At 48.1% G+C, this 230686-nt stretch carries 178 protein-coding genes, 1 tRNA gene and 1 riboswitch (1 of these 180 cut by a window edge); of the genes, 35 read left to right on the forward strand and 144 right to left on the reverse strand.

What is annotated here, in order from left to right; translation table 11 throughout:
• Positions 1–460: 460 nt before the first annotated feature.
• From AC3Y23_RS16005 to AC3Y23_RS16060, 12 genes are all read right to left on the reverse strand, one after another.
• A complete protein-coding gene (locus tag AC3Y23_RS16005) occupies positions 461–1342 on the reverse strand; it encodes a carbohydrate ABC transporter permease (RefSeq protein WP_379200632.1) in 882 nt (293 codons plus the stop codon).
• A 10-nt stretch (positions 1343–1352) separates the two neighbouring features.
• Positions 1353–2309, reverse strand: coding sequence for an ABC transporter permease (locus AC3Y23_RS16010; protein ID WP_379200634.1), 957 nt, complete (start codon positions 2307–2309; stop codon positions 1353–1355).
• 137 nt (positions 2310–2446) lie between these two features.
• Positions 2447–4081, reverse strand: coding sequence for a type 2 periplasmic-binding domain-containing protein (locus AC3Y23_RS16015; protein ID WP_379200636.1), 1635 nt, complete (start codon positions 4079–4081; stop codon positions 2447–2449).
• Positions 4082–4587: 506 nt separating this feature from the next.
• Positions 4588–5304, reverse strand: coding sequence for a DsbA family protein (locus AC3Y23_RS16020; protein ID WP_379200638.1), 717 nt, complete (start codon positions 5302–5304; stop codon positions 4588–4590).
• 623 nt (positions 5305–5927) lie between these two features.
• Positions 5928–8057: an alpha-galactosidase gene (locus tag AC3Y23_RS16025; RefSeq protein ID WP_379200640.1), complete on the reverse strand. Its 2130-nt coding sequence runs from the start codon at positions 8055–8057 to the stop codon at positions 5928–5930.
• A gap of 12 nt (positions 8058–8069) precedes the next feature.
• Positions 8070–8888, reverse strand: a complete 819-nt coding sequence (locus AC3Y23_RS16030; protein ID WP_379200642.1) for a carbohydrate ABC transporter permease — start codon at positions 8886–8888, stop codon at positions 8070–8072.
• The gene (locus tag AC3Y23_RS16035) at positions 8888–9766 is read right to left on the reverse strand and encodes a carbohydrate ABC transporter permease (protein ID WP_379200645.1); all 879 of its coding nucleotides are present in this window, start codon (positions 9764–9766) and stop codon (positions 8888–8890) included. Before AC3Y23_RS16035 ends, AC3Y23_RS16030 begins: the two co-directional genes overlap by 1 nt.
• 84 nt (positions 9767–9850) lie before the next feature.
• On the reverse strand, positions 9851–11173 hold the full coding sequence (locus AC3Y23_RS16040; protein WP_379200647.1) for an ABC transporter substrate-binding protein: 1323 nt from the start codon (positions 11171–11173) through the stop codon (positions 9851–9853).
• 127 nt (positions 11174–11300) lie between these two features.
• Positions 11301–12890, reverse strand: coding sequence for a response regulator transcription factor (locus AC3Y23_RS16045; RefSeq protein WP_379200649.1), 1590 nt, complete (start codon positions 12888–12890; stop codon positions 11301–11303).
• Positions 12883–14673, reverse strand: coding sequence for a sensor histidine kinase (locus tag AC3Y23_RS16050; protein WP_379200651.1), 1791 nt, complete (start codon positions 14671–14673; stop codon positions 12883–12885). Before AC3Y23_RS16050 ends, AC3Y23_RS16045 begins: the two co-directional genes overlap by 8 nt.
• Positions 14674–15875: 1202 nt before the next feature.
• Positions 15876–16814: an aldose epimerase family protein gene (locus tag AC3Y23_RS16055; RefSeq protein ID WP_379200653.1), complete on the reverse strand. Its 939-nt coding sequence runs from the start codon at positions 16812–16814 to the stop codon at positions 15876–15878.
• A 137-nt stretch (positions 16815–16951) separates the two neighbouring features.
• Entirely contained in the window at positions 16952–20281 is a 3330-nt protein-coding gene (locus AC3Y23_RS16060) for a DUF5107 domain-containing protein (RefSeq protein WP_379200655.1), read from the reverse strand.
• Positions 20282–20442: 161 nt separating this feature from the next.
• On the opposite strand from AC3Y23_RS16060, the gene AC3Y23_RS16065 reads away from it, so the two are divergent.
• Both AC3Y23_RS16065 and AC3Y23_RS16070 read left to right on the forward strand, forming a co-directional pair.
• On the forward strand, positions 20443–21336 hold the full coding sequence (locus AC3Y23_RS16065) for an AraC family transcriptional regulator (protein WP_379200657.1): 894 nt from the start codon (positions 20443–20445) through the stop codon (positions 21334–21336).
• 97 nt (positions 21337–21433) lie between these two features.
• Complete coding sequence (locus AC3Y23_RS16070; protein WP_379200659.1) at positions 21434–21625, forward strand: P-loop NTPase family protein; 192 nt, start codon at positions 21434–21436, stop codon at positions 21623–21625.
• Positions 21626–21733: 108 nt separating this feature from the next.
• Here AC3Y23_RS16070 and AC3Y23_RS16075 read toward each other — a convergent pair whose 3' ends face one another.
• The 3 genes from AC3Y23_RS16075 to AC3Y23_RS16085 form a co-directional block, all read right to left on the reverse strand.
• The gene (locus AC3Y23_RS16075) at positions 21734–23347 is read right to left on the reverse strand and encodes an extracellular solute-binding protein (RefSeq protein ID WP_379201218.1); all 1614 of its coding nucleotides are present in this window, start codon (positions 23345–23347) and stop codon (positions 21734–21736) included.
• Positions 23348–23486: 139 nt separating this feature from the next.
• On the reverse strand, positions 23487–24377 hold the full coding sequence (locus AC3Y23_RS16080) for a carbohydrate ABC transporter permease (protein WP_379200661.1): 891 nt from the start codon (positions 24375–24377) through the stop codon (positions 23487–23489).
• A gap of 25 nt (positions 24378–24402) precedes the next feature.
• The gene (locus AC3Y23_RS16085; RefSeq protein ID WP_379200663.1) at positions 24403–25359 is read right to left on the reverse strand and encodes an ABC transporter permease; all 957 of its coding nucleotides are present in this window, start codon (positions 25357–25359) and stop codon (positions 24403–24405) included.
• Between the two features lie 226 nt (positions 25360–25585).
• Between AC3Y23_RS16085 and AC3Y23_RS16090 the strand changes: the two genes are divergently transcribed.
• Entirely contained in the window at positions 25586–27349 is a 1764-nt protein-coding gene (locus AC3Y23_RS16090) for a cache domain-containing sensor histidine kinase (RefSeq protein ID WP_379200665.1), read from the forward strand.
• A gap of 845 nt (positions 27350–28194) precedes the next feature.
• Here AC3Y23_RS16090 and AC3Y23_RS16095 read toward each other — a convergent pair.
• The 4 genes from AC3Y23_RS16095 to AC3Y23_RS16110 form a co-directional block, all read right to left on the reverse strand.
• Entirely contained in the window at positions 28195–33072 is a 4878-nt protein-coding gene (locus AC3Y23_RS16095) for an S-layer homology domain-containing protein (protein ID WP_379200667.1), read from the reverse strand.
• Positions 33073–33623: 551 nt separating this feature from the next.
• Complete coding sequence (locus AC3Y23_RS16100; protein WP_379200669.1) at positions 33624–35162, reverse strand: response regulator; 1539 nt, start codon at positions 35160–35162, stop codon at positions 33624–33626.
• A 273-nt stretch (positions 35163–35435) separates the two neighbouring features.
• Entirely contained in the window at positions 35436–37760 is a 2325-nt protein-coding gene (locus AC3Y23_RS16105; RefSeq protein ID WP_379200671.1) for a glycoside hydrolase family 95 protein, read from the reverse strand.
• Positions 37761–37775: 15 nt separating this feature from the next.
• Positions 37776–39983, reverse strand: coding sequence for a beta-galactosidase trimerization domain-containing protein (locus AC3Y23_RS16110; protein ID WP_379200673.1), 2208 nt, complete (start codon positions 39981–39983; stop codon positions 37776–37778).
• A 329-nt stretch (positions 39984–40312) separates the two neighbouring features.
• Here AC3Y23_RS16110 and AC3Y23_RS16115 point away from each other — a divergent pair, with 329 nt between their 5' ends.
• Positions 40313–41182 carry a helix-turn-helix domain-containing protein gene (locus tag AC3Y23_RS16115; protein ID WP_379200675.1) on the forward strand — a complete coding sequence of 290 codons (870 nt, stop codon included), beginning with the start codon at positions 40313–40315 and terminating at the stop codon, positions 41180–41182.
• A gap of 164 nt (positions 41183–41346) precedes the next feature.
• Here the strand turns inward: AC3Y23_RS16115 and AC3Y23_RS16120 are convergent, their stop codons facing one another.
• A complete protein-coding gene (locus tag AC3Y23_RS16120; protein ID WP_379200677.1) occupies positions 41347–43407 on the reverse strand; it encodes an alpha-galactosidase in 2061 nt (686 codons plus the stop codon).
• Between the two features lie 269 nt (positions 43408–43676).
• On the opposite strand from AC3Y23_RS16120, the gene AC3Y23_RS16125 reads away from it, so the two are divergent.
• On the forward strand, positions 43677–44069 hold the full coding sequence (locus tag AC3Y23_RS16125) for a hypothetical protein (RefSeq protein ID WP_379200679.1): 393 nt from the start codon (positions 43677–43679) through the stop codon (positions 44067–44069).
• Between the two features lie 11 nt (positions 44070–44080).
• Here the strand turns inward: AC3Y23_RS16125 and AC3Y23_RS16130 are convergent, their stop codons facing one another.
• The 19 genes from AC3Y23_RS16130 to AC3Y23_RS16220 all read right to left on the reverse strand — a co-directional run bounded on the left by AC3Y23_RS16130 (position 44081) and on the right by AC3Y23_RS16220 (position 76290).
• Positions 44081–44881: a phosphotransferase gene (locus AC3Y23_RS16130; protein ID WP_379200681.1), complete on the reverse strand. Its 801-nt coding sequence runs from the start codon at positions 44879–44881 to the stop codon at positions 44081–44083.
• Positions 44882–45097: 216 nt separating this feature from the next.
• Entirely contained in the window at positions 45098–47476 is a 2379-nt protein-coding gene (locus AC3Y23_RS16135; protein ID WP_379200683.1) for a glycoside hydrolase family 95 protein, read from the reverse strand.
• A gap of 48 nt (positions 47477–47524) precedes the next feature.
• Positions 47525–49183, reverse strand: a complete 1659-nt coding sequence (locus AC3Y23_RS16140) for a right-handed parallel beta-helix repeat-containing protein (RefSeq protein ID WP_379200686.1) — start codon at positions 49181–49183, stop codon at positions 47525–47527.
• A gap of 117 nt (positions 49184–49300) precedes the next feature.
• Positions 49301–50434 carry an SGNH/GDSL hydrolase family protein gene (locus AC3Y23_RS16145; protein WP_379200688.1) on the reverse strand — a complete coding sequence of 378 codons (1134 nt, stop codon included), beginning with the start codon at positions 50432–50434 and terminating at the stop codon, positions 49301–49303.
• A gap of 93 nt (positions 50435–50527) precedes the next feature.
• Positions 50528–52144 (reverse strand): extracellular solute-binding protein, encoded by a 1617-nt coding sequence (locus AC3Y23_RS16150; protein WP_379201221.1) that lies wholly within the window; start codon positions 52142–52144, stop codon positions 50528–50530.
• Positions 52145–52281: 137 nt separating this feature from the next.
• Positions 52282–53184 carry a carbohydrate ABC transporter permease gene (locus AC3Y23_RS16155; RefSeq protein ID WP_379200690.1) on the reverse strand — a complete coding sequence of 301 codons (903 nt, stop codon included), beginning with the start codon at positions 53182–53184 and terminating at the stop codon, positions 52282–52284.
• Positions 53185–53199: 15 nt separating this feature from the next.
• Positions 53200–54081 carry an ABC transporter permease gene (locus AC3Y23_RS16160; RefSeq protein ID WP_379201223.1) on the reverse strand — a complete coding sequence of 294 codons (882 nt, stop codon included), beginning with the start codon at positions 54079–54081 and terminating at the stop codon, positions 53200–53202.
• 326 nt (positions 54082–54407) lie between these two features.
• Positions 54408–56699 carry a helix-turn-helix domain-containing protein gene (locus AC3Y23_RS16165; protein ID WP_379200692.1) on the reverse strand — a complete coding sequence of 764 codons (2292 nt, stop codon included), beginning with the start codon at positions 56697–56699 and terminating at the stop codon, positions 54408–54410.
• A 192-nt stretch (positions 56700–56891) separates the two neighbouring features.
• Entirely contained in the window at positions 56892–57746 is an 855-nt protein-coding gene (locus AC3Y23_RS16170) for an NAD-dependent epimerase/dehydratase family protein (protein WP_379200695.1), read from the reverse strand.
• Between the two features lie 83 nt (positions 57747–57829).
• Positions 57830–61786, reverse strand: coding sequence for a X2-like carbohydrate binding domain-containing protein (locus AC3Y23_RS16175; RefSeq protein ID WP_379200697.1), 3957 nt, complete (start codon positions 61784–61786; stop codon positions 57830–57832).
• 434 nt (positions 61787–62220) lie between these two features.
• Complete coding sequence (locus tag AC3Y23_RS16180; RefSeq protein WP_379200699.1) at positions 62221–63849, reverse strand: glycoside hydrolase family 5 protein; 1629 nt, start codon at positions 63847–63849, stop codon at positions 62221–62223.
• 45 nt (positions 63850–63894) lie between these two features.
• A complete protein-coding gene (locus AC3Y23_RS16185; protein WP_379200701.1) occupies positions 63895–65334 on the reverse strand; it encodes a glycoside hydrolase family 30 protein in 1440 nt (479 codons plus the stop codon).
• A gap of 21 nt (positions 65335–65355) precedes the next feature.
• The gene (locus tag AC3Y23_RS16190; protein ID WP_379200704.1) at positions 65356–68091 is read right to left on the reverse strand and encodes a carbohydrate-binding protein; all 2736 of its coding nucleotides are present in this window, start codon (positions 68089–68091) and stop codon (positions 65356–65358) included.
• Positions 68092–68291: 200 nt separating this feature from the next.
• Positions 68292–69809: a response regulator gene (locus tag AC3Y23_RS16195; RefSeq protein WP_379200706.1), complete on the reverse strand. Its 1518-nt coding sequence runs from the start codon at positions 69807–69809 to the stop codon at positions 68292–68294.
• Positions 69802–71688: a sensor histidine kinase gene (locus AC3Y23_RS16200; RefSeq protein ID WP_379200708.1), complete on the reverse strand. Its 1887-nt coding sequence runs from the start codon at positions 71686–71688 to the stop codon at positions 69802–69804. Before AC3Y23_RS16200 ends, AC3Y23_RS16195 begins: the two co-directional genes overlap by 8 nt.
• A 97-nt stretch (positions 71689–71785) precedes the next feature.
• Complete coding sequence (locus AC3Y23_RS16205; protein WP_379200710.1) at positions 71786–73465, reverse strand: type 2 periplasmic-binding domain-containing protein; 1680 nt, start codon at positions 73463–73465, stop codon at positions 71786–71788.
• A gap of 92 nt (positions 73466–73557) precedes the next feature.
• Positions 73558–74445 (reverse strand): carbohydrate ABC transporter permease, encoded by an 888-nt coding sequence (locus AC3Y23_RS16210; protein WP_379200712.1) that lies wholly within the window; start codon positions 74443–74445, stop codon positions 73558–73560.
• 27 nt (positions 74446–74472) lie between these two features.
• Entirely contained in the window at positions 74473–75417 is a 945-nt protein-coding gene (locus AC3Y23_RS16215) for an ABC transporter permease (RefSeq protein ID WP_379201225.1), read from the reverse strand.
• 270 nt (positions 75418–75687) lie between these two features.
• Positions 75688–76290 carry a TetR/AcrR family transcriptional regulator gene (locus AC3Y23_RS16220; RefSeq protein WP_379200714.1) on the reverse strand — a complete coding sequence of 201 codons (603 nt, stop codon included), beginning with the start codon at positions 76288–76290 and terminating at the stop codon, positions 75688–75690.
• Positions 76291–76365: 75 nt separating this feature from the next.
• Here AC3Y23_RS16220 and AC3Y23_RS16225 point away from each other — a divergent pair, with 75 nt between their 5' ends.
• Entirely contained in the window at positions 76366–77256 is an 891-nt protein-coding gene (locus AC3Y23_RS16225) for an ABC transporter ATP-binding protein (RefSeq protein WP_379200716.1), read from the forward strand.
• Positions 77253–78065 (forward strand): DUF2705 family protein, encoded by an 813-nt coding sequence (locus AC3Y23_RS16230; RefSeq protein ID WP_379200718.1) that lies wholly within the window; start codon positions 77253–77255, stop codon positions 78063–78065. The genes AC3Y23_RS16225 and AC3Y23_RS16230 overlap by 4 nt, the downstream gene beginning before the upstream one ends.
• A gap of 134 nt (positions 78066–78199) precedes the next feature.
• On the opposite strand, the gene AC3Y23_RS16235 is transcribed toward AC3Y23_RS16230, so the two are convergent.
• Genes AC3Y23_RS16235 through AC3Y23_RS16245 form a run of 3 tightly spaced genes read right to left on the reverse strand, consistent with a single transcriptional unit; the run spans position 78200 to position 79943 of the window.
• Positions 78200–78634, reverse strand: coding sequence for a GNAT family N-acetyltransferase (locus AC3Y23_RS16235; RefSeq protein ID WP_379200720.1), 435 nt, complete (start codon positions 78632–78634; stop codon positions 78200–78202).
• A gap of 26 nt (positions 78635–78660) precedes the next feature.
• A complete protein-coding gene (locus AC3Y23_RS16240) occupies positions 78661–79008 on the reverse strand; it encodes a nuclear transport factor 2 family protein (protein WP_379201227.1) in 348 nt (115 codons plus the stop codon).
• The gene (locus AC3Y23_RS16245) at positions 79002–79943 is read right to left on the reverse strand and encodes an alpha/beta fold hydrolase (RefSeq protein ID WP_379200722.1); all 942 of its coding nucleotides are present in this window, start codon (positions 79941–79943) and stop codon (positions 79002–79004) included. Before AC3Y23_RS16245 ends, AC3Y23_RS16240 begins: the two co-directional genes overlap by 7 nt.
• 315 nt (positions 79944–80258) lie before the next feature.
• On the opposite strand from AC3Y23_RS16245, the gene AC3Y23_RS16250 reads away from it, so the two are divergent.
• Together AC3Y23_RS16250 and AC3Y23_RS16255 are read left to right on the forward strand one after the other, a co-directional pair.
• Entirely contained in the window at positions 80259–80612 is a 354-nt protein-coding gene (locus tag AC3Y23_RS16250) for a PadR family transcriptional regulator (RefSeq protein WP_379200724.1), read from the forward strand.
• Positions 80599–81621 carry an HAAS signaling domain-containing protein gene (locus AC3Y23_RS16255; protein ID WP_379200726.1) on the forward strand — a complete coding sequence of 341 codons (1023 nt, stop codon included), beginning with the start codon at positions 80599–80601 and terminating at the stop codon, positions 81619–81621. Before AC3Y23_RS16250 ends, AC3Y23_RS16255 begins: the two co-directional genes overlap by 14 nt.
• 120 nt (positions 81622–81741) lie before the next feature.
• On the opposite strand, the gene fucU is transcribed toward AC3Y23_RS16255, so the two are convergent.
• The 4 genes from fucU to AC3Y23_RS16275 all read right to left on the reverse strand — a co-directional run bounded on the left by fucU (position 81742) and on the right by AC3Y23_RS16275 (position 86167).
• The gene (gene fucU / locus AC3Y23_RS16260) at positions 81742–82170 is read right to left on the reverse strand and encodes an L-fucose mutarotase (protein ID WP_379200729.1); all 429 of its coding nucleotides are present in this window, start codon (positions 82168–82170) and stop codon (positions 81742–81744) included.
• An 18-nt stretch (positions 82171–82188) separates the two neighbouring features.
• Complete coding sequence (locus AC3Y23_RS16265; RefSeq protein WP_379200731.1) at positions 82189–82839, reverse strand: class II aldolase/adducin family protein; 651 nt, start codon at positions 82837–82839, stop codon at positions 82189–82191.
• An 85-nt stretch (positions 82840–82924) separates the two neighbouring features.
• Positions 82925–84373, reverse strand: coding sequence for a rhamnulokinase (locus AC3Y23_RS16270; protein ID WP_379200733.1), 1449 nt, complete (start codon positions 84371–84373; stop codon positions 82925–82927).
• Positions 84374–84400: 27 nt separating this feature from the next.
• Positions 84401–86167: an L-fucose isomerase gene (locus AC3Y23_RS16275; RefSeq protein WP_379200735.1), complete on the reverse strand. Its 1767-nt coding sequence runs from the start codon at positions 86165–86167 to the stop codon at positions 84401–84403.
• Between the two features lie 255 nt (positions 86168–86422).
• Here AC3Y23_RS16275 and AC3Y23_RS16280 point away from each other — a divergent pair, with 255 nt between their 5' ends.
• Positions 86423–87205 carry a DeoR/GlpR family DNA-binding transcription regulator gene (locus AC3Y23_RS16280; protein ID WP_379201229.1) on the forward strand — a complete coding sequence of 261 codons (783 nt, stop codon included), beginning with the start codon at positions 86423–86425 and terminating at the stop codon, positions 87203–87205.
• A 201-nt stretch (positions 87206–87406) separates the two neighbouring features.
• Here AC3Y23_RS16280 and AC3Y23_RS16285 read toward each other — a convergent pair whose 3' ends face one another.
• The gene (locus tag AC3Y23_RS16285) at positions 87407–88804 is read right to left on the reverse strand and encodes a helix-turn-helix domain-containing protein (RefSeq protein ID WP_379200737.1); all 1398 of its coding nucleotides are present in this window, start codon (positions 88802–88804) and stop codon (positions 87407–87409) included.
• Positions 88805–88951: 147 nt separating this feature from the next.
• Positions 88952–91627, reverse strand: a complete 2676-nt coding sequence (locus AC3Y23_RS16290) for a YhgE/Pip family protein (RefSeq protein WP_379200740.1) — start codon at positions 91625–91627, stop codon at positions 88952–88954.
• A 218-nt stretch (positions 91628–91845) separates the two neighbouring features.
• On the opposite strand from AC3Y23_RS16290, the gene AC3Y23_RS16295 reads away from it, so the two are divergent.
• Positions 91846–92376 (forward strand): hypothetical protein, encoded by a 531-nt coding sequence (locus AC3Y23_RS16295; protein ID WP_379200742.1) that lies wholly within the window; start codon positions 91846–91848, stop codon positions 92374–92376.
• A gap of 246 nt (positions 92377–92622) precedes the next feature.
• Positions 92623–92781, forward strand: coding sequence for an asparagine synthase (locus tag AC3Y23_RS16300; protein ID WP_379200744.1), 159 nt, complete (start codon positions 92623–92625; stop codon positions 92779–92781).
• 985 nt (positions 92782–93766) lie between these two features.
• On the opposite strand, the gene AC3Y23_RS16305 is transcribed toward AC3Y23_RS16300, so the two are convergent.
• From AC3Y23_RS16305 to AC3Y23_RS16380, 16 genes are all read right to left on the reverse strand, one after another.
• The gene (locus AC3Y23_RS16305; protein ID WP_379201231.1) at positions 93767–94537 is read right to left on the reverse strand and encodes a class I SAM-dependent DNA methyltransferase; all 771 of its coding nucleotides are present in this window, start codon (positions 94535–94537) and stop codon (positions 93767–93769) included.
• A gap of 29 nt (positions 94538–94566) precedes the next feature.
• Positions 94567–95514: a CvfB family protein gene (locus AC3Y23_RS16310; protein ID WP_379200746.1), complete on the reverse strand. Its 948-nt coding sequence runs from the start codon at positions 95512–95514 to the stop codon at positions 94567–94569.
• Positions 95511–95858: a ribosome silencing factor gene (gene rsfS, locus AC3Y23_RS16315; RefSeq protein WP_379200748.1), complete on the reverse strand. Its 348-nt coding sequence runs from the start codon at positions 95856–95858 to the stop codon at positions 95511–95513. The genes AC3Y23_RS16310 and rsfS overlap by 4 nt, the downstream gene beginning before the upstream one ends.
• Complete coding sequence (gene yqeK / locus AC3Y23_RS16320) at positions 95855–96433, reverse strand: bis(5'-nucleosyl)-tetraphosphatase (symmetrical) YqeK (RefSeq protein ID WP_379200750.1); 579 nt, start codon at positions 96431–96433, stop codon at positions 95855–95857. The genes rsfS and yqeK overlap by 4 nt, the downstream gene beginning before the upstream one ends.
• Positions 96417–97007, reverse strand: a complete 591-nt coding sequence (locus AC3Y23_RS16325; RefSeq protein WP_379200752.1) for a nicotinate-nucleotide adenylyltransferase — start codon at positions 97005–97007, stop codon at positions 96417–96419. The genes yqeK and AC3Y23_RS16325 overlap by 17 nt, the downstream gene beginning before the upstream one ends.
• Positions 97008–97058: 51 nt before the next feature.
• On the reverse strand, positions 97059–97352 hold the full coding sequence (yhbY, locus tag AC3Y23_RS16330) for a ribosome assembly RNA-binding protein YhbY (RefSeq protein ID WP_379200754.1): 294 nt from the start codon (positions 97350–97352) through the stop codon (positions 97059–97061).
• Between the two features lie 57 nt (positions 97353–97409).
• Positions 97410–98279 carry a shikimate dehydrogenase gene (gene aroE, locus AC3Y23_RS16335; protein ID WP_379200757.1) on the reverse strand — a complete coding sequence of 290 codons (870 nt, stop codon included), beginning with the start codon at positions 98277–98279 and terminating at the stop codon, positions 97410–97412.
• A gap of 19 nt (positions 98280–98298) precedes the next feature.
• A complete protein-coding gene (gene yqeH / locus AC3Y23_RS16340; RefSeq protein WP_379200759.1) occupies positions 98299–99426 on the reverse strand; it encodes a ribosome biogenesis GTPase YqeH in 1128 nt (375 codons plus the stop codon).
• Complete coding sequence (locus AC3Y23_RS16345) at positions 99423–99950, reverse strand: YqeG family HAD IIIA-type phosphatase (RefSeq protein WP_379201233.1); 528 nt, start codon at positions 99948–99950, stop codon at positions 99423–99425. Before AC3Y23_RS16345 ends, yqeH begins: the two co-directional genes overlap by 4 nt.
• A gap of 91 nt (positions 99951–100041) precedes the next feature.
• Positions 100042–102276 (reverse strand): DUF4129 domain-containing transglutaminase family protein, encoded by a 2235-nt coding sequence (locus AC3Y23_RS16350; RefSeq protein ID WP_379200761.1) that lies wholly within the window; start codon positions 102274–102276, stop codon positions 100042–100044.
• Between the two features lies 1 nt (position 102277).
• A complete protein-coding gene (locus AC3Y23_RS16355; protein WP_379200763.1) occupies positions 102278–103522 on the reverse strand; it encodes a DUF58 domain-containing protein in 1245 nt (414 codons plus the stop codon).
• A gap of 1 nt (position 103523) precedes the next feature.
• Positions 103524–104480 carry an AAA family ATPase gene (locus tag AC3Y23_RS16360; protein WP_379200765.1) on the reverse strand — a complete coding sequence of 319 codons (957 nt, stop codon included), beginning with the start codon at positions 104478–104480 and terminating at the stop codon, positions 103524–103526.
• 202 nt (positions 104481–104682) lie between these two features.
• Positions 104683–105033, reverse strand: a complete 351-nt coding sequence (spoVAE, locus tag AC3Y23_RS16365; protein ID WP_379200767.1) for a stage V sporulation protein AE — start codon at positions 105031–105033, stop codon at positions 104683–104685.
• Complete coding sequence (spoVAD, locus tag AC3Y23_RS16370) at positions 105030–106064, reverse strand: stage V sporulation protein AD (RefSeq protein WP_379200769.1); 1035 nt, start codon at positions 106062–106064, stop codon at positions 105030–105032. The genes spoVAE and spoVAD overlap by 4 nt, the downstream gene beginning before the upstream one ends.
• 2 nt (positions 106065–106066) lie before the next feature.
• Positions 106067–106531: a stage V sporulation protein AC gene (spoVAC, locus tag AC3Y23_RS16375; RefSeq protein ID WP_379201235.1), complete on the reverse strand. Its 465-nt coding sequence runs from the start codon at positions 106529–106531 to the stop codon at positions 106067–106069.
• Between the two features lie 169 nt (positions 106532–106700).
• Positions 106701–106865, reverse strand: coding sequence for a hypothetical protein (locus AC3Y23_RS16380; protein ID WP_379200771.1), 165 nt, complete (start codon positions 106863–106865; stop codon positions 106701–106703).
• 154 nt (positions 106866–107019) lie between these two features.
• Between AC3Y23_RS16380 and AC3Y23_RS16385 the strand changes: the two genes are divergently transcribed.
• A complete protein-coding gene (locus AC3Y23_RS16385) occupies positions 107020–108093 on the forward strand; it encodes a M42 family metallopeptidase (protein WP_379200773.1) in 1074 nt (357 codons plus the stop codon).
• A 98-nt stretch (positions 108094–108191) separates the two neighbouring features.
• Here the strand turns inward: AC3Y23_RS16385 and AC3Y23_RS16390 are convergent, their stop codons facing one another.
• The 7 genes from AC3Y23_RS16390 to AC3Y23_RS16420 form a co-directional block, all read right to left on the reverse strand.
• Positions 108192–109343: a mannitol-1-phosphate 5-dehydrogenase gene (locus AC3Y23_RS16390; protein ID WP_379200775.1), complete on the reverse strand. Its 1152-nt coding sequence runs from the start codon at positions 109341–109343 to the stop codon at positions 108192–108194.
• Positions 109343–109777, reverse strand: coding sequence for a PTS mannitol transporter subunit IIA (locus AC3Y23_RS16395; RefSeq protein WP_066373444.1), 435 nt, complete (start codon positions 109775–109777; stop codon positions 109343–109345). The genes AC3Y23_RS16390 and AC3Y23_RS16395 overlap by 1 nt, the downstream gene beginning before the upstream one ends.
• Before the next feature lie 16 nt (positions 109778–109793).
• On the reverse strand, positions 109794–111860 hold the full coding sequence (locus AC3Y23_RS16400) for a BglG family transcription antiterminator (protein WP_379200778.1): 2067 nt from the start codon (positions 111858–111860) through the stop codon (positions 109794–109796).
• Between the two features lie 108 nt (positions 111861–111968).
• Positions 111969–113429, reverse strand: coding sequence for a PTS mannitol transporter subunit IIBC (locus AC3Y23_RS16405; RefSeq protein ID WP_379200780.1), 1461 nt, complete (start codon positions 113427–113429; stop codon positions 111969–111971).
• Positions 113430–113881: 452 nt separating this feature from the next.
• Positions 113882–114784, reverse strand: a complete 903-nt coding sequence (locus tag AC3Y23_RS16410; RefSeq protein WP_379200782.1) for an aldo/keto reductase — start codon at positions 114782–114784, stop codon at positions 113882–113884.
• A gap of 109 nt (positions 114785–114893) precedes the next feature.
• Entirely contained in the window at positions 114894–115208 is a 315-nt protein-coding gene (locus AC3Y23_RS16415) for a DMT family transporter (protein ID WP_379200784.1), read from the reverse strand.
• Positions 115209–115553: a DMT family transporter gene (locus tag AC3Y23_RS16420; protein WP_379200786.1), complete on the reverse strand. Its 345-nt coding sequence runs from the start codon at positions 115551–115553 to the stop codon at positions 115209–115211.
• An 85-nt stretch (positions 115554–115638) separates the two neighbouring features.
• A riboswitch (guanidine-I (ykkC/yxkD leader) is annotated at positions 115639–115746 on the reverse strand.
• Between the two features lie 142 nt (positions 115747–115888).
• On the opposite strand from AC3Y23_RS16420, the gene AC3Y23_RS16425 reads away from it, so the two are divergent.
• Positions 115889–116164, forward strand: coding sequence for a hypothetical protein (locus AC3Y23_RS16425; RefSeq protein WP_379200788.1), 276 nt, complete (start codon positions 115889–115891; stop codon positions 116162–116164).
• A gap of 167 nt (positions 116165–116331) precedes the next feature.
• Here AC3Y23_RS16425 and AC3Y23_RS16430 read toward each other — a convergent pair whose 3' ends face one another.
• The 13 genes from AC3Y23_RS16430 to AC3Y23_RS16490 form a co-directional block, all read right to left on the reverse strand.
• The gene (locus tag AC3Y23_RS16430; protein WP_379200790.1) at positions 116332–116682 is read right to left on the reverse strand and encodes a hypothetical protein; all 351 of its coding nucleotides are present in this window, start codon (positions 116680–116682) and stop codon (positions 116332–116334) included.
• Between the two features lie 132 nt (positions 116683–116814).
• On the reverse strand, positions 116815–117342 hold the full coding sequence (locus AC3Y23_RS16435) for a GNAT family N-acetyltransferase (protein ID WP_379201237.1): 528 nt from the start codon (positions 117340–117342) through the stop codon (positions 116815–116817).
• A gap of 31 nt (positions 117343–117373) precedes the next feature.
• Entirely contained in the window at positions 117374–117997 is a 624-nt protein-coding gene (locus AC3Y23_RS16440; RefSeq protein WP_379200792.1) for a GNAT family N-acetyltransferase, read from the reverse strand.
• 155 nt (positions 117998–118152) lie between these two features.
• Positions 118153–119925 carry an ABC transporter ATP-binding protein gene (locus tag AC3Y23_RS16445; protein WP_379200795.1) on the reverse strand — a complete coding sequence of 591 codons (1773 nt, stop codon included), beginning with the start codon at positions 119923–119925 and terminating at the stop codon, positions 118153–118155.
• A complete protein-coding gene (locus AC3Y23_RS16450; protein ID WP_379200797.1) occupies positions 119922–121691 on the reverse strand; it encodes an ABC transporter ATP-binding protein in 1770 nt (589 codons plus the stop codon). Before AC3Y23_RS16450 ends, AC3Y23_RS16445 begins: the two co-directional genes overlap by 4 nt.
• Positions 121681–122139 carry a hypothetical protein gene (locus AC3Y23_RS16455; protein ID WP_379200799.1) on the reverse strand — a complete coding sequence of 153 codons (459 nt, stop codon included), beginning with the start codon at positions 122137–122139 and terminating at the stop codon, positions 121681–121683. Before AC3Y23_RS16455 ends, AC3Y23_RS16450 begins: the two co-directional genes overlap by 11 nt.
• A gap of 238 nt (positions 122140–122377) precedes the next feature.
• Positions 122378–123397 carry an ABC transporter ATP-binding protein gene (locus AC3Y23_RS16460; RefSeq protein ID WP_379200801.1) on the reverse strand — a complete coding sequence of 340 codons (1020 nt, stop codon included), beginning with the start codon at positions 123395–123397 and terminating at the stop codon, positions 122378–122380.
• Positions 123300–124415, reverse strand: a complete 1116-nt coding sequence (locus AC3Y23_RS16465) for an ABC transporter ATP-binding protein (RefSeq protein ID WP_379200803.1) — start codon at positions 124413–124415, stop codon at positions 123300–123302. The genes AC3Y23_RS16460 and AC3Y23_RS16465 overlap by 98 nt, the downstream gene beginning before the upstream one ends.
• 4 nt (positions 124416–124419) lie before the next feature.
• Positions 124420–125238: an ABC transporter permease gene (locus AC3Y23_RS16470; protein ID WP_379200805.1), complete on the reverse strand. Its 819-nt coding sequence runs from the start codon at positions 125236–125238 to the stop codon at positions 124420–124422.
• A 13-nt stretch (positions 125239–125251) separates the two neighbouring features.
• Positions 125252–126193 (reverse strand): ABC transporter permease, encoded by a 942-nt coding sequence (locus tag AC3Y23_RS16475; RefSeq protein WP_379200807.1) that lies wholly within the window; start codon positions 126191–126193, stop codon positions 125252–125254.
• A 20-nt stretch (positions 126194–126213) separates the two neighbouring features.
• Positions 126214–127848 (reverse strand): ABC transporter substrate-binding protein, encoded by a 1635-nt coding sequence (locus AC3Y23_RS16480; protein ID WP_379200809.1) that lies wholly within the window; start codon positions 127846–127848, stop codon positions 126214–126216.
• A 63-nt stretch (positions 127849–127911) separates the two neighbouring features.
• Positions 127912–128628, reverse strand: coding sequence for an HAD family hydrolase (locus AC3Y23_RS16485; RefSeq protein WP_379200811.1), 717 nt, complete (start codon positions 128626–128628; stop codon positions 127912–127914).
• Between the two features lie 21 nt (positions 128629–128649).
• Positions 128650–130377: a CocE/NonD family hydrolase gene (locus AC3Y23_RS16490; RefSeq protein WP_379200813.1), complete on the reverse strand. Its 1728-nt coding sequence runs from the start codon at positions 130375–130377 to the stop codon at positions 128650–128652.
• Positions 130378–130688: 311 nt separating this feature from the next.
• Between AC3Y23_RS16490 and AC3Y23_RS16495 the strand changes: the two genes are divergently transcribed.
• Complete coding sequence (locus AC3Y23_RS16495; RefSeq protein WP_379200815.1) at positions 130689–132035, forward strand: LLM class flavin-dependent oxidoreductase; 1347 nt, start codon at positions 130689–130691, stop codon at positions 132033–132035.
• 117 nt (positions 132036–132152) lie between these two features.
• On the opposite strand, the gene AC3Y23_RS16500 is transcribed toward AC3Y23_RS16495, so the two are convergent.
• From AC3Y23_RS16500 to AC3Y23_RS16520, 5 genes are all read right to left on the reverse strand, one after another.
• The gene (locus AC3Y23_RS16500) at positions 132153–132614 is read right to left on the reverse strand and encodes a hypothetical protein (protein WP_379200817.1); all 462 of its coding nucleotides are present in this window, start codon (positions 132612–132614) and stop codon (positions 132153–132155) included.
• Positions 132615–132859: 245 nt separating this feature from the next.
• Positions 132860–134206: an O-acetylhomoserine aminocarboxypropyltransferase/cysteine synthase family protein gene (locus AC3Y23_RS16505; protein WP_379201239.1), complete on the reverse strand. Its 1347-nt coding sequence runs from the start codon at positions 134204–134206 to the stop codon at positions 132860–132862.
• 190 nt (positions 134207–134396) lie between these two features.
• Positions 134397–135437 carry an NADH:flavin oxidoreductase gene (locus AC3Y23_RS16510; RefSeq protein ID WP_379200819.1) on the reverse strand — a complete coding sequence of 347 codons (1041 nt, stop codon included), beginning with the start codon at positions 135435–135437 and terminating at the stop codon, positions 134397–134399.
• A 209-nt stretch (positions 135438–135646) separates the two neighbouring features.
• Positions 135647–136222 (reverse strand): TetR/AcrR family transcriptional regulator, encoded by a 576-nt coding sequence (locus AC3Y23_RS16515; RefSeq protein WP_379200821.1) that lies wholly within the window; start codon positions 136220–136222, stop codon positions 135647–135649.
• Between the two features lie 180 nt (positions 136223–136402).
• On the reverse strand, positions 136403–136909 hold the full coding sequence (locus AC3Y23_RS16520) for a hypothetical protein (protein WP_379200823.1): 507 nt from the start codon (positions 136907–136909) through the stop codon (positions 136403–136405).
• Positions 136910–137293: 384 nt separating this feature from the next.
• Between AC3Y23_RS16520 and AC3Y23_RS16525 the strand changes: the two genes are divergently transcribed.
• The 3 genes from AC3Y23_RS16525 (at position 137294) to AC3Y23_RS16535 (ending at position 142154) form a co-directional block, all read left to right on the forward strand.
• Positions 137294–139225, forward strand: coding sequence for an ATP-dependent DNA helicase (locus tag AC3Y23_RS16525; protein WP_379200825.1), 1932 nt, complete (start codon positions 137294–137296; stop codon positions 139223–139225).
• Positions 139226–139614: 389 nt separating this feature from the next.
• Entirely contained in the window at positions 139615–140550 is a 936-nt protein-coding gene (locus tag AC3Y23_RS16530) for an ABC transporter ATP-binding protein (RefSeq protein WP_379200827.1), read from the forward strand.
• Positions 140547–142154, forward strand: coding sequence for a hypothetical protein (locus AC3Y23_RS16535; protein ID WP_379200829.1), 1608 nt, complete (start codon positions 140547–140549; stop codon positions 142152–142154). Before AC3Y23_RS16530 ends, AC3Y23_RS16535 begins: the two co-directional genes overlap by 4 nt.
• A gap of 347 nt (positions 142155–142501) precedes the next feature.
• Here AC3Y23_RS16535 and sigK read toward each other — a convergent pair whose 3' ends face one another.
• The 12 genes from sigK to AC3Y23_RS16595 all read right to left on the reverse strand — a co-directional run bounded on the left by sigK (position 142502) and on the right by AC3Y23_RS16595 (position 164868).
• A complete protein-coding gene (gene sigK / locus AC3Y23_RS16540; RefSeq protein ID WP_066373374.1) occupies positions 142502–143203 on the reverse strand; it encodes an RNA polymerase sporulation sigma factor SigK in 702 nt (233 codons plus the stop codon).
• A 123-nt stretch (positions 143204–143326) separates the two neighbouring features.
• Entirely contained in the window at positions 143327–145288 is a 1962-nt protein-coding gene (locus AC3Y23_RS16545; protein ID WP_379200832.1) for a stalk domain-containing protein, read from the reverse strand.
• Between the two features lie 402 nt (positions 145289–145690).
• Positions 145691–154006, reverse strand: a complete 8316-nt coding sequence (locus AC3Y23_RS16550) for an NHL domain-containing protein (protein ID WP_483874850.1) — start codon at positions 154004–154006, stop codon at positions 145691–145693.
• A 231-nt stretch (positions 154007–154237) separates the two neighbouring features.
• Positions 154238–154942: a response regulator transcription factor gene (locus AC3Y23_RS16555; protein WP_379200835.1), complete on the reverse strand. Its 705-nt coding sequence runs from the start codon at positions 154940–154942 to the stop codon at positions 154238–154240.
• 7 nt (positions 154943–154949) lie between these two features.
• Entirely contained in the window at positions 154950–157061 is a 2112-nt protein-coding gene (locus AC3Y23_RS16560) for a sensor histidine kinase (protein ID WP_379200837.1), read from the reverse strand.
• A gap of 768 nt (positions 157062–157829) precedes the next feature.
• Positions 157830–159575, reverse strand: coding sequence for an MFS transporter (locus AC3Y23_RS16565; RefSeq protein WP_379200839.1), 1746 nt, complete (start codon positions 159573–159575; stop codon positions 157830–157832).
• Between the two features lie 16 nt (positions 159576–159591).
• Positions 159592–160104, reverse strand: coding sequence for a PadR family transcriptional regulator (locus tag AC3Y23_RS16570; RefSeq protein ID WP_379200841.1), 513 nt, complete (start codon positions 160102–160104; stop codon positions 159592–159594).
• 355 nt (positions 160105–160459) lie between these two features.
• Positions 160460–161230 carry a glycoside hydrolase family 16 protein gene (locus AC3Y23_RS16575; protein ID WP_379200843.1) on the reverse strand — a complete coding sequence of 257 codons (771 nt, stop codon included), beginning with the start codon at positions 161228–161230 and terminating at the stop codon, positions 160460–160462.
• A gap of 11 nt (positions 161231–161241) precedes the next feature.
• On the reverse strand, positions 161242–162318 hold the full coding sequence (gene rfbG, locus AC3Y23_RS16580) for a CDP-glucose 4,6-dehydratase (RefSeq protein WP_379200845.1): 1077 nt from the start codon (positions 162316–162318) through the stop codon (positions 161242–161244).
• Positions 162296–163087, reverse strand: a complete 792-nt coding sequence (locus AC3Y23_RS16585; protein ID WP_379200847.1) for a sugar phosphate nucleotidyltransferase — start codon at positions 163085–163087, stop codon at positions 162296–162298. Before AC3Y23_RS16585 ends, rfbG begins: the two co-directional genes overlap by 23 nt.
• Positions 163088–163100: 13 nt before the next feature.
• A complete protein-coding gene (locus tag AC3Y23_RS16590) occupies positions 163101–164087 on the reverse strand; it encodes a glycosyltransferase (RefSeq protein WP_379200849.1) in 987 nt (328 codons plus the stop codon).
• Positions 164088–164286: 199 nt separating this feature from the next.
• Positions 164287–164868 (reverse strand): TetR/AcrR family transcriptional regulator, encoded by a 582-nt coding sequence (locus AC3Y23_RS16595; RefSeq protein WP_379200851.1) that lies wholly within the window; start codon positions 164866–164868, stop codon positions 164287–164289.
• 520 nt (positions 164869–165388) lie between these two features.
• On the opposite strand from AC3Y23_RS16595, the gene AC3Y23_RS16600 reads away from it, so the two are divergent.
• From AC3Y23_RS16600 to AC3Y23_RS16610, 3 genes are all read left to right on the forward strand, one after another.
• Positions 165389–166588, forward strand: a complete 1200-nt coding sequence (locus AC3Y23_RS16600) for an MFS transporter (RefSeq protein WP_379201243.1) — start codon at positions 165389–165391, stop codon at positions 166586–166588.
• Positions 166589–167603: 1015 nt separating this feature from the next.
• On the forward strand, positions 167604–167822 hold the full coding sequence (locus AC3Y23_RS16605; RefSeq protein WP_379200854.1) for a PspC domain-containing protein: 219 nt from the start codon (positions 167604–167606) through the stop codon (positions 167820–167822).
• A 54-nt stretch (positions 167823–167876) separates the two neighbouring features.
• Positions 167877–168572: a PspA/IM30 family protein gene (locus AC3Y23_RS16610; RefSeq protein ID WP_379200856.1), complete on the forward strand. Its 696-nt coding sequence runs from the start codon at positions 167877–167879 to the stop codon at positions 168570–168572.
• A gap of 208 nt (positions 168573–168780) precedes the next feature.
• On the opposite strand, the gene AC3Y23_RS16615 is transcribed toward AC3Y23_RS16610, so the two are convergent.
• The 13 genes from AC3Y23_RS16615 to AC3Y23_RS16675 form a co-directional block, all read right to left on the reverse strand.
• Positions 168781–169476: a DNA alkylation repair protein gene (locus AC3Y23_RS16615; RefSeq protein ID WP_379200858.1), complete on the reverse strand. Its 696-nt coding sequence runs from the start codon at positions 169474–169476 to the stop codon at positions 168781–168783.
• 80 nt (positions 169477–169556) lie between these two features.
• Complete coding sequence (locus AC3Y23_RS16620) at positions 169557–170174, reverse strand: DNA-3-methyladenine glycosylase family protein (protein ID WP_379201245.1); 618 nt, start codon at positions 170172–170174, stop codon at positions 169557–169559.
• A gap of 736 nt (positions 170175–170910) precedes the next feature.
• A complete protein-coding gene (locus tag AC3Y23_RS16625; RefSeq protein ID WP_379200860.1) occupies positions 170911–172248 on the reverse strand; it encodes an LLM class flavin-dependent oxidoreductase in 1338 nt (445 codons plus the stop codon).
• Between the two features lie 42 nt (positions 172249–172290).
• Positions 172291–172773, reverse strand: a complete 483-nt coding sequence (locus tag AC3Y23_RS16630) for a DinB family protein (protein ID WP_379200862.1) — start codon at positions 172771–172773, stop codon at positions 172291–172293.
• On the reverse strand, positions 172773–173945 hold the full coding sequence (solA, locus tag AC3Y23_RS16635) for an N-methyl-L-tryptophan oxidase (RefSeq protein ID WP_379200865.1): 1173 nt from the start codon (positions 173943–173945) through the stop codon (positions 172773–172775). Before solA ends, AC3Y23_RS16630 begins: the two co-directional genes overlap by 1 nt.
• A gap of 2 nt (positions 173946–173947) precedes the next feature.
• Positions 173948–175123 carry an amidohydrolase gene (locus AC3Y23_RS16640; RefSeq protein ID WP_379200867.1) on the reverse strand — a complete coding sequence of 392 codons (1176 nt, stop codon included), beginning with the start codon at positions 175121–175123 and terminating at the stop codon, positions 173948–173950.
• A gap of 51 nt (positions 175124–175174) precedes the next feature.
• Entirely contained in the window at positions 175175–176191 is a 1017-nt protein-coding gene (locus AC3Y23_RS16645; RefSeq protein ID WP_379200869.1) for an LLM class flavin-dependent oxidoreductase, read from the reverse strand.
• 12 nt (positions 176192–176203) lie between these two features.
• A complete protein-coding gene (locus AC3Y23_RS16650) occupies positions 176204–176956 on the reverse strand; it encodes an amino acid ABC transporter ATP-binding protein (protein WP_379200871.1) in 753 nt (250 codons plus the stop codon).
• Entirely contained in the window at positions 176953–177663 is a 711-nt protein-coding gene (locus tag AC3Y23_RS16655; RefSeq protein ID WP_379200873.1) for an amino acid ABC transporter permease, read from the reverse strand. Before AC3Y23_RS16655 ends, AC3Y23_RS16650 begins: the two co-directional genes overlap by 4 nt.
• Entirely contained in the window at positions 177660–178445 is a 786-nt protein-coding gene (locus tag AC3Y23_RS16660) for an amino acid ABC transporter permease (protein WP_379200875.1), read from the reverse strand. The genes AC3Y23_RS16655 and AC3Y23_RS16660 overlap by 4 nt, the downstream gene beginning before the upstream one ends.
• Positions 178446–178481: 36 nt before the next feature.
• The gene (locus AC3Y23_RS16665; protein ID WP_379200877.1) at positions 178482–179345 is read right to left on the reverse strand and encodes a transporter substrate-binding domain-containing protein; all 864 of its coding nucleotides are present in this window, start codon (positions 179343–179345) and stop codon (positions 178482–178484) included.
• Positions 179346–179362: 17 nt separating this feature from the next.
• The gene (locus AC3Y23_RS16670) at positions 179363–179869 is read right to left on the reverse strand and encodes a GNAT family N-acetyltransferase (protein WP_379200879.1); all 507 of its coding nucleotides are present in this window, start codon (positions 179867–179869) and stop codon (positions 179363–179365) included.
• Between the two features lie 115 nt (positions 179870–179984).
• The gene (locus AC3Y23_RS16675; protein ID WP_379200881.1) at positions 179985–180878 is read right to left on the reverse strand and encodes a LysR substrate-binding domain-containing protein; all 894 of its coding nucleotides are present in this window, start codon (positions 180876–180878) and stop codon (positions 179985–179987) included.
• Positions 180879–181143: 265 nt separating this feature from the next.
• Here AC3Y23_RS16675 and AC3Y23_RS16680 point away from each other — a divergent pair, with 265 nt between their 5' ends.
• Both AC3Y23_RS16680 and AC3Y23_RS16685 read left to right on the forward strand, forming a co-directional pair.
• On the forward strand, positions 181144–181689 hold the full coding sequence (locus tag AC3Y23_RS16680) for a GNAT family N-acetyltransferase (RefSeq protein ID WP_379200883.1): 546 nt from the start codon (positions 181144–181146) through the stop codon (positions 181687–181689).
• Positions 181690–182181: 492 nt separating this feature from the next.
• The gene (locus AC3Y23_RS16685; protein WP_379200885.1) at positions 182182–182835 is read left to right on the forward strand and encodes a 3'-5' exonuclease; all 654 of its coding nucleotides are present in this window, start codon (positions 182182–182184) and stop codon (positions 182833–182835) included.
• A gap of 71 nt (positions 182836–182906) precedes the next feature.
• On the opposite strand, the gene AC3Y23_RS16690 is transcribed toward AC3Y23_RS16685, so the two are convergent.
• The gene (locus AC3Y23_RS16690; RefSeq protein WP_379200887.1) at positions 182907–183863 is read right to left on the reverse strand and encodes a 3'-5' exoribonuclease YhaM family protein; all 957 of its coding nucleotides are present in this window, start codon (positions 183861–183863) and stop codon (positions 182907–182909) included.
• 252 nt (positions 183864–184115) lie between these two features.
• Entirely contained in the window at positions 184116–186470 is a 2355-nt protein-coding gene (locus AC3Y23_RS16695; protein ID WP_379200889.1) for an FMN-binding protein, read from the reverse strand.
• Positions 186471–186924: 454 nt separating this feature from the next.
• Between AC3Y23_RS16695 and hemH the strand changes: the two genes are divergently transcribed.
• Positions 186925–187974 carry a ferrochelatase gene (gene hemH, locus AC3Y23_RS16700; protein WP_379200891.1) on the forward strand — a complete coding sequence of 350 codons (1050 nt, stop codon included), beginning with the start codon at positions 186925–186927 and terminating at the stop codon, positions 187972–187974.
• Positions 187975–188030: 56 nt separating this feature from the next.
• On the opposite strand, the gene AC3Y23_RS16705 is transcribed toward hemH, so the two are convergent.
• From AC3Y23_RS16705 to AC3Y23_RS16715, 3 genes are all read right to left on the reverse strand, one after another.
• The gene (locus tag AC3Y23_RS16705) at positions 188031–188483 is read right to left on the reverse strand and encodes an IDEAL domain-containing protein (RefSeq protein ID WP_379200892.1); all 453 of its coding nucleotides are present in this window, start codon (positions 188481–188483) and stop codon (positions 188031–188033) included.
• A gap of 774 nt (positions 188484–189257) precedes the next feature.
• Complete coding sequence (locus AC3Y23_RS16710; protein WP_379200893.1) at positions 189258–191075, reverse strand: adenine deaminase; 1818 nt, start codon at positions 191073–191075, stop codon at positions 189258–189260.
• 272 nt (positions 191076–191347) lie between these two features.
• Positions 191348–191725 carry a PH domain-containing protein gene (locus tag AC3Y23_RS16715; RefSeq protein ID WP_379200895.1) on the reverse strand — a complete coding sequence of 126 codons (378 nt, stop codon included), beginning with the start codon at positions 191723–191725 and terminating at the stop codon, positions 191348–191350.
• A gap of 278 nt (positions 191726–192003) precedes the next feature.
• Between AC3Y23_RS16715 and AC3Y23_RS16720 the strand changes: the two genes are divergently transcribed.
• From AC3Y23_RS16720 to AC3Y23_RS16730, 3 genes are all read left to right on the forward strand, one after another.
• On the forward strand, positions 192004–192168 hold the full coding sequence (locus AC3Y23_RS16720; protein WP_379200897.1) for a hypothetical protein: 165 nt from the start codon (positions 192004–192006) through the stop codon (positions 192166–192168).
• Between the two features lie 94 nt (positions 192169–192262).
• Entirely contained in the window at positions 192263–194362 is a 2100-nt protein-coding gene (abc-f, locus tag AC3Y23_RS16725) for a ribosomal protection-like ABC-F family protein (RefSeq protein WP_379200899.1), read from the forward strand.
• A gap of 273 nt (positions 194363–194635) precedes the next feature.
• On the forward strand, positions 194636–195109 hold the full coding sequence (locus AC3Y23_RS16730; protein ID WP_379200901.1) for an ASCH domain-containing protein: 474 nt from the start codon (positions 194636–194638) through the stop codon (positions 195107–195109).
• 93 nt (positions 195110–195202) lie between these two features.
• Here the strand turns inward: AC3Y23_RS16730 and AC3Y23_RS16735 are convergent, their stop codons facing one another.
• The 3 genes from AC3Y23_RS16735 to AC3Y23_RS16745 form a co-directional block, all read right to left on the reverse strand.
• The gene (locus AC3Y23_RS16735) at positions 195203–195355 is read right to left on the reverse strand and encodes a hypothetical protein (RefSeq protein ID WP_175371189.1); all 153 of its coding nucleotides are present in this window, start codon (positions 195353–195355) and stop codon (positions 195203–195205) included.
• A gap of 206 nt (positions 195356–195561) precedes the next feature.
• Complete coding sequence (locus tag AC3Y23_RS16740; RefSeq protein WP_379200904.1) at positions 195562–196179, reverse strand: NUDIX hydrolase; 618 nt, start codon at positions 196177–196179, stop codon at positions 195562–195564.
• Between the two features lie 42 nt (positions 196180–196221).
• Entirely contained in the window at positions 196222–197175 is a 954-nt protein-coding gene (locus AC3Y23_RS16745) for a TRM11 family SAM-dependent methyltransferase (protein ID WP_379200906.1), read from the reverse strand.
• A gap of 347 nt (positions 197176–197522) precedes the next feature.
• On the opposite strand from AC3Y23_RS16745, the gene AC3Y23_RS16750 reads away from it, so the two are divergent.
• Entirely contained in the window at positions 197523–198878 is a 1356-nt protein-coding gene (locus AC3Y23_RS16750) for a dipeptidase (RefSeq protein ID WP_379200908.1), read from the forward strand.
• A 103-nt stretch (positions 198879–198981) separates the two neighbouring features.
• Here the strand turns inward: AC3Y23_RS16750 and AC3Y23_RS16755 are convergent, their stop codons facing one another.
• Positions 198982–199263, reverse strand: coding sequence for a hypothetical protein (locus AC3Y23_RS16755; RefSeq protein WP_379200910.1), 282 nt, complete (start codon positions 199261–199263; stop codon positions 198982–198984).
• Positions 199264–199451: 188 nt separating this feature from the next.
• Between AC3Y23_RS16755 and AC3Y23_RS16760 the strand changes: the two genes are divergently transcribed.
• Positions 199452–200129, forward strand: a complete 678-nt coding sequence (locus tag AC3Y23_RS16760; protein ID WP_379200912.1) for a DUF1796 family putative cysteine peptidase — start codon at positions 199452–199454, stop codon at positions 200127–200129.
• A 21-nt stretch (positions 200130–200150) separates the two neighbouring features.
• Here AC3Y23_RS16760 and AC3Y23_RS16765 read toward each other — a convergent pair whose 3' ends face one another.
• From AC3Y23_RS16765 to AC3Y23_RS16785, 5 genes are all read right to left on the reverse strand, one after another.
• On the reverse strand, positions 200151–201029 hold the full coding sequence (locus AC3Y23_RS16765; protein WP_379201247.1) for a cation diffusion facilitator family transporter: 879 nt from the start codon (positions 201027–201029) through the stop codon (positions 200151–200153).
• 628 nt (positions 201030–201657) lie between these two features.
• Complete coding sequence (locus AC3Y23_RS16770; RefSeq protein ID WP_379200914.1) at positions 201658–202488, reverse strand: DUF3800 domain-containing protein; 831 nt, start codon at positions 202486–202488, stop codon at positions 201658–201660.
• 253 nt (positions 202489–202741) lie between these two features.
• Positions 202742–202815, reverse strand: a tRNA-Gly gene (locus AC3Y23_RS16775).
• Positions 202816–202899: 84 nt separating this feature from the next.
• Positions 202900–205026, reverse strand: coding sequence for a putative bifunctional diguanylate cyclase/phosphodiesterase (locus AC3Y23_RS16780; RefSeq protein WP_379200916.1), 2127 nt, complete (start codon positions 205024–205026; stop codon positions 202900–202902).
• A 259-nt stretch (positions 205027–205285) separates the two neighbouring features.
• The gene (locus AC3Y23_RS16785) at positions 205286–206245 is read right to left on the reverse strand and encodes an aldolase catalytic domain-containing protein (RefSeq protein WP_379200918.1); all 960 of its coding nucleotides are present in this window, start codon (positions 206243–206245) and stop codon (positions 205286–205288) included.
• Positions 206246–206431: 186 nt separating this feature from the next.
• On the opposite strand from AC3Y23_RS16785, the gene AC3Y23_RS16790 reads away from it, so the two are divergent.
• From AC3Y23_RS16790 to AC3Y23_RS16805, 4 genes are all read left to right on the forward strand, one after another.
• Entirely contained in the window at positions 206432–206674 is a 243-nt protein-coding gene (locus AC3Y23_RS16790; protein WP_379200920.1) for a FeoA family protein, read from the forward strand.
• Positions 206671–208683: a ferrous iron transport protein B gene (feoB, locus tag AC3Y23_RS16795; protein ID WP_379200922.1), complete on the forward strand. Its 2013-nt coding sequence runs from the start codon at positions 206671–206673 to the stop codon at positions 208681–208683. The genes AC3Y23_RS16790 and feoB overlap by 4 nt, the downstream gene beginning before the upstream one ends.
• A 59-nt stretch (positions 208684–208742) precedes the next feature.
• Positions 208743–208922: a FeoB-associated Cys-rich membrane protein gene (locus AC3Y23_RS16800; protein ID WP_379200924.1), complete on the forward strand. Its 180-nt coding sequence runs from the start codon at positions 208743–208745 to the stop codon at positions 208920–208922.
• A gap of 107 nt (positions 208923–209029) precedes the next feature.
• The gene (locus tag AC3Y23_RS16805; protein ID WP_379200926.1) at positions 209030–209167 is read left to right on the forward strand and encodes a hypothetical protein; all 138 of its coding nucleotides are present in this window, start codon (positions 209030–209032) and stop codon (positions 209165–209167) included.
• 91 nt (positions 209168–209258) lie between these two features.
• Here AC3Y23_RS16805 and AC3Y23_RS16810 read toward each other — a convergent pair whose 3' ends face one another.
• From AC3Y23_RS16810 to AC3Y23_RS16840, 7 genes are all read right to left on the reverse strand, one after another.
• A complete protein-coding gene (locus tag AC3Y23_RS16810) occupies positions 209259–209741 on the reverse strand; it encodes a hypothetical protein (protein WP_379200928.1) in 483 nt (160 codons plus the stop codon).
• Positions 209738–211258, reverse strand: coding sequence for a leucyl aminopeptidase (locus AC3Y23_RS16815; RefSeq protein ID WP_379200930.1), 1521 nt, complete (start codon positions 211256–211258; stop codon positions 209738–209740). Before AC3Y23_RS16815 ends, AC3Y23_RS16810 begins: the two co-directional genes overlap by 4 nt.
• A gap of 165 nt (positions 211259–211423) precedes the next feature.
• Positions 211424–212527 carry an ATP-binding protein gene (locus tag AC3Y23_RS16820; RefSeq protein ID WP_379200932.1) on the reverse strand — a complete coding sequence of 368 codons (1104 nt, stop codon included), beginning with the start codon at positions 212525–212527 and terminating at the stop codon, positions 211424–211426.
• 389 nt (positions 212528–212916) lie between these two features.
• Complete coding sequence (locus AC3Y23_RS16825; RefSeq protein ID WP_379200934.1) at positions 212917–213324, reverse strand: hypothetical protein; 408 nt, start codon at positions 213322–213324, stop codon at positions 212917–212919.
• Positions 213325–213559: 235 nt separating this feature from the next.
• Positions 213560–214099, reverse strand: a complete 540-nt coding sequence (locus AC3Y23_RS16830; protein ID WP_379200936.1) for a peroxiredoxin — start codon at positions 214097–214099, stop codon at positions 213560–213562.
• 262 nt (positions 214100–214361) lie between these two features.
• Positions 214362–215444, reverse strand: a complete 1083-nt coding sequence (gene leuB / locus AC3Y23_RS16835) for a 3-isopropylmalate dehydrogenase (RefSeq protein WP_379200938.1) — start codon at positions 215442–215444, stop codon at positions 214362–214364.
• A gap of 191 nt (positions 215445–215635) precedes the next feature.
• The gene (locus AC3Y23_RS16840) at positions 215636–215839 is read right to left on the reverse strand and encodes a hypothetical protein (protein ID WP_379200940.1); all 204 of its coding nucleotides are present in this window, start codon (positions 215837–215839) and stop codon (positions 215636–215638) included.
• A gap of 239 nt (positions 215840–216078) precedes the next feature.
• Here AC3Y23_RS16840 and AC3Y23_RS16845 point away from each other — a divergent pair, with 239 nt between their 5' ends.
• Positions 216079–217059 (forward strand): aldo/keto reductase, encoded by a 981-nt coding sequence (locus AC3Y23_RS16845; protein WP_379200942.1) that lies wholly within the window; start codon positions 216079–216081, stop codon positions 217057–217059.
• A gap of 131 nt (positions 217060–217190) precedes the next feature.
• Here the strand turns inward: AC3Y23_RS16845 and AC3Y23_RS16850 are convergent, their stop codons facing one another.
• The 4 genes from AC3Y23_RS16850 to AC3Y23_RS16865 are packed head-to-tail and all read right to left on the reverse strand — an operon-like array spanning position 217191 to position 219846.
• Positions 217191–218285, reverse strand: coding sequence for a LiaF transmembrane domain-containing protein (locus AC3Y23_RS16850; RefSeq protein WP_379200944.1), 1095 nt, complete (start codon positions 218283–218285; stop codon positions 217191–217193).
• 19 nt (positions 218286–218304) lie between these two features.
• Positions 218305–218802 carry a hypothetical protein gene (locus AC3Y23_RS16855; RefSeq protein ID WP_379200946.1) on the reverse strand — a complete coding sequence of 166 codons (498 nt, stop codon included), beginning with the start codon at positions 218800–218802 and terminating at the stop codon, positions 218305–218307.
• A 55-nt stretch (positions 218803–218857) separates the two neighbouring features.
• Entirely contained in the window at positions 218858–219307 is a 450-nt protein-coding gene (locus AC3Y23_RS16860; RefSeq protein ID WP_379200948.1) for an anti-sigma factor family protein, read from the reverse strand.
• Complete coding sequence (locus AC3Y23_RS16865; RefSeq protein WP_379201249.1) at positions 219304–219846, reverse strand: RNA polymerase sigma factor; 543 nt, start codon at positions 219844–219846, stop codon at positions 219304–219306. Before AC3Y23_RS16865 ends, AC3Y23_RS16860 begins: the two co-directional genes overlap by 4 nt.
• A gap of 396 nt (positions 219847–220242) precedes the next feature.
• Here AC3Y23_RS16865 and AC3Y23_RS16870 point away from each other — a divergent pair, with 396 nt between their 5' ends.
• A complete protein-coding gene (locus AC3Y23_RS16870) occupies positions 220243–221388 on the forward strand; it encodes a response regulator (RefSeq protein WP_379200950.1) in 1146 nt (381 codons plus the stop codon).
• A gap of 117 nt (positions 221389–221505) precedes the next feature.
• On the opposite strand, the gene AC3Y23_RS16875 is transcribed toward AC3Y23_RS16870, so the two are convergent.
• From AC3Y23_RS16875 to ilvB, 5 genes are all read right to left on the reverse strand, one after another.
• Positions 221506–225783: a collagen binding domain-containing protein gene (locus tag AC3Y23_RS16875; RefSeq protein WP_379200952.1), complete on the reverse strand. Its 4278-nt coding sequence runs from the start codon at positions 225781–225783 to the stop codon at positions 221506–221508.
• 339 nt (positions 225784–226122) lie between these two features.
• The gene (locus tag AC3Y23_RS16880) at positions 226123–227664 is read right to left on the reverse strand and encodes a 2-isopropylmalate synthase (RefSeq protein ID WP_379200955.1); all 1542 of its coding nucleotides are present in this window, start codon (positions 227662–227664) and stop codon (positions 226123–226125) included.
• Between the two features lie 110 nt (positions 227665–227774).
• Positions 227775–228767, reverse strand: coding sequence for a ketol-acid reductoisomerase (ilvC, locus tag AC3Y23_RS16885; RefSeq protein ID WP_379200957.1), 993 nt, complete (start codon positions 228765–228767; stop codon positions 227775–227777).
• A 200-nt stretch (positions 228768–228967) separates the two neighbouring features.
• Complete coding sequence (gene ilvN / locus AC3Y23_RS16890) at positions 228968–229447, reverse strand: acetolactate synthase small subunit (protein ID WP_175370017.1); 480 nt, start codon at positions 229445–229447, stop codon at positions 228968–228970.
• 5 nt (positions 229448–229452) lie between these two features.
• Positions 229453–230686, reverse strand: partial view of a biosynthetic-type acetolactate synthase large subunit gene (gene ilvB, locus AC3Y23_RS16895; protein ID WP_379200959.1) — the 3' portion only. It continues 509 nt past the right edge of the window; 1234 of the gene's 1743 nt are visible here — the last part of the coding sequence; the start codon falls outside the window, past its right edge; it ends in the stop codon at positions 229453–229455.

The raw sequence follows: 230686 nt of genomic DNA on the forward strand, positions 1-230686 counted from the left end.
TGCACGGTGCGCTAGGGTATCTCTCTCCCGCTCGCTTTGCACAGCAATTTACTAAAAAATCCGTTGCGTGACTGTCCACTTTCTTGACAGAGGTCCAAAAATGCACTTATTTTGCTCAAATCATCCATTTCAACACAATTAAGGTACAAAAATGCCTTTATTTACATCGGAGTAGCCTAGGAGCAGCTTGAGTAACTTGGGCACTGATCGTAGCTTCAGAGCAGCTTGAGTAACTTGGACGCTGATCAAGTAGCTTCAGAGCAACTTGAGTAACTCAGGCGAAGATCGAGTAGTTTAGGCGCTGATCAAGTAGCTTCGGAACACCTTGAGTAACTTGGGCGCTGTTCGAGTAGCTTCGGAGCTTCGAAGCTACTTCCCTACCTTCCTCTCCGCTCTTTCCTTACCTTGCCTACCCTTACTTGCCTATCCCACTTTACTATCGCCAACTCCCCGCCTCCGCTCACCCTTTCAACGAACCTACCATGACACCCTTGACGAAAAAGCGCTGCACGAACGGATATACACACAGAATCGGGATCGTAGCTACCATAATTGTCGCGTATTTGATCGTCTCACCGATCTGCTGACGATCTCCGGCGCTGGCTCCGGCGGACATGCTGTCTGTGGAGTTGGCGATCAGAATCTCGCGAAGTACCAGCTGCAGCGGATACAGCTCCCGGCTCTTGATAAATACAGAGGCATAGAACCAGCCATTCCATTTATCTACCGCATAATACAGAATCATCACAGCGATGACCGGCATGGAGAGAGGAATGATAATCCGGAACAGTATGGTGAAATGGTTCGCCCCGTCGATTTTCGCCGACTCCTCCAAACTGTCCGGAATGCCCATAAAGGCTGTACGCATAATGATCAAATTGAACGTGCTGATCGCAAAAGGAATGATGGTCGACCACAGCGAATCTAGCAGCCCCACCCCTTTGACGACAAGATACAATGGAATCAGTCCGCCATTAAAAAACATCGTAAAAATAATCAGCACCATGAAGGCATTATTCCACAGCACGTTTTTGCGGGAGAGCACATAGGCGCCCAACGCTGTCATCACGAGGTTAACGGCAAGGCCGGCTACCACGATGAACATCGTATTGCGGTACCCGGTCAGGATGCCGGAGTTGGCCAGCACGCTTTTATAAGCATCAAAATTAATACCGAGCGGCCGCCACAGAATACCCTTATGTACCATCAGCTGACCGGAGTCGCTAAAGGAAGCGAACAGCACATACAGCAACGGGTACAGTGTGACCACAACAAGAAATGTCAGAAACACATAGATGCCGGCATAAAAAATTTTATCGAAAACAGAGCTTTCTTCCTTCATGGGTTTCACCTCACCACAAGCTGTTTTTGTTCACTTTGCGACTTACATAATTCGCAGTAACCAGCAGCGCCAGATTGATTACTGAATTAAACAAACCTACGGCAGAGCTGTAGCTCCAGCCGAATTCAAGTAGACCCTTCCGGTAGACAAAGGATGATATAACATCGGCTGTCTCGTATGTGATCGGGTTGTAGAGCAGAATGATTTTTTCGAAGCCGACATTGAGCAGGTTCCCCATTCGCAGAATAAGCATGATAGAGATGGTAGGTAAAATCCCTGGCAATGTGATGTAAAACATCTGCTTCAGCCGGCTGGCACCGTCCATACGGGCCGCTTCGTATTGCTCCACATCGATGCTCATTAGCGCTGCAATATAAATAATCGACTCCCAGCCGATCCGCTGCCAGATCTCTGACAGGATATAGATGGGACGGAACAGCTCCGGCTTTTGCAGCATGGCCTGGCCGTCATAGCCAAAATAAGTGAACAAAGTGTTGATAATGCCATCTGCATTCGTGAAGTCGGTAATAATCCCGCAAATGACCACAAGTGAAATAAAATAAGGCATATAGGTAATCGTCTGCGCTACCCGCTTGAAGGATTTGCTGCGCACCTCGTTGATCAGAAGCGCCAGGATGATGGGTGCGGGAAACTCAAAGATCAGCGAATACAGGCTGATGACGATTGTATTTTTCAATATCCGCCAGAAATAATAGCTGTTGAAAAAATCTTGAAAATGCTTTAGTCCGACCCAGTCGCTGCCCAGAATCCCCTTCATAGGGGAATATTCCTTGAAGGCGATGAGCGCCCCGTACATCGGGGCATAGTGGAAGATCAGATAATAGGCGATCACAGGGATCATCATAAGATACAGATATTTGTTGAGTTTAAAATCCCGGGCAAAGCGGCTGGTGCCCTTCGCAGGCTGGATGGTTTTGCTGCCCGGTACGGTCTGTGTTTTTGCCATAGGGTTGTCTCACCTCAAATCCAAATTGAGAGAGAGGGCGGGTGCCCTCTTGCTCTCCTTGTCTCCTTGTCTTCCTGCCATCCCGTCTCCTTGCCTTCTCCGCTACTTCGTTACTCCTCTGGTCCTGTCTTCCTCCCTTAACGTGCTTTGTAACGATCCAGTGCGGCCTGCTGAATAGCAATAGCGCGGTCCAGATGCAGCGAATTCATTTTGTCCACATAGCTTTCGTACTTATCAATCGGCTCTTGACCCAAAATAATCTTCAGCGTCATCTCATCCACCAGCGTGTTGATATCATTCATAATCGTTGCGTATTCGGAGCTTTCCTCTGGTGTCGGTGTGATCGGTGGCAGGCTGTACTTGGCTGCATCTGTGTTCTTCCAAATGCCTACTGCATCACGCTGGGTCTGCAGGGCAAAAAATTGCTCAGCATACCGTTTGTCCTGAATGAATGGACCGTTATAGCTGCCGCGGGCATACATCGAAATGGCTTGTGCCGGAGCCAGCTTGTCAGGATTTTTCATCAGCAGGTCGGTATATTTCGGATAACCGTCTTCCATGTTATAGCTGACGCCTTCTGTCCCGAAGTTAAAGAACAGTCGGCCTTCCTCGCTATAGCCGTAATCCAGCATTTCTACAGCCAGGACAGGGTCCTTAGCAGAAGTCGAGATAGCGACCGTTCCTTCAGAAGCGTACGCTTGATGCTTTTGACCGAACTTCGGAGTTTCTCCCTTGTTCAAAACCGGGTATGGTGCAGCGACCAGCACGGCTTTCGGGTCATTGCCCTCCACGAGCGGCTGCCATTTGCCAATCCCTCCGCCTGCGTTACCTACAGATGCGCCGGTTGCGCCGGAGGCCATGTTGCCGTCCAATGCCTTGGAATCAGCGGTTGCTATATTCTTATCGATCAGGCCATCGGCATACCACTGACGGAACAGCTTCAGGTATTCTTTGAATCCGCTTTCAGAAGGACCAAACTTAATCTTGCCATCCTCCTGATAGAAGCCACGCGTCACGCCGAAGGCACCCAGAAAAGCACCGTTACCAGATTCATTGAAGAAACGCGGTTTGCTTACGACTGCAAAAGGAGCCTTGGCGCCTTTTTTCTCCTTGAACGCCGTTAGTGTCTTGGTCCAGTCGTCGATAGTTTCCGGTACCGGAAGACCTAGTTCATCCAGCCAGTCCTGACGGATAATGGGTCCCTGGAACACCCGCAGGAAATCGTCACCCCGCACAAACGGGAAGGCATAATAGCTACCGCTGTCGGTCTTCACCATTTTGTCCACATCAGGATTGTCCTGTAAGTATTTCTTCAGATTCGGGGCGTGCTTGTCAATAAGATCGTTCAGCTTCAGAATGTATCCATCATTAATCGCTTTCTCAGGCCCCCCTGGAAAGTCGCCCAAAAAGTTGTATTCAATCATATCCGGCAAATCACCGGAAGCCAGCATCACGTTCAGTGCTTCCTTCACCTGTCCGGTCGGCGGGGCGGTAAACTTAAGCGGTACTCCGGTTTGCTTTTGCCAATCTCTAAAAAAAGGAACATCTTCATGCGTCGCTGCAACCCCGATTAAGTTGCCGTTGATTTCTCCCCAATAGGTGAGCTTCTTGTCTGTCTTGATGGGATAGGTCACTGCTTTACTGCTTGTTTCCGTATCATTCGTTGACTCTGTGTTTTTGCTGTTCGTTGCCGTCTCTTCTTTGGAAGAACACGCGGCCAGCGACGTCCCCAGCATCATGAGAACCAGCACAGAAGATAACCATTTTTTCATTACATGACCTCCGCTACTTTAGGTTATGGTGGTGAGATGCATCTCTTCCACAGAATAATGAATATGGAGGGCTGGCGATATGGTCAAAAACTGAATTTGGATGGTGATTTTGAGCCAGGGGGATGGATGATTTGAGAAATAGAATGGGCAAAATCGGGGATGGCGTGGATTTTGATTAAAACAAAAACAGCGGCCGACCATTGAAGTGCAGAAACTATGGATCAAAGGGCTCTCTGTTTCTTCAGAATCCCTATAATCCCTTCGCTTTGCTGTTCGCAGGTCAACCGCTGAATTTAGGTGAGAGTAAAATTACACCATACGCTTATGAAGTCTAAATAACTGCGTTTTTGCACCTTAAATCGGCTGTACCTAAGGGCATGATTCAATTAAGAGCATTTTTGTACATTAATTCTTCTAAATCATACTCTGCAATTTGTTTTCCCCAAGATAAACCACAATAATGCCCTTATATCCTTAATTCCAACTTTGTGATGAATCTTATTCTTTTAACGTGCCCCGGCAAGCTCCGCTTCAATAGCCGCTGCCAGTTGCTCATAGGAAGCACCCTGCAACAGCTTGCCATTCACCATAAACTGTGGAGTTCCATTCACGCCGTAGTTCGCTCCTGTTTTGAAGTCTTCTTTTACCGGAAGCATATACGTATGATCATCCAGGTCCTTGGCAAACCGGTCATAATCGATACCGCTGATGTTCTCCTTAACGAAATCCTTCAAAAACTTGGGGGTTGCCCAAATCTGGGTCTCATCGCCCTGGTGGTCATAAAGCTTGCTCATGAACTCCCAAAATTTATCGTTGTTCTGGGCAGCAATGGCTTCCCCTGCACTGGCGGCCATAATGGAATCACGATCAATAAAAGCATAGTTTATGAAGAAAAACTCCACCTTGCCGGTCTCGATAAACTCTTGTTGAAAACGTTCAAAATACATCTGCTTCCACTTTTTACACGCCGGGCACTTAAAGTCCGCAAATTCAATGACTTTGACCTTGGCGTCCGGGCTGCCCAGATGGGGCTGCTTCTCATATTTCAGACCTTTTGCGTCATAATCCCCTTTGATTTCCGTGTAGTTAGGCAGCCCCTTCAGATCGGAGCTTGTGCCCGAGCCTTTCAGAAATATTAGCGCTCCGGCAAGAATAAGCACGCTAATTGCAATTACTGTAAAAACATAAGGAAATCCCGATTTTGTCTTTGCATTCTTGGCCATCTTTTATTCATTCCTTCACGGTTGATAGATTATCTACCCAAGCTGGCGTTATGTATTGGGATAACAGGCTGGGTTTAGTTCGTTACAATAGTTACGGATAGATTTGCGATTTGCGATACATAAGTACGATAGGATAAGCAGCAGTATGTTCTTTTCAAAAAAAATTGGTCTACCTCATGTCCACAGTTCGCTTTCCGGAATCAACTGCTGCGCTTTATGTAACAACTCTACCCCTCCCCTGCCGACTGAACAATTGCGCTTTGTATTGTTAGCGCTTTCTATGTTTCGATCTTACCGTGTTCCCTCCTTGGCCGAAAGGTACAATTGAGAAACCTAGGTACACTTCTCCTGCCCTTCAATTCACCCGACAATCGAACAGCTATTGGACCTCCCGCAATCTACAGAAATCCAGCATTCAGATGTAATCAGTTATCTCTCAGCCAGTGGATGGACTAGATCACAACTTGTAATATAGCAACTGTTAATCCGGTCAGGAAACCGACCACTATAACGCAAAGAAGCGTCCCCCGATCAAGAATCGGGAGACGCTTCTTTTTTCGAAACTGCTGACGGCAACGATTTTGCCAGCTGAGCTGTCCATGCTTTTACCAAATATCTATCCGTTACGACTGGCGCGTCAAGCGGAACAACTGACTGGCATAATCGCCTTGCAAGGTCAGCGGCAGTCCAAGGTTCATCAGGCTGGAGCCATGCCATGTCATACCGGCTTCGCCCTTCTCATCTTGTACGAGATATACGGCGTTCGGGTCAAGCCCTTGCAGGGGCAGTCTTTTCTCCGCGGAACCGAAATACTGGGCCTGCTGGAAGGCGAAGACCACGCTCTCCTGTCCGTCATGGCTGATGTACTGGCTGGCTGCAATATCGCCTTCACGGAATGAGGATAGCCGGTACAGACTTCCCTCTGTGATGATATGGCGAATGTCTTTATACAGCTGCACATACCGCCCGGCTTCTGAAATTTCCTCATCGGACCAGTTGCCGATATTAGCTCCGATGCCAAGGCCGCCCATCATAGCACTGTGGAAGCGGAACGAGAGCGGCAGATTTCTGCCGTTCATGCCATGCGGTGATTCGGTCACCCAGCACATCATGACGGATGGGCTATAGGCATAAGTGAAGCCCTCCTGGATGGTCAAGCGGTCGCGGGCATCTGTATTGTCGCTGATCCAGGCTTGGTCAGCGAAGCGCAGAATGCCATGGTCGATCCGTGCACCACCACCAGCGCAGGTCTCGAATTCCACCTGTGGGAAGCGGCGTCTCAGCTCAGCCCAAATCTCATACAGGTGATCCACATGCTTGATCCATACGGATTGGCCCTCATGCTCTTTCAGCGGCAGCACCCCTGGCTCTGTGATCGTGCGGTTCATATCCCATTTAATGAAGGAAATGTCGTAGCTGCTCAGCAGCTCGGTCATAAAATCAAGCACGAAAGCTTTAACCTCCGGCATGCCCAGATTCAATAGCAGCTGATTGCGGAGCAATGTCCCTTCACGGTTCGGGAACTGATAGACCCAATCCGGATGCTGTCGGTAAAGATCGCTGTCCGGGTTGACGGATTCCGGCTCTACCCATAGTCCGAAATCCATACCCAGCCCTTTCACTTCATCAATTAGGTCCTGTAGGCCAAGCGGGAACTTCTCCGGGTTCACAGTCCAATCTCCGAGACCTGCCCGGTCACTGTTCCGGCCACCGAACCAGCCGTCATCCACGACGAACAGCTCTGTGCCCATTCGGGCCGCCTGCCGGGCCAGTACCGTTTGGCCTTCGGCAGTTACAGCGAACTCCGTCGCTTCCCAAGAGTTGTAAAGCACCCTTCTGATCCGCGACCCAGGAAGAATGCATTCGCTTTGGTAGCGATGCAGATTACGGCTCATTTGTCCGAATCCGTTCGCAACGAACCCCCCTGTAAAGACCGGCGAGGTGTAGCTCTCTCCCGGCGCCAGTAGGAACGAGCTGTCAAAATCATTGATCCCGCCGACGATACGCAGTCGACCGAAGCTGGACTTCTCTGCGACAATCTTCCAGTTGCCGCTCCAACCCAAGGCGCCGAACCAGACCTTGCCTTGGGTCTCGTTCGCTTGGCCACCATCAATCGCGAACCACGGATTGGCATGCGGTCCAGTGAATCCTCTTCTGGATTCCAGTACCTTCTTGCCCTCGGTTAGCGGCTGGGAACGGAGCTGGTATTCTCCGGACCAGCGGCCTGTGACATGGGTCATCCGGTAAGCAGGCAATACTGGGATCGACCACGCCGCAGCCATGACCTGGTTAATACTTACAGGCAGATCTTCTTCATTCTTGACCTTCACAACTCTTTCGACCAGATCATGTTGAACAACTGCCTTATAGCAGACCTCCACCCGCAACGAATAATAGGCATCGGTCAGAATGATCACCAGTTCATTGTCGCTGACAATCTCATGCCCACTGTATTGCAGCTTCAGGTCACGGACACTATCGCCGAATTTCACTTTCAGGCAAGGCTCGGTATAGCTGGTGCCTCCCCAGCCACCGTACTCCTCCATTTCGCCGTTCAAATCGGCGTCGAAGGAGCTGTGGGTGCGCAGGGCAAGCAGGCCCACGCAGTCCCGGGCCTCTACTGGCTCGCCCCAGTACAGGTGCTGTACATTACCTTTTTCATTAATGCCCAAGATATAAGAGGATTGCTTCATCCGGATTTCAAAAATTCGTTCCTGTTCCAAATACTGAATCGCCAACGTAAAACACTCCATTCACTTATCAGGTTATCCTTTAACTGCACCCGCAGCGATCCCCTTAATGATAAATTTCTGCATCAGCAGGAAGAAGACGATGACCGGGATCATCCCCATAACGGCATAAGCGAACGCCAGGTTCAGATCACTGCTGTATTGACCGAAGAAGAAATACTGCTGTAGCGGAATGGTCCGATATTGATTATCCTGCAAATAAAGCAAAGGCAGCAGGAAATCATTCCAGATGTACAAAGCGTTCAACACAACTACCGTTGCCGTCACCGGCTTTAACAAGGGAAGGATCACCCGAAAGAAGATTCCCGGCGTAGAGCAGCCGTCAATGGTCGCCGCTTCTTCGATTTCCCGCGAGATTTGCTTGATAAAAGCTGTATAGAACAGCACACCCATCTGGATCCCAAAGCCACCGTAGATCAGGATAATACCCCAATGCGTATTGAGCATGTTCAAGGTTTTTCCAAGCTTATACAAGGGTAGCATCGTCACCTGAAACGGAATCATCATTCCCGAGAGAAACAGCAGAAATATGATGTTATAAAGAGGCTTATTCCTTCTTGCGATCGAATAACCAGCTAAGGCAGATACCAGCACAATCAGCACCACAGATAAGCCCGTGATGATAAGACTGTTGCTAATCGCCACCGGGAATTTCGAAGTTTGCCAAGCGTGTAGATAATTAGAAAAGTCAAGGCTGGACGGCAGAGCATAAAAAGAATCAAAGGTTTGCTTGGCCGTTTTGACCGACATCAATACCGCAATATATAAAGGAAACAAAAAAATCAACGCCAATACCAAAACTAGTACAAAGACCGCAATTCGCGTCTTTTTCATTACATCTCCACCTCCCGTCTGCGGGAAATGGACATTTGCACAACCGTAACGATCACCAAGATCAGGAAGAACATCATGGACAACGCCATCCCGTATCCGCCCTGGAAGGAAGAGAAGGACGTTCTGTAGATATATGTGGACACGACCTCAGTGGCGAAGCCGGGACCCCCGTTCGTAGTTACAAAGACCAGATCAAATACCTTCAGCGACCCGGTTAGCACCAGAAGCAAATTAATGGTAACTGAAGGAGCAAGCAAAGGGAAGGTGATATGACGGAAGGACTTCCACACCCCTGCACCGTCAATCTTGGCGCTTTCGCTGAGTTCCTGTGGGATGCCTTGCAGACCGGCAATATAGATGATCATCGGCGAGCCAATCCCCTGCCACAGCGCCACAAGAATCAACCCGAACAAGGCATAATCAGGATTGCCGAGTGGACTTGTGACATCCAGTCCGAAGTGGCTCAGCAGTTGGGGAATCCCCGTGCTGTAGTTATAGCTCCAGATAAACCCCGACAGAACGATCGAAATCACACTCGGCAGAAAAAAGATCGTCCGAAATACATTGCGCAGCGGCAGAAAAGCATCCAGCACCAGCGCAAGCAACAGAGAGAACACATTCACAAGCAGCGTCAGTATGAGCGCGTATTTGGCTGTATTGCCAAGGGCCGCCCAGAAGCCGGGGTCCTGATACGCTTTTACATAATTAGCCCAGCCGATAAAAGCGAACTTATTGGACACGCCATCCCAGTTCGTGAAGGAGTATCGCGCTCCCATAATCAGCGGAATGACAACCGCCATAATAAACAGACAAATGCCCGGCACAATAAAAAGAAGGTACCACATCTCTTTCCGAATGGCCCGCTGGAGATTCCCCATAAGTCTCATATCCTTTCTTCACGCAGGCGGAAAGCACAGCACATGTCTCTGTGCCTTCCCCCACGTTTCTTTGTCTACTGAGCGCTATTTATGGTTCTTGCTCAACCAGTCGTCCATATTGGAAATAATCTGATCCGGTGTGACTTTCTTAAAGAACAGATTTTGCAGATTCTGATCGAATGGAGCCCGCCAGTCAATCGTCGTCTTCGCCAAATAAAGCTGGGAATCATAGGTCTGACCATTATCGAAGTACGATTGCAAATCCTTGATGGCCGGGGCAATATCGGTAGAAGTTCCCTTAACATAGCTTAAGGATTTGATGTTCTCTACCCAGGCATCCCCGCCCTCTTTGCTGGACATGAATTCCAGGAATTTAAGCGCAGCTTCCTTGTGCTCGGTCTTGCTGCCGATAGCCAGTGACGCGTCTGCGTTAAAGTCCAACTTGTTCAGACTCTCATCGTTGCTGAAGGGATACGGGAAGTAGCCCAAGTCATTGTTGTACAGATCAGGATTCTTTTTCTCGATATCCGGGAGTGGCCAAGTGCCCATATACATCATACCGACATTTCCTTTGGCAAAAAGATCGACAGCGCCGTTATAATCCACACCAAGTTGATCCTTGTTACCGAGCTCAAACAGCTTCGCGGCATGCTCTATTGTTGTTTTTACCGCAGGATTGTCCGCGAACTTCGCCTGACCTTTCTCTATCTTCTCGAAGAAGTCTGGCTGACCTTCTACCAAGGCACTGTTGCTCGGCAGATCGCGGGTATTCCACATGGTCATCGTCCATCCGTCTTTCCAGCCGAGGGCGAACGGAGTTTTACCCTCTGCTTTGATCTTCTCAGCGGCTGCGATCAGAGCATCATAGGTTCTCGGAACCTCAAGGCCCAGATCCTTGAAGATTTTTTTGTTATAGAACACTGCAATCGGGTTCGCGTTCAGCGGCATCACGTAATTCTTGCCACCTGTCGCCTGGCCTTTGACTACGCTTTCATCAAAGTTGTTCAAAAAAGGCTGGCCCGTAAGATCTGTCAGATAACCGCCATCCGCAAAGAGCTGCGTATTGAAACCAGCATTTAGCGTAAAGACGTCAATGACGTCACCGCCTGCCAGCTTGGTTTTAAGCAGGGTATAGTAATCATCGTATTTGACTGGCTGTATTTCGACCTTGATATTAGGATTTTCGCTCTCGAACTGCTCTACAATCTTGGCAATTTGATCGGTAAAATCGCTCTTGAAGTGCATAAACTTAATTGTCACCGGTTGTTCAGACGACTTATTGCCCCCACTGCTAGGAGCGCCTTCGGCATTCCCGCCAGCAGACGGCGTGTTATTTCCTCCACCACAAGCGGATAGCAAGGTACTCAGCAGCATGACACCAAGACTGATGGACATCCATTTTTTCAACGTAATTCCCCCTTCATCTAGTTCAAGCGTTGGACGCTAGCTCTTTTATGTCCTGCTTTTATCCTACCTGCTTCCGGGAGCAATCGTAATAAAATAAATGGTGCAACGAATGTTCAATTTTTTGTAATCAGTTCTGCTGGAGATGGCTGTCCCGATATTCCGAGGGTGTCTGTCCTGTGCTTTTTTTGAACACTTGGCTAAAATAACGCTGATTCTCGTAACCCACTAGCTCAGAGATATCGCTGATCTTCCGGTCAGAAGCACGCAGCAGCTCACACGCCTTCTCCATCCGTCTACGGGTCAGATATTCGATAAAATTCTCCGCGGTCACCGTCTTGAACAGCTTGCTTAGATAGCTCGGGTCCATGTGAAACCTTGTTGCAACATCAATCAGACTAATATCTTCAAAGTAATGGGCATCCAAAAAATCCGCGATGCTCTGAATCATCTGGATCGATTCGGATTCGTTACGGTCCGTACTGTATTCCTCAATCGCCTCCAGCCAGCGTCCCAGCAGCAAGGTGACCTCTGTGCTATCCATAATACCTGTGATGTACTGGGGATCAAAAACCGTAGGACGAGCCGATGCCATTAACTTCAGCTCCGAGACCGCCACATCCATGATCCGCACCAGCTCCTGCTGAACCTCACTAACCGTGATAACTCCGTTTCCAGCCACCTTTGTCAAATAAATCTGCAGTAGCTCCCGGACCTCCTTCACATTACCAGAGGCCACCGCTTGCCGGAGAGCCTGCAAATCAAAGGAAGTTAGAAGACCGACGTTCTGGACCTCGGCGTGATCCTCTGCCAGGTACAGGCTGCACCCGGAATCATGCAACCGGGCTCCCCCGATGGCTTTATTCGCAGCACGGAACATATGCGGTAACTCCGCCAGCTCACTGAAAGACGGACTAAGTCCGGCACAAACCTCCAGCTTCAGCATCCGGTGAACAGCCCTGTGGAACTCCGATAACCAGGTAGGCCCCTGCGCCTCGTCCGATAGCGATTCCTTCAGTACTAGACAAATCCGCAATCGATCATCTGATTTGTAGACCAGTGCCAGTTCATCCTGGAGTAGCTCATGCAAAATGTTCTCAATGCTGAACATCAGCAGATCGGCATTGCCGTGAAATCGGGTACGGGCTGTCTCCTGAAACTGCCGGAACATCATCACTACCAGCCGGGAATGCTCCATCCCAAGAGGAATCTGCAATTCCTCCTGATGCTTAAGGATGTCTGATGGATTGGTGATCCTTTCTCCGGTGACATTTTGCAGAAAAGCGCTCCGCTTCAGCTTGAGCAAATCCACGGCTTCTTTTTTCTGCTGCTGAAGACTCCTGTATGTGCGGCTAAGTTCCGCCGCCTTGATCATCGCGCTGCGCAGATCGCCGAGAGACACCGGCTTGAGCAAATACTCACAGGCCTGATAACGAATAGCCGCCCGCAAGTACTCGAACTGGGAATACCCGCTGATCACAATCACCCGGATATCACTGTGATGCTCATGAAGATGCTCCAGAAATTGCAGTCCATCCATAACTGGCATGTTCATGTCGGTAACCACAATATGCGGCTTACTGACACCGATCAGCTTAAGTGCCTCTTCCCCATGTCTAGCTTCTGCGATGACCCGGGCATCCAGATTCAGTTCGCTGATCATCTTGCTGATCGCCCTGCGGCCCCATAGTTCATCGTCTACGACCATCACTTTATACATGCTTAGCCCCCGCTTTTCTATATGGAATCGTGATCTTCACCGTCGTTCCCTCACCTAGCCTGCTATCCACCGTAAGACCGTAAGGGGGGCCATAGAATATCCGAATCCGCTCATGGACATTCCTCAGTCCAATGGATACACCCGAGAACACTTCCGTAACAGGATTGGCAAGTGCAGCTTGCAGCTCAGCCAGCTTCTCTTCCGTCATACCCGTCCCGTTATCGCGGATGACAATCAGCACATCCTCCCCCTCCCGCACCGCAGTCACACTGATCAACAGTCGATGATGATCCTCTTGGCCCAAGGCATGCATGGTGGTATTCTCCATGATCGGCTGGAGCATAAAACGAATCATCGAGCAATCCATCAGTTCCGACTGCACCTCAAACTCCGTCTTTAGCGATTCCTCGAATCGCAGCTGCTGGATGTACAAATAGTTGTTCAGGTGTGCCAGTTCTTGACCCAATGTCGATTCCATATTGCCTTCATAGAAGCTGTAGCGGAACATATCCCCAAGGGCACGGCACATCTCATGAATCTCATAATCCCCGATCAGCACCGCTTTGCCACCGATCGTCTGCAATGTGTTATACAGAAAATGCGGATTAATCTGCATTTGCAGCGCCAGAAACTGGGCTTCCTTGTTCCGCAGCTGCATTTTATACTCCTTCTCGATCAGTTCCTGAATCTTCTCTGTCATGAAGTTAAAGTTCGCCATCAGCTCTGACAAATCATCATGCCAGCGATTGGGCTTCAGTGTGGTGTTGAATTTCCCTCTCCGGACGGCGCGCATCGCTTTGCCGAGATATTGAATCGGTCTCGTGATGAACTGCTGTGCCAGCAGAGAGAAACCTGCAATGACGAGCATGACCAGTACAAGTACAATGATAGTAATTCGCAGCGTGTTCCTACGGTTATCGGCCAGCTCTGTACTAGGATAAAGGATGCTCAGCCCGACGTTGGCATGATCCAGGTAGGAAGTGCTGGTCAGCAATTCACGGTTTTGCGAAAAATGCAGCTGGTGTGCATGGCTGTCGATCATCCGCTCCGGACGGATGTAGGGCTTGACCTCCCCGGCATAAGCATCACTGGTTCGGTAAAAGGTCTCTCCACGCTCATTCTGCAAAACGATCACATTCGGCGCGCGATTATACTTTTCCATTTTCTTATAGAAGTCTTTGCCCTTCACATAAAAGAGCAAGGAGCCGAACTTCTTCTTATAGAACGGATCGTATATGGTCATCGCATACACAAAAAGATCCTGCTCAATCACAGGATCCGTATAAGTGAACATCAGGGAGTGCTGAAAAGGCAGATCAGGAATCTCCCGATAATGGGGAACCTGATCGTTCAGGGCAATGACATTGTAGCTATCGGCTCTGGACCAGCTGTCCTGAACGGTGTTATCACTTCCAAGCACGGTAATCTTGATAATATCAGCATTATTGCTGACCACAAGTCGATAGTATCCCGCCAGCGACTCCCTGATGTCCATAATGTTAGCATCACTATAGTTCGTTCCATTCTCCATCAGGTCAATGACCCGCTTGAAGCCGTAAACCTGGAGTGCCGAGGTCGATAGATTACGAAAATACTGATCCAGATTATCCGACACATATTCAGCATTCTGGTCAGAGCTGCGAATCATCGCCTGCTCCAGCGAACTGGTGCTTGTCTGGTAGAACAGATAGGACAAAATCAGCAGGGGGACGAGGGAAATCACCATATTGCTCCATACGATTTTGGTCCGGATGCTCCGGTTCATAAACAGCCATCTGATCATCCCTGTGTTCCTCCTGCTGTATAAATTGAGCTTTTTCTTCTATTCTTTCCTATTATATAAGACGAACTTTAGATCGGAATATAAGATCCGAACTTCAGAGCTGAACGTAAGATCGGAACGTAGATCCGAACGTAAGATCGGAACGTCAGATCCGAACGTAAGGCGCGATCGTCACTACGGTAAATGTTTGGACTTTCGGCCGCTGTTGTCCCCAGATTTCTTCTTTATAAACCGCTTCTAGCGGTTGAAACCCAGTAAGTTTATGCTTACGGGTGCGAGCTTCTCCTATGGAAAGCTTCCAGGCATGCGCTCCCGATGCCAGCTTCTCCTAAGGAAAGCTTCCAGGCATGCGCTCCCATGCTAGCTTTTCCTATGGAAAGCTTTCAGGCATGCGCTTCCGCTCCTACAGTTCCAAACCTTCCCTTTCATTGCTTCTCGCTATATAGAACGCATTAAAAACAAACATTGCCGAGAAAAAAGAGAGCTTATTTAAAAAGGAGCAAAGTGTAATTAACGGCATTTTTGTACCTTAAATCCTCTACATCTAAGGGTTAATGGAGATTAAGTGCATTTTCGTACCTTAATTCTTCCAGAATACCCGTCCAGCGTGTTTTTTTCGGAAATTAAGGTGCAATAATGCACTTATTTACCTTATTCGTCCATATTAAAGAAAAATAAGGTACAAAAATGCTCTTAGTTGGGAAGTTGGCCCTCTCGTTCACTGTTAAGGCGACTGGTGAACGGGAATTTATCGCCTCTAGTGACAGCACTGGATTTGAACAGCCATGGATTATCGTCTTGCTGCTGACAGTCTATGTTCGGATGCTAGCTTTCCTACAGAAAGCTTTCAGGCGGACGCTTCCGATGCTAGCTTTTCTACAGAAAGCTTTTAGGCATACGCTTCCGATGCTAGCTTTTCTACAGAAAGCTTTTAGGCATACGCTTCCGATGCTAACTTTCCTATGGAAAGCTTTTAGGCATACGCTTCCGATGCTAACTTTCTTATGGAAAGCTTTTAGGCATACGCTTCCGATGCTAACTTTCCTATGGAAAGCTTTTAGGCATACGCTTCCGATGCTAACTTTCCATAGAAAAGCTTTAGGCGAACGTTTCCGCTCCTACAGTTCCAAACCTTCCCCTTCATTTCTTCTCGCTATTTGTTTTTTTCTTTTATTCTGTCCTATTATATTAAATTTCCCAGTTTAAACAAGGCTCACCTCAAGGTGCCAGCGGTACACTTCGCCGCCAGCAACAATGGCCACTTCGTTCCGCCGCACGGCCTCTCCGAGATGATCCATCCGTCCGGTGGCCGGTTCCAGCGCAAGCTGATAATTGCCACCAAATCCGCCGTAATTGGCCCATACGGCCAGGTAAGGAACCTGTTCAGCAGGGTAGCTGAACGTGATGGACTCTCCGGTCGCAGGATCGCTAACCGCTGCGAATCCTCTCTCTGCCTTGCCGGTGAAATAATATTTCTCGGCAAATCGTCCCCCATTAGGCTCCGTCACACTCAAATCGACGGTTCCGTCAGAGCTAGGGGCCAGAGGCCAAGGCTGTCTGTCCCCGAAGACGCCGAGCCTTTCCTCTGCCGAATAGGAAATCTCGATCTCATCGAGACCATTCGGCACATGCAGCTTCATGCCCGCATGTACCTCCAGCAGCGGATGGGCCGCCCAGAGGAAAGTGAACGGTGCAGCGGATGTGTTCGTGACGGCATAGTCTATCCGCAGTGTGCCATCCGCTGTGAAGGAATACGTCTTCTCCAGCAGGTATGGAAACTGTTCCCCTTTGACCTGACAGTGCAGGCCGGTTCCTGTGCCATGTGCTTCCCACGGAAGAGACCAGACCTCCCCATGATCCGGGATGGTCCTGCCTTGCCAAGGCTCCAGCGGATACTCACAGGGATCGATGCAGGGAAACATCTCATCCCAGCCGCTCTCATCCCCATTCGGGAAGGGGGAACCATATCCCTCATTCCCAAGTGCTTTTCCACTCCGCCATAGCCATTCCCGTCCGGTCCGGGTGTTCCGTAGCGACACCGCTTTGGCCCCCAGCCCCGGCACTATACAAACCGAGAGCAGTGCTGATTCGCCAATCCAGACGTCATGGCCTTCGATTTTGCTTTCCCGCCAATGTGTCATGCTGTCCCTCCCTCTAGACTACCAAGGGATGATCATCGCAGAAGGTCCTGTCAATGATCATCCCTTGGTATTTCTCTATTAGTCCTCTTCCAATATTCACCTGACAGTATTCTGTCAGTGTTCGTTATGTGCCACTATCACAGGTTAAGATGGATCAGAGCTCCCTGATGATTGACTTCTAGCGCCAGCACCTCTTGGAACCGGATCTTGGCTTCTTCTGTACGTCCCAAGCCTAGTAATCCGAGACCCAGCATGTAGCGGCAGTGAATTTCATTCCGTCTGTTCAGATCATCCTCGAAGACAAGGAAATCCGGGAGTGATACGGCAAAGTAGTCGAATTCCACTTCGTCGAACAGATGCTTTTCTGCGTAATCCACCAGCTTGTTGAAACGACGTTTGCTTTCCTTCTCCACCTGGAGCTTCTGCCAAGCCAGCCCTTGATAGAAAATCATATCTGGCGGCTGATCGTTGTAATACATCGCTCCGGCAGGCTCCTCAAGACCTTGTGAAGCGGCGCTCCAGTAGAATTCGGCCTGCTCTTTGTTATTCAGACCCTCGTACGCGTTACCCAGGTAGTACAGGATATTATTCTCCTGCGCTCCGTCCAGCTTGCCTTCCCCGAGGTTCTCAGGATAGACCCGTGCCTTAAGCAGTAAGGACGCCGCTTCTTCGAAGTTTCCTTCTTGCAATTTCTTCTTACCTAGCTCCACATGGCCGAACACATACTGTCCGGTCACCTTGCCTTCTCCGCCCTCCCAAGGGTGGAAATGGCGTGTTTCCAATGCCTGAATGGCCTCTTCGTGGCGCCCAAGAGCATTGAGCAAGGCTACGAATTCCACATACAGATCATCACGCTTGCTAACGAGGTCTGGATGAGCCTCTAGCTTGGCATAACGCCAATCAGCAGGGCGACCCAGCTTCTTGTAAAGCTGATCCAGCTCATAGAAGACGCGTGCATCAGCCGTGTTCAATTCAAAAGCACGTTCAAGCGACTGAAGGGCAGCCTGTGGATCATTGCATTTGTTGAAATAGGCCAGGGCTAGATTGCGGTGTACTGTTGGAAAATCGCCCTGAAGCGACGCAGCCGCCTCCCAGCGGGCGATGGCGTCCGCATGGCGCTTCTTGTCATATAACCAGTTGCCCAGATAGTAGTTCGCCATGCCATCGGCAGAGTCTGCTGCGATAGCGCTCTCCAGTACAGCCAGATCGAGCAGGCTGTTCGGGAAGCAGTAATCGGCAGGCGCCTGGCTGCCGGCCAGGCGATGTGCTGCCGCAAGCTCGGACGATCCAAGCTGTTCGTAGGCATAGGCCAGCGTGTAGTGCAGCATCGGATAAGCCGATGTGCTGGCATCCGGTGCGATCCGTGCCATAACCTGCACGGCCTCTTCATACAAGCCGGAGCCGATATAATCGGCAGCCAGCTGCAGCGTGTTGTGAACATCGCCGCGCATGAAGCGCTCCAGTTCAGCCAGCGCAGCTTCTGCCTGAGCGGCTTCGCCCAGCGCTAGCAGTGCCGCCCACCGTTCGTTGGCGGCTCCAAAGTCGGCGGGATCGAGCGTCAGCGTCTCTTCCGCAAAGGCCAGACCCTTCGCAGGCTTACCCAGCCTGCGTAGCAGCGCCGCCTTCAGATGGCGCGCCTTGTAGTTGCGGCTGTTGCGGATGAGCGAACGCTCCACCAGCTCCAGCGCTTCACCGTATTGCCCCTGGCCGCTAGCGATGCCAGCCAGCGAGAAATATCCGCTGTCCTGCCAAGCGGCGGACCATACAGCTTTGTAGAACGCAGCGAAGGCTTCCTCGCTCCGGTTCTGCAATTTCAAGGCCATCCCGAGCTGATAATAGGCTTCGCTATCATAAGGGTTCGGGTTGCGCCAAGTCAGTGCCTTCACTGCGGTACGGAAGTGTCCCTCTGCCTCGGTATAACGTCCGCGGCGCAGCAGCAGCGTGCCGTATGCCGTGTTGATTCGGATATCATCCGGGTCGCGCTTCAGCCCTTCGAGGTAGTACGACTCTGGCTCGAAAGTCGCGTGGCGATATTGCTCAAGGTGCAGGCCCGCCAGATACAGTTGTTCATTCGTCAGCAGCTCATGCGGCTTCGGCAATGGCTTAGCCGCATCCGGTACCTGCTCAATGGAAGGCTTCGCCGGACGGTAGGCAATTAGCAAGCTTCCTGAAGCATCTCGCACCGTAACCGTAAGATCATGCGGAAGGTCGCCGTCGTCCAGCGAGATCACCGACTTGTAGGTTGAGGTCGGGGAGAGTGTCACTACATCGGAGACATAGGTACGTTTCCGGCCCTTCAGCTCAATCACGGCACCCTCGAAGACCGAGGTAGCATAGGCAAGCACTGTTGCTGTGCGCTCTGCCTCATCCACCTCCAGATTGACAGCGGCTTCAATCGAAGCATTCTTGACCACGCCGATATCTTTATATGGCATAAAATACTGCTTAAAGGATTTCTCTTCATACGGCTGGAGCCATGTGAAGTCCGGCTGGTTGTCCGTGAACACGCCTGTCATCAATTCAATGTACGGGCCGTCTTCATCGGTCAGATTGCGGTCCCAGGCCTGGCCGAATTCGCCATTACCCCAAGTCCACTGCTTCTTACCCGGCGAGACGTGGTGGTTCGCCACATGCAATAGTCCAGCCTGCACTCCATGGTCGTAGCCGCCCACGAAGTTAAAGTCCGACTTGTAAGCCATATAAGAGGTCGGTACCGGGATATTCTTGTAGCGAGAAATATCGACACCTTCGGAATAGTCCTTCTTATAATAGGTGCCAGTCGCAATCGGGAAGCGCGACACATCGCGTTTGCCGTGGTCAAAAACTGCGGTCACGTCTGGCGGGAACACAGACTGTGTATGGTCATTGACGGCAACCGCCGGATTTGCCCACCACAGGAAGGTTTGTGGTTCCGGAGTCCGGTTGTACATCTGCGCTGTAATTTCTATATAAGCCTTGCCAGGATGCAAGGTAAAACCTGCAGTTACTTTCGTGCCGCTCATCCGGTCAATCTCGCTGACCCAAACTGTAGCGCTTCCATCTTCGCCCTGCTCCAGCCGGTATTCCACCGGACCAAAGGTGTTTGGACGGTGATGCTGCGGCCAGTTGAACTCAATACCACCGGAGATCCATGGCCCGGTCAGGCCGACCAGTGCAGGCTTGATAACCTGGTTATAATAGACAAAATCATAGTCATTGGTTTTGTCGATCGCCCGGTAGATCCGTCCGCCGATCTGCGGCATAATCTGGATCTGCACGAACTCATTTTCCAGAAAAACCATCTGGTAAGATTTCATGACCTTCTCATCGTAAATTTTATCAATGACAGGAAGCGGATATACGCGTCCGGAACTTCCTTGATAGACCCGCTTTTCCAGGAACATCGGATTCTTATCCGGCTGGCCGACTTCATAGGTAGGAATCTTGACACTTTTCTCCCAAATCTTCACTTCTTGAATTGTTGACACGGGTGTCCATCCTCTCTTGTAAGGGATTCGCTTGCTATCCTTATCTTACGAGTAAACAGGTGTAGACACCATTGACTATCTCATGTGTATGATGGACTATATGATGATTACGGTCGATTGATACATTTGACAAAGCAATTGCACACGAGCATAGTATATACATGAAAAATATACGAATTGAAGAAGGCTTCAATGCCCAGAAACTAATCGTCCTGCCGGATCATATTATTAAAGATTATGCTCAGCACCCTCTTATCCGTCCACTGCATCTAACCGATATCGGCTACTTTCCGCTGGCACAGCATCACTACCGGGAACGTCCGGAAGGCAGCGCCGCTTATATCATCATCTACTGTGTCAACGGCGAAGGCTGGTACCGAGTACAGGGTCAGAAGACACAGCTTCTGCAAAAGGGTTCTGCCGTCATCATCCCTGCGGGAATAGAGCATGAATATGCCTCTTCCACCGAGCATCCATGGAGCATTTACTGGTGGCACATGAAAGGAGAGAACGCCGCCGACTTCTTCTCCGGGAGTGACGGGGCATGTGAGCCGATTCCGATCCCGGTCGATAAATCGCTGAAGATCGTAGAGCTGTTCGATGAATGCTATGAGCTGCTGCAAAAAGGCTACACCCTGCACCATATCATCTATGTCTCACAGCTTGCCTGCCATCTGGCAGCTATCCTGAAGTTCTCGCAGCTTCAGCCGCTCTCCAGCCAGCAGCAACGCCACAAGCATGATATTGAGCGCTCCGTGAAGTTTATGACTGAGCATCTGGAGGAACATTTATCGCTCAAGGAGCTGGCAGCGGAAAGCAAGCTTTCCATTCCCCATTTCACACATATGTTCAAAAAAGCGACCGGGTATTCTCCCATCGATTATTATCTGCGTCTCAAGGTACAACTGGCCTGCCAACACCTCGACCTTACCGATCACAGTATTAAAGAGATCAGCCATCGGCTGGGCTTTCAGGACCCCTACTATTTTTCACGACTGTTCAAGAAGATTATGGGGCTATCTCCTTCCCAGTACCGCAGCACGCATAAAGGGTAAAGGGCTGTGCTTAACTGCACACTAGTATTGATCATCACATAGTATCAAGCCAGCCACAAACCTAACTATTATTCTAAGGACCAATGAAATGCATGTTATGTCTACTTCTTTCCCTAAGAGAAGACCAGATATGGGAGAAGGTTGCGAGGAGAGATTCTCCTTTGAGTTTGGAATTTTAATAAGACTTCAACAATTAGCCAAAGAAAAGACTGCTATCGTCTTGAAATCACCAAAAGTGATTAAACATTTTTTAGAAAATAACAGTTATCCGCAAAAAAATAACCCGTAAGCACGTCGCCTCAGGCAGAGGTTCGTCTTACGGGTTATCTATCAATTCAGGAACAGGCTCTCCTTCTCAAAGTAACTCAGCAAGAGACCTGGCCTTCATCTGGGCTAATTATTTTCCGCCCCACAGCTTCATACGTTCTTCATACTTCTGGTTGATAATTTCTTCTACCTTCTCATCGCCGGCCTTTTTCATATCGTCAAGCATCTTGTCGAATGTCGCATTGGCTTCAGCTTCAGTAGGAGCAATGATTACTCGGGTAGTACTTTGTTCCATAATATCTTTGACCTTCTGAGCTGTCAGTGCTTCAGGTGTACCGCCATCAGGAGTCAGGTTATCATATTCCGCTGTATCCCAAACGGAATCCCCAAGGTTCTTGATCGCCATTTCATCTACTTCATTGCGTTGGAATTTAACCGGCATATCGTAAGGCTGTCCGTTCGGATCCAGACCATTCTTGATGAACCACAGCCATTTGCGAACGCCGCTCTTCTTCACTGTATCATCCCAGTTGTCTTTGAAGCTTTGCAAGAATGCAGGGTCCGGTTGTCTCTTGCCATCAACCATAGTGTAATTGGTTCCTTCTTGACCCCACAGCAGCAAATGCTGACCTTCATCACTTGCCAGGAAGTTGAACAGTTTCATTGTTTCTTCTGGGTGTTTGTTATTCTTCGTGATGGCAATAGCATCCCATCCAAGCGAGCTTCTAGGTCCAAATGTCGTTTGGGCAGGGTCTGTACCAGGTGCGACAACCTTGTAAGGGAAGAGCTGGTTATCTACGCCGCCATCCTTCTTCAAAGCTGCATTACCATTACCTGGATCCCAGTAAGCGCCTGGTGAGGAGAATACTGCGCCAGTAGCAAGCTTTTGAACCCATGTTTGCGTTTTACTAATAGCAAATTCTTTCTCGATCAGACCTTCTCTATACAAACGGTTCACATAGAGCAGCATCTCACGATACTTCGGATCCTTCACATCATACTGCAATTTTCCGTTGTTATCGTAGTAGGTCTTCATGCCCCACATACCTTTGAACGTACCAAGATTGGCACCCATATTCTCACCGTTCATCGTCATAGGAACGGATTCTTTTCCATCGATAGTCTTGTGTTTCTCTTTAAAATTCTTCAAAAGCGCTTCCAAATCATCAGTTGTAAGTGGTGTAGAACCATCTGCCTTATCTGGAGCCAGTTCTGCAAGCAGATTTTTTCTCATCAACATACCGAAGACAGGATCACTATCCAGTCCATACCAGTTCGCCAAATAATAGTTTTGGCCGTCTTTATAGCGTGTTTTAGTCAACGTGTCGCCATACATTTCTTTCACGTCAGAACCATATTTTTCAATCAATTCATCAAGTGGTACGAATGCTCCGCTTGTAATGTACTTATCGAGTGAAGCGTCCCCACGGCTCATTACCACTACGTCCGGATAGTCACCGCTGGCAAGCATCAAGCTCAGCTTCTCTGTCGGGTTTCCCGTAGGCTGTTGTATGGAGAGCGAGATGCCAGTCTTTTTAGTGATTTCCTGGGCAACAGCATCTGTAAAGGGCTCTCCCTTTGTATTAGAATCAAACCAGGTTAGTGTGATCGGCTCTTGTTTTTTATTGTCTCCTGCCGTTTGGTTTGTATTGTCTTTACCGTCGTTAGAACCACATCCCGCCAATAAACCAGCAGCTAGTGCAGCCGTCATACCTACGCTCATCCATTTGTTTCTCTTTATCATTGACACCCTAATTCCTCCCATTGAATAAGTTACTTTACATGTCGTTCAAGCAACCAAGCAGGTCTGTCACCTCACCCCCCTTCAGGGTCGCCAACCGGAGAAGTTGTCTCCAGCTGGCGTTCGGTTTTATTTAACCATATTAACTTTTAACAGCACCCAAAGTCATGCCTTTAACAAAATACTTTTGCAGGAATGGATATACAAGCACGATAGGCAAAGTCGCAACCATAGTCGCTGCCATCCGGATCGTATCGCTTGAGACGGCATTCCGCTTGGCCGAGTTGGCTAGCATCTGCGTCTGTGACACCATACTTCCGGTCTGGAACTGACTCAATATTTTGACGAGTACGGCTTGCAAGGTTTTCAGATCTGAGCTATAGGTGAACGCATAGGAGTCAAACCAGGAATTCCAATGTGAAATTGCCTGGAACAATCCGACGGTTGCAAGTACAGGCGTTGTCAGCGGCAGAACAATCCGGAAGAAAATTGTCAAATCATTCGCTCCGTCTACCTTTGCCGACTCTTCAATCTCATAGGGCAACCCTTCCATAAAGGTCCGGACAATGATCATATAGAAGACGTTCATCAAGCTTGGGAGAATGAATACAGAGAACGTATCAATCATATTCAGCGCTTTCAGAACCATATAATAAGGAATCAGACCACCGGCAAAGTACATCGTAAAGACGAAGTAAAGGTTCCAGCCTTTGCGTCCTACCAAATTCCGGCGGCTTAGCGGATACGCTAGCATCGTAATGACGAGGACTGACAGCGGTGCACCGATCACGGTACGTTTTACCGTTACCCAAAGACCGTTCATGATCTCACTGTCTTTCAAAATCTGATTGTAGCTATCCAGCGTCCACGCTCTTGGCCACAGGTAGACGCCTCCTCTTACCGTATCTTCCGCACTATTTAATGAAAGAACGAGAATGTTCCAAAAAGGCAGGAATGTAACCAGCAATACAATTGTGAGAACGAAATACACGATGAATTTAAAAATATGGTCTCCGAATCTACTTGAAATCATCACAAGCGCTCCTCTCCTGTTTTATTTAGAACAACGCCTGGTCGTTCACTTTTCTGGAAATGTTATTCACAATCACTACAAGAATAAAGGCGACGACTGATTTAAACATCCCCACGGCAGCCCCGTAAGAGAACATGCTGTTCTGTAATCCGTATTTATAAGCATAAATATCGATAACTTCCGAATATTCAAGAACTGTATTATTTTGCAGCAGGTATTGCTGTTCGAAGCCCGCGTTCAGAATACCGCCGACTGCGAGTATTCCCAGAATTACGATGGTTGGGCGCAGGGCTGGCAGTGTAATATGCCACATTTGACGGAAGCGGCTGGCTCCATCCACTCTTGCTGCTTCGTAAAGCTCCGGGTTAATAGCCGAAATCGCTGCAAGGTACATAATCGCGCTGAAACCCATTTCTTTCCACATATTAGATAAGGCGATAATCCACCAGAACAAAGGTCCATTCTGTAGGAAGGCCACCGGTTCTTTGACCACTCCCAGCATAACCAGGAAGTTGTTAAGCATTCCGTCCGAAGCCAGCAGTGTAATTACAATGTTCGCTGCGATAACCCAGGAGATAAAATGCGGCAGATATGAAACCGTCTGTGTAAAGCGCTTGAAGAATCCTTGTTTGGCTTCATTCAGCATCAATGCTAGTATGATTGGAGCAGGAAATCCGAATAACAGCGTCAGCAAGCTTGTCGCAAGCGTATTACGCATTACCCGATAGAAATCTCCTGTACTAAAGAAATATTCAAACCACTTTAAGCCGACAAATTCGGCACCGAAGAATTGATGTAAAAACGATCCTCCACCTGGCTGATAATTCGTAAAGGCCATATACAATCCAAACATAGGACCGTAAGAAAACAGCAATGTCGCAATAAAGGCAGGGAACATAAGTACAAATAACCACTTTTGTTCTTTTAGTCTGTTCCACAGACTGTTGCCCCTGACTGTTTTGATAGCGCTTGCTTTATACATCAAACACCCTCCCTTTCTCTTTATACAGTATGCCTAGCCATCTCTTGGCTTAACTTCTCTCCTCCTTATCTTAAGGCCGCTACAGGTTCCTTTCTATACTTCAATCCTCCGAATGATAGCGCTTTTTAAAGATGTTTTGCAGCAAACTATTGTTGGATTCCGATATTCAGTCTGCTATGATAAACTTGGTAAACGCCAAATACTCCTAAGAGAAAGGGCTTCTTCGATGCGTAAGTTTTATAAAAAATACTTCTATATGCCTTTCCTGAATCTAAGCTTTCGTTCCAAGTTGTTCCTGGTGTTCGTTGTGGTCACCATTGTTCCAATGATGCTATTGGCCTATATCTCATTTGAGCTGACAAAGTCCAAACTCACGGATCAAATCTATATCAACATGATGAATTCAACCGCCCAGATCACCAAGAATCTGGAGAACAAGATGGATAGCTATGAACATATTTCAGCTTCTATATATTTGGATAATAGACTGGCTAACTATCTCACAAGCGAATATCAGGATGACCCTTCATACCTGGATGTCTACAAATACATTGCCAATCGAATTGACACGGTGATGGCTGCCTACCCTGATTTTGATAGCGTATTCATATATTCGGATAATCCGTCGCTGCCCAAAGACAATTACTATATCAAACCAGTTACACTGGAGGTTAAAAGGACAGAATTATTCAAGCAGCTGCAGCATACCTACGGGAACATTGTTCATTTGTCCTCGCCGCAAACCCAGAATAGTCCCGCCATGTTCACACTGGCCAGGCAGCTGAATAATAACCGCAACCAATATCCGTACGGCATTCTGGTCTTCAGTATTTCCGAATCGGTCATTTACTCCTTAATGGAGAAAGAGGCCGGCGGAGGCGGGAAAGACATTTTTATTATCAACAATGACGGTATTATCCTGTCTTCGGGCGATAAACAATTATTGAACACAAGTCTGCCTGAGTTACTGAACCATAAGTTTGATGAAATGTCATCAGGCAGATTCGATACTACGTACAACGGGGAAAAGGCTTTTGCCGTATACAATACGCTCAAAAACGGTTGGAAGACGGTGTCCATCTTCCCGTATGACAGCATCATCAAGGATGCCCGGTCACTGTCACAAATCATTATCAAAATCTCTCTAGCCTTTATTGGTGTGGCTCTTTTGCTTATTTTTATCACTGCTTCGCTGTTCAGCAAACGTATCCGTACGTTAATACGCATGATCCGGCGCATTGAGCGGGGCGATTTCAATACGGCCAAGGAAGAGCATCTCGGCAATGATGAGATTGGTCAGCTGCATTTTGCCTTCCGACAAATGACGAACCGCCTGAAAAGCCTCATTACCGAGGTGTATCAGAAAGAGCTGTTGGGCAAGGAAGCGGAGCTGGATCTGCTGCAAGCCCAGATTAATCCTCATTTCCTGTACAATACCCTGGGCTCCATCTCTTCCCTAGCTATCAAGCATCAAGACCAACGGATTCAGGATATGGTCCTGAATTTGGCCAAGTTCTACCGTATCTCTCTTAATAAAGGGAAAAGCATCCTAACGATTAATGAGGAAATTAGGCTGACGCAAAGCTACAACGCCATTCAGTTGATTCGCTTCAAAGGCCAGCTGAATATTACCTACACGATCGATGAAGCCATCCTGCCTTACTCTACTGTGAAGCTGACTTTGCAGCCTTTCATAGAAAATGCGGTCATTCATGCCGTATGGAATCAGGAGAGCCCGCTGAATATTCACATCAAAGGGATCATCGAAGACAACGATATTGTCCTGTCAGTTATCGATGACGGCATGGGCATGAGGCCGGAGAAGCTGCAAACACTGCTGGAGGACAAGCCCGGTCGGGGCTACGGCATTTCGAACGTGGATCGAAGAATCAAACTGAAATTCGGTGAGCGTTACGGTGTTAAAGTGTATAGCCGACTGGGCATAGGGACCACAGTCCAGATCACCCTGCCGCAAAAGGTGATGTTGTAGGGGAGGCGCTGAGTGCTGGTTGCTTTGCGTAGTTGCTTCGAGTGTTGTTCAGAGTGTTGCTTTGAGTAGCTGCTTCGAGTAGTTGCTTTGAGTAGCTGCTTTGAGTAGGATGTACTCAGTCGCTTAGGTGGGCGCTCCACGAACGGACCGTTGTTCCAATCGCTGTTGTGCCCATATTTTTTCTGTTCTCTTTAGCGGTGAAATCTGGACACAAAAGCGAACGCTGCACTTTTTCTGCGAGTAGTTCCTTCCTCTTCGCAGCTTGTGCAGAAAAGTCACTTCAATATTGAATCCACACCAAAATCCGTTGCTACCCCGTCGAGTAACGGACTTCAGTGACTTTATTGTCAATATGCTCGATTGCTAGGATGCTAACGGACTCCAGTGACCTTATTGTCCATATGCTGGGTTGCTAGGCTAACGGACTCCAGTGACCTTATTGTTCATATGCTGGGTTGCTAAGGATGCTAACGGACTCAGATGACCTTATAGGCTGGCTGTCTGATCAAAATGCGAGGTTTTGGAGTAAATAGCGGCACTGGAGTCCGTTACATGTCCAAAACCCAGTTATATCGCAAATAGCGGCTGTACAGTCCGTTACACCCCTTGCGTAAGTTGGCCCTTGATGTGCGATTGACCCGAAACAAAAAGCAGCAGGTCTCCAAACGGAGACTTGCTGCTTTTTCACATCTTAGTATTGGATTACGATCTTCATTGAAGAATAAACTACTCTGTGACGAATTTCAGGATTTCAGGCTTTCAAATCTTCAAGTCTTCAGCCCCCACCCCTTCATCCTTCCAGTCCTTTACCCCATAATTCTTTACCCCACAGTCCTTTTCATTTCTTACTTCGCAATCAAGTTATAGATAACATGAGCCGCTTCCGCGCGGGATGCTATTCCTTTAGGTGCGAATTTTTCTGGGCTTTGGCCTTTAATCAGCCCAAGACTGGCGGCTTCATTCACAGAAGCCGTTGCCCAGGAGGAAACCAGGTCCAAATCTGTGAACGCTGCATCAGAAGCAACAGGTGCTTTGCCATGCTTCAGTTCATATGCCTTCATGGTCATCACCGTGATTTCTTCACGGGTGATCACTGCACTTGGCTCAAATTTATCTGCACTTCTTCCACTTACGATGCCAGCCTTGTACGCGATGGAGATCGGCTCCGCATACCAGGCGGTCGGTGCAACGTCAGCAAAGCTTGCTTCGCCCGTTTCATTCAGTCCCAGGGTATGAACCAGCATGGATGTGAACTCGGCACGCGTAACCGCACGTCCCGGTTCAAACTTGTCACCGCTAGTGCCTTGAACAAGCAGCTTAGCTGCTAGCTCCTTGATGACAGAGCTTGCCCAATGACTGGCTGGAACATCGGTGAAGGTCCGGTTCAGCTCCAGAACAGCATATTTGCTGAAATGGCTAATCTTGGCCGTCAGTACACCATCAGCGTAATCAGCTTGGATATACTCAAGCTTGCCATTATCAGCAATATAATAGATGCCTCCACGCGAAGCGTTAAACCCGTCGGCTGCAGTTAGACTCAGCGTAATCGGTTGATCAAACGTAGAGAGTGTTTGTGTTGTGCCTGTTTTTGAAGTAATCGACAGACTAAATTCATAAATATCACCCTTGAGTGCTACATCACCATGAATAGTTCCCGCAGCAGCGGCAACCACCTCATTGGCTTTACTGCCAAGCGGCACCATCTTCAGGGAGATCGTGCTGTCTGCCCGCTGCTCAGCAGGCAGCTTGTTCTGCAGCTCGTGGATCAAATCTGCAGGCACTTGGAGCGAGAGCTTGCCGGATTTTACTTCCAGCGTGTGATTGCCGAGTTGAAGAATCGCCGCAGGGGACAGCTGTATTTCCTGTGTATCTCCCTTGATGTCCACAACTGCTTTATTACCTGTACTGTCTACTTTCAGCATATCTGCTGTGATGCTAAGCGGTTTAGCGACATTGGTTGTATCTACAATAACACCTGGGACGCTGCTGCTGGTATTGCCATTATTTCCGCTATTACTGTTGTTTCCGTTGTTACTGTTATTGCCATTGTTGCCGTTATCCCCGGGATTGGCAGGCACATCGGGATTTCCCGGGTTCTCTGGGTTTCCTGGATTGCCCGGATTTTCCGTGGTGGCAGCTTTGACTGTAATCTCAGCCGTTGCCTTAAAGCCACCATCAACCGTCTTCACAGTAATCGTCGCCTTGCCAGCTGCTACAGCGGTTACCTTACCATTCTCTACACTAGCTACTGTGGCATCGCTTGAAGTCCAGGTTACCGATTTGTTGGTCGCCACTTCCGGGTTCACTGTTGCAACCAGCTTGCCGGCGTCGCCAACGGTCAGTGTAAGCTCCGTTTTATCCAGAGTAACGCCTGTTACCGGCTTCGGACTTGCTGTCAATTTAACCAGTTTCGATTCTGCTTTTTCCAAAGTCAATGCCAAGGAACCAGTTACGGACGAAGTCTCTCCCGTCCACAAGTCTTGCATCGTATAGGATTCCGAAGCATCCAATCCAGCACGGGCAAAATCAACGGTTTTGTTGGCCGAAGCATTAGCACTATAGTTGAATACCGCCAGGTAATAATCGTTGCCATCCTTCAGTACAAATGTATCTGCAGCATTAGCGTTCGTATTACCTTCCAATGGTTTGAAGGCTTTTCCTTTCAAGGCCACTTCAAGTACGTCTGTGTTGTTGTAAAGGGCAGTCATGTATTCCTGCGCTTTAGGATTGTTCACATCATCACTATCCAGCATCACCGTTCCGGCGATGACGCCAGAGTTCACGCGGCTGCGGGCTTCGGTCAAGCTGGAAGCACGGCTGAGTGCCAAATGATCCGGGTCTGTGTACGGATAGATCGTTCCATTTTGCCAGAAACCGTAGGTCAATGAATTCAACATGTATTCGGTCTCATTAATGCTACCGTAGGTGTCACAGGAAATCCGTCTGCTGTGCGCATATTGGCTCGGGAAGATCGGAGCGATAGATTCGCTGATGAACATGGACCCATCCAGACGGTCTTCGACATAAGCCATTCCTTGATTATAAGCCTGAATCCCTGTTGTCACGTTCGGGTCATAGTGTTGACCTTCCAGCGAGCCATGCGTCAGGAAATCCAATTTGATAAAAGTGAAGCCAAGATCCTTGAATTTATCCAGGAAATAATTCATGCGCAGTTTGGTACCTGGATGTGTCACATCGAGGGCATAAGCCCCGTCCAGAGTCGGCAGTGGGTTACCCTCAGCATCCCTGAGGACGATGTCGCCATACGTATACTGACCATTGGTCCCATCTACCGTCTGACTCATATTGTCGCCCCAGTATACAAACGGCCCCCAATAAATACCTGCATGCTGCCCATTGCCTTTAATGACAGAGACAACGTTTTCAAGCTGCTGATCACTCAGATTATCCCAATAGGAGTCCATATTGATGAATACATTACCGTTATTGTTGAAGTCCTTCAGGTTCTCTTTGAAATAGTTGGAGACATCCACTACGTCCTGGTACGAAAGAGTGTGCTCATAAGCTCCCCAACTGTTCCAGCCCACTGGTACACCTTGCGGCAATTCCGGATTCAGCTCCAGCGGAGGCGTGATGATTGCGTTGGCTTTCCCGTATTCTTCAAGCCCAGTGCGGTAATCGCTGAATCCACCTACCATAACCAGCGGTGAGGATAGCTCCATGCCTGTCAGGCTGCCGTGTGGTTGGGTGTCGCGGGTAACATCACTTGCTGCACCCCCATAGACTGCCAACTCGTTGAGTCGGTTGGAAGAGCCTTTCCAGTCAATGCCTGTCTTCCAGGTGTCATGCGTCACGGAACCGATGATAAGCCCGTTACGTGTCGAATTGTTAAAAATAGCTGTCATCTCATAGCTAGTATCTGCCCGATTCATCGTTTGAGATTTGTAACGAATCCAGGCATCGTTGTCAAAAGGCACGGTCAGCACACGGTTATCCGTGCTGGCGCCAATGTCTACACCACCTGTACGTTTTACTGTAATCGGTGACATATAATTGCTCTTCATCGCCGTATCACTGGCTGCATCCAGACGGGTCAAGAAATATGTTCTGTCTTCATAGAATTTGTAAACTTGTTTCAGTGTTGGCTTACCGGCAGAGGTATGAACGAATGTTAGCTCGACCCCTTTGCCGAAGCCGTCCTGAATCTCCACCGGTGCTCCGGCGCTTGCATGATTCTCATAGCTTTTAGTCTCTACAAGATCACCACCGAGCTTAATACTGCTGTAGATCCCTGTCAGTTTCTGTCCATCAGCCCAGTTGTAACCGGCATATCCGGTCTTGGTATTATAGGACACTTGATAATGTCCGTTCGATACCAGCAGGCCGTAAGTATAATCGGTAACCGTGATTGCCCCGTAGCTATGCGTATCGCCCGGTGTTCCCAGGTCACCCACTTCTTCACCCGGATTCCCTGGCTCTGAGCCCATCGCTGGTTCTACGATAATGCGATCCAGATCCGGTGCGTACCAGTTGCCGTCCGAGAAAGTGATCGTATTCTCACCCTCATTTAGCGGGAGTGTAATATCATAGGTGCCAACCGTTTCCCAGTCTGCCGTCTTCGGCAGCTCGTAGTATTGCTCCGCGCCCCCATTGGCGCTGACATAGAAGCTGCGTGGGTCACCAGAAATGTAGGCTACAGTGATTTTGTAATCACCGGTCATAGGAGCCATAATCTTTTTGAAGATCAGAGAGCTGCCACCATTCAGGTAACCTACCTTTTTGCCGCCAGAAGCATTGAGGCTGTCGACGACGCGGGCTTCGCCGGTCAATTCATTGACAGATGATTCTGCTTCATAGCTGATCGTATAAGGAATCACTTCGATCTTATCCATATCCGGAGAATACCAGTCATGGTCTGAGAAAGTGATCGTATTGGTACCCGCATGCAGGATCACTTCTACATCATAAGTGCCTAGCGTGTTCCAACTTGCCGTCTTAGGCAGATCAACCAGCTCATCCGGTCCATTATTCACCTGCATATACACAGGGCGTTGGTCGCCGGAAATATATGAAATGCGGATCAAGTAAGTTCCTTCTGCCGGTGCATTAACATTTGTGAATGTCAAAGAACTATTCTTGTATAGACCCGTTACTTTTTTACCACTAGAGCTGACACTGCTGTCTTCCACCTTGGCATTGCCTGTAATAATGTTCTCAGGCGCCTCTGCCTCAATGACTACACCGCGTAGATTCTTCTTCCAGTCGACTTCATGACCTTCTCCTGGATTGCTATTGTCGAGTCCACGAATTACGATTTTGTCGATGTCTGGAGAATACCAGTTGTTATCATCGATCAAGATTGTATTGACTCCCGCGTTCAAAGGAAGTGTCACATCGTAGGTACCCACTGTCTCCCAGTTCTGTGTCTTGGGCGGTTCTTCGAACTGCTTGTCGCCGCCATTCGCGCTGATATTGAATGGACGCGAATCGCCAGAAATATAGTGCACAGTAATTTTATAATTTCCGGTCTCGCTCACTACTACATTATTGAACTGCAAGGAACTGCCTTGATAGATACCCCCGACCTTCTTGCCGCCGGAAGCTGAAGTAAGATTCGAAATAGAAGCGTTACCGGTCAGTGTATTTCCTTCTGCCTCAGCCTCATAGGTGTTTGTATCATCGGCATATACCGTCCTGGCGAACTGGCCGCTACCAGTAATCACCAGGCAGATCATGATGAGGAACAAAAATCCTTTTTTCATTACCTGCCCAAGCATAACATCCCTCCGTTTGGTGTTGTATAGTTAGTGCTTTCTCGTTGCCAATTCTTCTGTTGCTCACTTTAATACTCGGGCCATGTTGCTCAAATCAAGTGATTCAAAGGAATCCAAGCGCCGGAAAATGCCGTTAACTCAAAAATGATATCGCTTCCACAACTAGACGTAGCAGCCCCCTGACTGATTGCTTACCAACGGACATCTGTCCAGCTGGTCACAGGGAGATAGATCATCTGCTGTATCATTGTGCAGCTACACGCATTTCTGTAATCGCTTTCGCAAAAAGCTATCGAATGCTTCTTCTCCTTTCTGTCTTTGTCTGCCACCCCTGTAAGCGCTGTCGAATTATAATAACTGAAAGATTCCCTTTGATTGGCCTTGATGGTTTCAGCCCGTCTCTTGCACTTAATTTTGAATACATGCCTAATTGTAAAAAGCGGGCAGAGAATTATCTATATCGTAATCTTACTATTCATAGAGGAAAGCGTCTTTCATTCACCATTCTCTAGGGGACAGGCACTTCCGTACTGGCATAATCAAATATTTTTCCTGTATTCGTTCGGTGTAACTCCCTGGTTCTTCAGGAATAGAGAAATAAAATAGGATGTACTTTCATAACCTACTCTCTGGGCGATATCCTGAATTTTGAGTGAGCCGTCTGCCAGCAATTCTTTGGCCTTATCTAGCCGAATTCGGGTCAAATAATCGTGAATCGTCATACCGGTCTTATCTTTAAAAATGGAGCGCAAATAGTTCGGCGACAAATAAACCTGATCAGACAGGCTATTGATGGTAAGCGGCTGATCATAATTCTGATCAATCATGGTCCGGACCTTGTGGATCAACTTTGCATTTTTGTCCATAAAGCGCTCGCCTAATAAGCTCACAGCATTCTCGGCAGTCCCCAGAATCAGATCCTCAATCTCATTCAGAGTCAGCGCATTATAGATGGAATGGTATAATTCTGCCCGCTTGAAGCCCTCGGGAACAGGTTCATGCAGCTGCTCCAGCAGCTCATCCAAGAGATCAATGGACCAATCGCAGATAATTTTTTTCTTGATTCGTAGCGTAGCCATTCCTTCGATATGCCGGTGCAGATTCTGTGCAGCCTGCTCGAATTCCAGCCGATTTATGGCATCAAACCACTCTTTTCTGGCAAAAGGCGGTACATGTTCGGTGTAGAACTGGTTACTAACGGCATTGGCATGAATAATCGTACCCGTACCTTCATAGAATCGCTCATTTAAAACAACACGCATCCCCTCATAGAGATGATAGACTCCAATTAATTCGGCATCCTGGCCGCCGACAGCAGCTGTCACCGTGAACTCCAGCGTACCTCGAATGGCTTCGCCCAAGTCCTCCCATGCATAATGACCCGGTTGCTCGGACGCTTCCATATACACGCCTATCTCCCCTTCCTTGTAGGGAACAAAGACAACCTCCAGATTCTTCGCCTTAAAAAAGTGATCCAGAAAAGACACCAGTCGACCCATGCAGTCTTCTAGACTCTGCTGCCCCTCAGCCTCTTTGGGGTCGATACTAAACAACGCCAGCGCATAGCGATTACTCTCCGGCAGGCGGGTTAGTTTGCTAAAGCTGGATGCCAATTCGGCGGTGCGTTCGGCGTTTTTTTCATAGGAAAGCTCCTTGAAAATATTAGATTTGGCGGCCTCCATAGAGCGCTTCCTCATCCGGGCTTCCTCGCAGCGCTGCTTCACTTTTTCGATAACGCTTACAATCTCATTTAAATCAAGCGGTTTCAATAAATATCCGACAGCACCTACGTTAAGGGCCGATTTTACATAATGAAATTCATCATGCCCAGTCAGGAACATCACCTGCATTCCGTCATAGCACTCATGTATATTTCTAGCCAGATCAATTCCGTTCATAATTGGCATTTGAACATCCGTAAGCACAATATCCGGCTGTGTGGCCTCGATTTTCTCCAGAGCCTCTCGGCCATTGTTTGCTGTTCCGACGACGTAAATACCCATTTCTTCCCAGCGAATATAATCCCTCATCATCTCGAGTCCAAGTTCTTCATCATCCACGAGAAAAATACTGTACATTGAAGTCCCCTCCTCCTTGTTGTCTGCTCTGTCTCTATTATATTCTTTTCCTCCACACCAACCATGGTACAAATAAAAGAAAGTTATTTTCAAGCATAAATTGTTAAATTGGAGTGTTTCACCGTACATTTCACACATAAAAAAATAGTGGTGCAGGAAGTTAAATCCTACGCCACCATCTATATTTTGTCTACTAATATTCGGATTTTTTATTAAAATTCCAGATTATCATCGTAATGAAATGTCGTCAGACCCTCAAATCTGGATGCAGTCCTACAACACTTCCAACTGGGTATTAAACCTATAGCTTCTGCCGATCTCTGCATTAAAAGTCGTTCTTTGATCGCTCCAGCGTACCGTCACCATTCCTGGCGAGAAAGTATGAACCACGGCTTCCGTCAGCCGACCGTTCTCCCAGATGATGTCGACCTCAGCATTGCCTTTGGCCCGCAGCCCGCTTACTTCCCCTGTACTCCATGCTTCTGGCAACGCCGGGAGCAGATGAATCTCATTCGCATGGCTTTGCAGCAGCATTTCCGCAATGACAGCCGTACCGCCGAAGTTTCCGTCGATCACAAAGATGTTACTCTCCGCTCCGGCAATGCCAGATTTGGAGTAAGTGAACAGGTTATCGAAGCATAAACCGCCGATCAAATGGGAGATATGCTTGTAGGCTTTCTCCCCGTCATGCAATCTGGCAAAGCCTAGGCCGAACAAGGCCGCTGTGAATTCCACATCCTCCAGTTCATCCTGAACCATCCGGTTCTCCAGCGTCACTCTTACTGCCGCACTGAGCTCTGGTGTCCGGTCTGGTGTGATTTGACTTGCAGGATACATTGCGAATAGATGAGACAGGTGCCGGTGTTCTGGCTGTGCCTCCTCATAGTCCTCCAGCCACTCCTGCAGCTGACCCTTCTTACCGATCTGCAGCGGCGGTAATATGGCGATAGCTTCCTCCAGTTCCCGTTGCAGTTCTACGTCCCGATCCAATAGTGTTGCCGACTTCAGGCAGAATTCGAAAAGCTCGCGTACCAGAATCTGATCCATGGTCGAACCCATGGATAACTGCTGTGCACCCTCACTAGTATCACCGGGGTAGAAAGAATTCTCCGGCGAGTTAGAGGGGCCAGTCACCAGCCAGCCATACTTAGGATGCACAATCATGTAGTCCAGGTAGAAAGCAGCTGCCTCTTTGAGTACCGGATAAGCCTGAGACTCAAGGAAGTCCCGATCCTGGCTGAATTCATAATGCTCTATTAGATGTGTCGCGAGCCATAGTCCGCCAGTGACATTGAGTCCCCATGAGGTCTCCCAGCCCGGAAGCGTGAAGCCCCAGACATTAGAGAATACGTGGGCGACCCAGCCTTCACTACCGTATAAATTACGAGCAGTTGATCTCCCCGCCTGAGCCAGATCTTCAACATAACGCATCAGTGGAAGATGGCTGTCCCCCAGATTGGTCACCTCTGTCGGATAGTAATTCATCTGGGTGTTAACATCCATATGATAATCACAGCTCCAGCCCATCCGGCAGGCTTCGCCATCATTCCAGATGCCCTGAAGATGCAGCGGCAGCGGTGAATCTCCCCGTGAACCAGCAATTGTTAGGTAACGTCCATATTGCAGGAATAAGGCAAACAGTTGCGGATCTTCTTGCCCGCCCTGGGCCAGTAATTGAATACGCTGATCGGTTGGGAGACTAGCCTTGTCAGAGACACCAAGCTTGATATTCACCTTGCCATACTGCTGACTGTAATCGGCGATATGATCCTCTCTGAGCCGGGCATAGCCTTTGTTCACGGCCTGCTTTAAGATCTCCGCACTTTCCGTTTTCCAGTCCTCGCCGGTCCGGCGATAATCCGTGCTGACGGCAAAGTAGATCTGGGCCTCATCCGCCCCGGTCACCGTCAATTGGCCGTCCCGGCTCTGAATCGTACCGCCGGTGATGATCACCTTGACACAACCCTGAGCCCAGACGCCACATGCACCATTGCTGTGTACTTTTTCTGTAGCCTGCCCTTTGAATTCCAGCGTGGTGTCGTCCGAAGCTACGGTTATGAACGACTCTGTCCCTCCCTCCAAATGGAGCGTGAAGGAGACCGCGCCTGGGGCGTCACTCCAAATTCGTGAGGCCACGAGATCATCGGCATGGGTAGCAAAAACCTCCCGATGCAGCGTGGTTCCATTGACCTTGGCCACCGCTCCGGCCACCGCGCTACTCAAATCCAGTTCGCGCTGGAAGAGTCCAGCTTCACCAGATTGTGACTCCTGGTCGGTAAATTTAATAACAACCTCACATAAACCGAGGTTTGTACCGAAATTCCGCTTTTTCGGCTGCAAGTGCTGTTTGGCTAGAGAATCGCCAACTGCATAATCGCCGGCGAAGAAATGCTGACGCATCTCTTCCAGTGCAGTTTTCCCCTCACCAGGAAGAAGCTCTGGATCGCTCTGACCAGACCAGTAGGTGACTTCGCTCATACTCCACACCTCGCGGTGCGAAGCGGCCATGACAACGGCCCCTGTTCTTCCGTTCCCAAGTGGCAGACCTTGAGACCAACCCGCTGCAGGGGTCAGATACCATAGTTTAAAATCGCTCATATCCTTATCTCCTGTCTATAATATGATCTGTACAATCGCGTGTAGCTCCAGCACCGGCAACTCAATGATCGCTCGGCTTCCATCCCATTTCCATGCCAACTCCGTGTTCTCCGGCTGTAGCAGAACCCTGGTTGGCTTCGTAGGCACTGCTACCTGAAAGGAAATACCCTGAACCGGCACTATCTCTTCATTATGAATCACATAACCTGGGCGCTTCTGCGCGAAATAATTCAGGAAATGCACCAAGAGCTCCTCACCGGAATCCGTACGGCGAGCATTTAAGACCATCTCGACATGAAGCGGCTTTTGCACCTGGATCATTCGAGTCGCTTTAGGGTAAATATCTTCTATACAAACATCCAGCCATTCCCTGATCAGACGATGTCCTTCAAGGTAATACAACGCGAACAGATCACCGTTCAAGTACATAACACTGCCTTGTCCATAGCTGTGCAGCGTCACCGCTGGAGCTGCCACTTGGTTCCCGGCAGGGGCAGCACCCACTGTCGTATAATGCCGCCAATCCTCACGCCGTTTACGGCTATCAGCCCAGACTTCCTCCACTGGCTCCAGCAGCTCTGCTAACGTTTCTGCTCCCTCAAGCTCAGCTTGGAGCGCGGTGCCCCAGGCTTGCAACCGGATCTGGCCGAACGCCAGCTTGCCCGCAAGTTCATCCCCGGCCTGCCAGTAATGCAGCGGGGCGGGAAGCTCCGCACTACGCTTCAGACCCAACAGTCCAGCGAAAAGATCGCCCTGGCGTCTGCGCCCCTGCTCATCCCACAGGCCTGATCTGCCTGTGACAATCAGTCTGCCGCCATTCTCTACATAGGTCTCCAGAGCGGTAATTGTAGCCTCCTCCATGAGACATTGATCCGGCACTATAACCAGTGCCTGACGGTCAAGCTGTTCCCTTAATGTCGCTTCGTCATAGATGAGATGCTGAATACCCATCTCAACCAGAAACTGCGATGCGCCGTCCACACGGTCCATTCGCGATTTGGGCAGCGCACCCCAGTACTTGTCGCGTCCCCATTCCGCTCCAGCCACCGGCCCCAGCAGCTGGGATGGCAGGCTGGCCAGCACTGCCACTTCCGGCACGATATGGGTGCCTGTGGCGTAGGGCTCCCGTTCCTGCATAAATTCATGAACGGCCCCCAGCTCCCGGTACACCGCAGGCTCCAGCCGCCCGTCCGGATAAGGCTGATCCGCGAAGAAACCTCTCGCCCCCACGGCCAGAATCGTAGCCATCTCCAGCTTCCAGTCAGTGGTTGGACGTATTTGCCACTCGCCCCAGCCGTGAAACCGCTCATTCATATAGTCAAAGGTCAGCCCCGTGGTGGCCTGATAACGTCCTTCCTTACTGAAAATCATCTCATGATTAGCTCCGAAATGGACCGGATCACAGGATAACCAGTCTAGTCCTAGCTCCTTCGGGGTCAGCCAGCGTACAAACTTGCCGCCCTCCATCAGCGGGAGGCCATAGAAATATTTGCCGAGGTTATTCTCCGCCACCAATGTCTCCGGTGAAACCTCCTTCACAGCGGCGACGAGCTTGCGTACATAATGAAAGATCTGCCCCCGCCGCCATAGGCGCCATTGCAGCCATTCAGGACTATTCAATTCTTCACCGGGTTCAGGCATTGACCCCTGTGGCAGCTCTCTGCCCGTATCTTCAAGGAACAATTTACGGCAGCTCTCACAGTAGCAAGGATATTCCACGGTCCAACTGCCGCCGTCGATCCAGACAGCATCCGGCTCATGACGAGCTACGGCTTCTTTCAGGAGCGGAAGATAATACTCGTCCAGAAAGCCGGAAGAGATACAGGCCTGCGAGGCTTCATGCTGCAGCCAAGCCCCCCTCGTCAAAGTGCCATCCTCAAGCACACGCAGCCATTCAGGATGATCCTTTTGCAAATGTACACTTGTGAACGCATTCAAATATAAAATCGGGCGGATGCCAGCATCTTTAAGCGCGCGTGACATCAGACCCGTATAATCGTTCCGCAGTCCGGGATGCGTAGGAGCGATATCCGAAGGGTAAAAGGTATGTCCATAATGGTCATAGGCGAAAAATTCAACCGCCTGAATTCCAGCTTCCTTAAACATTGCCGCCTGCCGCCGCGCCTCTTCTTCTGTAAACCCGCCAGCTACAGCTTTCATCCATTCCGGCTGATGATAGTCCAGATGCAGCTTGCGGAAGGTAGTATTTATCCAATTACTCATTGTTTTCACCTCTGTACTATTGATTGTACTTTGCGTCTAATGTTGTTAATTACTCCGCTATGCATAAATAAAATTTAGGGACATCTACATCGAAATCATATCTCCCAGCTTCAAATCCCTGTTCTTTATCAAGCTCCTTTATTGACTTACATACAGTTATTTCCCACTTTAGTTCCTATCAATAGAAGCTTACGGATTCATTGCATTCATAGTATCATCGGGGCACTCCTCTGTCTTTGCCCGCGGGTTCATTCATTTGACGATTTGTACGGTCACTTGTATGATGCAATAGAGATCAGGTCAATGAGACCAGAAAGTGAAGGCACAGCATGAATAAACTGTCCGCAATCACGCCCTATGTTGGTGAGAGTATGACTTATCAGTATGACGGCAGCAGTAATGAAAATTTACGCGTCTGCAATTCCTATGCGTTTCATCTCTTTATTGATGGCCCCGGCGAGATGGAAATTGACGGAAGACATTATCCTATTGAGCGAGGCACACTGATTTTCCTGCGTCCGGGCCAGCCCCACGCCTTTCATATCTCGCCTGCTCATCCGCTCTCGTCCTACAATTTCTATTTCGATTTATGGGACAATCGCTCCCCGGTGTCCGTTAATCATTCATTTATCTATGCACCAGAACCCCTCAGCTTTGAAAAGAAAGCGCTCGAAGCACCCTGTTCCGAGCTGGATCAACTGCCCTGCGTGTTTTCGCTGGCTGCTCATCCTATGCTCTATGACAGTCTAGTGATGATTGCCAAGGCGCACAACGATGCACAATTTTACCGATTCGAAGCTGTGAACAGCTATATGTATGCCTGGATCTTGAGCTGGTACAATGCGCTGCATCTGCATCAGCCAAGCGATTATCGTATTGTCCGCCTGCTGGAATACCTGAATGCCCATCCCGAGCGCGGTGAATCCATTGAGGACTGGGCCAGGATGTGCGGATTGAAGCGAACCTATTTCCATGAACTATTTCAGCGCGAGACCGGGGTAACGCCGCGTACTTATCATCACAACCTGGTTATGCGGCGCGCAGCAGGCCTTCTGTTGGAAAGTGAACTAAGCGTGACCGCAATCGCCGAGAAGCTGGGCTATCCTTCCATCCATCCCTTCTCAAGGCACTTCAGTGCTAGTTACGGTGTGAATCCGACGCAGTATCGCCTGAATCCACGAAGCCGGATTCGAATGTAGATCATAGGGCAGTCAACAAACAAAACGCGCTATCCGCAAGAAACGGAAGCGCGTTTTGTTTGTTTTTTTATATAACCGCTAAGGAGTTCTGTATGTCTTGGTAAATCATTATCATCGTGCTATCCTGGCACATGTTTTCTTTGCCAGCAAGATGTGATTGTTTATCAATCTGCCTTTACCGTCAATTTGAATATTTTGGATTCGGCTGGCTCCAGATTCAGCGTCAGAACACCCGCTACTTCTCCTTGTGAACCTTCCCACAGATCTTGAAGGCTATAACGCGCCGTGGCATCTAGTCCAGCACGTTCCAGGGAGATGGATTTATGCGCAGCTTGTGCAGCATCGAAGTTGAAGACCGCCAGATAGAAAGCATTCTCTTCTGTAGCTTCTAGCACAAACAAGTCGGAAGCCTGCTTGCCAAGGTCTCCTTCCACAGGACGGAAAGTCTGGCCCAAGCGAGCTACATGCATGATCTCCTTATTGCCCAGCCATTCTTTTGCCCGTGCAGCAGCCTCTTCCTTGCGGAAGTCATCCCCCATCAATAGCACTGTACCAGCGATGACCGATGCGGTCAGGCGGCTTCGGCCTTCATGCCACCCAGTAGCCTCCTGGTTAAAGCTCTTGTATAGCACGGAATGGTCCGGATCATTGTAACGGTACAATGTATTGCTCATCCACCAGCCGTGTGTCAGCGAGTTCAACAGATACTCGGTATCTTGCAATGTCCCGAAGACGTCGCAGGATACGCGGCGGCTGTGTGCAAAAGCATAAGGGAACAGCGGAGCGATGGACAGATTAATGAAGAACGGCCGGCCAATGACTTCCGGTGAGAGCTTGTTCTGCAAGTAAGTCATACCGTAATGGTAAGCCGCGATTCCGGTTGTGATCTCCGGATTGTGATGCTGTCCTTCCAGCGCGCCATGTACCAGGAAATCCAACTTAATGTATTCGAACCCTTCTGAGATGAATTTGTTCGTGAACCAATCGATTCTCTGCAGGTTGCCGGGGTGTGTAGGGTCAATAGCCAGTCCGCCGTCAACATCCGGCAAAATCTCACCCTCACTGTCTCGCAGCAGAATATCTCCATAAGTGTATTTGCCGTCTGTCCCTTCAACAAGCTGTCCGAATTGCGCCGGACTTCCCCAGAAGGCAAATGGTGTCCAGTACGTTCCCGCTCTATGACCGTTCTGACGTACACGTTCTAGCGCATCCTTCATTTCTTCCGGGGTAAAGTTATCCCAGAAAGCATCGAAGTTGATGTACACGGTGTCCTCGCTTTGGAAGCCGAGCGGCTGCACTTCATTTTTCAAAAAATCACTGGTCGATGTGTACAAGTCATAATTCAACTCCGTCATCGCCGCCGACCAGCTATTCCAGCCTACAGGAACGCCACCCTCCCATGGAAGCTGGGCTTCAATCCAGGTGTTGGCCCGGCCATAGGCTTCGAGTCCTTCCCGGTAATCTTCGTAGAAGCCGATAAATACGAGCGGGGATTCCACTCTCTTGCCCTTCACATAACCGTGCGCTTGGCTATCGCGGGTCAGCTCACTAGTAGCACCGCCGTAAAGATCAAGCTCCTCGATCCCGCCGACCTTTTCACTTTTAATACGAATACCCGTTTTCCACACTTTGTGACTGATGGAACCCATAATAATTCCCCGGCGGCTGTCTGCCGCGAACAAAGCCGTTGCCTCATAGCTCTCGATATCCAGCGGCGGTTTTACAACTGTATAACGAACCCATTTGTCATTGTCGAACGGTACACGCAAGATACTGAGTTCCTCTGGCTGTCCTGTTGCTCCGCCTACAATCACTTCTCTGGTCTGCACAACGGCGAGACGGTTGGTCTTCAGCTCTTCATCACTTACAATTGCGCTTTGTACAAGGACAAAAGATGAAGATTCATAAATATAGAAATGCTGCTCCAACTGCGGCAGCAACGATGTTTCGTGCAAGATCACCAGATGGATGCCTTTCCCGAAGCCTTCACGAACAACCTCTTCCTGTGACTTCAGTTGGTGGCTCTCATAGTGTTCTGTACCGTATTCCCGGCCCTGCCAGCGGAATGCGCTACGGATTCCCTTCACATGTGAGGTGTTGCTCTCGATGCTAGCTCCACCTTTTACGAGATCAATCTCCAGGCTTACATGACCGTTCGTCACCCGGATCAGAGCTTCGTCCTGTTGTTCTACTTGCACTTGTACAGATGTATCGCTAGTTAGCATAAGATGCCTCCTTAATGTTTCATGCTGGTCCTTGAGTAGAATAAGCACTGCCCTTACCCAAGTCTGCCCTCATTATAAAGAGAGAATAAAGCGTTTACCATGCAACGATCTTCCGATCCATATCGCGATTTAACACTGTTCGAATCTGGTGTCCTGTCGTACGAAGTAGCCAAGTATCTGCGTTCAAGAATTTGCAACTTTTTCGCATCACCCCCGTCTGTATTCACAAAAGAGTAAAAAAATTCTAAATCCTTAAAGGTGGAAGTGTTATGAAAATTAAACTGGTGCTGTTATCAATCTTTTTATTAATTCTACTTACGGGATGTACTCATAATTCAGCCAAACAATCTAACGTTACCAATTCAAAAGATACCCATACAGAATCTTCCGAAAGTTGGCCGTTTGACAAGCTAATTAGGTTTAATAAACATGTTTATATGGGGTCTGATGATAAGATAGCTATAACTGAGGTTCAAGAACTGCTCGGGGTGATCGAAAACTCTTCTGACGATGAAACAATTGCAAGTAAAGAGAATTTTTCAAATTATTATCCCGTTGGAACAAAGCTATATACAATACAAGGCTCTTCTTCTCAAGAGGCCATTGCAATTGAAATAGATAAAGATACTTATGTTTTAGCAAAAATAAATAAAGATCATTGAGATTTCGGCCTCTATATCCAATCTTCGAAATGATCTGTTACAAAAATAATCTCACTCTCATAGTGCGCCAAGTGACCCTCATCAACCATTTTTTGAAAAGCAGGATTTCCGGCGGCGGCACCATTTCGTAGCGTATCACACAATACGACCAAACGCCTAACAATCCACTGTTGCAGATTATTAGGGACATTCATTCCATAAGATTCAAAAAATAAATGAATTCGCCGACGACGCTCTGCGGCATGTAATTCATATTGGTACCCTACTGTCCTTCCAGAAGAATGGTCAGGGGCGAAACTCGCAAGCGGAACCGATGTGTAAAGGGAGTACGCAATGTCCCACATACGCGGACCTGGGCCTGCCATGTCAAAATCAATCAGTGCCACAGGAATCTCCTTTTGAAAGACAACATTGTACAACGCCGCGTCATTATGACAGATCACTTCATGGTCAGCATCGTCGGCATAACTAAGCTGCCATCTGTTCTCCGTATTGGGACTGAATAATTTAGTCGCATCATGGAAACGACGCATAAGGCGTGCCAAGCCCACAAGTGTTTCGTCCGACCACATGTACGGTTCAAGTTGTGGATAATTGTCCCCTGGAACTTCTCCAGGAATAAATGTCAATACTTCACGACCAGAGTCATCGATTCCGAGAAATCTTGGTGCTCCCTCATAGCCTTGTTTCTCCAGATGTTGGAGAAGTTCATGAACATTCGGACTCCAATCACCTATAGGGCGGCGAACAGTATTCGCCATACGGACGATGTGATTTACGTTACCACCCTGCAACACTTCTTCCTGAGTCACTAGGTTTCATTCCTCTCTTTTCAGCGCATTATCTATTACAGATTTTTGACTGTTCGTTATGGAAACTACTCCCCTAATAATAACAAAATGTACAAAATCATCGTTTATAGAAAACAATTAAAACCAAACTATCCGCAGAATATGTAAAAAACAGCAGCAGGAATCCGTCTTTCCGGTTCCTGCCGCTGTCTCGTTTCCTTGCTGATAAGTCTAATGCTATCCGACTAGGGTCAGCTTGTATGTCTTTCCTGCTTCGGTAGCGAAGCTAAGAGTTCCCGCTGTGGAATGCTCGACTTTAACTGTGTTATCGCCTTCGGTGACTACCAGCGAAGCCGCGCTGCGAATCACACAATCCGTGCCCAATTGGGAGACGATCGTAGCTTCCGTCAGTTGTCCGTTATCCCAGTGGATATCCACTTCAAAGCCGCCACGTGCACGCAGGCCTTCCACGCTACCCTGCTGCCATTCGTCCGGCAACGCTGGAAGCAGCTCCAGGTATGGACGATGCGATTGCAGCAGCATCTCGGCAATTCCGGCAGATGCCGCGAAGTTGCCGTCAATCTGGAACGGCGGATGTGCGCCAAGCAGGTTGGCGTATACACCACCGTGGTTGTACTGCTCCGATTCTCCGTCCTTCACCAGGCGCAGCATGTTGGAGAGCAGGCGCAAGGAACGGTTGCCGTCCCCGAATCGGCCCCATAAGGCGACTCTCCAGCCGAGGCTCCAGCCTGTGCTCTCATCGCCGCGCCGCTCCAGTGAGGTCTTCGCAGCAGTGAAGAGCTCCGGTGTCTCCTCTTCCGATAACTGACGTCCCGGATACACCCCGACCAGATGCGAAGTATGCCGGTGGTATGTATCTTCATCCTCGAAGTCCTTCGACCATTCCTGCAATTGACCGTACTTGCCAACCTGGAGTGGCTGCAGACGCTCGCGGGCAGTTTCCAGTTCTTCTCTGAAGGCTTGATCCGTGCCTAGCTGCGTTGAAGCTTCGATGCAGTTGGTGAACAGTTCCCAGATCAGCGAGATGTCCATTGTGGAACCAGGGCTGACTGCGGCTACGCCTTCCGCTGTCCGGAATTTGTGTTCCGGGGAAGTCGAGGGCGAAGTCACCAGATGTCCGCTGCCATCCTCAATGAGCCAATCCAGCGCGAAGAGGGCTGCTTCCTTCAGCACGGGATAGGCGGTGCTACGCAGGTACTCTTCATCTCCACCAAAAGCATAATGCTCCCACAAATGCTGTGTCAGCCAGATACCGCCCATTGGCCAGTAAGCCCAGCTTGGATCGCCGTCGCCATAGTCACCAACAGGAGCGGTTTGTGCCCACAAATCAGCATTGTGATGCGCAGTCCAGCCCCGCGTTCCGTAATTGACCCGGGCCGTCTCGGCGCCGTTCTTGGCCAAATTCCCGATCATCTCCAGCAGCGGCTCATGACATTCTGCAAGGTTGCAGATTTCAGCCGGCCAGTAGTTCATTTCCGTGTTGATATTCAGTGTGTAGTTGCTGCTCCATGGCGGACGGGTGAATGCATTCCAAATGCCCTGGAGATTCGCGGCTTGCGTGCCAGGACGAGAGCTGGCAATCAGCAAATAACGTCCATAGTGAAAGAGCAATTCCACAAGACCCGGATCTTGGGCTGCATAAGTTGTAATCCGCTGTTCGGTAGACATATCCTCCGCAGCAAGCGATTTGCCAAGTGACAGCTTCACCCGGTCGAACAGGGAGCGATAATCTGCAACATGTGCTTCACGCAGGCTCGGGTATGGTTTGTCTACCGCACCCGCAAGATGGGATGCAGCAATAGCAGAAGCATCCTTCCCTTCTTGGCCCGGAATCTTGTCATATCCATTAAAGCCTGTAGCCGCACTGAAATAGAACGTAGCCGCTGTCGCATCCAGCACATGAACGCCGCTGCCATCAACGGTTACCTTACCATCCTCAGCCTTCACAGTTAGTTGGCCCTCAAAGGCCATCCCCTTGCTATGGCCAGGTTCACCGTATCGGATAGGATTGTCACTTCCAAAATAGCTAGGGTCCACATGCTCTGGTGCTATTCCTGACAATACGAAGCTGTCGCCCTGTGCATGAAGGCTATGCCGCAGCGGACTATCCAGGGTCGCGTGTACATTCAGCGTACCAGGTGCGCTAGTGGTCAGTCGCAGTACAAGAACCTGATCTGGATGTGAAGCGAACATTTCACGGGTATAAGTGACATTGCCGATCTTGTATTCCACTCGATGGATTGCATTCTCTACATCCAGCGTCCGCTTATAGGAATGAGAGATACTGCCGTGTTCAAATCGGAGCAGCAGATCACCAAAAGGCAGATAGGATTGGGTATATGGCCCCAGCATATTGCGGGTCTCCGTGTCAGCCTCTTCATAGCGGCCTTCTTCTATCAGCTTCCGTACCTTAGGCAAAGCTTCCTTGGCGCCTGGATTATTTCCATCCTTCGGATATCCCGACCATAGCGTATCCTCGTTCAGACTGATTTTCTCTTGCTCCACACCACCGAAAATCATACCACCCAGACGTCCGTTACCAATCGGCAGTCCTTCGGTCCACACATTTGCTGGCTTGTCATATTGAAGTTTCATGTGCTCTCTCCTCCACTATCAATCATTAACAGTATGTTCGATCAGATCTTATTCAGCTGTGAGTGTATTATCCGCAATATCCACTCCGCTGCAGGCGGTTAAGACAATCGCCTCATCAAGGCTGGGTAGACTGTTCCCGCTATCGGTCACGATTTCATTGGATTGGAAAATCAGACCGGATGTGCTCTTGGCGCTTAAGGCCAGCGTGTTCTTCAACTCGAATCGATTCCCCGTTATAATAATCCCCTGGTGAACAGGAGCGTTCTCATCAACGTCTACGTTCTCTGGCGAAATGAAGATCACTGGATGCTCGCCGCTGCCGCACTCCACAAAACGATTGCCGGTGATGGTTACATCCTCCACCTTTCCGGACTCATACCAGGACTCGGCATCCACCGCGATTAGAACCGCGTTCATATGCATGCGCTCAAACGTATTGTTCGCGATCACCGCTTTGCGGCGGCTCGTCACGAGTATGCCCCGGGTTGGAACACGGGCAAAGTGATTATTGACAACCTCAACCTCTGCGGTCCAGGTTACATTCTCGATAACATCGTGACTGCCAATACCTTCCGGAGCCGGGTCGGCCAGGGTTAGCAGAAGCTCGCGCGGATTGAGAGACTCCACTGCAACCACTTTGCCCTTCGCATAGGTGGTCAACGAGCCGGAACGGACAAATTCAATCTCATCATCAGGATGAAAGGCCAGAAATCCGTAGGTCTGGTGATGCATGAACCGGACCTTGACTACATTCGCCGCCGGCTGCTCTACAATTCGCAGATAAGTGCCGTGAACATTAACGGGATCATCATGAGAACCGGCAAAATAACCGTCCGCCACGGTGACTTTGCCCCGACAGCTCGACATATGGATGAAATCTGCGAAACCAGTGACGGTCCGTCTCGTTTCCGGTCGCGGTGATAAGTCCATCCGGCGGAACGTGAGATTTTCGCTGAACTGGCCTACAATCCCAAGTCCATGCAGAAAATGCAATCCAACATCTGTGAAAGAGACATTGGAGCTTCCCGTAATGAAGACCCCGACCTGATCGCGAATACCGTCACGGTTCTGCAGGACATGTCCTAGAACAACCTCTGGCTGAAAATCAAAGTGCAGGCGCAGTTTCATTGGCTCCAGTTCTTCGACAGACGTTGCTTGTTCCAGCCAGTTATCCATCCGCCAAGTTGTATTACGAACCGGATCATAGGTCTGCATCGGACCTTCCGTGAAGCTCCAGCCCTCACCGATCCAGACCAGCCGTCCATCCCTGATCTCATAGCGAGAATCGTGATGAACCTCCGTATCGAAGTAATCAGGGCCACTGCTGACAATAGTCATCTCCGTTACGGTAGGCCGATAATAATCGGTATGCAGGTTACGAATCTCCACATCTGAGCAGCCGTCCAGCAAGATCATGGTCTGTTTGCCATGGAAAATAAACAGAGCACCGTTGCCCTCCAATGTGAAATTATGCAGACCTTTCAGCAGAATGCCAATGGTCTTCGTCACATCCGGGTTTTCAGTCTCACTCGTCGTATTGGAGATATAATAGGGCGCCCTAATAGCTTCATCTACGTAAAAATGATAGCTTCCTTTGGCGCAGTCCAGCACAACAGGTCCAGAAATCTCGGCTGCTGCCTGGAGCGCACGGGTCATGGCCCCTTGGGTGTCCAGTTCTGTATCCGGCTGTGCCCCGTAATCCGTCAAACGGATAATCGTTGGGGTTGCAATAAAGTCTTGTTCTGCAGAATGAATGAGTCTTCCCGCCTCTCTATTCTTGTAACCGCTTAATAAGAGGCAGTATAATACCTCTTCCCTAGATAATCAATTACTTAATATCTTCATAATGCGCAAACTAGTGCCCTTACTGGCTTCATCCTTCGTTCCAGTGATCCGAACCGTGACCTGCATTTCCTTCCGCTGCTCCTGAAGAGGGAACGTTGCCAGGATCGGCCTGTGCGCCAGCGGACACCACTCATCGAACAGATTTACAGATGTAAAAGAGCTGCCGTTTACCGAATACTCAAATATCCCGCTATCCGGTCCATACAGTAGCAACAGACCTGCGCTTTGGCCGGTGACGGTGAAGGTGTACGCCGCTTCCAGACTATCCGTATATAAATGCTCCGTTCCGAAACGCCAGTTCATCAGCGGATCTTCCGGCGACAGCTCGCGGAGTTCGAATCCGTCCGTGTGAGCACCGGCACGAAAATCGAGCAGGTTGCCGTATTCGTAATTCTTTTCTTCCAGAGGAGAGATCGCTCTTACATCCTCAAGCTTCAATTCGGTGCCGTCAGGAGCAAGAGCGATATCTAAATATTCGCGCAAAAAGCCCGCATAAAGGGCATGGCCATCGTCATTGGGATGGTACCCATCCGGGGCCAAGTCTGTCCATTCCATGCGACCCGCCTGTGTCTCTTCATAGACTCTGGCGGCAAAGTTGACAGACGGAAGATGATAATGTGCTGCCACTTCTTCATGGACAGCAATGTTAAACGGATGACTGCCCGACAGATTCTTCTCCGCTGCCGTATACAGGAAACAGATATCGGTATTCGGCGACAGCCGCCCACATTGGCGAACAATACCTTCCATACCTCTGATCGATTCTTCCCGGTCACTGCCATCATTGACGCTAAACTCAACAAACAATAGATCAATTCTTCCGTGCCGTAGCACGTGCTCCTGCAACCGGTGCGCCCCCAGTGTGGAAGTCGTGCCGCCCACTCCAGCATTGATGAAGTGGAACTCCTGATCGGCAAAACGTTCCTGCAAATACTTCCCGGTCAACGCTCTCCAGCTAGTGGCATCCGCATCCGAAGCGCCAGCTCCTTCTGTAATGGAACCGCCCAGAAAGGCAATAGTCACTGGTGCTTTTTTCGCAAGACTAGCACTTGTACCCGGTAGTCCTCTGCGTGAAACTACAAATGAATGATTGCAATGTTTCTCGTCTGTCATGACTCATCCTCCAGCAATAATATCTGTCTCTGAAAATAAAGAAATCAGGTGCTGGGTCTATCGTACAGCACCTGATTCTGATTTTAATAGTTATTATTTAGAACTATCGTAAGCCTTTTGTAAAATTTCGAGGTAACGGTCAAGCTTCAGGTTCTGAAGGCCTTTTACATAAGCATCCCAGTCCTTGTTCAGATCCTTGTTACCAGTGATGAATTGCAATTGGTTTTGCTCGATGTAGTTCTTCAAGTTGGTCTGTAGCATACTGGCTTCATCAATCTCATTTGGATCAATCCAGATGGACCAGATTGGGAACAATTCTTTAGGCTCATGACCCTGGTATAGCAGAGTCGCATCATACAGTCTGCGTTCATAGCTGCTTGAATCGTAGATGTCAGTACCTTGAACGTAGGTATCACGGTATTCTTTTGGCTCATAGAAGTGACCCATGCCGCTCCAGCCCGCATTGGAAGGTGCAGCACCTTCAACCGGTGGAATGGTTTTGACCATTGGTTTAACATCTTTACCCAGCGCTACATCGCCTTCTTCCGGATCTGTCCAGCCAGTCCCCTTCATACCTGCTGCAGCGTTCGTTTGACCTTCAGGTGTAAACATGTAATCCACCATTTTGATCAGAGCAATTTGTGCTTCTTTGCTTGCTTTGTTAGTGATCACGAATTTCGCACCTGGAGCTACACCGCCACCATCATGCGTAGCATAGGAAACCCCTTGAGGTCCGGTAATCGGCGGCAGTGGATTATAATGTGCCGAACGAGTATTGCCCGGATCGATGTTCACGAAGATCGCTGGGTGCATGCCCGCACCAGCACCCAAAATTTCTGCGTCAGCATTTTCACCAATCTTCTTAAAGGCCTCAGCGTTTTGTGTAAATGCGCCCGGATCAATCAGACCTTCATCAAACAGAGATTTGATGTAAGTCAATCCTTCTTTCCACTCTGGTGTGATTGCAGAGGATTGAACTTTTCCATCTACCATTTGCAGGTAGTTACGATCATCATCATAGACAAAGGCATTCATCAAGTAAGGAACAACCCGTACACCAAACTCCTCAATGGAACCACTCAGTGGCACTTCATCCGCTTTACCATTGCCATTTGGATCTTGTGTTTTAAAGGCTTTCAGAACATTCTTGAACTCTTCTGTAGTTTTTGGCATTTCCAAGTTAAGCTTTTTCAACCACTCGGTATTCAACCACATTTTGTTCGGGTAGGAACAGTGGAAACATTCTGTGTAGGCTACAAGTCCGTAGATATTGCCATCAGGCGCTGTATTAAACGTTTTCAAAGCAGGATTCTGCTCCATGGCAGCTTTAATGTTAGGTGCATATTCATTAATCAGATCGTTCAGCGGAATGAGTACGCCTTGCTTACCATATTTCAGCAGATCGGCTTGCGAGAACTGGTCAATATAGTGGGTAAGCAGGTAAGCATCAGGATAGTCACCGCTGGCCAGCGAGATCTGGCGTTTTTCCTGGGCACCGTCCGAAGGGTTAATCTGCCATTTAAATTTGAAGTTGAACTTGTCTTCCACAAATTTCGAGAATTTGTTGGTCGGTAGGTCGATTCCAGACTCCTGAACAGAGAACACACTGATTTCAACCGGTTTGCCAGACGAGTTGCTAGATGGTGAGTTGCTGGATGCGTTATCTGTATTTTTACTAGCACATCCACTAATTACAACCGTAAACGCCATTACTAGAGTTAGTAAAGTTATCAAGCTTTTCTTCTTCAAATCCCATCACTCCCTTTTGTAGTTTAGCAGTTGATACGAAGATCCCTTGAATGTAAAACTGCGGGCATCCCTCCTCTCCATGTAATAAAACCTTAGGATCAGCCCTTAACAGAACCAACCAGCATTCCCTGTACAAAATAACGTTGTACAAACGGATAGATAACCAGTACAGGCAAGGTGGCGACCACAATCAATGAATATTTCAGTAGCTCAGACAGCTGCTGTTTCTCCACCATTTTCCCTACGTCCATGGCCCCGCCGGCGCTGTTATTCTGAATAATGATGCTTCGCAGGACTAGCTGCAGCGGGAACAGGTCTGCTGATTTCAGATAAATCAACGCATCGAAATACGCATTCCACTGGCCCACTGCATACATGAGAACCAGTACAGCGAGAATCGGCTTCGACAACGGGAGTACAACGCTCCAGATGAATCGCATATCACTGCAGCCGTCGATCTCACTAGCTTCCATAAGCTCCTCAGGAATGGAGGATTGAAAGAACGAGCGAGCAATAATGACCTGCCATACCCAAATGGCATTGGGAATCAGCAGCGCCCAGCGTGTGTCAATTAGATGCATCTCCCTTACCACCAAGTAGGTCGGAATCAGACCGCCGCTGAAAATCATGGTGAAGGTGATGAACATCATCAGCGTGTTGCGCCCGAAAAAGCCTTTGCGGGACAGTGGGTAAGCAATCATAACCGTCAAAGTCACACTGATCAACGTTCCCGCCGCGGTGTAGAAAATGGAGTTGCCATAACCGGTGATAATTTCAGGTGTTTTGAATAATACTTCGAAACCTTTGAAGGATATATCTACAGGCCAGAGCCAAACACGGCCGGAAGTAACGGCTGCCGGACTGCTGATCGAACTGCTGACTATAAAGATCAACGGATAAAGTACAGCGATAACCACGAGGCCGAGCACAAGATAGATCGTGAATAGAAATGCTCTGTCTCCTGCGGATTCTTTAATCTTTTTCTGAACTGTTGCTGCCATAGGTGGGCTCCTTTCCTACCAGATGCTGTTCTTGGTAATTCTTTTCGCCAAACCGTTCACTGTAAACAAGAGGACCAGGTTGATGATCGAGTTAAACAGACCAACGGCAGTAGCGAAGCTGTAGTTGGCATTCAACAAACCAACCCGATAGACATAGGTTGCAATGATCTCAGAATTGGCCAAGTTGAGTGGATTCTGCAGCAGGTAGACTTTTTCGAAGCCGATCGCCATTACATTCCCTACATTCAGAATCAGGATGATGACGATGGTTGGTATAATCCCTGGCAAATCGACGTGACGAATTTTTTGAAAACGTGAAGCACCGTCAACTTTCGCCGCTTCATACAGTGTAGGGTCTATCCCCGCAAGCGCTGCCAAATATACGACCGCGCTGTAACCTGCTGTCTGCCAAATATCAGACCAGACATAGATCGAACGGAACATCCCGGGTTCACCCAAGAAGTTAACAGAATCCAGTCCGAAGAAGTTAAGGGCAACGTTGACAAAGCCGAGCCGTGGTGCCAGGAATAGCATAACGATCGACACCATGACAACCGTTGAGATGAAATAAGGTGCAAACGACACTAGCTGAACGAATTTTTTGAACTTGCCTCCACGTATCTCATTAATCATGAGGGCAAGAATAATCGGGATCGGGAATCCCGCCAGCAACTGATAACCACTAAGCATAATAGTATTCTTCAGCAGGATCCAAAACTGTGGATTCTCAAAGAATAGCCGAAAATTTTTAAGTCCAACCCAAGGACTTCCCCATATTCCCTTGATAACGTTGTAGTCCTTAAAGGCAAGAACAGCGTTAACCATCGGGTAATACTTGAAGATGAGGAAAAACAGCAAGGGCGGAATGACCAGCAGATGCAACTGCCAGTGCTTCATAATACTCTTGCGGGCATTGTACCAAAAGCCCGGTCCCTTGCTCTGCGGCAATGACTTACGGTTTAAAGCGATTTGTTTCTCCAGAACAATTCCCCCTATCCAACAGCCTCTGTTTTGTATTTTGTGAGCGCTTTCTACGACTGATCATAGTGGATTTTACTGTCCCCTGAATAGGTACAATTGGGCGTTTCAGCGTACAGTTAACCCGTTTTCGGGGGCACAAAATAGCACAGGAACGGCCATTTTTCCGGTACCCTGCCTGAAGTGGGAGAAAAAAGGCTGCACTGTCCGGAACCGGACAACGCAGCCTTAGATCTTGAAGATATTCATTCATCAGCACACTGTCTGTATGCGCTTGGTGATATGCCAATCAACCGCTTGAAAGCTCGTCTGAAGGAATGTGAGCTATTATATCCAACCCGTGTGGCGATCTCGTCAACGGTATATCCACTCTCTTTTAGCAAAATTACAGCCTGATCCATTCTGACTTTAACAAGGTGGTCGGAGAAATTAACACCTGTGACCTCTTTGAACAATTGGGAGATATATTTTTCCGGTCTCTCCACTTGCTCAGCAACCCGGTACAAGGTCAGCTCCGAATCAGAGTACATCTCTGCCGTATACTCCTTGATCTGCTTAATGATCTGGATATGTGTATCTTTCTTCTTGTTGGCAATAAGCCCGCAGAGCTCTTCCATAATTTCGTTGAATTCAGACTGGATGGTCTCGAGCGGCTCCGAAGACCCGATATCAATGACCCGCCGTTTGACATTCTCGATGGAAGTGTATTCTGTAAAAGCTTTTTGATCCAGCAGTTTAAGGAAGGTGCCCTTCATTTCCCCAACGAGTTGGTGCTTCATTTCGATGGACAGCTCCCGCTGCTCCATATTCTGTACGATAATAGCATGGACGATCCGCTTGGCTTCCTCAAGCTCTCCGGCCCGGATCGTGCTGATCAGCCGCTGCTCCGAATCCAGCGGATAATAATAAGTCGTGTTCTCCGTCTGGGCCTCATTGTACCACATAATTCCTTTTTTATTCATGTAGACAGCGTATTCCAAGGCCTGATTGGCCTGATCAAACGACAGGCTGACCTCGGTCACCGACGTGAACAGTTCGCCGAAGCCCGCCTGGATCGTAATGCGGTATTCATTAAACACATACTGCGCCAGATTCTTCATGGTATGGGTGATGTCAGCAGTCTCATTCTCTTCACCCAATTCTTCATCCATAGAAAAGAACAGGGTGACGACTTTATCGGAGCCCATATTCGTCATCAGAACATCCACGCCAAGCTCAGACAAGCCCTGCTTCACGAGCAGACGAGAAGCACTCAGCTCATTCAGAATCTCCACACTATCCATACCAGCATATCCGTTAATCTGGATAATTCCGGCATACCCCTTGCCTTGTTGCAGGTTAATATCCGCCTGCTGGGCAGCGGAAAGAATCTCATCCCGTGATTTAAATTCGCCGGCAATCAATCGCTTCAGGAATGCATCCCTGACCAGCGGAAGCTGGCGGTTCAGCTCTGACTCCAGATACTTGTTCTGGGTAATCATATCGGCGATATTTCCGCTCAAAAAGTCAAATTCATTCTTCGGACCTGCTTCGTCCTTCCCGAACTGCTCCTTCATAACACTGAGCAGACGGTTAATCGGTGCGCTAGTGCGATAAGCTAGCACCAGGCCGACAATCAGGCCGATCAGCAGCGTGCCTCCCGTAATCAGCCACGTCATTTCCTTGATTTTGTTGGCATTCTCCATCAGAACCTGCCGGGGAATGCCTGCCCTGTATACCCAGCCATTCTTATCTGAGCGGGTCGTGATCACCAAGTCATCACCATAGAACTGGCTGACTTCGTTCTTGTCAAACGACGGATCAGAGACCATTGTAACCATTTCCGGTTTACTGCTCCCCTGCAGGACAATGGTCTGCCCTTTAGCATCGCTGATATGAACCCAGCCTCCATAACGCTCAGTCAGACCGGAGAGCAGACTGGAAATGACTTTCTCGTCAATGACTACAACCGCAACGGCCGGTGAAGCTTCATTGAAACTATCCAGAGGCAGTGACTGCATGTACGTGATCACTGAAGTTTGCATCTTTCTGCTGACAAAAGAACTGAGTGGCTTGATTTCGCTCCGATGCGTTTTCTCCAGCACTTCCTTTGTCCATTCTTCCAGCGACAAATCGTTGTAATGGAAATTTTCATAATAATGGTCAGGTCTGTAAGAAGAACCCGGAGTCAAAATCAGCTTGTAATTGGCCAGGTAAATAAAATAATCCTGCAGAAAATCATTGGTCTGCCCAAAGGTCAGGACATTCCGCATCGCTCTCCATATGCCATAGACATTCGTCTCATTATCCCGCTCGTTCATCAGAACATTCAATTCCTGATTTATCGCAAGCTGTCTGGTAAAGCCCTCGACTTCCGCCATCCGGCGCTCCAATATCTCTTGGCTCTTCTGAAGCTGGGTTACGCTGTTCTCAATAGAGATCGAGCGTGTCACCGAAATCGATGTTAGATAAGACATGTAGCCGCCAATGCTGGGTATAATCAAAATAACCACATAGGAGATTAGAAATTTGCGGAAGACACTGGAATATTTAAGCATGATGGACTCCTCTCCTAAATGTGGCATTGATAGCGCTGTCATGTTTATAGATTAAAACATTTTTCAGTATAGTCAAGTGTTCAACCTCTTTTCGGCACGCTATATACACTCGGAAATGTATAAAAAGCAGCGATATCCCGTTGCTATCACTGCTTTTTATCGGCAATCCCGAGCTCTGCTTTTTTCGTCGCTTCAATTCTCCTGATTACCGTCTTTCTCGCATCGTGTTGACCTAACAGGCACAAATCCAAATTCTTCTTTGAACCGATCCATAGCATATAATTGCTTATAATTATGACCCGGGAAATGATAATAATCCAAATTATAGGAATTACCTAAAATATTACTTAACACCTCCGCCACAGGGGGATTGCTGGTCGCATCCGGCCCCACCAGATTCAAAGTCCTCACTCCTGGCCTAGGTGGGGCATGCAGTGCCGCAGTGATTCCTTCGACCACATCATCAGCATAAACATGGGCCATTGTGATGAACGGAAGTGATGGCCGGGAGCCCGCTTCCAGCGTAGGCGGAGTCCAGTCTTCCGCAGCTACGGCACCGAGACGCAAATTGATAAAGTCAGCATCGGTATGGACACGGTGAAAATAGCGGGTCAGTTCCTCTACCAGAGCCTTGCTAAGTCCGTAGGCATCGGTGGCCAGACATGGGTGTTCATCAGGAATAGGCAACTCCAATGGGACAAATTCTTCATCCAACCCTCCTGCCACGGCAATGGAACTAGCAGTAATAAACTTCCGGCAGCCGCGATCCAGTAGATACCGGAAGAGTCTCCTTGTGCCCAATACATTTACAGCAAGCCCTTCCTCTTCGCTACAGCCTCCGGTCACGGCGGCAAGATGAATAACGGCTTCAATGTCATAAGCATCAAGCCCCTTCAGGTCCTCCATAACGTCAAAAGAACCCTGTACATAAGCCGCAGCTCCCTCCGGAGCTTTCCGTGACAGACAAATAACACAATGCTTGTCCGCCAGGTGCTTGACCAAGGCTCTACCGATGAATCCACTGGCACCGGTAATCAAAATATTCATCTGACTTCCCCTTTCGTTAACATCCCTATTCATTCAGAAAAAAGGGGCCGAAGGGCCCCCCGTTGTTCTAGTCCTTCTTGTAATTATTTCACGAACTGTTCTCCGCTTGTTGTTCCGGGCTTGGAAACATGATCTCGAGATGCTTCTTCAATGTCATCAAATGCCCAGTGGGAAGATGGAACATCACTCCACTGTGGTTGTAACACTCCCTTGAGCGGGCCTCTGCCCAGCACTCTATTGATGGCAACAACTGCTTCCGCACGTGTCAGAATTATCGCAGGACGGAAAGTTCCATCAGCATAACCATTCAAGATGCCCGCACCCTGAGCTTTCAAGATGTCTGCTTGTGCCCAGTGGCCTGCAACATCAGAGAAACCATGCCCCGCAGGTGCAGCGGTCTCGTCAAGAGCAGCTACCAGAACTGCCAGCTCTGCCCGGGTCAAGAATTGGTTCGGCTTGAATGTACCGTCTTGGTAGCCATTCATCAGCCCCATCTTGGCAACCTTGGTTATAGCTTCTGCAGCCCAATAGTCGGACTTGATATCACTGAATACGACATTTGATCCAGTGGCTTCTTTCTGAGCAATACCTGCAAGAATAGTTGCCATTTCAGCACGGGTGATCTTGTTATCCGGCTTGAACAAGCCGCCTGGATAACCTTTGATGTACGCTGTGTGTTGAATGACTTGAGAATCATCATCCCCTGTACTCGGTGCCGGAGTGGTAGTAGGAGCAAGGGTTGCTGTTGGAGCTGGAGTAGCTGTAGGCTGAACTACAGAGCTAGAATAATCACTTGGATTCGATGGTCCTGTTGGATTAGTTGGTCCAGCAGATTCTGTTGGCACTGGCGTTTCGGTCGGCGCTGGTGATTCAGTTGGCTTCACCGGTCCACCTTGATCTGCAGTAACGACCGTGAATTTCAACTGGTCTGTGAGCATGAGCTCACCGGATTTCTTTACGGCTTTGAGCGTGTGTACCCCGCTGGACAATCCCGAGATGCTATAGATCTCTTGTTGAATCTGACGGCTCGGACTGTAAGCATTTACGGTCTGTACCAGCTGTCCGTCTACATATATATCTACTTCGCCTTGCTCTGGTCCAGTAGGTGTGATCATGCTGATTCCAGTACCTTTGAAAGTATATTCAAAGGAATCACCATCAACCGCTGTGTAATGCACATCATTGAGATAATCGCCGCCGAAGGCAAAGCTGAGGTTCAGCGTACCCACCGGCTGCGCAGCCAGATAAGATTTGTTCAGGGTAACACGGTTCCCGTCAAGCGTATAATCGGTCCCCGGAATTAGATTATATGCTCCATTGGTAATCCCGATGAAGCTCTCTGCCTGTTGCAGCAGCGTCACATTAAGATCCGCCTGAGCAGAAGCTGACTTATCGAAGCTCGCTTGTACCGGATTAATCATATTCGGAATTTCAACCTTCAGCATGTCTAGCAGCATGAATTGGCCTGATTTCTTCACAGCTTTGAGTGTGTGCATTCCATCCGGTAGATCGGAGACACTGTACAAGACCTGTTGAGCCAACCGTCCATTACGATGGGCACTAACGGTTTGTTGGAATTGACCATCCAGATAGATATCCATATCTCCCTGTGACTGATCTACCTCTGTGACCAGTTGAATTCCCGTTCCTCTGAAGGTGTATTCGAAAGAATCGCCGTTAGTCTCCGTGTACTGCACGTCATCCTTATAGTCGCCCATCCCTCTTCCGGTACTGCGCGACCAGGAACCGTTGTACTTAATACCAGGATCATCGTTATTAATGAACGCATAACGAATGCCCGTAGAATCACTGATTCGGATGGTCAGTGTCTGGTGATCACCCGAGCTAAAAATTACGTTCAAGCTCGTAGTGCCAACAGGCTGTAGTGCGAGATACTCCTTTTTAATAGTAAGCTTATCATTGGCTACCGTATAATCGTCCGTACTAAGTGGTACGTCGTTATTCTCAACGCCAACTAGTGTATTGCCGTTCAGAGACAATGAAACAGTAATATCTTTCTGTTGTTCCACAGCCTTGTCAAAGCCAGCCGACACAGGATTAATTGTGCTATTCTGTCCGCCTGCTGGTGTTTCTGTTGTCACTCTGAGAGCATCAAGCAGCATGTACTGGCCCGAACCCTTAACCACTTTGAGCGTATGTGGACCGTTAGCCAGACCCGAAGCACTGTACACAGCCTGCTGTACTTCTCTCGGTCCGCTCGTATAAGCGCTTACAGTTTGCGGTGTTCCATTATCGAGGGTAACAATCATGTCGCCCTGTTCTCTATCCTTCTCCGTCAGCACATCGATGCCTGTGCCTATGAAGGTGTACTCAAAAGAATCACCATTAGTCTCGGTGTAATGCACATCGCTATTGTAATCACCGAAAGCTCTTCCGGTGCTCGATTTCCACGAGCCGTTGTATTTAATATTGCTATCATCATCATTAATGTAGACTACATTCGTAACGGTTGCATTGTTCGCCAAAGCTGAATTTACAGCATTATCAGCTACAGCGTCCAGATTATCAGCTTGTGGAGCTAGCGCTGAATTTGCACCAGTAGTATCTTTGATCGCTATGCTGATGTCCTGTGCTCCGTTCAACTGCTCCTTGCCGCCATTGCGTTTCCAGTCTCCGCTATAACGCATGCCTGTATCATCGTCATTGACGGCAGATGTGCCGCTCAGCGCAGTCACTTTGAGCATCCGTGAAGCATGAGGTTCAAGTACACCGCCGCTGAATTCTTTGTCAAAATTACCTAGCTCGGAATGGCTCCACAGGTCACGTACCGAAGCTGGACCTTCAAGTCCGAGATCACTCCATTTGACCTTAACCTCCGCACTGCGGTTGCCCAGATTGAACAAAGCTACACTGTAAGTGCCATCTCCGTTATTGGCATACCAAACTTGCTGCTGCTTATCCATCGATACCGGATGACCGGGACGTCCAGCCTGATTGACCGCAATCACTTCGTCATTGGTCAGCAGCTCCAATCCATAATCGTCCAGTCTTGTCAGGTCATTGCCTGTGTAGAGCTGGGCAGAAGAGATCGACCAGAACGTCATGGCTGTCTTTCGCTCATCTCTGGTCAGACCATCCATGGAGCCATTTCCGATATTCAGGGAATCAAAATCATTCCAGCCCCCTGGTCCTGCCTCCCTCCACCAAACAGCCGCAAGAGGGAACAAACGGGAAATATTCGGCCATTCCGTTAATCCTTTACTGCTGTCGTAGGATTCAATATCCCAGTCAATCCGCCAGCCGTTGGCGTACTTTTTCCAAAAATCCGCATAATTATGGTCCAGTGCCCATGAAAGCTCGAACCAGATATTGTTTCTCGCGAGTGCCTTGGACCAAGCCTCTACATCGCCGCGTGCATCACGGCTCAGGTTGTTGATCCCCGAACCAGGGGTCACACTGTCAAATTTGACAAAGTTAATCCCCCATTCGCCAAGGAGATCCGCGATGGAATCAATGTACTTTTGGGCGCATGGGTTACTGAAATCAATTTTATACATATAGGAATCCCAATAGTCCATTTTCGTAAGCGGCTGTGCTGCTATATCCCGCATACGACATTGTCCGTTAGTCCCATAAATTTCATAGTTTGCGTTATAGCCAGTTATCGACATTCCTGGAATCAGATAAATCCCGATCTTCTGTCCATTATTATGAACATAGTCGATGACCTCCTGAAATCCGTTCGGATACAGGGCCTCATTCGGAATGGGCCGGCCATATTGATCCTCGCCGCCGTTCCATCCTGCATCAATATTAATATATTCATAGCCATGGGCTTGCAGCTTCTCACGCATGGCATCCGATTGCTTCTTGACGCCCTCTGCCGATGTCCAATCGCCTGCCCCATCATACACCTGCATGCTGTAACTGCTCCAGCCCATGTACGGCTTCTGGGCCATACTTGGATCTGCCGCATGCGCCACATTGCTTTTCGTCCCTGCAAAACCCAACTGTGCTACTGCAATAATGAATACCAGCAAACTCATACCCAACCTTTTTCCGATTACTTTCAAAATCATTCCTACCCCCTCTGAATGTTGGTTAAAATCATTTTGATAGCGCTTTCTTACGGAAAGATCATAGTAGAAGATGGATTCCCAGGATAGGTACATTTCGGTATTTTGCGTACAATTAACCCTTATAAAGGGGACAAAACAGCATAGAACGAACATTTTTCCATTTATAATGAAGAAAAGCAATAAAAACAACAAAACGCCGCCCTCAATAGAACGACGCTCACTTTAGTCCTCTCACCAAATACTGACGGTTCGTTTGTTCCCTCAACCCGATTTCAATCTAGTGCATTATTAGAGATGATGCCCATGCTGAGCGAACCCAAATAACCAGTCCCCGGTAGATTTCCGGAGACTGGCTGCTTAAACTTGTAAGCTTCTTCGATCTCTGCCTCACAAACTGGCGACAACCCCGCAAGCACTGTAAACTAGTTTTAGCGTCACGCTAAACGTTCGAGTTCTATGGACAGCAGTTCTATAGTACCTTGCTGAAGAGCTACTTTTATTACCGATTCCTGAGCACTCTTAAACGGACCTACACGGACATGAGTTTTCTCATCGTTACTCTGCAATTTGACTACCTGAATTTCCTTATCATCTTGCTCCACTGTTAACTGAGCATCTTCTGTGCATTTCAACTCCAACTGCACATAACCATCGTCATTAATTTCGCTGAAAGTGTAGCAGGCAAACTCCTGCTCCCGTAGTTCAAGCCCCAACAAGTCCCAGCCACTGTCAAAACCAAAACGCTTCTTCTCCAGCTTATCGGATAACGAGATCAGCTTCATCCCTGTCGTAGACCGATAGCGGTAAATGTTCCCTTCCTCACGTAGGCCACTGAAGCTTTGACCTTTACCAGGCAGTTCATCGAAATCTGTCGCCCGCACACGGCAGCCCGGACGTCGGAATGCCGAATCCGTTACCAATGGATTTGCCAGGCAATTCTCTAGCTTCATATTCTCAAGGAAAGCATCCAGCGACCTCTGTACATCCTTTTCCTCCGGACGAGGGCCACCTTCAGAATACGCGAGAAATTCTTTCCAGCCCTCAGGTTGAGCGATAGAGAAAGGCGAATTGGTACACTCCATTTTTTTCCACGGCCACAGATTGTAACCGATTCCCACAGAAACCGCTAAAGGATACATAGCTGCGAACCATTCCGGATAATTCTCTCCCGTCTCACCGAGCCACAAAGGCTGATTCAGACGCTTGGAGGTATCCAGAAACTCCTGAAAGGCTTCGATTCCTGGCATACAGGCATAACGATGGAAATGAATGACCATGTTGTCATCGTAACGTTTGTAGAATACGGAAACATCTGAAGCCCAATGATGCCCCTCAATAGATAACATATGCACTGGATCAATGGCGCGAATCTCGCGGATAGCCTCATCATAGAAATCTGCCAGCTTTTGCAGAAGATAATACTGGTGATAACCCTCATTCAGTCCGGGACGAAGCGGCTCATTCAGCAGGTCATAACCGCCTACAATCCAGCGGTCCTTATAACGACGGGCTAATTCCTTCCACAGTTCGATACCCTTATTCCAGCTTTCAGGATCGGTGAAAAGCCGCGGGAACTCATCCACCGAATCGTCGATATTGGCACCTGTCTGTCCACCAGGAGCACCATGTAGATCTAAAAAGGCATACAGCTTAAACTCCTCGCACCAATCCAGACATCGGTCCAGCAAAGCGAAGCCATCTTCGTTCCAGATCGTTCCCGCTTCATCCTCCATCAGCACCCGCCAGCTAAACGGAATCCTTACGGAGTTATAACCCAGTTCAGCCATCATGCGAATATCCTCACGGGTAACATAGTTTTCACGAAAACGGGTCCAGAAGCTCTCAGAATACTGACTACCTGTTAGTTCGCGGATAACCTGTTCCATTCTTCGCGGTCGGTCGAATCTTTCCGAACGTGACAACCACATATACCCTTCGGGCAGTAACCAGTTCCCCAGTCCCCAACCGGTTAGTATAATTTTTTCCCCGTCTCCATTAACAACATCTGTTCCCTGCGCTCGCAGGAATCCTTTGACTAAACTGCGATCTGTATGTTCAAACATATGAGTCTTATCTCCTTCTCAGCTGCCTAAATTTCTATGCGGTAATTAACTCCATTTAAAGGTTACTGCAGAGTTGGCATTTAAAGTGTACGTAATTTTTTGTCCATTCCAGACAATTTTAAAGGTGTTACTTGATGTACCGTAGTTATATACAACGATCGCTTTGCTACCATCACTATTTTTGAAGGCCACCTGATCAAGCGTACCCGTTCCGTACGTAGTTGAGGCAATGCGATAAGCACCGGGAGCTACAAATTTACTAAAATGACCAATGGCATAATATTGATCATTATAAGTGACATTATCCCTCACATCAGATCGAACTGTAATCGTTCCCCAATTTATGCTGTTGGATAAGAGCGACGGGCCATTATTCTGGTCTAGTGCCAGATTCCATAGAATATAGGATTTCGCCCAGTTTCTTGGCACTGCAATCATCTCACGCATCATTCCGTTGAAGCTAGGATTCCAGGAGCCATAGCCGCCCTCTGTGAACCAGATATCCTTATTAGGGAATTGATTATGCAGAATCGTCATAGCTGACGGATCGCCACCGTAGTGATGAAATGCTGTTCCAGCCACATATGAATTTACGGCAGGATCGGCTAAGGCTTGTTGAGGGAACGAAATATTATCCCAGTTAAAATCGTAAGCCATGATCTTCGTATTTAATCCTGCGTTTCTAATAGCCGGGCCCAGATTGTTTTTGATAAAGTTATTATGATCCGAAACAGACATATACGTGGTCGGGTATTCTGCATTTTGCAGACCAGGTTCATTAACAGGACTTATTGCATAAATCGGTATACCCTGATTGTTGTAGGCCTGAATGAATTTCACAAGATAGTTAGCGTAAGCCCCATAGTACTGAGGGTCTAAGTATCCAGTATTCATTGGATTGCTGACATTAGGAAACTGCCCTTTTTTCATCCAACCTGGTGGACTCCAGGCTGCTGCCATGACTTTAATCTGGGGATTAACTGTTCTCGCTTGCTTCACCATGGGAACAATATAAGGCAAATCTCTGGCAATCGAGAAATTGTTCATGTTGGTATCCCCGGGTGTCTCATTGTAGCTGTAGATTTCCCAGTTGAAGTCAGAGGAACCAATACTCTGCCGAAGTAAGCTAAGTCCAATCCCGGAAGTACCGAACAGCTTTTCCATAACTTCTGTCCGTTTGGCTGTTGTCAATTGGTGCTGTAGCAGCCAGGCAGAAGCATCCGTCAACGATGCGCCAAAACCATCCATTTGTTGATAGGCTATATTCTCATCAACTACGATAGCCAGCCCCGCAGCCCCATCGTCTGCTGTAAACGAAGTGCCCGGTCTTTGGACCAGCTTAGCACCTGCGCTGGAGTCGGTTAACCATACCTCGGATGTAGGAGCGGCACTGGCAGGTTTCGGAGGAGGCGTTACCACAAGCAAGGAAGCTACCAGGCAAATGGATAACATTTTTAATGGAGCAGCCTTCATATTCAGTTTCATACACATTTCCCCTCCTAATATTTAGTTTTCTTTCATTGAAATGCTCACATTATCTACTGTAATTTCGTGGGATGCATTCAATTTCGTACCCACATGACCCATTAAAAAATTCAACTGCGCAGCAGCGTCCGTAGTATTCAGCATTTTAAATTCAATGGTATGTTCGGTTGTTGCTGGCGTAAGCTCAATGTTTCTTTTCCCACTATAGTCCTGGCTTCCATCTGAATTATTCGCTCCTTCCACAGCTACCTGAATCGTCCGAGCAGCCGAAGATTTGGCTTGGAATTTCACGACGTATGTCTTGCCTTGGACTAATTGCAGCTTACCTTGCTTCATTTGAATCTCCCAGCCGTCGGTTCCACCCCAATCACCTTCATTCACTACCTTGATCTTCATTTCATCGGCAACCACATCAAACTTAGCCTCACCTTTTGCACCGTCTGTGTTCCCCTTACTTTGCCAAAGCGTCCAATCGGTAGCGTCCTTCGTAAACTCACCATTTCTTATCTGATTGCCTGTGATTGGAACAGTCTTTAAATCCTCTGGATCTTGTAGTAGACCTCCAACGCTGTCTGTTTCATGAACCAGTTGAATGGACTTAAGGTTAAACGACGAACCATTCATATATAGACGAAGAGTTTGCTTACCTTTCTCAAGCACGACAGGTTCACTAACGATATTGCCCCAGACTTGCCAGCCCCCCGAGTTCTTCACAGCAGTTTGGGCTACAGTCTTGCTGTTGATTTGGGCATCAATTGTTCCTTTTCCTCCATTAGTAGCGATACGATATACAAATTTGTAGCTACCAGATTCGGATATCTCAACCGGGTAATCCATCCAATCCCCTTTATCAATATATCCTACATTTAATCCACCTTCTGAACTGTTCTCTGTCTGTCCATCATTAGTATCCATATAATCAGCTGCTTCGAACTTGCCAGGAAGTAGCTTGGATTGTACAAATTCATATCGAGGTGAGACCAATGGGGAGATCCTAACCGTTCCTTTTTTTCCGTCCTCATTCTTATCTGTAACGAAAACGGCTGCCTTCAATACTGTATCCGTTTGTTTCAATGTAAGCGGCGAATGATACGCCGGGGAAGTAGCGGATGGATTCTTACCGTCCAACGTATATCGAATGATGCCTCCTTTGACCTTTGTCGATATGGCTACCTGTACCTCATCTACATATTTCCCGCTTCCCAAAGAGACTACTGGTGAAGTTATGGTATCTTTCAGAGCTCCCTTCGCCCAAGGAGTCCATTTATATGTGGCAACTGTTTTACTAGGCAAAGTGGTATTAAATTCAGCACCGTTCCAGGTAACCCGCAGGTCTTTGGATGTTGCCGAAGTATTAGTAGCTACCATGACGATACTGCCATCAGGATTCTTGAAAGCAACGTTTGAAATGGCCGGGGAGATGGAATCGGAAGTCATTCCGGCTTTTAATTGATCAAAAGCAGCATCAAAATGGTTACTCTCAATCCGCACAGCGCCTTCCTGAATGAACTTTGAGAATTGGGCAAGCATATAAGCTTCAAAATTTAACGTTACGCGATCTTTCTTCTCTGCATCAAGCGTTAATAAAGTGCGACCAGCTGCCGTGCTGGAGACATTTGGTTGTCCATTATTATCAAGCATGGTGACCCAGGCAACATAAGTCCGCGAATAATTTCGGAAATATTGTATAATCCTATCGACACCTTTTGTTCCCCAAACGGATCTCTCCGTCAAATAAATGGGTTTGTCAGGATATGCATGATGAGCTTCGCTCATACCGGTTAATTCACCATAATAGTCATGGAATGAAGTTCCGTCTGCTGCGGCATAAGCTTCCGGATCATCATAAATCGCCTTATTTTTCTCCCAGTCAAAAATATTGAATTCATTCACCCACACCTGGGTATTGAGAATACTTCCATTTTTCTTATTTTGAAATTCTTTTTTCATAAGTTTGACTAACTCCGTCTGCTGAGCGACGGTCATTTGAGTCATTGGATAATCAACCTGGATATTAGGTTCGTTAATAAGACTCATCGCATAAATAGGAATACCATGCTCGGCATAGGATTCGATAGCCTTGCGGTAATAAAGAGCTAATGCTGGCAAATATTCATCCTTCATCTTCCCTGTTTTATCTACTCCGCCCTCGATCTTTCCCGATTCCTTCATCCAGCCTGGAGGACTCCACGCAGAGGCTATGATTTTCGCATTCGGATTATATTTAAGAGCCTCTTTAATCACCGGAATAATATGATAATCAATATCCTTCTGGATGGAGAAATATTTCATCTCCGCATCACTTCCACCTGGAGGATGATCATTATAGCTATACCACTCACGACTGGTAAAATCCGAGGTTCCAAATGTTATCCTAATGACGTTCCACCCAAGCCCTGTTTTAGGGTCCATTAAGAATTTCAGAACCTTTTCACGCTTTTCATCTGACAACTTCATTAAATTATAGATTGTAGATTCTTCCAGCGAGGAGCCTACCCCAAGATAGGGTTGAAAGGTTTGGCGATCATCCACGCTTAGCGTTCTTACATTACGCTCAGAGATTCCCTCCGTAAATTGGCCATTCTGCTGTGGTGTAAGATGATTGCTTCCGTCTTCTGAGGAATACCATACAGATACTTTTCCCGCGTTTCGGGAATCTTGTGGAGCTGACTGGCCGAATGCTGTCTGAACATTAATGGTTTGCGGCCCAATAAGGAGCAGAAGAGCACTTAATACATAGCAAAATAATTTCTTCAATACTTCCCCTCCTCATATAATAGTTTGTATGCGTTTGCAATCATTTGAATTGATAATACCTACTGATTACTTTCGCCTTGCTTTTATTATAAGAAAATCCATTTTAATAACCTATCCGTTCAATTTCAGGTAGGGTATTGTTTTTTTGGGTATACAAAAAGAGCACGCACACCCGTATGCGTACTCTTCCTACTTATACATTAGTTTTTCTCTAAAACGACGGGTTGCTGGTTCTGATTCCGATACTCCAGCGCGGTTATTCCCTCTGATTCTTTAAAAATCCGGATGAAATGTTTCACATTATCGAAGCCTACCTGCTTACTTATTTCGTATACTTTTAGATCAGAATCTGAAAGGAGCTCCTTTGCCTTCTCCAGCCTGAAATTTCTTAAATATGAAGAAAAACTTGTTCCCGTATATTCTTTAAATGCGTGACTGAAGTAAGTATAGTTGAGTGACAATTGATTTGAGACCACAGCCATGTTCAAGTCTTCGGCAAAATGCTTATGCACGTAATTAACGGCTTTTTGCATACTCTTGTTTTCTTGACTGCTTTGCTCTCTGGCCACTTTCATAAAGACATCTAAACGCTCTAACAGTTCTTCAACCTTATTATAATAGTCTTCAAAGCGCTGAAAATTCCCAATGTGACCCACCTGGCTATATAGCCGCAAAATATGAATTGATTCTTGACCATAATACCGGTAAACCTTATCAAAAATTTCTTCATTCATGATTACACTGATACACTCCAAATATCCAATCTCACAGTGGCTAATCACATGGCTGTTGAAGATCTGTTGAAAGAGCTGCTTAACCTCTGGCAGACGGTCTGTACCAAGCAGATTGGAGATTCGGCGGATCGTCTCTAGAGGTATCTCGCAATTTAAATTCCGCTTTATAATATGGTCATAGAATAGAACTTCCGTGTTATTGATAACCAGGAAATATTTCATCGTCTGTTTGGCTTCACTATACGCTTTGCGCAATTGCTGAATCCCTTCTGTACTAGAACTGAGAGCAATTCGGCATTCCCGCTCACCTAATTTCTTCAGCTCTTCTGCTAGTTGAAGAAATTCATCCTTATTTTGAGTTACAACTATTATATTGCCTTCGTTGTCTTTGCTAAAAATAATATTCTGCACTTCAGACAGCAGGCCAGATATGAGATCATTCTGCTTTATACATATAATCCCCAATATGTATTGCTCCTCTAGCCAACCGTATCCTGCATTTAGCAAATTGGTGGATGTTTCACTAGAATCGTTGCTGTTAGAATTGAGAATAGTGGCGATCCAATCCGAAGGAGAAGATCTGGTTAACAATTCATTATGCAATTTTCGATCCAGTATCTCAATCCTGATGTTCTCCAAAAATGAATATAATTCTTCGCGTACGACGGGTTTGAGCAAATAGTCCCTAACCTGATATCGTATCGCTTTTTGTGCATATTGAAAATCATCGTATCCACTAAGTAATAAAACCTCTGGTTTATATGGGAACTTCTGAATATGGGATAATAGTGTGATTCCATCCATTACAGGCATTCGGATGTCCGTAATAATGACGTCTGCAGGATCCTGTTCTAGCTGCTCCAAGGCATCACTTCCGTCCTCTGCGAATCGAAAAGAATAAACCTCAGGAAACTTCCTTTCGATCATGGACTGTAGTCCCATTCGAATATTATACTCATCGTCAACAATCATTAATTTAATCATCAATGTCCTTCCTCCCTTCAAATTTAAGAAGGGGCATACTCATTACAACACGAGTATAACTACCCACCATACTCTCTATGCGTATACCATAGTTAAGTCCATAGCTCATAATCAGGCGTTGATCCACATTGCGAAGACCGATGCCGCTGCCCCCTCCGTTTTGAACCTTTCCCCGTAATTCCTGATAGTCTCTTTCCTCCATGCGCAACAAGTTGGATAGAATACGGATCTTCTCTTCGGGAATGCCGCAACCATTATCCATAATCTCAATGAGACAATTATTCTTCTCAGCCATAGCTGTAATAGAAATGATAAACTTACCGGATTTTGAGTTCATCTGCTTCATCCCATGTTTAATTGCATTTTCCACAATGGGCTGCAAAGACATCTTTAGTGATTCCTGATTTAATAACGCAGGATCTACCACTACACCCAGTTCAATTTTACCATTGTAACGGATATTCATGATGTCAATATAATGATGAACATGATTCAACTCTTCTTTTAGCTTTACATGCTCTCGTGTCCACTGCAGTGTATAACGCATCATCCCTCCAAGCGAGGTAAGTGTGTCCGAAATAACATATTGGCCTTCCATCTCCGCAAGCATCTTCAGATTCTCCAAAGTGTTATACAGAAAATGCGAATCAATTTGGTTCTTGAGCGCTTTCAGCTCTGCTTCTTTACCTGCCGCTTGCCTATTTGCCTGCTCCTCAATGAGTTCATTAATTTTACTAAGCAGTTTCCGATAATGATGTCCGAGCTCTCCGATCTCATCCGTTCCCGTTATCGGAAGATCCACATTAAAGTTGCCGCCTCTCACTTTTTTCATTGAATCTTTCAAGACTCTAAGACGTTTAAGAATCATCGACTGCATGAAATAAGATAATAAACTTAAGAACGCCATCAAAAAGATAATGATGATAATTAATTTGTTTCGTCTTTCTTTGATATCAGCCATCGTATCTGCCAGACTCACAATATTGACAAGATGGACATCAATAGATTGGATATAGCTCTGAATGGCCAAATAAGGTTGTCCAGCTGTATAAAATTTAACCACTTCGTTGCTTGGCTCATTGCTCAGTATAACGCTTTCAATATATTGCTCGGCGGAGACATTATTGAACATGACCGAAGAATCCAAACTAAATACTTTATGATCCCGAGTAACAATAACCAATTGAGAAGATGGATCTTGAACTTTACTAAAGGTTTTCAGAAAAAAATTCTGCATGCTCATACTTATTTCCAATATGCCGTTATGCGTAGTATCATCAAGAAATTTAAACTCCTTGAGTAGCGATGCGTCGAACCTTACGGGTTCTGAAGGTGCATCGACCAATACGCCTTCCTGCTCGCCCATTACCCAATAACTACTGCCTTCTTGCTCCAGTACGTCCTTATACCAATATTTATTTTGAATGCGGAACTCCTGAAGAAGTACTGGCCAAAACTCCTGCACATTGGGGTTACTTGTGAATAATCTGACTTTGGATACTCTAGGATTGTTAAAAAGATAATATTGAAACTCCCTTATTAATTTCGTTTTGATTTCGAGCAAGGCTTCTGTGTTAAAGTCTTTCTGGGATTGCAGAAAATCGTTCATTTCCCGATTGGAAAGTGCAAGTTGAGCTGTCCACTCCATAAGTTCAATATTGTTTTCTATATTTGTTTTCTCAATATCGAGAATCGTTTCATTATTTCTGATCAGTTCATCCATAGATTTAGAATTTTCATGAGAAAAGCTGTAAGACGAGAAAATAAGCACCGGAATAAAAATCAAAATCATAAACGAAAGGATCAACTTCGCTTGAAGCGAAAGGTTGCGTATATATTTTTGGATATACACTAGCATTTTTATATTTTTAATCTTCAAATATCCACCACATTCTACATAATGATAGAAGCAAGCCCGGTTATATTCATTCAAAATTACAGAGTGAATATCCGAGCTTGCTTATTAATGAATACTACTATTGTTCAAAAGAACTCAACTTTTTCATATTAGACTCATACGCATTTTGACGGTATGCATCGATAGCTTCTTGCTCGCCGCGGTTCTTCAAGTAGTCGTTGAACACTTTATCGAATTCTGCATCTGAGCTCGACATTAACATTTTAGGAAGCGCCTTGCCCCATAAACGAGCGTTCTTACTATTGGCAATACCTTCCTTGCTGGTTGCATCCGGATCAAGATTATCATATTGGGCCATGCTGATAGCTTTACCTTTGGTCCAATCCGCCATTTGACTGTTAGGTAGCGCTCCCGGTGGGTTCCACGCCAAGTTCATATTGGTATCCATAAGCATCCAATATCTGAAAGAAGCACCGTACTTTTGGTCGAAAGCCGTACGATCCGTATTCAAGAGATTTAGCACGTCAGGCAAGAATTGATCTTTACCATCAATAGTATCATAAGTTACACCTTTTTCACCTAGGAACAAGTCTTTATTTCCTTCTTCACTAAGCAGATAACTCATAAAGGCAATCGCGCGTTTTTTATCTTTGACGTTTTTGGAAATCAAGGTCACAGTCCATCCAGAGATTCCCGGACCAGAAAGTGTAGGCGCATCTTTAGCACTGTTGGCTGGTCCATCTACAGCAATATAAACGGAATTAGGATCTTTTTGATACAAAGTTGTATTAATCGGTTCAAAGTCTGTGCGTTGATACAACATCGCAAAGTAACGTCCTTGAGCAATTTTTTCTTCCATTTGTGCCCGTTTGTCAATAAAGACATCCTTCGCTAGCAGTCCGTCCTGATTGGCTTGACGGAACACTTTCAGCCAATTCAGATATTCAGCATCTTGGCGTCTGTCGTATAATTTGCCGTCTTTCTCTTGAGGAATCGCCAAGAAATTCTGCAGATAGCCTTCAAGCGAGTAGTTTCCTGTTTCTGTGAATTCATGAAGTCCAAGCGGAATCAACGGCTGGCCGCTCACTTCCGGATATTTTTCTTTGGCTAGCTTAAGCGCATTCAAGAAACCCTCTGGAGTACTCATATCCGGCTTACCCAGCGCTTCATACATATCTTTACGCACTACGAATGTTTGATTGGAGGTAAACTGCTCTCCATATTTTTTATAATCCGCAGGAGAGGAAGACGCATTGGGATATCCATACACATTTCCATTAGGTTGTGTGTACCAGCCAAGTTTGGCCGGGTCAGCTACCTTTAAGAAGTACGGGTCGTATTGCTCTGCCAATTCGTTGAGCGGCAGGACCAGATCACCTTTAATCATCTTTTTAATGGCTTCTTCATACCAGCCCAGAGTAATGAAATCAGGCATGGAGCCGGAAGCCATCATCGTATTAAGCTTTTCATTTTCATTCCCGGCAGGAACAATAAAATTCACATCAACACCGGTTTTTTTGGTGATATAATCTGTAACCACGTTATCTCCCCACTTGACATCAGCCCAACTGAAATTGAGATACCAGTCGAACGTAATCGGTGAAGTATCCTGCTTCCAGGTTGGTTCATCACTTGAAGGAGCTGCGGCTTCCTCTGTGGTTGTATTCGTTGACGGTTTGTTGTTAGTCTTCTCGGCAGAACCATTGGCATTGTTATTTCCGCCAGAACACGCAGTAACCGAAAAAGCCATGATAAGTGCTAGTAGACCTGCAGTAGTCTTTCGTAAAGAATTTCCCATTGCTCTTCCCCTTTTCTAATTTAGATATAAACTTCATTTATCATCAATCCAACGCTTAAGGGTGGATGGATAATTGTGATCAGCTTGCTAGTTCATCCTTTAATGGAACCGATCATAAATCCTTTAACAAAATATTTCTGCAAGAAAGGATATACTACTACAATTGGTGCAGTTGTCACAATCATGGTAGCGAGTTTCAGTGACTGAGAAGTTATATTCTTGGCTACACCGGTAGGCATTGCCGAGATCATCTGATTGGAACTGGACTGGGCAACCACCCGATATAAGAAGGTTTGAATAGGCTGCAAATTGGTATTATTGATATAGATCATTCCTGTAAAGTAATCATTCCATTGATAGACACCATGAAAGAGAGCTATGGTTGCTACTACTGGCATAGATACAGGTATGATAACCCTCAGGAATATTTTGAAGTCATTTGCACCATCAATTTTGGCCGCCTCTTCCAATCCTGCTGGTATTTCACGGAAGAAGCTCATAAAGATGATGAGATCGAAAAAGCTAAAAGCTGCTGGAATAATATAAACCAAGAAATTATCAAGTAGATGAAGATTACGGATTAAAAGATAAGTTGGAATTAATCCTCCGCCAAAAAACATCGTAATTGTCCCGATAATCATATATAATTTACGCCCATATAATTCTTCGCGACTAAACGCATACGCTACCATAGAAGTAAACAGGACGTGAACCAGAACACCCAAGACAGTTTTTGCAACAGTAATTCCCATAGCTGTCATGATACCCTTACTATCAAATACAGCCTTAAAACTTTCTAAGCTGAACTGCCGAGGCCACCAATAGATCCCTCCCCGCATTGCATCGTTAGCATCATTGAAGGCATTTACGACAACATACCAAATGGGGTAAAGGGTGATGAAGCAGATGGCAAGCATCAAAATGCCATTCATAATCTCGAAAGCGAATTCGCCTTTCGTCTGCCTCTTCATTGAAATCATGTGCATTCCTCTTTTCATGTCAAGATACTAGAATAGTGAAGTATTATTAAGCTTTTTGGTTACAGAGTTAGCTCCGACTAAAAGCATAAGAGCAATAACGTTTTTCAGTAGACCAACGGCTGTTGAATACGAGTAACGTCCTTCATTCAATCCCGTTTGATAGACGTAGATATCGACAACATTACTTGCGCTTGCATTAAGCTGATTGCGGAGTACCAGAATTTGATCGAAATTTGAGTTCAATACACCACCAACAGCTAGAATAAATAGGATGGAAATAGTACCCATGATAGACGGAAGCGTAATATTAAGGATTTTTTGAAATCTCCCTGCACCATCTATCGTTGCAGCTTCGTACATTTCAGGGGAAACACCACTAATAGCTGCAAGATAGATAATCGCCGACCATCCGAGTTCTTTCCAAATGTCAGATGCAATGATTATTGTCCAAAAGTATTTAGCTTCCGCCAGATAACTTATCGGGGCATCAATAACATTCATAGCCATTAATATTTTGTTAATCACACCTACATCAGACAGCCAAGTTGCCAAAATCCCACCTAGAACAACCCAACTCAGAAAGTGTGGAAGATAAGTAATAGTCTGAACTGATTTTTTAAAGAAAACAGACCGAACTTCATTTAGTAACAGAGCGAATATGATCGGTAAGGGAAAACCAACAATCAGTTTAATTAAACTGATACCAAGCGTGTTGCGAATGACCTCGACTAGTGCATCATCCTGCAAAAATTCTTTGAAATGCTCCAAACCAACCCATGGAGCTTCTGCAATTGTAGAAATGATGTCATAATCCTTAAACGCGACAATAATTCCATACATAGGTATATAATTGAATACGATCATCCACGCTATACCAAGCAAAGCCATAATTTGAAGGTATCGCTGCCTATAAATTTTTCTGAATATCGCTTTCCATCCTTCCCTTCTCGCATTAGGTGAGCTTGATTCCATAGTAATTTGTGTACTGGCTTTCATATCACTTATGCACCTCCAAAAAAAACCTCTTTACGTGATTAATTGTAAACGGTTCATATTTTTGAAACTAGGCATCTCATTCAAGGTAGAGTTACTAATTTTCAGGTGGGTCATTTCGTACAGAAATAATGGGTATACCAAAAAGCCGCCCAATCCTTCAGAAAGAAGGTTCAGGCGACTCGCTTAAATACAGAGAGCTTAAGGCAACCGTGTTTCCCTACAGTTATAGTGCTGAAGTCAATGCTCCTACTCTTCTGCTTCCCTTCCGAAAATACCATAGAAAAACAGATGGAGCGTCTCTTCCATAAAGGTATCCAGGCTCTCCTCCACCTTAGCTTGCTCCAAGAGCTCCTCCATACTTTTCATATACATCTGCATATACATTAGTACGGCGTTGGCCGACACTTTAGAGGAAATCTCCCCGCGTGCTTGTCCCTCTTCTACCATCCTTAACATAAGCGGAAGCGTTCGTTCGGCATATTGTACCTGCAAGTACTGAAACATTTCCGGATCATCAATCATCAATGTCTGCACCAGACTTGGACGCAGTATGGTATAGGTTCCTTTCTTCATCCCAAGGATATACTGAACGATCTCCTTCATAGAAGGCTCTTGATGAATAAAAGCTTCGAATTCACGCGTAGATTGCTCCACTAGGTGCTTGAGAGTTTCCCTCAGCAGCTCTTCCTTGCTGCCAAAATGCTTATATAGCGTCACTTGTGAGACGTTCGCAGCCTTGGCAATATCGGCAATCCGCATCCGCTTCGGCTCCGAGGTCTTTAGCATCTCAAGCGTTGCGTTTGTAATTTTCTCCTTAATCAGCGCAGATCTTTTCTCAAAACCGTTCATACGTATATAATATATGAAATATATTCCCAATAATAGTTCATTATTTGCATTCTACAGGACAGTGGAGGTGTCGCCATGCTGACTGTGCAAGGCTTAACAAAGCGTTTTGCCAATGGCAAGGGAATTACAGATGTATCTTTCTCCGTTAGGAAAGGAGAGGTCTTCGGGTTTCTCGGGCCGAATGGCGCAGGGAAATCCACAACCATCCGGCATATTATGGGTTTCATGAAGCCTGATCGGGGGATTGCAACAGTAGCCGGTCTGGATGTCTGGAAGGCGCAAGGAAGTGTTCAGAAGCATATCGGCTATCTGCCGGGAGAGATTGCTTTTATAGACGGGATGACAGGCAAGGGCTTTCTTGATTTTATGGCGAAAATGCAGGGCTTGAAGGACTTCACGAAGCGCTCCGCCCTGATCGAACGTCTGCAATTTGATGCAGGGACACCCATCCGCAAAATGTCCAAAGGGATGAAACAAAAGGTCGGTATCGTCGCCGCGTTCATGCACAGTCCGGAAGTTATGATTTTGGATGAACCAACCTCGGGCCTCGACCCGCTGATGCAGAAGGTATTTATAGAACTCGTATTAGAGGAAAAGGCCGCCGGAACCACCTTCCTGATGTCTTCGCACAGCTTTCAGGAGATTGAGCGCACCTGTGACCGGGCTGCCATCATCAAGGATGGCCGGATTATCACTGTCAAGAATATTCACGAGCTGCAATCCATGCAGCGGAAGCTGTTTGATGTAGTGTTTGAACACAGCGACGAGGCAGACAGGTTCTGTTCCGAAGGAAGTCTGCACGTGGAGTCCCGTGACGGGAGCCGGGTAAGAGTGGCGGTACAAGGGAATTATGATCAGTTCATCCGGGAAACGGCGAAATACAGTATTCGCAGCTTAGATGTATTCACCCAGAACCTAGAGGATATTTTTATGAATTATTATGAACGGGAGGGGCAAGCGCGATGAACCTTCCACTCTATAAAGAAATGATAAAGGTCAACCTGAAGGGAATTTTGAATTATGCCTTCGGGTCTGCTTTTTACATTCTGCTGATTATCTGGCTCTATCCGGCCTTAGCGAACAATATGAAAGCCATAAATGATCTAGTGAGTGCTATGCCAGAGAGCGTAGGCAACGCCTTCGGACTAAACAGCGGCTTCTCCAGCGCCGAAGCCTTCATCTCTGGCGAGTATTATGGCCTTATTCTTGTCCTGCTGCTATCCATTCTCTGTGTGCAAATGTCCACTGGGCTCATGGCCAGACTCGTGGACCGCGGTTCCATGGCCTACCTATTGTCCACACCGACGACCCGAAGCAAGGTGGCGCTAACACAGGCGCTTGTCCTGATTACGGCCCTGCTGGTTATCGTGGCCGCAACAACTGGCGCCGGATTCCTTGGGGTGTTCTGGTTCCTTGGGAACGGCTACGACTTTAACGCCGGGCGCTTCCTTGATCTCAACACCGTTGCCTTCCTGCTTTTCTTTGCCATCGGCGGGATCTCTTTTCTTATCTCCAGCGTGTCGAACGACGAGAAGAAAGCGCTCGGTATTTCAGGGGGAATCACCTTCGGCTTCTTCACCCTGGATCTGCTAGGTAAAATCAGCGACCAGCTGAGCTGGGTGAAGTATTTGACCTTGTTCACACTCTATCGCCCTGGCGAGATTGTGAAGGACGGTACACAGGTCGGCCTGGTCTCGGCCGTCCTGCTACTGGTGGGCCTGGCCGCCTTCAGCCTCGGCATCGCCTTGTTCCGCCGGCGCGATTTGCCACTCTAGGGCGATCATTGTGCCTGATGGACGCCCTAACGGAACCCGCGGTGGAACCCTGCAAAGTGTCCGTAGATAGACAGCAAGCCTCAGTGGTCATAACAACCGCTGAGGCTTTTTATCTGAGAAGCATACCATCTCCATCAGTCTGTGGTAAGCTCCTTAATGTAATAATAATGCTGACTGCCCAGCGGTGCATCCTCAATAACGGCCATTAGCCTATAACCATACTTGGGATAGAAATCCGGAGCCTGAAAGCTGAACGTGTTGAGCTTGATGAACGTGCAGTCCTTCTCCTTGGCGATATCCTCAATTCGGTTCAGCAGCTGTTTACCGTAGCCCTGCCCTCGCATCGATTCTTCAACCCATAATATTTCTACCTCGATCCAATTCCAGCAGAGTACTGCCAGCATCCCGCCGACCACCGTACCGTGCGCATCCTTGACGCTTAGATTAATTTCTTCATAACGGGAACTTAACGCTTCCGGAACGTTCTTCGCATTAAATTCAATCAACTTTCGCCTGATGTATTCCGATTCTTCCTGACTTCCATAAGTAATTTCATAATTAGGTGTCATATTAGATCTCCTTGTGAACTTTTAATTTATTTAAGGACAGGGGTACCTTGATGGAAGAACATCTGCCATCTGCCCTCTCTGAATTTCCAGATAGAACTGCGTAAGGAATACTGCTGTCTATGCTCATTAAATATCCTGTACGTTGTTAATGTCGTATTCTCGGATAATGAATGAATTTCAAAATCGCTCAAAGTCATATTTACTACACCAATCCCATTCTCGTTGAGCCCTTCTTGCCTGTACCACACGTTGCCCGAACTGCCAAATTCAATAAAATCATCCGCGAGCAATGCTGAGAGTTCTTCTACCGATGTACGAACCGCTGGTTGCAGCAGTCTTTCTTCCAGTTCAAGTAGATGCGCTTTTACTATAATAGACTTCGTATAGCGTCAATAACGACATCCGGTCGGTAAATCTGAATGGAGTGCCAGCTATCCCTTACAACAATATGTTGGGTGCGGGATGTAAGCTCGGCCAGCTGAAGCTGCCCCCTGTGCCACTCTTTATCCTGCTGCCCTGCACTCAGCACAACAATCGGCAAATCTACTCGTAGCGGCTCAGCTGTAGCCAATTGCAAGGCACTTTCGTGTGCATCCAACAGCTCAGCATAGATCGCCTTGTATGCGCTGTTTCTGTATCCGGCAGCCTTGACCTGCTCCAGCATAGGAGGTGGCAAGCGACGCGAGCCGATATGACGGCCAGCCAATCTGGGTATCGCAGTCGGAGACAGCAGATAGCCTAGTCTCAACTGATTCAGGCTATCCCTGTTGCGTTGTCCTGTCTCCAACATATCAGTTGCAAGATATCGGCCCTCATGGACGGCGTCCACGAGAATCAAGCTCTTCACTTCATCCGGATACTCTGCAGCGAACAGCCTCATCACCATCCCGCCGAAGGAATGCCCTACCAGTACATACGGAGGCTGCAGCTCCAAGGCAGCTAACAGGCTGCGGAGATCGTCAACATACTGCTGGCAGGTGGCAGGCTTGTCAGAGCCTTCGCTCCAGCCTAGTCCGGCACGATCATAGGTAACAACCGTAGCGTCACGTGACAGCTCCGGCTGCACTAACGACCAATCCAGCAGATTTCCGCCCATTCCGGCCTCCATGACAATGGTCGTTTTTCCGTTTCCCGTAACATGGGCATGAAGTTCACGGGAACCGATGCTGATGTGCTGTCCGGCAGGCTTGTATCGGTAGCGGTCATACTGCGTCCACAACGCCTGAGTACATGTCAGCGGAAAAAGAGCAGTAGCAATCGTATAGCGGAGATAGTTTTCTAGCTTGGGGATTGTAGACAATCCTCTCACCTCTTCCGGGTTCTTGTTATACGGTCAGTATAAAGAATCCGTCTCGGAGAAAAAGAGAAACTTTTCGTCAAGGATTGCCTATTTTGCATTGGAACAGAACAAAACACCCGGTACAACCGGAGACCTTTCCCAGAAAGATGTCAACATTCTTGTACTAGGGGTAGCACTTGTTTTCCAGTGTAACCCATCTTTAGCTTGCTATAAATGGAAAAAATGATTTTCATTCAAAGTTTTTTATTTTATAAATCATGATATTGTTCATATTGTAATAGTGTGCGTCACACAGTATAATGCAATCAGGAGTTGATGCACATCATGGATATCCAGGAAACAGTAAGCGGACTGGTGCAAGAACTGCGGCGCGGAACGATTATCATCGGTGTGCTCAGCCAGTTAACCCAGCCCCAGTATGGCTATTCCCTAGTTACTGTACTGAAAGAAAAGGGTGTAACTGTCGATCCGAACACCCTCTACCCGCTCTTACGCAGACTGGAGAAGCAAGGATTGCTGGAAAGCGCTTGGGATACCAATGAGACCCGCCCCCGCAAATACTATTCCCTAAGTCCAGCCGGGCAAGAGGTCTACATCAGGCTATGTGAAGAATGGCGAAGCATGAGAGACAGTATGGACACTTTGATTGATGGAGGGAACAACCGTGGAACTGATTAAACGCTACATTCATGCGGTAGTACGAAGGCTGCCCGAGTCGCAGCGAACTGACATCGAGAAAGAGCTTGAAGGTTTGATAGAAGATATGCTGGAAGAACGCTCTTCTCCCGGCAGTCATACCAAGGAAGAAGTCGAAGCCGTGCTGCTTGAGCTTGGAGATCCCGAGGCATTAGCAGATAAATACCGGGGAACCGGGCGGTATTTGATCGGTCCGGAGCTTTTTTCCACCTATCTGACCGTGCTTCGGGTCGTATTCTCCGCAGTAGCCATTGCCATGGCCGTCGGCTTTGCCGTGGACAGCCTGTCCGATGCATCCCATATGTCGCAGCATTTAAGAGACTATTTTAACGATATTCTGCTGGCTTTCTTTCAGGCCTTTGCCTGGGTTACCGTTATTTTTGCTTTGGTCGAATATAAAGGAATTCACAAGGATCAGCTCAAGCGTCGTTCCGACCATTCCTGGACTCCCTCGCAGCTACCGCAGCTTCCTTCCCGGGAGCTAACGATCAAACGGTCCGACCCAATCTTCAATATCATCTTTACTGCAATCTTTGCATTCTTGTTCCTCTTCAATCTCCAACTATTCGGGATCTGGTTCCTTCAGGATAACGGTTCACATCTCATCGTGCCCCTGTTTAATGTAGAGGTATTTCGCAGCTTCCTGCCGTGGATCTGGATTGCTTTTGCCACGAACGTTCTGAGAGAAACTTTGAAAATAATTACCGGACGCTGGACTCCTTCTCTTATCATCCTCAGCACGCTAGTCAGTGCATTCGAGTTCATTGTAGCTCTGTTCATCCTCTCCAGCCATAACATCTGGAACCCGCAATTCTTGACACAAATCAATCAGTCCGGCTTTATTTCGGAGGGTAGCGATGCTCTTCAAGTCATTACCACCATCTGGGAACAAGGCACACAGAATCTAGTTTATATCATAGGACTAATCTTTGTGATTCAACTCATTACGATGGCAATCAAGTTCAAGAAGACCAGAAGCGCAGGAATATAAAATAGAGCCGCTTGGTCTACAAAAAAGAAACCGTACCTATGACAGGTGAGCTGCAGCTACATGCGCCAGCTTCTCCTGCAAGGAACGGTTTCTTCTGTATGTTATACTAACTTCCTTAGCTTAGGAGCGGACAACCCCTTTTTTCAAAATCACATTGCCATACAGCGCTTCTTCACCAGTGACTACAACGGCGTAGCTCTGCTTCGAGCGGCTGTAGAAGTCGAATCGTTCCTCATGACCAATCACGGCTTCTGCATCATGCTTCGCCAAGATCTCCTTATACGTCTCCCAGATTACCGGAACGGTAGGATCACCCGGTACCACAGACATGAATGCAGCCTGATGCTCAGCATAGTGGTCTAGCGGGAACAATTCTAGAATCGCATCCAGCAGTTCTGGAATGCCGATCCCGTCGTACCGGATAACCCGGGAGTGATGTGAATGCCCCGGAAAGTTGGCATCCGCCAGCACAATTTCATCGCCATGGCCCATTTCCATCAGTACGCGAACCAGTTCGGGCGACAGCAGCTTGGGAATCTTCTTCAACATAGGAATTCAACCTCCAAATTACATGCCGTAGAAAGACCGCAATGCGATCAATTCGTCAATCCGGTGCTGCGGCAATTCCCGCTCCCCATCGATCATACGGGTCAGGAAGGTCAGCTTAGCGGTGAACTCCAAGCGCTCCATGTTCATGTACGCGCTCATAACATCCTTGCCCCAGGTCAGCGCGCCGTGGCTTTCCAGCAACACTGCCGTTTTCTTGCCCAGGAAAGGCTCCAGGGAGTCTGGAATTTCATTGGTAGAAGGCGTACCGTACTTTGCCAGCGGAATGTCACCCATCGCAATAACGGATTCCGGCATCAGCATCTTATCCAGTGCTTCTCCCTTGATGGCAAAAGCAGTGGAATATGGTGGGTGAGCATGCACGACTCCGTTCATCTCCGGCAGCTCATTGTAAATCTTCAGGTGCATCTTTACTTCCGTAGAAGGACGGTAGCCTTCGGCTGCCTCCAGAATCTCGCCCTGCAGATTCACTTTGACCAGCATGTGAGGCTCCAGATAGCCTTTGCTGACGCCGGTTGGAGAAGCCAGTACTTCGGTGGCCGACAGGCGTGCCGAGATATTGCCGTCATTAGCCGCTACAAAATCCTTGTTGAAAAGGTTCTTCCCAATCTCACAAATCTGGCGACGCAACTGCTGTTCATGATTCTCCATACGATAATCTCTCCTCTTATCCATGTGTTGTATATGTTCAAAAAATCAACATTAGTGCTGGATCCTAAAACATCGGTCGACGCTATCACCGCGCAGGATTCTTACTATTACTTGGCTGATAGGTTATCAGTGTGCTGGAGTGCGCGATAAGCTCGCTTACCGCAGATAGTTCCACCACACCTAGTGCCAACAGCTGAGTTACCATATTCCCGATCGCACTGGCTTCTACCGGCCCTGCAATGACTTCCCGGCCGGTTCGGTCAGCCGTGAGCTGACAGAGAAGCCGATTTTGAATTCCCCCGCCAACCATATGAATAACACGTACGGGCCGGCCTGTGATTTCCTCAAGGTCATCTATCGCACAACTGTAAGTATGAGCAAGACTCTCCACAATGACGCGAGCCGTCTCCCCAGGAGTATGCGGCTCCTGTTGCTGTGTTCTCCGACAGTATTCAACGATTCGCTGCGGCATATCGCCTGGGGTGGAGAACAATGGATCGTCAGGATCGATAATCGCGACGGCCGGGCCAGCCTCTGCAGCTAGCTCCGCCAGCTCGGCATGACCGATACGCTGACCCGATGCGGCCCAGTGACGCTGAGACTCCTGCAGAATCCACAATCCGGTGATGTTTTTCAGCACCCGGTTCGTACCACCATAGCAGCCCTCATTTGTGAAGCCGTACGCATAGCTCTGGTCAGTAATTACCGGACCCTCGCTCTCTCTGCCCACCAAGGACCAGGTACCACAGCTGATGAACGCTGCCCCATCCTTATCAGCATAAGGAATAGAAGCTACAGCCGAGGCCGTATCATGAGAAGCGCCTGCTATCACCTTCATAGCGCCCAATCCCAGTTCCTCCTGAATAGCGGGTGTCACCTCACCCAGCACCGTTCCAGCCTCGGCGACAAGTTCAGGAATCAGCGAGATCGGCAGGTCCAGAGTCTTAAAGACCTCATGTGAAGGTTCACCGGTTACTGCATCTGCCAACCCGCTAGTACTCCAGATACACTTTTCCGCAGCCGCTACACCGGAGAACAGATAGTGAAACAAATCGGGCGTCAGCAGCATTGTTCTAGCCGATTCCGCTAGAGATGGATTGTCCTGCAAATCTGCATAAAGTTGATAGACAGTATTGATCAGCGCAGGCTGATTGCCGGTCAAAGCGAACTGTTCCCGGGGCGGAAGACGCTCTTCCAGACCGGAGCGGTGCGGAACCGTCCGCTGATCCCGGTAATGATGTGGCGCATACAGAAGCTGCCCCCGGTGATCGATAAATCCGTAATCCACACCCCACGTGTCTACGCTTAGCGACAGCAGTTTGCCATATACCCGCGCAGCTTCACGCACGCCCTGCTTAATCTCGTGGAATAGTCTCAGCACATCCCAGTGTAGATGGCCCTGTACCTGTACCGGTGTATTGTCAAAACGGTGAATCTCCTCGATCTGAATCGTGGAACCGTCATAACTACCCAGCATGACCCGGCCGGAACTGGCGCCAAGATCCACTGCTAGCAGTCTCTGAATCTCGCTCATCTTCCTACCACCTGCTTATTCCGAAGTTTAATAGAGCGGGCCAAAGTTCTGGCAGGCTCTGTAGTCTGCACTTTCCAGATCCTCTGTGCCGAAGAGCGACCAGACACGCGGTCTGAAGATATGTTCTTCAGCCACATTGTGCATGCTTACCGGAATACGCAGCATGGATGCCAGTGTCAGCAAATCTGCACCGATATGGCCGTAGCTGATGGCCCCGTGGTTCGCGCCCCAGTTGTTCATCACATCGTATACCGTTTTGAATGAACCCTCGCCAGTCAGCTTTGGTGCAAACCAAGTAGTCGGCCAAGTCGGATCGGTCCGCTGATCCAGCGTATGATGCACATCCTCTGGCAGATCTACCGTGTAGCCTTCGACAAGCTGGAGAACCGGCCCAAGACCCTTCACCAGATTCAGACGCGCCATCGTTACCGGCATGCCGCCTTTGGTCAGGTAGTCGGTAGAGAAGCCGCCCCCGCGGAAATACTCCTGCGACGCCGGACGGAATTCCGTCTTCTCGACACAGATCTTCGCTTCCTCGTCTGTAATCTCCCAGAATGGCTTAATCGCCGGCTGACCATCAATGGTCTGTTCACCCGTTCCATCCAGCGCCGCCGAACCGGAGTTAATCAGGTGCAATAGACCGCCTGCTGCCTCACCTGCAAGCTTATGGCCGGTCACACGTTCCACCGCCGCTGGGCTCCAGTATGTACGGACATCAGCGAAGATTTGCGCTGTATTCGTCAGCAAGTAGTTGAACAGCATCGTTACACCATTAAGGCTGTCATTCTCTGTAGCCAACATATAAGGTGCGCGTCTGCCGTTCCAGTCAAAGGACGAGCTCAGAATCGTCTCCATGAAGTCCCCGTTCGGGAAGTGGTCTGTCCATTGGCGCTGCCCCTGGAATCCAGCCACAATCGCGTTGTGACCATTCGCTTCTTCCGCGAAACCAAGTGCCTCAAGCTCCGAATTGCCGACCATGAGGTCACGGGCAATCAGCGTCATTTTTACAACAGTCTCCCATTGCTTATCCTTCTCTTCACGGCTGATCTGCAGATGCGCCGGGTTGTTATCTGCACCTTCGGCACAATTCTCCTTCACCCAAGCCAATGCGCGCTCGTATTCCTTCGGATCATAAATGCCCTCTTCTATGCGGCGTACAAATTCAGACATATCTATATATTCATTACGCATGCCAAGGTAGTCCTGGAAGAACTGCTCGTTCACGATCGAGCCAGCAATCCCCATGGAGACAGAACCCATCGAGAGATAGGACTGGCCTTTCATAATCGCTACCGCCAGTGCCGATCTGGCGAACTGGAGCAGCTTGGCCTGCACATCATCCGGGATGATTTCGCTGCCGGAGTCCTGCACATCCTCTCCATAGATACCGAAGGCCGGGATGCCCTTCTGGGCATAAGCGGACAATACAGCCGCAAGGTACACCGCACCTGGACGCTCGGTTCCATTGAAGCCCCACACCGCATGCGGAATCGTTGCATCCATGTCCATCGTTTCCGTACCATAACACCAGCAAGGCGTCACAGTGATCGACACCCCTACATTTGCTACAGCAAATTTATCGCGGGCATTCGCCGCTTCTTTAACCCCACCGATTGTAGTATCAGCAATAACGCACTCTACGGGCGAGCCGTCGGGATATTTTAAGTTCTGTTGTAAAAACTCAGCCACCCGCTCCGCCATTCCCATGGTCTGTACTTCCAGCGATTCACGTACCCCGCGTCTTCTGCCATCAATGGTCGGACGAATCCCAATCTTCGGATATTTAGCTGCCACTGTACTTCCTCCTCAGCATCACATTATGTTTGGTTAAATAATCGAATTTATATCATTGCAACTTCAGCCAACAATCATTTCTTCTTCATCATAAAAGGTGTAAACGCTTAAGTCAACATAAAAACCACAGTTAACCGAAACATTAATGTGGTATTATGTGATATTATATATATCGAATGTGGTTTTTCATTTCATTACAATTCTTTTGCATTTATAATCCTTGTAGTAAACTAGGAGATAGAGATATTGAAAAAGGTGAGTGAACGGATGAAAGCATTTGAACGGCGGGACCTGATTATTAAAGAGCTGTACCGGAACAGAAAAGTCCATGTTGCGGACCTGGCACAGAAGTTTCAGGTGTCTGAGGAAACGATACGACGCGATTTGGACAAGTTAGACCGGGACGGTCTGGCCAAGAAAAACTATGGCGGCGCAATCCTGAACGCCCATACCAATGAAGACCCCTCCTATGCCAACCGGCATCAGGTCAACATTGAAGCCAAGCGGCTAATCGCAGACAACGTGCTGGATCTCATCAACGATGGCGACAGCGTGATGACGGATACCAGTTCGACGGCCTTTGAGGCGTTGCGCCGGATCATCGAAGTGAAGAGCAATTTGACGATTATCACCAACTCGCTGGTAGTGTTGTCCGAATTTCAGCATTCCGGGCAGAAGCTGATCTCCACAGGCGGTACACTGGGGCCGGAGACCAGTTCCTTTGTCGGCCCGAATGCTTCGCATACCATCCAGAAATACAATGTGGATGTGGTCGTTTTCAGCTGCAAGGCGTTGTCCATGACAGGCGGAGTCAGTGATTCCAATGAAGCGGAAAGCGAGCTGAAGGTGCTTATGCAGCAGCAAGCCAATAAGGTGGTCCTCCTCGTAGACCATACCAAATTTGACCGGATTGCGTTCATCAAGCTGCTGAATTTTGATAAAATCGATTATATTGTTACCGACCAGAAACCGTCCGAAGAATGGATCGAGTTCTTGAACAGTCATCAAGTGTCGCTGATTTATTCGAACGAAGAGTAGCCTGACTATGAGGCTGAGCCAATAAAAAAAGAATCTCTACGTTAAGCAGAGATTCTTTCTTTACTTTATAAGTATACTAATGCTCTTCTATGCCTAAGTATAATTTCTTAGCTACCAGTTCCATGAATCAGAATTTTGATAGATGGTTGGCTAGAATTAACATCTGCAGCATAGGCAGGAACCGCAACGGTCAGAGCCACGCTAAAAACAACCAGCAACATACTCATTTTTCTTTTCATTAAGTCTTTGCACCTCACTTATTAATTTTTTGTACTTCTCTTGATTTTCTCTTGTTGTTAGATGTCGGATTTCTTCAAATAATCCAACACATTGAATCACACAGCTGTCATTATTTATCTTAACAGAAAGTTCCAAACTTTTTAATATATAATAGACACTTTTTTTATATCTATTGGTTCGTAAATAGTAGGTCGCCAGTTCACATAAAAGATTAGTATATTTATCTGACATGACTTGCATACTAAGTTTCCCCAATTTGCTACGGTGTTCTTTATACATTAAGTGAGATTGGAACTGTGTGATAACCTCATCTGCATTGAACCCGATACGGTTCGCTGCTTGCATAATTTTGATAAAAGCTGGCAGAACTTCATTTTCCCTAGTTTTTATATACGCCACGTATTCTGAAAGGATTTCAACTTCCCCATTCATCAGACGGTGTAGATATGTATTGGCTACAGCCCATTCCTTGAACTGTTCCATAATCCACTTGGCTTCTTCACTATCTTCGCGTATCCAGCTAGAATCAGAATACAGTGCTGCATACCGCATGGCCTGCTCATAGTCACCATTCTCATGGCTGACCGCTGCTCTTAATAAATAGGAGTACAAGATATAAAAGCACAGCGGTTTTTCAGGTTTCTTGTGCTCAGTGCGGCTGATATTTTTATCATATTTGTTCTCATATTGAATGAATGCCTTTTCTCCCATTCGCTTAGCCAGAGAATCTACATTGCTCCAGCGGTGCAGTGAGGTGTAGATATTCGCCAAATCCCGCAGCGCATCCAGTTGATCGCTCTCATCCAACCGCTCGACAAAATACTCAAAATATACCGCAGCCCGCAGATTAGCATCCTGGTCATATCCTAGCGATATCTTGAACAGCCGGTACTGACATAATGCTAGCCGTTCGGAATGCTGATACTTCTCACTTTCGGCCACGCTTTCGTACAAAATTGCAGCAGCTTCATATTTGTCATCATTAAAAAAGTCTTCAGCCGTTTCAAATAATACCTGGGCATACATCAAATTATCCATCAGATTAGCGACTATCTTCCGGATACACTCCAGTCTGTTCAAGTCAGCACAACGATGAAGAAAGGGGCCTAATCGCCGCCAGTTAGGAGTAGAATGTACGAAGCATTCATCCACATATAAATCGTACAAGGCGCCTGCGCCAAGTCCCATCCCCGAGGTGATGCGCTCAAGCTGCTGCATGGCAATCGGACGGTTACCGCTGACAAGTCTGCTGAGCGTGCCGGAATGAATCCCGGATATTTTGGAGAATTGGCTCACCGTAAGATCGTTGTCTCTCAGATACTTGTCCAACTCCGCCCGGATTGTGGTCTCTGGATTCAAACAAACACCACCTCCAAACCCATATATTAGAATTAAAGATCATTTATACCTATATATTAGATGTAAATATTACACAGGTCAATAAAATGGTTGAGTTTTCAAAGATATCTTTAAGATGTTGAAAATTTTTTTCTTTTTTCTATATTCTTAGGAAATCAACTTTGATTTCTCCGCCTGTTCTGCGGCCTTGTGAATGAACCGCTCTAACGGCTTTTTAAGTGTCAGGGCCAGCACAAGAGCGATCAGGCCGAAGCCAACCAGATACAGAGCATCACGAATAGCCACCTCTGGCAGTATGCCGCCAACCGCTTCCCGCAGTAAGCTAATCGCATAGGTGAATGGCATGAACGGATTCAGCGCCTGAAAAAAAGGACCGGTGGTGCTGATCGGAAAAGTCCCTCCGGAGCTGGAAAACTGCAGCACCATGAACACAATAGCAATCCCCTTGCCGATATTGCCAAACACGGAGACAAAGGTGAAGACAATCGTCACGAATACGATACTGATCAGCATCGCGAACAGGATGAACCACCACTTGTCGGCGACGTAACAATGCAAGATAAAAATATTACCGAGTGCGGCCACCAGCGCCTGTAAAATACCTACAGTGAGAAAAGTAAGCAGCCGTCCGAAGTAGAGCTGATACGACTTATAAACTATGCCCTCCGTCTCCACAGATGTGCGCAGCAGCGAAATCAACAGCGTTCCGCCCACCCATATGGACAATACTACGTAAAAAGGGGTCATGGCCGATCCATAGTTCGGAATTGGATACAGCTTATTCTCCTTAAGGATTACAGGATTGGCCAAAAAATCACTTTTGGACTTGATATCGCCCCCAAGTAGATCCGCAATCTGCTCCAGATTCACATCTTGCTTGATCTGGCGAATCGTCGCCGCCGCTTTGCGGATGGCGGTCTCCAGTAGCGGCAGATCGTCCCGCACCAGCTCCGCTGCGCGTTCCACCCCCTTGTCCGCCTTCGGCAGCCCGGTGCGGATCAGGTCCGCTGCCTTGCGGACCTTCTGCTCCACCGCTGGCAGATCGTGGCGGGCAAAATCCGCCGCTTCATGGATTCGCTGCCCAGCGGCGGGAAGCCCCTGCTGAATCCGCGGCAGGACGTCGCGGACAAAAGCGCTGAAGCGCTGCATCTTATCCGCAATCCCGGCGGCCGACGTATGGACGGCCGCCCTGATGGCGGGCAGATCCTTCTGCAGCGCCGCCAAGCCCTCCTGCCCGTACTGTATGGCCGCCGCTGCATCCTGCAGGATGGCGGCCAGTGCGGGCAGGCGACCCGGCACCTCCCGGAGCCGGGTCGCCGCGTCCTGTGCAGCCGCAGTCAGCGGCTGCAGTGCGCTCTGAATGCCTGGCAGCGTGTGCGTCTCGAAGCGGGAGATCAGCCGGCCAAGCGCCGTTGATCCCTGTCCCGTTCCGGTGCTGAGCTGCTGCACCCTACCAGCATCCGGCTCGCTACCGGCTTCCAGTGCTGAGGCGAGACTGCCGGCCAGGGCAGACTGCGCAGCGAACTGGTCTCGGACCCCTTCCAGGGCCTGGACATCGGCCGCAAGCGCATTTCCAGACGACAGTTCATCCAGTGAATTCAATAGCGAGATCGTGCGGTCCAGTACATTTTTCCCAGCCGCAAGCCGGGCCAGATTACTATTAAGCGCGCTCAGCGCAGCCGCTGTCTCCAGCGTACCGGCCTTCAAGCCCTCTGCGAGCTGAGCGACAGCATCCTCCGTCTGGTCCAGCAAGTACAGATTCTGCTTGATCACAGGGGGAATTGCCGCAAGGGCGGCGTTGTTCTTCTCGATAAACTGTTGCAGTTGCTGACCAAAGGCACTTCCGGCAGCGGCAATCTTGTCAGCCTGTGGCAGCGCCTTCATCGCTGCATCCACGATTTTCCTCCCATTTTCCAGATCCACGCTCGCCTTGTTAAGCACCCCGGCCACGTCATCAAAATGCTCATCCAGTCCGCTGACAAGCTTCGCTGCCCGCTCCAATTCCGGTAACTTGGACTCCAGCTCCGTCAAATGCCCAGCCGCTTCACTAATCTGCGGCCAATGGGCATCGACCGTTTCTAGCGCCGTTCCAGCTCTCTCGACCTCTGGCAGCTTCTGCTCCAGCGTCGCCAGCCGCTCTGCTGACTGGTGAATTTGCGGCCACTCCTGATGAATTTTCAGCACCGTTCTCCCGGCGGCTTCAATCTGCGGCAGGTTATCCTCCAGCAGGAACAATCCCTTCTCCACTCTGCGGATCACGGGCAGCTCAGACTGAAACTGGCGGTCGATCCTGCCGAGGGCCGTCAGCACCGTTTCACTGAGGGTAGCGGTAAAATGCTCGCTAATCTGGGCCGTGATGGATGACGCACCCTTAGCCGTAATTTTGGGAGCGATCGCATTAATCTTCTCATTCACGGTGTATTCGATTTCCGGCTTGTTTAGCCGGCCTTCCAGAATCCCGGCCATCTTGCTGGAAAAGTCCTTGGGAATAACGACACTGGCATAGTAATCTCCTCGCTGTACCCCATGCCTAGCCTGCTCTGCATCCATAAAGGTCCAGCCCAGACTCGTATTATGATGCAGACTTTCCAGAACCTCCTCGCCGATGTTGAAGCTCTTGTTATCCACGGAAGCCCCCTCATCCTGGCTAGCTACTGCTATCTTAATCCCTGAGGTATTGCTGTAAGGGTCCCACACAGCCGCTACATTCACCCAATCATAGATGGAAGGCAGCACAACAAGCGCAGCAATCAGCAGAACTGCCGTCGGTACCTTGAAGACGTTGCGCCAATCGTTACGGTAGATAGTGATAATTCCAGCCATTTTCCGGTCACTCCCAGCCTCAAGTTTGGATATTCTAATATGCCCGGAGCAGCCTTCGTTTACTATGAATGGGGACTATTCACTTTTTTTGCAGTAGCCCAAAAATATTTGCAACCTTTCCACCATTTCATCGTTATTAGTAGTACAATACTCGTTTGATTAACAGCCCAAGGGGTAATTAATCTTACACTGTGTATCAAGCCAAGGGGGAGATTTCATTGTTCAAGAAAAAGTCAGCTTATGTCCTGCCCGTTGTCATCCTATTATTCCTGTCCCTCATTACATCGGCAAGTACAGTCGGAACCTCGGCCAGCGCGGAAGGCCGCGGTGACACCGTTCAGCATACAACCGTGTATATTCATTCTCTTCATTCAAACAAAGGTGTATTATCGGCAATCACTGATGAGATTGAATGGTATCAAGGTGCCGAAGCTGATAAAATTTTCGCCCAAAGAGAGCCGGAAGCCGCAGCAGAGCTCGGCGGAACGCCTGACGGATATTATATCGTGAACGACAGTCCTACACTCACCACCTACCGGATAGCGCCTGACGCAACCGTGACCATGCAGATTTATGACCGTACCGGCAAGCTGGAGGATATTGATATTCACTGGAACGAGAAGATCAGCCTAGAGGAATTCACGCAACAATTTGCCAAGAATCACAATCTGGATCTGAGCCAGTTCCCTTATCACCTCACGATCAAAGATGGCGTAATCACTTCCATCGTTCAGCAATACATTCCTTAAGTTTTAAAAATTCAAATAGGCTACGCCCGCTTGGAAGATTTATCCCCTTCAAGTAGGCATAGCCTTTTTTGTTCTCTTCTGTCTCTTTTCAGCCCGTTCTCAGCCCGTTCTCTCTCTTCTTCCTCCTTCTTTGGCCCTTCTCTGCCTTGTCTTCTCCATTCATCCCCAGTCAGGACCCTGTATAATTGGCGCTCCCTCTACCCACACTAATTCTGTCTTTCAAACCACCGAGAAGGAGTGTTTCATATGCGTGAAGGTCTGATTCCCACCGTTCTTGGAACCGTAGTTACTGCTTCTAGTGCTGCTTTTCTAGGCAGCAAGTATAAGATGGCTGCAACCGGCGTGCTTGGGTTTGGTCTGGCGCATATTGTGCTCGGCGCCATCGATCTGTTTGAACACCGGTAATTGGTTGAAGGATACCGGACCGCTCGTGTCTAAAAGCACGGTGGTCCGGTTTTTTTGCGCCGAGGGGTTTATGAGGCTTGTGGGGCTTGTGGGCTTGTGGGCTTGTGGGCTTGTGGGCTTGTGGGCTTGTGGGCTTGTGGGCTTGTGGGCTTGTGGGCTTGTGGGGCTGGTGGCTTCTGTGGTTTTTACAGTAACTCTGGTCTCTCTGATATCCCCGGTATCTTTGGTTTCTTTGATTTCTTTGGATTTATGGGGTTTATAGGTTATTATGTATTTTATGGGAATTTATACTGTAACCAGGCGAACCGGGGAGGTAACTTCTAGAAACAGATTGAACTGGAAGGATAACCTCTGGCCAATACTTAAAATAACGACATTTTTGTACCTTATATCCATCATTTTAGAGAAAAAAGGAAATTAAGAGCATTTTTGTACCTTATTTCTCCACTTTATCCTTAAAATACGTTCCATCGAAAGAATTAACATACAAAAATGTCCTTAATCTTCTTCCCGCCTTCTTTCCGGCCAAATTAAGGTACAAAAATGCACTTATTTCAGCATTAGCGAGGCAGGAGAGAAGTAAGACGGGGGGAGTCGCGGAGAGCAATATGGGGGCAGCGCGGAAAACAACGCGGTTGAACAGAGAACCTCTTCCGTGACTCAAGGAGGGGCCATGAAAGGGGCCACAAACGGATTCGGTCAAAAAGAAAAGGCAGCCGCCTGCGAAAATCACATAGACTGCTGCCATCCCTGAGGCTCATTGTTGAGATTAGGGGTGGTGCCCTGTCGCTCGAACAGAGCGAAGGGCCGGAGGAATTCTGGAGAAACGATAGTGTTCGCCTTTAAAGTCCGATTTCACCCTATAATCTCTTATTACAATCAGAAATCGGACTTTAACAGCGATCGTAAGAAACCTCCGGCCCGCAGCGCCCCAGTTCAGCGAACTCCCCGCCCCTAGACTAAATCAGTGAGCCATCCAACCCATTCATTTTACACAAATATAAAATAACCGCTGGGCATCATCATCCGCCTCAACCCATTCAAAATCAGCGAACGTCTCCACGCTGGAGAAACCTGCCTTGCGCAGCTCCGCCTTTAACCATTCCGGTTCGTAAGCACGCTGGATGTGAGTCTCCTCAAATCGGTGGTACAAACCATTACCTCTTTCTTCACGGGCAAAAATGGAGAGGTGATGCTCAATCTCGCGTCTTGGTACATCCAGCTCACAAGTCCAGATATAGGATACTGATTCCTCATCCAGAATAAAAGGCTGTTCTTCCTCATAGCGGATCAGCGTATTCGGGTGATGGACGTCGAACAGGAACGTTCCTCCCGGCTTTAATCCAGCATAGGTACGAGCGAAGACGGCGCGGATATCTTCCTCTTCCACGACATAGTTCAAACAATCGCAGAATGAAATTACAGAATCCACCGGCTCAGGCAGTTCCCAGGCCTTCATATTCTGATTGACCCAACGAACACTTCCCTCTCTAAGAAAACGCCGGCCCTGTGGATGATCTTCCATCTTGCGCTGAGCAACGGCTAGCATGTCCTCCGAGAGATCAATGCCCGTCATCCGGTAGCCGGCTCCTGCCAGCGGAATCGTGATTGCTCCCGTTCCGCAGCCCAGCTCCGCTACCGTCAGCGGCTTGCCGTATTTACTCCAGGCTGTCTCGACAAATGTAATCCAGTCTGGATAAGGCATGTCCGCCATCAGCTCGTCGTATACATAAGCAAATTTCCCGTAGGCAGGCACTGCGTTCACCGCACTTTCTATAATCAAGCTTATTGTCCGGCTTGTCCGGATTCGCCCTCACGGGCACCGTTTCCTTCTGCCGAAGCATCCTCCTGCGAACTCGTTAGGTGGGTCCAGTTCTCCTTCTGGGTGACTAGACCCTCCTTCATGAGCTTACCAAGCGCCCGCTTGAAGGCCGATTTACTGATCCCGAAGCGCTGCTTGATAATGTCTGGAGGCGTTGCATCGGAGTATGGCATCGCACCGTTAGGACGCGATTGGAGGAATTCCAACAGCGTCGTGGAATCCACATCACGACCGACTTCCTTGCGCTGACTCATTGACAGATTGACCCGGCCATCCTCGCGGATATGCGAGATCCGTGCCCCGATTTGTTCACCCAGGCGAAGCAGGCGACTACGTTCGGAGGAATGAACCATACCGATGATACCAAAGCCCAGTACACCGGCATCCACAAGGACGAATGTCCCCATTTGCAGCGGCTTGTAAACTCTGGCGGAAACAGTCTGGCCCTTCCATGACTCAGGCGCTGGTACTGCGAGCGGAGCTAGCTCCTGCTCCCCAGCCAGCTTCGCTCGTAGACGACCCTGTTTATCATGTTCCATAAGAACAAACACCTTATCGCCAATCTGTGGCTTAAGCTCGTTCAGATCAGGCAACTCGCGGATTGGGAGCAGCAGTTGACGGCCAAGTCCCATTTCCAGAAAACAGCCCAGTCGTGGATGGATGTCCGCTACTTCCAGCAGCGCCATTTCGCCAAGTTGCAGATAAGGCTTATTCAAGGTAGCGGCAAGGCGGTCTTCGGTGTCAAAGAAAATGAACACTTCCAGCTTGTCGCCTGCTTTAGGCTTGCTTCTATTAGCCAGCTCCGTATAGTGAAGCATGACTTCTTCGTCGCCGTTAGTCAAAAAATAACCGTACGGAGAGACTTCACGCGCTACCGTTAAGGTAACTGTAGTTCCAGCAATCAGATTCATACGTTCTCCACAACCTTGGCATCGGACCACAGACGCTCAATATTGTAGTATTCGCGCTCATCGCGGTGGAAGATATGGACAACTACATCCCCAATGTCCATCAGCACCCAACGTGCAGAATCCATTCCTTCGATGCCGCGGATAACACCGCCTGCTTCATGCACAGCTTTACGAACCTCGGTAGCAATGGCTTGCACCTGGATATCGGAATTACCGTGACAGATGACAAAGTAATCGCTGATCGGTGAAATATTGCGCAGATCCAGCGCAACGACATTCATAGCTTTTTTATCTTCAGCAGCTTTAAGCGCCAGCTGCAATAGCTTGCTAGGTGTTGGACTCATTCTTTTTCCTCCAATATTCTGACTAAATCATTTCGGGCCAGTACGGTCAGCGGGAACACAATTCGGCGTTTCTCGAGCAGCAGGCTGATGGTAGAATCAAAACCGGCGACTAGTCCGTCTTCAAGACTGGCTTTCGCCTGCTTGCGAATGTGATTGACACCTGGAAAGTCGCGTCCTGGCTCAATGTAATCGGCGAGACAAACCACCTTTTCTAGTATCCCCATGCCCTCACGGCCTGAGGTATGATACTTTATGGCATCCAGTATCTCGGAATCGGTAATGCCATAGTCATGTTCTGCGACAAAAGCTCCTACCTCTGCATGCCAAAGCTGCTTGTCATGTGCCAGCAGTTCTTTGGACAAACCGTTCTGCTCAATAATATCCCGCATACGTTCCACAGGCCAATACTTAGCTACATCATGCAGAATGGCTGCAGTTTCCGCGCGAACAGGGTCAGCTCCGTAGGTCTCCGCCAGCTTGACGGAGGACTCCATGACGCCCAGCGTATGCTTCCATCGCTTGTCGGGCATCTGCGCAGAGACCGCCTCAATTAGCGCCTCACGACTGTATGCCATATAGTCCACCCCTTTGCACATATTCATAAACACCATCTGGTACCATATAACGGATCGACCTGCCTTCAGCCGCCCGCTGCCGCAGCATTGTCGATGATATATCCACCTGCAGCATATCCGCGAGTGTAACCCGGCCGGCAATATGATCAGGCAGCGCCTTCAGATCCAGCGTCGTCCCAGGTCTACCCACACCAATAAAGGTCAGACGCTGCACCAATTCATCGATAGACTGCCACTTTGGCAGGTACTCCACCATGTCGGCACCAATAATAAAGTAAAACTCCGACTGCGGATGCTTGCTCTGCAGCTCCCTAATCGTATCAATGGTGTAGGAAACACCGCCTCGCAGGACTTCGAGATCCAGCGCGCGGAAGGAGGGATGATCCTTCACCGCCTCCTGTACCATGGCCAGTCTGTCTTCACCGGATGCCCCTGCTTTATGCTTATGCGGGGGAATATGTGAGGGCATGAACCAGACCTCATCGAGACGATAGGTATCCCTTGCCGATTCAGCCGCCAACATATGACCGATATGGGGAGGATCGAAGGTGCCTCCCATAATGCCAATCTTCAAGAGGCTCGCCTCCCCGTTTCCTATTCGTTTCACGCCTATATTCTTGCTTTATTAGCGCGGCAGCTCAATCGTCTTGTTGTCACGGGATTCCTTGTACAGAACGATAGTCTTTCCAATAACCTGTACAAGCTCTGAACCTGATTGCTCGGCCAATGCTGCACCAATTTCCTTCGGATCTTCAATATTGTTATTCAGCACACTGACCTTCATCAGTTCCCGCTTCTCGATAGCTTCATCGATATGACGGATCAGATGATCGTTCACTCCGCCTTTGCCGACTTGAAATACAGGATCAAGATGATGCGCCAGCGAGCGCAGATAGCGTTTTTGTTTTCCAGTTAACATAAATGAACAAAACTCCTTAATTAACATATTATTACCCTAAACCAGTAAATACATTGCTTATGCTCTGCCGCCGAGGCTTTCCTCAATGATTTGACGCATAATATCCACAGGAGCAGCCTGTCCTGTCCAGTACTCAAGAGCATATGCACCTTGATAGACGAACATTCCCAGACCTCCGTGAATGATACAGCCTCTTTCCAGGCTCTCCGTAAGAAGCCGCGTGTGCAGCGGGTTATAGATCAAGTCGCTGACCACTATTCCCGGGGGCAGCAATGCCGGATTGACCGGCAGTCCGTCGATATGTGGATACATCCCGACAGAGGTGGTGTTGATCAACACATCGATATCCTTCAGATGTTCCGTCATTTCATCCAGGGAGATTCCGGCCAAACTTCCCGATTGTCTCCATTCTGCCGCCAACTCCTGGGCCTTGTCCGCTGTACGGTTGGCAATGATGATGGAAGCAGGTGACTCCTGTAGCAGGGCAGCCACAATCCCTCTAGCCGCTCCACCAGCACCAATCACCATGATCCGGGTACCGGACAGATCAGGAATTGCTTCCGCCTTCAAGGAACGCACATACCCGATGCCGTCTGTATTATAGCCTGTGAGTACACCATCATCATTGACAATGGTATTGACAGCGCCGATGGCAAGCGCACTTTCATCCAGCCGGTCCAAGTATTCCATAACTGCCACCTTGTGCGGAATCGTGATATTGACCCCACGAAACCCCAGTGTCCGAATAGCATGCACGGCCTCGCCGAGATTCTCAGGCTTCACATGCAGGGGCACGTAAGCCCCAGAAATGCCCATAGCGTTCAAGGCGGCACTGTGCATCAGCGGAGATTTGGAGTGTCCAATCGGATCTCCCATCACACCCAGCAGGATATCCCCGTTCTTGTACTTTGCGGTAGCAGATCCCATACCGACCGTCCCCCTCTTTCTAAATCAGCGAAGGGCGAGTAAGTACCTTCACGCCACGCGGAACGTGAACGGCCACAACCGCACCTTCCGTCCCATTGATTTTAATCCAGCCCAAACCGGAAATATATAGATCGCTAAGGCTATTCCGGCCAATACGGAATTCGTGGCGCTGCCACTGCGGCAGATCGTCCATAATATCCGCTGCTGGCGGAGACAGCATAACGCCGCGGTGATTCGCGTATAGCTCGTCTGCACGCTCAAGCTTTGTACGGTGAATTTTCAGTGTGCCGCTGATGAAGCAGGTAAACGACTGACGTTCCCCTTGCACAAAGTCAAAGCGTCCCAGGCCACCAAAGAAGAGACTCTGCCCTGCATTCAACTGATATACGGCCGGCTTCAGCGGATTCACAGGCATAACCGCATCCAGATCACGGCGGTTCACTAGTTCACTATAACGCCAAGGGTAGACAATCCCTGGAGTATCAATAATATAATGACCGTCGTCCAGCGGAATCTTCACAGTATCCAAGGTTGTACCCGGATAACGGGAGGTCGTCAATTCCTGATCCAGATCGCTATAGTCTGAGATCAGACGGTTAATCAGCGTGGATTTACCCACATTGGTTGCGCCTACGACATAGACATCACGTTGACCGCGCAGTTCAGAGACTGATTCCAACAGTCGGTCAAAGCCTTGGTTACGCTTGGCACTGCAGAGTACAATCTCCGCCGTACGCAATCCATGCTCTTTGCAACGCTGCTGTACCCAGTTGCGAACCTTGTTCCAGTTCGTAACCTTAGGCAACAAATCGCTTTTGTTCACTGCCAGAATGACAGGGTTGTTGCCGACAAAGCGCTGCAGACCCGAAATCAAACTGCCTTCAAAGTCGAACAAGTCGACGATATGAATGACAAGGGCATTCTTCTCGCCTACTCCGCTCAGCAGACGCAAAAACTCATCCTGATCTACCGAAACGGATGAAGCTTCATTATAGTTCTTGATCCGGAAACAACGCTGACAGATCACGGGCTCCCGATTAAAAGCCGACTCAGGAATAAAGCCTGGAAGCTCTCTGTCCTCGGTCTGAAGCTTGATGCCGCAGCCACTGCATTTAACAGGGTGCTGTATTTCACTGTGTTGATTCATTGGGGTTTTTCCTCCTCGTGCCACAATCCTTTTTTGCGGAGCCTGCTTTGGGCGATCCGCTCTACCCGACGGTTGATCCTTGTGCCGAACCCCTCATCCTTAATGGAAATAGGTAGCACAAGCACCGTATACAGACCAAGCCGGTTGCCTCCATATACATCGGTCAGCATCTGATCCCCCACCACAATCGTTTGTTTAGGTGACAGATCCATCATCTGCATGGCCTTATAAAAGGGAGCATTGATTGGCTTGCGGGCTTGATGTACAAATTCAATATTGAGCGGTGTGGCAAAACGCGAGACCCGATCCATATTATTATTGGATACAATAATCAGCTTGAAACCTAGCTCCTTCACCTTCTGGAACCATACCAGCAGTTCAGTAGTCGCTAACGGCGCCTTCGCGCCGACCAGCGTATTATCCAGATCCGTAATGATGCCCCGGTAGCCCTGCTGATACAGCTCTTCCAGAGCGATATCGAACACCGTATTTACCCGGAGCTTCGGGACCAACTTTTCAAACAATACGTTCACCTCGATTTCATACAAAAAACTATATCATACTCTATGGTCTTCGCAAACAAAGCCAAGGCAGAATTTCTTCTGCCCCGGGGCTTCATCTGCCGGCTTTCATGCTTTTCCGCAGCCGCAAAGCTTCAGTATACACTGTGCGCCAGTCTTTGTCTTCTATAACATCCGGACTGTATTTCGCCTGTTCAAACATGCTGAGCAGAACCGCTAAATTTTCAGCTGCTGACGGCCGTTCCTTGCTCCAGCGAGCCACCGATTCACGCAGCGTTTCATGGGTTTCCTTCCTCATTCCTCTGCGCCGCATATATTTGACCCACCGCCCGGTCTCAATCAAGACTTTCTGATCCGGGGTCAATGGACCGCCGCCTTTCAGGCGCTGCAGCAGAAAACGAAGCTTGAGACGGTGATTCCAGAGCTGGAATCCAGCCCACATCACTAGTACCGCCGCAGCTGCGACCACTGCCCAGGTTCCTATGCGGAATCCTTTTTGATCTGCCGCTGCAGCTTTGGCTGCCTTCTCTTGTTCTTCCTGGTCCTGCTGATCATTTAGAGGATCACGGTCTGGGGTCTCATTCTGTACCAATAATGGAACATTGAAGCCTGGTGTTGCCTCGACAGGAACCCAGCCATAATCCCCAAAATACACCTCGGCCCAGGAATGAGCGTCCGCATCTGTAATCGTATAATTGTTATTGAATGCTCCACCCGGTCGCATCCCCAGATTATCCGGCAGCTCAGGTTGCTCTCCCGGCGCATAACCCTTCACCCAGCGAGCAGGGATATTCAGGGAACGAGCCATCGTGACAAATGCGGTAGAGTAGTAATCGCAGTACCCTTCCTTGATCTCAAACAGAAAGCTATCCACAAAATCAGAACTCTTGGCATGCGAAAGATCTGGCTGATTGGTGTATGGAAAGTTCAGCTGTAAATATTGTTGCAATAGCGCCGTTTTTTCATACGGGGTGCTGGCATCGGCCGTAATCTCCCGAGCCAGCTCCTTGACGCGATCCGGGAAAGACGCCGGCAACTTCAGCAGCGCCGGGTCGATTTCCTTCCCGCCGTACAATTGATCAAAGCTCTTCTTGCTGAGTTCCTGAACAGGAACGACCGGGATCGCCGAAGTCAGTTCATAGGTCTGAGGGTAGGGCCGTTTCTTTCCATCCGCGTCCCACAGCATCTCACTGTCCCGATTCCGCCAGAACAGGCCATCGCTCTGTGCTTCTTCGTTAACAGAATCGACGGTTGCAATGGAATAGCCCCCGAAGATTACTGGATACTCATAGCTGTTCAGCATTTTTACCGTTTGCTTTAACTCGCGGGTCTTTCCTTTCGTTGGAACAGCATTCAGGGTTGCACCGATCTCTGTAGCTTGAAGCGGACCTCTTGTCTGCCTGTCGTCATCGGTCCAGCCTTTCCCCGAATATACAATTCGGGTCTCTCCACGCATGTACGTGCGCAGATCGGATATTACGCTCATTACGGGCGCATAATCAAAATTGAATCCACCGCCCAACTTGCTATCATCCAAGCTGTACCCGGACGAGGTCTTGTTAGCGAAATTCTTCCCAGCGCTCGTCTCTGTTGAGCTTGAGAAGCCGCCACCGACACCCGCTCCATCGCCATTCCATTCTTTCCAAGCCGTATAGGGGTCAGTCAATGTAGGTCGAACCTCTGGCATATTAATGCCTGTAAGAATAACCAATGAAAAAATAATGGCGATATTCACAACTGCTTTCAAGGGATAATCCAGCAAATAAGACCAGCCATGCGGATAGCGTACCTGAAAGCTGCGCAGATGCTGGCTGACCAGCCAACCCATCCCTGCGAACACTGTCCACGCAACCTCCTGCCACAACACGGATGATGTGAAGGAATCCAAGGCACCGAAGGCAGCAATGTTCATCCCAATAAACATCAGAATGCGCGCCTTCGTATTGACCCACCATGAGGCCAGCAACAACAACGCCCACGCCCCAAGAACGAAGCCCAGATACGGTGCAGACCGACTCGCGATATCTGTCAGCCATTCTCCTTTTGTCTGATAAATGATCTCCGTATCATAAATTCCAAAATGCAGCAGCGTTCTGTACAAGAGATACAGCACTGTACAGGCTTCGATCAACAGGCGATAAGGTCGCTGAATGGGCAATAATATTTCTATAATTGCTACAGCAACAAGAACGATCAGCACGGAGGCTGTCGTCTCTTGCAGCCAGATCGGATTAGAATAAGAAAGCCATTGCAGGGCAATGATGATCACCCATAATAGGCTGAACGCATAATGCCAAGATGATTTCAGCAGATTAAGCCAGCTTTTCATATCAGGACTCCCCTCCCAATACAGCAGGAAGTTCATGCAGCGAAGCGATGCTGTAGCCTGTAACCCCGCGTGCCTTCAGAATCTCCAGCCAGCTCCCGCTGCGATTCATCCCTGCAGGGTTCTGCACATGAAGATGGGAAGGGGTCATGCCACGGCTTTCCGCCCAGCGCAAAGTCTCCAGCACAGTGTGTCCACTCTTCGGGCTGACCAGTACGAAATAAGCCCCCTTGGGGAACATTCGATGTGCCTTCTCCAGCCGGGCCACAATTGAACCCTGACCCTCGGCGTTGATATCTATCAGGTAATGCACCATCTTCTGTCTCTCTGCCCCGCTCTCAGCGGGTGAGAAGACCTTGGTGGTCTTATCCAGACAGCATAAGCCGATGCCAATTCGCTCACGGATCCCAAAGCCAAGCAGTGAAGCCGTTATCGAGATCGCCAGTTCCAACTGTGCAGCCGTATCATATGCTCCTGAACCGCTGTCCAAGACGATCATGGTCTTAGGAATCGATTCGTGTTCGAATTCCTTGGACTTCCAAGCTCCGGTCTTGGCAGTAGCATTCCAGTGAATACGAGTCAGTCGATCGCCGTACACATAATCGCGAACACCGTTGATTTGCGTAGTCTCGCGTCTGGACTGAGCCAGGGAGACCTGCGGACCAGCCAGCCTTGATTTGCGCTCATACAGTTGCCAGCGCGGAATGAATATCGCCCGCGGGAGAACACGGAACTGACCTCCGGTCGTAAAGGAGCCTTTGTGCTCCACGAGTCCGAAGATATCCTCGCTTAAGACATCTGTCTCCCCGAAGGTATAGCTGCCGCGTTCCATTGGAGGTGTCTGAAAACGTAGCTCTCCTTCACCCCTGAGATTCGTAATCAGGCTATCTTCGAATACCCAGCTCTCGCCGTTATGTCGCTTCATAACTTCACGAACAATAACATAGGGCAGCGGGAGAAACCCGGGGATCGTTACGTTAAGCCGTACTCGCAGATGTCCGCCTGCAGACAGCAGATCGGGCTTCTCCTGCTCTGAATGGAAGCTGCGGGAGCCGGTAGCTCGGCGAACACCGCCGAGCCCTCCGATAATTAAGTAGAGAATGAGAACAGAAACCATGATAAACAGCATAATTGATGTTTTTCCACCCTGAAACAGTACGTACAGCAGTGTGATGCCCCAAATTGCGAGGATGCCGGCAAGCTTCGCCGGCTGGATGACAGCGGCCGCCGCAGACAAATAACGTCTCATGTTATTGCCTCATCGTGACAGGCACATGGATATTTTGCAGGAGCTTCTGTAGCAGGGAATCAACACCAATATTATCCAGACGGGATTCCGGACGCAGCAGAATCCGGTGTGACAATGCATAAGGGGTCAGAATCTTAACATCATCAGGCAGCACATAATCACGCCCTTGCAGGAAGGCAAAGGCTTTGCAAGCCATCATGAAGGATAGAGAGGCACGCGGGCTTGCACCCAATAACACCAGTGGATGCTCACGAGTCATCCGTACCACATCCAGCAAATAGTTCAGCACAGGCTCGCTGATGTAGACGTCACGGATCTCTTCTTGAATGGCAGCAATCTGCTCCATGCTGGTGACCGGCGTAAGCTTGTCTACCGGCTGTCCATCCTGATGGGTAAGCAGCAGCGTTTTCTCTGTCTCCGCATCGGGATAACCCAGGCTGATTCGCAACATGAACCGGTCCAGCTGGGCTTCCGGCAATGTATACGTCCCCTCAAAATCAATGGGGTTCTGAGTCGCACAAAGCATAAACGGATGTGGAAGCGTATACGTCTCACCGTCTACGGTGACATTGCGTTCTTCCATCACTTCAAGAAGTGCGGATTGTGTCTTGGTCGTGGCGCGGTTAATTTCATCTGCGAGCAATATGTTCGTCATGACCGGTCCCGGGCGGAAGTGGAACATTTCGTCCTTCGGGTGATAGACGGACACACCGGTAATATCACTCGGCAGAATGTCAGGATTGCACTGGATGCGGCGATATTCACCGGACATGGATCTGGACAGTGCACGAATCAGTTGAGTCTTACCCGTACCCGGCACATCCTCAATAAGGACGTGGCCGCCGGCGAGCATTGCCGTCAGCAGGAGCTGTATTTCGAATGATTTTCCAAGGATGCAGGATTCAAGGTTGTGGCGTACAGTGTTCATGGTATGCATAGATTCTTGACGTACGGGCATGAATGGTAAACCTCCTATGTCAGAATGAAGCAGTATTAATGTTATTTTACATGATTAGGGGGCCCAAAGTACATTATGGAAGCAATCGAATTACAGATGATGTTGTTTCTATATATGTAAAAAGTCACTTTCCAAGACCCTTTTTCCTGCGCACAAAAAAACAAGCCGGGAATGTCATCCCAGCCTGCTTGTTAAGTACCCCTTATCCTCTCGGTCTGACCAGAAGTGCAGCCAGAAACGAGAACACAATGGCCGATGAAACACCGGCACTTGTAATATCGAAAATCCCGGTTACTACGCCGATCCATCCATCCCGCTGCAGTTCAGTCAGCGCCCCGTGCACCAAGGAATTACCAAAGCTTGTTATAGGTACAGATGCGCCTGCACCCGCGAATTTAACGAGCGGATCATATAAACCGAAGGCATCGGCAATTGCGCCCGCTACGACGAGTGTACTCATGGTATGCGCAGGCGTCAGCTTCAGCACGTCGAACATTAGTTGGCCAATTACACAGATTGCTCCGCCGACCAGAAAGGCCCACAAATAAATCATGCTCCTTCACCTCCACTCTCCAGGGAAACTGCATGAGCAACACATGGTATGCTCTCACCCTGTTGATAGGATATAGGGGACAGTAATGCGCCTGTAGCGACTACTAATACCCTTTTCAGCTCACCTTTTCTCAGACGCTTCAAAATATGGCCATAAGTCACCACTGCGGAGCAGCCACAGCCGCTTCCTCCTGCAATGACGTACTTCTGCTTCTCCAGATCATAAATGAGCAGACCGCAATCATCGAACCGGGTCTGTTCCATCGGTATCCCTTCCTTAGCCAGCAATGTCTTGGCGATCGGCAGGCCTACGGAGGCCAAATCTCCGGTTACAATAAGATCATAATGTCCAGGGGAGAGAGTGGTGTCACGGAAATGAGCCGTAATGGTGTCTGCTGCAGCCGGCGCCATAGCATTCCCCATATTAAAGGGGTCGGTAACTCCTAAATCCATTACTCGTCCAATTGTGGCATGCGTTACTACCGGCCCTTTGTTAGAACCATCATTACGGCCGACGACAGCACAACCTGAGCCTGTGACAGTATACTGCGCGGTAGGCGGCTTCTGCGACCCGTACTCCGTTGGAAAGCGAAACTGCTTCTCCACCGTGCAGTTGTGACTGGCGGTTCCGGCCAGCGCAAGCTTGGCCCCGCCTGTATCCACAATCATGGACGCAAGGGCCAAACTCTCCATAGACGTAGAACAAGCACCGAATACCCCAAGGTAGGGGACTCCAAGCTTACGGGCTGCAAAAGAGCTGCTGATAATCTGATTCATCAGGTCGCCCCCAACAAAGAAATCCAGATCCTCCTGCTTCACACCAGCATTAATCAGTGCCAACTGAGAGGCTTTCTCGAACAGCGCCCGTTCTGCCTTCTCCCAAGTCTTCTCCTCCATCTTCAGCGAGTCATAAATGAAGTCAAAATCCGCGGCCAGCGGCCCCTCTCCTTCCTCTGGACCGACAACAGAGGAAGCACCCAAAATAACAGGTCTTGAAGTGAACTCCCAGGTCTGGCTGCCAAGCTGTTTCATATTTAATGTGCACCTCCCCAGCCCATCAAGGCGTAGATTACACCAATGATGAATGCTGCAACGGTTCCGAATACAATAACAGAACCCGCCAGCTTAAACATATTGCCACCCACACCAAGCACAAGCCCTTCAGCCCGATGCTCCAGCGCTGCGGAACACATGCTGTTGGCAAAGCCCGTAACCGGCACCGCTGTGCCAGCTCCAGCCCATTGCGCCAGCTTGTCATAGACACCAAAGCAGGTCAGGATGACGGAGATGAGAATCAGTGTGGCTACCGTAGGACTTGCCGCTACCTTGGAGCTCATTCCGAAGATCGCCATATAGGCTTCCTGGATACCTTGTCCGATCAGACAAATTAAACCGCCAGCTAGAAAGGCGCGAATACAGTTTTTCCCGACAGGACGGGCAGGGACATAAGGCTTGGACAATTTCTCATAAGACTCCGGGGTCAAGGAATCGAGCTTCAGCTTAACCCCTGATCGCTTTGTTTTAACCGGCAATGAGCATACCTCCTATCGTTTAGCGAAGAGGAGCCTGCAGCAGTCGGTTCCTGCTAGTACAGGCTCCAGAACTGTCTTCGCTTAGAAGTTTTTCCTTATTGTTCGCTATCCGGTCCCTCCTTATGTCCTCCTGTGCTCAGGTAAAATAAAGCAGGATTACAATAAGCAGCAAAAACAATATCAAGATGAATACCGCTTCATTCGGCGGACCATAGCGAGGACTATATCTGCGCCGGACACCATATCCATAGACAGCCCGGGTCTGCAGCTTTCCCTGGGGCTTGCTTCCGACAACCCTCATCGTTATCAATCGCTTCCTTTCTTTCAGCCCCTGCCATCAGGGCTACTTCTGCATAGTATTCGTGGAGACGACGCCCTGTGTCGTTTTATCCGCGAGACGTGGACAAGTCGTTCCAAAATGTTCATACTATACGTTAGTAAAGGAGCGATTGCATATGAATCAAGAAACACTCGATTTGTTCAAAACACTTACCGAATTCCCTTCAGCCCCGGGCTTCGAGCGTGAGCTACGCGCCTATGTCAAAGAGGCTATGTCCCCTTATACCGACGAATTCGTCCAGGACCGCCTCGGCAGCCTGTTCGGTGTGCTACGCGGTGAAGAGAATGGTCCTAAGATCATGGTCGCGGGACATTTCGACGAAGTCGGCTTTATGGTTACTGGCATCACTGACAACGGAATGATCAAGTTCCAGCCACTAGGCGGATGGCTCTCCTCTGCTGTCTCTTCCCAAAGGCTGCACATCATTACACCGAATGGTCCGCTGACAGGGGTAGTAGGAAGCACTCCGATCCACCTGCTGAGCAATGAGGAGCGCACCAAGACAAGCGATATCGGCAAAATGTACATCGACATCGGTGCAGACAGCCGTGAGGAAGCTCAAAGCTTCGGCGTAAAGCCAGGTCAACAGATCGTGCCGATCTGTCCGTTCACTCCACTGGCCAATCCTAAGAAGATCCTTGCTAAAGCCTGGGATAACCGCTACGGTGTCGGACTGGCTCTGGAGCTTGTCAAAGAGCTATCCGGTAAAAAGCTACCGAACACCGTATACGCCGGAGCCACCGTGCAGGAAGAAGTTGGCCTGCGGGGCGCCCGGACAGCTGCCAACCTGCTCAATCCGGATATTTTCTTCGGCCTGGACGCTAGCGCAGCTGCCGACATGACTGGTGATCGTCAGGCCTTTGGCCAACTTGGACAGGGAGCGCTTCTGCGCATCTACGACCCAACCATGATTACCCACCGCGGTCTGATCGAGTATGTACAGGATACTGCCGATACTCACCGTATCAAATATCAGTATTTTGTCTCCCAAGGCGGAACGGATGCAGGACAGGTGCATGTCAGCGGTATCGGCATTCCTTCTGCGGTAATCGGGATCTGCTCCCGCTATATCCACACGGCTTCCTCTGTCATCCACAGCGATGATTACGCAGCCGCCAAGGAACTGCTGATCAAGCTGGTGGAAGGGCTTGACCGGACCACCCTGCAGACGATCCTGGAGAATAGCTGATCAGGACAAGCATATTTAAATAAAACAAAGACGGCCGGGAGATGATCCCAGCCGTCTTTGTTTTATGCTTTATTTCAATGCTATAGCAAAGGTCAGTTCTAATTAGCCTTTAACTTGTCATACTCCGCCAAGACAGACTGATGCACCTTGTGATCAGCAGCAAGACCGGTATATTTAGCTACCGTTTCCGATAGTCCGATGTCTGCAAGGGAAGTCTGAAGCTCAACTGCTTCCGGATCATCCTTAACATCAAACAGCAGCGCTGCTGCCATCGAACGTGTCAGTGCTGTGAAGCCCAATCCTGCAGCATATGCCTGACTGACCGGAGAAACGAGGCGATCGTTCGGAGACAGCTTGCGGATCGGAGAACGTCCGACACGAGAAACTTCATCTGTCAGCGCCGGATTACGGAAACGCTCCAGAATTTTATCAATATACTTGCCGTGCTCCGCCTTATCAAACCCATGCTTGTTCACCAAAACTGCACCGGTCTCTTCCAGCACTTCCCGCACACGTGCAGTCAACTCATCATCAGCCATCGCCTGCTGAATTGTCTCATAGCCCTTCAAGTAGCCCAAGTAAGCCGCAGAACAGTGACCAGTGTTCACTGTGAACAGTTTACGTTCGATGTATGGCTCCAGGTTATCTACATAGTGGACCCCGTTTACAGGTGTGTAGCCCGGAATCATCTGCGAAGCATCCACTACCCATTCATAGAATGGCTCGACAACCACCTTCAGGATATCCTCATGCTGCTGCAGCGGGACAATCCGGTCCACAGCGGCATTCGGAAATGCAACTGAAGCATCCGCTTTGCGTCTGGTCTCTTCGTCCAGCTTAGCATATACCAGCTCCTTGAGCTGTGCACTGCCGCCGATGGCATTCTCGCAGGCAATGACATGCAGTGGGGCCGGGGAACCGGCAAGCCGGCGGGTAATCCCTTCCGCAACGGCACCTGCAATATGTTTCAGAATGGATACACCTACAGCGGTAGTCACCAGATCAGCATCGGCAATAGCTGCCGCTACTTCATCCCCGTGTGTGACACTGCTGAGTGCAGTAACATTACGAACAATAACTGTCTCCTGACCTTCGCTGGCCAAAGTAACAGGATATTCACCACGCTGCTGAAGCTGCGAGACGAATGCCTCATTCACATCGACGAAAGTAACCTCATACCCGGCCTGGGACAGCAGAAGGCCAATAAACCCTCTGCCGATATTGCCTGCGCCAAAGTGTACGGCCTTCATTACTCCAAGCCTCCTTCGAAGATGGCAAGAACATCGGCCGGTGTCGCTGCACTCATGACACGCTCGATGGCATCATCTTCGCTGAAGATCATCGCTACATTGGTCAAGATCTCCATATGTCCGTCACCAGCTGCGGCAATACCAATCACGACAAAAGCAGGTTCATCGCCGCCAAAGTCCACCCCATCCGGGAAGCGCAGAATCGACAGTCCAGTGGATTTGATAAATGGTCTGCCTTCCTTCGTACCGTGCGGAATAGCCAAGCCTTCGCCCATGTAAGTGGAAACTACCTCTTCGCGGTCCAGCATTTTCGGAATATATTCTTCGGTTACATGACCTGCGTCTACCAATAACTGCCCGGCCATTCGAATGGCTTCATATTTATCCTTGGCAGTTGCGTTCATCATTACTTTATTCTCAGACAGTATACTCATATGGTTTCTCTCACTTTCAAAGTTTATTTTCGAAAAAACGTAAAAGTTCGGACGACAGATACCGCCGGATTTCCGACTCCGCCCTTTCCTCCAGCAGCTTCACCAGCTCTGAATTGAGCAGCATAGCGCTGATCTCGCTCAGGACCTCCAGACTTTCCTTGGACAGCTTGCGCGGGGCAAGCATGAGCAGGATGACCCTGACTTCCGTCTCACCATCCAGCTTGACCGGCTGTTCCAACCGGTATAGGGTCAGGGAAGACTTATGAATATGGCTACTACGGGTATGGAATAGTGCCAGCCGAGTATCTGGAATCACCTGACTGGCCATTCGTTCCCGCTCCAAAAGCCGGTCCAGCACCAGCCCTGTGTCGCCGATCACACCAAAGTCCGCAATCATGTCGAGCATGACGGCCAAGGTAGCCGGCAGATTCATCCCGCTATTGTCTAGCGAATAGAGACGGAAGCGTTCAATCAGACTGATCATCTCTTCCAAGATGACGCTATAACTCTTCATTCGGTCGTAAGCAGCTTCTTCCCGAACTACAGTCCCTGATTCACCTGCAGGAGTTTCTTCACGTTCTTTCGGTACAGTATTTTGTATATAGCTCATCAGCTTTTCTATTTCTTCCCCTGTCAGCAGGGGGCTGATCTTAATATATCGATCACCCGGCAAGGGTAAATCGATGGTCGAGATAATAAGGTCATAATCCTCTTCCGGCAGTCGAGCTGCCTCATACCAGGAGACATTGCCCATAACCTCAATTTGCGGCAGCTCCTTATTAAGCCTGGTGGCCAGCAGCCGTGAAGAGCTCAGTCCGCTGGCACAGACCAGAATGGCCCGCACACTGCGCCTGAGCTGATTCAGTCTTTCCATAGATGCGCCAAAATGCATCACCAGAAAGCCAATCTCCTCATCAGGAATGACGAGATCCAGGTTCAGATCTTCCACCGAATCCCGGACGGTCTGGAACAAATACTCAAAATCCTTACGGATCGGACCCAGAAGGGGATTACGGATACGGGTTCCTTCACGAATCCGCTTCAGCGCGGGATTGATATGCTCGATCACGCCCTCCCGAAGCGAACGGTCGCGCAGGAATGGAACCCCAGTCCGCCTCGCGATGCTATCCGTGAGTCTGTAGACAATCTCCACTAGCTCGATGTCCCCGTACGCAAAGCCGGTGGAAGAGAACGACTCCTGCACCCGATCGAACAGTCCCGCGATGTAGAGAATTTCTGTTCGCGGAAATGTCAGACCCAGGATATGATTCAGTTGATGAACGAATTGCTCCGAAGCAGCAATATTCCGATGGTCTGACATCCGCGGGTACCCCACATCTTCCGTGAGATCGATTTCCCTGCCAATGCATATCCGTCTTACGGTTACTGACAGCCCCAGCAGCAGCTCCATATAGACGATTTCGGGCAGCTCCGCGGTCCATTTCCATTCCATATCCCAGAGCGTATTCTCTACATCCATCAGTTTGTTCTTGCCCACACTAGACAGCAGCATAGTGAACACCGGATTACCTTGTGCAGGCATCAAATGGCCAACCAGGTCCGACTGGTCCAGATGCTCAGCAGCCAGACGGCCAATAGCCCGGCGTTTATCCACTTCGGTGCCGGTAATTTCCACGCCATATCCGCGCCTTCGGACGAGCTTCAGACCAAATTTGCGCACCCACGGCTCGAGTTCATCCAGATCATAGCTGATAGTCGCTACGGTCACTTTCAGCGAATGAGCCAGTGCAAAGAGCTTTACCGGCTCTTCCGCTTCCAGCAGGGAGCATAGCTCATAGATCTTGCGATCCTCCCCGGAATATTCCGCCGGCTTCTCTTCCCGCAAGTATATCCGTAATTCCTCAAGGCCATCTTCCGGACCACTGAGCTGAATTCCCTTCCCGGATTTCCTACTCAAGTCCAGACCAAAATCCTTCAGGATGCCCTCAATATCCTCCATTTCCCGGTGAACGGTGCGGACACTGACTCCAGTGTCCGCAGCGATCTCGGCAGCGGTGATCTCTTCGTTCACCCCAAGGAGAAGTCCTATCATTTGTCGCTGTCTGGCGGTCATTTTCCTCATTCCCGGAACCCTCGCCTACATGGAGACAAACGCTGGCATAAATGCCGCCAGCGTCTCCCTTATTTAATCCTAAACTACTCTTGATTGATTATCCTACACATTTATCACTTATTTCAAACGCTCGACAAGCTCATCGTACTTCGGACTCTTCAGGAAGTTGTCGATAGAGATGTGCTCCGCCTTTGGATTGCTGGCAATCGCGCGGTCAGTCAGCGTTTTTTGGGTGACAACAATATCGGCATCCGCTGGAATTTCACTGACTGCGGAGTTCACAACTGTAATGTTAACCCCTGCGGCCTGCAATTTCTTTCTCAGCACGGAGGCCCCCATCGCACTGGAACCCATACCTGCATCACAAGCGAAGACAATCTTATTCACATCTTCTTTGCGGCGAACGTTTCCTGTGCTCGCTGCACTTGCGTTTGCACTAGCTTGTGGAGCTGCTGCTACTGGAGCTGCGGTGTTTCCGGCAGCTTTCATGTCTTGCATTTTGGCTGTTGCTTCTTCAATATCATTCTCTTCGTTATTCTTCTTGCTTGTCTTGAGAAGAACAGAAGCGATAAGGAAGGATACAACAGTTGCTACAATGACTCCGGCGAACATCGGCAGGTAACCACCTTTAGGCGTCATGGCGATGTAAGAAATGATACTGCCTGGAGAAGTTGCACCTGTCAGACCTGCACCAAGCATCTGGAAGGTGAACGTACCGGACACACCACCACCGATAACCGCCAGGATCAGGCGCGGATTCATCAGAATGTACGGGAAGTAAATCTCATGAATACCACCCAGGAAGTGAATGATAACTGCACCTGGTGCGGAAGCCTTAGCGGAACCGCGTCCAACCAGCCAGTAGGCCAGCAAAACACCGAGACCCGGACCTGGGTTGGATTCCAGCATGTACAGAATGGATTTTCCCAGTCTCAAGGATTCTTCAGCAGCAATTGGTGTAAGAATACCATGGTTGATCGCGTTGTTCAGGAACAAAATTTTTGCTGGCTCGATAATAATGTTAACGAGTGGCAGCAGGTGATGGTTCACCAAGAATTCTACACCTGAGGACAATGCGTTCGTCAAAGCTTGAATCAGCGGCCCGATCCCCTTGAAGGACACGATAGCCAGAATACCTCCGATAATACCAATCGAGAAGTTGTTGACCAGCATCTCAAAGCCTGCTCTGATCTTACCTTCCACAGCCTTGTCGAACTGCTTCAGTATCCAGCCTGACAAAGGTCCAACAATCATTGCTCCAAGGAACATTGGGATTGATGCACCCACGATGACACCCATAGTAACAATTGCCCCGATTACGCCACCGCGCTTGCCGTGAATCATCGTTCCGCCCGTGTAACCAATTAACAGCGGCAGTAGATAAGTAATCATTGGGCCAACCAGGGTTGCCAGCTTCTCATTCGGCCACCAGCCAGTTGGAATGAATAAAGCCGTAATCAAGCCCCAAGCGATAAATGCCCCGATATTCGGCATAACCATACCGCTAAGGGTACGGCCAAATTGTTGGACTTTCACCCGTGCACCACCGGATGAAGATTGTTTTGTTTCCGTGGCCATTGCAATAAGCCCCCTTAAAATTTATTCAAGCGGGACATCTTTACGTCTTCGGTGTAAAGGAAATCCCCTATGACCACATCGTAAATCAAAGCGCTTTCTTTGTCACCAAATTGAAAACACGGTTTCGTCATGAACGTTGTTGACAACATTTAAGAATTCCTGCCAATTGGAATCAAACGCCCGAAAAGCCGCAGAACGGCGCGGAAAAATCGCCTTTCAGCCTTCCAGATATTCACGACTTTCGACTTATCTCTCTGCTATTGACAGCACAAGATTAACGTTAATTTCTCCAAGTAATGGTGAAATCATACACCTCAATAATAGAATACCGACCTGAAGCATAGCTTACATAAATCAAAACCGGCCTGCAATTTCTGCTGCCCTGTATAGGCGGCAAATGCAGGCCGGTTACAAATACAAACCAAGCGTATATTCTTTTTTCCCATTGATTATCAAACCATATCCAACGGTACTTTCCAGGAAGGTTGCGGAAACGCATAATCCAGCTTTAACAATTCGTCATTATTGAGCTTAATCTTTGCAGCTGCTGCATTCTCCAGTACATGTTTTCGGGAGGACGCCTTAGGGATGGCCATGACCAGATCCTCACGAATTGTCCAAGCCAGCAGTACTTGTAGAGGTGTCACCTGATGATGATCTGCAATCTCACGGACAACCTCATTCTCCACCAGCCCCTTGCGGAGAGCCCCCGCCTGCGCAAGGGGCGAATAGGCCATGAGCGGAATCTTGTGTCCGTTCATCCAGGGCAGAAGCTCATTCTCGATGCCCCGCGAACCGAGATGATATAGCACCTGATTTACCATACAATGGCTTCCCTTCGCAATGCGCTGAAGTTCCTGCATCTCCTCAATATCCAGGTTGGATACGCCCCATCTGGCAATCTTGCCGGCGGCCACCAATGCCTCCATGCCCTCCACTGTCTCCTCCAGCGGGATTTCGCCACGCCAGTGCAGTAAGTAAAGGTCGAGGTGATCCGTGTTCAGTCGTTTCAGGCTTTCTTCGCAGCTCCGGGCCAGCCGCTCCTTACCGGCATTATGCGGATATACCTTCGAGACAAGAAAGACTTTATCTCGTATACCTTTAATCGCCTCGCTGATCATCTCCTCCGATCTGCCGTCACCATACATCTCGGCTGTGTCGATGAGATCCAGGCCAAGTTCTATGCCGAGCCTCAACGTGGCAATCTCTTCTTCTCTTGCGGAAGATGTGTCGCCCATATTCCAGGTTCCTTGGCCGATTCTGGGCACTGAAGCACCATCCGGAAGCTGAATGCGACTCTTCCGATTGGCCTGTCTGATGTCTTCCAATTCTTCTTCACTGACCTGCCAGTTCATGTTTGAAGTCCCCTTAATGAATGAGTTGTATACTTACTTACTATACTTACCCCCTTGAAACGATCGAAACCTGGAGGACGTGTCTAAATATATAATATTTATGAGAACACTAAGCTATCGCCTTTAGCCCAACCGCCGCACCGAGAATCATCACGATAAAAACAATCCGCCTCCAGTTTCTCGGCTCACCGTAGAGCAGCATGCCTAGAATGGCCCCGCCAGAGGCACCAATTCCTGTCCAAACTGCATAGGCTGTCCCCATCGGGAGGCTCTCCATTGCCAGCGCCAGAAAGAGAAAACTCCCACCAAAACCAAGCAGCAGCAGACACAGGGCCTGCCAGTTGCGGTCCTTGTTCAATTTGTTAATCATCGTTACGCCGAACATTTCTAACAGTCCGGCTACCACGAGAAATAACCATGCCACTTAAGCCACCTCCTTGCTAGGTTCTTCCTTGGTAACGAGCTTCAGGCCCACGACACCAGCCAGCAGAATCAGTACCAGTACCAATTTCAACAGCTTGAACGGTTCCCCGAACCAGATCATTTCCGCCATAATTGTACCCGCTGTACCAAGGCCAACGAATACAGCGTAGACCGTACCTACAGGTAGCTTTTGACTGGCCGAAATCATGCCGTAGAAGCTGATAACAATCGCAATGATCGTGACAAGCCACTCCCATGGAGCGGAGGCATGCTTCAGGCCGATGACCCAGATCACCTCAAAGCAGGCCGCGACCACAACCTTGGCCCAATCCAGATTATTCTTCACCTGTCTCTCCCCCTTATTAGTCCTTAACTTTCTCACTGCAGCACAATAAAAGAAGCCCGGGAGGCGCTCGTCATGAATAGACGATTCCTCCCGGGCTTTTATCCCTCCGTGTGAACACGAATCTCACGATCCGTGCGTTTTCCCTCGGACCAGACCAGCTTAGACAAGCTGCGGAACCCTAGAAAACCAAACATTGATTAAGTTACATTACATGTTAGCAAATTGGAGACTGGAACGCAAGCCCTCCCTTTCTGTACATTTCGGCTCTCACGCTTCGGGGAATGTGGTACAATTCTGAAGAAGGCCTTAAAGTCCTTTTTAAAAGGAGCGATGGAATGGGCGTTGGAATTTTAGCGATTGGTGTGCTGGTGCTTATCATTATGCAAACCATTTTACGAGATAACGGCAAAAAAAACAGCGGAAAATCAGCAAAATACAGCAATGATGACTCCGCAGGCTTCATAGCGACCTCCGGGCCAGATTTGTTTCAGAACTATACACACCCGCATGAGGAGGATAGTCCTAATCCTGATGGACCCTCCAATCCGAGCGGACATAACCTGAATGCTGGGTGCAGCCATAGCTGCGTCAATTCCAGTGGAGGGCAATGATTCAGTCAGTGGCTGTGGTAGGAGCGATTCAGGTAGCGATATTTCACATGTTCGAACATAACCTGCTCGCTATTTGAAATGTTTTAGAAAAAACAGCCCTGCGAGCTTCTGAACGGAATCAGAGAACGCAGGGCTGTTTCTCTATGACTATCAAACTCAGCAACCATTTAGCATTTCACCTCGGAAGATACCAATCGATGCGCATCCACCAATTCTCCGTTCGCATTCTTGCCCCATACCGAGATTTCAGTCTGACGTGCAACATCATCACCGACGGTGAACAGAAACTCATAACCATCCAAATTAGCATAGTTATTGTGAGTGATGACCTCATTAGGACCTACTGAAAAATCCTCAAGTACATATAAAGTTCTCGTACCATTCAGATAATACCCTTCTAGTAACACTGTGGAAGTGTTCACCGGATCGTTGTTCACAATCTTAATCGTTACCGTTTGCGTCGGTCTCTCCCCATTAACAGGAGCATTCACAATCGGACCAGTAGTTAGAATCCCCATCTTGTCTGTTCCTCCTCTCCTACACCTCAAAAGTTCTCCCTATCAATGTCAGGAAGAATTTTGATATAGTGTATGCAAGATTCGGAAGCTCGGTTTGGATGCATCGACCTTTATTGTTCTACAGCGCAGGTCTCATCGGTACTCAATCAGCCAACAATCCTGATACTCTCCTTCGTGCAGTTCATTTTTCGGTAAAAGCTTTACTTTTCTAAACCCGCATTTTTCATAACACCGGATAGCCCTGACGTTTCTTGTCTGTGGGTCCATAACCACCGCATCTGCTCGGCGATCTCCGGTCAGAAATTTAACCATAGACGTAATGAGCAATGTCCCGATACCTTTATTCCAATAATCGACTTCGCCTATGAATTGATCCATTCCATAGATTTTCTCATCCTCATAGCCATATTCCCTCTTGGTTTCGTCATCTAGCGGATAGAATTGAATGTATCCTATCTCTTTAGCATCATACTCGATAATACATCTAACCTCATCGTCTTCTTGAGCGTAAAATACCGCATTCACCTTGTCCAGATCATGAGGGTCGTCCCTTCCTGCATAAAATTCCAGCACTGTGGGATCCGACAGCCATTTCACTAACAAGACATTATCCCTTGGCTCTAGTGCACGCACCGCTAAGCTACCATTTTGAACTATCATATGATCACTCCGTTCTATATTAGCCATGACCTCAGTGAACTTTTATTATATAGCTCCAGTTGCCAACTTCCAGACCGTATCTGCTAATCACAGATTCACCGAACTCCGAAAACCCGCGTTTAGTATAAAATATTCGATTGCTATCGGTGTTGGTAATCAAGGTTAAGTCGCCCCCGCCGTTTTTCGCGATGTAGGGGAGGATACAGTCCTCTATCATTTTGCTACCCAAATGCTGGCTTTGATAATGTGGCGCTACCGCAAAGGACTCCAAGTACCAATAGGGTTCTTTTAAATCCACAAATGCATGCTTGGCCTCATCCATCACTTCCATGAGATTTCGAATCCGCGAGACCCCCGCACTCCACAATAACTTGAGACCTCCGGCAAGCACAAAGTCCCAAAATCCAATATCAGGCTTATCACGATGCTTCAGTAAAGCTGCAGCTACGATTTGCTCTCCATCAACTGCTACCAGACAGCAATGCTGGCGATAATACGCCTTTGTATTTACGAGATGCATCTGATAAAAGAAATCCTCGTTACTCTTGTTACTGCTTACCATTACGCTGAAGAGTGGATATCCTTTAAAAGCTTCATCAAATAGCACCGCTATTTGTGTTAATTCATGTTCTTCAGCTAATCTGTAATGCACCATCGTAATGCCTCCAATTCGTGCCGCTGTATATTGAAGCTCCTATCGACTACTGAACATGTGTATACTATAATTTCCGATAATCACAATTTCAATCAGCAATCCCATTTCATCATAATGGGTAGACGTTCGTCCGAACAAAGAGGGTTACCCGGAGCTTACCCCGCCTCGCTCTCCCGCCGGTTATGAGTAAACAAACTTCGATATGTCTCGCTTCGAGCCCACAGTTCTTCATGGCTGCCCTCGTCCAGCAGCATCCCGTCATCCAAAAGCACGATTCGTTCCGCTTGCTTAACCGATGAGAAACGGTGAGCCACAATAACAACGGTCCGTTCGCCAGCCAATTGATCCAGAGTTCGGTTGATCCCATTTTCCGATTCCTGATCGAGCTGTGAAGTGGCTTCATCCAGGACAACGATCCTGGCTTGCGATAACATCATCCGGGCCAAGGCGAGCCGCTGCTTCTGTCCTCCCGAGAGCTGAACACCACGCTCACCGATCATCGTCTCATACTGCTGTGGCAGCTTAAGGATAAATTCGTCCATCTGCGCTGCCGCACAGGCTTCGGTAACTTCAAGGTCGGTAGCCGAGGGCCTGGCCAGACGTACATTTTCCAGCACTGACATGTTGAAAATATTAGAATCCTGCATCACAACGCCGATCTCCCGGTGCAGCTCAAGATGCCGAATGGTTGAAATATCGCGTTCCTCTAGAACGATGCGCCCTGAATCAGGTTGATACATCCCTAGCAGCAGCTTCATCAGCGTGCTTTTACCTGAGCCGCTTCGACCGACAATAGCTACCTTCGTCCCTGCTTCAATACGGAAAGTAATGCCTTGCAGCGCCGATTTTGCAGCATTCCCATATCGAAAGCTCACATTTTCAAAGGAAATCGATCCCGCTCCTGGCAGAAGAAATGGTTTCATATTCAGTTGCGAACTCTTCTTCTCTGACTTAGCTTCCTCCAGCGTATCCTTCACCTTTTGGAGAGAGGGGATATCGTCCATGAGCTTCATATCTAGATCCATAATTTTGGCAAGCTGTGTGAAGCACTGTTCGTAATACTTCATGAACACCAGGAGACTGCCTATCGTCATATCCCCATGAATGATCAGCAGACCACCCACAAAGTACAGGTTCATGCGTGTAATAAAGAAATCCTTAAGGGCTTGAAATGAGCGATTGCCGTACCAATACATATGACGTTTGAAAAATAACCCGCTGAGCTCATGCCAATACTCGGTGAAGGCTAGCGAGCTCCTTTTCTCCATCCCATTTACCTTAACTTCTTTCCAGGCGCGAATCGAATGCTGCAGCCATCCCTCGTATCGTCCAAACGTCTCCCTGTAGTTCTCTGCGGCTTCCTTCGCTCCTTTTCCCAGCCACTTAGTCATCCAGAAGGATAGTGGCACCATCAGCAAGCCAAACAATGTCAGCTTCCAACTAAACCATGCCATCAGTAATGCGCTGGACACCAGAAAAGCAACGCTATAACCATAATCAAGCAGATGGGATTTAAACAGGCGATCTACAGCTTCAACGTCTTGGTCGATTCTATTCTTCAGGTCACCTGAATTCTGTTGTTCATAGTTCTCGAACGGCATATGTATAAACCGAGCCCACACTTTCCTGCGGACTGCGAAGGTCAATCGATTGGAAAGTTTATTCTGTGCCACCAGTTGTCCACCCGTCACTGCGCTCTCTATGACATACAGGAGGATATATCCTATGCCAATGTACCAAAGCAACCCAAGCTCACGGCCGATCATTACCCGGTCCACTAAAAGCTTGAATAGCAGTGGAGAGGCTAGCCCCAGCAGGAGTAGCATCGCATTCGCTCCAATCAATCCGCCGAACAATAACCGATGCTGTCTCCACTCCGGCTTGAACGATCGGAACCATTGCATACGTATCGTTAGCGACTGCTTCATCTACCTATGACCTCCCCGTATTCTGTATACTGTTCTGCAAAAAGCTTACGGTAGGCACTGCTCCTCTGAAGTAGCTCCTCATGATGTCCATAAGCAACGATTCGTCCCTCATCCAGCACAGCCACCTGATCAGCTTCCCTAATCGTCGAAAGGCGGTGAGCGATGATGATGATCGTCGTCTGACGACCCAGCTTGCGCCAGCTATCTCTGACCACCTGCTCCGTTTCCCCATCCAATGCGGATGTTGCTTCGTCAAAGATGACCATTCTCGGCTGCTTCATAAATGTTCGCGCAAGGGCTATCCGTTGCTTTTGACCTCCCGACATGGATATGCCCTCGGTCCCTCCTACCTTTGTGTCCAGTCCATGCGGCAGTTTGAGAATATAGTCATGGATCGCAGCTTGCTCACAGGCATGCCATAACATCTGATCACTTTGTTGTGCATTGCCCCACAGCAAATTGTCGCGAATCGTGCCTTCGAACAGATATGGCTCCTGTAGCGCCACCACAATTGAACGGCGGATCGAAGCCAACCGGCAATGCTGAATCGGCATCCCGTCAATCCGAATCTCTCCTTCCTCCGGATCGTACAGACGAAGAAGCAGCGAGATCAGCGTGCTTTTGCCGCTTCCGCTTTTTCCTACAATCGCTACCGTTTGCCCGCCTGGAATGCTTAGGCTTAAATCGCGAAGGACTGGCGTCTCTTTCCGATAACCAAACGAAACCTTCGAGAATTCTACATTGCCTTTTGTGATCAACAGATCAGGGGAATTCAGCGAGCGATCCTCTTCTTGCTCAAGCAGAAGGCCCCTCACGCGTTCAAGGGCTACTTTATTTTGCTGCAGTCTCGCGCCAGCTCCTGACATATTCTTCAGTAGGCCACTCGCTCTGGCAAAGTATTCAATCATCGCCACGAACCCGCCTACCGTCAGCTGACCATTCACAATGAGGATACTTGCAGTTATGTACAGAATCAGGTCGGATACGAGCGCAACCAAGCTAACTGCACGTTCGGAGAAGAACCCGATGCTGCTAGTTTGATTCTTAAGCCGCATATAATCGGCAAGTTGATGGACAAATTGGCGGGTAGTATAACGGTCAGCACCCATCAAGCGAATATCACGTAATCCGCCAAGCATCTCTACACACCAGCTCATCAGCTTCCCATATTGTTTGCGCTGCCGCTCCATTCGTGACTTCGTGGCCCGGTTAAATGCAAGTGTAGTAAAGGTAACCACAGGAATGACAACCACCATAAGCAGTCCTAGATACACGTTCGCGTATAAGACAAACGCTACAGCTGTTAGCAGTCTAAGGGCGTTCGCCGATAAATAAAAAATGTTCCAATGAATAAACTCCATGACCTCTTCTGTATCCCGGTTAAGGATCGTCATCAGGTCCCCTGTACGACTATTATGAAAAAAGGTGGACTTCAGGGTGAGCAGCTTATCATACAGCTTTTTACGGATATCAAATGTGAAGCGTGTGACCAGATAGGTCCACACACTGTTAAGTACCAGGTGAAGCCCTTGCTCACAGATATAGATCAAACCATAGCCTGCTACAATAAATAAGAAGAAGGACATGTTCCGATGATAGAAAACCTCATCAACCAACAGACCAAATATGTAAGGATAAACCATGCCAACAACGGATGTGACGAGCACACATAGAAACAGATTGATTAATGGCAGTCGATACCTGCGGATAATGGGCCATAACATGCGGAGCTGTGACCACACCGATTGCTGAGTGTTATTCCCCATGACTATCCCCTTTCTGGAAAAGCCGCTGCATAACCGTCTGTTTGCCGACTGGAATCTCCACGACATATGGCTTCTGCTTCCCTGATCCTTCCGCGCTGGCCCGATCCCACACTGCAGGTTCTACCTGAATGACCACAATCGTCCCCCGGTCCTCCTCATGGATACTGTTCACCTTGGCGGGATAACGATTCCCGCTTTCTTCGGTGTACCACACGACTTCATCGTTACTCTGCAGTTCAGGGGTTCCGGTGCCTAACAAGACACTCAAATGGATAACCTCTGAGTTACTGTCCGCATCAATCGTCCCCAGCGCCGAGCTGTACTGGCGAACCTCAATCCCCGTCATCAGCGCATACATGCCTCCCACCAGCAAGGCAATAATCACCAGCGCTGCTATTGGCGTCTGTATAAATGTGAAGCGATACCATTTCCAAAGCCGATCCCCCATGTGATGCACCCCGCTATTTCTTGTAATCCCCAATAAATATAGCAGTTTTTTCTAGGTTATGACAATAGATGAGAGACTTAGACGTCTCAACTTCAACTAATCGGGGTAACCCGCGTTTCTTCATGACAATAAAAAACGGGGATAGGCACCCTATCGATACATGTGCCAATCACCCGTTAAGAGCTCGCCTAAAGATATACATACCATTTTGAAAAATCCCTCTGTGCTCTTCGCGATTTTATAGGGAGGCGGTTCTGACTTCTCTAATCTTGTTCACGCTATAACTCTCCTCTGTCCACAAATGACAACTGACCGCATGCCCTTCCCTCACGTCCGCAAGGGTGGGCGCTTCCGAGAAGCATCTGTCGTGGGCGTGCATACAGCGCGTGCGGAACGCACAGCCCGATGGAATCGCAGAAGGGTCTGGCAGATCGCCCTCAAGTACGATTCGTTCCCGCTTCTGTGCCGTACGCTCTGCCGGAATGGAGGAGACCAGTGCCTGCGTATAAGGATGCAGAGGATGAGCGTACACCTCCTCCATATCACCAATCTCGACGATTTTGCCCAGATACATGACAGCCACTCTGTCACTCATATAATGGACGACATTCAGATCATGCGAGATGAATAGATACGTTAGCGATAGCTCCTGCTGAAGGTCTTTTAGCAAATTGAGCACTTGGGCTTGGACAGAGACATCCAGCGCAGACACCGGTTCGTCGAGCACGAGAAACTCCGGGTTGAGCATAAGTGCTCGCGCAATGCCGATCCGCTGGCGCTGCCCACCACTTAATTCATGGGCATACCGGCTCCGATACGACTCGTCCAGACCGATACTCTCCAGCATGTCATTGACCTTGCTCCACCGGGCCGCAGCCTTGCCCAAGCGGTTCAACTTCAGCGGCTCCTCCAGCAGCCGTCCAATCTTGAAGCGTGGATTCAGGGAGGTGAACGGGTCCTGGAAGACGTACTGAATCCGGCGCCGCAGCTCCTGCTGCTTCCGACCTTTTGAACCAGATATCTCCTCCCCATTGTAGAAAAGACCACCACCGCTTGGCTCAAGCAGCCTGGCCGTTATCTGGCCTAATGTCGACTTGCCGCAGCCACTCTCGCCGACCAATCCCAGCGTCTCTCCCTTCCGTATCGAAACAGAGACACCGTCAACGGCTCGTAGCACCTGTCTCTTCTGCGGCCACACTCGTTTCGTATAATACTTCTCCAGTTCCCTCAGCTCGATCAGCGGTATTTCGGTTGTCACCCTTTTTCACCCCCTCTTCCGCTACCAGAAAGCAGCTGGATGTATGCCCGAATCCAACCGGCGACAGCTTAGGTTGCTCTGTTCGGCAACGTTCCATGGCATATTGGCAGCGGGGAGCGAAAGTACAGCCAACCGACCGCTCATGTAGACCCGGAACGACACCCGGGATCGAGTGTAGCCTGTGACCTTTATGGGATGGCGACGGAATAGAGTTCAGCAGCCCAATCGTATACGGATGACGAGGCCGGTCAAAAATATCTCCCACCGTCCCTTCCTCCACGATCCGTCCCGCGTACATCACTGCAATCCGGTCACACATCTCCGCGATAAGACCAAGATCATGTGAGATCAGTACAATCGAAGTTCCGTCCTGATCGCGGATCTGCCGCATGACCTCCAGAATTTGCGCCTGGATGGTCACGTCCAGCGCCGTGGTCGGTTCATCTGCGATCAACAGCCCGGGATTGCAAGCGATAGCAATGGCGATCATCACCCGTTGCCGCATGCCGCCAGAGAGCTGATGCGGATATTCCTTCAGCAGCTTTTCTGGACGCGCCAGACCAACCTTACGGAATAGCTCAATAGCCTGTGCCGCAGCCTCCTGACGGGAATAGCCCAGGTGGAGACGCAGTCCTTCCGTCACCTGATAGCCTATCGTCAAGCTGTTATTCAGGGAACTCATCGGGTCCTGAAAAACCATGGCTACTTCCCGGCCGCGGATATTCCGCAGCTCCTTCTGCTTCAGAAGATGTAAAGGTTGCGCCGTACCCTCCCGCTCCCCGTACCAGATTTCCCCGCTGCTGATTTCCATCGCCTTGGGCAGCAGTCCGAGCATTGAAAGTGACAACACGCTTTTGCCACAGCCCGATTCGCCGACAATCCCCAGTGTCTCTCCCCGAGATACCGACAGCGAGATTCCGTCCACTACAGTCAGCCGTTCCCGCCGCCGTCCTTTCAGTTCTATTCGTAGATTGCGGATGTCCAGTATCTTCTGACGTTCCGTTTCCCTCTCAGCCACTTAGTCATCCCCCTCTGTTCACGTTGTCGCGCAAATCGCGGATACCATCCCCGAGCAGGTTGAAGCCAAGCACCGATAATGTGATCAACAGCCCCGGCGCCAGCGCATACCAAGGTGCCTTGTTCAAATATCCTTGCGCTTCGTTCAGCATCCTGCCCCAGCTGGGATCAGGTGGCTGAACGCCAAGTCCCAGATAGCTGAGCGCCGCTTCTACCAAAATCGCCGTCGAGAAGCTAAGTGCCGCCGTTGTTATAATAGAAGAAATAATATTGGGTAGGATCTGAATAAAAATGACGTTGAAATGTCCTGCGCCAATTCCTCTTGCCGCTCGCACATAGTCCGCTTCCCGGTGCTGCAGTACGCCGCTGCGAATCACCCGTGCGAAGGATGGGACGGATAACACACCTATAGCGATAATAGTCTGGAACAGATTTGGCTTGAAGATAGACACTAGCAACAGCGCCAGCAGAATGCCGGGAAAGGCCAGCAATGCATCCGTAGCCCGCATCATCAACTCATCGACCCAGCCTCCCACATACCCGGCTAAGGTACCCACAATGAAACCACAAGTAAGGCCAATCGCTACGGATATAGAGCCGACCAGAAAGGCTGTCTGTGCCCCGACCATAATGCGGCTAAGCACATCTCGCCCGAAGTTATCCGTTCCCAGCCAATGCGCTGAGCCCGGTGCCTGCAAGCGTTCGGTTATACTCATGACATTCTCCCCATAAGGGGTGTAGAAGAGGCTGATTATCATAATGACAAGCAGCAGCCCTACGAACAGACTACCGAGCACCAGACTGAAGCTTTTATTTATCCTCATCCTTAAGAGCCCTCTACTTTAGACGAATTTTCGGGTCCAACCAGCGGTAAGACAGATCGACAATAAAATTAATGATAATGACAGTGACAGCGATTAGCAGCACCAGCCCCTGCACCAGCGGATAATCACGGTTGCCGATGGCGGTAATCAGCAGACTGCCGAAGCCTGGCAGTGTGAAGACCTGTTCAATGACAAGACTACCGGCCAGCAGTTCGCCAAAATTAATCCCGACAATAGTTATGACCGGCAATAGCGCATTTTTGAGCACATGTATATATTGAATCGACCGTTCAGACAGCCCTTTGCTTCTGGCAGTACGCACATAATCCAGATTCAGCTGTTCCAGCATCGTGGTGCGCAAATACCGGACAATCACTGCGATCTGCGGAATCGCTAGCGCAACAGCGGGCAATACAATCGACTTTAATGCCAGAAGTGGACTCTCTGACCACGGTACATAGCTACTGACCGAGAACCACCTCAGCGTCAGCCCGAACACAAGAATCAGGATGATGCCCATCCAGAAGGAGGGAATGGCTAATCCGAACTGTGTGCCGATCGAGATGAGAGCATCCCATTTCTTGCCGTGCGATTTGGCGGCCAGAATACCAAGCGGCACCGCTGTAAACACGGAAATCACTAGCGCAAGCAGCGCCAGTGATAACGTGACAGGAACACGGCTGATGATCAGCTTCAACACCGGCTCCGAGAAACGCAGTGATTCGCCGAAATCCAGCAGAGCCGCGTTACCAAGCCAATCACCGAATTGGACCAGAAGGGGACGGTCGGTGCCGAGCTTCGCTTCAAGCAGAGCAATCTGCTCATTCGACGCCTCCGTTCCCAGAATGGCCAACGCCGGATTACCAGGGATGATGCGAAAGGCAGTGAACGTCAATACTACGACGAACAATACCGTCAAAAAGAGCGTGACTAACCGGCGTGCGTAATAGTTCATGCCTTGAATCCTCCCGCAGGTTACTCCGTAAAGTGCACGGTCGACAGATCCTGTACATAGATCGGATACTGCTTGTATCCGGTCAGCTTTTTGCTGATAGCTACGTTCAGGTTAGGGTCCATAATATACACAGCTGCAGCATCGTCAGCCAGAATGGTCTGGGCTTTTTTATACAACTCCACCCGCTTGGCATCGTCCACTTCCTTAACGGCAGCTTTCAGCGTCTCATCAAACTCCGGATTTTTATAGTTGAAAAAGTTGTTCGGCGAATCTGACAGATACTTGTTCAAAATAGAGTACGGGTCGAGCTTGCCATCCAGCCCGATAATCGTCAGATCGTAATCACGACCTTTATAAATCCGTTCCAGCCAGACTGCCCATTCCACAGGCTCGATCTTGACTTTAATGCCAATTTGCGCAAGCTGCTGAGCGAAGACCTGTGCCGTATCGACATGGAATTGGTAGTTGGACGGCACCGACAAGGTAGTTTCAAAACCATTCGGATAACCGGCCTCGGCGAGCAAACTCTTGGCTTTCTCAATATCCGTGGCGTATTTATCCTCCAGACCTTCCTGATAGTACTTGGCAAGTACAGGGCTTAGATTGGAACCTAGCTTGGTTCCCTTGCCCAGTGCAACCCCGGCAATAATCTCATCTTTGTTAACCGCATAGTTGATCGCCTGACGCACCTTGACATCATTGAACGGTTTTCTGGCAATGTTGAAGGTCACGAGCTGCACCAGATTTTGCGGGGCACTGACGGCGTTGAACTTATCAGCCACTTCCTCAAGCCGTTCTGTCCCGATCCGTGGATAAATATCCGCCTCTCCTGACTTCAAAGCCAGTAGCGCAGCTTCACTGTCCGTAATAATCCGGAATTCCACCTGATCCAGCGAAGGGATATCCTTCACGTAATAATCGGAATTCTTCTCAACAACAAGACGCTGTCCGGGCAGATACTCCTTGAACTTGAACGGGCCTGTGCCGATAGGCGTTTTGTTACTGTCCTCATAACCTTCCGGAATAATCGCTCCGCTCGCCGCGGTCAAGGAGGTCAGGAACGAGGAATTATTCTCCTTCAGCTTGAAAACAACCGTTGAAGCGTCTGGCGCCTCAATCGAGGCTACACTTTCATAAGCTGTGGACAGTGGCTTGCCTGTGGCGGTACCCGCCAGGCGGTCATAAGAATACTTCACATCTGCAGAGGTCACGGTTTTGCCGTTATGGAACTTTACACCGCTGCGGATTTTGAAGGTATAGGTCAAGCCGTCCGGGGATACCTCATAGGATTCAGCAACTGCCGGATACAGCTCGCCTTTATCATTCGGTTTCAGAAGACCTTCAAACACGTTGAACAGCACTTCGGCCGTTCCAGCCGCTACCGCCAGATGAGGGTCCAAATAATCCAGATCCTGCGGGATAATGACGACGACCTTGCCTCCGCTTTTCGGTTCAGCACTCGGTGCTTCTGTACTTTCAGGAGCTTGCGTTGCTTCTGTACTACTGGTGGGCTGTGACTTTGACTGTGACTGTGAAGCGTTCGTTTTCGCTGTATCTTTGCCGCAGGCAGATAACACCAGCACCATGAGTACAGCCGTAATCAACGAGAGGACATATAAGGATTTCTTTGTGTTCGTTAGCTTTTTGTTCGTCATCTTCTTTCCCACCTTTATCTTAGTAATGTGCAATCGTTAATGCCTCGCGATAATGTACACTTACTAGCCCCTTGATATTTTCTTCGGTGATGCGCCCAGCAGCTGCGGAAGTTCCTTAATGGATGAAAGAGTCGGCACTTGCCCAATCTCCTCAATCCCAAGCTTGCCAAACCGGTTGATGAGACAGCTCTCCATCCCCACGCGCTGACTGCCAATGACATCGTCATAATAGTTGTCACCCACATACAGACTCTGCCCGGCACTCACTCCCGCCAACTTCAGCGCCTTCCGAAAAATGACCTCATCCGGCTTCACCGCGCCCACCTCTGAGGAAATGACAATCTGATCAAAGAAGGGCAGCAGCCCGTTCTCCTCCAGCACCGATCTCGCCGTAAGATCCCAGTTACTGATCAGACCAATCCCGTAAGAACGCTCTTTAAGGGCACCCAGCACTTCCAGTGTCTCAGGGAACGCCCGCCAGCCGCTCTGCTGCTGGGCCTCAATTTCCCGCAGCCGTCTGCATTGGCGGACCAGATCGAAATGTACGTTCAGAGAGTAATTCAATATACCGATGTACCACGGATAGAACGTATCCGTATCCTTGCCTAGCGCCCCTTTATATTGACGCATGAACAGTTTGTCGGTCTGATGATAGGCTTTTTCAATGGCCTGCAGAGACCTCTCTATGCCTTGTTCGAGCAGAAATTCACGGTACGCCGCCTCCCTTTCCAAATAAACCAGCGTGTATCCAAGATCAAACCAGATATAAGCTACTGTCATCCCCTGCACCTCTTTTGTTTTTCATTCCTCGATGATCGGCAGCTCAAGCCTCGATGGATAATTGTTATCGTGAAAAAGACTCTGCGTCGCTGTAACGAAATCCCTCTCCGTCACCTCTCCGGGATTCAGCAACCGGTTCGGATTCCGGTCAAAGGTGGGGAACAATGAACTTGTCACATCCAGCCTGATCGCATGCCCTGGTAAAAATTCTATCGCCGTTGGCCCAAGCGAGAGATGGAGCTCCATCACCTCACCCGGAATAATCGGCTCGCGCCGCTCCAGTCCGTTCCGGTAACTGACCCGTAAAATGCCTTCTGCAACATTGAACGCCCGACCATCCGGATGGACATCGACCAGCTTAGCAACAAAATCTGTATCCTCGGCACTCGAAGAAACGAAGAGGACAGCGACAACCTCTCCAATGACGGTCAATCCCTTGGTCAGCGGCTCCGAGGTATAGACGAGCACATCGTTCCTCAGTTCCACAGGGATTTGATTCTTCGGCCCCATCGGCGTTAAATCTGGTACAGCGCCCGACCTCCCCCCAAGCGCAGGCACCGGAATGGAAGGATGATAGACATAGACATCCGGATATTCATCCGTTGGATGCAGCGTATCTAGTCGCCCATCTCCATTGATGGAGTTGGCTTTACGCGTGCTATGTAAGTAGTAATCCGTAATTCGTGTCCCAGGCAACGGCCACTCTTCCGCCTGCCGCCAGCTATTGCTTCCCATCAGGAAGAACTGGATGGGGATGTTCGCTGTTTCACGACCCTGCGGCACCTTACCCTTCAGCCATCTGTCGAACCACTGCAGTTGCAACTCATCGATCCGGTTAACCGCTTCCGGCCCAAAATCCATTTCGCCTACATATCTGGACCATGGCATATGGAACCATGGCTCGATGTATAGCTGCTGGTTCTCTCTGGCGGTCTCAGTGGCCCCATGCTGGCGGACACCGTTGTAGTTCTCAATCGTTCCGTCAATGAACAGGTCATACCAGCCGCCGATATGCAGAGCAGGCACCTCAATCTTCTGATACTGCTCCTTTAGTGACGAGGGAAGCCAGTATTCCTCTCTTTCTGGATGCTCCAACCATTCTTTATAAAAGGGAACTAGCTCCTCAAGCGGCTCCGGCAGCTCCTTTAGCGGGAGCTTGCCATATAACGAATGGATTCCCGCATACAGCCCAGGGATGTCCGCCGCCCAATCACTCCGCCCCCGGTGCAGCGCTGTGTCCTGGGCCACGAATAGCACCCAGGATAACAGACTCGCGAGTGCAAAAGCGCCATTGCGATACGTCTTTCCCTGATAGGCGTCTGAACCGATCATTCCCGGAGCAATGCATATCAGCGCTGGTGGCCGTGCTAATGCCGCTTGCCATTGCACTGCCCCGCAGTAGGAGAACCCGTACATGCCAACCTTGGGTAGGGCGCCAGGAAGCGCCGATACCCATTGAACCGTGTCGTATCCATCCTCCTCCTCATAGCTATTAGGATGAAACTCACCCTCTGAAGCCCACCGCCCTCTGACATCCTGTACCACGACAATATATCCCTGCCGCGCATACCAGGACGGATGGGCATAGTTCATACTCTGGGCATCTTCCTTGTTATATGCCGTTCTGAGCAATAGCACCGGATAAAGACCTTCGGATTCAGGGCGGTATACATCCGCATACAAGAGGGTTCCATCTCTCATCGGTACTGGCACATTTCGTTCTACGACTGCCGCGCCTATCCTTGCCACTTCCCCACCTCATCTCATAAAAAAAGATGCAGCTCTAAATAGTTGATTTAGAAGCGGCATCTCCAGTTGACTGGTCGCGCATTTATTTCCGAGTAATTCAATCGGTTATATTGAGGTCATAGTATCGCAAATTTTAACAATCGTCAACAACCTATTTTTTTGCTAATAATTTGAAAATTTAATATTGACAAACCTAGTTCATCTATTTAAAATCTTTTGCATAAATACCCATTAATCAAACCTACATACTTATTGATTATATGAGTTTCGACCAGTCAACTGGAGACCCTCATTTAGGAGGAATGCCCCAAATGACACGCAAAAGAGAAATTAAATTATCCGCTTATCTCGTCGGAACAGGTATGCATGCTTCATCGTGGAGACTAGAGTCAGCACATCCTGGAGCCAGCATAGATATTGATTATTACCGTGAGCTTGTCCGAACCGCTGAACGCGGAAAGTTCGATGTGGCTTTTCTCGCAGACAGCCTCGCGATTAATGAACAATCCCACCCCAATATCCTCAACCGCTTCGAGCCTATTACGCTAATCGCCGCACTGGCAGGCTCCTCTTCCAAGATCGGTTTGGTAGCCACCGCTTCAACCTCTTACATTGAACCCTTCAATTTGGCTCGTCTATTCCTGTCCGTGGATCAGATCAGTAAAGGAAGAGCAGGCTGGAATATCGTCACCACCCGGGACTTGTCCGGGAACACAGCCCGGAACTTCGGAGCAGAGTCCCACTTCGAGATCAATCATCGCTACAAAAGAGCCGAGGAATTCGTAGATGTCGTGCGCGGCCTGTGGGATTCCTGGGAGGATGATGCTTTTCTGTATGACAAAGAGTCCGGACAGTTCTTCGATCCAGATAAGCTGCACCGGCTCCATCATAAAGAGGAGTTTTTTGCTGTGGAAGGGCCACTTAATATTGCCCGTTCCCCGCAAGGTCATCCCGTGCTGGTTCAAGCAGGGAATTCGGAGGCCGGGCGGAGGTTCTCGGCACGAGTCGGAGAAGTGGTTTTCGCCATAAAATATAATTTTGAGGATGCCAAAGCCTATTATCAGGAGTTTAAGCAAGAAGTGGCCTCATATGGCCGGAACCCGGACGACGTCTTTATTCTGCAAGGAATATCTCCAGTCATTGCCCCCACGGAGGAAGAAGCCTATGCCAAGTTAAAACGCTTGGAAGATTTGCTACCGGATAGCGATATTCTCGACTTCCTGGCCGATTATTTTAAAGAGCTTGATTTCAGTGGATTTACGACACAAACCACCGCCGCTCAGGCAGGACTGGTTCACTTGGAAGCCCGGAATCCTGACTATGCCAAACATCAGCCTGTCATTGCCCGGGAGAACCCTACACTCAGGGAAGTTTATTCTCTCATTATCGGATCCTTCAGCCAGGATCATCTGGTAGGTACACCGGAGAAGATTGCGGATACTCTGGAAAAATGGTTTTTGGAAGGCGCAGCCGATGGTTTTATGCTAATGGCCCCCTCTTTGCCAGACGGACTTGAAGAATTCGTGGATCAGGTCGTGCCGCTTCTGCAGCAACGTGGGTTGTTTCGCACCGAATACGAGGGCAGTACATTAAGAGAACATCTCGGGCTGGAAGTCCCGTCGAATCGTTATGCAGCTAAGGAGTCCGCTTCGTTGTAGTGGGTTACCTAGGAATAAAATCGCCAGCACTCAAAAAAAATTAAAGCAGCGACTCTCTAAAACACTGGAGAATAGCTGCTTTTTGTATGCATAAGTTTTAAGTGCAAGAGCTTGATATCACTTTTTAAATAAATCGCGGATAACCTCTAGATCAAAGTCGTTCGTTATTTTGTAGGATTGGATTTTATTTTTAGGAATCTTTGCATTATATTCATAAGTTTCTAAATAATTTTGATCATAGAGTGTGATTCCAAACTTCAAATTCTCACTCTTTGTCTCGATGGTTATCCAATATGAATCATTATATTTAATGTTAGATAGCCTCGACTTACGTAAGTTTATCTGAGCGAGTGTGCCTAGTATTTTATCGATCTCGCCCGGATCTGTAATGGTTACTTCGTTTTCATCTACAGCAGCTCCTGATTTATCAATTTTAATGGAGCTTACTTCTGCTACATCCAATTGGTCCAATACAGCTTTTTTAAAAGTCGTGTTACTCGGAGACATATAGAAGATGCCTAAACCAACGATGATTAGCATCACTATTCCGAATAAAATGTATTTATTACGCTTGTTCATAAGAACGTCTCCTTTTAATCAGAGGATTCCTAATTCATGAGTGTCGACGACTGCTCATACTACCTGAATTATAGCAAAATAAGGAATATTCTCAACCTCTGTAAGCACCGCCATTGCTGGTTTTAGGTAACATTAAGCAGGCATGTAAACTGGCTTATATGTTCACAAAACAATAAAACGGCCTTGTCGCAAGTAAATGCGAAACAGGGCCGTTTTGTGTATTAATCCATTCTGGCTAAACGTTGCTAACCTGTTATTTGCTCCGCCTCTGGAGCTGCTGTCTCCTCAGTTGCATCCGCCACAGCTAGTTGTGCCTTCCGAATCGCTTGTTCTAAATCCTCCTTCAGATCCTCGGGATCTTCAATGCCGATCGACAACCGAATCAGGTCGGGAGTTATTCCTCCGGCGAGCTGCTGCTCCGGTGAGAGCTGGGCATGTGTCGTACTGGCCGGATGGATCACCAGCGATTTGGCGTCCGCCACATTGGCCAGATGCGAGAACAACTCTAGATTATTGATGAAGACATTCGCGGCCTCATAGCCTCCTTTTAAACCAAACGTAAAGATCGACCCTGGCCCCTTCGGAAAATACCGCTCAGCCAACGAGTAATATGGACTGCTAGGCAAGCCCGGATAATTGACCCAGGCCACATCCGGGTGGTTTTCCAAATACTCAACGACAACTCGCGTGTTCGCAAGATGCTTTTCCAGCCGCAGAGACAAGGTCTCCAATCCTTGCAGCAGTAAAAAAGAATTAAACGGACTGATCGCCGCCCCCATGTCTCGTAAAAACTGCACCCTGACTTTGGTGATATACGCTAGTTCTCCGAACTTCTCGACATAACGAAGATTATTGTAGCTGCGGTCTGGCTCCGTAAAACCCGGAAATCTGCCACTGGTCCAATCAAAGGTGCCGCCATCCACAATCAAACCGCCGATGGAGGTGCCATGCCCGCCAATATATTTGGTCGCAGAATGCACCACAATATCCGCACCGTGCTCAAACGGACGTACAAGATAAGGGCTACCGAACGTATTATCCACGATCAATGGGAGATGATGTTCATGAGCAATATCAGCTATGGCTTGGATATCAGCAACATTCAAACCTGGATTGCCAATCGATTCAACGAACAGCGCTTTGGTCCGGTCCGTGATGGCACGACGAAAATTGTCAGGATCATCTGGGGATACAAACACGGTATTAATGCCCAGCTTCGGCAGACTGACATCCAGCAGATTGAACGTACCGCCGTACAAAGTGTTAGCTGCAACAATCTCATCTCCGGCTCCTGCCAGATTAAAGATTGCATACGTTACTGCTGTGGAGCCTGAAGCTACGGCCAACGCCCCCACTCCGCCTTCCAGAGCGGCGATCCGCTGCTCCAGCACAGCATTCGTCGGATTGCTGATCCGCGTGTAAATGTTGCCCTCTTCTTCAAAATTAATCACCGCACTAGCATGATCCGTGCTTTTAAATACAAAAGAGCTGCTCTGATAAATCGGCACCGCCCGTGCACCAGTAGCCTGATCCGGCTCTTGCCCAGCATGCACCTGCAACGTATCGAATCTCCACTTCTTGCTTCCGTTCAGCCTTTCACTCATCCGCTCTCTCTCCTTTGGCGATAAACGCAAATAGGAGACTGGGCGGATCACATGTCGTGAAATCCGCCTCAGTCTCCAGTCGAACTGGTCAACCACACCAATATATTATTATGTCGATGAGATAAGTATGATTTAAATTTTACATATAATAGTGTGTTCTGTCAATTCGGAGAAAGTATTAATGAAGTGTCTTTAGGGCCTCTGCTGTAAAAGGAATCAGCTCATCTGTCCGGCCGTCACGGATTTTATCTGCCCAAGCAGGATCTGCTAACAGAGCACGACCTATGGCTACCAAGTCAAACTCTTCATGTTCGAGCTTTTGAATCAACCGGTCAATCCCAACATGATTTGCACCTTTTCCTTCGGCGAACAAACTAGTGAAATCTCCATCCAGGCCAACAGAACCAACTGTAATGGTCGGTTTGCCTGTCAGCTTCTTGGTCCAGCCGGCAAAGTTCAGCTCAGAGCCCTCGAATTCAGGTTCCCAGAAACGGCGAGTGGAACAGTGGAAAATATCCACGCCTGCATTAACCAGTTGCGCCAGGAACTGTTCCAGTAGTTCCGGTGTTTCAGCCAATTTTGCTGTGTATTCAGTAGATTTCCATTGCGATAAACGCAGTACAATCGGGAAATCCGGCCCAACTGCCTTACGGCAAGCCTCAATGACCTCCACGGCAAAACGTGTGCGTGCAAGCATATCACCGCCATAACGATCGGTACGCTGATTGGTTTTTTCCCAGAAGAATTGATCGATCAAATATCCATGCGCACCATGTAACTCAATACCATCAAATCCAAGTCGCTTAGCTTCGGCTGCTGCCTGTGCAAAAGCTTGAACGATATCAGCAATTTCCACTTCCGAATAATCATTCACTTGGCCTCGTGCTCCCATATGCCAGATCTGTGGGATAATCTTACCGCCCGCTTCATGCACCTCAGCTACCACATTGGCCCAGCCGTTTAGTGCAGCTTCACCATAAAAGAACGGAACGTTGGCTTGATTGGACGCATCCGGATGATTGATCACCGTTCCTTCAGTCACAATAAGTCCCACACCATTTTCAGCTCTGCGGCGGTAATAGGCAGCTACGTTTGCACCAGGCACGCCGTCCGGAGAAAATTGCCGGGTCATTGGTGCCATCACAATGCGACTAGATAATTTCAAGTTGCCTAATTCAAAAGACGTAAACAAGGGTTCTACAGATTGAGTATGGTTCATAATATCCTCCAAATTTAATATATTTTTCGAAAAAATCTAATTATTATCACAGACTTGTCGCCTGCGCTTAAGATCAGCTTGACTTCGATTCGAATTTAGCCTGAAGGCGCATCTCGAAAAGCATCACCTCCTTTAATTTAATAATAGCGTTCTACTGATAGCGACGACATTTACTTGACTACGTAGTCAAAAACTTGGCAAAAAAAAGATCAAGGCGATATTAAAGAAAAAGACACGCGTAATACTGCCTCGACCTGTTCCCGGGATGCACCTGATTTTTCCATCATCCTCGCGCCGATAATAGCGTTGTGCAGATAGGCTGCCAACTCTTTGCTGGAATAACGGGACGTAATCATTTGCTGCTCTTGGCCACTGATGATAATCTTCTCTAGCACATGTTCTGCTTCAGCAAACATCAACTCTATTTCACGGGTGACCTGATCGTCTTCTGTTCCGAACTCCATTGCGGAATTTACCATCAGGCATCCGCGGCATGCGATTTCCTCGCTCAGAAGAAAGTCAAGTAAAGACTCCAGCTTGTTCAGTGGCGACATTTCCTGAGCATCCAGCTTTTCTAATATCTCTGTATTTTGCTCACGATAATGTACCAACGCCTTTAAGAACAACGAACGCTTGTCGTTAAATACACCATACAAACTTTGCTTTTTAACCCCAGTCGTACGAGTTAGATCCTCATAGGAGGTTGACTTATATCCTTTGTTCCAAAACACTTCCATAGACTGGTGCAACGCACGATCGACATCAAATTCTCTTGGTCTGCTCATGGGAGTTACTTTATCACTTTTTGACTACAGAGTCAACAACTTATCATTAGGGACATTCTACAGACTAAGATGGTGAAGATTTTACTTCGTAGCTCACCTGCCCCATTTGCACAACACAACACAATACAAAGAAGAGCCGTGTCAACACGGCTTTAACTTTGTCGATAGTTACATCTCATATTAATCTTTTTTGAAAAATTCATCTCCCTCAAACAGATCCTTCTGAGAAGCTATTTTCATCTCTGATTTTGTTTCTAGTTCCATCATCACCTTGCCCGAAGCATGTTTGCCAGCCCATTTAATTGCACTACTCCCTTTGGGTATAGATATTGTAAGCTCAGTTGCTCCTTCCCCATTCCAAAGAGTTATCAATTCTTTATATTCATTAACCTGAATAATTTTAAATTTATCGTCTTTAGCATTTCCGTTAATGTTAATCTTTGTGGTCACGTCAGCATCTGAAGTTATGCTCCATACAGTATAGACCCCTGAAAAGCCCGAGAATTTTATCTCTGCATGGTCCTCTGTAATCTTTCCTGTCTTACTGCTAAATGTGTAGCTATCCCCTGAATCCATTAAACGCTTGTTATCATTGAAGATCTTCTCTTGATTATTTGATCCAGTCCCACATCCCCCGACATTAAAAATAAGCAATATAATGGAAAATGTTTTTAACAGTTTATTCAAAAGATTGTCTCCTTTAAATAGAGTTTATTTCCTTCATTTACAAGAAGCATTTTACTACAATCGAATTGAAATTAATGCTAAAAATATCATTATTTACAACAAAAATTCCATCAACGTCCGCTTCTCTATCCACTCATCCTTCCGGCTGATGCCAAGCGCCTTGATAATTGCCCACTATGCACTCCTTCTCCGCTTTATGTTCTCACACTTGACTGTAAGTGTAGTTTAGAAGATAATTACAACCTCACCAAAAAACTATAGCAGGAAGAACATTGATTATGAAAAGGGGCGGTCGTTATTAGCTGGTTAAGTGATCTCTATAAATTACAGAAGCGGGAGCTAAAAAAGGACATCGAGCCCTCTTTAGTCAATGCCATCTTCCGGATGTACGATAGATTTCCCCGGATTGGACTTAAAGAGCGGCTCGGGCAGCAAGATATGTCTCTGGATATCGCGGATGCTTATATTAATGGACGCAATGCAATGATTGAAGCCGGAGTTGGCATCGGTAAGTCCTTTGCATACCTCATTCCCAGCCTGCTCATTAACCAGATCTCACAGCAACCGGTCATTATTGCCACATCCTCCATACAGCTTTCAGAACAGATACATAAGGATCTGAGGTTCATCGGAAGCCGGCTCGGATTTACAAGGGTTCGCTCTGTAGTCGGAAAAGGGATGGGACAGTACGCTTGCCGTTACAGAGCAGCAGACCTGTTACAGACGGATGATTCAAGTTCCCCGCTATCCACACTTGCCCGGCAGATTGTGAATTATGAAATTGATGAGAGAGCAGATATTAAGGGCGGTATTAGTGATGCTGTATGGTCCAACGTGTGTGTCAATGATTGCAAATTTGAACGTTGCCAATATAAAAGTACATGTTCGTTTTACGAGATGAGGGCTAAAATTAATGCAAACGCCAGCGATATGGATTTTATCATCGTCAACCAGGACCTGCTCATCCGTGATTTGATCAAGAAAAAAGAAGGAACAAAGGGATTAATCACTGAACGGCCCGCTCTGATCGTAATAGATGAAGCTCATAATTTGGAGGCAAAGGTTAGAGATGCCGGGACGCTCGAGTTTACATTCCGCAGAACCGGCCGTATTCTGGATGACGCTCTACAGATTCTCTTCAAGCAATCCGCAGATAGGGAGCTTATGGCGCAATTCAAATTTTTAAAAAGATGTGTTAGCCATATTTTCAAACAGGTCGAGGCAGATTTGCTACAGACAGCCAAGCAGGACAATGACCGTATAAAAGTATCGGAGATCACAGGAGTTCCCTTAAAACGAGGGTCACAGATTTTAAAAGCGTGTAGTCTCAGCCTTTCCGTCTTAACTTCCAAGCATGAGCGGGAGATCGATAATCTTTTTGAGGATATCAACGGACTTATAGAACTTTTTGATGTACTCGCCGGAGTGAAGGATAATTATCTGATATGGGCAAGCAACACCCAGCGGGAGAGTACCATCAGCATCTGTCCTAAAGGCATAAGCCAATTTTTAAAATATACGTTATTTAACGGGAAGACCTCCGTTGTTTTAACATCAGCTACCATGTGCCAAAGCGGCGACACGCTGGAGGAACAATACGCATATCTTACGCAATCCCTCGGTTACAGGGGAGATTATATGGAGCGCCAGGCCTCACCGTTTGATTATGACAATCACACCATGATGTATATTGCGAAGGACATCCCCTATTATAACCATCAGAACCGGGAAGCTTATCTTGAAGCGGCATACAAGGAAATGATGAGGCTCTGCAACTTAACGGATGGGCGGACTTTGGTCCTTTTTTCAGCTAAGGAGGATATGAAGTACATTCATAAGAAGTTACACTCCGAGAAGCTTGAATGGGCGCTACATGTGCAAAGAGAAGGCTCGTCCCAGGACGGGGTGATCGCTGAATTCAGGGGCAGTAAAGGTGTTCTTCTTAGTACCGGTGTATTCTGGGAAGGCGTGAATATCGAAGGCTCCGATCTGTCGCAGTTAATCATTTTCCGCCTGCCCTTCCCTGTTCCTTCCGATCCTGTCTATGAATATAAAGCATCAATGGCAGACAATCCGTTGAAGGATGTTTTTGTACCGGACATGCTGCTCCGCTTAAGACAAGGAACCGGGCGGCTAATCCGCAGCGAAACTGACCTTGGTGTACTCAGCATACTGGATTCCCGTCTGTCCACCGCAGCCAAGAAGGATTACCGGGATAAGGTACTGGGGGCTTTACCTTTTAAAAAGGTTACTGAGGATTTTAGGGTTCTGGAGAGGTTTGTGGAGGAGAAGGGGATACAGCTTGGTGATAAGTAGAAACGGTAGCGCAAACCATTAAATTCTTATATTTTTGAAAAGGAACAAGCCTGATGAGCTTCTGCGCCAGGTTTGTTTTTTTCTTGCTGCGCTTGCTTTTCATGATAAATGGAAAAAAGAAACCTCTACTCAGATAAGTCAACGCTTCGCCTTACAAAACTCATGATACAGCTTCATCGGTGCCCTTTTCTATTCGTGATACTGATGATGCCGACCAGCATTATGAACACACATCTATACTTAAATCACTGCTAAAGATTAATTTGACAGTTTCATGTTCAAAAATTCACAATATTATTTTTTGTTTGTTGTGTTTTCATATCACTCATGATTTTTCATGGTATAATTCTCCTTGTTTATTTGTTAAATATTATCAAAGGTGGGGTTTAATGACCGTTATAATTGAGCAATTAGAGAAGCGTTACGGAAAGGATACACAAGCTCTATATCCCCTTAACATTACATTAGAAAAAGGAATTTATGGTCTGCTTGGAGCCAACGGCGCAGGGAAATCCACCTTGATGAACATGCTCGCCATGATCGAGCAACCGTCAGGTGGCCGTATCCTCTATGAGGGCAATGATATTCACAAAACAGCCCAAAAATATAAAAGCAGGCTCGGATACCTCCCCCAGAGTATCGGTCTGATCCCTGTCCTGACAGGACGAGAGTTTCTGATGTATATTGCCGCCATGAAGGGCTTACCTGGGAGGGAAGCTGCCGTTGTGGTGCAGGAGTTGCTGGACTCACTCAATCTCTCGGAAATTTGCGACCAGCCGATACAGTCCTACTCCGGAGGCATGAAGCAGAGGATCGGCATTGCCCAAGCTTTGCTAAATCAACCCTCTTTCCTGCTTCTGGATGAACCTACAGTAGGGCTCGACCCCGATGAACGGGTATTCTTTAAACAGCTCATTGCCAGACACGCCGAACGTTCCACAGTAGTATTATTCACACATATCGTCTCCGATGTCGAGGCACTTGCAACACATATCATTATTATGAAAAAAGGTCGGATTCTTGCCTCAGGCGACCCGGGTACCTTGAAGCAGTCTATTAACAATATAGTCTGGAGAATTCCGGAGATGAGCCCCGACGCAGACTTAAAAGTACCTTACATCTACGGAGGTAGCCAGATGAACCGCAACGGCCTGGAGACACGAGTGTTGTCTTACACACGCCCTGCCCCGCACGCGGAAGAGATTGGGCCTACCCTTGAAGATGTCTACTTATATTATATGCATCAAGATCAACTGAATCAGGACACCCCGGACATGAAGGACAGATTTGGCGGTCATGACAGATTGGCGGGAGAGCTAAAATGATTAAGCCCCTGATTCTCAACCAGTTGCAGCTTGTCACTCCTCAAGTAAAAGAGAAGATTCGTAAACGTTCCTTTTTATGGACTCTGCTTCTCTTTGCCATACTCACTTTTTTTTATTTTCCTTCCAGCAATCAGACGTATACGACACTAACAACAGTCATCCATAGTAATTCACTTGAAGGCGGTTTTCGCGGAGTTTACAATTCAGCCTGGATGGGACTTCTGGTAGTGCTGTTCCTTCATACCGTCCTTATTTTTAGTGGAATATATTTTATTCGCAGTTCAATTAGACTGGACATAGATTCAAAGCTGGATTTGTATATTAAAAGCTCTTCATTATCTCTTCATAGATATTTTGAGTCCAAAAGGTTAACTAATTTTATGTATCTATGTTTTATTGCCGCAGCAGTGGAAGTAATGGCTATCATTATGCAATTTAGTCGTGGTGAAAGCGCAGAGTTTGTTTTTCTGTCATATGCTCTGCCTTTCCTTCTGCTCGTCATCCCCTTTTTGTATGTTCTGGCCAGTCTGGCTGTGTGTCTGGATATGTTCAATATGTTACGCAATACTGTCGGCAACATCCTTATTTTTGTCTTCTCCATCGGATATTTGTCTTATGTATTGGTCCAAGTTGACCGTGATACAATTAATCCCTATTATGATTTCTCAGGACTTCTGTTTATTGTCCACAATATTATCGATCAATTTGTTCCTGCTATGGCTCTTAGCCAATGGGATGGAGGACTTGGTTTCCTTCAGAATATTGACCATTACGACAATACATTCTTAATGCACAAAGTGAACTGGGAACCTGATTTTATTGCAAGTAGGCTGGTAATCATCGGACTTGCATTTCTGCTTGTGCATGTGGTTGGGGCAACCCGAAGCTATGACAGTATTTTTTATAGGAAAGGTGCTACCTCCAAAATCAAAATCAGTTCACCTAAACCTGTCCGGCAGAAAATTAAAATGTCTGATAGATCGGCGGCAGCCCTGGTGCATAACCAATCGAAATCGTCGGCCTGGCCCCAGACCTCGACTTATTTCCATGTACATTTGGGTGCACTAATCCGTCTTGAGGCGTTAATTTACAGACGCAGCCTTGAAAAGACGCATTTGCTGCTAATTCCTCTATTTCTGATTCAATTTTCGCCTTCATCCAAAGGGCTAGACGGAGTACTTTTTATTTTCACCTCGATCTCGCCTTTATTTTTGTTTGCTAATATTACATTCAAGGTGAAGGACTTGTTCATCCATACCACCCTCGCTTATAAACAGAAATATTTCATTTCTAAAATAGTGTTTTTTACCGGCTGTATCACTCTTTTTTTTAGCGGCACCATTCTGAATCTGCTGCTGGCACAGGAATACGTAAAATTGATCATGCTTCTGACAGGTCTGTTATTTACGGTTACGCTCGCCATAGGCTGCTCGTTTCTTTCGATGCATTTATTTAGCTTCTGCTATCTTTTCCTCTGGTATCTCGGTGTAATGCAAAAGTTACCGGTTACTGATTTTTTCGGCATTAATGGATATCCCTTTGTTTCACTGAGCTATGCTGCTGTTTCCGTGATTATTCTGCTATTTGCCTATAAAAGGCTTTGACGGTTCGGGAGGCTGCGCAGAGCACCCCTTTCTGCGAGCAGTTAATATGTATCCTAAATAGTAATATCTATTTAGGAGGTTATAGCGTTCTGATTGCGAATAGAAACTATTCCTTCAACTTAGATCCCTTTTATAGATTCCGATTCCTGTCCTTATCCCTTTTCAAAATTCTTTCTTGTGCAGAGTGAGCTCCGAGACTTTGCCGCCCATGGGTTCTTATAACAAAAGATCGACCCAGACATTGGGTCGATCTTTTGTGCAATGGAGTCAAGAAATATTGAACCTCTGACTTAACGTTACCAGCGATGGAACTGGCATCCGAAAAGTGAGGTGTGTTTCGTTAAATTTCACCGCTTCGCCTTATAAAACTCATGATACAGCTTCATCAGCGCCCGCTTCTCTATCCGCGACACATAACTCCGCGAGATGCCAAGCTCCTTGGCAATCTCCCGCTGCGTCCGCTCTTCCCCGCCCGTGTCCAGGCCAAAACGGCCGACAACGACCTCTTTTTCCCGGTCATCCAGGATGTCGAGGTTGCGGTATATTTTGCTCTTTTCAATCTTCAGATCGACTTCCTTGATTACATCATCGGCTTCCGAACCGAGGATATCTATAAGTGTAATTTCATTTCCTTCCTTGTCAGTACCGATGGGATCATGCAGGGAGACGTCTTTACGGGTCTTTTTCAGCGATCTCAAGTGCATGAGAATTTCATTCTCGATACAACGGGCTGCGAAGGTAGCCAGCTTAGTACCTTTATTCGGACGATAGCTCTCGATCGCCTTGATCAGGCCGATGGTCCCGATGGAGATCAGGTCCTCCATGTCTTCGCCGGTATTATCGAATTTTTTCACAATATGGGCAACCAGTCTCAAGTTATGCTCAATCAACAAGTTACGGGCCTTGGCATCCCCCTCCGCCATCCGCCCCAGGTACCGGCTTTCCTCTTCTTCGGTAAGGGGCTGTGGAAACGCGTTGTTCCTTACATACGACACCAACAGCGTCAATTCTTTGATCAACAGGGCAATTGTACTTATGATTCCGGGCAATTTGCGACACCTCCCGCACGTGTACAATGAAACCGATCAGCAATGAGAACTACGGGTTCATGGTCCTTTTATTCTATGTGGGCAGAGGCCTAGAAGTGCATGTACGGGATAAATAGGTACAAGTTATTCGAAATCAATAGCAATTCCCTCCAACATTTTCTTTCTCTCAAAAAATCCCTTGATTCCTTCTGTATCAAATTCATGATCCAGAGCCATCTGATCATCCGAAATTAGAAAATAATCATATTTGACTTGACCCGGAATATCCGGTGCAGAGTCATCCCAGGTGGCATCCAAATGATAATAGACACCATTTAGAACAACGATGTTCCAGGCGTGACCTTGTCCATTGGCCAATCCTGAGATAAGATAACTTTCCATACCCGCGAGTTTTAATAGCACATTCATCGTTAGTGCATATCCTTCGCAGACCGCCTTATGCTCTATTAACGTACCGTATACCGTGTACGAATTTTCGGGTATAGTGTCCTTTATATAATTTTCATAGTCATAGGCCGTATTCTTTACAACATAATCATGCAATGCTTTTATTTTTTCACGGGGAGTCATGTCAGGGCTAACTGTTTGCTGTACTACTTTTTTAGCGTATTGTTCAACCTCATTAATTTTCTCTTTATCGTTATGTGGGTAAAGATGACTGTTATCTTTCCGCTCGGCAGGGAGTGATTTTCCAAACAAGCTCCAGCCCTTCTTGGCGGCTAAATTAACTCCATATACCGCTGAAGCGTGTTGGCCATTGTCACCAAAGATTGATTTTTCATAAAACAGAAAGTCATTAAATATTACAAACTTGAGCGGCATAGGCCAGGACTCCAGATTAGCAACGGGTTTAGCGTTAGTACCATCCAATTCACTTCGATATATCACTGTCCCTTTTCCATAAAACAATAAATTATTTGAAATATTATAACCCTCAGCATCAACTAAATAATGTAACTCACCGCCTACAGCAGGCATTCTTCCAATCTTATTCGTATCCGTATTCTCATCAAAATAATTAAAATAAAGATATCCCCCATGTACTGTAAGATCATTACACTCGAATCTGCCGTAGACGATATTGTCCCTTCCGTTAATCCGAATTCTTCCTAATTCCCCGGTCTGTCCATCATTATCTCTAAACCCCTTGTAATAGACCCAGCCCTGCGAGACTGTAAATTGATCAACATTCGGATTTTCAAGAACACGAATAGGTATTGCTCCCAACCGGTCTGTCTGTAATCGATATATTCCATCCTCCGTATCATAGAATAACCAATTGTTCAGAAGATACAGGTGTCTTGAGGAAGAGGAGTCGATAAGGCGTGTTCCTTCCTTGCCATCTGTGAGTATTTTGTAAATTCCATCCGGACCGATATAAAAAATCCTATCGTCCTGCACATTCAGCATTCGCGCTTGGGCAGGGACCAATTTGGTGCTTTTTCCGTCATCCTCGTTCACTTTATACAGATAACCGCCATTTCCATGAGTTGGATAACCTGACTGTTCATTTTCGAGTCCATATATCCACTTTCCCTGCTTAACGGCAAAACCGTTGTTCATCAGATTGGAAGCAGTATTTCCCGTAGGCTCAGGAGAAATGGAAGCAAGCAGCATATCGTCAGAAATGATGGTGATTGATCTTGCCGCTGCGTTCCAAGTGACCTTTGCTCCAAATGCTTCTCCGACAAATCTAAGCGGAACCATTACCGAACCATCAATGATTTTACCAGGTGAAGACATAACCGTTTCCATAGTATTTATACGTGCATAAGAGTTGCCCAGCGTATATTCCACGATCTGTGCACCTTTTCTTGCTATTATCGTTCCTGAGCTCTGATTCCATTGGATATTAACACCCATTTGCTCTAGCACACCACGCAGTGGCACATAATTCACATCATTTATGGTCACTGTTTTTTTGGACAACTCCAATACCTTTCCATCCAGAATAACAGATATCTCCTTACTCCCCGCGTTTACTACGTTATGATCGTTCACAGTCAGGCCCATAATAAAAATAAAAATAAAAATATACAATATCTTCCTTAATACTCGCTGGGTCTGCAAATTTAAATCCTCCATTGTAAAAAGTTACCTTCCTATTATAACAATATAAAGGAAACCTAGATTCATAGATACATAAATCATCACAACATTGAGAAATAAACCTCTGCACTTGATGGGGAGCATGTCAAAATCGGTAGCCTGTTCCGTAATTATAATAGCAAGTTACCGAGCTTCACCTCCGGAAAGCGGCTATTCGGTCCTTTCATTAAGATTCCGCCTTGACTTTTCAGATACTTATCGTAGAGGAATTGTCCCCTGAGTCGAGCGATTCGCGCATCCGCTCAAGCTCTACCTTTTTTGTCTTTCGTGGACTTGATCCATCCACTCTTAGCAATTCCCCTGCTCTGGCATTGCACCAAAACCTAAAAAATCACATTCTGAGCATAACCTGCTACAGAATGTGATTTTTTATTTTGACTATTCCGGTTTAATAACGTTGATCAACATAACAACCATTTCTGCTCTCGTTGCATTGGCACTAGGTTTAAAGGTTCCATCCGGATAACCGCTAACCGCCTTGTTTGATGACAATGCGGCTATACTTTCAGAGGCCCATGACGGGATATCGTCAGAGAATGTTTTGACATTATTCATGTCAGATTTAAGCTTAAACGCGTTTTGTATAAGCACCGCAAGCTCTGCTCTTGTTATATTGGAATTTGAGTTCACATAAAACTTCCCATTAACTTTTGAGCCGCTTATTAGCCCATTTACATATGCTGCCGCGATACTAGGCTTGCTCCATTCTGGCACACTGTCCCAGTCTGCAAAATGCAATGCAGCTTTATTGAGATCTGCTGGAAGGCCTAAAGTTAGCTTCTTGGCTCTAGCTAATATTGTAATGGCTTCCCTTCTTTTGGTGTTGCTGTTCGGATCAAAGATATCGACTGATCTGCCGTTTACAAGGCCCAGTGCATAAGCTTTTTCAATAGCTTGTTCAGCCCAAGGCGCTTCTAAATGCACATCTTTAAATATTGATTTTACAACACCACTGCTCGGAGTCTTATCATCAGTTTTTGTGTCATCTTTTGGCGAAGCAGGTTTAGTTGCGCCACTATCTTGCGAAGCAGGATTAGATGTGCTGTTGTTTGAACCTGCAGGCGGAGAACTGCTACCTCCGGAATCTTTTGTAGCTCCAGAAATAATTACATCATCTTGTGCAGAATTACCGAACGAATCCGTTACTGTTATGGTGCTGTAAGCCTGCAATCCAGTGTTCAACGTTCCTTTGATTGTAAAATTGCCGCGTTCGTCGGCTTTTACCTGATTCCCAAAATTATCTCTCACGGTTATAAATGGCTGTGTGCTGCCTTGAATTTGATAATTGCCGTTTTGGTCCGTGACTATAGTGCCTTTCGAATCAGCATTTACAAATAACGCAGGAGCATCGTTGTTGTAATGAACAACCAGACTGTAGCTCGACTTATCGCCATCTTGGTTTTCAGCCACAATTTTAATGATGCTTGAACGGTTTGTATCACTGACCGCAACGGGAACGGAAATCGTACTCTCATAATCAGCACTGCTGTAAATCTTATTAAAGTTAGGTTTGCTGGTCTCCGAGTTAATCGTTCCGTCGCTTTGCAATACGGTAATTTTACTGTCTAGATTCACATTTGTCCCATCCTTTTGATTAAGGAAAGTGGATAAAATATCCAGATTGAAGTTTCCATTCACGTAAAGTAAATTGCCCGCTTCTTCGTCTATTGCCACATTTCCATTACTGGACGTAACGTTTAACACCGGATTTCGCGGAACAGGTACAAAGGCAACATTTGAAACGGTCGGGTTGCCGTAAAATTGAACTGAGCTTGTATCTGTTTTATCGGCATATGAAAAAGGAGATACCATGATTTTATAACTGCTGCCTGGAGTCATTCCTGAAAAATCAACTGAAAATGCTCCATCGACAGCATAGTCTGGTGAGATACTGTAACTGATCGGTACGCCGGCGTGAGGAATTTGATTGTCCGTAGCCTTTCCATCACTCCCAATTTCATCTGTATAAGATAAAGGTGACATCACAGCTCTACCTTGATCATCAAACAAGTTGACCAGATAACCATCCGCACCGGGAACCTCATTCCACTTAGCCTTTAATGTTCCCCCACCGCCTGCTGATACGGAAACAGAGCTTACATCACCAGGTGCAAGCGGATTGGTTGTGACCAAAGCTTGCTTAGCATTCATGCTGGAATAAGGTATATTTTTATCTTTATTGTCCTTAGGTATGCCAATAAGCGCAATTCTAGGATAATAACTGCCGCTTTGCAAATGACTCAAATCAGATTGCGAGAATACATAACTGCCACTTATTCCACCGTTCACAACCTGTGCCGGGTCAACGTTAATCGTATGAATTAGAACGCCAGGGCTTAGGTTTGCTTTGTCATCGCCATTGTCGGTGGACAAATGTACTTGCACTTGGTAGGTCTCATTGACTGTATCCAAACCTTTAAGTGTCCAATTAACGGTTTTTGTTTTGGAATCAAGCACTGCACTGTCGGTTTGCGGAATCGGAATGATGTTAAGAACAGCACTTGCAAAAGGCTGGCCTGACGCGGACGAAATCGTCCAGTCTCCTGCTTGATGGCCTAGCTTAAACATAATCGTATCGTCAGACAAAAATGCTGCGTTAGCATTTGGATCATCATAATAGATGCTTCCGTCACTCAACGTTTTGGGAAACGTTATGGCATACGGATGACCTTCAGGATCTGTGATGCTGAAATCGTAAGTGCTGCCAGTTACCGTAACCGCGTAATCCTGCGTCAAGCCTGTAGGGAATGTTATCGTATGAATCGTAGATGCGTCATTCGTCTTGATCGTCGGCTGATCGGACACACCCGAAGAAGCGGCCATTAACATTCGCCCTGCTGCCTGGGAAGGGCTGGTAGCTACTACTTTAATATTGGAGAAGCTTTGCATCTCGCCCGCGAAATTGCCGTCTTCATCATAGTATGTCTGCTTATTGTCCATTTGACTGGAAGCCAACAAGGATCTTGATACAGATACTGATCTACTTCCAAAACTATAATCCGCTTTAAGACCAAAACCCAAAATAGAGAACGTAGCAAAAGCGTTGCTGTTGCTCAAGCCAACTCCCATTTGACGCAAAGTTAGCGGTCCAGCGGTAATATTACCAAACCATGTGCGAGCCAAGGTTATTTTAGGAATTTGTACAGTTCCCTGAAGCAGGCCATAAAAATCCGTCTTTCGCTTCGGATCACTATAGGAAGTAACATTGGCTTTCCCCTGTGCCAGTATGACTTCAAAATTTTTCAGTATATTGGCATCAAGATCCACTTGGAAACTAACTTTATCCATATCCCTATATAAACCCGCTCTAAATGACTTGAACAAATCGATTCCCAAGAGATTAGGCATACCCGTCAGTTGAACCATTGAAGGTCCTAACACCAGTTCTAGATTATTAAAGTGCAATGGTTTTTTATCAGCGGGTACACCAGGAGGACCTACATCCAACTGACCGTTCAACATAAACACGATTGGTGGTATACCTTTATAATTTTTGGTTATATAATCAGCAAGACCGTCAACACCGCCACCAACTTTACTTAAAATAACAGTAGGCAAGATCGGAAGCCCCGCCTCTGAACCGACGATTAACTTCACTTTATTAGGTAAAAATGTGCCGTCAATTCGTTTTAAAACCCCGCTGGCAGCTATTTTCGCTAGCTTGGTGTCTAAGTCAAACCCCAGTCCGTATACTTTTTCAAAAGTATCAATTGATCCTTCGATAGACACTCTGTTATTAAGTTTAAAACCGGGAAGCAGCTTTTCATAAAAATCACTTGGAGGCGTTATAGCCCCCCCGGCTTGAAGGCCTTTATAAACCAGTCGTCCTTGTTCATTCAGACCATATTGAAGTCTGTCTATATTCAGCGAAAGCCCAAATTCTTGTCCGCCCGGTGCCATGATTCCCACAAAAACCTTACCTTCAAACATGAAGTTCTTACCAATCAACAAAGCGCCAGTAATCTTTGCTGTAGACCCGCTGTCAATGACAGCTAATCCCCCGAGATTGACATCCACATTATCAATTTTAATATTTTGATTATTTGGGAACTTCCAATCGCCGGTATCCCCTTTTTGGTACTCCTCGATATCGTACTCGATTCCTTTTTTCAGTTCGATTTTCGAATTCCCCCTCATAAAGGTCATACCGCCTGCGGCCATGCTGACATTCTTGGCATCAACCGTTACATTCCCGTTTCCGGAATCCGTAACCTTCAGCTTACCCTCCCTTTCCATATAACTACTGACTACAGAATTAATCATCGTTGTGTCGCTGAATTGATATTCTCTTCCAGTGACAACGAATTTCCCTTTCATTGTAAGTATGGACTTTCTGCTACCCAACTGTTGGTTAATGTCTGTATCGTCCGCCCCAATAATGACAGAATGACTCTGATTCGATGACACAACAGCTAATACACCAAAGGTCTTATGACTCAATTCCTGTTCAGTTTGGATGGTCAATGATTTCTGAACGCCGTTTGCAGAAATATAATAGGTTACATTTTTGTCCTTTGGCAGCATATTACTAGGCACCTTTATTTCAAAAGAGGTTGAGGTTTTATTGGATAAAGTGGCCTGTTGCGTTGGATTCGATGATGTACCGATGTACACCGCCTGATCTCCGTTTGTACTATTCATGTTCGTTCCGTTTACCACGATGGTCGTAAATAAACCAGGCAATTTTGAATTTGCGCTTAACGCTTGAATAAGTCTTCCCTTATTAGCAGATTTGATTTTATCCACTAAAGTAATACTTTGCGGATTTGTTTTCAAACTGCTAAGGTCAGCTTTATAGGTGCTTATATTCTGATTTTGAGAATCTGTACTTTCATAGATAGAATCGATATAAGAGGCTGTACCATCGCTATTTGTAACTTTTATTTGAGGAGTATGCGTATTATTGGAATCATCCGGTACAGTAAATTTAAAAGTAAATGGCTGGTTTTTCAGCACATTTGCCGGATAAGCCGAAAATTGCGCCTCAGTTTTGGTATTTTGCGTACCCTTGTATACAGGAATTCCTGCATAATCATTAAACTCGGCAACAATGGTTACTCCTTCATTGGAAGATACTTGACGACCGCTAGGATAAATGACATAACTATCGCTTATGCTTGAATCGAATGCATGGCTACTCTTGTCTAAGGTAGAGATTACAGTATTGTCCGATGTTCTTATAAAACGGACAGCTGACAACGTTTTGTGCGGATCGGTATTCGTAATTTGAAAACTTACTCGATCTCCCGGATAATAATTTTTGGTGTCAGATGTAATTTGAGCGCTGCTATTATTTTTAGCTGTGGTCGTTATCGAGATGAACGGATTGGCTACGATATTCACTGTTACGTTTGCATCGGTGTAAGGCATAACAAAAGAGTAGGAACCATTGTCATTCTTAGTAACCGGCACCACTTCATTAAAGAGCGCCGATCTTACATCAACACCGGTAATTGAATAAAATTTGGTACTATAACTGCCAGGAAAAATCGTAACCTTCTCTCCCGCCTTTGCACTCGCTGGCGTGCTTGCTGTTGCCTGAACAAAAGTCGAGCCGCCCGAAAGCGTTGGATGGATCACGTTATCTATTGTTTGCCTTACATTTATGTTGTGTGGAGCATTTGCATTAGTACTTGATTTTACAACAACAGATACAGGCTCATTCGGCATTGTAAATGTATATTGGTATTTATAATTATTCGTGTCAAAAAGTGTGTTCGTCAGCTCAACCACTTTGGAGGTTTTTGTACCGATTAATTGGACGCCATTAGGAATAACTGCGTTTGAGGAAAGACTCAAGGTCAATTTATCTCCGGCAGTAAAATACTGTGTGGCGTTGTACTGATTCGGATAGACATTTCTTGAGCTGTCCGTATAAGCAGCTATGCCTGTAAAACTAGTCAAAAAGCTTTTATCAATCGAATAAGCCGCTTCCGTTTTTACAGTTATAGTTACTGTTCTGTTCGTTTGTGCGGAATTTCCTTTAATGTTCAAATTCAAACCCCAAGCACTATGCGTGGTATCTGGTGTTAAATTGACCAGTACATTGTTTCCCTTATCATCAACAGCCGTAACGCTTTTAACCACTACAGGCTTTAATTGAGACGGGGAAACCGAATTATTCGCCAATTCTATGCCGAAATCACTTCCGCCTGCAATATTCACTCCCTGTCCAGGAATGATGGCGCCATTATAATAGGCTTGAAAGTAAGTCGTGTTATCCAGGTTCACTTTGACCAAATTCTGAAAAGTTGCCGGCCAGCTTGCGATAATGGTAAGCGTATCGTTGGTCGTAGACGTACTTGATACAGTAGCTGTAAATGTGCCTGCACCTAGATTGGTAATTCGGCCGGATAAATCTTGCGCTCCGTTTTTCCCGTATGCATTAGCAGCTGCGTCAAACGTATATCCTTCAGCCGCTGTAAGTACATACTTCGTTTTATAAGCTATACCGGCCAAGTAGGTTCCGCTTGCTGGCGCATAAGCCCCTCCGCTCGACCATGTTACAGCCGCTGTTGCATGCTTAAATGTATTCGTTCCGTCTGCTTGGGTCGCGCCTGTCACAGGTGCATCTGTTCCGATGGTCAGATCGGTTGCCGCCACCGTTCTTAGCGCTGTTCCCGGCCAGGTTACGATTATAGTAAGCGTATCGTTTGTTTTAACCGTACTTGATACGGTAGCTGTAAATGTGCCTGCACCTAAATGGGTAATTCGCCCGGATAAATCTTGCGCTCCGTTTTTCCCGTATGCATTAGCCGTTGCGTCAAACACATAGCCTGTATCGGCTGTGAGTACATATTTGGTTTTATAAGCGATGCCCGACAAGTAGGTTCCGCTTGCTGGCGCATAAGCCCCTCCGCTCGACCATGTTACAACAGCTGTTGCATGTTTAAATGTATTCGTTCCGTCTGCTTGGGTCGCGCCTGTCGCAGGTGCATCTGTTCCGATGGTCAGATCGGTTGCCGCCACCGTTGTATTTCCTTTTTGTGGTATTGCACTTACTTCTTTAGAGTAACCGATGGAGCCTGTAGCGTTGCTTGCTTGTACTGCAAAATAGTAAGTTGTTCCGTTCGTCAGCTCCAATGCCGTGTAGCTGTTGGTTGCTCCGCCGACGGTCGCAATCGGAGTGGGTCCGTAGAGCCCCGTTGCCGTTCCCTGGTAAATATGATATTCAACTGCTTCCGATACACTGCCCCAGTTCAACGTCACCTGTCCGTTGCCAGCTATCGCTGTCAGTTCAATCGTTGCAGCAGGCTTTCTCTCAACCGTCACGGTATACGTTTGTGCCGACGTACCATCCTGCGTCCTCACATTGACCGTAATCGTGTTATTGCTCCCCACGTTCAGGTCGATCGCTCCCGATGCTGAACCACTCGTCACAGGCGTACCATTTACGGTTACCGCCGAGCTGCTGTCGCTCACCGTTGGTGTTACCGTAATACTGCTCACGCTGTTTGGCACGCTCGCCGTGTAGCTTTTCTCGCCCGGCACAAATGCCGGACTCAGCGTTCCGCTCGACAACGTCAAGTTACTCAAGCTAGCATCCCTTGATAGGCCTACCTTTCGAATCCGGTTATTACTCGAATCCGCGATATATACATTGTCATTCCTGTCCACAGCTACCCCATTCGGGTAGAACAATTGGGCCGACGTCGCGGCTCCTCCGTCTCCCGAATAGCCAGCCTCCCCCGTACCCGCCACCGTGCCCATGATACCGGTCAACCTATCTACTTTCCGAGTCCGGTGGTTAGTAGTATCGGCTATGTATACATTACCGCTGCTGTCCACAGCTACGTCAGTCACGTTGCTCATGGTGGTTAGTATCGCTGGTTGTCCATCTTCCGTAAAGCCAGTACCCCCTGTGCCCGCCACCGTACTGATGATGCCCGTTGAATTATCTACTTTTCGAATCGTGTTGCTTCCATTCTCTGCTATATATAGATTATCGTCGCTGTCAAAAGCTACTCCAGACGGGAAGCTCAAGTGGGCCGAGGTCGCTGCTCCTCCGTCTCCTGAGTAGTCAGCAGTCCCTGTGCCCGCCACCGTACTGATGATACCCGTCAACTTATCTACTTTCCGAATCCGCTGGTTATAATGATCCGCTATATACATATTTTCGTTGCTGTCAAAAGCTACTTTTTCCGGGAAGTTCAACTGGGCTAATGTCGCCGCTCCTCCGTCTCCCGAATAGTCAGCAGTTCCCGTGCCCACCACCGTGCTGATGATTCCCGTCGATTTTTCTACTTTTCGAATCGTGTTGTTTCCACTATCTGCTATATACAGATCTCCACTGCTATCAATAGCTACTCCCAACGGTTCTTGCAACTGTGCCGAGGTCGCCATCCCTCCGTCTCCCGAGTAGCCAATAGTCCCCGTACCCGCGACCGTACTGATGTACCCCGTCGACTTGTCCACTTTCCGAACTACTGCGTTATTTCTATCCGCTATATACACATCCCCGTTGCTGTCTACAGTCAATCTACGTGGATCGTTCAATTGAGCTGACGTCGCCGCCTCTCCATCTCCCGAATAGCCGGCAGTCCCTGTTCCAGCTAATGTGCTGATCTTTGTCCCCTCGCTTGCCGTGTAGGCAACAGGGGGCACAGCTAGTACCAAGGCTAACGACAAACTTATCATACGCCTTATCATGCGCCTTTTCATGGGTGTTCTTCCTCCTAAAGTATGATTAATCATAGCGATTTTCCTGATTGTATTTTATCATGATAGTTTAGCCCATTAATGAAACTCAAAGAAAACTTTAAGTTCGCGCTAGACCTGTTCTTAACACTATAAGAATTAAGGAATGTCCTATCGTAATAGTGCATAAAAAAAGCGGTGTAAGGAAGATATCCCTACGCCGCTTTTTATTAATGAATTCGATCTCTAAGTTTAGCGTCAGCCATGGTCACACTACTACACTTAACGCTATGTTCGCGTTTGCGACTCATTTGTGGCAACTAGCATATATCCGGCCCCTCGAACCGTAATGATTATCTCAGGATGGACAGGATCAGCCTCAATTTTTTTACGTAAATTACTGATGTGTACAGCAACCGTTCTCGTATCCTCGAGACTCTCCATTCCCCAGATAATCTGAAACAACGTATCGACACTAATGACACGATTAACGTTTTGTGCCATATAAGATAGTAGACTGAATTCTTTTTTCGATAAAAAAATGGTTTTACTCCCCATGTTGACGGACTGTGCGTAGAAATCCAGCGTCAAGCCCGGTAACTCCAGCAGTTGTTCCCTTCTGCCCATCGATACTCTGCGAAGGTGAGCCTTAATCTTGGCCATGAGTACTCCCGGGCTGAACGGCTTGGTCACATAATCATCGCCGCCATAGGATAATGCGTCGATTTTCACCTCATCTTCCTCACGACTGCTTAGAAACACGATCGGTGCATTCGTGTAGTTACGTGCGTTCCTGCACCAATCAATGCCGTTTTCATTAGCCAGCAATACATCCAGTACAATCAAATCAGGCTCGAACGACGCAAGCAGCTCCATGGCTTCTGTCCCGTTATGACTGTAGGAAGTTATGTAACCCTCCCTCTCGCAATACAGCTGAACAATCTCGCATATATGGGGATCATCATCGACGATCATAATTTTGGTAGTGTCCACCACACCATCACCTTCTTTCGTTTACAATACAAGGAAGGGATACGTAGAATACCGACCCCGTCTTGCCGTCACTCTCCGCTCGAACCGTCCCTCCATGTGCTTGTACGATTTCCCGGCAAATCGCCAGCCCGAGCCCGCTCCCCTCTACATCCTGCTCCATGCCCGGTCGATCATATTTGTAATTGCGATCGAAGATTTGCTCGAGCTGATCTGGAGGAATACCCGTGCCAGAGTCTTGCACGCTAATTATCGCATAGCGGGTATCTTTCACCTTGTCCACGGCTAGCGTAATACGCACCATCCCACCTCTAGAAGTGAACTTCATTGCGTTCGACACCAGATTGAATAACGCCTGATCTAGTCTTTGCGCATCCATCTCTACAACCGGCAAGCTTTGTCCTTGATCTTCCACATCTCCGATATCCAACATGAAATCCAACCCTGCGTCACGCACAACCAGCTCATACTGTTCATAGAATTGGTGCAAGAAGTGAATCATATGAACTGGCTTCATTTGGTACGAGACTTGTCCTGTCTCCAAATGTGACAAGAAGGACAACTCCTCGATCATACGGTTAACCCTTATCGTGTTATCCCGGATATACTTCAGGTACTGTTCATTTCGTTCCGGCTTGATCTTGTCCTGCACAGCTTCTACATAACCAAGCATGCTGGACAGCGGCATACGCAGATCGTGCGTAATATAGGCAAGAAGCTTTTTTCTCCCTTGTTCGGAGCGAAGCAACCGTTCATACGAAGTACGGAGACCATCATGAGCTTCGGATAGGGCAGTTGTCCGTTCCTGCACGGTCCGTTCCAAATTCATATTCATTTCGGTCAGCTTGTTGTTAGCGTCCTGCAGCTCACGTGCAATCCTCTCCTCGTTTGATATCGCCCTCGTAAATCTTGATGATAGCAGCATCATCTGTGCAATCGTAAATACCAATAGACCAAGCGGAGATGTATTTCCGATTAGTGACCATCCGTTGTAATATAAAAAATCATTGATGACCGTAACCAAAGCAACCACCGACACCAAGAGGAAGATCCGCGCTCCCTCCATACTCCGCACAGCCGCTTGGACCAAGCCAACCATCAGATAAACCATATGTAGAACAATCATCACACCGATCAGCACTAACAATTTTGTATATACAATTGCAGGGGTCACCACAACAATTATACAGATTACGCTGGTTGCGATCCGCGTGCCAAGACGGAACCAACGCGACACATAGTTCGGAAAAATACAATCAGAGTACATCGTGATGATATAAGTACTGCTGCAAAGAATCAGGTACTCGATCTTGAACTGCAATTCCCAGGGAATACCTGGCCACAATTGTGTGATCAAGAACTCGCCGACCATCAGGGATCGGATACCGAGCAACATGGTGAACAAGCCAAAATACAATGTAGCCCTGTCATTGAGTCGCAGGAGGAACAACAGCAGGTGATACACACCAATCACTAGCAGGCTTGCCGTTACGAACATCTCGGCAGCGATTCTCAGATTGGTTTTGACCGTTAACACATCACTGCCGCCAAGTTCTATGTACTTGGTAATGCCGCCTCGCGCATGGTGAAAGTTGGAGACTTGCATAACAAGCTCTATCCTATCGTTCTCTGGCTGAAAGAACACCAGCTTCGTTGCCAGATGCGGTGTCACGCTGCTCTTGTCCTGTCCAACCACACCAACTTCCGCCAGCATCTCGCCATTAACCCATAATTTATATGCATGAAAGATGGTAGGTAACCGCAGAGCAAGCCGCGCATTCCTATCCTGGTCGCTAAGCTTTATGACCAACCGAAAGGTTGCAAAGCCTGTACCGTTCAGCTGCTGGCCATCTAACCGATAGCCTAGCCAGGAGCCCGGGATGTTGATCCAGCGGTTATGATTTCCGTCCATTGCCGAACGAATTTGTATTTCCTTAGGTAACAGCAGCTCTTGCCAGTAAAACTCCCATTCCCCTGCTAACTTTAACGGATTCTCACTGACATGAACCTGCGTTAGATCCAGAATGCCTTTTTTACTTTGGAGCTTAGGGGAATCCGAAGCAGAGATGACGGCATAGCTAGCAACCAAACCAACAACAACGGCAGCAGCTATATAGAGCAAGATAGTACGAGAACCGAATCGGAGAATCCCCCTCATTATGAAACCGACCCCAATCTACAAGATGCGCGATACGTTAGTTAATTATCTAAACAATAACATCATTAAAGGAAAATGTGCCCTACAAATATCTACCAGGCGTTGGACACAAACAGCACGCCGAAGACCTTTCTTATAAACGTAAGAAAAACCGTCCACCCCCGGACAGATTCATTAACGAGCAAATCCAAGTTTCAAGGAACGGGGAACGAAGCAAACTCACCGATGCAGATCACAGCGGCAAATTCAGACGCCGTTATCTTCCCCACAATGTGTCCTTGCTTCGAATAACATATAGTTTAATTTCTACGAAATTCGACAAATATCCTTCATTGTAGTCAATAATGCAATGATTTTTTTGTATTTTTAGTGTAATTAACCAATAGTCACTAAGAAGATGTCGATTCTCGCTTCTATCGTATAGCATAGAAGTGCCTTCTGTATTAAAAAACACGTTCTTGTCTCTAAATACAAGACTAGAACGTGCACATATTCAAGCGAACGACTTAACATTGTCCCCGATCAGTTCCTTTTTCATAAGACTACATGTCGGGATAACATAGTCTTCATATGTGAAATAGGAAATATCTATTTCATATAAATCGGGATGCGGTCAGGCAATATTGTCAAAAGTCCGTTGTGATCCGAATGATGAGCAAATAACAATTCACAGAATTCTCACCACCGATGTCACTCAATGGCAGTTCGATTCGATAGATTGCATCATTTATTTTATGAATCAACTTTTATCACTTCATTTCTGTCCTTCTTTTCTGCTTCTTTATACAAGAAAGAGATCAAACTACATAATATAATTACAAAAAAAGCGATACCGTATAAACTTGAGAACGACTTAGAGATCTTATTCTGCGAGTATTGCTGAATGTCTGCGGCATAGGCGTTAACTTCGTTTTGAACTTTAGTGATCTTTTGATCAACAGCCACAGTTACTTGCTCTTGTATCCCTTTCTTGGTAGCGTCATTCAGCGGTTTCATTGTACCTAATTGTTGAATAGCCTTCTGTACTTCTGCTTCAATTAATGCTGACCTTTCCTCAGGACTCATTATTTTTTTCTCATCATTAGAAGAAGCGTTTGTGTTAATTTTCTCGGACTCTAAATTCCTGTTAGTGTTTTCCAGTACGATCTTTTGCTGCTCTTTTGTAATATCCAGTTTTAGAATTTCCTTTTGGGCATGATCTAATATTTGAACTTTTGCATTGGCGATATTGCTTGTCAGGGCGGATACAAAGATGGCTACCGCTAGAACAATCCCAACCTGGCGCAGTACCCCAACTACACTCTGGGACGCCGTAAGCAATTCACCGGTAAAAGAAGATGCGGCCAGAACTGTAATCGGCCCTACAATGATCCCATAACCAAACCCAAGAACCAAACAAGCAATGATCAATTGTGTGTATCCATTAGATACGTCCAAATGATAAAGCATGTAGTAGGCAACAGCCATCGCCATAAAACCTGTGAATATAACTGCCTTTCTCCCGACTTTATCAACCAGTAAACCAGCAATCGGCGAAAATACAAAGATCATTGCGGATATTGGAGTGACTAATAGCGCCGCTCGCAGCTCAGATTCTCCATGAATTCGGTTCAGAAACGTCGGCAGGAGCACGGTAACCCCGATTAGAAAAAGGTTGCTGAACACTACGGTTACCGCTGAAGCATTAAACTGACGATCCTTGAACAGTTTTAAATTGATCATTGCATACTGACTTCTTTTTTCTGTGAAAATGAAAATGATGAACGATAGGATGGAGACTGAAAAAGTAGCAATAATCCGTATGCTCCCCCACCCCCATGAGTTCCCTTGCGTTAGCCCGAGCGTTAAGCTAAACAAGAAGCATACACACCAGAAAGCACCCTTGTAATCATTCTTGCTCTTTATTTTTTCTTCATTTTTAATGTTTAGACAGAAGAAGGAGATCACAATCGCAATGATGCTTAAAGGAACATTGATTAGAAAAACCCATCTCCAGCCGAGGAATTGTGTGATTAGTCCGCCAATTGAAGGTCCCAACGCTGCCGAAAGCCCTTGGGTTACACCTAGAATCGCTATAACTTTGCTTCTTTTTTCTATAGACACTGTGGATATACCAATAACCATACTAATCGGAAAAATAATAGCTGCCCCTATACTCTGTACGCCTCTTCCGAAAATCAGCACAGACACATCATTGGAAAAAGAACAAATCAATGATCCGACACAAAAAATGATAAAACCTAAAATGTAGATTTTATTTTTACCATAAATCTCTGCCAATCTGCCTAGAGGAATCGTCATTACTGCAAAAGTTATTGTGTATATATTCAGTGCCCAGGATAATTGATTCAGGGTCACACCCAGACTATCCTGTATAGCCGGCAATGTTATATTCATAATAGTCGTATCTAACATACATAAGAATATCCCCATACACATCACAGATATGGTTAAAAAAAGATTGATCTCCTTTTTCATAAAACCTCCTGTAAGGTTAACCCATCTCCACCAGTTTGGCCTCTAGCACCTGTATTTCCGCCTCGTATTGTGCGATGCCTATGTCATAGGATATTTTTTGTGTGTAGGTTAGTTTATCTTTCCACTTAATGTAATCTGTTTTCAACTGATCGATTTGCTCTGTTTTCTGTTTGATTTCATCATTAATCCATTGAATAATAACCTCGTTCTCAACAAATTCTCCAAAATACATTCTCATCAAAAAGTCAGATTGACGGATTTCCGGCTGAACAGGCGAGATTAGATATTCATAGAACTCTTTAGTCCCCACTTCAGAGATTGAAAACACATTTCTGTTCGGCTTTCCTTCTTGAAAAACAACCTCCTTGTCAATTACCTTTTCCTTCTCCAGCTTCTTGAGTGTGGGATAGATCATTCCATATGAACCATTGAAAAAGTGCGAAAAAATAGTCTTGAACACCTCGTTAATCTCGTATCCGGTCCTCCTTTTTTTCTGCAGCAAGCCTAAAATAATGTCTCTTCCTTTCACATCTCTACCTCTTTTCATTCGTTATAGGGATAACGTTAGCGTGCCTTGAGCGATTTTTTTACCCGATACGTAGCGAAGCAAATATCCATAGTAGACCTGATGACATTCCTTTATTTGGAAATTATACAACTTCATATTCACATTGTAAATATGCTTAATGTAAATATTTTTTTTATTTATATAACCATAAATAATATTTACATACAGTGTCTTTTCACTCCATCACCTCGCGAGTTGTCGTTAGATGGACTCGTTCAAACTAAAGAATCTCAAGAACTGTGCGCTTGCATAAACAAAAAAAGCCAACCTCAAGGATTGGCTCATTGCATCCAGCGATAGCATGATTATCCGAATTTCACTTTTCACTAACGAAATGCTCCGGTATTAACTGATACACTTTGATATAGTCAACGACCAGCTGCTGTGGGAACACGGTGGAATTGTCCGGGTATCCCGGCCATCTACCTCCAACAGCCAAGTTAACTTGCAAATAAAACGGTGCATTGAAGGGGGCAGGGTAAGGCAAACTCCCCCCACCTGGAGAGCTATGCCACTCATTCAGCCTGGAATACTCCTGATTATCCACATACCACACCATTTCATGCTCCGACCATTCCACACTGAATAGGTGGAAGTCTTCTGAGAACGAAGCTCCATTCTTCAAGGTGTACTCTCCACTGGTATATGTATGCGGATGCCCGAAATGAATCGTTCCATACACCGTTCCCGGCTGATGGCCGATCATCTCCATAATGTCAATTTCCCCGCATGACGGCCACCCACCATAGCGATGCTCGTCCTCCGGCATCATCCAGAACGCAGGCCAAATCCCCTGACCTTCGGGAAGTCTGGCCATAATCTCAACCTTGCCATATTGAAAAGAAAATCTAGATTTGGTGATGATTTTTCCCGAAGTATAAGGGTCGCCTCCATATTGTTCTTCATGAGCTTCAATGATGAGCTTCCCCTCACTGATCCTTACGTTCTTGGTCCTGTCTGTGTAGTGTTGGAGCTCTTCATTCCCATAGCCCCCTCCTCCTTGGACATAGGACCATAACTCGGAATTCAAAACAGGCTGAGCAAAATGTTCTTCCAGGATGAGACTCCACTTCGCTTCACTGGACATGGTTGTCCCTCCTATATGAATAACTCTTGCTTCTGCGGAAGACTCTCCGTATGATACAGTTCAATTTGCTCAAGACAGAGCTGTAGAATATCTGTGCTATCAGAGCGTCTGTACCAATCGACAGTCAATGTAATCATTTGCTTGAAGGACAGCTTGGGCCGCCAATTCAGCATAATATTAGCCTTGGTCGAATCAAGGGACAGCAGCTTCATTTCCTTAAATTGTCCCTCTTCTACACACAGCTTGTACGGAATTTCACACACAGCATACGCTTCCTCGACTACCTCTTTTACGGTATAGCTATGCGCGGCTGACGGTCCAAAGTTCCAGGCTCCGCCAAATTTCTGCGGTTGCTGGTACAGCTCTTGAGCCAGCATCAAATAACCATGAAGCGAATCGAGAACATGCTGCCATGGACGGGTGGATAACGGATTTCGTATAGAAAGCGTCCCGTTGGTTTCAATTGCCTTAATAATATCCGGGATAAGTCTGAGCTCGCCCCAGTCTCCTCCCCCCACGACATTGCCGGACCGGACCGTAGCTATTCCCATCGCTTGGTTCTGATTGAACGATTGAGCATAAGCATTCGTCACCAATTCACAGCATGCTTTGGAAGAGCTATATGGATCGGACCCACCCAACGGATCAGACTCGCGATATCCCCAGAACTCTCCTGTATTGTCATAGCATTTATCTGAAGTTACCATTATGGCGGCTCGAACACCACTGTCCCGCAGGCATTCCAAAATATTGACGGTACCCATGACATTCACTTCAATCGTCTCACGGGGCTCAACATAAGATCTTTGCACAATAGGTTGGGCCGCAAGATGAAAGACGATTTCCGGTTCTACCTTCTTGAAAATGTCAGCCATAGCCGAATAATCAGTAATGTCTGCTGCGTAATGCGTGATCTTCTCTTTCAACCCGCATAATTGAAACAATCCGCGCGGGTGTCCTTCATCATTAGCAAGACCGTATACCTCAGCTCCCATATGCGACAGCCATAACGCCAGCCAGCTGCCTTTGAAACCTGTATCTCCGGTAACCAACACTTTTTTCCCCTTATAAAACGTTGAGATGCTCAAAGCTTACCGCCCCTTTGCTATTGTGCTGTCTCAGCATCAGCTCCAAATCCTGCTGATCTTTCTGAGTATCTACCGATTTCCAGAATCCATTGTGCTCGTACATCATAAGCTCCCCGTCACTTGCCAGGTTCTCCAGCGGCTCCCGTTCAAGAACACAATCTGCATCATCCGAAAGATACTTAAAAATATCCTGCTTAAAGAGAAAGAAACCACCATTGATCCGATGATCCAATTTAGGCTTCTCAGTGAACTGTCGGACAATGGACCCCTGGTGCTCGATATGCCCATATTGAGAAAACGGTTGCACCCCACTTACGGTCCCTATTCTGCCATGAGCGGTATGAAAGCTGTACAATCTGTGCAAGTCTATATCAGCAATGCCATCACCATAGGTGGCAAAAAAGTGGTCAGATGAAATATATTTACGAACAGCATTAAGCCTCGCTCCAGTCATGACATCAAGTCCAGTATCAACCATCGTAATCGTTCGGCTGCCACGGTCTTTATGATGTATTTGAACGATGTCGTCACCATCTAGCGTAATATCATTTTTGTAATACACTTCATGAAGGAAATAGTCCTTGATCTTGTTCGCTTTATAGCCCAGACAGAGAATAAACTCATTGAATCCATGCCTCATAAAAGTATCCATGACATGAGAAATCAGCGGGACACCATTGATCTCAACAAGCGGCTTCGGAATCTCTGTGGTGACTTGATTCATTCGTGTTCCACGCCCGCCGCAGAAGATAACCACCGGACAGACCATACACACATCTCCTCTACCAAAAATGTTTATCCAACTTGCCTGTAAGAAAGCCGATATAATCCGCCGACACGCTAGAATCCTGTGATAGCAGCCGATAGAATCGATCACCATCCAGATGGGTAAACTCCGATTCATCCATAAACGTCCTGGCCCATAAGTAAAACTCCAACCGGTTATATTTATGACAAAGATACTTCAGGTTTACCCTTAGTTCATCTCGTTCACTGTCACGCCTAGGGTGCTCTTGATGATAGTTCCGGGCTTCATTGTTAAAAGAAAAATAATAGCCTTGCGAGTGCAGCCTATAGAAAAAGTCATTATCATCACAGCCCCAGCCCTTGATCGCCTCGTCAAATATAACTCCTGCTCCCCGAGTCTTGTTGTACGCACAATTGCCGCCCGTAGCCATAATAAAGCCGAAGTTCTCCAAAAAAAGCGTGAACTCTTCAGAGCGGCGAACAGCAGGGAAATTATCTGGTGTTTCATCTTTGTTCCATGGATCAAAATAGGCTTGTCCCCGCGCTTGAATATCATCCGGGGTTGAAAGTAACAAGTGGTCTCCTTGCTTCAGCTCTTCTTGAAGACCGGAATAATCCTCCGTAAACTGCCAGAGCGGTGTTCTTTTCTTGAGGATGGTCAATATAGGGTGTTTCCCCCCGATGCTGATGCACCTTGTATCCTGAAGCCGCTCTAAGTGCGCTTCAACAAACCGCGGACAGGGAATGCGATCGTCATCCGTCTGAATAATTTGGTCATAACGAGCTGCCTTTAATCCAGCATTGCGTGCCGTAGGAGATTCAACCTTGCTTTCCAACCTGACCTCATTAATTTCGAGTGTATCGGAGAATTCCCGCAACAGATCTCCGGTGCCATCGCTACAGCCATTGTTGACGATAACCAGTTCAAACTGCCTGAATGTCTGTTCCTGGTATCCACGCAGCGTGTACTCCAGAAACTCGCGTTTATTGTGCGTAGGAATAATAATTGAGCATTTTCTCATTACCCTCCTCCAATCTGCTAATATATTGAAATAAATACCATAATTAATTATTATTGTTTCTTTTTAGTTTCGTCAATAATAATTGATGTTAATTGTATTATTTTAGTAATAGATTCTTTATTTTGTCACTTTTTATCATGAATGGTTATTATAATGCAAAAAAGCCAACTCAAAGGTTGGCCCGTTCACTTATCCAATTTTACTTGATCATCGTTAGTGCCATTTGAATGGCGTTGTCGGCAAAAGAGCGCTCCGGGCGCGCCTTCATCATTACTGTTAGCCCGATCAACGTGATGACCAGCCCCTGTGCCAGGGCTTTTATATTGGTATCACCCGCAAGTTCGCCTGCATGTACACCCTGTTCTATTCTTTCCTGAAAAATTGCAGCCAGGTACATCTGATGTTCCCGCGTCAGGATCTCAAATTTCTCGTCATGGGGAGCAAGCTCCACCATCGTATTGATACAAAAGCACCCCTTGCTGGGCCCTTCCGCGTATTCCTCTTCCACGATCCCTTCGAGCAAGAAACAGAAGGATTCCTTGACCGTTGTCCCCTTTTGCAGCTTGGCCCGAATACCGGATGCATGAAGTTGGGTATATTTCCGCAGTGCGGTTTCGAATAACTGCTTCTTGTCCCCAAACGCTGCATATAAACTGGGGCGCTGAATGCCCATTTCAGATGTCAAATCATTTAAAGAAGAAGCCTCGAACCCCTTCTCCCAAAACACCCGCATCGCCGCATCCAGTGCCTTCCCTTCATCAAATTCCCGCTGTCGAACCATATTTATCAACTCTTTTCATATCGTTCAGTATGTTATGATTTTAAGGGTTTGTATAAAGGTTGTCAAATTGAAGTGATTCACATAGTAGATTTATAAATCGAACTTAAGATTCTCACTTAAGGCTTGGTCTTCACTACGATCAATATTTGGACTTCTGTCGTGGTTGCAATCTGGCTACGGCTTAGGCTTCCGAAGCGAGCTTTCGATGCGAGCTTTCCTGCGAGCTTTCCTGCGAGCTTTCCTGCGGGCTTTCCTGCAGAAAGCTTTCAGGTATGCACTTTCACTCTTATAGTTCCAAACCTCCCCCTCGTTCCTTCCCGCTCTTTGTTACTTTCTTTTAATCGTCTTATATAATAAATCAATTTTCAATAAAATCAGTGGAATTATCCTGACACTCACTCTAAACAAATTAAAAATAACTGGATTCTTTTCATACTATTCAGTATATTATACTAATCAGTATAAAATTAAAAAGGAGAGATCCTCTGTGAACAATCACATTCCTGAATCACAAATCCCCATGTCTGCCGATCATTCTGACCCCTTAGCTTCTCGGCTTCCGGCATCGGGGATGACCCGCTCCGTGGCCTTATTATTCGCCATTGCCTGTGGGCTGGCCGTCTCTAACATCTATTATGCCCAGCCGCTGCTGGACACCCTTGCGAGTGAATTCTCCATCTCCCATTCTTCAATCGGAGTGGTTATCACCATTACCCAAATCTGTTATGCTTTTGGACTGCTGCTGTTGGTCCCGCTGGGGGATCTGCTGAACAGACGCAAGCTCATTGTTAGCCAAATGATATTATCTGTGCTGGCTCTTATAACCGTTGGATTCGCGCCTGGAATTACAGTACTCTTCATCGGTCTGGCCATCGTTGGACTGCTTGCCGTTGTGACACAGGTGCTTGTCGCTTTCGCCGCGACATTGGCCGCTCCCGCTGAACGTGGCCGTATCGTCGGCCTTGTCACCAGCGGGATAGTCATCGGTATTCTACTTGCACGTACGGTCGCAGGTGTGCTGACCGATCTTGCAGGCTGGCGTTCCGTCTACCTGTTCTCCGCCGGAATGATGACCATTATTGCGCTGATCCTGCTGCGGATTTTGCCAGCGGAACCAAGACGCGCGACATTATCGTATCCGCAGCTGCTGCGCTCGGTCCTCGCGCTATTCGTGCAAGAGCGGATCCTGCGGGTCCGCGCGGTGCTTGCGCTGCTGATCTTTATGGCGTTCAGCATCTTGTGGACCTCTCTGGTGCTGCCGCTTAGCGCGCCGCCCTTCTCCCTCTCACACACGGCCATCGGTGCCTTTGGCCTGGCCGGAGTCGCCGGTGCCCTCGCAGCGGCTCGGGCCGGAGTGCTAGCCGACCGGGGATTCGGCCAGCGTACCACTGGGCTGGCCCTTATTCTGCTACTGACTTCATGGGCGCTGATTTCACTGCTACACTACTCACTGCTCGCACTGCTGGGTGGTATTATTCTTCTGGATTTGGCGGTTCAGGCCGTACATGTTACCAATCAGAGTCTGATTTTTAACGTACGACCCGAAGCTCGGAGCCGTCTCACCGCCGCATATATGATCTTCTATTCCATAGGAAGTGCTTCCGGCTCCCTCGCTTCGACATATGCGTATGCTCACGGAGGCTGGAATGCAGTGTGCCTGCTGGGCGCCGCTGTCAGCGCTGCAGCTCTTCTGTTCTGGGCAGTGACACGACGAGGTTGAAAATTCCTGAAGGAGATAGCATGCTCACCTCACTACAAATTAAGCAGCTCCCATATACCGGGAGCTGCTTTTTCATACTATATAGTCTGAACTTAAAAAATCCAACATCTAGATGGGCGAAATCCTTAGTATACAAGGGTGTAGCTTGTATAACTGATTCGTAAGTTATCATTTTTATGTTCAGCGAATAGCGCCGGTTTAACATAGAAGGAACGGGGGAACATCAGCGACCGCAAGTCCACACTTCACCGGAAATAACCGCCTGAGCCCACGTGCGAAGCTAAGAGTAGCTATGCTAACTGGAAAATATACCTTTAATATTCCCTTTCACCTTCTTTGCAATAAAATAAAGGGAATTTCTCAGACTGTTGAGAAAGTAGTTGTTTTGAGAAAATCCATAATTAAACCCTTGATGAATGAACCGATCTCGAAATCCGGACTTGCTTCTTGTTCCCTCTGGTAACGGACCTCAGGTCCGTTATTTCCTAACAACTGACCGTTCCAGATAATAACGGACTCCAGAGACGCTATGAGCAGAAAACGGGTGTAAAATCCACGGTTTGGGAGGAAATAGCGGCACCTGAGTCCGTTACATGTTTCAGAAGCTACTTGATGTGTTAAATAACGGCGCTGGGGGCCGTTAGCCCCCATGCATACGTCTCCAACCTTCTGAAGCAGTGGTTTTGACAAGGATTGATGATGAAGCTGAGCCTGATTTATAAGGCTATTTCGCATCAACAATCGTAGAGAATGGTGTTTCTGGGCAGTCTGATATTTTCCAGTTATTTTTAGAGGAGAAGCGATTTCAATTAAAATAACTAGAGGTTTTCCCGTTATTCAAATGCCCTCCCACAGGCATCCCCGTCTTTCTGCGGGAGCCTTCCCCGCCTTAGGTCGAGTGCATAAAACCGTCCTCAGGCCGTTTTGCGAACCCTCAAAAAATCCTACAATAAGGTCATAAGCAAGCCGGTTAAACAAATTCAGATACAATTCACTCATGAGAGGAAGAGATAGCATGACAAAATTATACCGTTCCAGAACTGATAGGAAACTTAGTGGTCTGTGTGGAGGATTATCCCAATACTTTGGCATCGATTCAACAATCCTGCGAGTGATTACGGTGGTGGGTGCATTCTTCAGCTTTGGCACAGTCGCTCTGCTGTACATCATCTTGAGCGTTCTGATTCCCCAAGAACCGTATGGTGGTTTTTCCGACAAACACGATTTCTATTAATCCACTGTTGCCCTGTTCCTGTGAAACCAACTTAAATATAAGGAGAGATTACTTATGAGTATCTTGAATAGAATTGCAACCCTGACTAAAGCCGCCCTGAACGAAGGCCTGAACAAACTGGAGAATCCCATCCTATTGACTGGACAGTACCTGCGCGATCTTGAGGAAGAGATTGAAACAGCAGAACGCAATGAACGTGATCTGCAAGTCGCCGCGAACGTGCTGGAGCGTCGCAAGCAAGAGTATGCGCAATTGGTGGAACAAAGCGAATCCGAGGCCGTTAATGCTATGGCCCAAGGCAATGAAGAAGCAGCGCGCCTGGCAGTGATGGCCAAACTGCGGTACACCGAAAGTATTCAGGAATGCGCAGCCGGTCTGGAGGAGACCCGGCAAACGCTGGCTACACTGGAAGCCAATATTACTAGAGCCAAAGAAGAGCGTACCCGCCTGAAGGCTAAAAGAGCCGAACTCGCAGAACGTGCCCGTAAAGCATCGGAGACCATCCAATCGGCTCCTCGCAGTAATGGCGGCAGTCCCAATGTCTATGGCAAATATGGCTTGAACGCTACTAACACAGCTTCCCGAGGCTTCGAACGTATGGAGGAGAAAATTACCGAATGGGAAGTGCTGGCGGAACAATCCGGCCACAGTGCCCGCCCGGCAGCTTATCCGGCAGTAGATCCTAAACTCAGTCAAGCCGTAGATGTTGAACTGGAGCGTCTGCGTAGTCAAACCAACAACGGCAAATAAGGCGACAACCAACTTGATCCAGGCCGGTTTCATCCGGCGCAATAAATGAAGCCTCACCGATCCAACTCAGGACCGGTGAGGCTTCATTTCGTTTCATTTCATTTTTTATATACTACCTATACTGTTGTTCGAGCCAAATTTCACTTTCGGCTTATGCTTAACTTGTCTTGCCATCCCACCTAGATCCCAGACGATATGCAACAGCGCTTCATCTACGTTTCATACTGCGAATTCTCTGCTTGTCCTCTGAGCTGACACGGTAAGATTCCGTAATTTTTTGCAAAGTTTTATTGAATGTAAAATCATCAAGGAAGTTATGCTTCAGATAAGCCATGACCCGCTCAGGATGTTTGACATAACAAACGGATAACGCCCAGGCCACAGCCATTTTGACATAATAGCCCTCATGTACGATCATGTCCAGCTGCTCCAGCACCCGATCCATATCATCATCTTCAACGAAAAAATTTAAGATCATCACCACGGCAAATCGGATCTCATATTCCTGGTCGGATGCCAGATAAGGCTGCAGAAACCCCCATACCCGCTCACGATGACTGTTAGTGAACTTCAGCCCGATGCAGAAACTGTCGCACACCGACCAATTATCGATTTTGGGTACAAAAGCGGTGATATATTTCAGTATTTCTTCGATATCAGCTCCCTTGCGGGTTGACGCATAACCGATTACCATGCCTTGCAGCATGATTTCCTCGAAGTATTCGCTGTCCGCCTGCTCCAGATAGGCCCGCCAATCTCCCCGCGCCATCCCTTTGGCCAGCTTGCGAAGCTCGGGCAACCGAACGCCCAGAATGTTACTGATATTCGGAATTAAGCTCGCCGTAAACTTTTGATAATCTGCATCGGTTAATAGCAACAGCTGCTCCCTTATGGTTGTATCCATGCTTAATAATCCTTGTCCTTCCTTCATAGTATGTCATACCGCTACAACCCGTATATCTGTCCGCATATCTATCTTCATATCTATTCAAAAGAAAGCTCCCACAGGTAAACCGATGCCACAGAACCCCAAGGGGAGTAGCGCTGGCGGAACTGCTCGAATTGCTCCCTGGTAAGCGAATCCAGTCCGTAAAGCTTCATCATGCCACGCCGGATGGCTATATCCCCCCAGCTTACGATATCCGGGCGCTCCATGGAATTGATCAGCAGCATCTCTGCTGTCCATCGGCCAATACCGGGCAATACCGTCAGTCTGGCAATGACTTCTTGATCCGGTAGTTCACGCAGACTCTCCAAATCAAGTTCTCCCTGTGCCACGATACGAGCAATTGCCTCGATGCTGCGGGCTTTTTTCATCGTCATGCCACAACGCTGGATATCATATGCCGTATGTAAAAGCAAATTCTCCGGTGTAATCTCGCCAAGCTGTTCCTGCATTCTTCCCCAGACTGTAGCGGCTGCCTTCGCTGAGATTAATTGCCCCACAATGGCATGCACCAGCGCAGCGAACAAATCAGGAATAATGCCCCGTTCCACCCGGCCAAGCCGCTGCATTGCCGTTCCAAGCGTGGCATCTGCTTGCCCCAGCGCCTCTATTTGTTCAGTCCCATACTTGAAAACCTTGGTCACAACCGTTCCCACCGGCATCCCTCCAGCAAGCTTCCTATCGTTCACCATAAATGGCCTGCAGCACTACTATACCTTAATCCCGCCATTTCTGCTGATGCACTGGAATAAGACCGCAAGATAACAACATTAATGGCTATATAAAACGCATTTATAAACCAAACATATCCAAGGAAAAAGAGAGCTTATCTAAGAAGTCTAATTAACGGCATTTTTGCACCTTAAATCCTCTTCAGTTAAGGGTTAGTGGAGATTAAGTGCAATATTGTACCTTAATTCTTCCAGAATACCCCGTCCGGTGTGCTTTTTCGAAAAATAAGATGCAATAATGCCCTTATTTCCCTCTTTTACCCATTTTGGATAGAAATAAGGTGCAAAAATGCCGTTAGTTGGGGAGGCATCCCTCTTTTCACTGTTAAAACGGTTAGTTAGGGAGATAATCCCTCTTTTCAGGGTTAAGACAACTGTTTAAAGGGAATACCCCGCTTTTACGCTTCTAGCAGTTGAAATCTGTCGACAGGCTATGTTCCGGTGCTAGCTTGAAATTATAATTTTATACATTTAATGTTATCATCTTCAAAACAGACACTCCAACATATATTATGTTAAAAAATCGCCGATCCGCCCCTATCGGGCTGTCATCGTCTATGTAAACAAACAAAGCCAAGGCGGCAAATAGGCCACCTTGCCCGAACAAAATCAAAAAAAGCCATGGCCGCTTCTGCAAAAGCAGAGCACCATGGCTTTTCTATTAAATGCTGCCGGCGGTTTCCGAAGTCTTCACATACCGGTTCTCCGGTACAGGCAGTCCGAGGTTGCCACGCAGTGTGTCACTCTCGTATTCTGTACGGAACAGTCCACGCTCTTGCAGGATCGGCACGACCCGTTCCACAAATTGCTCCAGCCCGCCCGGTACAGATTCCGCGATCATGAAGCCATCTGCCGCTTCCGACTGGAACCAGGTCTGAATCTGATCCGCTACCTGCTCTGGTGTACCGATGAAGCTCGTACGTGGCGTAGCCGATTGCAGAGCCACTTGACGCAAGGTCAGGCCTTGCTCCTTGGCATCCTTCTTGATCTTGTCAGTCCCGCTCTGGAAGCTGTTACGCCCTAGATCGCCCAACTCAGGGAACGGCTCATCTAGCGGATATTGGGAGAAATCATGATGCTCGAAGAAGCGTCCCAAATAGTTGAGTGCATTCTCAATTGTTACCAGGCCAGCTACCTCCTGATACTTGCGCTCCGCTTCCTCCTCCGTATCACCAATGATTGGCCCGATGCCTGGGAAGATCAACACTTCGTCCGGATTGCGGCCGGATGCAGCCACGCGGGCTTTGACATCACGGTAGAATTCCTGTGCGGATTCTATCGTATCATGGCCTGTGAAGACCGCGTCCGCTTCCTGAGCGGCATAGTTCCGGCCAACCTCAGATGAGCCTGCCTGGAAAATCACCGGCTGCCCCTGTTTGGAGCGGGCAATATTAAGCGGCCCTTTTACAGAGAAGAACTCTCCCTCATGATCCAAGGTATGCACCTTCTCCGGATCAAAGAAGACACCGGATTCCTTATCACGGACAAAAGCATCATCCTCCCAGGAATCCCAGAGTCCGCGAGTGACTTCCAGATATTCCGTCGCAATCCGATACCGTTTGCTATGATCTGGATGCTCTTTTTTACCATAGTTTAAGGCGGAGCCTTCCAGCGGAGAGGTTACCACGTTCCAGCCTGCACGACCGCCGCTGATCACATCCAGCGAACCGAACTGGCGGGCAACAGTGAACGGCTCGCTATAGGAGGTGGACAAGGTGCCTACCAGACCAATGTTGGTACTGACGGCAGCCAATGCGCTGAGAATGGTCAACGGCTCGAAACGGTTCAGGAAATGCGGAATAGATTTCTCATTGATATACAGACCATCTGCGATAAAAATCAGATCCAGTTTGCCTTCCTCAGCCTTCTGTACCCACGACTTGTAAAGCTCAAAATTCACGCTAGCATCCGGTTTGGCATCAGGGTGACGCCACGTAGAAGTGCTTCCACCCACCCCGTGTAGCAAGGCTCCCAGTTTCAATTGTTTTGACTTCGCCATATTCTCTCCTCCTAAAAATGTAATGTGCAGAGCTACTAACTGTTACTGCGCTTGAGATACCGCGGCTAAGGCCCCTTTTTTAATCCGCTCAATTTGACCCAAATGCGTCTGGACATGGTTGGTAAAGCTGGTTACGATATCAACAATCCGCACCTTGTCGCCTTTGAAATTAATACCACTCTTCTCCCACTCTTCTGCACTAAGCCGTCCAAATAGAAGACCGTTATACTGCAAAAGGCTGCGGAAAAGCTCCAGACTATCTCCGGCACTGCCTGCATTGGCATGCTGGCCACTCACCCATGCGTCCTGCCCGAATGCTGGGAGCTGCACCTTCGTATCGGCCAGAATGTCACGGATACGGAAGGAAATAACGATACTATGATCCGCCAGATGCGTTAGAACTTCTGTCACACTCCAGCTCTTCGGCTCAGCCTTCCATTTCAATTGTTCCTCGGTCAGACCTTCTATTGCTTGAACCAATTGCTGATGAGTGTTCAGGTAACCCTCTATATTCACAGTGCTCATTATGTCCCCTCCAAAATAACATTGTCTTCCGATTTCCTTCGCGTATCAAAACGCGATAGCGAAAACGGTTTGATCTCATGGCGCGAACGCCCGTCGGTAGCGAGGTCTGCCAAGATTTCGCCGACCACACTGGAAAATTTGAAACCATGTCCCGAGAAGCCTCCGGCTACCAGCACATGGCTGTGCAGCGGATGCCTGTCGATAATAAAATCCTCATCCGGCGAATGCTCATACTTGCATACCGCCCCCTTGAGCAGCCTTCCGGCTGCACCCGGCATATACTTCTCCAGCACCCGGCGCAGATCGCCTTCATCACTGTCCTCACTGCCGAACGGCAACAATTGCTCGCCCGGCTTCCACGGTAGCCCAGTATCATGCCGACCAATCTTGAGTCCAGCACCGCCGATACTCGGGAAGCCATAGAAGCCACCATCAGTCGTACCCAGCGTGAAGCCCGGGAAGGTCCCGGCAGCGAAATCCGGTGTGCTTTGAAACCAGCCAACCACCTTGCGGACAGCCTGGATCGGCAGATTGATGAAGGGTGACAGCGATTGAAACCAGGCTCCAGCGCTAAGAATTACGCTGGCTCCGTGAATGTCGCCATCCTTCGTATGGACGGTGACGCTCCCCTCTTGGGCAGTCACATCCAGTACTGGTGTATTCACCAGCAGCTTCGCACCATGAGCTAATGCAAGCTTACGGTACGCAGTAATACAGCGTTCGCTATATAAATAGCCTGCATCTGGCTCATACATGGCCTCGAAACGATCCGGTATCGTCAGCCCCGGCCAGCGGCGGTTGATTTCCTCCGCGGCGAGCCGCTCGACCCTCACCTTTCGCTGCTCCGCTTCATGAAGCCGACCACTGAAGGAATAGACGTAAGTGTCCGCGAGATTCAACACGCCGGACCTTACCAGCAGCTCCGTTCCGCTCTCTGCTTCTGCCTCTTCCCATAGCGTTTGCGCCCTGAGCGCAAGGTCAATATAAGCAGGATCCCCGCTATAAGCATGCCGGATCAATCGCGGCTCGCCGTGATGGCTACCTTCGGTATGTGGTGGATCGAATGCGTCAATCAAAAGCGTCTTAACACCTCTGCGGGCCAAATGATAACCGGCGCTCATTCCCATGGAGCCGGCGCCAACGATGATCACATCGTAGATCGGGCCAGCCATGCTCAGCCTTGCTCTTCCGTGGACAGGCGCTCCAGATAGCGCTTCGCGACATCTGTGAAGAATCCTGCAGTAAGCGGCAGGGCCCGTTCATCGAGATTGAAGTCGGGATGATGCCATTCCCGGGTTCCGGAGGTACCCATGAAGGCGAACAAACCAGGGACGACCCGTTGATAAAAGGCAAAATCCTCACCCGCAGGTGAAAGCTCCGGCGTCACCGCATTCAGTCCCAGCGCAGCTGCCGTCTCATTGGCCACCTGAGCCAGGGATTCATCGTTGATAGTCGGCGGCGGGCCTCCAATCCACTCCACAGTCGCCTTCGTTTCCAGCGCTGCTGCTATGCCTTCCGTAACTTCAACGAACCGTTTCAGAACTTTGGATCGCACCTCTTCAGTAAACGTACGAATTGTACCGCCGAGCACAGCCGTTTCCGGGATGATGTTCCAGGCGTTCCCACTATGCAGCTTGGTTACACTGATTACAGCGCTGTTCAGTGGACTTACATTACGGCTTACAACCGTCTGCAGTGCCGTAACGATATGCGCCGCTGCTACAATGGGGTCAATGCCTGATTCAGGCACAGCCGCATGCGCTCCGGCTCCAGTCACTGTTATTCTGAATCCATCGGCGGCTGCCATTAATGGACCGCCTTTGATACCGATCGTTCCCACCGGTAGCTCAGGCTTGTTGTGGATTCCGAAGACGGCGCTAACGCCTTCCAGCGCACCGCTGTCAATAATCTGCAACGCACCTTTTGCCTTCTCTTCGGCTGGCTGGAACAGAAAGCGGACCGTTCCTTTCAGTTCATGCTCCTGCTCCTTCAGCAGATACGCGGCTCCAATCAATGAAGCCGTATGAAAATCATGCCCGCAGGCATGCATCTTCCCCGGGTATACCGAGGCATACGGTAGCCCGGTCTCCTCCTGAATCGGCAAAGCATCGATATCGGCGCGCAGAGCAACTACCGGACCTCCTTGCAGACCGCCGACTTCAGCGATGACTCCGGTTTTCAGACCGTAATCTATAATTCTGATTCCTGCCTCTTCTAGCAGGGAGGTGATGTATTTCGTGGTTTCCACTTCTTCATGAGACAACTCAGGATGCCGGTGCAAATGCCGCCGGATCCCGGTTAACTGTTCACTTAAAGCTTCAGCCTGTGATACTGTAACTGGACTTGTCATGACCCTGCCTCCTTTTTAAAAAATGATATTAAGATTATAAAACCTGCACAGCTAAGCCTCAGCTGTCACTCCGGCCAGCGCTTCGCTCAGCAGTTCAAAAGAACGCAGCCGCTTCTCGAAGGGTTGCACATTCGTGGTGACGATGAACTCGTCAACACCGGATGCTTGTTGAAGCTGCAGGAGCTGTTCGCGTACAGATTCCTGGGTCCCTCTCAGAATTACAGCTTCTTTCTCTTCAATTGTGTATTCTTCTTGGCTCTGGCGGATAAACTCATCAGCCTGTTCCTGACTGGCCACAGTCAGCGACTTTCCGCTGGCCAAATGAATTTTGTAGAGCTTCAGCGCACTGCTCAGCTCTTCAGCTTCTTCAGCAGTGTCGGCCACAACTAGCGACAATCCAATAATGGCTTGCGGCTGCTTGCCATTCGAGATATTAAAGCCGTTACGGTACGCCTGAATTGCCTCGATCGCCACCTCTTGGTTCCCGTTGATGAACAGGGAGAACACATAAGGCAGACCCAGCTCTGCGGCAATTTCCGCACTGGCGACACTTGCGCCTAGCACATACAGCTCAGGCGGAGACGCTGGTATCGGACCAGCCTTGATCCCGAACAGCGGATGATCTTCCTCAAGCGTGTTGTGTACATATTTCTCCAGCTCTACGATTTTCTCCGTCAAAGACGCTGTTCCGGGAGTTCCTTGCTGCAGCGCCTGCGTACTGCGTGGAAGTCCTCCGGGTGCGCGTCCGACACCTAGATCCACCCGGCCCGGAGCCAGAGTGGCCAGCACATTGAAATTCTCCGCCACTTTGTAGGGGCTATAGTGCTGCAGCATGATACCACCTGAACCGATGCGGATGCTTTCGGTCTTGGCCAAAAGATGCGAGATCAGCACCTCCGGTGAAGAACCTGCTACCTGTTCAGAATCATGATGCTCTGATACCCAGAAACGGCGAAATCCCAGTCGCTCGGACAATTGGGCCAGAGCAATCGTATGATGAAGAGCTTCCTCTGATGTCTCTCCTGGATAAATCGGGCTTTGGTCTAATACGCTTATCGTTATCGTCATGGGAAATACCTCCTAAATGGAATAATTGAGTTCCGGTGTAATTCGTTTCAGGAACTGCTTCGTTCGTTCTTCACGCGGGTGGTTAAATACCTCGCCAGGCGTGCCTTCCTCAACAATGACGCCACCGTCCATAAAGACCACGTGGTTTGCCACATCCCGGGCAAAGCCCATTTCATGCGTCACGACAATCATTGTGATGCCTTCCTTGGCGATTTTGCGGATAACGGATAGTACTTCGCCCACCAGCTCCGGGTCTAGCGCAGAGGTCGGCTCGTCAAACAGGATGACTTCGGGCTCCAGCGCCAGCGCACGGGCAATACCGACACGCTGCTGTTGTCCGCCAGAGAGCTGGCTGGGATAAGCGTCCAGCTTATTCCCGAGGCCTACTTTCTCCAACAGAGCAATACTCCGCTGTTTGGCATCCTCCTTGGGAAGCTTTTTCACCACCAGCAGTCCTTCCATCACGTTCTCCAGAGCTGTCTTATGTCTGAAGAGATTGTACTGCTGAAAGACCATTGCCGTTTTTTGCCGAAGCTGGTGAATATCCTTCTTGCGCGCATGTTTGCAGTTCACGCTGAAATCGCCAATGGCAATCTCGCCATCACCGGGCTTCTCCAGGTAATTCACGCAGCGCAGCAGCGTCGTTTTCCCCGAACCACTGGGTCCCAGAATAACGACAACCTCGCCTTTGGTCACCGTCAAATTAATGTTATTCAGTACCTGATTTCGGCCAAAAGCCTTCGATATATTCGACAGCTTGATCATACTACTCCACCTCGATTGTACAGATTGATCCGTTTTTCGATCACAGCAGTCAGACGCTCGATGAGCACCGTAAGTCCCCAGAAAATAAGCGCCGCTGCGACATAGGCCTCAAAAAACTTCCAGTTCGTTGAAGCGACGATCTCTGCCTTGGCGTTGATGTCCACAACTGATACGGTAAAGGCCAGTGTTGAACCATGCAGCATCCCGATAACAGAACTGGACAGATTGGGCAGACTAGCAGCCAGCGCCTGTGGGAATACAATCCTCCTCAGGGCCTGGGGTGTAGTCATGCCTACGGAATGAGCTGCTTCAAGCTGTCCTTTATCCACTGCCAGCAGACCGGCACGGACTACTTCGGACATATAAGCACCCGCAGTGATGGAGAACGAAATATAGGCAAAACCGATCATCGGCATGTTAACCGACCGGAAGCTCCATCCGAAGTAAGCCGACAACCCGTCAATCAGTACCGGGAGTCCAAAATAGATCAGCAATAAGTGCGTAAGCATCGGGGTTCCGCGGATAAAGGTGACATAACCCACTGCAATGGGATAGAGGACCGGCACCCTGTAAATACGAATCAGAGCCACCGCCGTACCGATGATGAAACCAACCAAAACGGATACAACCGTGATATATAGTGTCGTTGGCACGGCGCCCAGCAGCTGCACGAAGGCGGTCCATATAAATGACGGGTCCAGCTTCACAGGCCGACGCCTCCTTTACCAGATTCCAGCTCGGCAATGATACGCCGGAAGGATTTGTTCTTTTGAATACCAAACGTTCTCTTCTCCGGACTGTTCCGCACCTCATGTCGCATCAGGCGACGTTCCGCCACGAGCAGCAGCTTCTCGATCGTAAAGCTGATGACCAGATAAATCAGTGCAAGCGCGAGGTAAGCCTCGATAAAATGCTGTGTCAATGAACCCAGCGTCTGCGCCTTACCCGTCATTTCCATAACCCCTAGCGTAAAGGCCAACGAAGTATCCTTCAGCAGGGCCAGAACGAGATTGGAGAAGACAGGTACGGCAATAGCTAACGCCTGCGGCAATATAATTCTTGTAAATGCCTGAAAACCGGTCATACCCGTGGCATATGCAGCCTCTACCTGCCCTTTGTCCACAGCCATCACGGAGGCGCGAATCATTTCTGACATGAACGCCCCCGTGTGCAGGCCATAGGTCAGAATGACAAAGAATAGCACCGGTGCCCGTGTGACATCAATATGGACAAGCTTCAGAATTTCAGGCAGCCCGTAATAGAACAGGAACAATTGAATCAGCACCGGGGTCCCCCGGAAAAAAGAAATATAAATCTCCGATAAGGTCTTCAGTACCGGTATCTTGTACAAACGGGGAAGGGCCACGAAAAACCCAACAATGACCCCGGAAACCAATGCACAGGCCACTATCAAAAGCGTGATGCCTAAAGTGGACAGCAGCTTTGGCAAAAACGATAAAACAAAACTTATATCAAACGGCGCACCCATTAAGACACCCTCCCTTCCCCTGTGTAGGGGTGCTGATTAGTTTACTGCGTCAGAAGTCACATCCGCGCCAAGCCATTCCGTGCTCAGTTTTTTCAGTGTCCCATCTGCTCTCAGTTCCTTGATCGCTCCATCAATCGCATCGGACAGCTTCTGCTCATCGGCATCATTTTTACGGAGCACGTACAGAATGTCAGCGGAGGACAGTCCATCGCCCACGGCCTTTAGCTTGTTCTGCGGGTCAATCACCGGCAGTACAAAATCTGCGGCAAGCGTTGCATCCACCCGTCCAGTGGTTACCTGATTGACGGTATCGTTAGCTGCTCCATTTTGGTAAACAATATCGATAGCATTATCATGGTCCTTGTTATAGTTCTCCAAGATCTGCGCCTGTGCGCTGGTCGCTCCGACCAAGACTTTTTTGCCTTTGAGATCATCCAGTGATTTGATAGAATCGTTCGACTTATCTACTACGACCCGGTTTCTCCAGTGTCCATAAGCTTCTTTGTTGAACAGATATTTTTCTTCACGTTCCGGGTTCTTCTCCATAACGTGCGCTACCAGATCAATCTTCTTCGTCTCCAGACTCAGTAGCAGGTTGCTAAAGTCCATAGTCTGGAACTCGAACTCGTATTGCGGCAAACGCTCGTCGATAGCTTTCAGCAGCTCCACATCAAAGCCTGTCAGCTTACCGTTCTCGTCAATGAAGCAGACCTTTGGAAATTTGGTGCCTGTCCCCACAATAATTTTGGTTACTGGTGTGGCAGCGGCCGCCTCTGTCTTTCCACCTTCAGGTGCTGCAGCCGAATTTCCTTCCTTGCTGTTACTGCTGTTGTTCGAGCCGCAACCCGTGGCTGCCAGTGCCAATACTAGTATCGATGTCAATGCGAATGTCTTCTTCATCTTTATTTCCCCTTTTATTAAATAGTCTGTTGTTGGTACTTCAGCGTTTTTTTCAAAAGATACATCAAGCCGTCCCCGTCTCGTCCTTCCAATTCCATGAATCGTTCGTATCCGCGCCGCTCATACATCTGAACCAGCCAGGGATGCTTCTTGGCTGTTGCCAGCGTCACAGCAGAGGAGCCCAGACGATCATAAATGATATGCTCTTCCACCCAATCCAGCAGCTTGCCTCCATAGCCCTGCCCGCTATAATCCGGATCGACGGCGAACCATTTGACGAAAGGGATGCCTGTGTGCTGACTGATCTCATCTCCCTTGGAAAGGGTGACTGTCCCCAGGATGGCTCCGTCCTTCTCTAATACATAACACTCATTGAGCGTTACATTCTCTTGGACCAGAGCCAGATCGGCGGTTGCTGCCGGCCAGTGCAGCCCGAGCTCACGGATCAGATGATAGGCGCGATATATAATATCTACCAATTGCTCCGCATCCTTGAGATCTGCCTGTCGAAATACCTCGCTCATCCTCTGTCCTCCCCACCTTTTTAAATTTATAATCCCCATCGATTTAGTAGTGATTATGTGCAATTAACTTTATCACCGCATAACGGCCATGCGCTAATAGAGTTTTTCTATTCATTTATACAATTAGTTGATTCTTCGGACTTACCGCGCCCTCTTCTAGCAATGTGGCAATGAATTCGGCGTTCTCACCATTCAAGGTAATAAGGCTGGTGCGCAGGGATATACCTGCGGTCTCGGCAATTTGCACGGGAATCAGCTTCCCGGCAGCCACTTCTTCCTCTGTGCTGAGGGCTGGCAAGAAACAAATTCCGGCTTTCTTGATCACCAGCTTCTTGGCTGTCTCCAGATTATCTACTTGATATAAAATATTCGGCGGTTGTTCCAGACTCTCAAAGACACGATGCAACCGCAGCCAATCCAGCGACCCGCACTCGAAGAACACGAGCGGCTCATTGCGGATATCCTGAATCGAAGCTCGCCCCACACCAGCCAAACGATGACCTTCATGAACATATAGAGAGATCGGATCGTCACAAAATGGGTAGGCTTGAAACGCCGGATTCACAACCTTGCGGATAAATGCAAGATCAATATCTTTTGACTTCAGCTTCTCAATCAGATGCTCGGTGGAGGCTGTCGTCACTTTGAAGTTCATATGTGGATAGCATTCTTTGAGATGAGGTAGTAGACGTGGCAATAAATAATTGGCGACCGATATAGTACTGCCAATGCGCAGCTCGTTGGGAATTCTACCCTTGGATTGCAGCTGATGCTTGCCTTTCTGATAGGTCTGCAGGATTTGCTGTGCGTACGGAAGAAATTGTCTGCCTTTATCCGTAAGATGGATTACTTTGCCCAGCCGGTCGAACAGCCTGCTATCAAGCTCCCGTTCGAGAGACTGAATGCGAGCCGTAACCGTAGGCTGAGAGATAAAAAGGACATCCGCTGCCTTGTTAAAGCTGCCATAATGATTGATATAGACAAAGGCTTCAATATTTTCGATGTTCATTTGAGCTCCCCCATTCACGTTTGTGACAATTTCAATTATTCCAATGGATTAACAATGAATTAAGACCGTAACGACCTATAGAGATTTTGTATCTATCTTAGTCATCCCTTATTTTTTTGTCAACGAATTTTCATTTTTGCTTTTATTACAAATTAAATTTTTCTATATAACAATCAAAATTGTTAAATACCACTTATATCTATCGGGTTTTAGTATTATAATTACTTTTACAATATAGAATGTAGCCAAACAAGGGAGGCACCGTATGGGACATATACATGAAGTGAGTGTTCGTGAAGCCACAGCGCAAGATCGTGAGGCTATCGCCGAATTGATGCTGGAGGCTTACAGCCAATATGCAGCTGTTCTACCGGAAGCAGCCTGGATAGCATATAGCAGCTCCATTAGGGAATCCGCCTACGGGGACCTGCCTGAAGCACGGATTATTGCCGAAATAGATGGGCAGATTGTAGGCAGTGTGCAGTTGTTTCTCTCCTCAGAGGCCGCTTACGGCAAGCCTGAGCTTGGCATCGAGTCACCCATTATCCGCTTGTTAGCGGTCGCTCCCAATGCTCGAGGACGGGGAATTGCTACCCTTCTCATTCAGGAATCGATACGGCGCAGCCTCGAACTTGGAGCAAGTACCCTGAATCTGCACACCTCCGATATGATGGCGACGGCGATTCAGCTGTATGAAAAGCTGGGCTTCCAGCGGGCCTATGAGACAGATATTGATAACGGGGATCATCTCGTTAAGGGCTTCCGCCTGGATTTGGATCAGCTGCAATTCCGGCAGAATGCCGTATCTTAAGGCGTACCTTCGGCCCTGGCAATCAAGGGTTGCCTTTCCTGCCAGAAAGTATTTTTCTGGACATCACTAACCACTGTGCATCATACACAAAAGAGTACTCCGCAGCCATCCAAGGCTTGTGGAATACTCTTTTTTTATTAGATAAAGATGAACAAAAGAAAGTAACGAAAAGCGAGGAGGAACGAAGGGGGAATTTTGGAACTGTAGGAGCGATAGCGACCGCCTGAAAGCTTTCCGCAGGAAAGCTAGCATCGTAAGCCTACGCTGTTCCCGGATTTCAACCGCGAACAGCGATACAATTGAAAGAAATCTGGGGACAACAGCGGCTGGAAGTCCAAACATTCCACCGTAGTGACGACCGAGCCTTACGTTCGGTTCTTAAGTTCGTCTTATATAGCGTTTGAATCGGAACGTATTTTCTGGCAAAATTGAATCTATGACATGCAATGCTACGTTAAGGAGCGTCTACATAATAGAAAAGGGGCTTTACCCATGGATTTTACAGCAATCGATTTTGAAACGGCCAATTCTAGCAGATCCAGTGCCTGCGCACTGGGACTTGTAGAGGTTCGCGGAGGCATCATCACCGCAGAGCACTCCTGGCTCATTGATCCGCAGCAGCGGTTCGATGGTTGGAACATCGCCATTCACGGCATTACCCCGTCTATGGTAGATGGACAGCCTACTTTTTCCGAGCTTTGGCCTACGCTGGAACCACTGCTGCAGGGACAGATTATTGTAGCCCACAACGCTTCTTTTGACATGAGCGTTCTGCGTTATTGCCTTGACGGTGCTTACCTCGATTACCCCGCATTTCAATATCTCTGTACCTATGTGCTGGGCAAAAAAATGCTGGGAGATCTGCCCTCCCATAAGTTGAACGTGATCTCTGAGCATTTTGGCATCCCGCTCAAGCACCATGACGCTCTTGATGATGCCCGCGCCGCAGCTTCGATCCTGCTAAAGCTGATGGAACAGGAAGAGCAGCATGACCCGTTGCTCCTGGCCGGCACGCAAGGGTATGCGAGCGGAACGATGTATCCCGGTGGATACACCCCCTTCTCGGCTCCCAAAAAGCCGAAGAAGAGTGTGCGCAAGAAAGACAGTGTTGGCAGATCGGCCTCTTCGCTGAACTCTTTTATATAACGCTCTTCTCTAATTTCATCTATCGTGTCAAAAAGAGAACCCCCGACGCATTCGCCGGGGGTTCTCTTTTATCAAATTTTCAGCCGGTAGACCGCTTTGTTCTCTAATCCCCGGATGAATGGTGTCCATTCCTCCGTCTCAGGCGTCGTATCCAGCGCGTCTTCTACCATTTGTAGTTTGGCATCCATCGCATCAATATGATGCAGGGCCACCGCCTCGGCCGTTTGCGGCTGAACAGGGCTTCCCCATTCACCCAGATTATGGTGCGACAAGACCAGATGCTGCAACGCCATCACCTTTTCCGATTCCAAATCAATGCCCGTGCGGATCGCCGCCTCTGTAATCCAGTTGGAAGCCATGGAGATATGTCCGATCAGCTTGCCCTGCACGCTATAATCCGATACGATCCCGAGCTGTGAGATCATCTCCTCCGGTTTGGCAATATCATGAAGAATGATACCCGCTTTAAGCAAATCCGGGTTCAGGAACGGACGCTGCTTGCAGAGAAAGTCACCAATCTCCAGCATACGAACCATATGATAGGCAAGTCCGGCGAAGTAGGCATGATGATGCGTTTTGGCCGCCGGATAATGCGTAAGTTTCTCTTCCACTTTGCCGACACAAAAAGATACAATGGCAGCGATCTCTGGATCGGCAATACTGTTCATCACATTCTTGATTGTATGAATCAGATCTACGGGCCGAATCGGGGCAGAGCGGATAAAATCCGTCAGCGCTATACCATCGGCTTCATTCACCAGTCGGATCTTCGTAATCTTAACCTGTAGCTTCTCGCGATACGTATGAGCAATCCCCCGAATCTTTACCAGCGACATCGGAAAAAAGGTTTCTTTGTCCGCCACGCTAACATCCCAATACTTCGCGGTCAGCTGTCCGCTGGAATCGCCTAGAACAATATCAAAATAATCCTTTGGAGGAGTACCGTTTGTTTGTTTGACTGCCAGTTCCCGCAAGATATAATAGCCGACAAATTCATCCTGTGGAGCCAGTTGTTTAATAAGTGTCATGTTGAAGCCTCCCATTAATAACAAGCCTGGGGCCTGCTGTATATATTACTCTTAGACACTCACCTCCTGAATCCCTTTAAAAGTATTATATTACCGTCTGCCTGCTAATTTGTCCAAAAGTTATAAGCACCACGAATGCAGCCAAATTCAGGGTTTCATTGGCTAGTATATCTAGAATAAATAAACCAAAAGGGGGCTGCCCCAGACCGCGTGACTGGCCTTGGACAACCCCATATAACAATTTATTACGCCTTATTTACCCGCAGCTTCAAGCGCTGATTTGATCGCTTCTACTGCCTTCGCGGATATTTCCTTTTCTGCGTCATTATTTCCGAACGCCGCCGCCCGGTATCCATACTTATGCAGACCCTGGGTTGAGCCGCCTTCAATCTCAGTCTTCACCGCTCTTTCGGCCTCGTTTAACTGAGCTTCGGTGCGGGTATTACCGTTTTTATCGAGATAATACACCATCATTTTTACAGGAACGCCATATTTCGTGGTCACCATCACATTAACGGTTTTATCGTTACTTACGCCAATAAAGATCCCATCGAAATAAGCAGCCTTTTCCTTCTCTACAATCTCCGCTTTACCGTAAGCTCTGTCCACCGCAGCCTTCAGTGCTACACTGCTGCTGGTAGCGCCTGAGATGGCATCCACCTCTTGCGCGCCTTCTCTAGTGCCTGCTGCCAGGAACTTTTCAGTCAATACCGGAATAGCTTTGACAACCTCAGGGTAAGCAGCTGCTCCTCTATCTACAAGGTTCATCGCTACACGATAAAGAGCGACATCTACGATTCTGCCATTGCGCAGTGTAACATCTGCTCTGTTGGAGCCTTTGTCATACGCGTTGCCGTATGCGGTGAACTTGCCATCTTTATACGCGCCTTGTTCTTTGGACGCATTGGCCAGTGCGTCGGTCAGTGCAGCTCTTGCTGCTGCTGATAACTCTTCCTGACCTGCAATGTCCGTAAGTTCAACGCCTTTAGCCACCAGATCCGCTGTCAGACGATCTACGATTGATTTCTGATCGGCAGTCAATTTATCGTCGGCAATCAGCTTTTTGTCTGCACTGAACAGACTCAACTTCACGCCAGTTACTTTATCTCCTGCAAGATCCACCAATAGAAGAACTTTGGACCTGTTATCTACACCTGCAAATTTTCCGTCAAAATATTTCTCTTCGCCCTTGTCTTTCTGGGCCTTCTCGAAGGCTCTTTCAATCGCCTGATTCCAGCCATGGCTGCTCTCAGTAGCTCCGGAGACTCCGTCAACCTTCTCATCATAATTAGCGATATAAGACCCGTTTGCCAGGAACTTTGCTGTCATTGGAGCGTTGGCTTTAACAACGTCAGCATAAGCGGTATTGCCTCTGTCAATCAGATTGGAACCCAGTCTGTATAGCTTCACATCGACCAGCTTGCCATTACGAATGATTACATCCGCTCTTTCTACACCAACGCTTCTTGCTGTGCCGTAAGAAGAATAGAAGCCGTCGATATAGGCAGAAGAATTATCAATCTTGGCATTTTGCTCCGCATCCCAGAAAGCATTGACCGCAGCCTTGAAATCACCTTCCAATCCGGCAACAGGTTTGGCGGCTGTTCCGCTACCCAGCAGGGCAGGCGTAATCGCTGCTACTGTAGCTGTCTGTTCCGGTGTAAAAGCTTTCTCTTCCACGATGTCACCAGCACTGTTCAGTGGATATACCTTCACTGCTGTCAGCTTGTTCTCATCATAGGTGGAGAATACAGCATATTTTCTTTCTGGATCAATCCCCATATGCTCACCGGAAAAATACACCGCATCGGCCGGCTTCACCTTCAATGCACGTTCAAAAGCTCTATCCACGGACAATTTCCAGCCATCGCTGGTCCGTGTTGCACCAGATACGGCATCCACATCAGCGGCTTGGTCTCTTGTTTTGCCAAGCAGTCTTTCATGCATCAGCTTATAGGCCTGCCATACGCCGCTGTAATTGTACCGGGCATCACGGTCAATCAAGCTCGGACTAGTTCTCATCAACTCGATATCGGTAATCTTGCCGTCCTTGATGGCAATTTTGACGCCTTCTGTACCTTTAGAGTAGGCGTTACCGTAAGCCACATAGATCCCGTCTTCATAAACGTTCTCTTGAACAGTCACAGGCTGCGGTGTTGCCACAGGCTTAGCTGTTGCAGCCGGAACAGGGGTAGCCACTGGTTTAGCCGTTGCAGCCGGAACAGGAGTAGCCACAGGCTTGGCGGTTGCCGCAGGTCCGGTTGTTGCTGCAGGCTTGGCCGGGGTTGTCACGACCGGTTTGGCAGATGCTGCAGGCTGGACTGTCGCTGCCGGCTTTACAGTAGGCTGCGGTGTTGCTACTGGCTTCTCTGTTGGTTTCGGTGTTGGTTTAACCGTTGGTTTTGGCGTTGGCTTAGCGGTTGGTTTCGCCGCAGGCTCCGCTTTAGGAGTTGCCGCAGGCTTGGCAGGTGCTGCTGGTGCTTCCTCCGAAGCAGCAGACACTGCGTCCACTTTGAGGTTCAGAGCGGGAATGTTAAGCGTGTAAGCGAATGGCGACAGCAGTAGTGCTGCGCTGACAGTCAATGATATTAACTTTTGTTTTTTCAATCTGTATTCTCCTTTACCAAGTCCCCAGTAGTATGTAGCTCTTTATTAAATAAATCTGATCATAGCGCTTTCATCCCTTTCTTATGAAGAACTTCGCGCCTCCTCCATAAGAGCCCATCCCCCCTCTCCGGTACCTGAATTAAATCGTCCGCCGTCCATTAGAAAATGTCTATTAGTACAAAGGTGAATTAATTCACATAATTAGTTAAAAGCCTCTCAGCGGCAATTTCTGGCTTGATGTTATCAGACTCCTCTCCTTGTTCTCTGTAAATAAAATCACAACCCCTATAATAAACATCACTATTTTCTAGTTATTTACTATTCATTGTTATTCCTCTCTCATATCTTACATTTTTTGCTTGCTGTAAAATTGCAATGATTACACTAATTGTGCAACTCGTGTTAGGTATGCTATTTTAACAGGATGCCAAGACGAAGGGAGTTGATCGACCCTGTGAACAAGCAACCACCTATCGGGGTCATTCTTGCTCAAATTGGAACACCGTCACAGCCTAGTGCCAAAGCAGTGCGCCCTTATCTGAGACGCTTTCTGTCCGACCGCCGGATTATCGACTATTCACCATTGCTATGGCAGCCCTTACTGCGCGGGATCATTCTGCGTACCCGGCCCCGCCGCTCAGCAGAGCTGTACCGGCAGATTTGGGGAGTGGACGGCTCGCCGCTGCTCACCCATTCCTTAGCGCAGCAGGCTAGGCTGCAACAGCTGCTGGGCAATCGCTATCAGGTCGAGCTGGGTCTCGCCTACAGTGAGCCGGGTATGGAACAGGCTGTACTCAAACTTGAAAAATCAGGGATAACACGGATCATTATCGTTCCGCTATTCCCGCAGTATTCTTCAACGACAACCGCCTCTATGTATGATGCAGCCGCCTTTGCGGCACTTGGGCGACGCAGCGCACGTGGTCCGGCATCCAAGCGATTTGTACCAGCCCTCCGCTTCATGGAGGCTTATTATGATGCACCCGGCTACATCACGGCCATGAAAAATCATCTCCACCGCCTATTGGAAGAGATGGAGGACAAGCCTGATTATTACGTTCTAACCTTTCACGGCATTCCGAAGCGGTATGCCGGCACCGGCGATCCATATCCGGAGCAATGCAAAGAGACAGCCAGGCTGCTGGCTGAAGCCATGGGCTGGGAACCAGGAGAATGGCAGCTTGCTTTTCAATCCCGGTTCGGACGGGAAGAATGGGTTGGACCAGCAACAGCAGCTGTACTTGGCGAATTGGCAGGACGGGGAATACGCAGACCGGCGATTTTCTCACCAGGTCTCGTAACGGATTGTTTGGAAACCCTGCATGAGCTTGCTATAGAAGGGCGAGAGTTATTCGTAGCAGGCGGCGGACAAGAGGAGAATTTCACTGCTTTTCCTTGCCTAAACAGCGAGGAGGATTGGCTGTCCTTTCTGGCCCATCAGGTGGAGCAGAATGCACTGGGCTGGATAACGCACACAAGCCGCCCTTCCGCAGATCATCTCTGATCCGAAAAAGGGCGGCTTGTACTACCGGTAACGGCTCTATGGACTGAACGTCATACTTATACGCCCAGTTGCTTATATTTGTCAGTCAATTCATCAAACCACTGCTTATCCTGCATGGACAACGCGACATCAATCAACTCGGCAATTTCACTCCGTGTAAGCTCAGGTGAATCATTGAAACAGATCTCTGCGGAGGCTTCGGCCTCCCCTTCCACTCCTTCGGCGAAATCGTAGGAAAAGTTCAACTTGATCTCACTTTCCAGGAATTCATTCCGGAGAAAATATAGCACTTCGCACATCAGAACAGGTCTGACCTGGTCCTCGAAGACACATTCCATCACCTTCGCCCAATATTGCTTGTTGCTGAGGTGCAGCTTGTCATTGGTCAGGAGATACTTCTCCCCTTGAAAATCATTGACAAATCTCAGCTCGAGCGGCTCCATTTTGAAAATACCGGCAATTTGCTTCATGGCAATATCCACAATGTCCTGCGTTCCTAATCTGATCATCTCTGATGCACCCCTTCTCTTGAATAACCGCCATTAATTTTATTACTTTGAAATAAACCGACACATTAACAGTAGCTAATATAAGAAGAACTTCCTCCACTACTATATAGGGCGCTTAAAAGTAATACACAAAGCGAAGAAAAAAGAACTTATAATAAGAGTCTCTAAGTGTAATTAAGTGCATTTTTGTACCTTAAATCCTCTGTAATTAAGGGTTAGTGGAGATTAAGTGCAGAATTGCACCTTAAATCTTCCATAATGCCCGTCTAACGTGCTTTTTTTGAAAAATAAGATACAATAACGCCCTTATTTCCCCTATTCACTAATATTAAAGAAAAATAAAGTACAAAAATGCTCTTAGTTGGAGTATCTGACCCTCTTTTTCACTGTTAATACAGCTGGTGAAGGGAATATACTGCTTCTAGCCGTTGAAATCTGGCGATAGCCCATGCTTCCGAGTGCTAGCTTTCCTATGAAAAGCTTTCAGGGCGAGTGCTTCGTGCCTACAATTCCAAACTTTCCCTTTCGTTCCTTCTCGCTTTGGTTATTTTCTTTTGTTCATCTTATATAGTTAATGATTTTATACTATTTTTACAAAGAAAATGATTCAATTTTGTTATATTTGTTTAATATATATCCTTTTCATGATCAAGCACAGCCTAACTTATTAGTAAAAATAGAAAGAGCTGCCACAGTAGGGCAAAACACCCTTCATGGCAGCTCTTTTCCCGTTATATCCGGGTCATGGCTCTATTAAAGTAGCACTGTTTCTATTTAATCTTGGACAAACAGCGGCACCAGTTGTATCCCGTCTTCCGGGGAAATCCGCACCAGGCCCTTATCGGAAATGCGAAGGGTCGGAATCACCGCAAGCGCAAGCAGCGACAAGGTCATAAAGGCATAATTCAACGTACAGCCCGCATTGTAAAGTGCGGTGCTGATGGCCGCTGACTGGGCAGCTGCGATCTCGAACGGCTCGGCGGACATCAGTCCGGCGATGGCCAGCGGGAATAAGGTTTCTCCAGACGCTGTGATTACCGCTACGCCACCTTGTGCATCAGCGACTGCATTTGCGGCACGGGCCATAAGCTCGTCATCATTCCCGATAACCAGCACATTGTGGCTATCATGGGCCACAGTCATGGCGATGGCCGCCGGTTCATGGAAGCCGATTCCTTCCACAACTCCGACCGACTTGTTGCCTGTCCCCTTGTGGCGCTCCAGCACAGCAATTTTACACAGTCCGTCACCTTGATCCACTTGCAGCTTGCCATCCTCGACAGGAAGGGTAAGGATGCGTTCGATGGTCTCTACATGGTTCTCCCGAACCTTGATGACCCGAGTGGACAACGTTCCCGAAGTTATTGGAGCTGTGATCACAAAATCCTCAGCGCTCGGACGCTGCGCCAAGTGGACCGAAGCCCTTACATCCGCCGGATAGGTGAAAGCTGGCAGCTGCGCTGTCATTGCGCCATTCTCGGCCACTACGACGCCCGCGGCGATGGTTAGCACAACATTAACATCTGCCAGATTACCATCAAGCAGGATAATATCGGCATAGGAACCCGGCGTAATGGAGCCGATATCCCGGGCTACGCCAAAGCGCTCCGCCGTGTTGATCGTCGCCATCTGGAACGCGGTCACCGGCTTCACGCCCTGAGCAATGGCATGACGCACCACAAAATCCATATGCCCCTCATCGCGCAGGGATTCAGAGCTACGGTCATCGGTCACGAGCATGATTCGGCGCGGATCAATCCCATGCTCCGTATGAGCTGTGATCGTCTTCGCCACATCATGCCAGGCGGAGCCACGGCGCAGCTTGGCATACATGCCGAGCCGAACGCGTTCAATAACATCTTCTGCCGTCACGCACTCATGGTCGCCCGTGACACCCGCTGCCGCGTAGACTGGAAGTCTCCAGTCGCTGGAAGGCCAAGTAAAGTGCCCGTCCACCTGCCGACCAGCCCGCAGCGTAGCCTGGATTTCACCCAGCATCTTCTCGTCTCCATAGACAACGCCCGGGAAGTTCATTACCTCACCTAGCGCGATCACATCCTCGCCCCAGGTAAAAGCTTCTGCTACTTCCTCCGGGCCAATAGCCGCACCGGTGGTCTCAAACTCCGGTCCCGCCGCTGGCACGCAGGATGCTACCTGCATATATCCCGCCAGCGGCGTCCCGCGCAGCTCATCCAGCATCAGCTTGATGCCTTTTAACCCGAAAACGTTGGCAATCTCGTGTGCATCGAAGAACCCTCCGGTCGTGCCGAGCGGCAGCACCGCGCGAGCAAACTCCGTCGCAGTTAACTGGGTGCTCTCAATATGGCAGTGACCATCGAGCAGGCCAGGAGCAATATATTTTCCAGCCGCATCAATGATCTGTGTGTCCTCACCAATCAAATGGGAGACATCCTTGCCCACATAAGCGATGCGTCCTCCCTGTATCCCAACAGACATTCCATCCAAAATCTCGCCGGAGATCACATTCACTAGCTTGCCGCCGGTAATTACCAGCGTAGCCGGCCGGTCGCCACGTGCTGTAGCCACAAGCTCCGGTACACAATCTGCCAAAGGTTTTCTCTCAAAAGTCATCGTGATCTCCCCCTCTTTTATTTATCAGCGTACCCATAACTGATCTGCCCGTATTCTAAGAAAAACGGCTACCTCATCCCGGAAGAGACAAGAGCCGTTTTGCCGCAAGTGCAGACGTTTTTGAAATTGTATATCGCCGATGGTTCCCTGCTCCAGTAGCAGGTTCGTTCCAACGATTATCTTACGTTCCCAGCAGTACGTCAAGCACTGTATAAGGGGGTGCCGCCAGCAGGAATAACGTAACCGCTACCACCTCGTAATCCATCATAAAACTACTTCAAAATATATTGCGACAGGACCGACTGCACCTCATAAATATTTACGTTTTTGTTGAACGTCTTCTTAATAGGAACTGCGCTGCTGGAAATGTATAGACACAGCTCGGCATCGAGATCCAAATGTCCCGCCGTCTCCACCGAGTAATGGGAGATGCTTTTGTAAGGGATGGAATGATACTCCGTTTTCTTCCCCGTCATCCCTTGCTTATCGACCAGAATGAGCCGTTTATCTGTAAAAATAAACATATCCCGGACCAGCTTGTAGGCTCGCTCAATCTTTTCATCAAGGATCAGAATCTGACCGTATTCCTTGCGCACTGCAGCCAGATCCACCTGTGAAGCATTGCCCAATATTCCGTCAAAAAGCGCCATTGGCCCTTCCCCATTTCTGTCCTGTAATTTGACGACCGCCTTCCGTCATATACTCATATTATTAGAAATTTCGGCAATCATTCGAGGTAATGACCAGGAATTCGCAATTTTTGGCTTGCTTATTTCAGACGAATTGATTAGTATTAATGTAAATTTGCAAGCAGAAACGGCTTTGCCGTCCTCTCAAGGGACGGTATCCGTTTCAGCGAGAAATAAAAGGACAATGTATAGCGTAAAACATATAATTCCTTATATTGCAAAAAAGGGGGTGTGGTAGGATGGATCGCAATTGGACCAACAGTGTTATTAGCCGGCTGCCTTTGGCAATGGCTGGCATCGTTAATGAAAATGCCAACAACGGGAGAAGTCTGTCCATTTTCAGGAACTCAATAACACTACACAATTGCGAGATGCCCTTCCTGCCATCACCCGAGCGGATATAATTATCGGAGATGACAAGACCGTGGGGATATTTCCCTGCGGTCTTTTTGTATTAGTGTAACGGCGGATGAAGGGTGTTCTAAAAGGAGAATACCTATGATTATTCAATGTCAAAATGTCCAAAAATACCACGGCGCCGAGCTCGTGCTGAATAGCATTACCTTTGAAATCCGCCAAGGCGAGAAAATCGGCCTGATCGGCCGTAATGGCTGTGGCAAAACCACTCTCTTCCACCTGCTCAGCGGCGCTGAACGCCCGGATCAAGGACAAATCTCGATCCGCAAAGGCAGTGTTGTCGGGATGCTGGCGCAGATTCAAGATTTTCAGGAAAATGACACGGTGTATGACATTCTGCAGCGCAGCTTTGCTGAGACGTTGCAATGGCAGCATCGCTTGCGGGAATTAGAGCAGGAGATGTCCCTACTGAACGCTGAAACCGATGAAGCACACTGGAATCGGCTGCTTCGGGAATACGGTAGCCTTCAGGAAAAGTTCGAGAATGCTGGCGGTTATGAGATCGAAGCCAACATCCAGCGGGTGTCCGCAGGGCTAGGCATTCAACAAGAGCAGTATGACCGCCTCTTCACCTCCCTCTCTGGCGGGGAGAAAACCAAGGTCGGCCTGGCTGAGTTGCTGCTGCGCCGTCCCGATGTACTGCTGCTCGATGAGCCGACTAACCATTTGGACATGGCGGCCATCGAATGGCTGGAGCAGTTCCTGCAGGACTATGATGGCACCATCCTCGCGATTTCCCATGACCGCTACTTCCTGGACGCGCTGGTGAAGAAGGTGATAGAGATTGAAGATGGTGAGGCCATCACCTATCACACGAATTACAGCGGATATCAGAAGGAAAAAGAGACGCGCTTGCTCCAGCAGTTTGCGGATTACCAAGAACAGCAGAAGAAAATCAAACAAATGCAGGAAAGCATCAAACGACTGATTGAATGGGGCAACCGCTCTAATCCACCGAACCCTAGCTTCCACCGCCGGGCTGCCTCCATGCAAAAGGCTCTGGATCGAATGGTTAAGGTGAAACGCCCGATTCTGGAGCGAAAATCGATGGATTTGCAATTGGAGCAGAATGACCGCTCCGGGAATCAGGCGCTAATCTTGGACCGGGTTGCCAAGTCTTACGGTGAACGCCTACTGTTCAAGGATGCCAGTGAAGTTCTGCGATACGGTGAAACAACAGCCCTGATCGGCGGCAACGGCGCAGGGAAAAGTACGCTGCTGCGAATGGTGCTCGGCGAGGAAACTCCGGACAGCGGCAGCTGTACGTTGGGTTCCCGGGCCGCTGTCGGGTATCTCGCTCAGGAGGCCGTTCCCGGGGACGGCGGGCAATCTGTCCTCCGGTATTTCCGGGAAGAAGCGGGACTTGAGGAAGGCGAAGCCCGCGGGCAGCTGGCCCGCTTCCTCTTCTTCGGAAGCGATGTGTTCAAAGACATAGCGAACCTGTCCGGCGGCGAATGGACCCGGCTGCGGTTCGCAGTGCTAATGCACCGTCGTCCGAATCTGCTGATTCTCGATGAGCCGACCAACCATCTCGATATCGATTCCCGCGAAGCGCTGGAAGAAGCACTTGAGGAATTCCCGGGTACCGTATTGGCCGTCTCCCATGACCGATATTTCATCAACCGCTGCTTCGGCAAGTTGTGGTGTATTGAAAACGGCCGATTCCATGCCTTCCAGGGGAACTATGAATACTATAAAGAAAAGCAGGCTGAATTAGCGGCCTCTGCCGGTGTGTCACAGCAAGACGCTACGGCAACAGGAAAGAATGCTGCTGGCTCGTCACAGCGAAATGGTACTGGAGCAGCATCCACGGATACTACCCGTTCCTCATCCAATAATGTCACTGGAGCAACGGATAAGAATGCCAGTACTTCCGGCAAACACGCTGGCTCCCGCCTGGCTCCATCACAAACAGGTGGTGCCAGAGCTAAAGGTTCCGGGAAGAAGAAATTCGGAGGCTGGGGCTCTTCTCTCCCTACCCGTTCTCAAGCTGTCTGGGAACAGGACATCGCTGCTGCGGAACAGGTGCTCGGAGACATCGATGCCCGGATGATGGACCCGCTAATCGGCAACGATGCAGCTGTGCTAACAGAGCTTCAGCAAGAGAGGGATGCTGCGCAGGAGAAGCTGGATGAGCTCTACTCCGCCTGGATGGAAGCCGCAGAAGGTGCTGTAGAGTAACACAGCAGCTGGCTGCATCTGGCACGCGCCGGGGAGCACACGTGTATTTAATGTGAGAAAGAGACGCTGAACCCAAGCGTTGAAGCAGAGCGTTATTGGATGCGATTTACGATAGATACGATATACGATATACGATAGATGCGATACGATACGATAAAATGCGATTTACGATAGATACGATAAGATGCGATAAAAAGACGGCTGTGAGAAAGCCGTCTTCCCCCCATCTTTTGGCCCGCGGGAAGACCCTATATAACAACTGGAGTGAATACTATGAATAACACTGAACAAATCGAGCAATTTTGGCAAGAATACCTCCGCGTACATCCCGAAGCTGGGGAGCACTATGTGGCCTGGGCCTTTGGTGATAGCCCGGAGATGGCTGACGAGCTCCTGGACCTCGTGCTGCGGGGAATCAAGACAGGAACATCCTCTAACTATGCAATGTATGAGCTGGAAGGGGGAACGCCGCCTCACGTCGGCGACCACGCCATTCTCCTGAACGGGCTGGGCCAGCCGAAAGCGGTGATTCTAACCACGAAGGTGGACATTCTACCCTTTAACGAGGTTGGTGAGGAATTTGCCTTTACGGAAGGTGAAGGCGACAGAACACTGGACTATTGGCGTGCTGTCCATGAGGATTTCTTCTCTCGGGAGGCAGATTTCTGGAATGTAGCTTTTGACACCGGGATAATGGTCCTGTGTGAGAACTTTAAAGTTGTCTATTCGCCATCCCCCACCCTCTAAAAACACCAAAAAGGCTGCCTCTTCAAATCGAAGAGTGCAGCCTTTGTTATATGCGGCTAAAGTTATAGAATAAATGTGTACTTTGTGCTGGTTCTAACGCCAAATGCCCATAATCCAGCCAAAGACCGAAATCCATAGCGGGATGCTGATCAGAAGGCCCCACAACAGCCCGGTAGCGATATTGCCTTCCGCAGGACGTTTCACACCCTCCTGTTGCAACGGAAGTCTCAGTTCTTCTTGTTCCATGCGATCCCCTCCTAAAATATCTATCGTCACAGCAGAGGAAAAAATGTAGACCGCCTGGCCCAAAAAGTAAAAATTTTAATCTTTTTTTAGATATAAAGGCTCAGCGGGCTTTAAAATTGTAAGTGCTTACATAATGGATATTAACCACTTTTTCCGGCATTCGAAACGCCTGCACACCGGGAATTCATACATTATATGCATGACCCCTAGTCCAAAATGACTGCCTTGTCGGGATTTTGCAAGTATTCAAACATAGTCTGCAGTTGAGTCTTCGTATTCCGTTCTTCCGAAAGCTCTGGCAACTCGTCTACCCCGAAGAAAGCGACCCCACTGGTCTCCACTCCTACGGCAGCCTCACCGCCGGTAATTCGGCAGAGGATGAACAACTTGTAGATATGGTAAGGTTCCGGAGGATGCTGATGAAACTTTTTATCCAGTACGGCGAGTAAGCGGACTGCCTCGGTCTGAAAGCCCGCTTCTTCAGCAATTTCCTTAACGACCACCTCACTCGGGGATAGACCAATATCCGCCCAGCCGCCGGGAAGCGCCCATTTGCCATCCAGCTTCTCACGGACGAGCAGAATCTTGTCTTCACGGAACACTACACCCCGGATATCCACTTTGGGCGTACAATACCCTTCCTCTCCTGCGAAAGACAGCCTGATTTTCTCTTTGCTCTCATAAGAATAGTTGGCCAGAATATCCACACTTAGCTCACGAAGCGCCTGATAACGCTCTACATCATACACATCTTTGGCATAAGCAAGACCCGTCTGTGCAATCGCCTGAATTTCTTTAGCCCAGGATAACCATTTCTGTTCCATGAATAATCCCTCTTCTCCTTAGATTCCCCCGCAAGGTACAGTCTATTGGCAGAGCATGATGTGACGGGAAAAGCCCGCCTTTTTGGCAATACAACGATCCTTGATCGTAAATCCGGCATCCGTAATCATTTCATCCATAGCCTCAATCGCCACAATCACAGCACGGTCGGCAATTCGCCGGGTATTGGTCAGAATGGAGAATTGTTCTTCGGGTGTAATGCTGGAATACAGGTTATAAGGCATGTCTACGAATGCAAAGTCATAGTGTTCCTGAATATCGGCGATATCCCCCAAGGTAACATCACTGCTGTATCCAAAATGGGCGATGTTCGTTCTAGCTCCAGTGGCAATCATAGGATTGATATCCCGGCCCACAATATCGATACCCATAGATAGGGCCTCTACCATCACTGTACCTATTCCGCAGCAAGGGTCAATCGCCTTAATGCCCTGCGGATCTGGAATACCCATGTTAATGGCTGCCCGGGCCACACGTGTGCTGAGCGCAATGGAGTAACTGCGAGGTTTTTTCATATGACGGAACCAATCCGCGTTATTCTTATGGTAAGGCCCGAAGTACCAGCGCCCGCCCAAGGTCACAATGCCATATACCAACTGCGGAGAGTTCACATCCGCTTCGCCTTCAATGCGTAGGCCAATTTCCCGCTCAATTCCTCTGCGCGCATCATATTCGATTTTATTCTCAGCCGTCAGATCGTTGGTCTTGACGAAAATAACTTTAAACGTCTTCTCCCCAACCTGCACCTGTTCAGTTTGTTCATAGATCTCGGGCAGACTATCACCCGCATACATCACATCAATCCGTTCCTTAACAAAAGGACTGCGGCTGACGTCTACTTCAATATCGCTTGCAAAAATTGATGGGCCCACGTTCTGCCCAAACAAGCAGCGCAGCTCCATCTCACATAGGGATTCTTCGTCCACCGAGCTAGCGTAAGTATAGATAAATGCAGGTGTTTTAACCTCTTTATGCAAAATCGTCCCATCCTCTGTTCATATAATCGTTCCGGTTACCTCCATACAGCTTGCAGTTTGCAGCTTGTACAGCACTTCGCCTATTAGGTTTACCCAGTCTATCATGGTTACTGCTTAGTAATCAACAATCGGGAGAGAAGCGGCAAGCGGCGCTACATCAAGGAAAACGGGAGGGACTGGCTCCATTTTGCAATCCTTTTTGCTCACTTTGGCGTTCTCCAGTATAATGTTTCCTGTAGCACGCATTCTAAGAACGGTAGTAAAGACTAGACTCTCGGTTCAATGACCCTCTGGCTAGACCTTAAGCCCGTCGTGCGGGCATACATTTTAAGGAGGTACATATCACTATGTCGTACGAATCTTATTTTCAAACTCACCGGGACGCTCATCTCGACGAGTTAAAACAGTGGCTTACCATTCCAAGCATCTCTGCCTTGTCTGCGCACAAGGATGATGTTCTGGCGGCGGCACACTGGCTGCTGGATACATTGAAACGGGCCGGGCTGGAGAACATCGAGCTGCATCCCACTGCCGGACATCCTGTCATATATGCCGATTACCTTCATGCGCCGGGCAAGCCGACCATCCTGGTCTATGGCCATTATGATGTACAGCCGGTAGATCCGCTGAATCTGTGGACGACCCCACCTTTTGAACCGGAAATCCGGGATGGCAAGCTGTTTGCCCGCGGGGCAACAGACGATAAAGGTCAAGTCTTCCTGCACATCAAAGCGATTGAGGCCATCCTGAAGGAAGAAGGCACCCTCCCGGTTAACATCAAGCTCTGCATCGAGGGCGAAGAAGAGATCGGCAGTGCACATCTGCCGCCATTCCTCGAAGCTAACAAAGAGAAGCTCGCAGCAGATGCTGTGCTTGTCTCCGATACCTCACTGCTGGAGCGCGGTCGCCCGGCCATCTGCACAGGACTGCGCGGTCTCTGCTCGCTGGAAGTCACTGTAACGACTGCTCTGACCGATCTGCACTCCGGCTCGTACGGTGGTGGCGTTCCGAACGCTCTGCATGCCCTCGTATCGCTGCTGACTAGCCTGCATGACGATAAGGGCCGTGTCGCGGTGGAAGGCTTCTACGAAGGCGTTCCGGAATTGTCCCCGCTACTGCGCGAAGAGTTCGCCAAGCAGGGCGTAGACGAGAACAAAATCAGAGAAGGACTTGGACTGGATTCGCTATATGGCGAAGAAGGATACAGCTTCGTAGAGCGGATTGGCGCTCGGCCTACGCTTGAACTGAACGGCGTGTACGGCGGTTTCCAAGGCGAAGGCAGCAAGACGGTTATCCCTAAAGAAGCACATGCCAAAATCACCTGCCGTCTCGTAGGTGACCAAGATCCACAGCATGCCCTCGATGTCATCGAGGCTCACCTAAAAGCCAATATTCAAACTGGCGCGAAGGTACATGTGAAGCAAATGGAGAAGGCACGCGCCTTCAACAGTGATCCGTCACATCCAATCCTGCAAACCGCAGCCGATGCCTATGGCAAAGTGTACGGAACCCGTGCGCTGTTCACCAAAGACGGTGGCTCCATTCCAATCATGGAGAGCTTCGCTCGGGTGTTGGAAGCACCAGTGGTTCTGATGGGCTTTGGTCTCGACGACGAGAATCTGCATGCACCGGATGAGCATTTTAACCTGGAGAACTTCGATAAAGGTCTGCTGACCATTGTTGAGTTTTTGAAAACAGTATAAGACAATTACGTTAAAGCCCGACCTCCCATTTAAGGAGGCCGGGCTTTTTTGCGATAACCTGATAATTAATGAACCTATGTAATAGCGCTAGGAGCTCATCTTCTCAGTAAACCCAATGACGGATAAGCTTTTGGACCATAAAGGCATATGGATTCACAGCGACTTTAGATATGGTAATGAAGAACGGGACAGGATCACTTATTCCAATATCAATTCCACTACTATGCGAAATTTCTGGCTGCTCAAGTCCATATTGCTCTGTCAGTCTATCTCGGGTTTTACTATCAATTACGTTATTAGTCTGGGCATCAATATAACCAGGTTGACCGAGGACCAGCACTAGAGTAAGTAAGGCCATAAGCAGGGTTAAATATTTATTTTTCATCGTATAGCTCCTAAATTCATTCCTTTAGTTGGCAGGGTGTGATTGTGATGCATTCAAGAATTCTATTTTAGCGTTTCTGGGACAATATGTAAATAGCGATATCCTCTACTTCCCTGTCCAATCCATTCAGAGCATGCAAACATATAACTTACTAAATGGATAGAATCTGATTAGAACAGGGTGATTACATGAAACTAAAAGAGGTTAAAAAAAGCTATGATTTAATCGTCAGCTTAGGGATGTCCTGTGCACCTGCTATAAATCTCAGAAGAAACAATCTAAGGAAGTTCGCCATGCCTCTCGACTGGATGATCTCGTTTTCGTTGAGTGATGTGAACAGACTTTATAGAAACAAGTTTCAGAGCTTTATGGAGTTCGAAAATTTGCACATGCTAGAGGATACCCATTTTCTGCTGGATGATGGAGCACCTATTTATCCTGGGGGAAATGAGAACACTCCGGTAAAATCCTATTTTATCAAAGACACACAGTACAATATTATCTCCGTCCATGATTTTCCGATCATTGAGGGTACGGATTGGACTGCCTCCTATCCATCGTATAAAGCCAAACTCAATTTTCGTATCTCACGATTCTGGGACCGCTTAACGAGAAGCCAGAGCACGTTATTCGTCAGATGGGCCAGTCATTATGAACAGGCGGTAGAGCTTCGCGAGGTATTGTCTCAGTATTTGCAAAAAAACAGCTTCACCGTACTAATTCTGAATCCTGTACCCGACCTCCAGTCTGTTAGAGAGATCAATTGGAATATTGACAACATCTGTGTCTTGGAAGTCCCTGAGGACATGAATGATTATGATAGCTGGGATTATATCCTGAAGGACATCCAATTGAATGAGGATTAATCTTGGCAGGATCTGCTGAATTTACAACGGTTGGCTTGCCAACTTCTCATGTTCTGGTTCAATGTGAATCATCACCTGGGCACGTACAAATGTTGCTTTAATGGTTTGTTCAATTTCATCGCATAGCTGATGCGCAGTATTAACATCCATCATGGATGGGATCACCAGATGAAAATCCACATACTCTTCCGGACCCGACCTGCGGGTGCGAAAATCATGAAACTCAATATATCTCCCTTTGAAGGATTCAATGAGAAGTATGATTTCTTTCTCCTCTTCCTCTGCTAATCGCGCGTCTATCAAAGGAGGAAATGATTCCTTAAGCAGCTTGAAGGCTTCTCTCATGATATAAATGGCCAAAACAATCCCGATCACTGGGTCCAGTACCGTCCATCCCGTGAGGGTAACCAATAATAAACTGAATGCAACCCCCAAAGATGTGAAGACATCAGTAAGCAGATGCAGTGCATTTGATTTCATCGCAACAGAATGAAGTTCTTCAGCCTTCTTTTTAACTTTCAGAGAAACCACAAAATTGACACCGCCCCCGATAACCATAACAAGGATGCCCAGGAAGGGGAATTCGATTTCCGTCGGATTCATTATTTTATGAACACACTCATAAATAATCCAGATCCCAGCTACAAAAATAAGTAATGTTTCCACTGTGCCTGAAATGTTCTCTACTTTGCCATGGCCATAAGGGTGACCTTTATCCGCAGAACGCCCTGATATTCGCACCGAGATGAACGCAATCAACGAAGCAACTAAATCCAGCGCAGAGTGGATCGCTTCCGAGATAATGGCTACCGAACCTGTAACTATTCCGATGACAAGTTTTAAAGAAACGATAAAGGTATTGCTAAGCACAGATAGGAAAGCAGTCTTCGAGCCATTCAAGAGCTTCACAACCTTTTTTCCAGGATTAAGTAAAACTTAACAGACAAATAGCGAGTGGGTCTAGAGAAACCTTGTTGTAAAGCCACAATGAAGTATGCCCTATTTTAAAGTTTTTCCAATGGGAAAGAAAATAAGTACTAAAATAAGTACGACAACCCTTAAAATTAAGGACATATCAGACGACAGTTATGCCACAGAAAAATGACATTAGATAGCTCTAACTTTAAATATATGTACACAAAAAGAGCTTGCCCTCTAGCTACAAGCCCTTTTTCTTATTTTGTATTTAATAAGTGCTTACATCGATCGGTGCTATTACTTTCATAAGTGATGAAGATCCCTCAAATGTTAATACAGGACTCAACCTTAGACTGGGCTAAGCTAGCTGTCATAAAGTCATTATCATAGCGAGGGAATTGTAATTTCGGGTATAAAAAACTCATTCTAGACTATACTATTTTGTGGATAATTATTGGATAAGTTGCTAATAAATTTGCTTAATCCCAATAAAATTCATCAGCCAGTATTGCAATAAGGCTTTTTTGGGTATATATTTAATGTATCAGAAGCCCTGTCTTCTCCGAACGCTTAAGTTCCACTTAGGCCAATTATGTAGGAGAGATGGGGTTTATTTTTTTATATACTTAGGAGCAATTCTGTGTTCATTAGGGATGAAAAGCCAATGTCTGTATGGATGGTTCCACCTGTCCTCAATGTTCTTATATCCAGTTGAAACCCCGATGTTAAAATTCGGATATATTCCTCGTATTCTGTTGTTTATATGTTTGTAAACCATCTCTTTTGCAACGGTTCTCTTTCCCCTTCTTTTTTCTCCTTCTGGTATAATCTTATGAAAATCGTGAAGTCTAAAATACATTGACCCAAGAACCACATCCATATATTGCATTAATACATGGTTATGTGACTTGACTTCTGTGATATCCTCTTTTCTGATTCTAATTTTTGCTTCTGTAAATTCCCTGGTCAATTGGATTCTTTCAATGTGGTCCTTAAATTCAGAGGCATCTTTCGGGGAAACAGGTAATTCATCAAAATAAATACGCAATGATAAATCTTCTAAAGAAGTTGGATTGGAGTACTTTAAGCCAAATGCGTGTTTGAAAAATTGATAATATAGCATTTGGTATTCTTTGGTTCTCTGCTCAGTTGAAAGGTTTATCGCCTCAAAGTAATTCTGTGTAAACATTATTCTAATCTTAACAGAATCTTCTTGTATAAGATCAAATAAAGTATCCATCAAAGCAATGTACTTTTCAACATATTGCAGTGTGACCTTTTGCCACTTAATTTCACCATTTAAACCTAACTCACGTTTTTTATTTTCTAAGATTTCAGTCACCCATTGGTTATCATGAGATCGAACTAGGGCCCCACCATAAAAGTTCCCAAATCTAGGTCCTTCATCATTTGATTCATCCATATAGATAATATACTGCACCTTAGATTCCCCCTAAACTCCATCCTTATACTCCTCATTATACTATATTTTGGAATGTACATTATCAATAAAAAAGCTCCCCGGTTGAAACCAGAGAGCGGATTAGTATCTGATAAAAGCATTGAAGACCACAATTCACAATGTTCTAACTTAGCCCCATTTTCTGCCCCATTGGAATAAAATATATAGTAAATGTCGCCTTATACGCAACAAAAAAACCCTTGCAGTGCAAGGGTTTGGGTTATTTAAATGTTGGAGCGGGTGATGGGAATCGAACCCACGCTATCAGCTTGGAAGGCTGAAGTTCTACCATTGAACTACACCCGCAATGAAATTGAATACAAGAGATATCTTATCATTCTTCAGCTCGAAATGCAATACTTGGATTTGCCTAAGTTGAAATTCCTGGAATCAATGCGGCAAACCCAGCATAGGAGACTGGAGAAAAGAGACCTCGAACTCCGCGGCCCGGATCGGCTTGCTGAACAGAAAGCCCTGCCCCTCATGGCAACGCTGCTGGCGCAGGAATTGTAGCTGTTCCTCATTCTCGACGCCTTCGGCGGTGACTTTGAGCTTCAGGTGGTGGGCCATGGACGTAATGGTTGAGACGATCGCCGCATTGTTGCTGTCCTCCATCACTTCAGCCACGAAGGAGCGGTCGATCTTGAGCCGGTCAATCGGCATATTCTTGAGGTAATGCAAAGAGCTATAGCCTGTGCCGAAATCATCTATGCTGATGAACACACCAAGCTCCTTGAGCCGTTTCAACTGTTCAAATGCTGTCTCCTTATCCAAGGTCATACTCTCCGTGATCTCAAGATCAACATAACTTGGGTCCAGCCCAATGTCTGATAAAATGCCGCCGATCTTGCCAGCTAGGTTAGGCTGCAGGAACTGGCGCATCGACAAGTTAACGGATACGCAGATGGGCCGGTAGCCGGCCTCCTGCCATTTTTTATTTTGCAGACAGGCAGTCCGCAGCACCCATTCCCCTATAGGCACGATGAGCCCACTCTCTTCAGCAATCGGGATGAAGTCGGCCGGGGAGACCAGCCCGCGCTTGGGGTGATTCCAGCGCAGCAGCGCCTCCATCCCCACAATTTCTTCCGTTTCTAGCTGTACCTGTGGTTGATAGACCAGATAGAACTCGTCCCGCTCCAGCGCTCTCCGCAGATCATTTTCCAGCTTTAAGCGCTCCTTGGCCTTCATCTGCATAGCCGGTATGTAACGCCGGATGTCTACGCCCTGCTCCTTGGCATTATGCACGGCCGTATCCGCATTCTGGATCAATTGTTCAGCCGTCTCTCCATCCCCCGGGTAAATGCTCAATCCCAGACTTAGCGAAATATGATATTCACTCGATTCCAGATTAACCGGCGTCTCAAACAGCCCCAGCAGTTCCCTGGCCCGAACCAGGTAATCCTCCAGGCTGTCTCTCTCCTTCATCAGAAAAGCAAACTCATCTGCTCCCATACTAAAGAGCTCTTCATGGTGCCTAGCATCGGAGCCGATACGCTGTGAGACCATCTGCAGAAGCAGATCTCCGGCAAAATGGCCCAGAGAGTCGTTAATATTCTTAAAATGATTAATATTCAAAATAGCGACTGCGGAGAGACTCTTTTCCTCGTCCTTGTTCGTGTTCTTGATCATTTCTTCTACACGCTGCATCAGGCGGCGTCTGTTGGGCAAGCCCGTCAGGTCATCATGAAAGGCCAGATAATTAATGCGGGCTTCAATCTGCTGTTTCTCATGGAAGGGCTCCTCAATCGTTAGCCGATAAATCCCGGTAAGCAGGAAATAATAGGCCACTGCGCTGCAAATCATCCCGAACAGATAGTCCACATCGCCAAGGTGAAGAGGATACATATAGAATGTTTGCCCAAGAGCGAAGAAAATCAGGGCTCGGATAATAATTAACAAGGATGCGGATTTCTCCTGCTTGTCTGGAAAGAGTATGGCGACAACGCCGATCAGATAGAGGATAAGTACGGCAATATCCACAATTTGTTTCAATGTGCTTTCACTGGCATCCATCAGAAGTTGGGGGAAAATCGCTCTTCCGGAAAAGAATACACTCAGAGACAGCACAATGAGCATAAGAGACACCCGAAACACTCTGCTCTTATGCGAGTAGGAGACGGCAGGGGATTTTCGGCTGAAAATAAACAGGATACCAAGCGCACTGGCCAGACGCGATGCGGACAGCAGCCACAATGATTCATCAGAGCTTATGTAGAAAGATATCCAGGGAATACCGACAAAGCTGAGTATATGCAGGAAATCAAAGATACACACTCCTAAAAACAGCGCAGAGGCGTATAGTCTCGCTCTGGACAATCTGTTCGAGAAAAATAGCCAGCCCTGTGCAAAAATTGCGAACCCGAAAGCAACACTGCAGCAGCCAGCAATAAGGTATAACGCTGACAGTAAGGACCAGTCGTCATCCAGATTTAACGATGAATGAAAAATCTGAATCAGAAGGAACAGTAGCGCCCCCAGTATGGCCGCACGAATTGTTTTTTTCTCTTCTTGTCTCATAAGTCCCTCGCGTCCGAAAAAATAATATCTATATTTATTTCTGATAGTGAATGGAATGGATTTTTTTACCCTATGTATAAATATCGGTTGAATCGGTCTCTAAAGTTACAGCGTTCTTTCGACAATATAAAAGTGTTATCGACAGACACTATTAATCTTCCGCCTATATTTTTGCATTTTAACGAAGAAGGTTTTAGCATTTCGCAAAAAAAAGCACCTTCCCCAAGACGGGGTCAGTGCTTGTTGTGAAAGCTGCCGTTTATTTTTCCCCAAAGGTAACTTCCGGTGTTGTGAGCTTGTCATAGAAATCTACCGATTTGTCCTTGTCTTCCGATGAACGGAGAGCCATGGCTGAGCGGGGATGCTCGTCAAGCGTACCGGTGATCATGTAAGGAATGATATAGCCCCACTCCTCTTTTTCACGCAATGGAATCATCAGGCGTTCCACAACGTCCAGCACCGGGCGAAGTTTGTAATTTGTATTTTTCAAGTGAGTAACGAGCAGCTCTGTCGGGCAATTACCCGCTGCACGTCCCATACCGTAGCAAGAAGCATCCAGCAACTCCACACCATTCTCGGCAGCTACAAGCGTATTGGAGAAGGCCAGTTGCAGGTTGTTATGAGTATGAACCCCTAGGCGTTTGTTCGGAAGATGCGTCTTGAACTTGTCCACCAGATACTTCATATCATTGTGATCCAGGCTACCATAGGAATCTACGATGTACACTACATCAACAACACTCTCATTGATCAGTTCGAAGGCTTCCAACAGTTCGTTCTCCATCACATTCGACAGTGCCATAATGTTGATGGTGGTCTCATACCCGAGGTCATGGAAGGTCTGCACCAACTGCAGTGCTTTGTCTACATCTTTGCTGTAGCAGGCTACCCGGATCAGGTCGAGCATGCTTTCGCTACGCGGCAGGATATCATTCTCATCTACACGGCCGATATCGACGAGCGCAGAGAGCTTCGTGTGGCCTTTTTGCGGGATTACCTTGCGCAGGAAGTCATCATCCAGGAAACGCCAAGGTCCGGCGCCTTCGGCACCCTTCAGCAATTTGGGCGAATTCTTGTACCCGATCTCCATATAATCAACACCTGCTTCATTCAAGCCGGCGTACAATTGTTGAACAAATTCCACGCTGAAATCCCAGTTATTCACTAGACCTCCGTCGCGGATGGTGCAATCGACGATTTTGCTCTGATTAGTCTTCACGATTCGTTCTCCCTTCAACTATGCAATCATGGATTATCGTTCAATAATACTTTAATGAAGATTAAAATGTAAAGCTATTTTCCTTCAGGCAACAATGACGAAAATCACAGAGTTTCCTCATAAATCATGCTACATTACATAAAAAGACCATTGAGATTGATTATCAATATCTTATGGAGGGTTATTATGACTCTGCACCCCTGTACTCTGCTCCAACTACCATCCGGCGCTACTGGTTCCATTCATAGAATAGAAGGCATTAACCCCATCCTCCGTCGACGTCTAGCCGATCTTGGCGTTCTGGAGGGTGTCCTTATTCGACTTAAAGGAAAAGGCCCCTTTCTCGGTCCCATCACCCTAGAATGCAACGGCCAGCTGTTCGCTATTCGCCGGAAGGAAGCTTCCAGAATAGAGGTTAACCTCTTATGAGCGCTATCGCACTGGTCGGCAATCCCAATACCGGAAAAACCTCTCTTTTCAACACACTAACTGCTTCCTACGAGTATGTAGGGAACTGGGCGGGTGTAACCGTCGAGAAAAAAGTCGGCAGCCTCAAGAACGGCGCAGGCAAGATCATCGACCTGCCCGGCATTTACTCCCTGCATCCACTTTCTCGCGATGAAGGCGTAGCTGCCCAGTACCTGATTGAAGAATCGCCCGAAGCACTGATCAATATAGTCGATGCTTCCCAATTGGAACGCAACCTTCTGCTTACGCTCCAATTGCTTGAGTACGGCAAACCAACCGTGCTGGGTCTGAACATGATTGATGTGGCTACGGCGCGTGGCATTCATGTCAACCCAGAAGTTTTGCAGGACAGGCTTGGCATTCCTGTACTTCCGCTGGTAGCGAGAACTGGCAAGGGCTGCAAAGAAATTCTGAGCCTTCTCGGACAATCCACGGACATCCCTCCTGTCCACTTCAAGCTCCATTACGGGGAAATCGCGGAAGCTACTATCTCTTCGATTGAGCAGGAATTGCGCCACCTGGAGGATTTGCCGAATCACCGTTGGATCGCTTTACAACTAATGGAGCTGAATCCCGTTGTCTTAGATTTCCTGAAAGCTCGCATGGATGTCAGCAAGTTATTGCAGCTTGGGGATGCCTGTCAGAGCGAGCTACAACGCAAGAAGCTGGCCTTGACATTGCCCCAGTGGCTCCGTTCGGTCCGGATGGACTATATCACCTCGTTATGCCTGGAAGTGCTGGACAGAGCAGATCAGAAGCCGCACAACCTAACCGAAAGACTGGATGCCCTTCTGACACATCGATTCTGGGGACTGCCTTTATTTATCTTAATCATGTATGCCTTGTTCAAGACTACCTTTGATTGGGTCGGTGGTCCGTTGTCAGATATCGTGGACGGACTGATCTCGGGCCCAGTCAGTGAAGGTGCCAATTCCCTGCTAGGATTCCTCGGAGCCTCCAATTTTACACATGCGCTGATCGTCGACGGTATCATTGCTGGCGTTGGTGGTGTGATTGTATTTGTACCACAGATCTTTATCCTCTTCCTGATCATCTCGTTCCTAGAGGATTCCGGCTACATGGCCAGGGTGTGTCTACTGATGGACAGTACGATGGAACGGATGGGGTTGAACGGCAAGGCTTTTATCCCATTTATTATCGGATTTGGCTGTAACGTACCGGCCATTATGGCTGCACGAAGCATTGAACAGCCCAAAGACCGGATGCTGACCACACTGCTTATGCCACTGATGTCCTGCTCTGCACGACTCCCGGTGTACGCTTTGTTTGCAGCAGTCTTTTTCCCGGAACGGCAGGCCTTTGCTGTACTTTCCATGTATGTTCTAGGCATTGTCTTTGCATTGATTCTATGTAAAGTATTCTCCAAATTACTATTTAAAAATGAGTCCTCTGTCTTCATGATTGAGCTGCCTCCTTACCGGATGCCGCAGTTGAAGACTCTGTCGCGCAGCACCTGGGAGAAGGGCAAGGGCTTTCTGCGCAAAGCCGGAACCATTATCCTGGCAGGCTCCGTCATCATCTGGCTAGTCTCCTATGCCGGACCGGGTGGACTCGATGTCGCGATGGATGATAGTTATCTGGCCAAATTCGGCGGACTGATCGCTCCGTTGCTGGAGCCGCTCGGCTTTGGCACATGGCAGGCAGGCTCCACGTTGGTTCCTGGTTTTTTGGCAAAAGAAGTCGTTGTCTCTACCATGAACATTATCTATCACGCCCCGGATACTGCCGGGCTGGAAGGCCAGATTTCCCAAGTGTTCACACCGCTAAGCTCCATCAGCTTCATGATCTTTATTCTGCTCTATATTCCTTGTCTGGCTACCGTCGGTGTGATCAAGAAGGAGACAGATTCCTGGAAATGGACATTCTTCTCCATGGGCTATTGCCTGGTATTGGCTTATATCGTGTCGCTCCTTGTTTTTCAGGGCGGGCGGCTGCTTGGGTGGGCGTAAGCTGTGAGGATGAATCAGATAATTGAACCGCAGTCAGCGGTAGAAAGCGGGGAGGAAACATGATCAACGTTATCATCATTGGGCTTGTATTCGGCTACTCAGGCTGGATGATTTACCGTCATGTACAGAAGGGAAAACAAGGCGCTTGCGCCGGTTGTGACAAAGGCAAGACCTGTTCTGCAGCTTCCCTCGACTCCCCGCTCTCCTGCAGCGGCGGAAGCGTCAAGGGCAAACGCTAACCCCTCTTGGAATCTGGTTTCCATTAATATCTTGGTTTAATTCTCTTCGGTCACGGGTATGTTTGTGTTATGTACAGACTGCAGACTAGACCGAGGAGGTGCACACAATGGGTGCTAAAAAGACGTTATTGACCACCGCGGCGTTGGGAGCTGTATATCTGTTGCGGGATAAAAAGACCCGAGACAAAGTGATGAATGGCATTCAATCCTTTGCCGAGCAAATTACTTCACGACGCGGCAATTGATTCTGGATGGACCTTCAAGAAGAGATAAAAGACAGTGCTTTCCCCACGAATCGGGAGGCACTGCCTTTTTTGTTCATTCAACTAACATATTTTATGACTCCTCAATGAGCTCCTTTACTTTTGAAGCAAACATGCTCCAACTTGTATCATAGCCCGCATTAAACGTCCACCCGCTGGACCGCAGCTTCTCACCTAAATAAATGTAATCGTCGCGTTGCTTATCGTTTAGGCTGACAGCTAAAGCTCCGTCACCTGCCTTGAAACTGTTCATGTAATCATGTAGCTTCCAAAGGATATCTTCCTTATCCTCATCTGTTTCCATGCCCATATGTAAGATTATCGAATCCATCGCATCCTCTAGTTTTTGAGTAATAAGAGCTTCATTGTTCCAGTTATTCTCTTGTTGATACAGTATAGTTGCTTCTAATTGTGACAGGTTGCGGTAAATATGAGCATTCAATAATTCATTTCTCAATTCTTGTCTGCTGTCCGCACGTTTATGATTCATAAATAAGGTAACATTCCCGAAAAGTGATGCTACTAAAATTACTTTAATCCAGTCTAATTTCTTCATACTTCCTCCAATAATCCTCCAGCCTGACTGAGCAGCCATTCCAGCAGCGTACGGACCATTACGCCGGACGCCCCCTTGGGATTGAGTCCACGTTCCCTTGATAGGAACGCCGTTCCGGCAATATCAAGATGTACCCAGGGCAATCCTTCGGCAAAGGTACCGATAAACAATCCGGCGGTCGTTGCGCCGCCATATCTTCCGGCACTGCCGCGGATATCCGCTACCTCGCTCTTGAGCATATCCCGGAATTCGGGATATGCCGGCAGCTGCCATATCTTTTCACAGACACTGTCACTTGCCGCTATAATCTCTTCCAACAGGGCTTCATTGTTCGTGACAGCCCCAGTCGCAATATCACCAAGCATAGACACTACAGCCCCGGTTAGAGTTGCCACATCCACAATACGCTCCGCACCCCATTCCCTAATGTAGGTGAGCGCGTCTGCTAGCACAATCCGTCCTTCGGCATCTGTATTGAGTATTTCGATGGTCCTCCCGCTGTAGGATGTAACGATATCGCCGGGCTTGAACGCATTTCCTGCCGGCATATTTTCCGCTGAAGGAATGGCCATCACTACATTGATGCGCGGCCGCAGACGCCCCAGCGCCTCCATGACACCCAGTACCGCAGCGGCACCGCCCATATCGCTGATCATGTCCTCCATACCAGGGGCCCTTTTCAAGGATATTCCTCCTGTGTCAAAGGTGATGCCTTTACCGACCAGCCCGGTGACATTCTCCCACTCGTCTGTACCCTGATAACGGATCACGATCATCCGCGGTGGATTGACGCTGCCTTTGCCCACGGCGATCAGTCCACCCATGCCCTTTCTTTCGATTTCCTGCTCATCCAGAACCTCTGCCGGAAAGCCGTATCGCTCTGCTACGGCAACGGCGGCAACGGCCAGATCTGACGGAACCAACAGATTGCCCGGTGTATTCGTCAGGTCACGTGCCAGATTCGTACCCTCGCCAAAGGCTTGCCCCCGCTCAAGTCCAGCTCTCCATCTAGCCGCTCTTTCCTCTTCTATCGCACCCTCCTGATGGATCAAAAGATGATCTATACCGAACTGGGGCTGATCCAGCTTGTAATGCTTCCGGCGGTAAGCCCCTAGTATAAAGCCCTCGCTTAGCGCATGCGCGGCCTCCATGTCTGACAACCCTGCTGTTCTCAGAGCGAAGTCCTGCGGCAATTGTATGATTACTCGCTGCACCTTCAATTTGAGCGCTGTTCGGACAAGCTGAGCCGCCCATAGTCGCAAGCCTGATTTATCCAGAGAACCGGATCCTATTCCGGTCAAAATAGCTAAAGAACAAGCCGGATGATCTTCCAGCGGCAGTGCGTAAGTCTGGTTCAGCTTACCCTCAAACAATCCTGCCTTGTTCAAACCGTGTAATCGTCTATCCCATTCTGCAGATATGCCGCCATGCTGAGCTTCCGACTCCGCGATCATCAGCACAAGGGCATCAGCCTGTACGGAATCACCCAGTCTTCCACTGCTCCATTCAATATTCATTGTAATCCCTCCATCTGTCCTTCCCAGAAGTCTAAGCGTTCATTGTAACACAGAACAGGTTGATCTCCTGCAGGACGGGAGATCTCTACTCTCGACCTGACAAAGTATCAACCTGTCTCTTCGCGCTATGGGACTAATAATTGAAGCAACTGATCTTATCGAGGTCTATTGAATCAGAGGCAGCGAAATGACAAACTGTGTACCCTCATTCAACCGGCTGCTGACAGAAATGCATCCTCCGTGATTTTTGATAATCCGATCACTGACTGACAATCCCAGACCCGTCCCATTCTCCTTAGTGGTAAAGAAGGGGCTGAACAACCTGTCCAAGGTGAGGATATCCATACCCTTACCGTTGTCGGAAATAAAAATGCGGACCTCCGCACCTTCTCTCCGTGCGCCGATCTCGATTTTACCCATATCACTGTCTATCCGGTCTGTAATCGCTTCCATTGCATTTCTTATCATATTCAGCACCACCTGCTTCACCTGCTTGACGTCTACAGATATGATCAGGTCGTTTTGAAGTTGATGCAGATTGATCTGGCAGCCCTTCATTAGCGCTTCGCTCTCTGTCAAAAGCACAACCTCTTTAAGCAATGCTGACACTGAGATTATTCCGACTTGAGGTACAGAGGGTTTGGAGGAGGTCAGAAATTCATGTATAATATCGTTCGCCCGGTCTATTTCGGCCAGTATAATTCTGGCATACTCTTCTTTGCCAAGTTGGTGCAGGTGTGGACGGAGCAATTGGATAAAGCCGCGGATTGCGGTCAGGGGATTGCGGATTTCATGAGCGATGGACGCGGACAGCTTGCCTAACATAGCGAGATTGTCATTTTGGTAGGCGGTTTGCTCGATCAGCTTGTAATCGGAGATTTCCTTCACCGTAAAGAGATAAGAGCCTTTCAGTTGTTCCCCCGAGGACAGGGTGACTCTCCAATAACGGCCGAATTCATCAATATATTCATAACTCGACTTCCCCTTGTAGACGGTCTCACGGTATATGCGGAGTACAAGCCTCTTCTTGAAACGGCTTAGCTGAACATGGGCCAGCAGGTGAGACATCGTGCATCCAACCAACGAACTGCGTGGCAGGTCTAGCATCCCGTACATTTGCTTATTCACAAAGCTAAGAACTCCCTCTTCGTCAAAAAGCATAATCCCGCTGTCAATGTGCTCCAGAACATCTTCAAACGTCGTATCCAACATTGCAGATTGAAACGTTCTTGCCGTTAAATGCAAGCTTTCTTGAAATTGGCTTATCACGATACGAAGTTCCCCCTTCTACTGCAAATGACGAAGCGCTCAACGACATCAAATGACTATGTATTTGAGTATATGACGAAGACGCCAGAACATTCGGTAATCGTTCATTGTTATCCAACCGTTTCAACTATATTCCAATCATATCCAAGTGGAGAAGACAACGCAATCAGAGAAACTGTCGAATGGTAAAAATATTCATAAAATGATACATAAGACATAGTATTTTTTTCAATCTAGATAAATTTAGTCCCGAAGCAGCAGAATTAAAGGGGACATACGTTCCTGATTTTACATAAATAACGATTTACAAAGCGATTTTTGACAAAACAAAAAGAAAACCTCTGCACCAGCAGAGGCTCTTTTCTCATAGAATATCAGTATGTGTTGGCTTATGCCTTTTGCTGAAGACGGTGACGCCTTTGGCTCATGACAGCCAATCTCTTCTTCAGTTCACGTTCCCACTTGTCATCCTGAATCTGCTTAGCAACAGCCAGCAAGTCGAGCGCCATGTCAATTTGGCTGCGGACGATCGCCAAAGGGTCCTCACTCTCGACATTGATGACATTCTCGAAGACCGATTCATCGTCCTCCATGACGTAATCCTGGAAATCCACATCAGTTACGCCATCGCCATGCGCATATTCAGCCAGGATCTCATACTCGTTCTCAACCTTATAATGTACCTCAACCCGGTGGCACACCGGGCAAAAAAGCAGGGGAACATTATGGACTTGCGTGCGATAATGTTTTAGGGTTCCCGTTGTTCCTACCATACTCGCTCCACAGCAAAAGCTCATGATTGTTCACCCTCCTTGGATGTTCAGAAATTTATAAATCACGTATTATTGTATTGTATTTCGCTTTCATGCCGGAGATTCCTCTCCTTGAAGCTATATATTTAGCCTTAATGCCCAATTTCAATCGGTTTTTTATAAAAAGACAAGCGATCGGGAGCAAAAAACCCCCTTGTCGGGAAAATCCCGCAAGGAGGTCCTTGTTAGCTATCAAAGATCACAATGCTGAATGAACGGATTACAAGTTCTTGTCGCCTGGTTTCCAGTTCATTGCGCACAATCCGCCGGATTGCAGTGCTTGAAGCACACGAAGCGTTTCTTCTACGCTACGGCCTACATCATTGTGGTTAACGACTTGATATTTCAGTTCGCCTTCTGGATCGATGATGAACAAACCGCGCAGAGCGATACCTTCTTCTTCGATCAGGATGCCGTAGTCTCTAGCAACCTTCTTCGTAAGGTCAGCGGCAAGCGGGAAGTTCAATTGGCCAAGGCCATTGGAATCCTTAGGTGTGTTGATCCATGCTTTGTGGCTGTGGATCGAGTCTGTGCTGGCACCCAGAATTTCAGTGTCAAGCGCCGCAAATTGAGCTGCAGCATCGCTAAGAGCTGTGATCTCAGTTGGGCATACAAATGTGAAATCTAGTGGATAAAAGAAGAATACAAGCCATTTACCACGGTAATCGGACAAGCTAACCTTTCCGAAATCCTTACCATCACCCGATACAGTCTCCAAAGTGAAATCCGGAGCCGGTTTACCTACCAAACGTTCTGCCATTGCTTATTCCTCCCTTGATTATGTAAGAAAAACAATAGTCTGCATGATTTCCGAAGAAAATCAAGAAGCTGATGTCTTTCTTGAATTTTGATGGACAGTTACTGTCTTGTTGCTACATACCAAATGGTATCATCGCACAAAATCAAAGTCAATATTACAGTCATTATTTTTTTATAATAATTATAAATAAGCAATTTTCTGTGACGTTTCAGTACATGGTACCGGAATTATCAGAGCTCAGAGAGAAGGCGGTAACGTTCCTTTAGGCTTTGCGGATAGCAGCCGCAATCAGGTCACCCATCTGCGTGGTGCTGATCGCTTGGCTCTTATCTACAGCAATGTCGCTTGTACGGTGACCTGCATCCAGTACTTCCGCTACTGCCGCTTCAATGGCATCTGCTGCATCTTCATAACCGAAGGTCAAACGGAACATCAAGCCCAGGGACAGAATGGTCGCGATTGGATTGGCAAGACCTTGGCCTGCAATATCAGGCGCGGAGCCGTGTACCGGCTCGTAGAGGCCGTAGCTGCCTTCTCCCATGGAGGCGGAAGCCAACATTCCGATGGAACCTGTCAGCATTGCTGCTTCATCACTAAGGATATCTCCGAACATGTTCTCGGTAACGATAACGTCGAAGCTCGATGGACGACGCAGGAGCTGCATCGCACAGTTATCCACCAGTACGTGCTCGAGCTCAATGTCCGGGTACTCAGGAGCCACTCTGTTCACTACCTCACGCCACAGGCGGGAAGTCTCAAGCACGTTGGCTTTATCTACACTGGCCAGCTTCTTGCGGCGTTTGCCGGCAATTTCGAACGCTTGGCGCACGATACGCTCAACTTCTGTAACATTGTATACGCAAGTATCCACTGCTTCTTCGCCATGCTCACCTTGACGACGAAGCTTGTCCCCGAAGTAAATGCCGCCTGTCAGCTCGCGCACGACCATAAGGTCTGTGCCTTCCAGCACTTCCGGTTTCAATGTAGAGGCATCTTTCAGACAATCAAAGACGTTAGCAGGACGCAAGTTGGAGAACAGTCCTAGCGCTTTGCGAATACCCAGCAGACCTGTTTCCGGACGCAGCTCTTTAGGGTTGTTATCCCACTTCGGTCCGCCTACAGCACCCAGCAATACAGCATCTGCACTGCGACAGATCTCCAGCGTATCTTCTGGAAGTGGTGTGCCTCTCTCGTCAATGGCAATGCCTCCGAACAGCGCATGCTCTGTTTCAAACTTGTAGCCGAACACTTCTTCTGTTACCTTCAATACTTTTTCCGCTTCAGCCACAACCTCAGGTCCGATTCCATCCCCTGCGATTACCGCAATTTTCTTAACCTCGCTCATTTCAGTCACTCCTCAAGTGGTCTGCATTCAAGCAGACATAGTTCTTCTTTATATTGTTGTATCACAATGGGCTATAAACAACAAAGATATAAATTCTATTGAGGTTATAGGCACAGCCTATAGGGATACTCTTTTCAAATGGAGAGATTTACGCCTGGATTGCTGCTTTACATCTTGGGTTATCTCTGCCCTCACAGTCCGTCGTCATTCCTCGGTCGGTTACTTCCAATCGTCTTGTCATAAATGTACAGATCAAGTGCTGTTATACCTCTGCGGGCAAGCTTCACAAAGAGTACAAAGGCATACAGACCCATTCCAAGCGAAGCCAACCATAACAATATACCGAATATACTAAGTCCATCCAATAAGAACCATCCTCCCGATGTGCTCGACATTCCAACTCCCCCTTAGAAATATAAATTTCTATGAATATCATGACTGTACTAGATCTGTAACAATTTGTATATGAGCTTCATTATTGTTAGTTGCACAGCCCCATGGGTATAAATTAGTTCATGCACAAATATTCCCTTATGCATTTGCTCTTGCCTTAAAAGTTGGTTACAATTAATAAGTAAAAGAAAAAGCAACCGGTTTCGCCCTATTTCAAATTCATTGAAGGAGTGATTGCACCGTGCAATACGCTAAGCTTGGTAAATCAGGCATGCAGGTTAGCCGCCTCTGTCTGGGAACGATGAATTTTGGCCCATCTACGGATGAAAAAGAAGCATTTCGGATTATGGACGCCGCGCTGGATGCAGGGGTCAATTTTTTTGATACCGCTAACATTTATGGTTGGGGTGAGAATTCCGGCCTGACAGAGACCATTATCGGTCGTTGGTTCAAGCAGGGTGGCGGACGCCGGGAGAAAGTTGTTCTCGCGACCAAAGCTTATGGCTCCATGAGCGACAAGCTGGACGGCCCCAATGATGAAGCTGGTCTTTCCGCCTACAAAATCCGCCGCCATCTGGAAGGTTCCCTGAAGCGTCTTCAGACCGATCACATCGAGCTGTATCAGATGCACCATGTGGATCGCAGTGTGTCCTGGGACGAGCTGTGGGGTGCCTTTGAGCTGGCCGTGAGCCAAGGTAAAATCGACTATGTCGGCTCCAGCAACTTTGCTGGCTGGGACATCGCTGTTGCTCAGCAAGAAGCTAAGGCCCGCGGATTCCTGGGACTTGTCTCCGAGCAGCACAAATACAGCCTCACCTGCCGCCTGCCGGAGCTTGAGGTGCTGCCAGCCTCACAAAGTCTCGGCCTTGGCATCATCCCTTGGAGCCCACTCGACGGAGGTCTGCTGGGCCGCAACGCGCTTAAGAAGATCGAAGGCAGCCGCAGCGGTGGTAACACGGAGCGCGTAGAGCAGTACAAGAGCCAGCTTGAGGCATTTGCCGCGCTGAGCCAAGAACTGGGTGAGCCACAAGACAATATAGCATTGGCTTGGCTACTGGCTAATCCAGCAGTCACCGCACCGATCATTGGGCCGCGTACACTGGAGCAGTTCGAAAGCGCACTGCGCAGTCTGGAAATTGTACTGGACGAGTCCGTACTGAAACGTCTCGACGAAATCTTCCCTGGCCCGGGTGGAGAAGCACCGAAAGCCTACGCCTGGTAAGATTGCAAGGTAGGATGAACCTGACTACATTGCTAGTCCGGTATCTATAAAGCAAACCTATCTTCAACAAAGGGAGCTGTCTCTTCCCCGGTCTTGTACCGGAAGAGACAGCTCCCTTTAACATTGCTCTGCTATTCTGTCGTATCAGCGGTGATACCGCCATTACTAGTTGAGATAGTAATTTTATAAGTACCTTTGCCGACTTTAGCCGTACCGCTGGTATCGTTTCTGCGGTCCCAATTCACATTGCCTTTGAGTGAATTGTTACTGGTGTCCGCGGAGATAGTGGCATCTGTAGCCTCAGGTATTCCGAGAACCACGGAACCATTGCTCGTTGTCAGACTCCAATCCCCGGTTATCCCGGAGTTAACCGTTATTTTGCCATTACTGCTCTTGGCAGTCAGGGCCCCATCGACTTTATCAAGCGTCATCGATCCGTTAGAGCTGGACAGCTCCACCTCGCCCTGGATATTTTTCACCGTAATCGATCCGTTACTGGAATGGGCTGTTAAGCCACCGGCAATATCATGCAGGTTCATCGCCCCATTGGAGGTGTCAACCGACAAACCAGACTGAAGCCCGGAGGCTTCAACAGAACCGTCTCTGGTGATGACCTCGACCGCCAGATTCTGGGGCAGACTCACATTCAGGTGCGGACCTTTGTTATAGAAACCGAACTGTATATTGGAAAGCCAGTTATTGTTGCCTGCTAGCCTCAGAACCAGTGTATCCCCTTGGACCTCGATCTCCCATTTCTTATCCAGATTACTCTTCGCTTCACTCTCTGAATCGCCGGGAATTAGCAGGCTCCCCTCATATTGAACGTTGGCCTTCTCAGCTTCTCCCTTTACGTTCACTTTGCCATTCGGCAGCTCAATCCTGACCGCCTTGATCTCAGAGCCCGCCTCTGCCGTTCCGCTCATCTCCACCAACTGATTATTGCCGAACACTCCACTCAGCGAGCCTCCAGCATAAAGCGACTGACCTCCACTTGCAGCAATGAGAAGAATGATTAGAACAATAGCCCACCCGCTTACACGGCTTTTGACATCTGAGCGAAAAAAGAGTCTAAGCAGCATCTCCAGACCGAACAGGATCAGCAAAGCGGGCCACAAAAAGCCCAAGGCAGCGTAGCTCAACATACCGTACTGGGCCAACGCAATAATAACGCCAACCGCGATACAGCCGATCGCTGCGGTGAAACTTCCGATTTTCCATCTACTCATTGACATAACTCCCCGTTTCTTAGGCTCTTGAATTACCCTTGAGCAGTTTCAGCCCATAGCCAATCAGCACCAGTGAGAGTAGAATTGTGCCGAAATTGATCTCTGATAAAATATCCCACAATCCTGGAAATGCTGTAATCATAAGTAGCAGAATGCCGCCAACAACACAGCCAATCCCTACCCAGGCCGGGTTCAGGTCTTCCTGCGGATATCCCGGCATTGAATGCAGATCCAGCGTCCACGGAGCGCCGAAGCCATCTGGCTGGAACATCATCCGTTCATGCTCTGCTGCTGCAATCTTCATCCAAGCCGCTTTTTGCAGCGCATCAAACAACTGATAGAACCACAGTGCCGCCAAGGCGAACGGAAAAATCATCGGCTCTGACGGAATGCAGATGATGCAGATGGATGCTCCGATCATAAACTGCAGACCCTGCTTTTTGAATCCAAGATAAAGATGCCCCACCCCTGGGATCATCGCCAGAAAAAAGGTAAGCCAGCGTCTCTTTCTAATCATACAATATCCTCCCATAATTTGTAATGTGCTAATCTTTGCGATTTCAAATTAAGCGTTATTTATTGGCTTTGAACCATGAATTCACTGAGGTTGACACATGCCCATTAATCTCCGTGATTCCGTAAGCCAAATTCTCAAAGACTCCGAGCTGGAGCAGCAGGAACGTCAGGCAGGCCGCAAGGCCATAGTGCATCCAAGAAGTTTTGGGCGCAAACCGTCGTCTTGCCAGCGTTCCTGTAACCATACGCTCTCTTCGCCCGGCTTCCAGCGATTCAATATGAGCCATCACATCTGTTTTCAAATCGGGATAATCCATAGGTTCCTCAAAATCCGGCAGCCGGACTTCCATATCCATCCACAAAACCGACATTTCCCTGGCTTCCTCCAGCCACTGGGCACAATCAGGACAGGACTCGATATGCAACCTGATGCTCAGCTCCATCTCTGGAGACAGCTGACCGTCTATATAATGCGGCATCCATTCTTTAACTGTTGCACAATTCATCGCCATTCCTCCCCTTGTTTGCGCATCATCTGTCTGGCACGATACAGCTGCGATTCCACTGTTTTGACGGAAACGCCTCGCTGTTCGGCTATTTCCTGATAAGAGTGCCGCTGAAAATAGTATAGCTGCACAACCGACCGGTACGGTTCTGCAAGGCTGTTCAAATTCTCATCCAGTTCAGCAGAGGCCTCTTTGCGAAGCGCTGCGTGCTCTGGGGTCTGCGACGTCACCCAATCATTCTCTGTGTACTCAGCCATACTGCGATGCCGCCACTCTCTGTCGTTAGCCCGTTTCCAGTCCAGACAGGTTCGGTAGGCAATTCTGTACAGCCAGGTGGAGAAGGAGGATTGTCCCCGGAAGGAGGGGAGCGCTTTGTAGGCCTTGATGAAGACCTCCTGGGCCATATCCTTGGCGGATTCGGCTTCTCCTGTAATCTTAATACATACTCTGTACACCATGCCTTGATAGCGTTCCACCAAATGTCCGAACATTTGATGCTCGCCTCTCAGCACAGCGGATATCCATTCCGCCTCTTCCAGTTGTCTCCCCTCCTCCTGCTTCTTTTAGTTAGACGCCCGGCAACGCGACTTCCCTGCAAACTTTTCGCACATTTTTAATTTGCGTTCAAACAATTTCCAATCATATATATAACAGCTTAGTACTATTATAGAGGGAATGATGCCGTCTTTGTCGAATTAACCTTTGTATTATAGCTATGAGATAAATCATTCTGAGCACGATGCTTTTTCTGGTCGTAATGACCGCCCTTGAATGTTTCGCAACCGTATATAAAGCATACCAGATCAGCTTCAGCCTCCTGAATGCTGAATTTTTTTGAGCGAAAGCTTGAACTTATGCGCGCTTATTTGTACATTGAGAAGGAACGTTTTGTACGGTCTTGCAAGAAAAAACTAAGTCTGAGTGGTGGGATAGTAATGATCCAGGCAATTCTAGTGGACGATGAGCGGCTGGCCTTGATGAAATTGGAGCATATGCTTAAGGAACTGGGGACAGTGAATGTAGCGGCCACGTACACGGACCCTGTAGAAGCGGTCAGAGAAGCAGGAAAGTGGAAAGCCGACGTTATTTTTCTGGATATTGATATGCCGGAGATGAACGGCCTGCAAGCTGCAGAAATCATGCATGAGCATACCCCGGAAGCTGATATTGTATTTGTGACAGCTTATAACAATTATGCCTTGGAAGCATTTGAAGTCAACGCGCTGGACTATGTACTGAAACCTGTTATCCGTGACCGGCTTTTAAAAACCATTAGTCGTCTAGAGGAACGGACACAACGAGTGACCAAGCAGGTAGTCTCCTCGGATACACTCATGGTCCGCTGCTTTCCTACCCTGCGTTTTGAACGGGGAGGCGTTCATCTAAGCGCAATTCGCTGGCGGACTAACAAGGCACAGGAACTGTTCGCTTTTCTGCTCCATAACCGCAATCGTTTTGTTAGCAAAGACACGCTGATCGATATGCTGTGGCCGGACTTTAATTTAAAAAAAGCTTCAACCCATCTCTATACAACGATCTATCAGGTCAGACAATGCTTGAAGCAGGCCGGCATAGAGCTGCAGATCAACAATGTCAGCGGCGGGGAGGGCTACACTCTGGAGAGTGGTACGATGCTGATTGATTCTGCCCAGTGGGAAAACGGCATTCTAACGCTTGATCCCATCGAGGATAGCAATTTCAATGATCATCAACGATTGTTCGATCTGTATTCTGGAGATTATTTTGGGGACTATGACTATCTGTGGGCGGAAAGCGAACGACAGCGGCTTCGGACCATTTGGTTACATCATGCCATCGGGATCGCCGAATATTACATTGGCAGTGGACGAATTCCTGAAGCTGTAACCGTCTATCAACGGATCGTCCAGCTTCAACCCTATTTTGAACAAGGGCACCTGGGCCTGATGAAGATCTATGACAGTATTGGGGAGCGTTCTGCGGTGGAGGAGCAATACAAAGCGCTCACAGAACTGCTAAAGGATGATCTCAGCACCGAACTGCCGTCCAATATTGAACACTGGTATACCGACTGGAAGCTACACAACCTGAAACAGTTGTAGAGAAAAAGAATTGCCCCGTAACTCATCCTATACAAAGAAGCAAGCCCATCTCCGTTGAATCTGGAGATGGGCTTGCTTTTATCTAGACCTTTTTAATATCTCGTGTCGCTCTTATCTCTACTCCTGTTTGCCGCCTCTTCTGAATCTTCTGCTGAGTACATAGCCGAGAATAATCAGAGATCCACCAGCCAGGTAGATTGGAAGCGGGCTGTCTTCGCCAGTCTTCGGCAATACGGCAGGTTTTCCACCTTTGCCTTTACTATTACCATCTGGCTCTCCTGTTACCGTTCCCTTTGGTACTTCCTCAACATCAATTTCGATGACGACCTCTTCTTCATTTCCATCTTTATCGGTCACGATGATCGTGAATTTGTCTTTTCCGATAAAGCCTGGGTCTGGTGTATAAACCCACTTGCCGTTTGGCGTCAGGGTGACCTTGCCGTGTGTCGGTTTATCACCGATACTTGGCACACCTCCAAGTGGAATCTCACCTTCAATTGGTACTTCTTCGGTCGTTGTCTCCTGCTTCACAGGCGGTGTCACCTGCGGAATAGCTGGTGTTGCCGGAGTTGTCGGTTGAGCAGGTGTTGTTGTTGGACCTGCACTTGGTACAACTGTCGGCGTTGCCGAAGGAGTGGACGATGGCGTTACTGAAGCACCCGGTGACGGTGATGGCGTTGGTGTCACAACAACTCCTGGTACAGGAGTAGGTGTTGCTACCGGCTCAAATGTCGATGTCGGCGGCAATGTTGGTGCTGGTGTTGCTGTCGGTCCATCAGTAGGCGGCGCTACCGTAGGTGTTGCACTGGCCTCAGGCGTAGCAGAAGCTGTCGCTATTGGCGTTGGTGACGGTGTTGCTGTCGGCACTACCGTTGGCGTCGGTGTCGGTGTTGCTACCGGTGTTGGTGTCGGTGTTGCTGTCGGTACTACAGTTGGCGTCGGTGTCGGTGTTGCTACCGGCGTTGGCGACGGTGTTGCTGTCGGTGTCGGCGACGGTGTTGCTGTCGGCGTTGGTTTCGGTGTTGCTGTCGGTGTCGGCGACGGTGTTGCTGTTGGTGTCGGCGACGGTGTTGCTGTCGGCGTTGGTTTCGGTGTTGCTGTTGGTGTCGGCGACGGTGTTGCTGTCGGCGTCGGTGTCGGTGTTGCTGTCGGCGTTGGTTTCGGTGTTGCTGTTGGTGTCGGCGACGGTGTTACTGTCGGTGTCGGCGACGGTGTTGCTGTCGGCGTTGGCGACGGTGTTGCTGTCGGCGACGGTGTCGGCGACGCTGTTGGTGTTGGTGTCGGCGACGGTGTTGCTGTCGGCGACGGTGTTGCTGTTGGTGTCGGCGACGGTGTTGCTGTCGGTGTCGGCGACGGTGTTACTGTTGGTGTCGGTGACGGTGTTGCTGTTGGCGACGGTGTCGGTGTTGCAACCGTTTTGTTGGTTGCAGTTACGTCTACTGTCGTTGTGCTGTTGATAGTTGCTTCATACGGTGTTGCATCAAGCACATAACCGGTAGGAGCTGCCTTCTCAATCAAAATGTATTTACCACTAAGCAGCTTCGTGAATACAAGAAGCCCATCGGTATCAGTAGTGCCTTCTTTAATCCATATTTTATCTGCATCTACCACACGGTACAGATCAAATGTTGCACCACTGAGTAACTTGGTACCATCGTTCTTGTCTACCTTCTTGAGCTTCAGTTCTCCTCTTACGCCACTACCTGTACCGGATCCACTAGAGAGTTTTACTGTAATCTCCTCATTTTTATCCTTTACAGTTATCTTTACGTTTTTACCACTGAAGCTTACCTTATTGCTGACCTTGTCATTATTTTTGGCTACGATCAGCGATTGGTATTCCAGTACATATGCCTCTGAGATATCCTTCAAGAAACTAAGTTTGAAACTTTCCTTACCGTCGTTGTCTGTAGAGATGACCAATTTGTAATCTGTGCCTTCAACCAGTTTGATGTTGGTCGGTTTAACATTACCCTTGTCATCTACTGTTGTTTTAAACAGATTGAATGTATTGGACAACAGTATTTGGTTTTCACTCGGTACGTCGTTAATTTCAGCTTCTTTTACAAAGGACTGATTACGATTAATATAGATGGTCCAGTTAATTTTGTTACCATCTTGCACGCCACTCTTGGTTACATATTCCCCACCCTGCGGAATATTCACGGAAGCTTTCAGATTTTGCGACTCTGCTGTGGTACCATTCAAAAGTTTTGCCGTGTTATCTACTTTATCTACATCGATAGCTTGATCTGTAAATGTTGTATCGAATTCCACATAGAACGCATAGTCGATAGGTTTTTGGAAGGCTACCTTCAGCGTACTGCCGACCAGGGTAACTTTGTAATCCTCATTAATTTTCAGCGTCGTTCCAAGAGTTGGATCACCATTCTTGCCATACTCCCATTTGTAAACCTTCAGGGATGCCAAATCGACATTCTGGCCGGCAGTAATAGTATCTTCCAGTACAGCTGCGGCGAGTGTCTTTTTGTTATAGTTCGCGCCAATGCCCCAAGTAACTTTCTTGGTAATTGCATTATAGGAGCCGAACTTTTTACCGTTGTTCTTCACTTCTTCTCTCGGATTAAAGATGGAGGTAGCATCCTTGCTCCGCTTAGTCGTCTCCCCATCTTCTTTCCATTCTATGCCGGCTTTATTAAGAAAATCATATTTCCCTTGGGCCAACCAATCATAGTTAAAGTTTGTGGTGTAAGTAATGGTATACGGCTCAGTTACTGGCTGTGTAAAGGTGATGATAAAACCATCGGTGGCAGCTGGAGGGGTAGTCTCCTTATACACAACATCATAGACTGATGGTGCTGCTCCGCTTTTGGTGGTTACTTTCAACGAGTTTCTATCCAGTTTAAGTCCGGCATTCCCGAAGGTATCCGTTACAACCAGATCATTCATTTTCTTGCTGTCATCATTAATATTGATCGTCCATTGCAGTGTCTTATTAGCATAATCAATATTGCTATAACTTTTATGAAGAATAACCTGTTCCGTATTTCGTGGAACTGTCTTGGTTTCTCCATTGTAAGTTACACTGTTCTGAACTGATCCATCATCGAATACACGGCCGTTTGCTTTGGTCTGGTATTCAATCCGATAGGCAGAGCTGATATCGTTATTAAATTGCAGCTTGAAGCCATTCGTTCCCTTATCGGTATCGGTAAGAGACGTGATTGTATACTTGCTTGGATCCAGTGGAGTATTGCTCTTGGTAGCCTTTCCGTTACTGTCAATTGTAACTGGATATACTTTCAAGGAAGTAGCGATCAGATCATGCGAGTTGTTAAAATAATCTTCTAGTACTGCCTTAGCAGAAGGAATTGTTTTCTCATTATAGTTGAAGTTAATCCCCCAGCTAATGATCTGATTATTCTTATCGTATCCTGTCGTCACTTTATCCAAAGGTTTGCCGCGGCCTACTGTAACAGTCGCCTGGCTTTCTTTAGAAAATCCACCGGTACCACTAAAGATACCCTTATTCACAAAGTTAGTCAGATCGCTTCCGGCGGCGTTAATATTCGTGCTAAACGCAATCCGGTAAGCTTTTGTAATCGGACTGTCTGTAAAGGACAGCTTCAATTCACCCGTGCTTGAATCTCTCGTAGTGAACTTGCTACTGTCAACCTGACTGCCTTGAGTTACCTTACCATCTACGTCCACGTTTAGTTCGTAAACAGTTATGGAATTCTGATCCAGATCCAGACCTGTGGGGAGTGCATCCGTTACCGAAGCCCCATAAACACTATCCAGTACTTTGTTCACATCGATAGTCCAATCGATGCTAGTAGCATTGTAAGCTTGTGGCTTGGCCGTTCCTTTCTTCTCCACCGTGGAGCTACCCTTCGGTTTCAAGTTTAATTCAATGGTTTGTGTACCACCCTTGATCGGGAAAACCAAGGTCTGCTTTGTAGAGCCTGTAATTTTCTTGGAGCTCAGCAGAGACCTTACAGTAAATGTCCCCCCTACATTATCATGGCTTTCAATGTAACTATTGAACGTAAATACGACCTTGTTCGTATTCTTATTCACTGAATAAGTGCCCACCGTCACACCGTCAAAATCCAGGGGGCCATCAAGGTCATTATACAATTCAAACTGGTTGGGAAGATCAAAGGTATACGTAGACCCGTCGGTGTACTTATGACCGTTTGGAAGTTCCCAGGTATACTTCAATTCTGAGTATGAATCGAGCTGATACACGTTCCCAGTTACCGTCTCCGAGTAGCTATCATCCGTGTATACCGCAAGTGAAACACTAGTAATCAGATTCTCACTGATGGCGGAACTTTCAGCATGTGCCTGTGCATTGAAGCCAAAGCCGGAAGTCCATTGAGTCACAAGCAGGATCACAATCAGCCATGCGCTAACTCTCCTCTTGAACATCTGTTTCAATATCCTCCTTTTCTCTTCATTTCTATGTGGTTTCTAGGTTGAAGCTTTTCGTTCCAGATTCCCTTACCGGATTACGCTACCTTGCTAGAGAGAGTCTCTCTCCCGGCGCTCCTCCTTTCGCAACTCTTCCTGGATGCCCTTGCCATGAAAAGCTCAAGCTATCAACTCATTTTAAATATTACGTCTAAACAAAAACTGAACAAAACGTAGACTAGTCACTAAAAATACAAACAAGAGGGCTCAATGAGACAAAAGCAACAAAAAAACCGCCCCGGCAATAGAATAATCTCTATTGTCGGGACGGTCTGTCAGGCAATCGCTTTATATAGTTTATAATGTAGCGCGGTCGCGCTCCGTATAGGTCTTACGCTTCTCGATCAGCTTGTTAAGCGCATCCAGATAAGCCCGGGCGCTGGCTTCCAGAATATCGGTGCTAAGACCTCTGCCCTGTGCCGCAACTATGCCCTGTGTCAACACCACATGAACCTCACCCTGTGCATCTTTACCCCGGCTGACAGATTTAATAGAATAATCACTCAAGGTGACTTCTTCTCCCGTAGCCGAATCGATAGCATTGTAGATCGCATCTACGGAACCGTTACCTTCAGCAGAAGCAGTAATATGCTGCTCCTCAGGACCATTGATAACGACCTTGGCTGTTGGTGTGGCTTCATTACCGTAGGTGACATAAATCGTCTGCAAGCGGAAGGTTTCAGGTGTCTTCGCAAGCTTCTCTTCAAGCAGAGCCAAAATATCCTCGTCGGACACTTCCTTCTTCTTATCCGCCAGATCTTTGAACTTGCCAAACGCAGTGTTCAACTCTTCATCCGGCAGATCGTAACCAAGATCATTCAGCTTGTCGCGGAACGCGTGGCGACCGGAATGCTTGCCGAGCACCAGCTTGCTTTCCTTGAGACCAATGGTCTCCGGCGTCATAATCTCGTAAGTCGTCTTCTCCTTCAGCATACCGTCCTGGTGAATGCCTGATTCATGCGCGAACGCATTCGCACCCACAATTGCTTTGTTACCTGGAACAACCATACCGGTCAGTTTGCTGACCAAGCGACTGGTACGGGAGATCTCGGACAGCACGAGAGAAGTCTTTGCTCCGAAAAATTCACTCCGCGTCTCCAACGCAAGCGCGACCTCTTCAATAGCCGTATTCCCGGCGCGTTCGCCGATACCGTTGATGGTACCTTCAATCTGGTCTGCACCATTCTGAATTGCTGCAAGAGTATTGGCCGTAGCCATGCCAAGATCATTATGGCAGTGCGCGCTGAGCTGCACCCGCTCGATATCAGGCACATTTTCTTTCAAATATTTGAAGATCGCTCCGTATTCCGAAGGGTTCAAATAACCGACTGTATCCGGAATATTAACCACATTCGCTCCTTCACGTACCGCCATGCTCACAACTTCAACGAGGAAATCATATTCGGTACGGCCAGCATCCTCAAGTGAGAATTCCAGCTTGGGAAAATACTTCTTCGCATAACGAATCGCTGCCTGCGCAGTCTCCAGTACCTGAGACTTTTCCATCCGCAGCTTATGCTGCCGGTGGATAGGTGAGGTTGCCAGGAAAAGGTGGATGCAAGGGTCCTGCGCACCCTTCAAGGCTTCTTTTACCGCGTCAATATCTGCTTCTCTTGAGCGGGACAACCCGATCACTGTCGCATTCTTAACGGCTCTGGCTACCGCGTTGACTGCCGCCAGATCACCCGGCGAGGCAGCTGGAAAGCCCGCTTCCATGCGGTCAATCCCAAGCTTTTCAAGCTGATGAGCGATTTCCACTTTTTCAAGCGTGTTCAGGTTCACACCCGGCGACTGCTCTCCATCGCGCAGTGTCGTATCGAACACATAAATTTTCCGCATGCGGAGCACCTCCTGAAAATTGGGCTAAAACCCTCAAATGCGGCTCGTTGGTGGACGGCCGCATCTGGGGATTACCATATAGACTTCAAAGTTATCTTATTTATATGTGCTTATTTCTTGATCCAGTGCATCATTTCACGCAATTGTCCGCCTACTACTTCGATTGGATGAGCAGCTTCGTTGCGGCGAGTTGCAGTCAGGAACGCACGGCCGGATTGGTTCTCCAAGATGAAGTCACGAGCAAATTTACCTTGTTGGATATCGCTCAGAACAGCCTTCATAGCTTTCTTAGTTTCATCAGTTACAACGCGAGGACCTGTTACATAGTCGCCGTATTCAGCAGTGTTACTGATGGAATCACGCATTGTAGCCAATCCTCCTTCATAGATCAGGTCTACGATCAGCTTCAACTCATGCAAGCACTCGAAGTAAGCCATCTCAGGAGCATAACCAGCTTCAGTCAGTGTTTCAAAACCGGCTTTGATCAGAGCGGATACGCCGCCGCAAAGTACAGCTTGCTCACCGAACAGATCGGTTTCAGTTTCTTCACGGAAGGAAGTTTCGATAACGCCTGCACGAGTACAGCCGATACCTTTTGCATACGCCAGACCGATAGCTTGCGCTTGTCCGGTAGCGTCTTGATGGATTGCGATCAGGCCAGGAACACCGAAGCCTTCTACATAAGTACGGCGAACCATGTGACCTGGGGATTTAGGAGCTACGAGCAGCACGTCTGCATCCTTAGGTGCTACGATTTGGCCAAAATGTACGTTGAAGCCGTGGGAGAACATCAGTGCTGCACCTTTTTTAAGGTTTGGTTCAATTTCGTTCTTATATACGGATGCTTGTGTTTCGTCTGGCATCAGAATTTGCACGACATCAGCACGGGATACTGCTTCCGCTACTGGCAATACTTCGAAACCGTCGTTCTTAGCTGCTTCAAAGGATTTACCTTCACGCAGGCCGATGACAACTTGAAGACCGCTATCACGAAGGTTTTGTGCTTGGGCATGCCCTTGGCTACCATAACCGATTACCGCAATTGTCTTCCCTTTTAATACGCTAAGTTCTGCATCTTGTTCATAGTAAACTGTCACTGCCATTGTCAATATCCTCCTTTAAATTGGACCCATCGTAAAGAGCGGGTGCTTCAAGAGCATCTGCCTGAAGGACTCTCAAAGCTGCTCCTCAAGCCCCCGCTCTTTAGCGGGCATGTCGTTATTTCGTATTCTCGTTATACCGTTATATCACATCTCGTTAAAGCAACCAAGCAGTAATTCGCTAAAGCCGTAAAATACAGCCTTTAGGCGTTGCCACGAATCATGGCTGTGACTCCTGTGCGCGATAGCTCTTTAATGCCGTAAGGCTTGAGCAGTTCAATCATGGCATCGATTTTCTCGGTGTCACCCACGACCTGTACGAGGAGACTAGTGCTGCCAATATCAACAACAGCGGCCCGGAAAGTCTCCACCACGCCCATGATTTCTGGGCGCTCCGATGGCTCTGCCTTCACCTTGATCAAGGCAAGCTCTCTCGCTACCATTGGTTTGGAGCTGAGGTCCACAACCTTGATGACATCAATCAGCTTGTAAAGCTGCTTCTCGATCTGTTCCAAAGTGCTAGCGTCACCCCAGGTAACGATAACCATCCGGGAGAGTCCTTCTTCTTCAGACTGCCCCACAGTAATGCTCTCAATATTATAGCCCCGACGCCCGAACAAACCAGATACCCGCTGCAGTACGCCTGGTTGGTCATTCACCAGTACAGCAATCGTATGTTTCATCACTGTTATTCATCCCCCATCAGCATTTGATCGATGGTAGAGCCTTGGGTAACCATTGGATAGACATTCTCGTCCTTAGGAACTACGAATTCTACCAATACTGGACCCGGTGTATCCATCGCTTCCTGCCATGCCGCTCTTGCTTCTTCCTTGTTGGTTGCCCGGAGGCCTTTCACACCATATGCTTCAGCCAGCTTGACGAAGTTCGGGCTGCCTGCCAGATCCGTATAGCTGTAACGCTTCTCATAGATGAGGTTCTGCCACTGACGAACCATACCGAGCACCTCATTATTGATGACTACAATTTTGACCGGAATATTGTGAATGGCGCAAATTGCAAGTTCCTGAGAACACATCTGCATACCACCGTCTCCGTTAATAGATACGACTAGACGTTCCGGGTGCGCCATTTGCGCGCCGATCGCGGACGGGAATCCGAAGCCCATCGTTCCAAGACCGCCGGAGGTGATCCATGAGCGTGGATGATTGAACTTGTAGTACTGTGCCGCCCACATTTGGTGTTGACCAACATCCGTTGTGACAATCGCTTCACCTTTAGTGGTGTCGTTGATCATCTCGATAACCCATTGCGGCTTCAATTCCGTCTCGGAATCATTATAGCGCAGTGGCTTCTCCTGCTTCCACTGAGCGATCTGTGCTCTCCAGGCATCTGCCTTAACTGCGCGTCCTACCTCTGGATTCAGCATTTCCAGAACGGTCTTCACATCTCCTACGATTGGAATGTCAGGCGTTACGTTCTTACCGATCTCTGCCGGGTCAATGTCAATGTGTACAATTTTGGCTTTTGGCGCGAAACCGTCCAGCTTTCCTGTTACACGATCGTCGAACCGGGCACCGATATTGATGAGCAGATCACTCTGCTGGATGGCGTTATTGGCAGTGTAGGTGCCGTGCATTCCCGGCATCCCCATCCACAGGTCTTCTCCGCTTGGGAAACAACCTAGGCCCAGCAATGTCGTCGTGATTGGAATTTCAGTACGTTTAACAAATTCCAACATCTCTTCATGCGCTCCGGAGTAAATAACTCCGCCACCTGCAATGATAATTGGGCGCTCAGCTTCCGAGATAGCTTTCACGAGCTTATCAAGCTGCAGCTTGTTAGGTACAGTTCGCGGGTTATATCCACGAAGGTTGACACCCTGCACTGGAGTAAACAGCGTTTTCGCTGCCGATACATCCTTCGGAATGTCGATAAGGACAGGACCTTTACGACCTGTA

The sequence above is a fragment of the Paenibacillus sp. MAHUQ-45 genome (assembly GCF_058133325.1).

Coding starts and splice junctions, on each gene's coding strand:
- AC3Y23_RS16005 (WP_379200632.1), bottom strand. CDS start 1,342: ATGAAGGAAGAAAGCTCTGTTTTCGATAAAATTTTTTATGCCGGCATC.
- AC3Y23_RS16010 (WP_379200634.1), bottom strand. CDS start 2,309: ATGGCAAAAACACAGACCGTACCGGGCAGCAAAACCATCCAGCCTGCG.
- AC3Y23_RS16015 (WP_379200636.1), bottom strand. CDS start 4,081: ATGAAAAAATGGTTATCTTCTGTGCTGGTTCTCATGATGCTGGGGACG.
- AC3Y23_RS16020 (WP_379200638.1), bottom strand. CDS start 5,304: ATGGCCAAGAATGCAAAGACAAAATCGGGATTTCCTTATGTTTTTACA.
- AC3Y23_RS16025 (WP_379200640.1), bottom strand. CDS start 8,057: ATGGAGTGTTTTACGTTGGCGATTCAGTATTTGGAACAGGAACGAATT.
- AC3Y23_RS16030 (WP_379200642.1), bottom strand. CDS start 8,888: ATGAAAAAGACGCGAATTGCGGTCTTTGTACTAGTTTTGGTATTGGCG.
- AC3Y23_RS16035 (WP_379200645.1), bottom strand. CDS start 9,766: ATGGGGAATCTCCAGCGGGCCATTCGGAAAGAGATGTGGTACCTTCTT.
- AC3Y23_RS16045 (WP_379200649.1), bottom strand. CDS start 12,890: ATGTATAAAGTGATGGTCGTAGACGATGAACTATGGGGCCGCAGGGCG.
- AC3Y23_RS16050 (WP_379200651.1), bottom strand. CDS start 14,673: ATGATCAGATGGCTGTTTATGAACCGGAGCATCCGGACCAAAATCGTA.
- AC3Y23_RS16055 (WP_379200653.1), bottom strand. CDS start 16,814: ATGACACATTGGCGGGAAAGCAAAATCGAAGGCCATGACGTCTGGATT.
- AC3Y23_RS16065 (WP_379200657.1), top strand. CDS start 20,443: ATGAAAAATATACGAATTGAAGAAGGCTTCAATGCCCAGAAACTAATC.
- AC3Y23_RS16070 (WP_379200659.1), top strand. CDS start 21,434: ATGTCTACTTCTTTCCCTAAGAGAAGACCAGATATGGGAGAAGGTTGC.
- AC3Y23_RS16075 (WP_379201218.1), bottom strand. CDS start 23,347: ATGATAAAGAGAAACAAATGGATGAGCGTAGGTATGACGGCTGCACTA.
- AC3Y23_RS16080 (WP_379200661.1), bottom strand. CDS start 24,377: ATGATTTCAAGTAGATTCGGAGACCATATTTTTAAATTCATCGTGTAT.
- AC3Y23_RS16085 (WP_379200663.1), bottom strand. CDS start 25,359: ATGTATAAAGCAAGCGCTATCAAAACAGTCAGGGGCAACAGTCTGTGG.
- AC3Y23_RS16090 (WP_379200665.1), top strand. CDS start 25,586: ATGCGTAAGTTTTATAAAAAATACTTCTATATGCCTTTCCTGAATCTA.
- AC3Y23_RS16095 (WP_379200667.1), bottom strand. CDS start 33,072: ATGAAAAAAGGATTTTTGTTCCTCATCATGATCTGCCTGGTGATTACT.
- AC3Y23_RS16100 (WP_379200669.1), bottom strand. CDS start 35,162: ATGTACAGTATTTTTCTCGTGGATGATGAAGAACTTGGACTCGAGATG.
- AC3Y23_RS16105 (WP_379200671.1), bottom strand. CDS start 37,760: ATGAGCGATTTTAAACTATGGTATCTGACCCCTGCAGCGGGTTGGTCT.
- AC3Y23_RS16110 (WP_379200673.1), bottom strand. CDS start 39,983: ATGAGTAATTGGATAAATACTACCTTCCGCAAGCTGCATCTGGACTAT.
- AC3Y23_RS16115 (WP_379200675.1), top strand. CDS start 40,313: ATGAATAAACTGTCCGCAATCACGCCCTATGTTGGTGAGAGTATGACT.
- AC3Y23_RS16120 (WP_379200677.1), bottom strand. CDS start 43,407: ATGCTAACTAGCGATACATCTGTACAAGTGCAAGTAGAACAACAGGAC.
- AC3Y23_RS16125 (WP_379200679.1), top strand. CDS start 43,677: ATGAAAATTAAACTGGTGCTGTTATCAATCTTTTTATTAATTCTACTT.
- AC3Y23_RS16135 (WP_379200683.1), bottom strand. CDS start 47,476: ATGAAACTTCAATATGACAAGCCAGCAAATGTGTGGACCGAAGGACTG.
- AC3Y23_RS16145 (WP_379200688.1), bottom strand. CDS start 50,434: ATGACAGACGAGAAACATTGCAATCATTCATTTGTAGTTTCACGCAGA.
- AC3Y23_RS16150 (WP_379201221.1), bottom strand. CDS start 52,144: ATGGCGTTTACGGTTGTAATTAGTGGATGTGCTAGTAAAAATACAGAT.
- AC3Y23_RS16155 (WP_379200690.1), bottom strand. CDS start 53,184: ATGGCAGCAACAGTTCAGAAAAAGATTAAAGAATCCGCAGGAGACAGA.
- AC3Y23_RS16160 (WP_379201223.1), bottom strand. CDS start 54,081: ATGAAGCACTGGCAGTTGCATCTGCTGGTCATTCCGCCCTTGCTGTTT.
- AC3Y23_RS16165 (WP_379200692.1), bottom strand. CDS start 56,699: ATGCTTAAATATTCCAGTGTCTTCCGCAAATTTCTAATCTCCTATGTG.
- AC3Y23_RS16170 (WP_379200695.1), bottom strand. CDS start 57,746: ATGAATATTTTGATTACCGGTGCCAGTGGATTCATCGGTAGAGCCTTG.
- AC3Y23_RS16175 (WP_379200697.1), bottom strand. CDS start 61,786: ATGATTTTGAAAGTAATCGGAAAAAGGTTGGGTATGAGTTTGCTGGTA.
- AC3Y23_RS16180 (WP_379200699.1), bottom strand. CDS start 63,849: ATGTTTGAACATACAGATCGCAGTTTAGTCAAAGGATTCCTGCGAGCG.
- AC3Y23_RS16185 (WP_379200701.1), bottom strand. CDS start 65,334: ATGAAACTGAATATGAAGGCTGCTCCATTAAAAATGTTATCCATTTGC.
- AC3Y23_RS16195 (WP_379200706.1), bottom strand. CDS start 69,809: ATGATTAAATTAATGATTGTTGACGATGAGTATAATATTCGAATGGGA.
- AC3Y23_RS16205 (WP_379200710.1), bottom strand. CDS start 73,465: ATGGGAAATTCTTTACGAAAGACTACTGCAGGTCTACTAGCACTTATC.
- AC3Y23_RS16210 (WP_379200712.1), bottom strand. CDS start 74,445: ATGATTTCAATGAAGAGGCAGACGAAAGGCGAATTCGCTTTCGAGATT.
- AC3Y23_RS16215 (WP_379201225.1), bottom strand. CDS start 75,417: ATGGAATCAAGCTCACCTAATGCGAGAAGGGAAGGATGGAAAGCGATA.
- AC3Y23_RS16220 (WP_379200714.1), bottom strand. CDS start 76,290: ATGAACGGTTTTGAGAAAAGATCTGCGCTGATTAAGGAGAAAATTACA.
- AC3Y23_RS16225 (WP_379200716.1), top strand. CDS start 76,366: ATGCTGACTGTGCAAGGCTTAACAAAGCGTTTTGCCAATGGCAAGGGA.
- AC3Y23_RS16230 (WP_379200718.1), top strand. CDS start 77,253: ATGAACCTTCCACTCTATAAAGAAATGATAAAGGTCAACCTGAAGGGA.
- AC3Y23_RS16235 (WP_379200720.1), bottom strand. CDS start 78,634: ATGACACCTAATTATGAAATTACTTATGGAAGTCAGGAAGAATCGGAA.
- AC3Y23_RS16250 (WP_379200724.1), top strand. CDS start 80,259: ATGGATATCCAGGAAACAGTAAGCGGACTGGTGCAAGAACTGCGGCGC.
- fucU (WP_379200729.1), bottom strand. CDS start 82,170: ATGTTGAAGAAGATTCCCAAGCTGCTGTCGCCCGAACTGGTTCGCGTA.
- AC3Y23_RS16265 (WP_379200731.1), bottom strand. CDS start 82,839: ATGGAGAATCATGAACAGCAGTTGCGTCGCCAGATTTGTGAGATTGGG.
- AC3Y23_RS16270 (WP_379200733.1), bottom strand. CDS start 84,373: ATGAGCGAGATTCAGAGACTGCTAGCAGTGGATCTTGGCGCCAGTTCC.
- AC3Y23_RS16290 (WP_379200740.1), bottom strand. CDS start 91,627: ATGGCTGGAATTATCACTATCTACCGTAACGATTGGCGCAACGTCTTC.
- AC3Y23_RS16300 (WP_379200744.1), top strand. CDS start 92,623: ATGCGTGAAGGTCTGATTCCCACCGTTCTTGGAACCGTAGTTACTGCT.
- AC3Y23_RS16310 (WP_379200746.1), bottom strand. CDS start 95,514: ATGAATCTGATTGCTGGAACTACAGTTACCTTAACGGTAGCGCGTGAA.
- rsfS (WP_379200748.1), bottom strand. CDS start 95,858: ATGAGTCCAACACCTAGCAAGCTATTGCAGCTGGCGCTTAAAGCTGCT.
- yqeK (WP_379200750.1), bottom strand. CDS start 96,433: ATGGCATACAGTCGTGAGGCGCTAATTGAGGCGGTCTCTGCGCAGATG.
- yhbY (WP_379200754.1), bottom strand. CDS start 97,352: ATGTTAACTGGAAAACAAAAACGCTATCTGCGCTCGCTGGCGCATCAT.
- aroE (WP_379200757.1), bottom strand. CDS start 98,279: ATGGGATCTGCTACCGCAAAGTACAAGAACGGGGATATCCTGCTGGGT.
- yqeH (WP_379200759.1), bottom strand. CDS start 99,426: ATGAATCAACACAGTGAAATACAGCACCCTGTTAAATGCAGTGGCTGC.
- AC3Y23_RS16350 (WP_379200761.1), bottom strand. CDS start 102,276: ATGAAAAGCTGGCTTAATCTGCTGAAATCATCTTGGCATTATGCGTTC.
- AC3Y23_RS16355 (WP_379200763.1), bottom strand. CDS start 103,522: ATGAGACGTTATTTGTCTGCGGCGGCCGCTGTCATCCAGCCGGCGAAG.
- AC3Y23_RS16360 (WP_379200765.1), bottom strand. CDS start 104,480: ATGCCCGTACGTCAAGAATCTATGCATACCATGAACACTGTACGCCAC.
- spoVAE (WP_379200767.1), bottom strand. CDS start 105,033: ATGATTTATTTGTGGGCCTTTCTGGTCGGCGGAGCAATCTGTGTAATT.
- spoVAD (WP_379200769.1), bottom strand. CDS start 106,064: ATGAAACAGCTTGGCAGCCAGACCTGGGAGTTCACTTCAAGACCTGTT.
- AC3Y23_RS16380 (WP_379200771.1), bottom strand. CDS start 106,865: ATGAGGGTTGTCGGAAGCAAGCCCCAGGGAAAGCTGCAGACCCGGGCT.
- AC3Y23_RS16385 (WP_379200773.1), top strand. CDS start 107,020: ATGAATCAAGAAACACTCGATTTGTTCAAAACACTTACCGAATTCCCT.
- AC3Y23_RS16390 (WP_379200775.1), bottom strand. CDS start 109,343: ATGAAGGCCGTACACTTTGGCGCAGGCAATATCGGCAGAGGGTTTATT.
- AC3Y23_RS16395 (WP_066373444.1), bottom strand. CDS start 109,777: ATGAGTATACTGTCTGAGAATAAAGTAATGATGAACGCAACTGCCAAG.
- AC3Y23_RS16400 (WP_379200778.1), bottom strand. CDS start 111,860: ATGAGGAAAATGACCGCCAGACAGCGACAAATGATAGGACTTCTCCTT.
- AC3Y23_RS16405 (WP_379200780.1), bottom strand. CDS start 113,429: ATGGCCACGGAAACAAAACAATCTTCATCCGGTGGTGCACGGGTGAAA.
- AC3Y23_RS16410 (WP_379200782.1), bottom strand. CDS start 114,784: ATGAACTGGCAGGTCAGTGAAGAAGAATTGGAAGACATCAGACAGGCC.
- AC3Y23_RS16425 (WP_379200788.1), top strand. CDS start 115,889: ATGGGCGTTGGAATTTTAGCGATTGGTGTGCTGGTGCTTATCATTATG.
- AC3Y23_RS16430 (WP_379200790.1), bottom strand. CDS start 116,682: ATGGGGATTCTAACTACTGGTCCGATTGTGAATGCTCCTGTTAATGGG.
- AC3Y23_RS16435 (WP_379201237.1), bottom strand. CDS start 117,342: ATGATAGTTCAAAATGGTAGCTTAGCGGTGCGTGCACTAGAGCCAAGG.
- AC3Y23_RS16440 (WP_379200792.1), bottom strand. CDS start 117,997: ATGGTGCATTACAGATTAGCTGAAGAACATGAATTAACACAAATAGCG.
- AC3Y23_RS16445 (WP_379200795.1), bottom strand. CDS start 119,925: ATGAAGCAGTCGCTAACGATACGTATGCAATGGTTCCGATCGTTCAAG.
- AC3Y23_RS16450 (WP_379200797.1), bottom strand. CDS start 121,691: ATGGGGAATAACACTCAGCAATCGGTGTGGTCACAGCTCCGCATGTTA.
- AC3Y23_RS16455 (WP_379200799.1), bottom strand. CDS start 122,139: ATGGGGGATCGGCTTTGGAAATGGTATCGCTTCACATTTATACAGACG.
- AC3Y23_RS16470 (WP_379200805.1), bottom strand. CDS start 125,238: ATGAGGATAAATAAAAGCTTCAGTCTGGTGCTCGGTAGTCTGTTCGTA.
- AC3Y23_RS16475 (WP_379200807.1), bottom strand. CDS start 126,193: ATGAACTATTACGCACGCCGGTTAGTCACGCTCTTTTTGACGGTATTG.
- AC3Y23_RS16480 (WP_379200809.1), bottom strand. CDS start 127,848: ATGACGAACAAAAAGCTAACGAACACAAAGAAATCCTTATATGTCCTC.
- AC3Y23_RS16485 (WP_379200811.1), bottom strand. CDS start 128,628: ATGACAGTAGCTTATATCTGGTTTGATCTTGGATACACGCTGGTTTAT.
- AC3Y23_RS16495 (WP_379200815.1), top strand. CDS start 130,689: ATGACACGCAAAAGAGAAATTAAATTATCCGCTTATCTCGTCGGAACA.
- AC3Y23_RS16500 (WP_379200817.1), bottom strand. CDS start 132,614: ATGAACAAGCGTAATAAATACATTTTATTCGGAATAGTGATGCTAATC.
- AC3Y23_RS16510 (WP_379200819.1), bottom strand. CDS start 135,437: ATGAACCATACTCAATCTGTAGAACCCTTGTTTACGTCTTTTGAATTA.
- AC3Y23_RS16515 (WP_379200821.1), bottom strand. CDS start 136,222: ATGAGCAGACCAAGAGAATTTGATGTCGATCGTGCGTTGCACCAGTCT.
- AC3Y23_RS16525 (WP_379200825.1), top strand. CDS start 137,294: ATGTACGATAGATTTCCCCGGATTGGACTTAAAGAGCGGCTCGGGCAG.
- AC3Y23_RS16530 (WP_379200827.1), top strand. CDS start 139,615: ATGACCGTTATAATTGAGCAATTAGAGAAGCGTTACGGAAAGGATACA.
- AC3Y23_RS16535 (WP_379200829.1), top strand. CDS start 140,547: ATGATTAAGCCCCTGATTCTCAACCAGTTGCAGCTTGTCACTCCTCAA.
- AC3Y23_RS16545 (WP_379200832.1), bottom strand. CDS start 145,288: ATGGAGGATTTAAATTTGCAGACCCAGCGAGTATTAAGGAAGATATTG.
- AC3Y23_RS16550 (WP_483874850.1), bottom strand. CDS start 154,006: ATGATTAATCATACTTTAGGAGGAAGAACACCCATGAAAAGGCGCATG.
- AC3Y23_RS16565 (WP_379200839.1), bottom strand. CDS start 159,575: ATGAAAAAGGAGATCAATCTTTTTTTAACCATATCTGTGATGTGTATG.
- AC3Y23_RS16575 (WP_379200843.1), bottom strand. CDS start 161,230: ATGTCCAGTGAAGCGAAGTGGAGTCTCATCCTGGAAGAACATTTTGCT.
- AC3Y23_RS16585 (WP_379200847.1), bottom strand. CDS start 163,087: ATGGTCTGTCCGGTGGTTATCTTCTGCGGCGGGCGTGGAACACGAATG.
- AC3Y23_RS16590 (WP_379200849.1), bottom strand. CDS start 164,087: ATGAGAAAATGCTCAATTATTATTCCTACGCACAATAAACGCGAGTTT.
- AC3Y23_RS16595 (WP_379200851.1), bottom strand. CDS start 164,868: ATGGTTCGACAGCGGGAATTTGATGAAGGGAAGGCACTGGATGCGGCG.
- AC3Y23_RS16600 (WP_379201243.1), top strand. CDS start 165,389: ATGTCTGCCGATCATTCTGACCCCTTAGCTTCTCGGCTTCCGGCATCG.
- AC3Y23_RS16605 (WP_379200854.1), top strand. CDS start 167,604: ATGACAAAATTATACCGTTCCAGAACTGATAGGAAACTTAGTGGTCTG.
- AC3Y23_RS16610 (WP_379200856.1), top strand. CDS start 167,877: ATGAGTATCTTGAATAGAATTGCAACCCTGACTAAAGCCGCCCTGAAC.
- AC3Y23_RS16615 (WP_379200858.1), bottom strand. CDS start 169,476: ATGGATACAACCATAAGGGAGCAGCTGTTGCTATTAACCGATGCAGAT.
- AC3Y23_RS16625 (WP_379200860.1), bottom strand. CDS start 172,248: ATGGCGAAGTCAAAACAATTGAAACTGGGAGCCTTGCTACACGGGGTG.
- AC3Y23_RS16630 (WP_379200862.1), bottom strand. CDS start 172,773: ATGAGCACTGTGAATATAGAGGGTTACCTGAACACTCATCAGCAATTG.
- solA (WP_379200865.1), bottom strand. CDS start 173,945: ATGGCTGGCCCGATCTACGATGTGATCATCGTTGGCGCCGGCTCCATG.
- AC3Y23_RS16640 (WP_379200867.1), bottom strand. CDS start 175,123: ATGACAAGTCCAGTTACAGTATCACAGGCTGAAGCTTTAAGTGAACAG.
- AC3Y23_RS16645 (WP_379200869.1), bottom strand. CDS start 176,191: ATGACGATAACGATAAGCGTATTAGACCAAAGCCCGATTTATCCAGGA.
- AC3Y23_RS16650 (WP_379200871.1), bottom strand. CDS start 176,956: ATGATCAAGCTGTCGAATATATCGAAGGCTTTTGGCCGAAATCAGGTA.
- AC3Y23_RS16660 (WP_379200875.1), bottom strand. CDS start 178,445: ATGGGTGCGCCGTTTGATATAAGTTTTGTTTTATCGTTTTTGCCAAAG.
- AC3Y23_RS16665 (WP_379200877.1), bottom strand. CDS start 179,345: ATGAAGAAGACATTCGCATTGACATCGATACTAGTATTGGCACTGGCA.
- AC3Y23_RS16670 (WP_379200879.1), bottom strand. CDS start 179,869: ATGAGCGAGGTATTTCGACAGGCAGATCTCAAGGATGCGGAGCAATTG.
- AC3Y23_RS16675 (WP_379200881.1), bottom strand. CDS start 180,878: ATGAACATCGAAAATATTGAAGCCTTTGTCTATATCAATCATTATGGC.
- AC3Y23_RS16680 (WP_379200883.1), top strand. CDS start 181,144: ATGGGACATATACATGAAGTGAGTGTTCGTGAAGCCACAGCGCAAGAT.
- AC3Y23_RS16685 (WP_379200885.1), top strand. CDS start 182,182: ATGGATTTTACAGCAATCGATTTTGAAACGGCCAATTCTAGCAGATCC.
- AC3Y23_RS16690 (WP_379200887.1), bottom strand. CDS start 183,863: ATGACACTTATTAAACAACTGGCTCCACAGGATGAATTTGTCGGCTAT.
- AC3Y23_RS16705 (WP_379200892.1), bottom strand. CDS start 188,483: ATGATCAGATTAGGAACGCAGGACATTGTGGATATTGCCATGAAGCAA.
- AC3Y23_RS16710 (WP_379200893.1), bottom strand. CDS start 191,075: ATGACTTTTGAGAGAAAACCTTTGGCAGATTGTGTACCGGAGCTTGTG.
- AC3Y23_RS16715 (WP_379200895.1), bottom strand. CDS start 191,725: ATGGCGCTTTTTGACGGAATATTGGGCAATGCTTCACAGGTGGATCTG.
- AC3Y23_RS16720 (WP_379200897.1), top strand. CDS start 192,004: ATGGATCGCAATTGGACCAACAGTGTTATTAGCCGGCTGCCTTTGGCA.
- abc-f (WP_379200899.1), top strand. CDS start 192,263: ATGATTATTCAATGTCAAAATGTCCAAAAATACCACGGCGCCGAGCTC.
- AC3Y23_RS16730 (WP_379200901.1), top strand. CDS start 194,636: ATGAATAACACTGAACAAATCGAGCAATTTTGGCAAGAATACCTCCGC.
- AC3Y23_RS16735 (WP_175371189.1), bottom strand. CDS start 195,355: ATGGAACAAGAAGAACTGAGACTTCCGTTGCAACAGGAGGGTGTGAAA.
- AC3Y23_RS16740 (WP_379200904.1), bottom strand. CDS start 196,179: ATGGAACAGAAATGGTTATCCTGGGCTAAAGAAATTCAGGCGATTGCA.
- AC3Y23_RS16750 (WP_379200908.1), top strand. CDS start 197,523: ATGTCGTACGAATCTTATTTTCAAACTCACCGGGACGCTCATCTCGAC.
- AC3Y23_RS16755 (WP_379200910.1), bottom strand. CDS start 199,263: ATGAAAAATAAATATTTAACCCTGCTTATGGCCTTACTTACTCTAGTG.
- AC3Y23_RS16760 (WP_379200912.1), top strand. CDS start 199,452: ATGAAACTAAAAGAGGTTAAAAAAAGCTATGATTTAATCGTCAGCTTA.
- AC3Y23_RS16780 (WP_379200916.1), bottom strand. CDS start 205,026: ATGAGACAAGAAGAGAAAAAAACAATTCGTGCGGCCATACTGGGGGCG.
- AC3Y23_RS16790 (WP_379200920.1), top strand. CDS start 206,432: ATGACTCTGCACCCCTGTACTCTGCTCCAACTACCATCCGGCGCTACT.
- feoB (WP_379200922.1), top strand. CDS start 206,671: ATGAGCGCTATCGCACTGGTCGGCAATCCCAATACCGGAAAAACCTCT.
- AC3Y23_RS16800 (WP_379200924.1), top strand. CDS start 208,743: ATGATCAACGTTATCATCATTGGGCTTGTATTCGGCTACTCAGGCTGG.
- AC3Y23_RS16805 (WP_379200926.1), top strand. CDS start 209,030: ATGGGTGCTAAAAAGACGTTATTGACCACCGCGGCGTTGGGAGCTGTA.
- AC3Y23_RS16810 (WP_379200928.1), bottom strand. CDS start 209,741: ATGAAGAAATTAGACTGGATTAAAGTAATTTTAGTAGCATCACTTTTC.
- AC3Y23_RS16815 (WP_379200930.1), bottom strand. CDS start 211,258: ATGAATATTGAATGGAGCAGTGGAAGACTGGGTGATTCCGTACAGGCT.
- AC3Y23_RS16825 (WP_379200934.1), bottom strand. CDS start 213,324: ATGAGCTTTTGCTGTGGAGCGAGTATGGTAGGAACAACGGGAACCCTA.
- AC3Y23_RS16830 (WP_379200936.1), bottom strand. CDS start 214,099: ATGGCAGAACGTTTGGTAGGTAAACCGGCTCCGGATTTCACTTTGGAG.
- leuB (WP_379200938.1), bottom strand. CDS start 215,444: ATGAGCGAGGTTAAGAAAATTGCGGTAATCGCAGGGGATGGAATCGGA.
- AC3Y23_RS16840 (WP_379200940.1), bottom strand. CDS start 215,839: ATGTCGAGCACATCGGGAGGATGGTTCTTATTGGATGGACTTAGTATA.
- AC3Y23_RS16850 (WP_379200944.1), bottom strand. CDS start 218,285: ATGAGTAGATGGAAAATCGGAAGTTTCACCGCAGCGATCGGCTGTATC.
- AC3Y23_RS16855 (WP_379200946.1), bottom strand. CDS start 218,802: ATGATTAGAAAGAGACGCTGGCTTACCTTTTTTCTGGCGATGATCCCA.
- AC3Y23_RS16860 (WP_379200948.1), bottom strand. CDS start 219,307: ATGAATTGTGCAACAGTTAAAGAATGGATGCCGCATTATATAGACGGT.
- AC3Y23_RS16870 (WP_379200950.1), top strand. CDS start 220,243: ATGATCCAGGCAATTCTAGTGGACGATGAGCGGCTGGCCTTGATGAAA.
- AC3Y23_RS16875 (WP_379200952.1), bottom strand. CDS start 225,783: ATGTTCAAGAGGAGAGTTAGCGCATGGCTGATTGTGATCCTGCTTGTG.
- AC3Y23_RS16880 (WP_379200955.1), bottom strand. CDS start 227,664: ATGCGGAAAATTTATGTGTTCGATACGACACTGCGCGATGGAGAGCAG.
- ilvC (WP_379200957.1), bottom strand. CDS start 228,767: ATGGCAGTGACAGTTTACTATGAACAAGATGCAGAACTTAGCGTATTA.
- ilvN (WP_175370017.1), bottom strand. CDS start 229,447: ATGAAACATACGATTGCTGTACTGGTGAATGACCAACCAGGCGTACTG.